The organism is Arthrobacter sp. YAF34 (assembly GCF_052113245.1).
Lineage (GTDB): Bacteria > Actinomycetota > Actinomycetes > Actinomycetales > Micrococcaceae > Arthrobacter.
Map to the genome: position 1 here is coordinate 1 of NZ_JBFRCV010000002.1, position 230,686 is coordinate 230,686.

The 230,686-nt window shown below is 68.2% G+C and carries 191 protein-coding genes, 2 tRNA genes and 1 pseudogene (1 of these 194 cut by a window edge); 113 read left to right on the forward strand and 81 right to left on the reverse strand.

Features of this window, described 5'->3' with window-relative positions; genetic code table 11:
* Positions 1–144, forward strand: a 144-nt coding sequence (locus AB4Y72_RS02425) for an integrase core domain-containing protein (RefSeq protein ID WP_441424938.1), incomplete at its 5' end; no start/stop codon positions are given.
* A 357-nt stretch (positions 145–501) separates the two neighbouring features.
* Here AB4Y72_RS02425 and AB4Y72_RS02430 read toward each other — a convergent pair.
* Entirely contained in the window at positions 502–1,524 is a 1,023-nt protein-coding gene (locus AB4Y72_RS02430) for a trypsin-like serine peptidase (protein ID WP_441424586.1), read from the reverse strand.
* Between the two features lie 244 nt (positions 1,525–1,768).
* On the opposite strand from AB4Y72_RS02430, the gene AB4Y72_RS02435 reads away from it, so the two are divergent.
* Positions 1,769–3,991, forward strand: a complete 2,223-nt coding sequence (locus AB4Y72_RS02435; protein ID WP_441424587.1) for an NADP-dependent isocitrate dehydrogenase — start codon at positions 1,769–1,771, stop codon at positions 3,989–3,991.
* Between the two features lie 138 nt (positions 3,992–4,129).
* On the opposite strand, the gene AB4Y72_RS02440 is transcribed toward AB4Y72_RS02435, so the two are convergent.
* The 11 genes from AB4Y72_RS02440 to AB4Y72_RS02490 form a co-directional block, all read right to left on the reverse strand.
* Positions 4,130–4,714, reverse strand: coding sequence for an SRPBCC family protein (locus tag AB4Y72_RS02440; protein WP_441424588.1), 585 nt, complete (start codon positions 4,712–4,714; stop codon positions 4,130–4,132).
* 163 nt (positions 4,715–4,877) lie between these two features.
* Positions 4,878–5,450: a mucin-associated surface protein gene (locus AB4Y72_RS02445; RefSeq protein WP_441424589.1), complete on the reverse strand. Its 573-nt coding sequence runs from the start codon at positions 5,448–5,450 to the stop codon at positions 4,878–4,880.
* Positions 5,447–6,673 carry a serine/threonine-protein kinase gene (locus AB4Y72_RS02450; protein ID WP_441424939.1) on the reverse strand — a complete coding sequence of 409 codons (1,227 nt, stop codon included), beginning with the start codon at positions 6,671–6,673 and terminating at the stop codon, positions 5,447–5,449. The genes AB4Y72_RS02445 and AB4Y72_RS02450 overlap by 4 nt, the downstream gene beginning before the upstream one ends.
* Before the next feature lie 600 nt (positions 6,674–7,273).
* A complete protein-coding gene (locus AB4Y72_RS02455; protein WP_441424590.1) occupies positions 7,274–8,488 on the reverse strand; it encodes a hypothetical protein in 1,215 nt (404 codons plus the stop codon).
* 143 nt (positions 8,489–8,631) lie between these two features.
* On the reverse strand, positions 8,632–9,702 hold the full coding sequence (locus AB4Y72_RS02460) for a Gfo/Idh/MocA family protein (RefSeq protein ID WP_441424591.1): 1,071 nt from the start codon (positions 9,700–9,702) through the stop codon (positions 8,632–8,634).
* A gap of 126 nt (positions 9,703–9,828) precedes the next feature.
* Complete coding sequence (locus tag AB4Y72_RS02465; protein ID WP_441424592.1) at positions 9,829–10,536, reverse strand: ABC transporter ATP-binding protein; 708 nt, start codon at positions 10,534–10,536, stop codon at positions 9,829–9,831.
* A gap of 2 nt (positions 10,537–10,538) precedes the next feature.
* Positions 10,539–11,930: an ABC transporter permease gene (locus AB4Y72_RS02470; RefSeq protein ID WP_441424593.1), complete on the reverse strand. Its 1,392-nt coding sequence runs from the start codon at positions 11,928–11,930 to the stop codon at positions 10,539–10,541.
* Between the two features lie 296 nt (positions 11,931–12,226).
* Positions 12,227–13,330: a substrate-binding domain-containing protein gene (locus AB4Y72_RS02475; RefSeq protein ID WP_441424594.1), complete on the reverse strand. Its 1,104-nt coding sequence runs from the start codon at positions 13,328–13,330 to the stop codon at positions 12,227–12,229.
* Between the two features lie 65 nt (positions 13,331–13,395).
* Positions 13,396–14,664, reverse strand: coding sequence for a multiple monosaccharide ABC transporter permease (mmsB, locus tag AB4Y72_RS02480; RefSeq protein ID WP_441424595.1), 1,269 nt, complete (start codon positions 14,662–14,664; stop codon positions 13,396–13,398).
* Between the two features lie 54 nt (positions 14,665–14,718).
* A complete protein-coding gene (gene mmsA, locus AB4Y72_RS02485; protein ID WP_441424596.1) occupies positions 14,719–16,275 on the reverse strand; it encodes a multiple monosaccharide ABC transporter ATP-binding protein in 1,557 nt (518 codons plus the stop codon).
* Between the two features lie 130 nt (positions 16,276–16,405).
* Complete coding sequence (locus tag AB4Y72_RS02490; RefSeq protein WP_441424597.1) at positions 16,406–17,596, reverse strand: ROK family transcriptional regulator; 1,191 nt, start codon at positions 17,594–17,596, stop codon at positions 16,406–16,408.
* 244 nt (positions 17,597–17,840) lie between these two features.
* Here AB4Y72_RS02490 and AB4Y72_RS02495 point away from each other — a divergent pair, with 244 nt between their 5' ends.
* Complete coding sequence (locus AB4Y72_RS02495) at positions 17,841–18,674, forward strand: nitrilase-related carbon-nitrogen hydrolase (RefSeq protein ID WP_441424940.1); 834 nt, start codon at positions 17,841–17,843, stop codon at positions 18,672–18,674.
* Here AB4Y72_RS02495 and AB4Y72_RS02500 read toward each other — a convergent pair.
* A complete protein-coding gene (locus tag AB4Y72_RS02500) occupies positions 18,653–20,434 on the reverse strand; it encodes a PucR family transcriptional regulator (protein ID WP_441424598.1) in 1,782 nt (593 codons plus the stop codon). The genes AB4Y72_RS02495 and AB4Y72_RS02500 overlap by 22 nt on opposite strands.
* A gap of 173 nt (positions 20,435–20,607) precedes the next feature.
* Here AB4Y72_RS02500 and AB4Y72_RS02505 point away from each other — a divergent pair, with 173 nt between their 5' ends.
* Together AB4Y72_RS02505 and AB4Y72_RS02510 are read left to right on the forward strand one after the other, a co-directional pair.
* Complete coding sequence (locus tag AB4Y72_RS02505) at positions 20,608–22,146, forward strand: amino acid permease (protein WP_441424599.1); 1,539 nt, start codon at positions 20,608–20,610, stop codon at positions 22,144–22,146.
* On the forward strand, positions 22,143–23,852 hold the full coding sequence (locus AB4Y72_RS02510; RefSeq protein WP_441424600.1) for a flavin monoamine oxidase family protein: 1,710 nt from the start codon (positions 22,143–22,145) through the stop codon (positions 23,850–23,852). The genes AB4Y72_RS02505 and AB4Y72_RS02510 overlap by 4 nt, the downstream gene beginning before the upstream one ends.
* A gap of 27 nt (positions 23,853–23,879) precedes the next feature.
* Here the strand turns inward: AB4Y72_RS02510 and AB4Y72_RS02515 are convergent, their stop codons facing one another.
* From AB4Y72_RS02515 to purU, 3 genes are all read right to left on the reverse strand, one after another.
* Complete coding sequence (locus AB4Y72_RS02515; RefSeq protein WP_441424601.1) at positions 23,880–24,401, reverse strand: gamma carbonic anhydrase family protein; 522 nt, start codon at positions 24,399–24,401, stop codon at positions 23,880–23,882.
* Between the two features lie 91 nt (positions 24,402–24,492).
* Positions 24,493–24,954: a class I SAM-dependent methyltransferase gene (locus AB4Y72_RS02520; RefSeq protein ID WP_441424602.1), complete on the reverse strand. Its 462-nt coding sequence runs from the start codon at positions 24,952–24,954 to the stop codon at positions 24,493–24,495.
* A 21-nt stretch (positions 24,955–24,975) separates the two neighbouring features.
* On the reverse strand, positions 24,976–25,836 hold the full coding sequence (gene purU / locus AB4Y72_RS02525; protein WP_441424603.1) for a formyltetrahydrofolate deformylase: 861 nt from the start codon (positions 25,834–25,836) through the stop codon (positions 24,976–24,978).
* A gap of 313 nt (positions 25,837–26,149) precedes the next feature.
* On the opposite strand from purU, the gene glyA reads away from it, so the two are divergent.
* The 10 genes from glyA to AB4Y72_RS02575 all read left to right on the forward strand — a co-directional run bounded on the left by glyA (position 26,150) and on the right by AB4Y72_RS02575 (position 35,580).
* Complete coding sequence (gene glyA, locus AB4Y72_RS02530; protein WP_441424604.1) at positions 26,150–27,448, forward strand: serine hydroxymethyltransferase; 1,299 nt, start codon at positions 26,150–26,152, stop codon at positions 27,446–27,448.
* Between the two features lie 3 nt (positions 27,449–27,451).
* Positions 27,452–28,375, forward strand: a complete 924-nt coding sequence (locus AB4Y72_RS02535; RefSeq protein ID WP_441424605.1) for a bifunctional methylenetetrahydrofolate dehydrogenase/methenyltetrahydrofolate cyclohydrolase — start codon at positions 27,452–27,454, stop codon at positions 28,373–28,375.
* 168 nt (positions 28,376–28,543) lie between these two features.
* Positions 28,544–29,521: an ABC transporter ATP-binding protein gene (locus AB4Y72_RS02540; RefSeq protein WP_441424606.1), complete on the forward strand. Its 978-nt coding sequence runs from the start codon at positions 28,544–28,546 to the stop codon at positions 29,519–29,521.
* On the forward strand, positions 29,514–30,359 hold the full coding sequence (locus AB4Y72_RS02545) for an ABC transporter permease (protein WP_441424607.1): 846 nt from the start codon (positions 29,514–29,516) through the stop codon (positions 30,357–30,359). The genes AB4Y72_RS02540 and AB4Y72_RS02545 overlap by 8 nt, the downstream gene beginning before the upstream one ends.
* Complete coding sequence (locus tag AB4Y72_RS02550) at positions 30,356–31,204, forward strand: ABC transporter permease (RefSeq protein WP_441424608.1); 849 nt, start codon at positions 30,356–30,358, stop codon at positions 31,202–31,204. Before AB4Y72_RS02545 ends, AB4Y72_RS02550 begins: the two co-directional genes overlap by 4 nt.
* 117 nt (positions 31,205–31,321) lie before the next feature.
* Complete coding sequence (locus tag AB4Y72_RS02555; protein WP_441424609.1) at positions 31,322–31,885, forward strand: hypothetical protein; 564 nt, start codon at positions 31,322–31,324, stop codon at positions 31,883–31,885.
* Between the two features lie 10 nt (positions 31,886–31,895).
* The gene (locus AB4Y72_RS02560) at positions 31,896–32,729 is read left to right on the forward strand and encodes an exodeoxyribonuclease III (RefSeq protein WP_441424610.1); all 834 of its coding nucleotides are present in this window, start codon (positions 31,896–31,898) and stop codon (positions 32,727–32,729) included.
* Positions 32,730–32,746: 17 nt separating this feature from the next.
* Positions 32,747–33,853: a tryptophan--tRNA ligase gene (trpS, locus tag AB4Y72_RS02565; protein ID WP_441424611.1), complete on the forward strand. Its 1,107-nt coding sequence runs from the start codon at positions 32,747–32,749 to the stop codon at positions 33,851–33,853.
* A 4-nt stretch (positions 33,854–33,857) separates the two neighbouring features.
* Positions 33,858–34,469 carry a 2'-5' RNA ligase family protein gene (locus tag AB4Y72_RS02570; RefSeq protein ID WP_441424612.1) on the forward strand — a complete coding sequence of 204 codons (612 nt, stop codon included), beginning with the start codon at positions 33,858–33,860 and terminating at the stop codon, positions 34,467–34,469.
* Positions 34,414–35,580: a YihY/virulence factor BrkB family protein gene (locus AB4Y72_RS02575; protein ID WP_441424941.1), complete on the forward strand. Its 1,167-nt coding sequence runs from the start codon at positions 34,414–34,416 to the stop codon at positions 35,578–35,580. The genes AB4Y72_RS02570 and AB4Y72_RS02575 overlap by 56 nt, the downstream gene beginning before the upstream one ends.
* Here the strand turns inward: AB4Y72_RS02575 and AB4Y72_RS02580 are convergent.
* The 5 genes from AB4Y72_RS02580 to sdhC form a co-directional block, all read right to left on the reverse strand.
* Complete coding sequence (locus AB4Y72_RS02580; protein WP_441424613.1) at positions 35,543–36,307, reverse strand: alpha/beta hydrolase family protein; 765 nt, start codon at positions 36,305–36,307, stop codon at positions 35,543–35,545. The two genes, AB4Y72_RS02575 and AB4Y72_RS02580, sit on opposite strands and share 38 nt — an antisense overlap.
* Positions 36,308–36,438: 131 nt before the next feature.
* Positions 36,439–37,221, reverse strand: coding sequence for a succinate dehydrogenase iron-sulfur subunit (locus AB4Y72_RS02585; protein WP_441424614.1), 783 nt, complete (start codon positions 37,219–37,221; stop codon positions 36,439–36,441).
* Position 37,222: 1 nt separating this feature from the next.
* A complete protein-coding gene (sdhA, locus tag AB4Y72_RS02590) occupies positions 37,223–39,022 on the reverse strand; it encodes a succinate dehydrogenase flavoprotein subunit (protein ID WP_441424615.1) in 1,800 nt (599 codons plus the stop codon).
* 178 nt (positions 39,023–39,200) lie between these two features.
* Positions 39,201–39,695: a succinate dehydrogenase hydrophobic membrane anchor subunit gene (locus AB4Y72_RS02595; RefSeq protein ID WP_441424616.1), complete on the reverse strand. Its 495-nt coding sequence runs from the start codon at positions 39,693–39,695 to the stop codon at positions 39,201–39,203.
* Between the two features lie 3 nt (positions 39,696–39,698).
* The gene (gene sdhC, locus AB4Y72_RS02600; RefSeq protein WP_091250876.1) at positions 39,699–40,079 is read right to left on the reverse strand and encodes a succinate dehydrogenase, cytochrome b556 subunit; all 381 of its coding nucleotides are present in this window, start codon (positions 40,077–40,079) and stop codon (positions 39,699–39,701) included.
* A 267-nt stretch (positions 40,080–40,346) separates the two neighbouring features.
* Here sdhC and AB4Y72_RS02605 point away from each other — a divergent pair, with 267 nt between their 5' ends.
* The 24 genes from AB4Y72_RS02605 to AB4Y72_RS02720 all read left to right on the forward strand — a co-directional run bounded on the left by AB4Y72_RS02605 (position 40,347) and on the right by AB4Y72_RS02720 (position 66,578).
* Positions 40,347–41,480, forward strand: a complete 1,134-nt coding sequence (locus tag AB4Y72_RS02605; protein WP_441424617.1) for a mannose-1-phosphate guanylyltransferase — start codon at positions 40,347–40,349, stop codon at positions 41,478–41,480.
* Positions 41,481–41,575: 95 nt separating this feature from the next.
* Entirely contained in the window at positions 41,576–42,775 is a 1,200-nt protein-coding gene (locus tag AB4Y72_RS02610) for an amidohydrolase (protein WP_441424618.1), read from the forward strand.
* Positions 42,776–42,903: 128 nt separating this feature from the next.
* The gene (locus AB4Y72_RS02615; protein WP_441424619.1) at positions 42,904–43,368 is read left to right on the forward strand and encodes a MarR family winged helix-turn-helix transcriptional regulator; all 465 of its coding nucleotides are present in this window, start codon (positions 42,904–42,906) and stop codon (positions 43,366–43,368) included.
* A 51-nt stretch (positions 43,369–43,419) separates the two neighbouring features.
* Positions 43,420–43,851: an organic hydroperoxide resistance protein gene (locus tag AB4Y72_RS02620; RefSeq protein WP_441424620.1), complete on the forward strand. Its 432-nt coding sequence runs from the start codon at positions 43,420–43,422 to the stop codon at positions 43,849–43,851.
* Complete coding sequence (locus AB4Y72_RS02625) at positions 43,848–44,873, forward strand: NADP-dependent oxidoreductase (protein WP_441424621.1); 1,026 nt, start codon at positions 43,848–43,850, stop codon at positions 44,871–44,873. Before AB4Y72_RS02620 ends, AB4Y72_RS02625 begins: the two co-directional genes overlap by 4 nt.
* A 334-nt stretch (positions 44,874–45,207) precedes the next feature.
* The gene (locus AB4Y72_RS02630) at positions 45,208–46,314 is read left to right on the forward strand and encodes a BMP family lipoprotein (RefSeq protein WP_441424622.1); all 1,107 of its coding nucleotides are present in this window, start codon (positions 45,208–45,210) and stop codon (positions 46,312–46,314) included.
* A 162-nt stretch (positions 46,315–46,476) separates the two neighbouring features.
* Positions 46,477–48,129: an ABC transporter ATP-binding protein gene (locus tag AB4Y72_RS02635; RefSeq protein WP_441424623.1), complete on the forward strand. Its 1,653-nt coding sequence runs from the start codon at positions 46,477–46,479 to the stop codon at positions 48,127–48,129.
* Positions 48,122–49,522 carry an ABC transporter permease gene (locus AB4Y72_RS02640; RefSeq protein ID WP_441424624.1) on the forward strand — a complete coding sequence of 467 codons (1,401 nt, stop codon included), beginning with the start codon at positions 48,122–48,124 and terminating at the stop codon, positions 49,520–49,522. Before AB4Y72_RS02635 ends, AB4Y72_RS02640 begins: the two co-directional genes overlap by 8 nt.
* Positions 49,519–50,835 carry an ABC transporter permease gene (locus AB4Y72_RS02645; RefSeq protein ID WP_441424625.1) on the forward strand — a complete coding sequence of 439 codons (1,317 nt, stop codon included), beginning with the start codon at positions 49,519–49,521 and terminating at the stop codon, positions 50,833–50,835. Before AB4Y72_RS02640 ends, AB4Y72_RS02645 begins: the two co-directional genes overlap by 4 nt.
* A gap of 2 nt (positions 50,836–50,837) precedes the next feature.
* The gene (locus tag AB4Y72_RS02650) at positions 50,838–51,242 is read left to right on the forward strand and encodes a cytidine deaminase (protein ID WP_441424626.1); all 405 of its coding nucleotides are present in this window, start codon (positions 50,838–50,840) and stop codon (positions 51,240–51,242) included.
* A complete protein-coding gene (locus AB4Y72_RS02655; RefSeq protein WP_441424627.1) occupies positions 51,239–52,570 on the forward strand; it encodes a thymidine phosphorylase in 1,332 nt (443 codons plus the stop codon). Before AB4Y72_RS02650 ends, AB4Y72_RS02655 begins: the two co-directional genes overlap by 4 nt.
* A 199-nt stretch (positions 52,571–52,769) precedes the next feature.
* The gene (locus tag AB4Y72_RS02660; RefSeq protein WP_441424628.1) at positions 52,770–53,450 is read left to right on the forward strand and encodes a DedA family protein; all 681 of its coding nucleotides are present in this window, start codon (positions 52,770–52,772) and stop codon (positions 53,448–53,450) included.
* A gap of 141 nt (positions 53,451–53,591) precedes the next feature.
* Entirely contained in the window at positions 53,592–54,341 is a 750-nt protein-coding gene (locus tag AB4Y72_RS02665; protein WP_441424629.1) for a DedA family protein, read from the forward strand.
* Between the two features lie 32 nt (positions 54,342–54,373).
* Positions 54,374–55,543 (forward strand): adenosine deaminase, encoded by a 1,170-nt coding sequence (locus AB4Y72_RS02670; protein ID WP_441424630.1) that lies wholly within the window; start codon positions 54,374–54,376, stop codon positions 55,541–55,543.
* A gap of 142 nt (positions 55,544–55,685) precedes the next feature.
* On the forward strand, positions 55,686–56,291 hold the full coding sequence (locus AB4Y72_RS02675; protein ID WP_441424942.1) for a MazG nucleotide pyrophosphohydrolase domain-containing protein: 606 nt from the start codon (positions 55,686–55,688) through the stop codon (positions 56,289–56,291).
* 194 nt (positions 56,292–56,485) lie between these two features.
* Complete coding sequence (eno, locus tag AB4Y72_RS02680) at positions 56,486–57,766, forward strand: phosphopyruvate hydratase (RefSeq protein ID WP_441424631.1); 1,281 nt, start codon at positions 56,486–56,488, stop codon at positions 57,764–57,766.
* A gap of 86 nt (positions 57,767–57,852) precedes the next feature.
* The gene (locus AB4Y72_RS02685; RefSeq protein WP_441424632.1) at positions 57,853–58,647 is read left to right on the forward strand and encodes a septum formation initiator family protein; all 795 of its coding nucleotides are present in this window, start codon (positions 57,853–57,855) and stop codon (positions 58,645–58,647) included.
* A gap of 137 nt (positions 58,648–58,784) precedes the next feature.
* Complete coding sequence (locus tag AB4Y72_RS02690) at positions 58,785–59,510, forward strand: DUF501 domain-containing protein (RefSeq protein WP_441424943.1); 726 nt, start codon at positions 58,785–58,787, stop codon at positions 59,508–59,510.
* Complete coding sequence (locus tag AB4Y72_RS02695) at positions 59,507–60,475, forward strand: Ppx/GppA phosphatase family protein (RefSeq protein WP_441424633.1); 969 nt, start codon at positions 59,507–59,509, stop codon at positions 60,473–60,475. The genes AB4Y72_RS02690 and AB4Y72_RS02695 overlap by 4 nt, the downstream gene beginning before the upstream one ends.
* Before the next feature lie 80 nt (positions 60,476–60,555).
* Entirely contained in the window at positions 60,556–61,986 is a 1,431-nt protein-coding gene (locus AB4Y72_RS02700; RefSeq protein ID WP_441424634.1) for a S8 family serine peptidase, read from the forward strand.
* Between the two features lie 38 nt (positions 61,987–62,024).
* On the forward strand, positions 62,025–63,488 hold the full coding sequence (locus AB4Y72_RS02705) for an NAD(P)/FAD-dependent oxidoreductase (protein WP_441424635.1): 1,464 nt from the start codon (positions 62,025–62,027) through the stop codon (positions 63,486–63,488).
* 123 nt (positions 63,489–63,611) lie between these two features.
* Complete coding sequence (locus AB4Y72_RS02710; protein WP_441424636.1) at positions 63,612–64,571, forward strand: N-acetyltransferase; 960 nt, start codon at positions 63,612–63,614, stop codon at positions 64,569–64,571.
* A gap of 32 nt (positions 64,572–64,603) precedes the next feature.
* A tRNA-Leu gene (locus AB4Y72_RS02715) sits at positions 64,604–64,677 on the forward strand.
* A gap of 551 nt (positions 64,678–65,228) precedes the next feature.
* Positions 65,229–66,578 (forward strand): ABC transporter substrate-binding protein, encoded by a 1,350-nt coding sequence (locus AB4Y72_RS02720; RefSeq protein WP_441424637.1) that lies wholly within the window; start codon positions 65,229–65,231, stop codon positions 66,576–66,578.
* A gap of 376 nt (positions 66,579–66,954) precedes the next feature.
* On the opposite strand, the gene AB4Y72_RS02725 is transcribed toward AB4Y72_RS02720, so the two are convergent.
* The 4 genes from AB4Y72_RS02725 to AB4Y72_RS02740 are packed head-to-tail and all read right to left on the reverse strand — an operon-like array spanning position 66,955 to position 71,098.
* Positions 66,955–67,728 (reverse strand): ABC transporter ATP-binding protein, encoded by a 774-nt coding sequence (locus AB4Y72_RS02725; RefSeq protein WP_441424638.1) that lies wholly within the window; start codon positions 67,726–67,728, stop codon positions 66,955–66,957.
* A complete protein-coding gene (locus tag AB4Y72_RS02730) occupies positions 67,725–68,840 on the reverse strand; it encodes an ABC transporter ATP-binding protein (RefSeq protein ID WP_441424639.1) in 1,116 nt (371 codons plus the stop codon). Before AB4Y72_RS02730 ends, AB4Y72_RS02725 begins: the two co-directional genes overlap by 4 nt.
* Positions 68,837–69,805 (reverse strand): branched-chain amino acid ABC transporter permease, encoded by a 969-nt coding sequence (locus tag AB4Y72_RS02735; RefSeq protein ID WP_441424640.1) that lies wholly within the window; start codon positions 69,803–69,805, stop codon positions 68,837–68,839. The genes AB4Y72_RS02730 and AB4Y72_RS02735 overlap by 4 nt, the downstream gene beginning before the upstream one ends.
* A 9-nt stretch (positions 69,806–69,814) precedes the next feature.
* Positions 69,815–71,098: a branched-chain amino acid ABC transporter permease gene (locus tag AB4Y72_RS02740; protein ID WP_441424641.1), complete on the reverse strand. Its 1,284-nt coding sequence runs from the start codon at positions 71,096–71,098 to the stop codon at positions 69,815–69,817.
* A gap of 606 nt (positions 71,099–71,704) precedes the next feature.
* Here AB4Y72_RS02740 and AB4Y72_RS02745 point away from each other — a divergent pair.
* Positions 71,705–72,592: a hypothetical protein gene (locus tag AB4Y72_RS02745; protein ID WP_441424642.1), complete on the forward strand. Its 888-nt coding sequence runs from the start codon at positions 71,705–71,707 to the stop codon at positions 72,590–72,592.
* A gap of 185 nt (positions 72,593–72,777) precedes the next feature.
* Entirely contained in the window at positions 72,778–73,653 is an 876-nt protein-coding gene (locus AB4Y72_RS02750; protein ID WP_441424643.1) for a Bax inhibitor-1/YccA family protein, read from the forward strand.
* Between the two features lie 125 nt (positions 73,654–73,778).
* Here the strand turns inward: AB4Y72_RS02750 and galK are convergent, their stop codons facing one another.
* The gene (gene galK / locus AB4Y72_RS02755) at positions 73,779–74,939 is read right to left on the reverse strand and encodes a galactokinase (RefSeq protein WP_441424644.1); all 1,161 of its coding nucleotides are present in this window, start codon (positions 74,937–74,939) and stop codon (positions 73,779–73,781) included.
* 90 nt (positions 74,940–75,029) lie between these two features.
* Here galK and AB4Y72_RS02760 point away from each other — a divergent pair, with 90 nt between their 5' ends.
* The 4 genes from AB4Y72_RS02760 (at position 75,030) to AB4Y72_RS02775 (ending at position 79,305) form a co-directional block, all read left to right on the forward strand.
* Complete coding sequence (locus AB4Y72_RS02760; RefSeq protein ID WP_441424645.1) at positions 75,030–75,995, forward strand: aldose 1-epimerase family protein; 966 nt, start codon at positions 75,030–75,032, stop codon at positions 75,993–75,995.
* Between the two features lie 104 nt (positions 75,996–76,099).
* Positions 76,100–77,413: an AI-2E family transporter gene (locus tag AB4Y72_RS02765; protein ID WP_441424646.1), complete on the forward strand. Its 1,314-nt coding sequence runs from the start codon at positions 76,100–76,102 to the stop codon at positions 77,411–77,413.
* Positions 77,414–77,434: 21 nt separating this feature from the next.
* Entirely contained in the window at positions 77,435–78,673 is a 1,239-nt protein-coding gene (ilvA, locus tag AB4Y72_RS02770) for a threonine ammonia-lyase (RefSeq protein ID WP_441424647.1), read from the forward strand.
* 8 nt (positions 78,674–78,681) lie between these two features.
* Entirely contained in the window at positions 78,682–79,305 is a 624-nt protein-coding gene (locus tag AB4Y72_RS02775; RefSeq protein ID WP_441424648.1) for a rhomboid family intramembrane serine protease, read from the forward strand.
* A 165-nt stretch (positions 79,306–79,470) separates the two neighbouring features.
* Here AB4Y72_RS02775 and greA read toward each other — a convergent pair whose 3' ends face one another.
* The 3 genes from greA to AB4Y72_RS02790 form a co-directional block, all read right to left on the reverse strand.
* On the reverse strand, positions 79,471–79,965 hold the full coding sequence (greA, locus tag AB4Y72_RS02780; protein ID WP_441424649.1) for a transcription elongation factor GreA: 495 nt from the start codon (positions 79,963–79,965) through the stop codon (positions 79,471–79,473).
* Between the two features lie 205 nt (positions 79,966–80,170).
* Positions 80,171–81,280: an alkaline phosphatase family protein gene (locus AB4Y72_RS02785; protein WP_441424650.1), complete on the reverse strand. Its 1,110-nt coding sequence runs from the start codon at positions 81,278–81,280 to the stop codon at positions 80,171–80,173.
* Positions 81,281–81,520: 240 nt separating this feature from the next.
* Positions 81,521–81,973: a DUF4307 domain-containing protein gene (locus AB4Y72_RS02790; RefSeq protein WP_441424651.1), complete on the reverse strand. Its 453-nt coding sequence runs from the start codon at positions 81,971–81,973 to the stop codon at positions 81,521–81,523.
* Between the two features lie 176 nt (positions 81,974–82,149).
* On the opposite strand from AB4Y72_RS02790, the gene mca reads away from it, so the two are divergent.
* The 4 genes from mca to AB4Y72_RS02810 all read left to right on the forward strand — a co-directional run bounded on the left by mca (position 82,150) and on the right by AB4Y72_RS02810 (position 86,311).
* Positions 82,150–83,055: a mycothiol conjugate amidase Mca gene (gene mca, locus AB4Y72_RS02795; protein WP_441424652.1), complete on the forward strand. Its 906-nt coding sequence runs from the start codon at positions 82,150–82,152 to the stop codon at positions 83,053–83,055.
* A gap of 91 nt (positions 83,056–83,146) precedes the next feature.
* Entirely contained in the window at positions 83,147–83,479 is a 333-nt protein-coding gene (locus AB4Y72_RS02800; RefSeq protein ID WP_441424653.1) for a hypothetical protein, read from the forward strand.
* Complete coding sequence (locus AB4Y72_RS02805) at positions 83,457–85,649, forward strand: thioredoxin domain-containing protein (protein WP_441424654.1); 2,193 nt, start codon at positions 83,457–83,459, stop codon at positions 85,647–85,649. The genes AB4Y72_RS02800 and AB4Y72_RS02805 overlap by 23 nt, the downstream gene beginning before the upstream one ends.
* Positions 85,646–86,311, forward strand: a complete 666-nt coding sequence (locus tag AB4Y72_RS02810; protein WP_441424655.1) for an HAD family hydrolase — start codon at positions 85,646–85,648, stop codon at positions 86,309–86,311. The genes AB4Y72_RS02805 and AB4Y72_RS02810 overlap by 4 nt, the downstream gene beginning before the upstream one ends.
* Positions 86,312–86,454: 143 nt before the next feature.
* On the opposite strand, the gene trhA is transcribed toward AB4Y72_RS02810, so the two are convergent.
* The gene (trhA, locus tag AB4Y72_RS02815) at positions 86,455–87,093 is read right to left on the reverse strand and encodes a PAQR family membrane homeostasis protein TrhA (protein ID WP_441424944.1); all 639 of its coding nucleotides are present in this window, start codon (positions 87,091–87,093) and stop codon (positions 86,455–86,457) included.
* A 243-nt stretch (positions 87,094–87,336) separates the two neighbouring features.
* Between trhA and AB4Y72_RS02820 the strand changes: the two genes are divergently transcribed.
* On the forward strand, positions 87,337–88,098 hold the full coding sequence (locus AB4Y72_RS02820; RefSeq protein ID WP_441424945.1) for an isoprenyl transferase: 762 nt from the start codon (positions 87,337–87,339) through the stop codon (positions 88,096–88,098).
* A gap of 233 nt (positions 88,099–88,331) precedes the next feature.
* On the forward strand, positions 88,332–89,771 hold the full coding sequence (locus tag AB4Y72_RS02825; protein ID WP_441424656.1) for a PhoH family protein: 1,440 nt from the start codon (positions 88,332–88,334) through the stop codon (positions 89,769–89,771).
* A gap of 295 nt (positions 89,772–90,066) precedes the next feature.
* On the opposite strand, the gene AB4Y72_RS02830 is transcribed toward AB4Y72_RS02825, so the two are convergent.
* From AB4Y72_RS02830 to AB4Y72_RS02840, 3 genes are all read right to left on the reverse strand, one after another.
* Positions 90,067–91,173 carry an IS110 family transposase gene (locus AB4Y72_RS02830; protein ID WP_441424657.1) on the reverse strand — a complete coding sequence of 369 codons (1,107 nt, stop codon included), beginning with the start codon at positions 91,171–91,173 and terminating at the stop codon, positions 90,067–90,069.
* A 578-nt stretch (positions 91,174–91,751) separates the two neighbouring features.
* On the reverse strand, positions 91,752–92,402 hold the full coding sequence (locus AB4Y72_RS02835) for a GNAT family N-acetyltransferase (RefSeq protein ID WP_441424658.1): 651 nt from the start codon (positions 92,400–92,402) through the stop codon (positions 91,752–91,754).
* A 74-nt stretch (positions 92,403–92,476) separates the two neighbouring features.
* A complete protein-coding gene (locus tag AB4Y72_RS02840; protein WP_441424659.1) occupies positions 92,477–93,301 on the reverse strand; it encodes a hypothetical protein in 825 nt (274 codons plus the stop codon).
* A 58-nt stretch (positions 93,302–93,359) separates the two neighbouring features.
* Between AB4Y72_RS02840 and AB4Y72_RS02845 the strand changes: the two genes are divergently transcribed.
* Both AB4Y72_RS02845 and AB4Y72_RS02850 read left to right on the forward strand, forming a co-directional pair.
* Complete coding sequence (locus AB4Y72_RS02845) at positions 93,360–93,917, forward strand: prepilin peptidase (RefSeq protein WP_441424660.1); 558 nt, start codon at positions 93,360–93,362, stop codon at positions 93,915–93,917.
* A gap of 9 nt (positions 93,918–93,926) precedes the next feature.
* On the forward strand, positions 93,927–94,397 hold the full coding sequence (locus AB4Y72_RS02850; protein WP_441424661.1) for an NUDIX hydrolase: 471 nt from the start codon (positions 93,927–93,929) through the stop codon (positions 94,395–94,397).
* Positions 94,398–94,493: 96 nt separating this feature from the next.
* Here AB4Y72_RS02850 and AB4Y72_RS02855 read toward each other — a convergent pair whose 3' ends face one another.
* Both AB4Y72_RS02855 and AB4Y72_RS02860 read right to left on the reverse strand, forming a co-directional pair.
* Complete coding sequence (locus AB4Y72_RS02855) at positions 94,494–96,203, reverse strand: MDR family MFS transporter (RefSeq protein ID WP_441424662.1); 1,710 nt, start codon at positions 96,201–96,203, stop codon at positions 94,494–94,496.
* Entirely contained in the window at positions 96,200–96,946 is a 747-nt protein-coding gene (locus AB4Y72_RS02860) for a TetR/AcrR family transcriptional regulator (RefSeq protein ID WP_441424663.1), read from the reverse strand. Before AB4Y72_RS02860 ends, AB4Y72_RS02855 begins: the two co-directional genes overlap by 4 nt.
* 166 nt (positions 96,947–97,112) lie before the next feature.
* Here AB4Y72_RS02860 and AB4Y72_RS02865 point away from each other — a divergent pair, with 166 nt between their 5' ends.
* A complete protein-coding gene (locus AB4Y72_RS02865; RefSeq protein WP_441424664.1) occupies positions 97,113–97,781 on the forward strand; it encodes a VWA domain-containing protein in 669 nt (222 codons plus the stop codon).
* Positions 97,782–97,886: 105 nt separating this feature from the next.
* Here the strand turns inward: AB4Y72_RS02865 and AB4Y72_RS02870 are convergent, their stop codons facing one another.
* The 3 genes from AB4Y72_RS02870 to AB4Y72_RS02880 form a co-directional block, all read right to left on the reverse strand.
* The gene (locus tag AB4Y72_RS02870) at positions 97,887–99,323 is read right to left on the reverse strand and encodes a class II fumarate hydratase (protein ID WP_441424665.1); all 1,437 of its coding nucleotides are present in this window, start codon (positions 99,321–99,323) and stop codon (positions 97,887–97,889) included.
* Positions 99,324–99,417: 94 nt separating this feature from the next.
* Positions 99,418–100,032, reverse strand: coding sequence for a carbonic anhydrase (locus AB4Y72_RS02875; RefSeq protein ID WP_441424666.1), 615 nt, complete (start codon positions 100,030–100,032; stop codon positions 99,418–99,420).
* 9 nt (positions 100,033–100,041) lie between these two features.
* On the reverse strand, positions 100,042–100,767 hold the full coding sequence (locus tag AB4Y72_RS02880) for a DUF4245 domain-containing protein (protein ID WP_441424946.1): 726 nt from the start codon (positions 100,765–100,767) through the stop codon (positions 100,042–100,044).
* Positions 100,768–100,960: 193 nt separating this feature from the next.
* On the opposite strand from AB4Y72_RS02880, the gene glpX reads away from it, so the two are divergent.
* Positions 100,961–101,983 (forward strand): class II fructose-bisphosphatase, encoded by a 1,023-nt coding sequence (gene glpX / locus AB4Y72_RS02885; protein WP_223987125.1) that lies wholly within the window; start codon positions 100,961–100,963, stop codon positions 101,981–101,983.
* 105 nt (positions 101,984–102,088) lie between these two features.
* Here the strand turns inward: glpX and AB4Y72_RS02890 are convergent, their stop codons facing one another.
* From AB4Y72_RS02890 to AB4Y72_RS02910, 5 genes are all read right to left on the reverse strand, one after another.
* A complete protein-coding gene (locus AB4Y72_RS02890) occupies positions 102,089–103,060 on the reverse strand; it encodes a lipid II:glycine glycyltransferase FemX (protein ID WP_441424667.1) in 972 nt (323 codons plus the stop codon).
* A gap of 4 nt (positions 103,061–103,064) precedes the next feature.
* Complete coding sequence (gene manA / locus AB4Y72_RS02895) at positions 103,065–104,354, reverse strand: mannose-6-phosphate isomerase, class I (RefSeq protein ID WP_441424668.1); 1,290 nt, start codon at positions 104,352–104,354, stop codon at positions 103,065–103,067.
* Between the two features lie 120 nt (positions 104,355–104,474).
* Entirely contained in the window at positions 104,475–106,106 is a 1,632-nt protein-coding gene (locus AB4Y72_RS02900) for an LCP family protein (protein ID WP_441424669.1), read from the reverse strand.
* Positions 106,107–106,116: 10 nt separating this feature from the next.
* Entirely contained in the window at positions 106,117–106,710 is a 594-nt protein-coding gene (purE, locus tag AB4Y72_RS02905) for a 5-(carboxyamino)imidazole ribonucleotide mutase (protein WP_441424947.1), read from the reverse strand.
* Positions 106,711–106,757: 47 nt separating this feature from the next.
* Complete coding sequence (locus tag AB4Y72_RS02910) at positions 106,758–107,906, reverse strand: 5-(carboxyamino)imidazole ribonucleotide synthase (RefSeq protein WP_441424948.1); 1,149 nt, start codon at positions 107,904–107,906, stop codon at positions 106,758–106,760.
* 257 nt (positions 107,907–108,163) lie between these two features.
* Between AB4Y72_RS02910 and AB4Y72_RS02915 the strand changes: the two genes are divergently transcribed.
* On the forward strand, positions 108,164–108,739 hold the full coding sequence (locus tag AB4Y72_RS02915) for a GtrA family protein (protein WP_441424670.1): 576 nt from the start codon (positions 108,164–108,166) through the stop codon (positions 108,737–108,739).
* A 3-nt stretch (positions 108,740–108,742) separates the two neighbouring features.
* Here the strand turns inward: AB4Y72_RS02915 and AB4Y72_RS02920 are convergent, their stop codons facing one another.
* Complete coding sequence (locus tag AB4Y72_RS02920) at positions 108,743–109,447, reverse strand: TIGR03089 family protein (RefSeq protein WP_441424671.1); 705 nt, start codon at positions 109,445–109,447, stop codon at positions 108,743–108,745.
* Positions 109,448–109,806: 359 nt separating this feature from the next.
* Between AB4Y72_RS02920 and AB4Y72_RS02925 the strand changes: the two genes are divergently transcribed.
* Genes AB4Y72_RS02925 through AB4Y72_RS02935 form a run of 3 tightly spaced genes read left to right on the forward strand, consistent with a single transcriptional unit; the run spans position 109,807 to position 115,500 of the window.
* Positions 109,807–110,349, forward strand: a complete 543-nt coding sequence (locus AB4Y72_RS02925) for a WhiB family transcriptional regulator (RefSeq protein WP_441424672.1) — start codon at positions 109,807–109,809, stop codon at positions 110,347–110,349.
* Between the two features lie 29 nt (positions 110,350–110,378).
* On the forward strand, positions 110,379–113,819 hold the full coding sequence (locus AB4Y72_RS02930) for a glycosyltransferase (protein WP_441424673.1): 3,441 nt from the start codon (positions 110,379–110,381) through the stop codon (positions 113,817–113,819).
* Positions 113,812–115,500, forward strand: coding sequence for a DUF5719 family protein (locus AB4Y72_RS02935; RefSeq protein WP_441424674.1), 1,689 nt, complete (start codon positions 113,812–113,814; stop codon positions 115,498–115,500). The genes AB4Y72_RS02930 and AB4Y72_RS02935 overlap by 8 nt, the downstream gene beginning before the upstream one ends.
* Before the next feature lie 89 nt (positions 115,501–115,589).
* On the opposite strand, the gene AB4Y72_RS02940 is transcribed toward AB4Y72_RS02935, so the two are convergent.
* On the reverse strand, positions 115,590–116,135 hold the full coding sequence (locus AB4Y72_RS02940; protein WP_441424675.1) for a metallopeptidase family protein: 546 nt from the start codon (positions 116,133–116,135) through the stop codon (positions 115,590–115,592).
* Between the two features lie 131 nt (positions 116,136–116,266).
* Between AB4Y72_RS02940 and AB4Y72_RS02945 the strand changes: the two genes are divergently transcribed.
* The 5 genes from AB4Y72_RS02945 (at position 116,267) to AB4Y72_RS02965 (ending at position 121,496) form a co-directional block, all read left to right on the forward strand.
* Positions 116,267–116,656, forward strand: a complete 390-nt coding sequence (locus AB4Y72_RS02945) for a DUF3499 domain-containing protein (RefSeq protein WP_441424676.1) — start codon at positions 116,267–116,269, stop codon at positions 116,654–116,656.
* Between the two features lie 84 nt (positions 116,657–116,740).
* A complete protein-coding gene (locus AB4Y72_RS02950) occupies positions 116,741–117,049 on the forward strand; it encodes a Trm112 family protein (protein ID WP_441424949.1) in 309 nt (102 codons plus the stop codon).
* Positions 117,050–117,186: 137 nt separating this feature from the next.
* Complete coding sequence (gene ahcY / locus AB4Y72_RS02955) at positions 117,187–118,665, forward strand: adenosylhomocysteinase (RefSeq protein WP_441424677.1); 1,479 nt, start codon at positions 117,187–117,189, stop codon at positions 118,663–118,665.
* 169 nt (positions 118,666–118,834) lie between these two features.
* The gene (locus tag AB4Y72_RS02960; RefSeq protein ID WP_441424678.1) at positions 118,835–120,061 is read left to right on the forward strand and encodes a L,D-transpeptidase; all 1,227 of its coding nucleotides are present in this window, start codon (positions 118,835–118,837) and stop codon (positions 120,059–120,061) included.
* Positions 120,062–120,173: 112 nt separating this feature from the next.
* Positions 120,174–121,496 carry a TIGR01906 family membrane protein gene (locus tag AB4Y72_RS02965; RefSeq protein WP_441424679.1) on the forward strand — a complete coding sequence of 441 codons (1,323 nt, stop codon included), beginning with the start codon at positions 120,174–120,176 and terminating at the stop codon, positions 121,494–121,496.
* 64 nt (positions 121,497–121,560) lie between these two features.
* Here AB4Y72_RS02965 and AB4Y72_RS02970 read toward each other — a convergent pair.
* The 3 genes and pseudogenes from AB4Y72_RS02970 to AB4Y72_RS02980 form a co-directional block, all read right to left on the reverse strand.
* Positions 121,561–122,433: pseudogene (locus tag AB4Y72_RS02970) on the reverse strand (patatin-like phospholipase family protein); the annotation flags it as partial.
* Between the two features lie 203 nt (positions 122,434–122,636).
* On the reverse strand, positions 122,637–124,466 hold the full coding sequence (locus tag AB4Y72_RS02975; protein ID WP_441424680.1) for an AMP-dependent synthetase/ligase: 1,830 nt from the start codon (positions 124,464–124,466) through the stop codon (positions 122,637–122,639).
* 60 nt (positions 124,467–124,526) lie between these two features.
* Positions 124,527–126,278 (reverse strand): dolichyl-phosphate-mannose--protein mannosyltransferase, encoded by a 1,752-nt coding sequence (locus tag AB4Y72_RS02980; RefSeq protein WP_441424681.1) that lies wholly within the window; start codon positions 126,276–126,278, stop codon positions 124,527–124,529.
* 153 nt (positions 126,279–126,431) lie between these two features.
* On the opposite strand from AB4Y72_RS02980, the gene rsmI reads away from it, so the two are divergent.
* The gene (gene rsmI, locus AB4Y72_RS02985) at positions 126,432–127,253 is read left to right on the forward strand and encodes a 16S rRNA (cytidine(1402)-2'-O)-methyltransferase (protein WP_441424950.1); all 822 of its coding nucleotides are present in this window, start codon (positions 126,432–126,434) and stop codon (positions 127,251–127,253) included.
* Between the two features lie 270 nt (positions 127,254–127,523).
* Positions 127,524–129,029, forward strand: a complete 1,506-nt coding sequence (locus tag AB4Y72_RS02990) for an NAD-dependent succinate-semialdehyde dehydrogenase (protein WP_441424682.1) — start codon at positions 127,524–127,526, stop codon at positions 129,027–129,029.
* Between the two features lie 46 nt (positions 129,030–129,075).
* Here the strand turns inward: AB4Y72_RS02990 and AB4Y72_RS02995 are convergent, their stop codons facing one another.
* From AB4Y72_RS02995 to AB4Y72_RS03005, 3 genes are read right to left on the reverse strand one after another with little or no spacing between them, the layout of a single operon-like run.
* Entirely contained in the window at positions 129,076–131,613 is a 2,538-nt protein-coding gene (locus AB4Y72_RS02995) for a transglutaminase family protein (protein ID WP_441424683.1), read from the reverse strand.
* Positions 131,610–133,148, reverse strand: coding sequence for a DUF58 domain-containing protein (locus AB4Y72_RS03000; protein ID WP_441424684.1), 1,539 nt, complete (start codon positions 133,146–133,148; stop codon positions 131,610–131,612). The genes AB4Y72_RS02995 and AB4Y72_RS03000 overlap by 4 nt, the downstream gene beginning before the upstream one ends.
* Positions 133,149–133,162: 14 nt before the next feature.
* Positions 133,163–134,263 (reverse strand): AAA family ATPase, encoded by a 1,101-nt coding sequence (locus AB4Y72_RS03005; RefSeq protein ID WP_441424951.1) that lies wholly within the window; start codon positions 134,261–134,263, stop codon positions 133,163–133,165.
* 292 nt (positions 134,264–134,555) lie between these two features.
* Here AB4Y72_RS03005 and AB4Y72_RS03010 point away from each other — a divergent pair, with 292 nt between their 5' ends.
* The 5 genes from AB4Y72_RS03010 (at position 134,556) to AB4Y72_RS03030 (ending at position 140,881) form a co-directional block, all read left to right on the forward strand.
* Positions 134,556–135,443, forward strand: a complete 888-nt coding sequence (locus AB4Y72_RS03010; RefSeq protein WP_441424685.1) for a TatD family hydrolase — start codon at positions 134,556–134,558, stop codon at positions 135,441–135,443.
* 304 nt (positions 135,444–135,747) lie between these two features.
* On the forward strand, positions 135,748–136,908 hold the full coding sequence (locus AB4Y72_RS03015) for a transglycosylase family protein (RefSeq protein ID WP_441424686.1): 1,161 nt from the start codon (positions 135,748–135,750) through the stop codon (positions 136,906–136,908).
* A 202-nt stretch (positions 136,909–137,110) separates the two neighbouring features.
* Positions 137,111–137,950 (forward strand): 16S rRNA (adenine(1518)-N(6)/adenine(1519)-N(6))-dimethyltransferase RsmA, encoded by an 840-nt coding sequence (gene rsmA / locus AB4Y72_RS03020; RefSeq protein ID WP_441424952.1) that lies wholly within the window; start codon positions 137,111–137,113, stop codon positions 137,948–137,950.
* 67 nt (positions 137,951–138,017) lie between these two features.
* Positions 138,018–138,980, forward strand: coding sequence for a 4-(cytidine 5'-diphospho)-2-C-methyl-D-erythritol kinase (locus AB4Y72_RS03025; protein WP_441424687.1), 963 nt, complete (start codon positions 138,018–138,020; stop codon positions 138,978–138,980).
* 71 nt (positions 138,981–139,051) lie between these two features.
* Positions 139,052–140,881 carry an ABC-F family ATP-binding cassette domain-containing protein gene (locus AB4Y72_RS03030; protein WP_441424688.1) on the forward strand — a complete coding sequence of 610 codons (1,830 nt, stop codon included), beginning with the start codon at positions 139,052–139,054 and terminating at the stop codon, positions 140,879–140,881.
* Positions 140,882–141,334: 453 nt separating this feature from the next.
* Here the strand turns inward: AB4Y72_RS03030 and AB4Y72_RS03035 are convergent, their stop codons facing one another.
* A complete protein-coding gene (locus AB4Y72_RS03035) occupies positions 141,335–141,934 on the reverse strand; it encodes a TetR/AcrR family transcriptional regulator (RefSeq protein WP_441424953.1) in 600 nt (199 codons plus the stop codon).
* Between the two features lie 295 nt (positions 141,935–142,229).
* Here AB4Y72_RS03035 and AB4Y72_RS03040 point away from each other — a divergent pair.
* The 11 genes from AB4Y72_RS03040 (at position 142,230) to sufU (ending at position 160,421) form a co-directional block, all read left to right on the forward strand.
* A tRNA-Gln gene (locus tag AB4Y72_RS03040) sits at positions 142,230–142,301 on the forward strand.
* Between the two features lie 42 nt (positions 142,302–142,343).
* The gene (gene glmU, locus AB4Y72_RS03045; RefSeq protein ID WP_441424689.1) at positions 142,344–143,837 is read left to right on the forward strand and encodes a bifunctional UDP-N-acetylglucosamine diphosphorylase/glucosamine-1-phosphate N-acetyltransferase GlmU; all 1,494 of its coding nucleotides are present in this window, start codon (positions 142,344–142,346) and stop codon (positions 143,835–143,837) included.
* Positions 143,838–143,842: 5 nt separating this feature from the next.
* Complete coding sequence (locus AB4Y72_RS03050) at positions 143,843–144,823, forward strand: ribose-phosphate diphosphokinase (RefSeq protein ID WP_441424690.1); 981 nt, start codon at positions 143,843–143,845, stop codon at positions 144,821–144,823.
* Between the two features lie 276 nt (positions 144,824–145,099).
* Positions 145,100–145,702, forward strand: a complete 603-nt coding sequence (locus AB4Y72_RS03055) for a 50S ribosomal protein L25/general stress protein Ctc (protein ID WP_441424691.1) — start codon at positions 145,100–145,102, stop codon at positions 145,700–145,702.
* 155 nt (positions 145,703–145,857) lie between these two features.
* The gene (gene pth / locus AB4Y72_RS03060) at positions 145,858–146,445 is read left to right on the forward strand and encodes an aminoacyl-tRNA hydrolase (protein ID WP_441424692.1); all 588 of its coding nucleotides are present in this window, start codon (positions 145,858–145,860) and stop codon (positions 146,443–146,445) included.
* Positions 146,446–146,629: 184 nt separating this feature from the next.
* Complete coding sequence (locus AB4Y72_RS03065; RefSeq protein WP_441424693.1) at positions 146,630–149,374, forward strand: LuxR C-terminal-related transcriptional regulator; 2,745 nt, start codon at positions 146,630–146,632, stop codon at positions 149,372–149,374.
* Positions 149,352–152,063 carry a LuxR C-terminal-related transcriptional regulator gene (locus AB4Y72_RS03070; RefSeq protein ID WP_441424694.1) on the forward strand — a complete coding sequence of 904 codons (2,712 nt, stop codon included), beginning with the start codon at positions 149,352–149,354 and terminating at the stop codon, positions 152,061–152,063. The genes AB4Y72_RS03065 and AB4Y72_RS03070 overlap by 23 nt, the downstream gene beginning before the upstream one ends.
* Positions 152,064–152,318: 255 nt before the next feature.
* Complete coding sequence (locus AB4Y72_RS03075) at positions 152,319–155,057, forward strand: LuxR C-terminal-related transcriptional regulator (protein ID WP_441424695.1); 2,739 nt, start codon at positions 152,319–152,321, stop codon at positions 155,055–155,057.
* Positions 155,058–155,128: 71 nt separating this feature from the next.
* The gene (locus AB4Y72_RS03080; protein WP_441424696.1) at positions 155,129–157,744 is read left to right on the forward strand and encodes a helix-turn-helix transcriptional regulator; all 2,616 of its coding nucleotides are present in this window, start codon (positions 155,129–155,131) and stop codon (positions 157,742–157,744) included.
* Positions 157,745–158,646: 902 nt separating this feature from the next.
* Entirely contained in the window at positions 158,647–159,954 is a 1,308-nt protein-coding gene (locus AB4Y72_RS03085; RefSeq protein WP_441424697.1) for a SufS family cysteine desulfurase, read from the forward strand.
* 11 nt (positions 159,955–159,965) lie between these two features.
* Positions 159,966–160,421, forward strand: coding sequence for a Fe-S cluster assembly sulfur transfer protein SufU (gene sufU, locus AB4Y72_RS03090; protein WP_441424698.1), 456 nt, complete (start codon positions 159,966–159,968; stop codon positions 160,419–160,421).
* 10 nt (positions 160,422–160,431) lie between these two features.
* On the opposite strand, the gene AB4Y72_RS03095 is transcribed toward sufU, so the two are convergent.
* The 4 genes from AB4Y72_RS03095 to AB4Y72_RS03110 form a co-directional block, all read right to left on the reverse strand.
* Positions 160,432–161,745, reverse strand: a complete 1,314-nt coding sequence (locus tag AB4Y72_RS03095) for a UDP-glucose dehydrogenase family protein (RefSeq protein WP_441424699.1) — start codon at positions 161,743–161,745, stop codon at positions 160,432–160,434.
* 158 nt (positions 161,746–161,903) lie between these two features.
* Positions 161,904–162,125, reverse strand: a complete 222-nt coding sequence (locus AB4Y72_RS03100; protein WP_441424700.1) for an SCO4848 family membrane protein — start codon at positions 162,123–162,125, stop codon at positions 161,904–161,906.
* 4 nt (positions 162,126–162,129) lie between these two features.
* Positions 162,130–162,627, reverse strand: a complete 498-nt coding sequence (locus tag AB4Y72_RS03105) for a DUF2505 domain-containing protein (RefSeq protein ID WP_441424701.1) — start codon at positions 162,625–162,627, stop codon at positions 162,130–162,132.
* A gap of 47 nt (positions 162,628–162,674) precedes the next feature.
* Entirely contained in the window at positions 162,675–164,186 is a 1,512-nt protein-coding gene (locus tag AB4Y72_RS03110) for an SDR family oxidoreductase (protein ID WP_441424702.1), read from the reverse strand.
* Positions 164,187–164,385: 199 nt separating this feature from the next.
* Between AB4Y72_RS03110 and mfd the strand changes: the two genes are divergently transcribed.
* The 3 genes from mfd to AB4Y72_RS03125 all read left to right on the forward strand — a co-directional run bounded on the left by mfd (position 164,386) and on the right by AB4Y72_RS03125 (position 169,576).
* Positions 164,386–168,075 carry a transcription-repair coupling factor gene (gene mfd, locus AB4Y72_RS03115; protein ID WP_441424703.1) on the forward strand — a complete coding sequence of 1,230 codons (3,690 nt, stop codon included), beginning with the start codon at positions 164,386–164,388 and terminating at the stop codon, positions 168,073–168,075.
* A 4-nt stretch (positions 168,076–168,079) separates the two neighbouring features.
* Positions 168,080–168,910, forward strand: a complete 831-nt coding sequence (locus tag AB4Y72_RS03120) for a metal-dependent hydrolase (RefSeq protein ID WP_441424704.1) — start codon at positions 168,080–168,082, stop codon at positions 168,908–168,910.
* A gap of 156 nt (positions 168,911–169,066) precedes the next feature.
* Positions 169,067–169,576: a TspO/MBR family protein gene (locus AB4Y72_RS03125; protein ID WP_441424705.1), complete on the forward strand. Its 510-nt coding sequence runs from the start codon at positions 169,067–169,069 to the stop codon at positions 169,574–169,576.
* A 74-nt stretch (positions 169,577–169,650) separates the two neighbouring features.
* On the opposite strand, the gene AB4Y72_RS03130 is transcribed toward AB4Y72_RS03125, so the two are convergent.
* From AB4Y72_RS03130 to nirB, 6 genes are all read right to left on the reverse strand, one after another.
* Entirely contained in the window at positions 169,651–169,875 is a 225-nt protein-coding gene (locus tag AB4Y72_RS03130) for a hypothetical protein (protein WP_441424706.1), read from the reverse strand.
* 53 nt (positions 169,876–169,928) lie between these two features.
* A complete protein-coding gene (gene deoC / locus AB4Y72_RS03135) occupies positions 169,929–170,627 on the reverse strand; it encodes a deoxyribose-phosphate aldolase (protein WP_441424707.1) in 699 nt (232 codons plus the stop codon).
* A 160-nt stretch (positions 170,628–170,787) separates the two neighbouring features.
* A complete protein-coding gene (locus tag AB4Y72_RS03140; RefSeq protein WP_441424708.1) occupies positions 170,788–171,681 on the reverse strand; it encodes an FAD-dependent oxidoreductase in 894 nt (297 codons plus the stop codon).
* 248 nt (positions 171,682–171,929) lie between these two features.
* A complete protein-coding gene (locus AB4Y72_RS03145; protein ID WP_441424709.1) occupies positions 171,930–173,081 on the reverse strand; it encodes a uroporphyrinogen-III synthase in 1,152 nt (383 codons plus the stop codon).
* Positions 173,082–173,089: 8 nt separating this feature from the next.
* Positions 173,090–174,124 (reverse strand): uroporphyrinogen-III C-methyltransferase, encoded by a 1,035-nt coding sequence (gene cobA / locus AB4Y72_RS03150; protein ID WP_441424710.1) that lies wholly within the window; start codon positions 174,122–174,124, stop codon positions 173,090–173,092.
* Between the two features lie 2 nt (positions 174,125–174,126).
* Entirely contained in the window at positions 174,127–176,757 is a 2,631-nt protein-coding gene (gene nirB / locus AB4Y72_RS03155; protein WP_441424954.1) for a nitrite reductase large subunit NirB, read from the reverse strand.
* A gap of 337 nt (positions 176,758–177,094) precedes the next feature.
* Between nirB and nirD the strand changes: the two genes are divergently transcribed.
* Positions 177,095–177,499 carry a nitrite reductase small subunit NirD gene (gene nirD / locus AB4Y72_RS03160; RefSeq protein WP_441424711.1) on the forward strand — a complete coding sequence of 135 codons (405 nt, stop codon included), beginning with the start codon at positions 177,095–177,097 and terminating at the stop codon, positions 177,497–177,499.
* Between the two features lie 44 nt (positions 177,500–177,543).
* On the opposite strand, the gene AB4Y72_RS03165 is transcribed toward nirD, so the two are convergent.
* On the reverse strand, positions 177,544–179,283 hold the full coding sequence (locus tag AB4Y72_RS03165; RefSeq protein WP_441424712.1) for a phospho-sugar mutase: 1,740 nt from the start codon (positions 179,281–179,283) through the stop codon (positions 177,544–177,546).
* A 141-nt stretch (positions 179,284–179,424) separates the two neighbouring features.
* Here AB4Y72_RS03165 and AB4Y72_RS03170 point away from each other — a divergent pair, with 141 nt between their 5' ends.
* Positions 179,425–179,904, forward strand: coding sequence for an RrF2 family transcriptional regulator (locus tag AB4Y72_RS03170; RefSeq protein ID WP_441424713.1), 480 nt, complete (start codon positions 179,425–179,427; stop codon positions 179,902–179,904).
* A gap of 66 nt (positions 179,905–179,970) precedes the next feature.
* On the opposite strand, the gene AB4Y72_RS03175 is transcribed toward AB4Y72_RS03170, so the two are convergent.
* Positions 179,971–180,789: a purine-nucleoside phosphorylase gene (locus AB4Y72_RS03175; protein ID WP_441424714.1), complete on the reverse strand. Its 819-nt coding sequence runs from the start codon at positions 180,787–180,789 to the stop codon at positions 179,971–179,973.
* A 168-nt stretch (positions 180,790–180,957) separates the two neighbouring features.
* Between AB4Y72_RS03175 and AB4Y72_RS03180 the strand changes: the two genes are divergently transcribed.
* The 4 genes from AB4Y72_RS03180 (at position 180,958) to AB4Y72_RS03195 (ending at position 184,391) form a co-directional block, all read left to right on the forward strand.
* A complete protein-coding gene (locus AB4Y72_RS03180; RefSeq protein ID WP_441424715.1) occupies positions 180,958–182,373 on the forward strand; it encodes an NAD(P)H-quinone dehydrogenase in 1,416 nt (471 codons plus the stop codon).
* Positions 182,374–182,509: 136 nt separating this feature from the next.
* Positions 182,510–183,082, forward strand: a complete 573-nt coding sequence (locus AB4Y72_RS03185; RefSeq protein ID WP_441424716.1) for a TetR/AcrR family transcriptional regulator — start codon at positions 182,510–182,512, stop codon at positions 183,080–183,082.
* Positions 183,079–183,915: an oxidoreductase gene (locus AB4Y72_RS03190; RefSeq protein WP_441424717.1), complete on the forward strand. Its 837-nt coding sequence runs from the start codon at positions 183,079–183,081 to the stop codon at positions 183,913–183,915. Before AB4Y72_RS03185 ends, AB4Y72_RS03190 begins: the two co-directional genes overlap by 4 nt.
* Entirely contained in the window at positions 183,912–184,391 is a 480-nt protein-coding gene (locus AB4Y72_RS03195; protein WP_441424718.1) for an SRPBCC domain-containing protein, read from the forward strand. Before AB4Y72_RS03190 ends, AB4Y72_RS03195 begins: the two co-directional genes overlap by 4 nt.
* On the opposite strand, the gene AB4Y72_RS03200 is transcribed toward AB4Y72_RS03195, so the two are convergent.
* Positions 184,388–185,845, reverse strand: coding sequence for a benzaldehyde dehydrogenase (locus tag AB4Y72_RS03200; protein ID WP_441424719.1), 1,458 nt, complete (start codon positions 185,843–185,845; stop codon positions 184,388–184,390). The two genes, AB4Y72_RS03195 and AB4Y72_RS03200, sit on opposite strands and share 4 nt — an antisense overlap.
* Before the next feature lie 206 nt (positions 185,846–186,051).
* On the opposite strand from AB4Y72_RS03200, the gene AB4Y72_RS03205 reads away from it, so the two are divergent.
* Complete coding sequence (locus AB4Y72_RS03205) at positions 186,052–186,597, forward strand: flavodoxin domain-containing protein (protein WP_441424720.1); 546 nt, start codon at positions 186,052–186,054, stop codon at positions 186,595–186,597.
* Between the two features lie 45 nt (positions 186,598–186,642).
* On the opposite strand, the gene AB4Y72_RS03210 is transcribed toward AB4Y72_RS03205, so the two are convergent.
* Together AB4Y72_RS03210 and AB4Y72_RS03215 are read right to left on the reverse strand one after the other, a co-directional pair.
* The gene (locus tag AB4Y72_RS03210) at positions 186,643–187,332 is read right to left on the reverse strand and encodes a hypothetical protein (protein ID WP_441424721.1); all 690 of its coding nucleotides are present in this window, start codon (positions 187,330–187,332) and stop codon (positions 186,643–186,645) included.
* Positions 187,333–187,404: 72 nt separating this feature from the next.
* Complete coding sequence (locus AB4Y72_RS03215) at positions 187,405–188,043, reverse strand: hypothetical protein (RefSeq protein WP_441424722.1); 639 nt, start codon at positions 188,041–188,043, stop codon at positions 187,405–187,407.
* 240 nt (positions 188,044–188,283) lie between these two features.
* Between AB4Y72_RS03215 and AB4Y72_RS03220 the strand changes: the two genes are divergently transcribed.
* Positions 188,284–188,619, forward strand: coding sequence for a hypothetical protein (locus tag AB4Y72_RS03220; RefSeq protein WP_441424723.1), 336 nt, complete (start codon positions 188,284–188,286; stop codon positions 188,617–188,619).
* Positions 188,620–188,714: 95 nt separating this feature from the next.
* Here the strand turns inward: AB4Y72_RS03220 and AB4Y72_RS03225 are convergent, their stop codons facing one another.
* The 3 genes from AB4Y72_RS03225 to AB4Y72_RS03235 are packed head-to-tail and all read right to left on the reverse strand — an operon-like array spanning position 188,715 to position 194,012.
* Complete coding sequence (locus AB4Y72_RS03225) at positions 188,715–190,274, reverse strand: FAD-dependent oxidoreductase (protein ID WP_441424724.1); 1,560 nt, start codon at positions 190,272–190,274, stop codon at positions 188,715–188,717.
* Positions 190,271–192,580, reverse strand: coding sequence for a molybdopterin oxidoreductase family protein (locus AB4Y72_RS03230; protein ID WP_441424725.1), 2,310 nt, complete (start codon positions 192,578–192,580; stop codon positions 190,271–190,273). Before AB4Y72_RS03230 ends, AB4Y72_RS03225 begins: the two co-directional genes overlap by 4 nt.
* A 1-nt stretch (position 192,581) precedes the next feature.
* Positions 192,582–194,012, reverse strand: coding sequence for an MFS transporter (locus AB4Y72_RS03235; RefSeq protein WP_441424726.1), 1,431 nt, complete (start codon positions 194,010–194,012; stop codon positions 192,582–192,584).
* Between the two features lie 294 nt (positions 194,013–194,306).
* Between AB4Y72_RS03235 and AB4Y72_RS03240 the strand changes: the two genes are divergently transcribed.
* On the forward strand, positions 194,307–195,719 hold the full coding sequence (locus tag AB4Y72_RS03240; protein WP_441424727.1) for an MFS transporter: 1,413 nt from the start codon (positions 194,307–194,309) through the stop codon (positions 195,717–195,719).
* Between the two features lie 108 nt (positions 195,720–195,827).
* Here the strand turns inward: AB4Y72_RS03240 and AB4Y72_RS03245 are convergent, their stop codons facing one another.
* The 3 genes from AB4Y72_RS03245 to AB4Y72_RS03255 form a co-directional block, all read right to left on the reverse strand.
* The gene (locus AB4Y72_RS03245) at positions 195,828–196,559 is read right to left on the reverse strand and encodes a glutamine amidotransferase (RefSeq protein WP_441424728.1); all 732 of its coding nucleotides are present in this window, start codon (positions 196,557–196,559) and stop codon (positions 195,828–195,830) included.
* A gap of 93 nt (positions 196,560–196,652) precedes the next feature.
* Positions 196,653–198,503: an acetyl/propionyl/methylcrotonyl-CoA carboxylase subunit alpha gene (locus AB4Y72_RS03250; RefSeq protein WP_441424729.1), complete on the reverse strand. Its 1,851-nt coding sequence runs from the start codon at positions 198,501–198,503 to the stop codon at positions 196,653–196,655.
* 157 nt (positions 198,504–198,660) lie between these two features.
* Positions 198,661–199,380 carry a Maf family protein gene (locus AB4Y72_RS03255; protein WP_441424730.1) on the reverse strand — a complete coding sequence of 240 codons (720 nt, stop codon included), beginning with the start codon at positions 199,378–199,380 and terminating at the stop codon, positions 198,661–198,663.
* Between the two features lie 171 nt (positions 199,381–199,551).
* Here AB4Y72_RS03255 and AB4Y72_RS03260 point away from each other — a divergent pair, with 171 nt between their 5' ends.
* From AB4Y72_RS03260 to AB4Y72_RS03280, 5 genes are all read left to right on the forward strand, one after another.
* Complete coding sequence (locus AB4Y72_RS03260; RefSeq protein WP_441424731.1) at positions 199,552–199,719, forward strand: hypothetical protein; 168 nt, start codon at positions 199,552–199,554, stop codon at positions 199,717–199,719.
* Entirely contained in the window at positions 199,716–200,477 is a 762-nt protein-coding gene (locus AB4Y72_RS03265) for a cytochrome b N-terminal domain-containing protein (RefSeq protein WP_441424732.1), read from the forward strand. The genes AB4Y72_RS03260 and AB4Y72_RS03265 overlap by 4 nt, the downstream gene beginning before the upstream one ends.
* Positions 200,474–201,427, forward strand: coding sequence for a hypothetical protein (locus tag AB4Y72_RS03270; RefSeq protein WP_441424733.1), 954 nt, complete (start codon positions 200,474–200,476; stop codon positions 201,425–201,427). Before AB4Y72_RS03265 ends, AB4Y72_RS03270 begins: the two co-directional genes overlap by 4 nt.
* Before the next feature lie 63 nt (positions 201,428–201,490).
* The gene (locus AB4Y72_RS03275; RefSeq protein ID WP_441424734.1) at positions 201,491–202,246 is read left to right on the forward strand and encodes a methyltransferase domain-containing protein; all 756 of its coding nucleotides are present in this window, start codon (positions 201,491–201,493) and stop codon (positions 202,244–202,246) included.
* Between the two features lie 61 nt (positions 202,247–202,307).
* Positions 202,308–203,795 (forward strand): DUF222 domain-containing protein, encoded by a 1,488-nt coding sequence (locus AB4Y72_RS03280; protein ID WP_441424735.1) that lies wholly within the window; start codon positions 202,308–202,310, stop codon positions 203,793–203,795.
* A 76-nt stretch (positions 203,796–203,871) separates the two neighbouring features.
* On the opposite strand, the gene AB4Y72_RS03285 is transcribed toward AB4Y72_RS03280, so the two are convergent.
* The 3 genes from AB4Y72_RS03285 to AB4Y72_RS03295 all read right to left on the reverse strand — a co-directional run bounded on the left by AB4Y72_RS03285 (position 203,872) and on the right by AB4Y72_RS03295 (position 207,656).
* Positions 203,872–206,415 carry an MMPL family transporter gene (locus AB4Y72_RS03285; RefSeq protein WP_441424736.1) on the reverse strand — a complete coding sequence of 848 codons (2,544 nt, stop codon included), beginning with the start codon at positions 206,413–206,415 and terminating at the stop codon, positions 203,872–203,874.
* 1 nt (position 206,416) lies between these two features.
* Positions 206,417–207,082: a TetR/AcrR family transcriptional regulator gene (locus tag AB4Y72_RS03290; protein ID WP_441424955.1), complete on the reverse strand. Its 666-nt coding sequence runs from the start codon at positions 207,080–207,082 to the stop codon at positions 206,417–206,419.
* A gap of 175 nt (positions 207,083–207,257) precedes the next feature.
* A complete protein-coding gene (locus AB4Y72_RS03295) occupies positions 207,258–207,656 on the reverse strand; it encodes a YbjQ family protein (protein WP_441424737.1) in 399 nt (132 codons plus the stop codon).
* 252 nt (positions 207,657–207,908) lie between these two features.
* Here AB4Y72_RS03295 and AB4Y72_RS03300 point away from each other — a divergent pair, with 252 nt between their 5' ends.
* Positions 207,909–208,475, forward strand: coding sequence for a hypothetical protein (locus AB4Y72_RS03300; RefSeq protein ID WP_441424738.1), 567 nt, complete (start codon positions 207,909–207,911; stop codon positions 208,473–208,475).
* A 75-nt stretch (positions 208,476–208,550) separates the two neighbouring features.
* On the opposite strand, the gene AB4Y72_RS03305 is transcribed toward AB4Y72_RS03300, so the two are convergent.
* The 3 genes from AB4Y72_RS03305 to AB4Y72_RS03315 all read right to left on the reverse strand — a co-directional run bounded on the left by AB4Y72_RS03305 (position 208,551) and on the right by AB4Y72_RS03315 (position 212,177).
* Positions 208,551–210,251 (reverse strand): DUF885 domain-containing protein, encoded by a 1,701-nt coding sequence (locus AB4Y72_RS03305; protein WP_441424739.1) that lies wholly within the window; start codon positions 210,249–210,251, stop codon positions 208,551–208,553.
* Between the two features lie 94 nt (positions 210,252–210,345).
* Positions 210,346–210,588 (reverse strand): acyl-CoA carboxylase subunit epsilon, encoded by a 243-nt coding sequence (locus tag AB4Y72_RS03310; RefSeq protein WP_441424956.1) that lies wholly within the window; start codon positions 210,586–210,588, stop codon positions 210,346–210,348.
* Positions 210,589–210,593: 5 nt separating this feature from the next.
* The gene (locus AB4Y72_RS03315; RefSeq protein WP_441424740.1) at positions 210,594–212,177 is read right to left on the reverse strand and encodes an acyl-CoA carboxylase subunit beta; all 1,584 of its coding nucleotides are present in this window, start codon (positions 212,175–212,177) and stop codon (positions 210,594–210,596) included.
* A 415-nt stretch (positions 212,178–212,592) separates the two neighbouring features.
* Between AB4Y72_RS03315 and AB4Y72_RS03320 the strand changes: the two genes are divergently transcribed.
* The 9 genes from AB4Y72_RS03320 (at position 212,593) to AB4Y72_RS03360 (ending at position 223,060) form a co-directional block, all read left to right on the forward strand.
* Positions 212,593–213,498: an SDR family oxidoreductase gene (locus tag AB4Y72_RS03320; protein WP_441424741.1), complete on the forward strand. Its 906-nt coding sequence runs from the start codon at positions 212,593–212,595 to the stop codon at positions 213,496–213,498.
* A 185-nt stretch (positions 213,499–213,683) separates the two neighbouring features.
* Positions 213,684–214,625 (forward strand): biotin--[acetyl-CoA-carboxylase] ligase, encoded by a 942-nt coding sequence (locus tag AB4Y72_RS03325; RefSeq protein ID WP_441424742.1) that lies wholly within the window; start codon positions 213,684–213,686, stop codon positions 214,623–214,625.
* Positions 214,618–215,217 carry a PH domain-containing protein gene (locus tag AB4Y72_RS03330; protein WP_441424743.1) on the forward strand — a complete coding sequence of 200 codons (600 nt, stop codon included), beginning with the start codon at positions 214,618–214,620 and terminating at the stop codon, positions 215,215–215,217. The genes AB4Y72_RS03325 and AB4Y72_RS03330 overlap by 8 nt, the downstream gene beginning before the upstream one ends.
* Positions 215,207–216,445, forward strand: a complete 1,239-nt coding sequence (locus AB4Y72_RS03335; RefSeq protein ID WP_441424744.1) for an adenylate/guanylate cyclase domain-containing protein — start codon at positions 215,207–215,209, stop codon at positions 216,443–216,445. The genes AB4Y72_RS03330 and AB4Y72_RS03335 overlap by 11 nt, the downstream gene beginning before the upstream one ends.
* A gap of 139 nt (positions 216,446–216,584) precedes the next feature.
* Positions 216,585–217,373 carry a PP2C family protein-serine/threonine phosphatase gene (locus AB4Y72_RS03340; RefSeq protein ID WP_441424745.1) on the forward strand — a complete coding sequence of 263 codons (789 nt, stop codon included), beginning with the start codon at positions 216,585–216,587 and terminating at the stop codon, positions 217,371–217,373.
* A gap of 69 nt (positions 217,374–217,442) precedes the next feature.
* Positions 217,443–219,740, forward strand: coding sequence for an NAD-dependent DNA ligase LigA (gene ligA, locus AB4Y72_RS03345; protein WP_441424746.1), 2,298 nt, complete (start codon positions 217,443–217,445; stop codon positions 219,738–219,740).
* On the forward strand, positions 219,737–220,579 hold the full coding sequence (locus tag AB4Y72_RS03350; protein WP_441424747.1) for an inositol monophosphatase family protein: 843 nt from the start codon (positions 219,737–219,739) through the stop codon (positions 220,577–220,579). The genes ligA and AB4Y72_RS03350 overlap by 4 nt, the downstream gene beginning before the upstream one ends.
* Before the next feature lie 147 nt (positions 220,580–220,726).
* Entirely contained in the window at positions 220,727–221,230 is a 504-nt protein-coding gene (locus tag AB4Y72_RS03355) for a GNAT family N-acetyltransferase (protein ID WP_441424748.1), read from the forward strand.
* A 111-nt stretch (positions 221,231–221,341) separates the two neighbouring features.
* Positions 221,342–223,060, forward strand: coding sequence for a SulP family inorganic anion transporter (locus tag AB4Y72_RS03360; RefSeq protein ID WP_441424749.1), 1,719 nt, complete (start codon positions 221,342–221,344; stop codon positions 223,058–223,060).
* Positions 223,061–223,138: 78 nt separating this feature from the next.
* Here AB4Y72_RS03360 and AB4Y72_RS03365 read toward each other — a convergent pair whose 3' ends face one another.
* Together AB4Y72_RS03365 and AB4Y72_RS03370 are read right to left on the reverse strand one after the other, a co-directional pair.
* Positions 223,139–223,810 carry a response regulator gene (locus AB4Y72_RS03365; RefSeq protein ID WP_441424750.1) on the reverse strand — a complete coding sequence of 224 codons (672 nt, stop codon included), beginning with the start codon at positions 223,808–223,810 and terminating at the stop codon, positions 223,139–223,141.
* Positions 223,803–225,542 (reverse strand): ATP-binding protein, encoded by a 1,740-nt coding sequence (locus AB4Y72_RS03370; RefSeq protein WP_441424751.1) that lies wholly within the window; start codon positions 225,540–225,542, stop codon positions 223,803–223,805. Before AB4Y72_RS03370 ends, AB4Y72_RS03365 begins: the two co-directional genes overlap by 8 nt.
* Before the next feature lie 192 nt (positions 225,543–225,734).
* Between AB4Y72_RS03370 and AB4Y72_RS03375 the strand changes: the two genes are divergently transcribed.
* From AB4Y72_RS03375 to gatB, 4 genes are all read left to right on the forward strand, one after another.
* Positions 225,735–227,195, forward strand: a complete 1,461-nt coding sequence (locus AB4Y72_RS03375) for a CitMHS family transporter (protein WP_441424752.1) — start codon at positions 225,735–225,737, stop codon at positions 227,193–227,195.
* Between the two features lie 176 nt (positions 227,196–227,371).
* A complete protein-coding gene (gatC, locus tag AB4Y72_RS03380; protein WP_441424753.1) occupies positions 227,372–227,668 on the forward strand; it encodes an Asp-tRNA(Asn)/Glu-tRNA(Gln) amidotransferase subunit GatC in 297 nt (98 codons plus the stop codon).
* A 4-nt stretch (positions 227,669–227,672) separates the two neighbouring features.
* Complete coding sequence (gene gatA / locus AB4Y72_RS03385; RefSeq protein ID WP_441424754.1) at positions 227,673–229,247, forward strand: Asp-tRNA(Asn)/Glu-tRNA(Gln) amidotransferase subunit GatA; 1,575 nt, start codon at positions 227,673–227,675, stop codon at positions 229,245–229,247.
* Positions 229,247–230,686 carry the 5' portion of an Asp-tRNA(Asn)/Glu-tRNA(Gln) amidotransferase subunit GatB gene (gatB, locus tag AB4Y72_RS03390; RefSeq protein ID WP_441424755.1) on the forward strand. 66 nt of this gene lie beyond the right edge of the window, so only the first 1,440 of its 1,506 coding nucleotides appear in the window; its start codon is at positions 229,247–229,249; its stop codon lies off the right edge, out of view. The genes gatA and gatB overlap by 1 nt, the downstream gene beginning before the upstream one ends.

Consider the following 230,686-nt stretch of genomic DNA (forward strand, 5'->3'; position numbering starts at 1 on the left):
TGGGCCTACAAGAACGCCTACGACTCCAGCGACCACCGCACACAGGCCCTCACCGGCTGGCTAGACTTCTACAACCACCGCCGCAACCACAGCGCACTCGGAGGACGAGCACCCATCAGCAGATGTAACCAACCTGCTGGCTGAGTACAACTAGGCCCTGGCGCTCACAAAGAATGGACATGTCCTCCCTTATCCGGAGGACATGTCCATTTTTTGTGCCCAGGACCGGGCCGGCGGCGGGCAGGTCCGCGGGACATGCTCATTTTTCAGGCTCAGGACCGGACATTTGGGGAATATGTCCAGGCCTGGGCCCGTGGGGAGGGCATGTCCCCCCCAAATGTCCCCCGGAGGGCCCGACGTCGTCCGCAAACACCAACGCGGGGCCACCGCGGACTCTCCCCACTGCTGGAGACAGGCCGTCCGTGACCCCGCGCCGGGGTACTGGAAGCCGGGGTACCAGAAGCCGGGGTACTGGAAGCCGGGGTTGGAGAAGCGGAGCGGCTAGGACGCGGCCGCGCTGGTGTAGGTCTGCTGGATGACGCTGCCCCAGTACGGACCGTACATCGTGGTGGAGTTGCTGCCGTAGCCGTAGCTGTTGATGGAGTTCTGGTAGCCCGAGGCGCTGGTGCCGATGAACCACGGACCGCCCGAGGAACCGCCGGTCATGTTGCAGGGGATGCCCTGGGTGTTGAACTGCGGGTTGTAGGGGTCATTGGTGGCGGTGCCGGAGCAGCTCTTGAGGGACTCGCCGTTGAAGGGCGCCGCGGCGGGGTAGCCGAAGGACTTGTAGCTCAGGCCGCGGGCGGCGTTGAACTGCAGCCCGGAACCGCCAACAACGTCGCTGAGGTACCGGCCGTTGAGCGTGGACATCACGGCGAAGCCGGTGTCGTAGGTCATGTCGCCCGAGGCGCTCCATTGGGTGGGGGCGTACAGTGCCTTGGCCGTCCACTTGCCGTAAGGCGCGGAGCCGTTGAGGTACGCCGGGACGAAGGTGAACTTGGTGGCGAAGGCGCCGGGACCCTCATTGACGCAGTGCCCGGCCGTGGTGACCGTACTCTTGTTGCCGGTGGCAACCGAGTTGCCGGAGCAGACATAGTTGGTGCCGCCGAGCGTGAAGAAGACCTTGCCGATGTGCGGCACCGGGGACTCACTGGCATTGGCCTTGGTCTGGATCGTGGGAGACTGCAGTGCCGTGGACTGCTGCGTCGGCGCCGTCGGCTCGACCGTGCTCGGGGCGGCACCCTCCAGCGGTGCCGCCGCGGACGGAGCGGACTTGACGGACTTGGCCCGCTTCATGGCCTTCTCTGCCAGGACGTCACCCGGGACGGCGTTGCGCATGCGGTCCGCGGTCCAGTAGTCGGCGGCGCCCGTGTCCGTGACAGTGTGGCTTGTGACGTCGGACGCGGAAGCCGGTGCCTTGGCTGGCGCGGGGGTGGCCGCGGCCGCCCCCGCGGCACTCAGGGCCAGCAGGGCGGCAGCCGAAAGGGTCAGCAGGCTGGTGGCCAGAGTCTTGGGTGTTCTCATGGTGTCCTAACCGGTGGAGAGCGGGGCGGCCGCCGCTGGCGGCCGCTGGATGGGTACGAAACTACGGCAACTTGACTAATCCGTAAGTTTTTTGTCAATTCTTGTTATGTCCCGTTGCGGTGTCACGTCCGCGGCCGGGCACGACGCCGGTAGGCGCCAACGGGGGCACCTCGGGTAAGTTAGGGGGTGTTGAGATAACACAAGATTCCGGAAATACCCAGACCTTCAGGGAGACGCCCGCGCAATGGCAAAGATTATCTATACCCACACCGACGAAGCGCCGATGCTGGCCACCTATTCGTTCTTGCCGATCATTGAGGCCTTCGCCTCGACGGCCGGTGTGGAAGTGGAGACCCGCGACATCTCGCTGGCCGGCCGCATCATCGCCGCATTCGGCGACTACCTCACCGAAGAGCAGCGCGTCAGCGACGCCCTGGCCGAGCTTGGCGCCCTTGCCAAGACGCCGGAAGCGAACATCATCAAGCTGCCCAACATCAGCGCGTCCGTGCCCCAGCTGAAGGCTGCAATCGCTGAGCTCCAGAGCCAGGGCTACGCCCTGCCGGACTACCCGGACAATCCCTCCTCGGATGAGGAGACGGACATCCGGTCCCGCTTCGACAAGATCAAGGGCTCCGCCGTGAACCCGGTCCTGCGCGAGGGCAACTCCGACCGCCGCGCCCCGCTCTCGGTCAAGAACTACGCCCGTCAGAACCCGCACAGCATGGGCGCGTGGTCGCCGGAGTCGAAGACCAACGTCGCCCACATGGAGGCCGACGACTTCCGCGCGAACGAAAAGTCGGTGGTGATCGACGCGGACACCAACATCAAGATCCAGCTCGTCAAGGCAGACGGCACGGTCAAGGTCCTCAAGCGGGCCTTCCCGGTCCTGGCCGGCGAGGTCATCGACGGCACCGTGATGCGCGCCGCCGCCCTGGATGCTTTCCTGACGGATCAGGTTGCCCGGGCCAAGGAGGAGGGCGTGCTGTTTTCCGCCCACCTGAAGGCCACCATGATGAAGGTTTCGGACCCGATCATCTTCGGCCACGTCGTCAAGGCCTACTTTGCCGATCTCTTCGCCACCTACGGCGAGCAGCTCGCCGCCGCCGGCCTGAGCCCCAACAACGGCCTGGCTTCCATCCTCAACGGCCTCGAGGACCTCCCCGAGGAGATCCGCGGCGACGTCCAGGCAGCCATCGAAAAGGGCCTCAACGAGGGCCCCGAGCTGGCCATGGTCGATTCCGACAAGGGCATCACCAACCTGCACGTGCCCTCCGACGTGATTGTCGACGCCTCGATGCCGGCCATGATCCGCAGCTCCGGCCACATGTGGGGTCGCGACGGCCAGGAAGCCGATACGCTCGCCGTCCTCCCGGACAGCAGCTACGCCGGCATCTACCAGGTTGTCATCGACGACTGCCGCGCCCACGGAGCCTTCGATCCCACCACCATGGGCACCGTCCCGAACGTCGGCCTCATGGCCCAGGCCGCCGAGGAATACGGCAGCCACGACAAGACGTTTGAGATCCAGTCCGCCGGTACCGTCCAGATCGTCGACGACGCCGGCACCGTGCTGATCGAGCACCAGGTCGCCCCGGGCGACATCTGGCGCGCCTGCCAGACCAAGGACGTGCCGATCCGCGACTGGGTCAAGCTGGCCGTCACCCGTGCCCGCGCCTCCGCCACGCCCGCCATCTTCTGGCTGGACAAGAGCCGCGCGCACGACGCCCGGATGATCGCCAAGGTGGAGGAGTACCTCAAGGACCACGACACCGAGGGCCTGGAGATCGCCATCATGTCCCCGGACCGGGCCACGGCCGTCACGGTCGAACGGCTTCGCAAGGGCGAGGACACCATCTCGGTGACCGGCAACGTCCTCCGTGACTACCTCACGGACCTCTTCCCCATCCTGGAACTCGGCACCAGCGCCAAGATGCTCTCGGTGGTGCCGCTGATCAACGGCGGCGGCCTGTTCGAGACCGGTGCCGGCGGATCCGCGCCGAAGCACGTCCAGCAGCTCCTTAAGGAAAACCACCTGCGCTGGGACAGCCTGGGTGAATTCCTCGCCCTGGCCGTGAGCTTCGAGCACCTCGCCACCAGCACCGGTAACGCCCGGGCCCAGATCCTGGCAGACACTCTGGACCGCGCCACCGGCACGTTCCTGTTGGAGGACAAGTCCCCCAAGCGCAAGGCCGGCGAGCTGGACAACCGTGGCAGCCACTTCTACCTGGCCAAGTTCTGGGCCCAGGAACTGGCGCGCCAGAATGACGACGCCGAGCTGGCCGCCGCTTTCGCCGCCGTTTCGGCCTCGTTGGACTCCAACGAGGGGACCATCACCGGCGAGCTTCTGGCCGTCCAAGGTTCCCCGGTCGACATCGGAGGCTACTACCGCCCGGACACGGCCAAGGTCTCCGCTGTCATGCGCCCCTCGGCGAAGTTCAGTGAAGTCCTCGGGATGCTGACCAAGTAGCCTCTCCGGCGCTGACCCACCGCCCAGCCGGCTGCCGCGCACAGCGGACAGCAGAACGCCCCGCTTCCCGAAAGGGATGCGGGGCGTTTTACTGCCCGTCCGGCAGCGCAAACCAGCCAGATTAGTGTGAGTGCCCGGTCAGCGCTGCTGGTCCTGGCCGAAGGGCGGCTCGGGGGCAAGGTCGGGATCGGCGTCCACGCGCTCGAAGGCCGGCTCCGCGCCGTAGCCTACTTCTTCCTGGAGCGGCACGGCGGTCGTGGCGCCAGGCGCAACTCCATCCACGCGTCCGCGCCATCCGCCCGTCTCGGCGCCGCGCTCTTCGATGAACTGCTTGAATTTCTTCAGGTCGGCAGCAACCTGACGGGAATCAAGGCCGATGGCCGCGCCGATCTTTTCCGCAGCCGAGTCCGGCTCCCAGGTCAGCTCGACGTTCACCTTGGTATCGGCCCCGCCGAGGTCCTCGAACCAGACGGTGCCGGCGTTCCGTGGTTCATCGAGGCTTTCCCATGACACGCGCTGGTCCGGTTCCTGCGTAGTGATCCGCGCATCGTACTCACGCCGGACCCCGCTGATGCTGGTCCTGAAATGGACAGTGGTGTCGTCCAGCTGACTAACCGATTCCACGCCGCTCATGAAGAGCGGAAATTCCTCGAATTGCGTCCACTGGTTGTAGGCCTGGCTTAGCGGAACATTGACTTCGATGGATTCCTGAACAGTTGCCATGCAGGCGTCACTCCTTCGATTGGCGTTTCTTGTCGTTGACCGGCCTAAAGCCGTTCCTCCACGCTAGCGGGCTTCCACCGAAATAGTAAGCAGACTGACGATGGTGACGCGGAGGCGGCCTGAAATGCTGCGGAACCCGGGGCGGCAACTGCTCCGCGGCGCCTCAGCCCTTCCCTTTCCCCTTCGGTTTGCCCTTCTCGCGAGGTGCCGGAGCCGGTGCCGGGGCGGCCGCCTGGGCCGCGGCGGCCTGTTCAGCCGCAGCTTTAGCCGCAGCCGCCTCTGCCTGGGCCTTCTGGGCCGCGGCCGCCTTGGTCGCAGCCGCTTTTGCCGCGGCCGCCTTCTCTGCAGCCGCATGGTCGGCTGCGGCGCGTGCTGCCGCGGCGGCCGCCTGCTGCGCGGTGAGGTCGGCGCGGACGGCGTCGATTGCGGCCTTGATGCTCTGGTGGCGTTTGAAGGACACCTCGCCGTTGGCGGCGGCAGCGTCCAAGCGTGTCAGCAGCCCGTCAAGGAGCTTGAGGGACCCGGCAGGATCGTGCGCGGCAGCTGCCTGGCTGACGGACAGCACCTGGGCTTGCAGCTGGGTGGCGGCGTTGCGGTCCAGTTCCGGTGCGGGGGATCCGCAGGCCGCCAGCGCCCCGGCCAGCGTCCCGGCCAGCAGCACGCCGGCCAGGAGCCCTGCGGGCGTCCGGTGGCGGGAACCGAAGCGGCCCTGCTGGATGGTTCGCGGCCGGCTCATGGTTCCACGCTCTTCTGTAGATCGTGCAGGTGATCGCCGAGCGGTCCGGAGACCGCGGGGTAGGGGACGACGTCGGGAGTGCCGGGGGCAGAGAGCGAAACCGCGATCGCTGCCGCGACAGCAAGCACAGCCATCACGGCGAGTACCAGGGCCAGGCGCGTGCGGAGCCGGGCCCTGGCAAACCACGCGGTTCCGCGGGAAATCGAGGGACGACGGCGTGGCTTCGCCGGCAGGGCGTCCGGGGCCGGCAGGCTCAGCGGGCGGGTTTCCGACGCCGCTCCTGACATCGAAGGCAGCGAATGCCGCGGTGGCCTCGCCGGCGGGGCCGGGAGAACCCGCGTGGATTCCTCCTTGATGGGCCCCGGCAGCGACCCGGGGGACACGAGGGCAACGCGCAACGCCGTCTCGAGTTCGGCAGCCGACGGGCGGTCCAGCGGGTCGAGGGCGGTCATGGCCCGGATCAGCCGGGCCCACTCGGCGGGAACCGCGTCCGGAATGGCCGGCGCTCGGTGCAGGCGGGCGACGGCGGATTCGACGGCGCTCCCCGGGTACTCCACCTCGCCTTTGAGGCACTCGAGGAGGACCAGCCCCAGGGAGTAGATGTCACTCGCCGGGCCGAGGTCGGCGCCGCGGGCCTGTTCCGGGCTGAGATACGCGGCGGTTCCCACCATGGTCCCCGTGGCGGTAAGCCGGGTGCCGTCGATGATGCGGGCGATACCGAAGTCTGTGAGCTTGGGCCGAAGCGGCTCTCCCGGCCGTACCGGTACCAGGAGGATGTTGGCGGGTTTGATGTCCCGGTGGAGGATGCCGAGGCCGTGGACGTAGGCGAGGGCGTCCGCGATCCCTGCGCCGACCACGGCCAACTCGTCCAGCGGCAGCGGACTGTGGCGAATCCTGGTCCGCAGGTCCTGGCCGTCCACGAGTTCCATGGTCAGGAAGGGCCGGGGCTCATCGGGAATCCGGGTGTCTGTGCCGGCGTCGAAAAGCGTCACGAGGCTTGGATGGTTCAACGTGGCCAGGAGTTCGATTTCGGCCTCCTGACGGCGAAGCTCGTCAGGATCCGCCGACTGCGGTGCGAAGAGTTTCAGCGCCACGTTGCGGCGCAGGTTAAGGTCCTTGGCTGTGTAGACCGAGGCCATGCCGCCCCGGCCGATCACCTCACCCAGCTGATAGCGACCGCCCAGGGGCTCGGCCGTGACGCTGTTGGGCGAACTTTCCACGATGTCCCATACCTTCCGTATGCGCACCGGCGGTGCTCCTAAAGAATGATAAGGGTAATTAGTATCCACTTGTGTTCAGTGCGGCAGATCTGTCCAGTGCGGCAGACGCCCCGGCCCCGGCAACGAAGCGCATTGCCAGACCGGCCGCTCATCCGCAGGGGTCCCTCCGCCGGAGCCAGTGGATGCCGTTCGGTCCCCCAGCGGACCCAACGACCTGGCTCCGGCGGTTCAGGACCTCGACGGGAGCGGTGGCAGTCGTTACGGCGGGCGCGGCCTGCACCCGGGGCGCGGCTGCGGGCGGGAGCGTTCCGGGTCTTCGGGGGCGCGTCGCCCTTTTCGTGCGGGCCTGGAGGTGGATCGCGGCGCCACGGCCCGTGAGGAAGCAGATGACGTTGCCGCGGATGACAGTGCCGCGGAGGATGACAGACGGGGGAGCGGGACAGCGGACAGGTCCGGCTCTAAGGGGAATAACCTGACTGGAAGTGGGGTGCCGGAATCCCGGCAGTGGACGGGCGAATCCATGGGGAGCTCTCCTGGGTGACTGTGAACGGGCGGCCAAGGCAGCCCGCGGGGCCGTGCTCTGTGGAGGCAGAGACGGCCCGACTAGTCAGGAGAAGAACCGGGATCAGCGCAGACGGCAGCGTAAGCGTGCTGGAGCGGACCGCTGATGGCGTCGGCCCCGGCTGGAGGCAGGCAGAAGCCGAGGCCCGGCAGCCATGCCGCCGTCCCGGCGGCCCCGTTGGCAGAGTGCCCGTTGCCGGACCCCGAGCCCGGGGCGGCAGGAAGCGCGTCAGGGGCAGGTCCCCCCGTGCCGCCGTGCCAAGGACTCGGACCCGGCCCTCCGGGGGGAGCCGGCGGTCCCCCCGAACCCGCACGGGGTTCCGCCGGAGGGGCAGCGCCAGCCGCGGGCTGATCCGCCGACGGCGGCCCGGTCGCCAGCCACGGGGAATCCGTCAGCGGCGCAGCCAGAGGTGGGTATGTCGAGAGCGGGACCGGCATCTCGGGGCGCACGAGGGAGGCAGCCGACGGTTCGAGCCTTGCTGTTTCGGGCTTTGATGTTTCGGCCGCGCTGGCTTTGGCCGTGCCGGCTGTCGTGGTGTCGGCTGTCGTGGTGTCGGCTTTCGTGGTGCCCGCCGCGGGGGCATGCGCCGGCGGGGATGCGCCGACGGTGGCCGCCGGAGTGGTCGTCGGAACGCCGCCCGGGAGCTGGCCGCCGGGCTGCGGGGCGCCCGGAACGGGAGCCGGGGCAGGAGGGGCCACCACCGGCGGAACAATGCCGGGGTTCGAAACGGTGGGGTCCGGAACCGCGGGGACCGAAACGGTGGGATCCGGAACGACGGCGACCGGGACTGCCGGGACTGCCGGGACGGGCAGGGGGGCAGGAGGGTTCTGCACCGGAACGGTTACCGGCGGGGTGGTCCCTGCTGCGGGTGCGGGCACGCCGGGAGCCGCCGGACCAGTGGCGGGCGGTGCCTCGTCGGTGTCTGGAACCGGAACGGCGGTGCCGGGTTCAGTGCCTGCCACAGAAGGACTCGGGACTGGAACGGCGCCCGCCGCCCAGCTGGCCGCCGGGGCCGGACCCGTGCCGGGAGACACGTGGGCTCCGTCAAGGTCGGGGAGGGGGAGGTCGTCGGCGTCCCTGCAGGCGGCGGCAACCACGCGCTCGCCGGAGTCGTCGGCAGGCCCGTGGACCGCGCACGTGTCATCCGCCTGCGCGGCTGTTGCGGAGAGTGTCAGCCACGCGGCACCCGCGACGGCGGTCAAGAGCACGCGGCGGAGGGTGCGGCCCGCGCGGGAGGCCGCCGCTGCTGGAGCCATGGACGCACCCCCCCCGCTTCAGAAAGTCTGGACGAATGCCTTCAGGGTAAGTCGGCCCCGCAGGCGAGTCCAGAGCGGAGCCGAAACTGTACGCATACCGAGACCCGCGCTACCTGCGGGATTCGCCGCCCGAGGGGCCGTGGTCAGCGGGCGTCGTTCGGGTAGCTCACGCCGAGTTGCGCGCGTACGCCGTCGAAGAGCCGCATGGTGTTCAGGGAGTCCTCCAGGGGCATGACCGGGCTCTCGGTGAGCCCCTGCTGGATGCACCGCGTGACCTCGCGGAGCTCGTAGGTGTAGCCGCGCCCTACCACCGTGAACTGTTCGGTGCGGAGATCATCGAAGCCGATCCGGATCATTAGTTCCTTCGGGTTGTTGATGGAGCCGGACGTCTGGAGGTAGCCCTCGCTGCCGGCGACAGTGGCGGTGCGCGGCCCGTGTGCCAGCAATGACGAGGTCAACTGGGCCTGCGCGCCGTGGTGGTAGCCGAGGGTCAGGGCGTTCTGGGCGTCGACGCCGTCGTCATTGAGCCAGCCGGTGGCGCTGACCGTTTGCGGAAACCCCAGGGTGCCGAGGGCCCAGAGCAGGGGATAGACCGTCAGGTCCAGCAGGGCCCCGCCGCCGTCCTTGGGTGCCCAGAGCCGGGAACCGGGCGAGTAGGGTGCCGGGAAGCCGAGGTCCGCGCCCACCCACTTGACGTCACCGATCTCGCCCGAAGCGGCGATGTCGAACGCCCGCTGCATGCTGGGCAGGAACCGGCTCCACACGGCCTCCATGAGGAACAACCCGTTGTCCCGGGCCACCGCGATCAGCTCGGCGGCTTCCCGGGCGTTCACAGTGAGGGCCTTCTCGCACAAGACGTGCTTGCCCGCGTTGAGGGCGGCCAGGGCGATGTGATGGTGGTGGGCGTGTGGGGTGGCGACGTAGACGACGTCGACGGCGGCATCGGCGAGCAGGCGGTCGTAGCCGGCCACGCCGTCCTGGTCTCCGTAGGCGCGGACAAAGCCGTAGTCGGCCGCGGATGCGTCGGCGGCCGCCTGGGTGCGGGAACTGACGGCGTAGAGTTCCGCGTCCGCCAGCAGCTCGAGGTCGCGGGTGACCGCAGCAGCGATCCCCCCGGTGGCGATGACGCCCCAGCGCAGCCTGGTGCCGGTGGCTGTGCGGGGATCCTGGTCCGGCTGGGTGAACAGCCACGGCTTCGCGATGAGGGCAGACATGGTGCCATCCTCTCACCCAGCTGCGGGAGGGACGGGGTTTTGGGGGCGGGATCTGCGGGAGGGATGGGGTTTTGGGGGCAAGAGCTGCGGGAGGATCGGACGGGGGATCCGCCCGCAGCGCCGCCGTCAGCCGGTGACGGCCGCCGTCGCCGGGGTCCTGACCGTTTCCTCGGTGAGCCGGCCCTGCTGGAGCCGGAAGCGACGGTCCGTCTTGTTGGCCAGGGCCCGGTCGTGGGTGACCACGAGGATGGTGGTGTTGTGGTCCCGGCTCAGTGTGCTGAGCAGGTCAATGATGTGCTCGCCGGTCTGCTCGTCCAAGTTTCCGGTGGGTTCATCGGCCAGGATCAGCTTGGGTTCGTTCGCCAGCGCCCGGGCGATCGCCACCCGCTGCTGCTCGCCGCCGGAGAGCCGGTTGATGCGCCGGCCGTGCTTGTCCGGGTCGAGCTGGACCTGTTCGAGCAGCTGCCTGGCCCGTGCCAGGCGGGCGGCCCTGCGCACTCCGGCGAACTCCATCGGCAGCATCACGTTGTCCACGGCCGAGAGGTTAGGGATCAGGTTGAACTGCTGGAACACGAAGCCGATGTCCCGGCGCCGGTACTTGGTCAGCTTTCCGTCCGGCATGCTGGCCAGGCTCACACCGTTGACCACCACATCGCCGCTGGTGGGCTTGTCCAGGGCGCCCAGCAAGGACAGCAGCGTGCTCTTGCCGCTGCCGCTCTTGCCCACGATCGAGGCCAGCGTGCCCTGCTCGAGCTCGAAGCTGACGTCGTTGACCGGCTTGATGGTGCGGTCGCCGGACTTGAACGTGCGGACCAGGTTCTTGACTTCGATCATGGCTATTCTCCTCGGAGGACTTCGATGGGACGGATGCGCGCGGTGAGCAGCGCCGGGACCAGGGCGCCGATGATGGCGACGCCGAAGACCGCTGCGATGCCCGCGCCAATAACCTCGGGGGAGGCGCTCGCCGTCACGGAGGTCAGCAGCTGGCTGGCTCCGCCGAAGGGTCCACCCTGGCCGCCGGGGAAGCCGCGCCGGCCGGTGCCCGCGCCCGTGCTGCTGCTGGAGCTGATGAGGGCGCTGGCGATGCTGCCGCTGGCCAAGGAGGCGACGGCGGCACCCACCACACTGCCGAGGGCCACCAGTACGAGTGCCTCAAGCACGAACTGCAGGCCGATGGTGCGGTTGGGGGCGCCGATGGCCTTCAGGACGCCGATCTCGCGGCGGCGTTCACGGACCAGCATGACCATGATCAGGAGGATGATCAGGCCGGCGGTTCCGAGTGCCGCGACGAAGGCGATGAAGGAAATATTCTTGACGCTGTCCAATGAGCTGATGGCGGTCTGCAGGTTCCGCTGGCCCTGGGTGACGTCGGCCTTGTCGGAGCCGAGCGCCTTCTGCAGGGCGGTCTTGGCGGCGTCAACGTTTTCCATGCTGTTGACCGTGACAATCATGGTGGACAGTTCATTCGGCAGCGCGGCGAGGGTCTGGGCGGTCGGCAGCGTCAAGTAGATGGCATTGTTGCCGAAGGCGGTGCCGGCGTCGAACAATCCCCGGACGGTGAAGGCCTTGTCCCCGATGGTGAAGGTGGAGCCCACGTTGAGGCCGTTTTTCTCTGCCAGTGTGGTGCCCAGCAGTGCGCCGGTGGACGCCGCGGTGTAGTTGCCCAGGCCGGTGCCCTTGGTCAGCTGCAGCGCCTTGCCGTCAGAATCCACCTCGGCGCCGATGCCGGTCGCGGAGATGGGCAGCGAGAATTTCGGCGCGGCCTGGGTGGTGCTGCTGCTTCCGGCAGTGCCTTGGTTGCGGTTGCCGAGCGTGCCGGCGTCGACGGCGGACGTGAGGCTCGTGGTGACGGGGGTGGCTGACTGGCCGCCGGGGCCGCCCTGGCCTGTCCGGCCGGATGCGGCCTGGGCCGCCACCTCGGCGGCGTTGCGCAGGCGCAGGGCCTTGGTGCCGACCACGCTGCTGATGTTGGGAACGGTAGCGGCCTTGGCCGCCTGCGCCGCGGTCAGCGGCTCGCCTCCGCCTTCGAAACCTTGGCCGCCGGCCGGGTTAACGGTCAGGACCGTGCCCACCGAGGCATTGAGCTCGGCGACCTTGCCGGTGACGGCCTGGTTGGCCACGAGCATGGCCAGGGCCAGCCCGATGGCTACGGCCAGCACGGCCACCACGGCGGCGGTCCTGACCTTGTTTCGAAAGGCGTTGCCTACACTTCGGGCAAGGACGCTCACGGTACTCCTAGTTTTTCTTGGGTGTCTCTTGCCGGACGAAATGTCCGGCGACTGGTCTAACAGTGGTACGGGCTCCTGTGCGAACCTCCCTGAGAACCTTTGTGTTCGCTGTGAGGCGTTGCCTGGGGCAACGGACGCCGCCCCGCCGGAGGCAAAACGACAGAGGCAAAACGCTGCAGGCAACGCAAGAGCCCCGGCCCTCCCTTGCGGGGGAGCCGGGGCTCTTGTTTGGCAGGTGCCGGACGGGCTGGCGCCTGTTCGGCGAGTGCCTGTTCAGCTAGATCCTGGAAAGGAAACTACTGCTTGGTGATCGGTCCGAGTACCGGATCGTTGACGTAGGCCGTGTGGACGTTGTCCTTGGTTACGACGACCGGCTTCAGCAGGTACGCGGGAACAACCTTGACCTTGTTGTTGTAGGACTTGTCGTCGTTGATCTCAGGCTTCTTGCCGGCCTGGATGTCGTTGACCATGGTGATCGCGTGCTCAACGAGCGCGTTGGTGTCCTTGTTGATGGTGGAGTACTGCTCGCCCGCCATGATGGACTTGACCGACTCAACCTCGGAGTCCTGGCCGGTGACAACCGGGATCGGCTTGCCGGCGGACTTGACGGAAGTGATGATGGCGCGGGCCAGGGTGTCGTTCGGGGACAGCACGCCGTCAAGCGCTGCGCTGCCGTAGGTGCCGGCGAGCAGGGTGTCCATGCGCTTCTGGGCGTTCTCCGGCTTCCAGCCCTGGGTAACGACCGCGTCGAAGGTCTTCTGGCCGGAGAGGACCTTCAGGGTGCCGTCGTCGATCTTCGGCTGCAGGACGCTCATGGCGCCGTCGAAGAAGACCTTCGCGTTGGCGTCATCGGGGGAACCGGCGAAGAGCTCGATGTTGTACGGACCCGAGGGCTTCTTGGCCTTCATTCCGTCCAGCAGCGCCTGGCCCTGGAGTTCACCGACCTTGAAGTTGTCGTAAGCCACGTAGTAGTCCACGTCCGGGGTGTTCAGGAGCAAACGGTCGTAGGCGATGACGGTGGCGCCGGCATCCTTGGCCTGCTTGAGCTGGGTGCCCAGCTGCGCACCGTCGATGGCGCCGACGATGATGACCTTGTCGCCCTTGGTGATCATGGCACTGATCTGGTTCTGCTGATCCGCAACGCCGCCGTTGGCGAACTGCACATCCGGCTTGTAGCCGGCCTTGGTGAGGCCGTCGTTGAACAGCTGCTCCGCCAGGACCCAGTTTTCCGAGGTCTTCTGGGGCAGTGCCACGCCGATCGAGGAGCCCTTCGGGAACGCTTCGCCCCCGGAGGAGGAACCGCTGGTGGTTCCGGTGTCGGAACGACCGCAGGCCGTCAGCGCCAGTGCCGCAATAGCAGCGATCGCTGCTGCCTTTCCTGCTGTACCAATCATTCGCATTGCTTGGTTCACTTTCTTTTGGTGGTGTGGGGAGAAATCGGGGAATCGTGGACCAGGGGAGCCGCTCAGGCTCCCTTGGAGATGACCTCTTTGGTGGATGTGGTCTCGTCGGCCTTGATCTCGTTGCTGCGGCTGAAGTTCTTCATGAGCAAGCCCACGACGGACCGCTTGCCCTGGGACTTGTTGTAGACGTCGAACGCAACGGCGATCAGGAGCACCAGGCCCTTGATGATCTGGGTGAGGTCGGCGCCGACGCCAAGCAGCTGCAGGCCGTTGTTCAGCACGGCCATGACCAGGCCGCCGATGATCGAGCCGATCACGGTACCCACGCCGCCGGTGACCGCGGCCCCGCCGATGAAGACGGCCGCGATGGCGTCCAGTTCCCAGCCGACGCCGTCGAACGGGCCGGAGGCGGTGGAGCGGCCGACGAAGATCATGCCGGCGAGGCCGGCCAGGAGGGACATGTTCATCATGACCAGGAAGTTGACCTTCTTGGACTGGACGCCGGAGAGTTCGGCGGCATGCCGGTTTCCGCCGACGGCGTAGATGTGGCGGCCGATGACGGTCCTGGAGGAGATGAAGCCGTAGATGAGGACCAGGACGGCGAGGATCAGGCCCGGCACGGGGAAGGAGGTGCCCGGCCGGCCGGTGGCGAAGAGGTAGGTGGCGTAGAGGATGGCGCCGCAGATCAGGACCAGTTTGAGGATCATGACCCACGCTTCGGAAACCTCGGCGCCGAGGGCCTTGGCGTTGCGGCGGGCGCGGATCTCGCTGAAGATCACAAACGCGATGCCGAGCAGGCCAATCAGCATGGTGGGGTTGTTGTAGCCGGTATTCGGTCCAAACTCATGGAGGTAGCCCGAGCCGATGTACTGGAAATCCTCGGGGACGGGGATGGTGTTCGACTTGCCGACCAACTGGTTGGCGCCACGGAAGATCAGCATGCCGGACAGCGTGACGATGAACGCTGGAATGCCGACGTAGGCCACCCAGAATCCCTGCCAGGCCCCGATCAGGATGCCCAGCCCCAGCCCCATCAGGACGCCGATGTACCAGGGCACTCCCCAGTCGCGGATGAAGAGGGACACGCAGACGCCCACGAAGGCGGCGACGGAACCGACCGAGAGGTCGATGTGCCCGGCGATGATGACCAGCACCATGCCGATGGCGAGGATCAGGATGTAGGAGTTGCCGTTGAAGAGGTTGATGACGTTGCCCGACGTGAGCGTGCGGCCCTCCGTGAAAATCTCGAAGAACACGATCAGCGCAACCAGGGCGAAGATCATGCCGAATTGGCGGGTGTTGCCGCCAAAGAGCTTCTTGAGCGCGTTCATTGTTTCAGTCCTTGTGTCCGGGGTGTTCGGATTATTCTGGTTGGTCCCAAAGGATCAGGCGGTTTTGCGGGCGGACGTCATGAGTTTCATGAGGCTTTCCTGGCTGGCTTGGTCTTTGTCCAGCACGCCGGTGATGGCGCCCTCGAAGATCGTGTAGATCCGGTCCGAGAGCCCCAGCAGTTCGGGCAGTTCCGAGGAGATGACGATGACGGCCTTGCCCTGGTTGGCCAGGTTCTGGATGATGCCGTAGATCTCGTACTTGGCCCCGACGTCGATCCCGCGGGTGGGTTCGTCCAGGATCAGCACGTCCGGGTCGGTAAACATCCACTTCGCCAGCACGACCTTTTGCTGGTTGCCGCCGGAGAGCTTCGCGACGCCTTCCTCCACGGAGGGCGTCTTGGTGCGCAGCGACTTCCGGTATTCCTCGGCGACGGCGTATTCCTTGTTCGCGTCCACCACAAAGTGTTTGCTGATCTTGCGCAGGTTCGCCGAGACCGTGGTGGCCTTGATGTCATCGAGGAGGTTCAGGCCGAGGGACTTGCGGTCCTCCGTGACGTAGCCGAGCCCGGCGTCGATCGCCTGCTTGACCGAGCGGAGCTGCAGTTCCTTGCCCTCCTTGTAGACGTGGCCGGAGATGAAGCGGCCGTAAGAGCGGCCGAACACGGACCGGGCCAGTTCGGTGCGCCCTGCTCCCATCAGCCCGGCGAAGCCGACGATTTCGCCCCGGCGGACGAAGAAGCTGGAGTTCTTGCAGACCAGGCGATCCTGGATCTGCGGGTGCCCGACGTTCCAGTTCTTGACCTCGAACAGGACGTCGCCGATCTTCGGCTCGTGGTCCGGGAACCGGGATTCCAGCGTCCGGCCCACCATGCCCTTGATGATGCGGTCCTCGTCGACGCCGTCGGCTTTGACGTTCAGGGTCTCGATCGACTTGCCGTCGCGGATGATCGTGATTTCATCGGCGATCTGTTCGATCTCGTTGAGCTTGTGCGAAATGATGATCGAGGTGATGCCGCGGCCCTTCAGGCCCAGCATGAGGTCCAGCAGGTGCTGGGAATCGGACTCGTTCAGCGCCGCCGTCGGCTCGTCCAGGATCAGGAGCTTCACCGACTTGTTCAGGGCCTTGGCGATCTCGACCAGCTGCTGTTTGCCGACGCCGATCTCCTTGATGGGGGTGTCCGGGTCCTCGCGGAGCCCCACCCGGGCCAGCAGCTCGATGGACCGCTTCCGGGCCTCGGTCCAGTCGATCACACCGCGCTTGGTGGGCTCGTTGCCGAGGAAGATGTTTTCCATGATCGACAGTTCCGGGATGAGCGCGAGTTCCTGGTGGATGATCACGATGCCGGCGTGCTCGCTGGCGCGGATGTCCTTGAATTCCTGGACTTCGTTCTGGTAGACGATGTCGCCGGTGTAGGTGCCGAAGGGATAGACCCCCGAGAGCACCTTCATCAGGGTGGACTTGCCGGCGCCGTTTTCGCCGCAGATGGCGTGGATCTCGCCGGCCTTCACCCGCAGGCTCACATCGGCCAAAGCTTTAACGCCGGGGAACTCTTTGGTGATGGAGCGCATCTCAAGGATTAGCGGATCACTGTGCGTGTTGAGGGACGTCATCTGCCCTTACGCCTCCAATGCATGACTTCGTTGTCCGCCCCTGCAAACCGCAGGACCGTCTGATGGAAAAGTAAACTGGATCACGCCGTTGTCGTCAAGTCTTTAACACAACGGCCCGATAACGAAATGCTTAGTTACGCCGGATTCCGGCGTGTTGGAAGACCAAAGCCGTGGCTCCGAGGGCCTCCGCCCGGTCGCCCAGGGACGACATCGTGAGCGTGGTCGTCTCGCCGATGACCGGGACTGCGTGGCGGATCAGGCCGCGCCGGATCGGATCCAAGAGGAGTTCGCCGAGTCCCGCCAGCGGGCCGCCGACCACAATGACTTCGGGGTTGATCAGGTTCGCCACGTTGCCCAGGGCGCGCCCGACGGCAAGGCCGGCGTCGTCCACCACGCGCAGTGTCGCGGAGTCCCGCTCCACGGCCTTCCGGACGATGTCCCCGGGTGTCAGGGGACGGTCCTCGCCGCGGCTCAGGAGTTCGATCATGGTAGTGGTGGAGGCGATGGTTTCCAGGCAGCCACGGTTCCCGCAGCGGCAGATCAGCCCGTGCTCATGGATTGTGGCGTGGCCGATTTCGCCGGTGATGCCGACGTTGCCGTAGTACGGCACGCCGTTAAGGATCAGTCCCGCGCCGATGCCGGAGCCGATCTTGAGGAACATCAAGTTGGCGATGCCGCTGTGCGGCCCCCAGGTGACCTCCGAGAGGGCACCCAGGTTGGCGTCATTGTCCACGAATACGGGCAGGTCAAGCGCCTCTTCCAGGCGCTGGAGGATGTTGATGCCCACCCACTCGGGAAGGATGGCGCCCTGCGCCACCGTGCCGGTGCGGCGGTCGATGGGGCCGGGAATGCCGACGCCGGCCCCCACGAGGGCGCTGCGCTCCACCGCGCTGTCCGCCAGCAGGCGGTCCAGCACGCCGACGGCGGCCTGGATCCCCTCCTCGGCGTGGTGGCCCAGCGGCAGCAGTACCGACTCCTCGGCGATCACGTGGTAGCTCAGCGACGCCAGCACCACGCGCAGGTGCCTGCGGCCGAAGTCGATTCCGACGGCGACGGCACCGTTGCTGTTGAGCCGGACGTTCAGGGCGCGCCGGCCGGAACTGGTGATCGGCTCGGTGGAAGCCAGTCCGGCGTCCTGCATGATCTTGACGATGTTGGAAACCGTGGCCGTGGAGAGGCCGGTTTGGCGGGCCAGTTCCGCCTGCGTGGAGGGGCCCGCGAGAAGGCATTCGATGATCCGCTGCTGGTTCAGATGCCGGAGGGCGGACTGCGATCCCGGGTTCTTGGTTCGGCTCCTCGTTGAGCGCGTTGGTGAGGGCATGCAATGAAGCGTGACGCATCGGCGGCTTGTAGTCAAGAAGTTAACGCATCGACCGCGGCCGCGCCGTTTTCCGGGGACGCGACGGCCCGGCAGTTCTCCGGTCATCCGCGGGCGGGACGTTCTGCCTCATCCAGCGGGCCGGCGGGCGGAAATGCACCAACTCCGGGCTCCCGGGCCGTGGCTACTCTGGAACCAGAGAGTCCGCGGCGAGCCCTGCGGATACCCGGAGAGTCGTGAGGTGGTAATGGTGCTGCTGGCCCTGATGCAGGCGAAGGCTGCCGTGCTGGATGTGCGGGCCAACTGCGCCGCGGTCGAGGAGGCGGCACGCGAGGCGTCCGCCGCGGGGGCGCAGCTGCTGCTGACCCCGGAGCTTTTCCCCGTCGGCTACGCCCCGCGCCGGCTGCGGGCAGCCTTCGATCCCGGCACGCTGCCTGCGCTCCGGGAGACCCTCGCCGGCATCGCCCGGCGCCACAGCATCGGGCTGGTCTATAGCCTCCCGGCCCTGACGCCGGCCGGGGACTGGCATATCTCCGCCACCCTCGTGGACGCGTCCGGCCGCGAACTGCTCAGTTATGACAAGGTGCATCTGTTCGGCCCGGAGGAACGCGCAGCGTTTGCGCCTGCCTCGGCGGCACCCGGCGTGGTGGAGTTCCACGGTCTCAAGACGGCCCTGGTCATTTGCTACGACATCGAGTTTCCCGAATCCGCCCGCGCCGCCGCCGTGCGCGGCGCCGAACTGCTGCTGGTCCCGACTGCACTCGCCGGCGGGTTCGAGGCTGTGCCCCAGGTGCTGGTCCGGGCCAGGGCGCTGGAGAACCAGCTGACGGTGGCGTACGCCAACCACACCGGCGGGGCGGAGGGCTACGATTTCCGCGGCGGCAGCATCGTTGCGGGCTCGGACGGCACGGTCCTGGCCGCGGCCGGCACCGGGGCGGAACTACTCTTTGCCGAGCTGGCCCCTACCGTCGACGCGGCCGCGGCGGGAGCCGACGGGACCGATAGGCCGGCCGACGGGGACAACGCCGTGGCCTACCTGCGCGACCGCCGGCCTGACCTCTACCGTTCCTGGGGGATCTGACCGGCGGGAGCCGCGAACTCCGGTCCAGCGCCGGCCATGGCGGCGCCGGGCAAGCCCGCCGCGGCACCGGACAACCCGGCTGTGGGCAAGCCGGCCGTGGGCAGGACGGGGGCGCCCTGATCGTCCAGGTCGATGTACTGCAGCGCGATCCAGAGCTCCGCACGGGCCTGGGCCTGGTTGAGGTCCAGGCCCAGCAACTCAGCGATGACGCCGATCTGCCGGCGGACGCTGTTGCGATGCAGCCCGGTGGACTTCGCCGTGGCATCCCAGCTGCCGTTCTCGCCAAGCCATGCCCGCAGGACACCCAGCAGGGTATCGCGCCGCTCCGGCTCGAGCGCGAGCAGGGGGGCCAGCAGGCGGTCCGCCAGCATGGTGCCGGCCTCGGAGCCCAACAGGCCCGCCACGGACCAGGTGACGTCCTCGGCCCGGACGCTCCGGCGGCTGGTCAGCACCCGGCTGCGCAATGAGGAGGCGAGCCGGTAGGCATCCGCCAGGGACGCGAACTCGGTGTCACTGCCGATCACCAGGCGCCAGCCGAGACGCTCCACCTCGGCGAGCAGGGCGTCGTCGACCTTCAGCCGGGTAATGGCGGCAAAGCCGTAGTCGGTGTGTTCCACCAGTTTGGTGTCGAACAGCCTGCGCCATTCGAGCAGCTCCCGCACCGGCCCCTCGCCCGTGTGGCGCTGCCCGGAGGCGGCCCGGTCGGTGCCCGCGGCGGCGTCCGCCCGGATTCCCTGGATAACCCGCAGCTGACCCGACCGGGTGGAGGAAATGCTTTGCGCCAGCAGGTCCTTCAGCCCGTTGACCTGCCGCGCCGGTCCTGTTGCCACGCTTTCCGGGTGCAGCAGCAGCGCCGTGGCAAGCTGGCTGGGTGCCAAGGACCCGCTGGTGCGCTGGCGGACCAGGAGTTCCAGCAGCCCGACGGCGGTGGAGACCACGCTGTTCTGGGCCGGGGTCAGCGGGGCGTCCGTGCCAAGGACGAGCGCGCCGAGGTTGGCGTCCCGGGTGCTGCGCAGCGGATACCCAAAGACCAGCGACGAGCCCGCGGCGTCGAACGAATCCATCTCCACCCGCGGGCCGCTGCCGGCGAGGAGCCGGGCCAGCAGCGGCTGCAAAACGGCGGGATCGACTCCCGGCGCGGCGCCGGCGGAGCCTGCGGCGTGCGGGCCCCGGGAGGTGCCCGGGCCGCGTGCCCGCACCCGCCCGTCGGCGCCGACCAGCACGGCCCAGACCGGGACGCGCTGCACCAGGGCCGCGAGGAGCTCGTGCTCGGGCCGGGAAGACAGGACCGCCCGCATGAGCTGGCGGTTGGTGTCGGCCAGTTGGCGGAAGGTCTTGGCGTTGTCCGACTCAAGCAGCCGGGAGAACTCGAGTCCGAGTGCGGCGAACGGGATGTTCCCCGGGATGGCCACCAGGGTCAGGTTGTGTTGCCGGCAGGCCCGGACCACGGCCGCCGGAACGGACTCGAAGTAGGGTTCCAGGCCAAAGCCGAGGGCGCCGACGCGGGCCTCGACCAGGCGCCGCACATAGGCGTCAACCGGCTCCTCCCCGCCGCCGTCGCCTGCGAACGGCAGACCGGCCGTGAGCAGGAATTCGCCGTCGAGCAGGTAGGGGGTCGGGTCGTCCAGCTCGCTCGGCTCCACCCAGCGCAGGCGCTCGTCCCCGTTGCCGCCGTCGTGCAGGACGGAGAGGGCCGGCAGCTGGCGCAGGAACTGTGCCAGGGTGACGAAACCAAGCCGCTCGGAGTCCTCCGCGGTCACGGCCGAGGTCCCGTCCCGGCCGGTCCCGCCGCCCGTCCCACAACCGGACCACCCGGTGCATAAAGTCTCATGACTGAAGACTACAGGTCTTTTTGCACAACGGTGAGAGGTGGCTCACAAGCCTAGGGTGGACCAGGGGAAACCGACCACTACTGAAGATAAGGACGTCAACGATGACTGTGCCAACTCTGATCGGGGAACGCCCGCCGGCCGCCGCCGTCCGTCCCGGGCTCGCCGCCCAGCTCCTGCGCCGCAAGCCGATCGGGCAGCTGGTCAGCGAGGCGGAAACCGGACACGGCGGCACGCGGCTGGTCCGCAGCTTCGGCGTGCTGCAGCTGACCATGATCAGCGTCGGCGCCACACTGGGCACCGGCATCCTGGTCATCCTGGGCGAATCGGTGCCGCTCGCCGGCCCGGCAATCTGGATCTCCTTCGCCATCGCCGGACTTGCTGCCCTGCTCTCCGCCGTGTCCTATGCCGAGATGGCCGGCCTGGTGCCTGCCGCGGGTTCCAGCTATTCCTACACCTACGCCACCATGGGCGAGGGCATGGCCTGGATCTGCGGCTGGTGCCTGGTGCTTGAATACGCTGTCTCCGTGGCCGCCGTCGCGGTCGGTGCGGGCCAGTACGTCAACGAGGCCCTGGCGGTCTTCGGCCTGGCGCTTCCGGACGCCATCTCGCAGCCGCCGGGCGCCGGCGGCGTGCTGAATGTGCCCGCGATCGTCATTGTGGTCCTGGCCATGGTGCTGCTGGTCCGTGGTGCCAAAGAGAGCGCCTGGATCAACACGGCGATCGTCCTGGTCAAGGTCTCCATCCTGCTGTTCTTCTGCGCCGTGGCCTTCACCGCCTTCAACGGCGGACATTTTGAACCCCTCATGCCGATGGGCGCCGCCGGCGTCTCGGCCGCGGCCTCCCGGGTGTTCTTCTCCTACATCGGCTTCGATGCCGCCTCCACGGCCGGCGAGGAGGCCCGCAACCCCAAGCGCGACCTCCCGCGGGCCATCCTGCTCTCCATGCTGATCGTCACCAGCATCTATGTGCTCGTCGCCGTCGCCGCCATCGGCGCCCGCCCTTGGGGCTGGTTCGACGGCACCGAAGCGGCCCTGGTGAAGATCCTCGAGGAAATCACCGGCCAGCCCTGGGTCGGTGTGGTGTTCGCCGTCGGCGCCGTGCTCGCCATCGCCAGCATCGTGCTGACCGTTCTTTACGGGCAGACCCGGATCCTGCTCTCCATGTCCCGCGACGGCCTGGTTCCCAGGGTCTTCGGCCGGGTCTCGGCCCGGACCGGCACGCCGGTGGCCGGAACCGTGATCGTGGGCACCGTCGTCGCGCTCACTGCCGGCCTGGTGCCGCTCGGCGCCCTCGCGGACGCCACCAGCATCGGCACCCTGTTCGCCTTCGCCCTGGTCAACGTGGCCGTCATCTACCTGCGGCGCACCCGGCCGGAACTCACGCGCAGCTTCCGCGTCCCGCTGTTTCCGCTGACACCGGTGCTCGGCGCCCTCATGTGCGCCTACCTCATGGCCAACCTCGGCGCCGAGACCTGGGCGGTCTTCGCCGTCTGGATGCTCGTGGGACTGGCCGCCTACTTCGGCTACGGCCGCAACAACTCCAGGGTGGCCGCGCTGACTCACGAGGAATACCGTGAACTATCAACCCGCCAACCCGCCAACGCGACCACACCTGAGAAACTGAAGGCTGAGATCTCATGACCACCGCCACCGAACTGCCGGCCCCCGAACCGGCTTCCACCCCGGCCTCCGCTCCGGCCGAGGCGCCCATCACCATGCTGAACCCGGATTTTCCGTTCAGCTACGACCACTACCTGGCCCACCCGGACGGCCTCGGGGCGGTGCCGCCGGAACTGTACGGGACCGAGGTCGCCGTCGTCGGTGCCGGCCTGTCCGGGCTGGTGACCGCCTATGAACTCATGAAGCTGGGCCTGCGGCCGGTGGTCTACGAGGCCGACCGGATCGGCGGCCGGCTGAGGACCGCAAGGTTCCCGTCCGCGCCGGACGTCGTGGCGGACCTCGGCGGCATGCGCTTCCCGGTCTCCGGCAAGGCGTTCTACCACTATGTGGACCTGCTGGGGCTCCAGACGCAAGAGTTCCCCAACCCGCTGGCGCAGGCCACCTCCAGCACGGTGATCGAACTCGCGGGCCAGAAGTACTACGCCGAGACCACGGCGGACCTGCCCCCGTTCTTCCTGGAGGTGGCCGACGCCTGGAAGGCCGCTGTGAACGACGGCGCCCGGTTCGCCGAGATGCAGTCGGCCATCCGGGACCGGGACACCGCCCGGATCAAGGAACTGTGGAACGCGCTGCTCCCGGAGCTGGACGAGCAGACGTTCTACGGCTTCATCGCCGGCAGCCGTTCCTTCAAGGAGGCCGGCTTCGCGCACCGCGAGGCGTTCGGCCAGGTGGGGTTCGGCACCGGCGGCTGGGACACCGACTTCCCCAACTCCATCCTCGAAATCCTTCGGGTCGTCTACACCGACGCCGATGACCAGCACCGGCTCATCGCCGGCGGCGCGCAGCGGCTCCCCGAGGCGCTGTGGGAGCACGCGCCGTCGGGCATGGCCCACTGGCCGGAGGGCACGTCCCTGGCATCGCTGCACGCGGGCGCCCCGCGGGGCGCCGTGGAGCGCATCGGACGCGACGGCAGCGGCGACTTCCGGATCCGCGAACGCTGGGGGCGCGAATCCGCGTATCCGGCGGTGGTGACCACGTGCCAGTCGTGGCTGCTGTCCACGCGGATCCACACCGACGAAGCCCTGTTTCCCGCCGAGCTGTGGACGGCGATCGAACGCTCGCATTACATGCAGTCCTCCAAGACCTTTGTCATGGTGGACCGGCCCTTCTGGAAGGACATCGACCCGGAGTCGGGCCGGGAGGTCCTGTCCATGACGCTGACCGACCGGCTGAACCGGGCTACCTACCTGCTGGACAACGGCCCGGATAAGCCCGCTGTGATCCTGCTGTCCTACACCTGGAACGACGACGCGCTGAAGTGGCTGTCGCTCGACGCGGACCAGCGGGCGGAGCTCATGCTGCACTCGCTGGAGCAGATCTATCCCGGCGTGGACATCGCCAGCCACATCGTGGGCCAGCCGATCACGGTCTCGTGGGAGGCCGACCCCAACTTCATGGGCGCCTTCAAGGCCAACCTGCCCGGGCACTACCGCTACCAGCAGCGGCTCTTCACCCACTTCAAGCAGGACGGGCTCCCGGCGGAACAGCGCGGGATCTTCCTCGCCGGCGACGACGTCTCGTTCACCGCCGGCTGGGCGGAAGGAGCCGTCACCACCGGCCTGAACGCGGTCTGGGGTGTGGTCAACCACCTCGGCGGCCGGACCCCGGCGGGGAACCCGGGCCCGGGCGAGCTGCTGGCCGAGCTGGGACCGATCGCGCTGGACTAAGCAGCCCTGCGGGTCAGGCCCGCTGGGTCAGGCACGGTGCAGATCCCGGTGCGCCCGCGCAAGCTCCTGGTAGTGCGCGGCGTTGTGCTGGACCCCCGCGAACTCCTCGTCGGTGAGCTCGCGCCTGACCTTGGCGGGCACGCCGGCGACGAGCGAGCGGGGCGGGATGACGGTGCCTTCCAGCACCACGGCGCCGGCCGCGATGAGCGAGCCGGCGCCGATCACGGCGCCGTTGAGGATGGTGGCGCTCATCCCGATCAGGCAATCGTCCTCCACGGTGCAGCCGTGCACCACGGCGCTGTGGCCGACGCTGACGCGCGCCCCGACGGTGCAGGGGAAGCCGGGGTCCGCGTGCAGCACCACGTTGTCCTGCAGGTTGCTGCCGGCGCCCACGCTGATGGCGGCGGTGTCGGCGCGCACTGACACGCCGTAGAAGGCGCTCGAGTTCTCGGCCAGGGTGGCGTTGCCGATCACCGATGCCGTGGGCGCGACGAAGACGGAGTCATGGACGGCCGGAGTCGTGCCGGCGAACGCGTAAAGGGGAGCCATGACTCCAGCCTAAGACACCTCCCGGCCGAACTGACTCGCAGCAGGGGCCGTTATGAGCGCCCAAAACGGCCCCTGCTGCGAGTTAGTTGGGTCAGGCGGGGGAGCGCAGGACAGTGAAGCCGTCACCCTCGCGCTCGTCGTCACCCTCGCCGTCGCCCTCACCTTCACCCTCGCCCGGGCGGTGCTGATGGGGGACGGGGAGCACGACGGCGATCGGCGCGCCCGGTTCCGCCACGCGGCCCAGTTCGCGAACGACGTCGTCCCACTGCTCGGGCGGCAGGCCGGACAACGCGTCCACCGCCCATACCGAGGAAAACGCTGCGTCGGCGAACGGCAGCGGCAACGGGCCTGCCACGGATGCCTCCAGTCCGTGCCCCCGGGCGACGTGGATGTTCTCCTCGGACGGGTCGACGCCGGTGAAATGGATGCCGGACTGCACAAAGTGCAGCCCGTCGGTGCCCGGTCCGCAGTCCAGTCCCAGCACGGCGTGCCGGCCCTCGGACTTCAACAGGGCTACGAACGACTCGAGCCGGTCCCTGCGAGTGGATTCCATAGCTCTAGTCAAGGACTGGTTTCAGTTAAAGACAACTGTCCGGTTGCCGTCGAGCAGCACGCGGTGCTCGGCATGCCACTGCACGGCCTGGGCGAGGGTGCGGCCCTCCACGTCGCGGCCCATCTGGACGAACTGCTCGGCGGTGCGCCGGTGGTCCACCCGGATGACTTCCTGTTCGATGATGGGACCCTCGTCCAGGGCGGCCGTGACATAGTGCGCCGTGGCGCCGATGAGCTTCACGCCGCGGGCATGCGCCTGGTGGTAAGGCTTGGCGCCCTTGAAGGAGGGCAGGAACGAGTGGTGGATGTTGATGGCCTTGCCCGTGAGCTCGGCGCACAGGTCATCGGAGATGATCTGCATGTAGCGGGCCAGGACGGTGAGCTCGATGTCATGTTCTTTCATCAGGGCGCGCAGGGCGTCCTCGGCGTGGAACTTCGTGTCCGGGGTGACCGGGATGTGATGGAACGGGATGCCGTAGAACTCGGCCAGGCCCTCAAGGTCACGGTGGTTGGACACGATGGCCGGAATATCGATCGGCAGGGTGCCGGAGCGCTGCAGGAACAGCAGGTCGTTCAGGCAGTGCGCCGACGTGCTGGCCATCAACAGGGTGCGGACCTTCCGTCCGGCCGGGTTGAGGCTCCACTGCATCTCGAAGGCCTGCGCCACGGGCTCAAGGGCTGCCAGCAGTTCCACCTGGGAGGCCGCCGTCGTCGCCTCCACCCGCATGAAGAAAGTCCCGGTTCCCTGGCTGCCGTACTGCTGGGAGTCCGTAATATTGCAGCCAGCCACCAGGAGTGCCCCGGCGACGGCGTGCACGATGCCGGGCCGGTCGGGACAGGACAGGGTCAGGATGTAGGAAGCAGTCAGGTTCGCGTCAGTCACGAAGAACAGCCTACCTGCGCTTCAAGGGCGGTTTTGAAAGCGTTTTGGTAGTGTTAACCCGTCGCAACTGGCGTTGGATGGCTAACCATCAGGGAGCGGCACTCATGAAGACCACGGATCGTACGCCTGGGCCGAGGGTCATGTCTTACCGGTTGGCAGCACCGCCGCTGCCACGCCGTTGCCGGCACCCGTCCAGGGTGCCAACCGCCGCTGTCGCGGCCCGCTGAGAAGGGGCCCGTAATCAAAGGGCGGTGCAACGGGCCAGCCGGTAGCCTGACCAATAGCCGTACCCGTTGCCTACCAGGAGTTCCTCGTGACTACTACTACCGCCACCTCAGCCGCCGTGAGCAACCAGCCGCTGGCCGAACTCGACCCGGAAATCGCCGCCGTCCTGGCCCAGGAGCTGGGCCGCCAGCGCGGCACCCTGGAAATGATCGCCTCCGAAAACTTCGCCCCGCGCGCCGTGATGGAAGCCCAGGGTTCCGTCCTGACCAACAAGTACGCCGAGGGCTACCCCGGACGCCGCTACTACGGCGGCTGTGAGTACGTCGACGTCGCGGAGCAGCTCGCGATCGACCGCGTCAAGGAACTCTTCGGCGCCGAATACGCCAACGTGCAGCCGCACTCCGGTGCGCAGGCCAACGCCGCCGCGCTCGCCGCCATGATCACGCCCGGCGACAAGATCCTGGGCCTGTCCCTGGCCCACGGCGGGCACCTCACCCACGGCATGAAGCTGAACTTCTCCGGCAAGTTGTACAACGTGGCCGCGTACCAGGTCGAGGAAGACAACTTCCGCATCGACATGGACAAGCTGCGCGAGCAGGCCATCGCCGAAAAGCCGCAGGTGATCATCGCCGGCTGGTCCGCCTACCCGCGGCACCTCGACTTCGCCGCGTTCCGCTCGATCGCCGACGAGGTCGGCGCCCTGCTCTGGACCGACATGGCACACTTTGCCGGCCTTGTCGCCGCCGGGCTGCACCCGAGCCCGGTGGAGCACTCCGACGTCGTCACCTCCACGGTGCACAAGACCCTGTCCGGCCCGCGCTCCGGCGTGATCCTGGCCAAGCAGGAATGGGCCAAGAAGCTCAACTCCGCCGTGTTCCCCGGCCAGCAGGGCGGCCCGCTCATGCACGTGATCGCCGCGAAGGCCGTGGCCTTCAAGATCGCCGGCACCGAGGAATTCAAGGAACGCCAGGAACGCGTTCTTGAAGGTGCCAAGATCATCGCCGACCGCCTCGGCCAGGCCGACGTCGCCGGCGCCGGCGTCTCCGTCCTGACCGGCGGCACCGACGTGCACCTGGTCTTGGTGGACCTGCGCAACTCCCAGCTCGACGGCCAGCAGGCCGAGGACCTCCTGCACTCCGTGGGCATCACCGTCAACCGCAACGCCGTGCCGTTCGACCCCCGCCCGCCGATGGTCACCTCCGGCCTGCGCATCGGCACCCCGGCCCTGGCCACCCGCGGCTTCGGCGCCGAGGAGTTCACCGAGGTTGCGGACATCATCGCCACGGCGCTGAAGTCCGGCGCTGCCACCGATATCGAGGCCCTGCAGGCCCGCGTCGACAAACTCGCCGCCGACTTCCCGCTGTACCCGCAGCACGAGCAGTGGTAGCCCATGACTTCCTCTAAGACGGCAAGTACAGCCCGGATCCTCGACGGCAAGGCCACTGCCGCCGCCATCAAGGCCGAGCTGACCGAACGCGTGGCCGCCCTCAAGGCCAAGGGCGTCACCCCCGGACTGGGCACCATCCTGGTGGGCTCCGACCCCGGCAGCACCTGGTATGTCGGCGGCAAGCACAAGGACTGCGCCGAGGTGGGCATCACGTCCATCCGCCGCGACTTGCCCGAGGACACCACGCAGGAAGAACTGCTGGCCGTGGTCCGGGAACTCAACGAGAACCCGGCGTGCACGGGCTACATTGTGCAGCTGCCGCTGCCCAAGCACATCGACCAGGACGTCATCCTGGAGGCCATGGATCCTGAGAAGGACGCCGACGGCCTGCACCCGATGAACCTGGGCCGGCTCGTGGCCAACGTCAGCGGGCCCATGACGTCCCCGCTGCCCTGCACGCCCAAGGGCTGCGTGGAGCTCCTGACCCGGCACGGCATCAGCCTGAACGGCAAGCGTGTCCTCGTGGTGGGCCGCGGCGTCACCATCGGCCGGCCGGTGGGGCTCCTGCTGACCCGCAAGGACGTCAATGCCACGGTCATCCTGGCCCACACCGGAACGGTCGACCTGCCGGCGGAACTCCGGCAGGCCGACGTCGTGATCGCCGCCGCCGGGCAGCCGCACATGATCAAGGCCGGCGACCTCAAGCCCGGTGCGATTGTGCTCGACGTCGGCGTCAGCCGGGTGGACGATGGTAACGGCAAGGCCGTGGTCACGGGCGACGTTGATCCTGCCGCGGCCGAGGTCGCTGCCTGGATCTCGCCGAATCCCGGGGGAGTGGGGCCGATGACCCGCGCCATGCTGCTCGCCAACGTGGTGGAAACCGCGGAGCGCCACGTGGCAGAGGGGCGCCACCCCGGACTCGCCTGAGCCGCCCCCGCGGTGGSGGGGCCCCCCCCGCCCGCGCCGCCCCGGCAGGCGCAGCCACCGCGGGAGTCCGCGCTCGTCGCGGCCGGCGGGCATAACGGAACGGATACGTCAGGAGTTTTTACGAAAAGACTCTTTCATAGTTTGCGGGGATCCACTACCGTAGTGCGGGTGTCCGAACTTGCCTCCAAAGAATCACGCGTAAACAGCCCCTCCGACGCCGCTCCGCAGTACGTCATCACCGCCGAAAACCTCACCAAACGCTACGGCGACGTCACCGCCGTCGACGGCATCTCCTTCCGCGTCCCCGCCGGGGAAGCCTTCGGACTGCTCGGCCCCAACGGCGCCGGCAAGTCCACCACCATGAAGATGATCGGCGGGGTCTCGCAGCGCACCTCCGGCAACCTGAGCATCATGGGCTTGGACCCCGAACAGCACGGGCCGGAGGTCCGCGCGCACCTGGGCGTCGTGCCGCAGCAGGACAACCTGGACGAGGAACTGAAAGTCCGGGACAACCTGCTGGTCTACGGCCGCTACTTCGGCCTGCCCATGAGCTACCTGAAGCCCAAGGCCGACGAGCTGCTGGAGTTCGCCCAGCTCACGGACAAGGCCAAGTCAAAGGTGGACGCCTTGTCCGGCGGCATGAAACGGCGCCTGACGATCGCCCGCTCCCTCATCAACGAACCCCGGATCCTGCTGCTGGACGAGCCGACGACGGGCCTGGACCCGCAGGCGCGGCACATCCTCTGGGACCGGCTGTTCCGGCTCAAGGAGCAGGGTGTCACCCTGATCCTCACGACCCACTACATGGACGAGGCCGAGCAGCTGTGCGACCGCCTGATCGTGGTGGACAAGGGCAGGATCATGGCCGAGGGATCTCCGGCCAGCCTGATCCGCGACTACTCCACCCGGGAGGTCCTCGAACTGCGCTTCGGCTCGGAGCGCAATGCGAGCGTCGGCGCGGAACTCGAAGGCATCGGCGAACGCCTGGAGACGCTGCCGGACCGGGTGCTCATCTACGCCAACGACGGCGAGGCCGCCCTGGAGCAGGTCACCAGCCGCGGCCTGCGGCCGGTCACGTCGCTGGTGCGCCGCTCCTCGCTGGAAGACGTCTTCCTGCGCCTGACCGGCAGGAGCCTCGTTGACTAACACGACGGCGGCGCCGGCACTGCGCGCGCACTCACCGGCAGTCTCGGCTGCCCGCGCCCGCCGCTGGGGCGCCTTCTACTACGCCGAACAAGTCCTGCGGGTCATGAAGGGCTACGGCTGGACCATCGTCATGTACGGCGTGGGACAGCCGGTGGCCTACCTGTTCGCGATGGGCGTGGGCCTGGCCACCCTCGTCGAGGCCAACGGGGCCGGCGCCTTCGGCGGGGTCAGCTACCTGACCTTCATCGCGCCCGCCCTGCTGATCTCCGCGGCGGTTATGACGGCCGCCAACGAGTTCACCTTCCCGGTGATGGACGGCTTCAAATGGCGGCGCGTCTATTACGGCCCGCACGCCTCCCCGCTGACTCCGGAACAGATCGCCGGCGGCCAGGTGATCGCCGTCACCGCCCGCTTCCTGCTGCAGTCGGCCATTTACTTTGCCGTCGTGGCGCTGTTCGGGGCCGCCCCCGGCGCCTGGGCCTGGGTCTCGATCCTCATCGCCACCCTCGCCGGGCTGTCCTTCGGCCTGCCGCTCATGGCCTACGCGGCCACCATCAAGGAGGACCGGGGCCAGTTCGCCATGGTCATGCGGTTCATCGTCATGCCGCTGTTCCTGTTCTCCGGCACGTTCTTCCCCCTGGACACGCTTCCGCTGGGCGTTCGCTGGATCGGCTGGATCTCCCCGATCTGGCACGGGACGGAACTCGGCCGCGTGGTCAGCTACGGGTACGAGGAAGAGCCGTGGCTCACCATCGTCCACGTCGTCTTCCTGCTGGCCCTGGCAGCAGGCGGCTGGGTCCTGACCAAACGCCAGTTCGCCAAAAGGATGGCCTCATGAGCGTACTCACCGGAAGTCTCAGCCCGGGGGACCACAGCGTCACCGAAGCCGCACGGCGCCGGCGCTTCGGGCCTATCTATTCCCGCAACGTCCGCGCCGTCGTCGCCCGCGGGCTCATGGCCACCAAGAGCAGCAACTGGATGGTCATGGTCTCCGGTTTCTTCGAGCCCGTGCTGTACCTGATTTCCATGGGCGTGGGCCTGGGCGCAATCGTCGGGTCCGTCCAGGGCCCGGGCGGCCAGGAGATCAGCTACGCCGCCTACATCGCCCCGGCGCTGCTGGCGGTCTCGGCGATGAACGGCGCCGTCTATGACTCCACCTGGAACGTCTTCTTCAAGATGAACTTCGCCAAGCTCTACCAGGGCATGCTCTACACCTCGCTGGGGCCGATGGATGTCGCCATGGGCGAAATTTTCCTGGCCCTGCTGCGCGGGGCCATGTACGCCACCGGCTTCACCGCCGTCATGGCCGTGATGGGCCTGATCACCACGCCGTGGGCCGTGCTGATGATCCCGGCCGCGGTGCTGATCGCCTTTGGCTTCGCGAGCTTCGGCATGGGGATCACGAGCTTCATGAAGACGTTCCAGCAAATGGACTGGATCAACTTCGTGATGCTGCCGATGTTCCTCTTCAGCGCCACGTTCTACCCGCTCAGCGTCTATCCGCAGCCCATCCAATGGTTCATCCAGGCCATGCCGCTGTGGCACGGTGTGGAACTGCTGCGGCAGATCAGCGTGGGTGTGTTCAGCCCGGCCACGGCCGTGCACATCGGCTACTACCTCGTCATGATTGGCCTCGGCGTCATGCTCACCACGGGCCGCCTGCGCCGGTTGTTCCTGAAATAGGCCCCGGACCCGGGCGGCCACCCGTTCTGCCTGGTCCTGAGCTAATCCAGTCGCAGGTGCCGTTCGCCCCGGGTGGAAGCGCCGCGGCCGGCCGGCCACGTTTGCGATAATGGGCACATGCAATCTCTGGGTAGCTCCGCGTCCACGTCCACCACGGCCACGGGCCGGTTCTCCATGTTCCGCATCAGCGGGCCGGGGATGCTGGTCTTCATCATCGCCTTCACGGTTGCCGTGATCTTCGCGGCCAACCAGAACGACGTCGTGGGCTGGATCGTTGCCGCCATCGCCGGCGCCTGGCTGGCGCTGGCCGCCTTTGTGGTGTTCAGCATCCAGCGGGCCGCCAAGAAGGCCGGGGCCAGGCTCGACGAGGCCCAGAACGCCTTCAACGCCGCCACCGGCCGGGCACCGACGGCCGGCAGCGTGGACCACGGCGGCACCCGCGTGGTCAGCGAGGGCCGGGGCGCCGAAAGCGTGCGCGACATGAAGCTGGACCACTCCTTCAAGATTGTCCAGGTTCAGGTCCGCGTGGTCGAGCAGGAGCGCGCCAAGGGCGACGCCGCGGACCAGGACTCGATCCGCCGGGCGCTGGAGACCATCGAGATCACCGCGACCAACGCGCGGGACATGATCAAATCCTCCTCCGGCGGCGACGAACCCGTCAGCGGAACCATCATCGACTAGAGTGGATCGGGTGAGCTCGGCATTGGAGAAGGACCACCTTCGCATCGCATCAGTCAACGTCAATGGCCTTCGTGCCGCCTACAAGAAGGGCATGGCGGAGTGGCTTGAGCCGCGCGAGGTGGACATTCTCTGCCTCCAGGAGGTCCGCGCCCCTGACGCGATCGTCCAGGAGCTGCTGGGCGAGGGCTGGTTCATCCTGCACGCAGAGGCCGAGGCCAAGGGCCGGGCCGGCGTCGCGATCGCTTCCCGCGAAGAGCCGCTGGCCACCCGCGTGGGCATCGGGGAGGACTACTTCGCCACGGCAGGACGCTGGGTCGAGGCGGACTACACCGTCCGGGATGCGGCAGGGCAGGCCTCACGGCTGACCGTCGTCAGCGCCTACGTGCACTCGGGCGAGGCCGGCACACCCAAGCAGGAGGACAAGTTCCGTTTCTTGGACGTCATGATCCGGCGGCTTCCCGAATTGGCCAAGCACAGCGATCACGCACTCGTGGTGGGCGACCTCAACGTCGGCCACACGGAGCTGGATATCAGGAACTGGAAGGGCAACGTCAAACGTGCCGGCTTCCTTCCGGAGGAGAGGGCCTATTTTGACCGCTTCTTCGGCGAGGAGATCGGCTGGAAGGATGTTCACAGGGGCCTGGCGGGTAACGTCGACGGCCCCTACACTTGGTGGTCGCAACGGGGCCAGGCCTTCGACAACGACACGGGCTGGCGCATCGATTACCACATGGCCACGCCTGCCCTCGCTGCTGCGGCAGTGTCGGCCGTCGTTGACCGGGCACTGTCCTGGGATACGCGCTTCTCCGACCACGCCCCGCTGGTAGTGGACTACCGGCTCTAGTCTTAAGGCTTCCACGAATGACCTCTACTTCCACTGTGACCGACGCCGGCGTCGCCCCTGACGCTGAGACAGCCGCCGGCAAAGCCGCCCCGGCAACCTCCGCGGCCCGGCACCGCATTCTCTCCGGCATGCAGCCCTCTGCCAGCTCCCTGCACCTGGGCAACTACATTGGGGCCCTCGTGAACTGGGTCCGGATGCAGGACGAGTACGACGCCGTCTTCTTCATCCCGGACCTGCACGCGATCACCGTTCCGCAGGATCCTGCCGAATTGGCCCACCGCACCCGGGTCACGGCGGCGCAGTACATTGCCGGCGGCGTGGACGTCGAGAAGTGCACGCTGTTCGTCCAGTCCCAGGTGCCCGAGCATGCCCAGCTGGCCTGGGTCCTGAACTGCATCACCGGGTTCGGCGAGGCGTCCCGGATGACCCAGTTCAAGGACAAGGCCCTCAAACAGGGTTCGGAGCAGGCGAGCGTCGGCCTCTTCACCTACCCCATCCTGCAGGCGGCGGACATCCTGTTGTACCAGCCGCACGGTGTCCCCGTGGGCGAGGACCAGCGCCAGCACGTGGAACTGAGCCGTGACCTGGCGCAGCGGTTCAATTCCCGCTTCGGCCAGACGTTCACGGTGCCCCAGCCCTTCATCCAGAAGGAATCGGCCAAGATCTACGATCTGCAGCACCCGACCGCCAAGATGTCGAAGTCCGCGGAGTCGCCGGCGGGCCTGATCAACCTGCTCGACGATCCCAAGGTCACCGCGAAGCGAATCAAGTCCGCCGTGACGGATGCGGAGACGGAAATCCGGTTCGACCGTGAAACGAAGCCGGGCGTGTCCAACCTGCTGACCATCTACTCGGCAATCACCGGGCAGAGCGTTGACGCCCTTGTCGCCGCCTACGAGGGCAAGATGTACGGCCACCTCAAGGTCGATCTCGCCGAAGCGGTCACGGAGCACCTGACGCCGATCCGGAACCGCGCCAACGAGCTGCTGGACGATCCCGCGGAGCTGGACCGGCTGCTGGCCCTCGGCGCCGACAAGGCCCGGGAGATCGCCTCCGTCACCCTGCGCGACGTCTACGCCAAGGTGGGGTTCCTGCCGTACGCCGGCTCCCACGGGGGCCGCTAGGTCAATGTCCTCCGTCAGCAAAGTCACCGCGAAAGCTGCCACGTCGAACGGGCAGCGCAGCGAAGGCATCAGCATCGGTGTGATCCTGAGCTTCCCGGCGGACATCGCTGAGGAGCTCCAGCGTTGGCGCGCATCATTCGGGGACCCGATGGCCGCCGTCGTCCCGGCCCACATCACGTTGGTCACCACCACCATGACGCAGGACTGGGAAGCGACCTGCGACCATGTCCGGGACGTGGCACGCAGGCAGGAGCCGTTCACGGTGACCATCGCGGGGACGGGGTCTTTCCGGCCGGTATCCCCGGTGGTCTACCTGAACGTGGAGGACGGCTTCGGGACCTGCGTGAACCTGCACCGACAGCTGCAGTCCGGTCCGCTGGAGCGGGAATTGCCGTTCGACTACCATCCGCACGTTACCGTCGCGCACGACGTCGCCCCGGAGAGCCTCGATGAGGCCGAAACGGTCCTCAAGGATTACAGGGCCACGTTTCCGGTCGCTAGCATGGGACTTTACGAACACGACGACAACGGCATCTGGCAGCTACGGGAAGAGCTTGACTTTGGGACCAAACCTGACGACGACAGAGGCCAGGACGGCACCGCAGGCGCCCGCTGAGCCGCCGCTTCCCACCGACCTGGCGGGGCTGAAACTGGAAGTCATCCGCAAGAGGGTCGAGTGGGGCAGGGTTCGGCGCTCCGGCGGCGGGGGACCGGCGTCACTGATGGCCATGGTCATGTGGCTGCTGGCCCGGGTCAACATGCTGTTGCCCATGCGCGCGTACATGCACTATCTCCGCCAGCGCGGCGCCCTCCTGAGTGCCGGCATCGGGTTCAGGATGTTCTTCTCCATCACGGGTCTGCTGGCCACCGGATTCGCGATCGCCGGCATCTTCCTCAGCGGAAACCCGGCCCTGCTGGACCAGATCATCAAGAGCGTGGCCACCGCCGCGCCGGGCCTCTTGAAGGTCGACGGCAGCGAGGGGCTCGTTGATCCCTATCAGCTGCTGAACCCCGCCAGCCTTGGCTGGGCCGCCGCGATCGCCGCCGTCGTCACGGTGTTCACGTCCCTGGGCTGGATCAGCGGCATCCGCGACGGTGTTCGCAGCATGATGCAGCTCGGCCCTCTGGTGATGAACCCGGTCCTGCAGATCCTCAAGGACATTGGCACGCTGCTCCTGATGGGAGTGGCCCTCGTGGTCAGCTCCGCCGTCTCCCTCGTGTTCGGCACCGCTGCGGGGTGGGTGACCGAGCAGCTGCACCTCGATCCGGTGGTGGCCGGGCCGCTCACGACCTCCATCCAGATCGTCGTGCCGCTGCTGCTCGGCTGGGGTACCGCCGTGATCATGTATCGGGTGGCCGCGGGACTGAAGCCGGCCCGGCGCTCCCTGCTGGAGGGGACCATCCTCGCCGCGGTGGGCACCACCGTGCTGCAGATCTTCAGCACCCAGCTGCTGGCCAGCGCGGGCAAGAACCCCATCCTGGCGCCCTTCGCCATCATCATCGGCCTGCTGATCTGGTTCAACTTGGTCAGCCAGGTGTACGTGGTCTGCGCAGCGTGGGTGGCCATCCGGGAAGTGGACCTCAAGGCCGGCCCCGCCAACGCGACCATCGGGTGGGGTTCCAGGCGCGTCCAGCCGGGCAAAACGCCGGTAGAGCACCGTGCCCGCCGCGGGTCGCTGTCCGCCGCGTTCAGGCGTCGAGGTACTGGTCGGCCCACGCCGAAATAATCTTCGCCGCACGGGCCGCCTGGCCTTTGCCCGTCAGGAGGTGGTCACTGCCCTCCAGCGAGACGAAGCTGCGCGGGTGGCGTGCCGTCTGGAAAATGGTGCTGGCGTTCTCGATCCCCACCGTGTTGTCGGTGGGGGAGTGCAGCACCATGAGCGGCTTGTGCAGCTGCCGGATGCAGTCGGTCAGGTCCGCGTTTTCCAGGTCCTCGACAAAGTGCCGGCGGATCTCCACCCGCTTGCCGCCCAGGTCCACCTCGGCGCTGCCCTCGTTCAGGATCCGGTCCAGCGCGGCGTCAAAGACGTGGGCCACGTGCTTGGGCGAAAAGGGCGCCCCCACCGTCGCCACGGCCTTCAGCTCCGGGATCTGCCGCGCGGCGGACAGCACGGCGGCGCCGCCGAACGAGTGGCCCACGAGCAAGGACACTCCCCGGTCCGAGTCCCGCATGAATTCGGCCGCCTTGACGGTGTCGGCCACCTTGTGGCTGAAGGACCCCTCCGACCACATCCCGGCGGACTCGCCGAGCCCCAGGTTGTCGAACCGGAGCATGCCCACGCCGTTGTCCGCCAGGGCCTTGCACATCCGCGACGCCGAGGGGCTGTCCTTGCCCAGGGTGAAGCCGTGCGAGAACACGCCCCAACCCTTCAGCGGGCCGTCGGGCAGGTCTACAACGCCGGAAAGGAGCTCGCCGGTGGATCCCTGGAAGGAGATTTTTTCTGAGCGGGACACGGTGTCCCCTTTCGTGTGAGCGGGCAGACGACGACGGCGCCCCCACCCAAAAAGGTGAGAGGCGCCGTCGTCTGTTTCTTCGTGGTTCTGGCTTTTTGGTTTCTGGCCCTGTTGGTCTGGCGAGCCAGGTCCTAGATCTTGCGGGCCAAAATGGCCTGCTTGACCTCGGCGATGGCCTGCGTGACCTGGATGCCGCGCGGGCAGGCCTCGGTGCAGTTGAAGGTGGTGCGGCAGCGCCACACGCCTTCCTTGTCGTTGAGGATCTCCAGGCGCATGTCGCCTGCATCATCGCGGGAATCGAAGATGAAGCGGTGCGCGTTGACGATGGCCGCCGGGCCGAAGTACTGTCCGTCGGTCCAGAACACCGGGCAGGACGACGTGCACGCGGCGCACAGGATGCACTTGGTGGTGTCGTCGAACCGCTCGCGGTCCTCGGCGGACTGCAGGCGTTCCTTGGTGGGCTCATGGCCGCGGTTGATCAGGAACGGCATGACCTCCCGGAAGGACTGGAAGAACGGCTCCATGTCCACGATCAGGTCCTTCTCCACCGGCAGGCCCTTGATCGGCTCGACCGTGATGGGCTTGGACGTGTCCAGGTCCTTCAGCAGGGTCTTGCAGGCCAGGCGGTTGCGGCCGTTGATGCGCATGGCATCGGAACCGCAGACGCCGTGGGCGCAGGAGCGGCGGAAGGAGACGCTGCCGTCGATTTCCCACTTGATCTTGTGCAGGGCATCCAGGACACGGTCGGTGCCGTACATCGTCACGTGGAAGTCGTCCCACGTGGACTCCTCGGAGACCTCCGGGTTGTAGCGGCGCACACGCAGGTGGACGTCGAAGGACGGGATTTCCCCACCCCCGCCGACGCCGGCGGGCAGTTCGATCTTGGATGCTGGCTCAGCGAGTTCAGCGCTCATCTTAGTACTTCCTCACCATCGGCTCGTAGCGCGTAAAGACCACCGGTTTGGTGGAAAGCCGGATGCCGGCGATCGACTCGGCGGAACCATCCGCCGGAGCATGCTCATCCTTGTACGCCATGGAGTGCTTCATGAATTTTTCGTCGTCGCGCTCGGGGAAGTCCTCGCGGAAGTGACCGCCGCGGGACTCTTCGCGGTGCAGGGCCGCCACGGTCATGACCTTGGCGAGTTCCAGCAGGAAGCCCAGTTCCACGGCCTCGAGCAGGTCCAGGTTGAAGCGCTTGCCCTTGTCCTGGACACTGATGCGCTGGTACCGCTCCTCGAAGGACGCGATGTCCCTCAGGACCTGGTTCAGGGTGTCGGCGGTGCGGAACACCTGCATGTTGGCATCCATGGTGTCCTGCAGTTCCTTGCGGATCGCAGCGACCTTCTCGGTGCCGTCGGAGGTCCGGACGTGGTCCAGCAGGTCCAGGGTGTAGGCCTCCGGGTCCGCCGGGAGTTCCACGAAGTCCGCGGTCTTGGCGTATTCGGCGGCGGCGATGCCGGCGCGCTTGCCGAACACGTTGATGTCCAGCAGCGAGTTGGTGCCCAGCCGGTTGGAGCCGTGGACAGAGACGCAGGCGACCTCGCCGGCCGCGTAAAGGCCCGGGACCACCGTGTCGTTGTCCTGCAGGACCTCGGCGCTGATGTTCGTGGGGATGCCGCCCATGGCGTAGTGCGCCGTCGGGAATACCGGAACCGGCTCCGTGTACGGTTCCACACCCAGGTAGGTGCGGGCGAATTCGGTGATGTCCGGCAGCTTGGCGTCGATGTGCGCGGGCTCAAGGTGGGTCAGGTCCAGCAGGACATAGTCCTTGTTCGGGCCGCAGCCGCGTCCCTCACGGACTTCGTTGGCCATGGAGCGGGCCACGATGTCGCGCGGGGCGAGGTCCTTGATGGTGGGGGCGTAGCGCTCCATGAAGCGTTCGCCCTCGGAGTTGCGCAGGATGGCGCCTTCGCCGCGGGCGGCCTCGGACAGCAGGATGCCCAGGCCGGCGAGGCCTGTCGGGTGGAACTGGAAGAACTCCATGTCCTCCAGCGGGATGCCACGGCGGAACGCGATGCCCATACCGTCGCCGGTGAGGGTGTGGGCGTTGGAGGTCGTCTTGAAGACCTTGCCGGCGCCGCCGGAGGCGAACACCACGGACTTGGCCTGGAAGACGTGCAGTTCGCCCGAGGCGAGGTCGTAGGACACGACGCCGGCAACACGCTTCTGCTTGTACGGGGTGCCGTCCTCGCGGACCGCGTCTTCCTCGACCGTGAGCAGGTCCAGGACGTAGTACTCGTTGTAGAACTCGACGTTGTGCTTGACGCAGTTTTGGTACAGGGTCTGCAGGATCATGTGGCCGGTGCGGTCTGCGGCGTAGCAGGCGCGGCGGACCGGGGCCTTGCCGTGGTCGCGGGTGTGGCCGCCGAACCGGCGCTGGTCAATGCGGCCCTCGGGCGTGCGGTTGAACGGCAGGCCCATCTTTTCCAGGTCCAGGACGGCGTCGATCGCTTCCTTCGCCATGACCTCGGCTGCGTCCTGGTCAACCAGGTAGTCGCCGCCCTTGATGGTGTCGAAGGTGTGCCATTCCCAGTTGTCCTCTTCGACGTTGGCCAGGGCTGCGCACATGCCGCCCTGGGCCGCGCCGGTGTGGGACCGGGTGGGGTAGAGCTTGGTCAGTACTGCTGTTCGGGCGCGCTGACCTGATTCGATCGCCGCGCGCATCCCGGCGCCACCGGCACCGACGATCACGACGTCGTACTTATGGACCTGCATACCAGATGCTCTTTCTCTCAAAATTCGCTGTAACCCACCGGCAGGTACGTGCCTGCGCGGTGAAGTCTCGTGCAATCTGCGCCTGCGCTCGGCAGGGAAGATCAGGTGCCGCGGCGGACCGCCAGTGCCTGCCCGATGGGGCGGCGGTCCGCGGCGGCTCCGTGGTTACGGCTGCGCCCTAAGGTGCAGGGCAGAAACCGCCGGGAAGCTGGACGCCGTTGGCCACGGGGCACGGGTTGAACGTGAAGATGACCAGGGTGCCCAGGATGATGATGACCGTGGTGGCCGCGTAGAGCACAATCTTCAGCCACAGGCGGGTGGCGTCCTTCTCGGCGTAGTCGTTGATGATGGTGCGGACACCGTTGGTGCCGTGCAGCATGGCGAGCCACAGCATGGCCAGGTCCCAGACCTGCCAGAACGGGTCCGCCCACTTGCCGGCCACGAAGCCGAAGTCGATCGCGTGGATGCCCTCGCCGACCAGCAGGTTGACGGTCAGGTGGCCGAAGATCAGCACCACCAGCACAACGCCGGAGAGCCGCATGAAGAGCCAGGCGAGCATCTCGAAGTTGCCCTTGGAAGAACCGGTGCGGCGGTACTTCGGCTGGATCTTCCCACTAGTGGGTTTTCCGCTACTGGGTTTTCCACTGCGTGGGCTTTGAATTGTTGCAGTCATGGCTTAGTGACCTCCAAGCGCGAGGGACAGGTGGCGGATGGCGAAGCCGGCCATGACGACGACCCAGAGGCCCAGGACCGTCCAGAGCATCTGACGCTGGTACTTGGCACCCTTCTTCCAGAAGTCGACGGCGATGATCCGCAGGCCGTTGAAGGCGTGGAAGACGATCGCTGCGACAAGGCCCGTTTCACCCAGGGCCATGAGGGGGTTCTTGTAGGCACCAATGACGGCGGTGTAGGCCTCGGGGGACACACGCACCAATGAGGTGTCCAGCACGTGGACCAACAAGAAGAAGAAAATCACTACACCGGTAATGCGGTGTCCAACCCAGGACCACATGCCTTCACGGCCGCGGTACAAGGTGCCAGCTGGTTTTGTCGGCACTGAATAAACCTCCCTGCAACACAGCGGCGCTGGCATGGGATCCACGCGGGGGGAACGCCTGCTGCGAGAGCACTCGTAAGCTCAAGCCTAAATCTAGGCTTCGCTAACAGCTTATTCAATTTGGGAACCCGTTGTTGACAGGCCCCGGCGCGGTTTTCCGTCCGTTTTGAGACGAACGCCACATTCGGGGGCGCCCAGGGCGGCCGAAACGGCCGGATTCCGGCCCAATCAGGGGTGATCTGGGCGGTGTCGGCTAAAGTAGCGGTGATGACTACAGACAAAGTGACAAGCCAGGATTCGCCGCTGGACCGTTTTATGGCGGTTATTCCGGCGGGCGGGGTGGGGACCCGCCTTTGGCCCCTGTCGCGGGCAGCAGCCCCGAAATTCCTGCATGACCTGACCGGTTCGGGCAGCACGCTGCTGCGCGCCACCTATGACCGCCTCCAGCCCGTCGCCGGCAAGCACGTGCTGGTGGTCACCGGTGCCGCCCATCGGGACGCCGTCTGCCGCCAGTTGCCCGAGGTCCTGGAATCCGACCTGGTGCTCGAAAGCGAGCCGAAGGACTCCGGTGCGGCGATCGGCCTCGCCGCCGCCATCCTCCATGAGCGGGACCCGGATACCATCATGGGCTCCTTTGCCGCGGACCAGGTCATCAGCCCGGATGACCTCTTCCAGGCCGCCGTGCGTGAGGCCGTCTACACCGCGGCCGCGGGCAAGATCGTCACCATTGGCATCAAGCCCACCCACCCGTCCACCGGATTCGGCTACATCCGCTCCGGCGCGAACCTCCACATCCCGGACGCGCCCCATGCGCAGTCCGTGGTGGAGTTCGTGGAGAAGCCCAGCGAGGAAGTCGCCCAGCAGTACATCGACAGCGGGGACTACGTCTGGAACGCGGGCATGTTCGTGGCGCCGGTTTCGCTGATGCTCAAGCACCTCGAAGCCAACCAGCCCGAGCTCTTCGCCGGACTGCAGGAAATCGCCAAGGCCTGGGATACCCCGGAGCGCGACGCCGTCACGGCCCGGGTGTGGCCGACGCTGCCGAAGATTGCCATCGATTACGCGGTCGCCGAACCCGCTGCCGCCGCCGGCGACGTCGCCGTGGTGCCCGGAACGTTCCGCTGGGACGACGTCGGGGACTTTGCCTCCGTGGGCCGGCTCAACAGCGCCAAGGAAGTCGACGAGGTCACGGTGCTGGGGGAGGGCGCGCGCGTCTTCACCGAGAACGCCAGCGGCGTGGTGGTCTCCGATACCAAACGGGTGATCGCCCTGATCGGCATCAAGGACGTCGTGATCGTCGACACCCCGGACGCCCTCCTGGTCACCACCAAGGAGCACTCGCAGCGGGTCAAGCAGGCCGTGGATGCGATCAAGGCCAAGGGCGACACCGACGTCCTGTAGGCGTGAGAGTGCCAATCCTGGCGTCCGGTGTTCAGTAATCCGTAACGCGCCGTTCCCGATGCCGCTATTCGTTGTTCGCTGGATAGAGTTGTTCCGTGCGCAACTACTCGACTGAAGCTGAGCCAACGACTCTTGTGGGGCCGTGGCTGAAGCCCCTCCTGCCGGAGCTGATCGCTTTCCGCCGCGATCTCCATGCTCACCCCGAGCTGTCGTTCAAAGAGTTCCGCACCACCGACAAGCTGGCCAAGCGGCTCGAGGAAGCCGGGCTCAAGCCACGGCGCCTCGAAGGCACCGGCCTGACCGTCGACGTCGGGCAGGGCCCCATCGCCACCGCACTGCGCGGGGACATCGACGCCTTGCCGATCATCGAGGAAACGGGCCTGGAGTTCGCCTCGAAGAACCACGGCGTGACCCACGCCTGCGGCCACGACGTCCATACCACCACCATGCTCGGCATCGCCCTGGTCCTGCAGCGCATGCACGAACAGTCGCCGCTGCAGGGGACCATCCGGATCATCTTCCAGCCCGCCGAAGAAACCATGCCCGGCGGAGCCACGTCCTGCATCGAGCAGGGTGTCCTGGAAGGCGTGCCGCGCATCCTGGCGCTGCACTGCGACCCCCGGATCGAGGTCGGCAAGATCGGCACCCGGATCGGGGCCATCACCTCCGCCTCGGACACCATCAAGATTGAGCTTTCCGGCCGCGGCGGCCATACGTCGCGTCCGCACCTGACCGAAGAACTGGTCTTCGCCCTGGCGCAGATCGCGGTCAACGTTCCGGCCGTACTGTCCCGCCGCGTCGATGTCCGCAGCGGCGTATCAGTGGTCTGGGGCCAGATCTCCGCAGGGTCGGCACCGAACGCCATCCCCGGCAGCGGCTACATGGCCGGCACTTTGCGGTGCCTGGACCGCGAGGCCTGGCACGACGCCGGCGAGCTGCTCGACGACGTCGTCCGCCAGATTGCCGAGCCCTATGGTGTGGACGTGCATCTGGAACACACCCGCGGCGTCCCCCCGGTGGTCAACTCCGAACACGAGATGGCCGTGATCGAGGCCGCCGCCCGCGCCGAAATCGGCGAGAGCGCCGTGGTCCTGACCCCGCAGTCCATGGGCGGGGAAGACTTCGCGTGGTTCCTGGCCGACACCCCGGGCGCCATGATGCGGCTGGGCACCAAGACCCCCGGCGGCGAAGAGTACGACCTCCACCGCGGCGACTACATCGTTGATGAGCGGGCGCTTGGCCTCGGCATCCAGGTGCTCACGGCGGCGGCCCTGCGCACCATTCGCGACCTCTAACCCGTTCCCCATCCACTCCGCCCCGGGCGCCGCGCGGGGTCGGGCCGCGCCGGCGCACTTAGGTTGTGTGCGAATGAATTGTGCACAACTGAATTGCGTGCAAGCTAATTGTGCAGTAGCGTGGAAGCATGACCACGCCAGAAGACGCCTGCAAGACCGGTTCGGACGCGCTCCGGCTGAACCGGCAGGTGTGCTTTGCCATGTACTCGGCCTCGCGTGCCGCCACGGCCGTCTACCGGCCCATGCTGGAGGAGCTCGGCCTGACGTACCCGCAGTACCTCGCCATGCTGGTGCTGTGGGAGGCGGAACCGCGCAGCGTCCGCGACCTGGGGGAGGAGCTCGGACTCGACTCCGGAACGCTGTCGCCGCTGCTCAAACGGCTTGAAGCGCTGGGCCTCGTCAAGCGCCGCCGCTCGGCCGAGGACGAGCGCCGCGTGGAAATCTTCCTGACCGACGCCGGGGCCGCACTCAGTGCCAAAGCCAGCGGCATCCCGCAACGGCTGGCGGACGCCGCCGGACTCACGCCCGCGGAACTGGACCAGCTCCGGGAAACTCTGGGCCGGCTGTCCGAGGCGCTGCACGCGGCCCGCTGAGCTGCTGACCCCCTTCGTCCCAGACTTTGTCCCACCGACAGAACGGAACCCATGAAGACCCTCTACACAGCCGAGGCCCTGGCCTCCGGCGAAGGCCGCGACGGCACCGCCGTCAGCAAGGACGGCAAGCTCAGCGTCACCCTGGCCAGCCCGGTGGAACTCGGCGGCGACGGGGCAGGAACCAACCCCGAGCAGCTGTTCGCCGCCGGCTACGCCGCGTGCTTCCACTCGGCCCTGCGCCTGGTCGGCCGCCAGCACAAGGCGGACCTGACGGATTCCGCCGTCGCGGCGAGAATCCACCTCGGTGCCCTGGACGGCGGTGCCGGCTATGGCATCGCCGCCGAACTCGAGATTGCCCTGCCCGCCCTGGACCGCGAAACCGCTGAGACCCTCGTGGCCAAAGCCCACGAGGTCTGCCCGTATTCCAACGCCACCCGAGGCAACATCACTGTAGACATCACGATCCTGGAGGTCGCCGCATGAGCACCAACACCGAAACCCTTCCCGCCACCAGCCGCGAGATCCAGCTGGCATCCCGCCCGCACGGCCGGCCCGTGCCGGAGAATTTCCGCCTTGCCGAGTCGCCGCTGCCCGAACTGCAGGACGGCCAGGTCCTGGTGCGCAACCTCTTCATCTCGGTTGACCCCTACATGCGCGGCCGCATGAATGACGTCAAGTCCTACTCCGCGCCGTTTGCGCTGGACGCGGCGCTCGACGGCGGCGCCGTCGGCGAGGTCATCGCGTCCCGGGCCGACGGGCGTGCCGTGGGCGATACCGTCGTGCACAGCCTCGGCTGGCGGGAGTACGCCGTCGTCGATGCCGCTGCCACCACCCTTGCGCGCACGGACCTGGCCCCCGCCTCGGCGTTCCTCGGCGCCCTCGGCATGACCGGCCTGACCGCGTACGCTGGCCTGCTCAAGGTCGCCGAGTTCAAGCCCGGCGAGGTCGTCTTCGTCTCGGGCGCCGCCGGCGCCGTCGGCTCGCTCGTGGGCCAGATCGCCAAGGCCATGGGCGCGTCCCGCGTGATCGGCAGCGCGGGCTCGCCGGAGAAGGTGGCCCGGCTCCTCGAACTCGGCTTCGACGCCGCGTTCAACTACCACGACGGCCCGGTGGCCAAACAGCTCGCCGCGGCTGCCGGAGACCGCGGGATTGACGTCTACTTCGACAACGTCGGCGGCGAACACCTTGAGGCGGCGCTGTCCGCGCTCACCGTCGGCGGCCGGGTGGCCATGTGCGGCGCCATTTCGCAGTACAACGCCACCGAGCCCACGCCGGCGCCGCGGAACCTCATGCTGGCGATCGGCAAGCAGCTGACGCTCAAGGGCTTCCTCGTCAACGGCTACTGGCAGCACATGGCTGAGTTCGTCGAGGCCGTGTCCGGCTGGCTCGCCGACGGGACGATCAGCTACGACGAGACCGTGGTGGACGGGCTGGAGAACGCCCCGCAGGCCTTCATGGACCTGCTCGACGGCGCCAACACCGGCAAGATGCTCGTCCGGCTGTAGCCCGGCGCCGCTCCGCCGATGCACCCAGACGCCTCCGGCGCCGGCTCCCCGCAGGGGGTCGGCGCCGGAGGCGTCTGCGTTCCCGCCCTGTTCCGGCTGTTTCTGTGCCGGGGGGAAGGCGCCGGCTACCACTAGGTAACAAGTTCTCAACAATCTGTGTAAATGCTGTGAAGCGTGCTATGTGGACGTGTCGCAGGACACTAAAGTAGCTACATCAGTGCGCCTTGGCGCAGTGCTGCGAATCCATCAGTGAAAACAGAATTCGGCGGAATACCGCAGACAGTCACTCATTGAGCTCCCGTCGTAGCGCCTACTCTTTCTTCCTGGAGGAAAATTGAAGAACTCTCTGCGTGCCACCGTCAAGCGCGGAACAATGGCCGGCGTCGCCACCGCGGGTGCGGCTGCACTCCTGCTGACCGGCTGCGGGGCCGCCCCTGAGGCCAGCACCCCCACGAACACGGCCAGCAACTACAAGGGCTGCATCGTCTCGGACTCGGGCGGATTCGACGACCAGTCGTTCAACCAGTCCTCCTACGAGGGCCTGAAGAAGGTCACGTCGGAGCTGGGCCTCAAGATGAACCAGGCCGAGTCCAAGACCAACAACGACTTCGAGCCGAACCTGCGCGCCATGGTTTCCGCCGGCTGCAACCTGACCATCACGGTCGGCTTCCTGCTCGGTGACGCCACCAAGTCCCAGGCCACCGCGAACCCGGACAAGCACTTCGCCATCATCGACTTCGGCTACGACAAGCCGATCAGCAACGTCAAGCCGATCATCTACGACACGGCCCAGGCCGCGTTCCTCGCCGGCTACCTCGCCGCGGGCACCACCAAGACCGGAACGGTCGCCACCTTCGGCGGCATCAAGATCCCCACGGTCACCATCTTCATGGACGGCTACGCCGACGGCGTGAAGTACTACAACGAGAAGAAGGGCAAGAACGTCAAGGTCTTGGGCTGGGACAAGGCCAAGCAGGACGGCTCCTTCACCGGCGACTTCGAAAAGCAGGACAAGGGCAAGCAGTTCACCCAGAACTTCCTTGACCAGGGCGCCGACATCGTGATGCCCGTCGCCGGTCCGGTCGGCAAGGGTGCGGCCGCGGCCCTGCAGGAAGCCAAGGCAGCAGGCAAGGACGTCAAGCTCATCTGGGTCGACTCCGACGGCTTCCTCACGGCTCCGGATTACAAGGACATCATGCTCTCCTCCGTCATGAAGCAGATGGGCCAGGCCGTCGAGACGGTCGTCAAGCAGGACAAGGACGGCCAGTTCACCAACAAGCCGTACGTTGGCACCCTCGCGAACGACGGCGTCCAGCTGGCTCCGTTCCACGACATGGATTCCCAGGTTCCGGCCGAACTGAAGTCCGAGCTGGACCAGATCAAGCAGGACATCGCCAGCGGCAAGCTGAAGGTTGAATCCGCAGCCAGCCCGAAGGCCTAACTTCCTCCGCTAAGCGCCACGGCCCGTCCGGTCACCACCGCACGGGCTGTGGCGCTTTTCGTTGCGGCCCGTAGTGCCTGCGAGCAGGCACTAAGCTGGTGCTGCAGCCCCCACTTCACGTCCGGACCAAGCCTTCCGGACACCTCGAGATTGGTCAGAGTTTTGAAACTTGAACTCAAGGGCATTACTAAACGCTTCGGCTCCCTGGTAGCCAACGATCACATCGATGTGGTTGTTGAGCCCGGGCAGATTCACTGTCTGCTCGGTGAGAACGGCGCTGGCAAGTCCACGCTGATGAATGTCCTCTACGGACTGTACGAGCCCACCGAAGGCGAAATCCTGGTCGATGACAAACCGGTTACCTTCCGCGGACCCGGCGACGCCATGGCCGCCGGCATCGGCATGGTGCACCAGCACTTCATGCTGGTTCCCGTCTTTACCGTCGCGGAAAACGTCGCGCTGGGCGCGGAAACCACCAAGAGCGGCGGATTCCTGGACCTTGAAGACACGCGCCGGAAGATCCGGGAGATCTCCGACCGCTACGGCTTCGACGTCGACCCCGACGCACTGATCGAAGACCTCCCGGTGGGCGTGCAGCAGCGGGTGGAAATCATCAAGGCACTCGTCCGCGACGCCAAAGTGCTCATCCTTGACGAGCCCACGGCCGTGCTGACCCCGCAGGACACCGACGAACTGCTGGACATCATGCGCCAGCTCAAGAGCCACGGCACCTCGATCGTGTTCATTTCCCACAAACTCCGCGAGGTGAAGGCCGTCTCGGACACCATCACCGTCATCCGGCGCGGCAAGGTGGTGGGCTCGGCCGACCCCAGCGCCTCAACCACCGAGCTGGCGTCCATGATGGTGGGCCGGGCCGTGAACCTGACCCTGGACAAGGCACCGGCCACGCCGCAGGAGACCACTTTCGAGGTCAAGGACCTGACGGTCATCGCGCCCACCGGCCAGCACGTCGTGGACGGTCTCAGCTTCGGGATCGCCCGCGGCGAGATCCTCGCCATCGCGGGCGTCCAGGGCAACGGCCAGACGGAACTCACCGAGGCGATCCTCGGCCTGCACGAGCGGGCCCACGGCTCGATCGTCCTCGACGGAGAGGAACTCCTGGGCCGCAGCGTCAAGGACGTCCTCAACGCCGGCGTCGGATTCGTCCCGGAAGACCGTTCCCTCGACGGCCTGATCGGCACGTTCTCCATCGCCGAGAACCTGATCCTGGACCGCTACGACCAGGCGCCGTTCGCCAAGGGCATCAGCATGAGCCCGGCCAAGGTCCTGGAGAACGCCAAGACCCGAATCGAAGAATTCGACGTCCGCACCCCGTCCGGCTCGCTCGCAGCCGGCACCTTGTCTGGCGGCAACCAGCAGAAGGTCGTCATGGCCCGGGAACTCTCCCGGCCGTTGCGACTCTTCATCGCCTCCCAGCCGACCCGCGGCGTGGACGTGGGCTCCATCGAGTTCCTGCACAAGCGCATCGTCGCGGAGCGGGACCACGGCACCCCCGTCATGATCGTCTCCACCGAACTGGACGAGGTGATTGAACTCGCTGACCGGATCGCCGTGCTGTACAAGGGCAGGCTGGTCGGGATCGTCCCGGCCGGCACCGGACGCGACGTCCTGGGCCTGATGATGGCCGGGGTTTCCCCGGACGAAGCCAAGGCCGACGCCGCCGGCAAGCACCCGCAGTCCCTCCCGGAAGACCCCGCCGGCACCCCGGCCGACCCCCCAGCAACGAACCCGGCGCCCGCCGCCCCGTCCGTGCAGGAGCCCAGCTCCGGCGCCGTAGGAGACCACCATGAGTGAGAACACCGAGCCGCGGTCCGCGGCCGTACCGGACCCGGACCGGGTTACGGCAGCCCAAGCCACCGAGGTGGAGCCCGAGCCGCTCGAGGACGATGCCGACTTCGTCGTGGCGCTGGACACCGCGGGCGGTGCCCACCAGCCTTCGGCCGTTCCGGTCACGGCCCAGAGCGGATCCCTCCCCGGTGCCCCGGAAGAAGAGTCGCTCATGCGCAAGATCTTCACCGGCAACGGCATCGTGACCATCCTGGCGGTGCTCCTTGCGCTGGTCCTCGGCGGCCTGCTCATTGCCGCGACGGACAAGGTGGTCGGCACCACCGCGGGTTATCTCTTTGCCCGGCCCAGTGATTTCCTCACCGCCGTCTGGTCCGCAGCCACCGGCTCCTACGTCGCACTCTTCCAGGGCGCGGTCTTCAACCCGCAAGGCACCGGAGTGGCCGGACAATTCGCGCCCCTCATGGAGACGCTCACCATCGCAACCCCGCTGATCACCGCGGGTCTCGGCGTCGCCCTGGCCTTCCGTGCGGGCCTGTTCAACATCGGTGCGCAGGGCCAGATCATCATGGCCGGCATCCTCGCCTCCTGGGTCGGCTTCGCGCTGCACCTGCCGGTCGGCCTGCACCTGCTGCTGGTTCTCGTGGCAGGCGTCGTCGGCGGCGCCGTCTGGGGCGGCATCGTCGGCGTGCTCAAAGCCAGGACGGGTGCCCACGAGGTCATCGTGACCATCATGTTCAACTACATCGCCCTCTACTTCCTGCGCTACCTGCTCGACACGCAGTTGTTCCAGCGGCCGGGGGAGACCACGCCGATTTCCCCCATCCTGGACCCTAGCGCCTTGTACCCGCTGCTCTTCGGCAGCCAGTACCGCCTCCACCTGGGCTTCCTGCTGGCCATCGCGGCCACCGTGTTCGTCTCCTGGCTGCTGAACCGCTCCACCCTTGGTTTCGAGTTCCGCGCCGTCGGGGCAAACCCCAAGGCGGCCCTGACCGCCGGCATCAACGTGCCCCGGGCCACCATCCTGGTGATGACCATTGCCGGCGGCCTGGCCGGCCTGGCCGGCGTCGCGCAGGTGGCCGGCACCGAAAAAGTCCTGACCGACGGCGTCGCGGCGACCTACGGCTTTGATGCCATCACCGTGGCATTGCTCGGGCGTTCCTCGCCGTGGGGCACCTTTGCCGCCGGCCTGCTCTTCGGAGCCTTCCGCGCAGGAGCCGTCCAGATGCAGATCCAGACCGGAACCCCGATCGACATCGTGCTCGTGGTCCAGTCGCTCATTGTGCTGTTCATCGCGGCGCCGCCCCTGGTCCGGGCGATCTTCGGACTCAACCCGCGCAAGAAGAAGGCCGCGACCGCCGGCAAAACCAAGCAGGCCGCAACCACCGGAGGTGCCGCATGAGCACAACAGCAACCTCGCCCGTAGAGGGGAAACCCCAGCCGGCTAAAAACCACCGGCCGGCGCAGTCCGCGAAGCCCGTAACCTGGAAGCTGCCCGTCACTCTGGCGGTGCTGGCCGTCATCGCCTTCATCTTCTTTGGCCTGCTGGGCCCGCAAGGAACCGCCAAGTTCGGGGTTTCCTCCGGCGGCGACTTCTTCCAGCTGCCGGCGATCGAAGTACCCGCCTTCCTCTCCGGGATGGTGCTCTCCCTGATCCTGCTGGGCCTCGCGGGCTACGCCCTGGTCCTGAAGGTCAGGGCAAACCGGCGGCCGCCGCGCTGGCTGCCGGCCGTGTTCACGGTCGTGTTCGTGGTCGCCTTCCTGATCTGGGTGGTGGGCGGCGCCCGGACCCCCAGCATCTCGCTGGCCGGCCTCATCGCCGGATCCGTCACGCTCGCCGTGCCGATCGTCTTCGGCTCCCTGTCAGGTGTGCTGTGCGAACGCGCCGGCGTCGTGAACATCGCCATCGAAGGCCAGCTCCTGGGCGGTGCCTTCACTGCCGCGCTCGTCGCCAGCGTGACCCACAACCCCTACGCGGGCCTGCTCGCCGCAGCCGTGGCGGGCGCCCTGGTCTCGATGGTGCTGGCGCTGTTCGCCATCAAGTACGTGGTCAACCAGATCATCGTCGGCGTCGTGCTCAACGTCCTGGTCTCCGGCCTCACCGGCTTCCTGTTCACCACCGTGATGCAGTCGGACCCGGACAAGTACAACTCGCCCGGCCGGCTGCCCATCATCGACATCCCGGTCCTGTCCGGCATTCCCGTGATCGGGCCCATCCTGTTCAAGCAGTCCGTCGTGGGCTACCTGATGTATGTCGCCGTCATTGTGATCTGGATCGGCCTGTTCAAAACGAAGTGGGGCCTGCGCGTCCGCGCCGTGGGCGAGCACCCGCAGGCGGCCGACACCCTGGGCATCAAGGTCAACGCGACCCGGTTCTGGAACGTCACCCTCGGCGGCGCCGTGGCCGGCATCGGCGGCTCATTCTTCACCCTTGTGGCGATCGACAGCTTCACCAAGGAAATCTCCGGCGGCCGCGGCTTCATCGCCCTCGCCGCCATGATCCTGGGCCGCTGGAACCCGATCGGGGCGTTCTTCGCAGCGCTCCTGTTCGGCTTCGCCGACAACCTGCAGAGCATCGTGACGATCATCGGCACCCCGGTGCCGAGCCAGTTCATGGCCATGCTCCCGTACGTCGTGACCGTCTTTGCCGTGGCCGGCCTCGTCGGCCGCTCCCGGCCGCCGGCCGCCGACGGCATACCGTACATCAAGGGCTGAGCATGGACAGCATCATCGTCGACTGGGCAGCACTCGAAGCCGCCGCAGTGTCTGCCATGAAGAACGCCTATGCGCCGTATTCGAAGTTTCCGGTGGGGGCCGCGGCCCTCACCGGAGACGGTCGGATCGTCAGCGGCTGCAACGTCGAAAACGCCAGTTACGGGCTGACCCTGTGCGCCGAGTGTGCCCTGGTGGGCAACCTGCAGATGACCGGCGGCGGACTGCTCCGGGCCTTCTACTGCGTCGACGCCGGCGGCAACGTCCTCATGCCGTGCGGACGCTGCCGCCAGCTTCTCTACGAATTCAGGGCTCCGGACATGGAGCTCATGACCACCCAGGGAATCAGGACCATGGACCAGGTCCTTCCCGATGCCTTTGGTCCCCAACACCTGGAGGAACCCCGGTGACACTTCCGGCACAGACCACGAACAACTCCGAAGCGTTCGACGCCGTCGACATCATCCGCATCAAACGGGACAAGGGCGTCCTCAGCCCCGCCCAGATCGACTGGACGATCGACGCGTACACCCGCGGCGCCATCGCCGACGAACAGATGGCCGCCCTGAACATGGCCATCCTGCTCAACGGCATGGACCGGACCGAGATCTCCCGCTGGACGGCGGCCATGATCGCCTCCGGTGAACGGATGGACTTCTCCAGCCTCCGGAGGCCCGACGGCGGCGTCAAGGCGACGTCCGACAAGCACTCCACGGGCGGCGTGGGGGACAAGATCACCCTGCCGCTGGCACCCCTCGTGGCAGTCTTCGGCGTGGCCGTGCCGCAGCTTTCGGGCCGCGGCCTGGGCCACACCGGCGGCACGCTGGACAAACTCGAATCGATCCCGGGCTGGCGGGCGGACCTCACCAACGAGGAAATGCTGGACCAGCTCCAGGACGTCGGCGCGGTCATTTGCGCCGCCGGCGCGGGACTGGCCCCGGCGGACAAGAAGCTCTATGCGCTGCGCGATGTCACCGGCACCGTTGAGGCCATCCCGCTGATCGCGTCCTCGATCATGAGCAAGAAGATCGCCGAAGGCACCGGCTCGCTGGTGCTCGACGTCAAGGTGGGCAGCGGCGCCTTCATGAAGGACGAGGCCCGCGCCCGCGAACTGGCCGAGACCATGGTGGCGCTGGGCAAGGACGCCGGTGTCAACACTGTTGCCCTGCTGACCAACATGAACACGCCCCTGGGCCTCACCGCGGGCAACGCGATCGAGGTCGAGGAATCCGTCGAGGTCCTCGCCGGCGGCGGTCCGGAAGACGTCGTCGAACTTACCGTCCGGCTCGCGGAGGAAATGCTGGCGTGCGCCGGCGTCCACGACGCCGATCCGCGCGCCGCACTGCGCGACGGCCGTGCCATGGACGTCTGGAACCGGATGATCGAGGCGCAGGGAGGGGACCCGCGCGCCAAGCTCCCGGTAGCCAGGGAGTCCGAGGTCATCTACGCCCCCGCCGACGGTGTCCTGGTGGAGCTCGACGCGATGGCGGTTGGGGTCGCGGCCTGGCGGCTGGGCGCCGGACGCGCCCGCAAGGAGGATCAGGTCCAGGCCGGCGCCGGGGTGCGGATGCACGCCAAGCCGGGCGCCACGGTCAAGGCCGGCGAACCGCTCATGACCCTCCTGACGGACACCCCGGAGAAGTTCCAGCGGGCCAAAGAAGCGCTCGAACACGCCGCCGTGATCGCTCCCGAGGGATCCCGGCCCGCGCAGATGCTCATCATCGACCGCATCGCCTAGCCCGCACCCCCGTTGCCCCGACCACTTGACTTTGCCCGGGGTTAACCGCCACAGGTGATTGGGCAAGTGGCGGGCGGGCCGGCGGTACACTGACTCCACAGCAGTACCCTTCAACAGCAGTACCCTTCGGGCGCAGGCGGGGCTCCGGCCTCGTCTGCGCCTGACGGATCTATCAGGCCCCGCCGCGCGTTAGGAAACTGTGCAGGCAATCAACGACTTCATCCTCGCCGCCGCAGGGCAACCCTGGGTGCTCGTCCTCGTTTTTGCCTGCTGCGTGATCGACGGCTTCTTCCCGCCGATCCCGAGCGAATCGGTGGTGGTAGGCCTGGCCGCCGTCGCCGCGACCGCCGGTGTTCCCAATCCCGTCCTCCTGATCGTGACCGCCGCCGCCGGCGCGTTCCTGGGCGACAACCTCGCCTACCTGATCGGCCGCGGCACCGGAACGCAGCGCTGGGCGTGGATGCGCGGCCGCCGGATGCAGCTGGCCTTCGTCTGGGCCGGGCGGGAACTGCGGAAACGTCCGGCGTCGCTGATCCTCGTAGCGCGCTTCGTCCCCATCGGACGGGTGGCCGTTAACCTGACCGCCGGCGCCACGCGCTATCCGCGGGCCAGATTCATGAGCCTGACGGTGCTCTCGGCGCTGCTGTGGGCCAGCTACTCCGTGGGAATCGGCCTGTTCGTCGGCCCGTGGTTCGAGGAAAACCACGTCCTGGGCGCGGCCATCGCGGTCGTCTGCGCAATCGTCCTCGGCATCGCCGTGGACTTCGTCAGCAGCAGGCTGCGCGGCCGCACCCCGGAGGAGGCGATGCCGGCAGAGCCGCTGCCGTCGGTTCCGCCGGCCGAACGGCCGCCTGCCAAACGTCCGCCGTCCGGACCGTAGCGGACCCGGCCCCGCCCGTGGGACACTTAGGAACGATTTGGGTCACGCGCTGGCCGCGGTTCGCCCGGCCTTACCCGTTTGTGACCAAAGGTTCGTTACGGCTTAGTTGTCCGTTCCTATTCATCAAGGAGCACCGCCCGCATGGAGTTCATTAACGAGGCCGTGCTCCATGCCGCTGGCCAGTGGTGGATCTACCCCCTTCTGCTGGCTTTCTTCTTTGTGGACGGCTTCGCGATGGTGGTCCCCAGCGAGACCCTCATCGTTGCCCTTGCGGCGTACTCCCTGCACAGCGGCCAGCCCAACCTCTGGATCCTCGGCCTCACGGCGCTCGTCGGAGCCATTGCGGGCGACAACGTGGCCTACATGCTCGGCAGGACGATCGGCCTTGAGCGGTTCCGCTGGATGCGCAAGCCGAAGGTCCAAAAGGTCTTCGGGTGGGCAAACTACGAACTTGAGAAGCGCGGTGCCGTGCTGATCTTCACGGCCCGGTACATCCCGTGGGGCCGCGTCGCCGTCAACTATGTGGCGGGCACGACGGCGTTTCCGCACCGGCGGTTCTTCTTCCTGGACGCCTTCGCGTGCCTCACGTGGGTCACCTACTCGCTGGGCATCGGCGTCCTGGCCAGTTCCTTCCCGTGGCTGCACCATAACCCGCTGCTCAGCGCGGGGATTGCCGTGGTGTTCGCGATCGTGCTGGGCATCCTGATCGACCACCTCCTGCGCTGGTGGCACCAGCGCCTCGGCCGCAACGACGCCCGGCCGGTCCCGGCCGGCGGAGCGCCCGGCGGGGAGCACGCTCCCCGGGGGCACGCTCCCCGGGGGCACGCTCCCGAGGGGCACGGCGAGGTGCTCGCCGTGCCGCCCACTGAGGCCGGAGCGTCCAGAAAGTAGCTTCCGGCGGCCAGCGACCCTATGGTTGGAACGTGACTGAGACTAATCCTGACGCTGCCCCTGACCTCGACTTCGACCTGAAGGTCCTCCCCAAGGTTTCCCTTCACGACCATCTGGACGGCGGGCTCCGCCCGGCGACCATCATTGAACTTGCCGAGGCCGTCGGCCACACGCTTCCGTCCACCGACCCCGTCGCGCTGGGGGAGTGGTTCCGCGAGTCCGCCGATTCCGGCTCCCTGGTCCGGTACCTGGAGACGTTCGACCACACCATCGCCGTGATGCAGACCAAGGAAGGCCTGTTCCGAGTCGCCAAGGAATTCGTCGAAGACCTCGCTGACGACGGCGTCGTCTACGGCGAAGTGCGCTGGGCCCCCGAACAGCACCTGCAGAAGGGCCTGAGCCTGGACGACGTGGTGGAGGCCGTGCAGGCCGGACTGGAAGCCGGCGTGGACGCCGTCGCCGAAACCGGCCGGGACATCCAGGTCGGCCAGCTCATCACCGCGATGCGGCACGCCGACCGCGGCCAGGAGATCGCCGAACTGGCGGTCCGCCACCGCAACAACGGCGCCGTCGGCTTCGACATCGCCGGCGCCGAGGACGGCTTCCTGCCCTCCCGCTTCAGGGACGCCTTCACCTACCTCGCCCAGCACAACTTCCCGGCCACCGTGCACGCCGGCGAGGCCGCCGGCCTGGACAGCATCCAGTCGGCCCTCGTGGACGGCCGGGCCTTGCGCCTGGGCCACGGTGTGCGGATCGCCGAGGACGTCACCATCGAATTCGAAGAGGACAGCGAGTCTTGGGAGGACGCTGACGGCTCCAGCGTGGAGGTCAGCGACACCATCGGCATGGTGACCCTGGGCGAGCTTGCCAGCTGGGTCCGCGACCGCGGCATCGCCCTGGAGATCTGCCCGTCGTCGAACCTGCAGACCGGCGCCATTGCCGGCTTCGGCGAGGGCATTGAAAGCCACCCGCTGGACATGCTCTACCAGCTCGGCTTCAACGTCACCATCAACACCGACAACCGCCTCATGAGTGGCGTGACGCTCACGGACGAGTTCGAGCTCCTCGTCGAGACCTTCGACTACGACCTCGACGACCTGCTGGAGCTGACGTTGAACGCGGCCGAGGCTGCGTTCCTCCCGCTCGAGGAGAAGGAAGCACTGGTGGAATATATCAACGAGGCCTACTCCGACCTTGGCTAACGAGGACGCGTCACCCATCCAGGGGCCCGCCGGCGAGGTCGCGGAGCTGATTGGGCCCACATCAGCCGGGGTCCCGGGCCGCGCTGGCGAGGTCGCGGAGCTGATTGGGACGATTGCCGCCCTGCGCGAGCACTGCCCCTGGATGGGCGCCCTCACCCACGAATCCCTCGTGGAATACCTCCTCGAGGAGGCGTACGAGGTCGCCGAAACGATCGAGACGGCCGGTGGAGATGCCGAGCTGCAGTCCGAGCTGGGGGACGTCCTGCTCCAGGTGGTCCTGCACGCCAGGCTCGCCGAGGAACGCGGTGCCTTTGACCTGGGCGACGTCGCCGCCGGCCTGACCGCCAAGATGATCCGGCGCAACCCGCACGTGTTCCGGCCCGACGGCTCGCTGCAGGATTCCTTCCCGGCCACGGTGGAGGAGATTGTGCTCAAATGGGATGCCGTCAAGAAGGCCGAAAAACCGGAACGCGGGCACGTCTTCGACGGCGTGCCCGCCGCGCTTCCGGCCCTTGCACGGGCCCAAAAGCTCCTGGACAGGGCTGAACGCGCGAACCCGGCACCGGCCGCCGGCCAAACCGCCGCCGGCACCGCCGCCCGCGTCCCGGCAACCGAGGAGGAACTCGGCGACATGCTGTTCGGGATCGTGGCGGGCGCCCGGGCGGCAGGCCTCGACGCCGAGCGGGCCCTCCGCGGAGCCCTCCGCCGTTTCCAGGACGGCCGCGGCTCCCTGCCACCGGCGCAGTAGCGCCCGGCCCTGTGTCCTCCGGCGTTTGGCGGCGTCAGCAGGATGACGTCCGGGTACTGGATAGGTTTCCGTAACTTATGCCGCTCTCGACTACGCTAGTAGCGACGACGACGTCGGCTTTTCGTACGTGATGTACAGCAAGATTCCCAGCAGTCAGATTCCCTGCAGATCGCTTCACCCAAAGGAGCATATCCATGGCGCTTATCGATGCCATCCACGCCCGCGAGATCCTCGATTCCCGCGGCAACCCGACCGTAGAAGTTGAAGTCCTGCTTTCCGACGGCCAGATCGGCCGCGCGGCAGTTCCCTCGGGCGCCTCCACCGGCGAGCACGAGGCCGTTGAACTCCGCGACGGCGACAAGGGCCGCTACCTCGGCAAGGGCGTCCAGAAGGCAGTCGACGCCGTTATCGACCAGATTGCCCCGGCCCTCATCGGGTTTGACGCGACGGACCAGCGCAGCATCGACCAGGCCATGATCGACCTCGACGGCACGGCCAACAAGTCCAAGCTCGGCGCCAACGCCATCCTCGGCGTGTCCCTCGCGGTCGCCAACGCTGCCGCCGCGTCCGCGGACCTGCCGCTGTACAAGTACCTGGGCGGCCCCAACGCGCACGTCCTGCCGGTGCCGCTGATGAACATCCTCAACGGTGGATCGCACGCCGATTCCGACGTCGACATCCAGGAATTCATGATCGCCCCGATCGGCGCAGAGACCTTCTCCGAAGGCCTGCGCTGGGGCGTCGAGGTCTACCACAACCTCAAGTCCGTCCTGCAGGCCAAGGGCCTCTCCACCGGTCTCGGCGACGAGGGCGGCTTCGCCCCGAACCTGCCCTCCAACCGGGCTGCCCTGGACCTGATCCAGGAAGCCATCAAGAACGCCGGCTACACCCCGGGCAAGGACATCGCCCTGGCCCTGGACGTTGCCTCTTCGGAATTCTTCACCGACGGCGCCTACCAGTTCGAAGGCAAGGCCCTTAGCTCCGCCGAGATGAGCGCCTACTACGCCGAGCTCGTTGCCGACTACCCGCTGGTTTCCATCGAGGATCCGCTGGATGAGAACGACTGGGAAGGCTGGAAGACCCTCACCGACCTGATCGGCGACAAGGTCCAGATCGTAGGCGATGACCTGTTCGTCACGAACCCCGAGCGCCTCCAGACCGGCATCGATTCGCAGACCGCCAACTCGCTGCTCGTGAAGGTCAACCAGATCGGTTCCCTGACCGAGACCCTGGACGCCGTCTCCCTCGCCCAGCGTGCGGGTTACACGACCATCACCTCGCACCGCTCCGGCGAGACCGAGGACACCACCATCGCGGACATCGCCGTTGCCACCAACGCCGGACAGATCAAGACGGGCGCCCCGGCCCGTTCCGAGCGCGTCGCCAAGTACAACCAGCTGCTGCGCATCGAAGAAGAACTCGATGACGCCGCACGGTACGCCGGACGCAGCGCGTTCCCGCGTTTCAAAGGCTAGTTAGCCGCGAAAACCGCTGACCGGTGGCTATGGTTGAAAGACCATGGCCACCGGTTCTGTTTTTGGTCCGCTTTTGAAGGAGTGACATGGCTACCCGACGCCCCAATGTTCCCCGGGCTACGCCCGCGGCCCCGAAGACTGACGCCGTCAGGCCTGCGGCCGGAGGCTTGGGGACAGCCGTCGACGGCGGCGACGTCATCCAAGCGGACTTCGGCGGCCCCCGCGGCGGCGCCGCTCCGGCGCCCGCCACCTCCGCCAACACGCCGCGCGGCACGTCGGGGGCAGCACCCGCAGCGGGCCGCGCCGCAGCCGGTTCAGCCTCAAACGCCCCAGCCTCCAACCACTCTGCCCCGAAGCCCACAGCCGCGAGCAGCCGGGGACCGGCAACGCCCTCCGGAACCCGGCCCGCCGCCGGGAAGCCCGACGGGAAAGCGGGTGGCGGTGCACCGCGCAAGGCCGGCGCAGCGGACCCTGACGAAACCCTCGACCCCGTACCGGCCAAGGCGTTCTCGGGCCGGCTGCTTGCCCTCGGCGTCGTCATGATTGCCATCACCATCCTGCTCGCGCCGACGGTCAAGATCTTCCTCGACAAACGCGCCGAAATCGCGGCGCTGCAGGCCGACTTGGCGGCTAAGCAGGCGAAGCAGGAAGACCTCAAGCGCCAGGTGTCGCGGTGGCAGGACCCCAACTACGTCAAGCAGCAGGCCCGCGACCGCATTAACATGGTTATGCCCGGAGAGACGGGCTACTGGGTCTTCGGCAGCGATCTTCCTGCAGCGCAGTCCAGTGGCACAGCGGGTTCAGCATCAGCACAAGACCCGGCCAACCTGCCCTGGGTGGACTCCCTCTGGGAATCCATCAGGCGGTCGGCAACAGACTAGAAGCGGCGCCCGCCGCCGGTTGTCCCGCGGACAGCCTAAGAACAGGGCAGGAAGGTGCCACCCCCGTGGACCAGAACCGAGCGGACGAGACCCGAGCGAACCAGACGGGCGCGCAGGCAGCGCAGCCCCCGGCGTCCCTGCACGGGGCAGGCGCTCCGGAGGCCTCCCGGCAGCCGTCGCCGCACGACCTCGAGGTCCTCAGCCGCCAACTGGGCCGGCCGGTGCGGGACGTCGTCGAAATCCCGGCCCGCTGCATCTGCGGAAACCCGCTGGTGGCCGCCACCTCACCGAGGCTGAGCAACGGTACGCCGTTCCCCACCACGTTTTACCTCACCCATCCGGTGATCACGTCCGCCGTGTCGCGGCTGGAGGCCGCCGGGCTGATGAACGAGATGAACGGCCGGCTCGAGGACGATGTGCTCCTGGCGGGGCGTTACCGCGCCGCCCACGAGGCCTATCTGGCCTCCCGTGCCGCGATCGGCGCCCGGTCCGGGATCGGCGCCGTTCCGGAAATCGACGGCATTTCGGCCGGCGGAATGCCGACCCGCGTCAAGTGCCTGCACGTCCTCGTGGGCCACTCGCTGGCCGCCGGTCCGGGCGTGAACCCGCTCGGCGACGAGGCGATCGCCGCTATCGCCGAATGGTGGACGGCCGACCGCTGCTACTGCGACGGCGCCTGGGACACCGGGGGAGAGGTCCCTTCCCGTGACCTCAGCCGCCACGGACCGCAGGGCCTGCCGGAGATCGTGGGCCGGCCCGCACCCGTCCGCAAGTCCCGCACGGCAGATAATCCCGCCGGCGACGCCACCGCCTCCGGCACCACGGACGCCACCGCCGCCGACGACGCGGGGGAGTCCAAATGACCCGGGTCGCGGCCGTCGACTGCGGCACCAACTCCATCCGCCTGCTGATCGCAGATGTCAGTGCAGACGTGAACCCCGGCTTGGGCGACCACAGCGCACCGCGGCTCACCGACGTCGTGCGGGAAATGCGCGTGGTGCGGCTGGGGCAGGGTGTGGACTCCACTGGTGAACTCGCCCAGGAAGCGCTCGACCGCACCTTCGCGGCCACCAGGGACTACGCCGCCCTCATCCGCGAACACGGCGCCGAGAGGGTACGCTTCGTGGCCACCTCCGCCACCCGTGATGCCAGCAACCGGCAGGTCTTCGTCGACGGCATCCGCGACATCCTCGGCGTCGAGCCCGAGGTGATCACCGGGGACGAGGAAGCCGCGTTGTCATTCGCCGGTGCGAGCAGTGTCCTGCCCTCCCGCGGGGACAGCCCCGTCCTGGTGGTGGATCTAGGCGGCGGCAGCACGGAGTTCGTGCTCGGCAACGCCGGCGGCGTCATCGCCGCCCGGTCGGTCGACGTCGGCTGCGTCCGGATGACCGAACGGCACCTGCGCAGCGACCCGCCCACCCCGGAGCAGATCGCGGCGGCAGAGGCCGACGTCGATGCCGCCATCAGCGAGGCGGCACAAACCGTACCGCTGGAACGCGCCACCGTCGTCGTCGGCGTGGCCGGCTCTGTCACCACCATCACGGCGCATGCGCTGCGCCTGCCGGAGTATTCGCCGGCCGCAATCCACGGCACCGAGCTGGACCTGGACGAGGTCCGGAAGGCGTGCACCGAGTTGCTCGAAATGACCAGGGAGGACCGGGCCGCTCTGCCGTTCATGCACCCCGGGCGGGTGGACGTGATCGGCGCCGGCGGCCTCGTGTGGCGGAGGGTGCTGCAGCGTCTGGCCGACGTCACTGCCGGGCGCATTGCGACTGCCGTAACGTCCGAACACGATATTCTTGACGGAATTGCCCTCAGCATCAGCTGAATCTGCCCCGCAGCTGGATACCAGCCGTTGCGAACCGAGAGAGTGCCTGTGCCGCTGGCGCATCCGCCGATAGGACCTGAATGACCAGAGCAACAGCCCGGCGCCGCCGGACCGCCTCCGCGTTGACGGCCTTGGCCCTTGCCGGCGGCATGGCCACGGCGGCGCTGACTGTGGCCGCACCCGCCCACGCTGATTCCTGGCGGGACAAGGAATACTGGCTTGCCGAATCCGGCATCACCAAAGCCTGGCAGGTATCCAAGGGCGCCGGGGTCAAAGTCGCCGTGATTGATAGCGGCGTGGACGGCAGGCACCCGGACCTGGCGGGCGTGCTCACCGGGGGAGCCGACATCTCCGGCGCCGGCAGTGCCAACGGCCAGCAGGGCATCGGCGCCAAACCCGAGCACGGAACCCTGGTTGCCACCATGCTCGCCGGGCGCGGACATCAGCCCCCCAAGGCCACGGCCAAACCGGGTGCCAAAGCGACTGCCAAACCGAGTGCCAGCGCCACACCCAGCGCCGCCCCTGGCGCCGCCGTTGGCCCTGACGGAATCGTCGGCGTTGCCCCTGAGGCCGAGCTGCTGTCCGTCTCCACCTGGCTCGGGTCCGCCAACCCCGGCGGCAAAAGCGACCAGGACCAGATCCCTGAGGCGGTGCGCTGGGCCGTCGACAACGGCGCCCGCGTCATCAACATCTCGCTCGGCAGCACGTCGCCGGAATGGCCCCAGAGCTGGGACGCGGCCTTCCTCTACGCCGAGCAGAAAGACGTCGTGATCGTCGCCGCTGCTGGCAACCGCGTGGGCGGCAACGTCCAGGTCGGCGCACCGGCCACGATTCCCGGTGTGCTGACGGTCGCGGGCCTGGACCGCGCAGGAACTGCCAGCGTCGACGCATCGTCCCAGGGCATCAGCATCGGCGTTGCCGCCCCCGCCGAGGACCTGGTCGGCGGCACCCCCGCCGGCGGCTACGCGGAGTGGGCGGGCACCTCCGGTGCCACCCCGATCGTGGCAGGCGTCGCCGCCCTCATTCGGTCCAAATGGCCCGAGATGTCCGCAAGCCAGGTCATCAACAGGATTGTCAGCACGGCCAAGGACGCGGGGGTGCCGGGCAAGGATCCGCTCTACGGGTTCGGGGTGCTCGACGCCGAGGCCGCCTTGAAGGCCGACGTTCCGGAGTCGAAGGTCAACCCGCTGGGGTCGATTTCGGAGTGGATCCGGGTCCACCGGCGCGGAAACCTGGCCGCAACGGCTCCTGCCGCGGCGCCCGCGCCCTCCAGCGCGGCGCCCACGCTGCCGGAGCCGACCGTGCCGGTGGCCGAGAAGCCGTCCCAGCTGGACAGCGCTGTGCCGGCCATGGTTGTCCTGGGCTTCGGCTGCCTGTTCGTTGGCATCCTGGTGGCCGCGGCCCTCCAGCTGCGCGCCGCCATGCGGAAGCCGCCAGGAGACGGACCCGCCGGACCTCCGGAGGCCGGACCAGGGGCCGTCGATTCGGTGGACGCCGGCAGCCCGTCATAGTTAGTGAAGGTTTTCACAAACTACGGTATTCTTGACGCATGGCATCCTCCCTTCAGCTCCAGGACCGTCCCCGGGTACTCGTCGTCGGCGGCGGGTACGTCGGCCTGTATGTAGCCCTCAAATTGCAGAAAAAGATCGCGAATGCCGGTGGCATCGTCACCCTCGTCGATCCGCTGCCCTACATGACCTACCAGCCCTTCCTGCCCGAAGTTGCCGGCGGCAACATCGAGGCGCGCCACGCGGTCGTCTCGCACCGTCAGCACCTGAAGCAGACGGAACTTATCCAGGGCCGCGTCACCTCGATCGACCACGCCAACCGCACGGCAGTGGTGGCCCCCTCCGACGGCGGCGACAACTTCGAGGTTCCTTACTTCGACGTCGTCCTGGCCGCCGGCGCCATCACCCGCACGTTCCCGATCAAGGGCCTCGCGGAGAAGGGCATCGGCCTGAAGACCATCGAAGAGGCCGTCGCCCTGCGCAACGGCGTCCTTGAGCGCATCGAGACCGGCTCCCTCATGACCGACCCCGTCGAGCGTGCCCGCGCCCTGACATTCGTCGTCGTAGGCGGCGGCTTCGCCGGCATCGAGTGCATCACCGAGATGGAAGACCTCGCCCGCGCCGCGGTCAAGAACAACCCGCGCGTCAAGCAGGAGGAAGTCCGCTTCGTCCTGGTCGAGGCCATGGGGCGCATCATGCCCGAGGTCACCGCGAAGCAGGCCGAATGGGTCGTCGAGCACCTCCGCAGCCGCGGCATCGAGGTCCTGCTGAACACCTCCCTCGACAACGCCGAGGGCTCCCTGAAGCTCATCAACCTGCCGGACAAGTCGTTGGCCCAGGAATTCGAGTCTGACACCCTGGTCTGGACTGCCGGTGTGCAGGCCAACCCGATGGTCCGCTCCACCGACTTCCCGCTCGAGCCGCGCGGACGCGTCCGCGTCCTGGCCGACCTGCGCATCGCAGGCGACGAGGGCATCATCGAGAACGCCTGGGCTGCCGGCGACGTCGCAGCCGTTCCCGACCTCACCGGCAGCGGCCTCCCGGACGGCACCTGCGTGCCGAACGCCCAGCACGCCCTTCGCCAGGCCAAGCGCCTGGCCAAGAACCTGTGGGCTTCCCGCTGGGACAAGCCGCTCAAGGACTACAAGCACAAGAACCTGGGCGCCGTCGCCGGCTTCGGCCAATGGAAGGGCGTCGCAAACATCAACCTGATCGGGCGCATCGGCCTCAAGGGCCCGCTGGCCTGGCTGGCGCACCGCGGCTACCACGGCCTGGCCATGCCCACCGTGGAGCGCAAGCTCCGCGTGATCTCCGGCTGGCTGTGGTCCTTCTTCCTGGGCCGCGACACCACGCAGCTGATGGACCTGGACAACCCGCGCGGCGCTTTCGTGGCCGCGGCGACTCCGGCCCCGAAGCCGGCCGCTGCCCCGGAAGCTGCCAAGCCCGAGGCCAAGGCCGATCCCCAGACAGCGACCAAGGAATCGGTTTCGGCCGACGCCAAGTAACTCCTGCCAGGTAGCTGGCGGTTGCCCTACGACGGCGGCTGTTCCCCTCCGGGGGAGCGGCCGCCGTCGTTTTTGGCTGCCTCCCGCCGTTTCGTCCCCGCCGCTCGCCCCTAGACTGGCTGGATGACCGGTGAAAAAGACCTCCACACGCTTCTGGCAACCATGCATCCCGTGCGCCGCGACGGCGAGTTCGTCTACGTCCTGTGGCCGCACGGCAAAGCGCTGACCGGCGGAATCATGGCCGCCGTCCGCGAAGCCGAGGGGCTGACCGTGGTGATGCCACGGGCCGACGCGGACGACGCCGGGCTGCCCTATGACTTTGTGGGGGCCTGGATAACCCTCGAAGTCCATTCCTCGCTCGAAGCCGTGGGCCTGACGGCCGCCGTGGGCGCCGCCCTGACCGAGGCGAAGATCAGCTGCAACGTCCTGGCCGGCTTCCACCACGACCACCTGCTGGTGCCGGTGGCCGATGCCGACCGGGCGCTGGAGGTCCTCCATGAGCTGGCGCTGCACGAACTGGACCAGGACAGCGGCCGGGAGCACCCCGCCCCGGTCCTTCGGCTGCGCACCGAACAGCCGGAGGACCGCGCCGCCATCCTGGCTCTCACCGCAGCGGCCTTCGCCGTCTCCCCGGTGACCGGCCTGCCCGTGGACGGCGAGCCGGAGGAAGTCGAACTGCTCCGGCGGATCTTCGACAGTGCGGAGTACCTGCCTGAGTTCAGCATCGTCGCGGAGCTCGACGGCGAGATCGTGGGGCACGTGATCAGCACCCGGGGATGGGTGGGGGAGCTGGAGCTGCTCGGTCTCGGGCCGATCGCGGTGGTCCCGCGGCTGCAGCGCCACAGTATCGGCACCGCGCTCATGAACGAGACCGTGGCCCGCGCCAACGCCGCGGGGGAGCGGGGGATCGCCCTGCTCGGCAGCCCCGATTACTATTCCCGCTTCGGCTTCGTGCCGTCCACCTCGCTCGGCGTGGCACCGCCGGAGCCGGGCTGGGGCGCGCACTTCCAGCTCCTTCCGCTGGCCGTGTGGCCCGGGGGCGTCAGCGGCACCTTCCGATACGCCCACGGCTTTACGGACTGATCCGGTCCACGACGGGATACCATTGACCGGGCGCCCCAGTAGCCCAATTGGCAGAGGCAGCGGACTTAAAATCCGCGTGTTGTGGGTTCGAGTCCCACCTGGGGCACAAGAGACAGGCCCCCCGCCAACGCGGGTCCTCGTGGCGGCTCCCGCAGCCGCTACCCCCGCACAGTAAAGAGCACAGTAAAGATCACAGCAAAGAAGCGCCCCACCCGTCATTGGGTGGGGCGCTTCCTGCATTCGGATGCGAGTGGGAGTTGACCCGTCCCCCGATTCGTTGCCTCGGGCCACTTCCGCTCCAAGGCTAGTTCTCGGGGAACCCGATGGCAACGGATTGCGTTTGACTTGCGCATTTCGCCAACATATGCTCAGTCAGTTCGTCCGGTACCCCCCAAGCCGGAGAGCCACCAAAAGACACCCCCGCATTGCTGGCCGCCCCCGGCCCGTGCGGGGGTGTTTTTTCGTGCCATCATGGGGCCACGCCGCCGTTCGGGGGCTGCCGGGACCGCCCGGATTTCCTCTATGCAACGAGTGTTATAAGGATGTGACCGTAGTCACTTATTTTCACGCCGGAATTGCACTAGCTTGAAGGGAATCAGGAACACCTGATCTTTCGCGTCAAAGGCCGTTCGCACCTTTAGATCGAGGAGCTTGTACATGACTTCACTCCCCCAGGTTGCGCCCCGCATCGCTAAGCTGACAGCGCTTAGCATCGGTGTCGCCCTTCTGGCTACGGCTTGTGGTGGTTCGTCCACCCCGAGCTCGACGGGCTCCAGCTCAGCCGCGGCCGCCGGCATCGCTTGCCCGGCACCGAGCGCCACGAGCGCCGCTACCTCCGCCGCAACTCAGAGCGGGGCCGTTCCCCCCTCAGCTACCACCACTTCAACGCCCCTGAAGATCGGCTCGCTCCTGCCGACGACGGGTTCCCTCGCCTTCCTGGGCCCGCCCGAAATTGCCGGTGTAAACCTCGGCATCAAGGAAGTCAATGATGCCGGCGGCGTCCTGGGCAAGCCCGTCCAGGTCATCCACCGTGACTCCGGCGACACCAAGACCGATATTGCCACCCAGTCCACGACTGCACTGCTCGGCCAGGGCGTCAGTGCGATCATCGGTGCCGCATCCTCGGGCGTATCCAAGACCGTGATCAACCAGATCACCGGCGCCGGCGTGGTCCAGTTCTCCCCGGCCAATACGTCCCCGGACTTCACCACGTGGGATGACAAGGGCCTCTACTGGCGCACCGCCCCCTCGGACGTGCTCCAGGGCAAGGTCCTCGGCAACTACATGGCTACCTGCGGCGCGCAGACCCTGGGCATGATCGTCCTCAACGACGCTTACGGTACCGGCCTCGCGAAGAACGTCCAGTCCGCCTTTGAAGCAGCCGGCGGCAAGGTTGTTGCCCAGGAGCTCTTCAATGAGGGCGATTCCCAGTTCAGCAGCCAGGTGGACAAGGTCCTCGCGGCCAAGCCGGACGCCATTGCCCTGATCAGCTTTGACCAGGCGAAGAGCATCGTCCCGCTCATGACGGGCAAGGGCGTCAAGCCGACCCAGATCTTCATGGTGGACGGCAACATGTCCGACTACAGCAAGGACTTCCAGCCGGGTACCCTCAAGGGCGCCCAGGGCACCATCCCGGGCACCTTCGCCAACGATGCCTTCAAGAAGCAGCTGCTGGCAATTGATCCGGCGCTGAAGGATTTCAGCTACGCAGGCGAGTCCTACGATGCAGTGAACCTCATCGCACTGGCGGCCGAGGAAGCGAAGAGCACCAAGGGCGTGGACATTGCGGCGCACCTGAAGGATGTTTCTGAAGGCGGGGAGAAGTGCAACTCCTTCCCGACCTGCGTCACCCTGCTCCGGAACGGTAAGGACATCGACTACGACGGCCAGTCCGGTCCGGTCACGTTCTCCGACGCCGGCGACCCCACGGAAGCCTACATCGGCATCTACCAGTACCAGGATGACAACACCTACAAGCCCGTCAAGGCAGAATTCGGCAAGCTGTAAGCCGCATCCCGCCTAACGCCGAAGACCCCCGTCCTGAGGACGGGGGTCTTTTGCTGCCTCAGAGGCGCGTGGCGGCTCACCTGCACCCCGGCGTCACGCACGGCAGGCGGTGGGTTGCGAGCGGGCTGCCCGACGGCGGAAATCCGGCCTCGTGCAGCAAGGAGCCCGTCCATAAACCTGCGCCGCGTGACTCCGTCGTGGTTCTGTCGGGGGCGGCCGGTGAGGCATGCGCTGCGGCTGCCGGGTGACGCCAGGCACGCGGCTGCGCAGGCGCACGGAGGGCGCTGGGCTGTGGGCGCGCACGGGACTCCGCCGGGCACGCAAAGGGGCCGCCACCGGCTGGTGACGGCCCCTGCGGGGGATGCTGCCCGAAGCGCTAATCGACGGTGTCTGCGAGCGTCCCTAGGTAGAGCTGGATGACCTTGGGATCCTTCATGAGTTCCCGGCCGGTGCCCGTGTATGCATCCTTGCCCTGGTCCAGCACGTAGCCGCGGTCGCAGATCTGCAGGCAGCGGCGGGCGTTCTGCTCGACCATGATCACCGAGACGCCGGCCCGGTTGATCTCGTGGACGCGCAGGAACGTCTCGTCCTGCTTGACCGGGGAGAGGCCTGCCGACGGCTCGTCGAGCAGGAGCACGGCCGGGTCCATCATGAGCGCCCGTCCCATGGCCACCATCTGGCGTTCGCCGCCGGAGAGCGAGCCGGCCCGCTGGGCACGCCGCTTGCCGAGCTCCGGGAACAGCTCGGTAACGAAATCAAACCGCTTGGCGAAGTCCTTGGGCCGCTGGAACATGCCCATCTGGAGGTTTTCCTCGATGGTCAGGGCGGCGAAGACGTTGTTGTTCTGCGGCACGAAGCCGACGCCCCGGCTGACCAGCTTGTTGGCCTTGAGCCCGGTGATGTCCTGCCCGCGGACCACTACCGAGCCGGAGTGGACCTTGACCAGGCCGAACATGGCCTTCAGCAGCGTGGACTTGCCGGCGCCATTGGGGCCGATGATGCCGATCAGCTCACCCTTCCGGGCCTCGATGCTGCAGCCGTTGAGGATGTTGACGCCGGGGATGTACCCGGCCACCAGGTCGGTGACCTTGACGACCGAGTCGCCCTCGAAGGCGGGCTGGGCGGCAGGTGCCGCGCTGGTGGCGCTCATTCTGTGTCCTTCTCTGTGCGGTTCGGCTCTCCCGTGCTGTCGGGCTGTTCACCGAGGGGTGGCTCCTCGGCGCTGCGGCGGCCGTGCGCCGTTCCCTTCGCCTCCGCCTCGGCAGCCTCCGTGGCGAGGACGTCGGCGGAGATGATGCCGGCGTTTTCGGTGCCGACGATTGACTCGTCGTCGGCGACCAGCTCGGCGGCCAGTTCCTTGATGCCTTCCGCATCGCCGAGGTCGACGTCGTGGTGGGCACCGAGGTAGGCGTCGATCACGGCGGGGTTCTTCATGACCTCGGAGGGAGGGCCTTCGGCAACGATCTTGCCCTCGGCCATCACGACGACCCAGTCGGCAATGTGCCGGACCATGTGCATGTCGTGCTCCACGAACAGGACGGTCATGCCTTCGGCCTTGAGGTTCTTGATGTGATCCAGCAGCGACTGTGTCAGGGCAGGGTTCACGCCGGCCATCGGCTCATCGAGCATCACGAGCTTGGGCCGGACCATGAGGGAACGGGCCATTTCCAGCAGCTTTCGCTGGCCGCCGGAGAGCGACGCAGCGTAGTCGTCCTTCTTTGCATCGAGCTTGAACTTCTCCAGCAGCACGTTGGCTTCCTGGGTGATCTTCTTTTCCTGCCCGCCCCAGATGCCCTTGAACAGGGCCTTGGACAGCCGCTCGCCGGACTGGTTGGAGGCGCCCAGGCGCATGTTCTCCATGACCGTGAGCTTGCCCATGACCTTGGTGAGCTGGAAGGTGCGGACCATTCCCATCCGGGCCACCTTGTAGGAGGAGACGCCGGCGAGGCTCTGGCCTTCGAACTGCCAGCTGCCCGAATTTGGGGTGTCGAATCCGGTGAGCAGGTTGAACAAGGTGGTCTTGCCGGCACCGTTGGGGCCGATCAGGGCCGTGATCTTGTGTCGCGGGATCTCGAGGTACTGAACGTCGACGGCGTTGATGCCGCCGAAGCTGCGGGTGACGTTTTCCGCCACGACGATCGGATCACGCTTCTTGCAGCCGGGCGCGATTTCCCCGGCCGCGATCGGACGGGTGTCCGTCATGTAGTCGATTTCTTCCGACGTGCGGGGTTCGCCGCGCGGCGCTTCGCTTGGAATGCTCATGCGAATGCCAGCTCCTTCTTATTGCCGAGGACGCCCTGGGGCCTGAAGATCATCAGCAGCATGAGCGCCACGCCGACCAGGATGTAACGCAGTTGCCCGGCCTGGACCGTGTTCAGCCACGTGATGGTGCCGGACTCGATCAGGCCGTAGAGGATGCCCTGGGTGAGGGAGAGGACCACCCAGAAGATCATGGCGCCGACCACCGGGCCGAGCACGGTGCCGAGACCGCCCAGCAGCAGACAGGTGTAGAGGAAAAAGGTCAGTTCCGTGCCGTAGTTGGCCGGCTGAACCGCGCCGCGGGGGATCGTGAAGATCATGCCCGCCAAGGCGCCGAGCGCGCCGCCGATGATGAGGGCCTGCATCTTGTAGGCGTACACGTTCTTGCCGAGTGAGCGAACGGCGTTCTCGTCCTCGCGGATGCCCTTGAGGACACGGCCCCAGGGGCTGCGCATCAGCAGCCAGACCAGGGTGCAGAACACGGCAACGACTGCCCAGGCGACTACCCGGATGAAGAAGTCGCGGTTGTTCATGCCGATGTAGGTCCCCGGCGGGAAGGGGTTCATGGCGTAGAAATCGCCTTCGAAGGCCGCCAGGCCGTTGGCCGAGCCGGTGACCGCGGTCAGCTGGTTGGTCGTGACGATGTAGCGCACGATTTCAGCCGCAGCGATGGTCACGATGGCCAGGTAGTCCGCCCTCAGACGCAGCGTCGGGATGCCCAGCAGCAGTGCGAAGATGGCGGAACAGACGACGGCGATGAGCAGTCCGACGAAGAACGGCACATGGAACGTCAGGGTGGAGATGGCGAAGCCGTAGGCTCCCACCGCCATGAAACCGGCCTGGCCGAAGTTGAGCAGGCCGGCATAGCCGAAGTGAACCGCGAGGCCGAGGGTGGCGAGGGCGTAGGCAGCCGTCGTCGGGCTGAAAAGTTCGCCGGCGGCGCTGGAAAGAATGAATCCGAAGTCCATGGCTGTCTCCTAACCCACGCGCTCGCGGCGGCCCAGAATGCCCTGAGGCCGGAACAAAAGGACAACGATCATGATGAACAACGCTCCCACGTATTTGAGGTCGGCTGCGAGGCCGAACACGGTGGTCAGCTCAACGAAGATGCCGACGATGATGGAACCGACCAGGGCGCCCCAGACTGTGCCGAGGCCGCCCAGGGTGACGCTGGCGAAGATGAGTAGCAGGATCTGCGAGCCCATGTCGAACGTGACTCCGGGCCGGTAGTAGGCCCAGAGGATGCCGCCGAGTGAGGCGAGCATGCCGCCGACCACCCATACGATCCGGATGACGGAGTCGACGTCGATGCCGGAGGCCGCCGCCAGGGCGGGGTTGTCGGCCACCGCGCGGGTGGCTTTGCCCAGCCGGGTCTTGAGCAGAACGACGCCGAGGGCCGCGATCACAATGGCGCTGATCAGGAGGGACCAAAGGTTGTTGGGGGAGATCGAGACCGGGCCGATCAGGATTTCCGCGCTCTGGGCAAACGGCAGCTGCTGGGTGGCGCCGCCGAAGTAGAACTGGATGACGTAGCGGACGGCCAAGGCGAGGCCGATGCTGACGATCATCATGGGAACAAGCCCGGTGCCGCGGCGCCGCAGCGGCTTCCACAGTCCCGCGTCCTGGACGTAGCCGAACAATCCGCCGCCGATAATGGCCAGGATGATGGCCAGCCAGAAAGGCAGGTGCATGGCGTTGAAGGCGAAGACCAGGACGGCGCCCAGCGTGACCATTTCACCGTGGGCGAAGTTCGTCAGGCCGGTGGTGCCGAAGATCAGCGACAGGCCCACGGCCGCTAGGGCGAGCAGCAGGCCGAAGCTCAAGCCGGCCACCAGCCGGTTGAGCAGATCCTGCCCGAAGTTCTCCTGCGCCACGACGATGCCCTTGCCAAAGGCAAAGATCACCGACAGGTTTGAGGTTTGGCTGAACGTGACCTTGCGGGGGTTTTCCTGGCCCTCGGCGAGCTTGATGCCCTTCGGAAGCGTGGACTCATCGAGTTTGACCTCGTAAGTCCCCTGGGTGGGGACGCCAATGTTCCAGGCGCCATTGGCTTCCGACTTTGTGGTTCCCGTGAAGGTGCCGTTCGTGGCAGTGACCGTCACCCCGGGAATCGGCGCGCGGTCGTCGCCGCGCAGGAAACCGCTGATGCTGTTCGTGAACTCGCTGGCCGCCGGGGACGGGGTCGGCGAGGGGGTGGCGGCGCTGGACGCCGGGGCAACGATGAGCAATAGCGCAGCTATGGTGGCGCATACAGACCCCACCGCCCTCAGTAGTCTGCCGCGTCGTCTCTGCGACAGGCCGCTCGTTGTGCTTCTCAAATTGAAAACCTCCACATGGGGGTGCTGTGGGTTGCGCCTTTGCAACCGTTGCGAACGGTCAGGAGACGAACGCCTCGCGAAGCAGTGAATTGCTGCACCGCATCGCTTGTGATGTCCGTCACCCTGTGTGGCCTATGCTACAGCCCGGACGGCCTAAAGAATGCCGCTCCGAGCAGGCAGAACGTCGCGATCGGGTAACGACCGTGTAGTCGGGCCGACACCTTGGTTTAGTCCGGCTAAAGAAAACTTTTGTTGATCTCGAGCATGCCTAAACAGTGGCCGGTCCGGACTCCGGCGCTTCCGGCCCCTCCGGGGCCGCCGGCCGCCACTCTGGGGCCCGGTGCCGTCCGCTGCGGCCAGGAGCGGACGGCCCGGTTCCAAGCTTTTTCCAAGTCCGCTGGCGTTATGGTGCGATGAGCGACGTGCCGATGTGCGCGGGCGGAGGCCGGAACTGCCATCCAGGCCCCCGTCCGGAACGCCGGCCCCGGACCTGAGGCCCGGGACCGCGTCCGCCGCCTAATGCAAGGGCCGATCTCGGAGGGCCGACCAATGAAGCGGGTGGTCAAGCTGGGCCTCGCTGGCTCGCTGGTGCTGGCGATCCTCGCCGTTCCGGCGCTCAGCCTGGGCCCCGAAACAGCCGGGGCACAGGCCTGCGTGCCGTCCGCCGGGTCACTCCTGGACCCGTATCCCGGCACCACGGCGGCAGCCTCCAGCTTCGAATCGGGCGCCGTGGACGGCTTCGGCGTCTTCACCTCCGGGACAGGGACGGTCTCCGTGTCCGCGGCGCAGGCGCACTCCGGAAACTGCGCCGCCCTCCTGCACACCACAGCGACGGCCGGCTCCCTCGCCAAGATGACGGCGGACCTGCCCCCCGGAGCCACGGACGTGTACGCGGACGGCTGGTTCAACATCGCCGGCGAAGGAAAGGCCGGGAACAACGTTCCCTACTTCCGGTTCTTCGCGGGCCGCGTCCGTGTCATGGATGTGTTCCGGCAAAACATCACCCATGAGCTGGTACTCCGGACGTCGACACCGGCAGGGTTCACCTACACCACCCTGCGCCAGGAAGTCCCCACTGACACCTGGCACCGGCTGGTTCTGCACGTGGTCCCCAACGGTCCCGAGACGAACGTCCAAATCTGGTGGGACGGGCGCTCCGTCTACGTGGGCACGGTCAGTATTGCGGCCACTACCGTGGACGCGGTGCAGCTGGGTTCCGAACACGACCAGCAAATGGCCGACATCTACGTCGACGACGTCATCATCAACAGCGGAACCGGACAGCCGGGGCCGGTTCCCGGGTCCCTTCCGGCGCCAAGGGGCAATCCGTCAAAGCCGCTCAACGACTTTCGGGGCGACGGCCAACCGGCCGTGCTCGCCGTCGGCGGCCGCGCCAGCCGTGGCGGCCCCGCAGGCCGTCGCCCGGTGCGAACCTGACCGGCCCGGCGAACCCCCTCCAGGTCACGGTTCGGTTGCGGAGGTTTGGGCGGGGAACTATCCCTCCCCGCCAGCCGTGGGACTTGGTAGCGTGACTGTATAGTCCGCGTTGACTTGTCTGATTTCAGTTCATCCGCTTCGCACCGGATCATCACCCACCCCCTTTATCTTGGAGGACACCCGCAATGGCACCTGGCGGAAACCCGATCTTCAGCGGAAAGAATTTCCGCGAAGCCACCCAGGCACCGGCTGCCCCGCAGGCGCGCTACGGCCAGAACCCCTACGGCCAGGCCCCCTACGGCCAGGCCCCGCCGGTCATGACCCAGGAACAGCTCCAGGACCTGTACAACCGGCCGGCAGCCGGGCCAGCCGACATCGGCCGGATGACGTACGACGACGTCATCGTCAAGACTGCCGGGTGCCTCGGTGTCCTGGTTCTCGGCGCCGCGATGGCGCTCGCTGTCCCGCAGGGCACCGGGTCCATGCTGATGATCCTCGGAGCGCTGGGCGGCTTTGCCCTCGCCATGGTCAACACGTTCAAGAAGCAGCCGTCCCCGGCGCTCATCCTGGCCTACGCGCTGCTTGAAGGGTTCTTCCTCGGCGGCCTGACCCGGATCCTCGACAACCTGTTCCCCGGGGTCGGCATCCAGGCCGTCGTCGGGACCCTGTCCGTCTTCGCCGTCACGCTGGTCCTGTTCAAGAGCGGCAAGGTCCGGGCCACGCCCAAGGTCATGCGGTTCTTCATGGTCGCCCTGATCGGCTATGCCGTGTTCGCGCTCGTCAACCTCGTCATGATGTGGACCGGGGCCGTGACAACACCGTTCGGCCTGAGCACCAGCGTGCACATCTTCGGCATCCCGCTCGGCGTCTTCATCGGCGTGCTGGCGATCGGCCTGGCCGCCTTCTCGCTCATCATGGACTTCACGTCCATCGAGGCGGCCATCAGCGCCGGAGCCCCGCAGCGGTTCTCCTGGACCGCGGCGTTCGGCCTCACCGTCACGCTCGTGTGGCTCTACGTCGAGATCATCCGCCTGCTGGCCATCCTCCGCGGCGAGGACTGACAGGGCCGCACCTGCATGCCTGGCTTAGAGGAGCCCCGCCAACCGGCGGGGCTCCTGCCTTTTCCGGTAGTTCCCGGCGGTGGAGACGACGGCTGCTTCTGCCCTGCGCCCCGGTGGCGCCCTGGCTATGCCAACCGCATGGCCCCCGCCGCCGGGCGCACACTGAAGATCTCCGGCGCGGCGAACCCGGCCCGCGCGAAAGACCGTTCGACGGCGGACCGCACCTGCTCCGCCGACCCCGCCGGCGCCAGGGCGATCGCTGAGCCGCCAAAGCCGCCGCCGGTCATCCGGGCGCCGATCGCGCCAGCCGACCGCGCCGAGTCAACGGCAAGGTCCAGCTCGGCGCAGGAAATCTCGAAGTCGTCCCGCATCGAGGCGTGGGAGGCGTCCAACAGGGGGCCGATGGCGGCCGGGCCCAGGGTGTCCAGCAGCTCCACGGTCTGCAGCACCCGGCTGTTCTCGGTGACCACGTGGCGGACGCGCCGGAACGTCTCCGCGTCGAGGAGCCCACTGGCCTCCTCGAGGTCCTCCAGCCCGACGTCGCGCAGGGCAGGCACGCCGAGCACGTCGGCGGCGAGTTCGCACGATTCCCGCCTCGCGGCATATGCGCCGTCGGCGTGGGAATGCGAGACCTTGGTGTCGATGACCAGGAGCACCAGGCCTGCGGCGCCGGTGTCGAAAGGCACGTGGCGGACGCTCTGGTCCCGGCAGTCGAGGAAGACGGCATGGCCGGCCGTGCCGCGGAGCGAGGCGGACTGGTCCATGATCCCGGTGGGCGCGCCGACGAAGTCGTTTTCCGCCCGCTGGGTGGCCAGCACCATGTCCTGGGCGGACAGGCCGGCGCCCGTGAGCTCGTTGAGTGCCAAAATCACGGCGCATTCGATGGCGTGCGAGGAGGACAGGCCGGCGCCGCGCGGGACATCGGAATCCAGCAGCAGGTCCACCCCGGGAACCGGGAGGTCCTGCTGCTGCAGCGCCCAGATGACGCCGAGCGGGTACTTCGTCCAGCCCCGGGCGCCAGCGCGGGCCAGCGAGCCGGTGTCCGCCGTCGTCAGCCCCTGGTTCCCGAACGTGGAAAGCATCCGCACGGTCGAATCGGGCCGGACCCTGATGGCCACCCGGGCCGCCCGGTCGATGGCGAACGGCAGGACGAAGCCCTCGTTGTAGTCGGTGTGCTCGCCAATGAGGTTGACGCGCCCCGGGGCCCGCCACACGCCGTCGGGCCGGGCGCCGAAAACGGCCCCAAACCGCTCCGCGAGCCGGCCGGCGTCCAGGGACGGGATCATGGGTTGCCACCTGCGCTGCTGGAAGTCATGGGTCCAAGGTATACGGCTTCGCGGGGTTGTTTGTGTGGTGCGGGCTGTACCGTGGTCACCATGGATCTCACAGCCACACCTTCTGCAGCCGGCCCTGACGACAGCATGCGGCGCTACGCCTCGGGGCGGCAGTACGAGCTGCGGCGCGGGGATGCCCTGGCCGTCGTGACCGAACTCGCCGCCGGCCTGCGGCTCTACAGCCGCGGCGGCACGGCCCTGACGGAGAGCTATGGTGACGCTGACATCCCGCCCGGCGCCACCGGGATCACCTTGGCGCCCTGGGCCAACCGGGTGGAAGACGGCGTCTGGTACCTCAATGGCAAGAAGCTCCAGCTCGACATCACCGAGGTCTCCCGCAACAACGCCAGCCACGGGCTGCTGCGGAACTCTTCCTACGAACTCGTGGACGAGGACGAATACTCCGTCACCCTGGAGGCGGCCGTATTTCCGCAGCACGGCTACCCGTTCCTGCTGCGGCACCGGGTCCGGTACGAACTCGCCGAGGACCTGGGGCTGGTGGTGCGCCAGACCCTGATCAACGACGCCCAAGAGCCGGCGCCGTTCGTGCTCGGCGCGCACCCGTACCTGCGGCTCGGTGACGTGCCCAGCGAGGAGCTCACGGTGAGCGTGGACGCCCGGACCCGGCTTGTCGCCGACGACCGGCTCATTCCGCGCGGTACCGAACCGGTCGGCGGCGATTTCGATCTCCGCGGGGGCCGGCTGGTGGGGACCTTGAATCTTGATTCGGCCTATACGGACCTAAAGTTCGACGGCGGCGTGGCCCGGCACACGCTGCGGTCACCGGACGGGCGGACCGTCAGCCTCTGGCAGGACGAGAGCTGCGGCTACGTCCATGTCTTCGTGACCACCGAGTTCCCGGGCCGGGCGAAGGCTGTCGCGATCGAGCCGATGACCGGGCCGGCCAATGCGTTCAACAGCGGCGAGGGACTGCGCTGGCTCGCGCCGGGGGAGCAGTTCTCCATGACCTGGGGCATCGCCTCCTCGCTCGCGGTCACGGCGGCCTGACCCGGCCGGCCTGACCCGGCCCGGCCGGGCGCGCTGGCCGGAGCCGGTTGCTGGGTGCGGGTGGCTGGTTTCCTATTAGCCGGCCGCTGGGGAATCATGGGGCTATGACGCCAGCCGAGGACGCCGCACCCGCCACAGCCCCCGCCGTTTCCGCGGCCGGGCCAGGATTCCGTGCCCGGGCCCGGGTTCTCACCGACCGCGAGATTGACCAGGACATTCCGTACGGTGTGCGGATCGCCGCCGCCTGGGCGTGGCGCACCGGACTCATCCTGCTCGTGCTCGGGGGCCTGATCTGGCTGCTGAGCCATGTCAGCTTCCTCATCATCCCGGTGATGGTGGCCGCACTCCTGTCCGGGCTCCTCAGCCCGGCGGTGCGCTGGCTGGCCAAGCGCAGCGTGCCCAAGGGCCTCGCCGTCGCGATCACTGTGCTGGGCTTCATTGGCATCATTATCGGCGCCCTGACCCTGGTGGGCCGCCAGCTCACGCAGGGCTTCGGCGAGCTGTGGTCGCAAGCGCACACGGGCCTGCAGCAGGTCCAGACCTGGCTGTCCGAGGGCCCGCTGCACCTGACGGCCGCGCAGATCGACAAGTACATCGAGGACGGCACCGCCGCGCTGCAGAACAACAGCAGCAGCATCCTCAGCGGGGCCCTGACGTTCGGGAGCACGGCCGGGCACTTCGCCGCCGGGCTGGTGCTGGCGTTGTTCGTGCTGATCTTCTTCCTGCTGGAAGGAGAGCGGATCTGGTCCTTCCTGGTCGGCCTGATGCCCCGCAAGGCGCGCCGTGCCACGGATGGTGCCGGCCGCCGCGGCTGGACCTCCATGGTCAGTTACGTGCGCATCCAAATGTTCGTCGCCTTCGTGGACGCCGTGGGAATCGGCGTCGGCGCCGCGATCCTTGGCGTCCCGCTCGCGCTGCCCCTGGGCGTGCTCGTGTTCCTCGGCTCCTTCATCCCGGTGGTCGGCGCCCTGGTCACCGGGGCCATCGCGGTGCTGCTGGCACTCGTGGCCAACGGCCCTGTCAACGCGCTCATCATGCTGGGCGTCGTGCTGCTGGTGCAGCAGCTCGAAAGCCACATCCTGCAGCCGCTGGTCATGGGCAAGGCGGTGTCTCTCCACCCCGTGGCCGTGATCCTGTCCGTCGCGGCGGGCTCCTACCTCGCCGGGATCCCGGGCGCACTCTTCTCCGTTCCGATTCTGGCCGTAGCAAACTCGTCGATTCGCTACATTGCGGGCAGAACGTGGGAACATGATGAAGTGCTGGCAACCGCCGGACCAGAGGGCGGTCCCGCCCCCGAATCCGGCGCAAACACCACCTCCACAGACGTCCACCTGCCGGGCCGAACACCCGGCCGCGAGGGCGCCGCACCCACCAGCGGTGCTCCGGGCAGCGATGCCGGACGGGGCACCGACGCCTGATTCGAAGAAGGAGAACAGTTCGTGAATACCCTTGAGAGCCTGCCCGTCACGCTGGACGATGTCCTGGAGGCGCAAAAGCTGCTCGACGGGATTATTACGCGGACGCCCGTGGAATCATCGCGGGCCCTCGGGAGCATGGTGGGCGGCGAGGTCTTCCTCAAATGCGAAAACCTGCAGCGCGCCGGCTCCTTCAAGGTCCGCGGCGCCTATGTCCGCATGGCCAAGCTCTCGGATGCCGAAAAGAAGCGCGGCGTGGTGGCGGCCTCCGCCGGAAACCACGCCCAGGGCGTGGCTGTCGCAGCCAAGAGCCTCGGCATCAAGGCCCGGATTTACATGCCGTTAGGCGTGGCTCTGCCCAAGCTCGCCGCCACCCGCAGCCACGGCGCCGAGGTGGTACTGCACGGCCACAACGTGGACGAGGCGCTGGCCGAAGCCAAGCGCTACGCGGACGAAAGCGGCGCCGTCTTTGTCCACCCCTTCGACGACGTGGATGTCGTGGCCGGCCAGGGCACGGTGGGCCTGGAAATCCTCGAGCAGGTTCCCGACGTCGACACGATCCTCATGGGCGTCGGCGGAGGCGGCCTCCTCGCCGGCGTTGCCGTCGCCGTGAAGGCGCGGGCCAAAGAACTCGGCCGGGAGATCCGCATCATCGGCGTCCAGGCCGAGAACGCCGCCGCCTACCCTCCCTCGCTCGCCGCGGACGCCCTCGTCCCGCTCAAGAAGGTCTCCACCATGGCGGACGGCATCGCCGTCGGCCGGCCCGGCCAGCTGCCGTTCAGCATCATCCGCGAACTTGTCGACGACGTCGTCACCGTCAGCGAAGACGCCCTGGCCCGGGCGCTGATCTTCCTGCTGGAGCGCGCCAAGATGGTGGTTGAACCCGCCGGTGCCGTCGGCGTCGCGGCACTCATGGAAGGCAAGATCGAGAATGCCGGAACCGTTGCGGTGGTTCTTTCCGGCGGCAACATCGACCCCATGCTGATGCTCAAGGTCATCCAGCGCGGCCTCTCCGCCGCAGGCCGCTACATGACCGTGCGGATGATGCTCGATGACCGTCCGGGCTCGCTGGCCACGATTGCCCGCATCATCGCCGAAAACGACGCCAACGTCACCGGACTGGACCACACCCGGGTGGGCGGCTCCATCAGCATGGGTGACGTCTCCATCACCGTCAACCTGGAAACCAAGGGCCACGAGCACTGCAGCCAGGTCCTCGCGGCGCTCCGGGCCGAGGGATTCCAGCCGATCGTGGTGCACTAGGGGCGGTGGTGACGCAGACGCCGCCGGACGGAGGCCCGGGAGCGGGGGACACCCCCGGGGCGCGGGCGCGCACGGGCCTGCTGGTGGTGGGCTCCTTCGTGGGGCTGCTGTACCTGATCGAGATCCTCAACACCGCCCTGTTCCATTCGCTGAACCGCACGTTCGGGCTGCGGCCGCGGAGCCTGGACGGGATCCTGGACATCCTGACGTTCCCGCTCCTGCACGCCAGCCTCGCCCACCTGATGTCCAACACGCTCCCGCTGATCATCTTCGGGTTCCTCGTGTTCCTGTCCGGGCGTCGGGTCTTCATCACGGCCCTGGCCGCGAGCTGGCTGGCCTCCGGGATGGTGGTGTGGCTTATCGGCGGCGCCAGCATCACGGTGGGTGCGTCCGGGCTGGTGTTCGGGCTCTTCTCGTTCCTGCTGGTCCGCGGCTTCTTCAACCGCAACTGGTGGCAGATCGCTCTTTCCGTGGTGCTGTTCCTGGTCTACGGCGGCATCCTCTTCGGGGTGCTGCCCACCGTGGCAAGTTTTGTCTCGTGGCAGGCCCACCTGGGCGGGGCGATCGGCGGCGTCGCAGCGGCGCTGCTGCTCAGCACCCGGCGCCTGCGGGCGCTGCCCGCCGGACGTTGAGGCACCCGCTCCTGACCGCCAACCAGGCATAAAACGACGCCGGCCTCCCCGCGAAGGGGAGACCGGCGTCGGTGTTCGCCAAGCGTGTTTCGTCAGGAGCGTTCCGTCAGGAGCGTTCCGTCTCGAAACAGAAGCGGTGCGACAAGCCGAAGCGATGCCGCGGTGTCAGCCGGCGTACGGCTTGGCGGATTTGATCTCCACCGTGATGTCCTTGCCGTTCGGGGCGGTGTAGCTGAGCTTGTCGCCCGCCTTGTGGCCGACGATGGCCGCGCCGAGGGGGGACTTCTCGCTGAAGACATCAAGGTCCGCGTCGCCGGCGATCTCGCGGGAGCCGAGCAGGAAGGTTTCCTCATCGCCTGCGATCTTGGCTACGACGATCATGCCGGGCTCCACGATGCCGTCATCGGCCGGTGCCTCGCCGACGTGGGCGTCCCGCAGAAGGGCGGTGAGCTGGCGGATGCGGGCCTCGATCTTGCCCTGCTCCTCCTTGGCTGCGTGGTAGCCGCCGTTCTCCTTGAGGTCACCCTCCTGGCGCGCGGCTTCGATCTTCTGGACGATTTCTGCCCGGCCCGGGCCGGAAAGGTGGTCCAGCTCTGCCTTCAGGCGGTCAAAAGCTTCCTGGGTAAGCCAAGCCGCAGTTGCGCTGTTGGTGGTAGACACGGACTTCTCCTTTGGGTGGTCATACAAGCAAAGACCCCGCCACGGTGGCCACTTTTATGACGCAGTAACCAGCTCAGCGGGGGAAAGGTATTGATCCATTGTAGTCAATGCTGTGGATAAACCAAAGAGCGCTGCGGCGTGGGTCACACCGTGTTGCCGTCCCCGTGCGGACCGGTGCAGCCATGCACCGGTCGGTTGAGGCTGGTCACGGCCGCGAGTTGAAGACGTCGGGGCCAAAACTGTCGACTCCGGGCGCCCCGGCATATCCGAGACGTGGCAGCGCGAAAATGTCTTCGATCGTGGCCAGGAGGCTGTAGTGGCTGTAGATCTTGTCCGACGTTGTGCCGCCCCGGACGAGGGGGGAGAGCACCAGGGCACCCACGCGGCCCCCGGCCGTTCCGCCGGGAACGCCCTTGGGGCCTTGCTTGGCGCCGTCGGCTTCGTCAAAGGTAATGACCAGCATCCCGTCCTGCTGATAGGCGGGCGAGTCCAGAATGGCGGGTATATGTTTCTGCAGCCAGACGTCGGAGCTGACCAGGCCTCCCTCCCTGCCGTCCGCGCAGGGGCTGTCGTGCCCGTCATTGCATAAGTTGGGGCTGATGTAGGAAAGGTTCGGGGTGGTCGCTACCGACTTGAGATCGCCGGCAAATTCGGTGAAGTCCACCACGTTCTTCTGACAATCCGGAGAGGACGTAATCGACGCGAAGTACACAAAGGGATTGTGCCGGGTCGCGTACTGATCACCCGGTGAGGCGTCCTGGTTGCCGTCCTCGGCCCCGGCTGCCGGGTGCCGGCAGGGACTCTGCATGCCTTCCATGTAGCCCTTCCACGTCTTACCGGCCGCGCTGAGCTGCCCCGCGACGGTCTGCACGGACGCGGGATAGACGCAGCCGGTCCCTTTCACCTGGCCCGGCCCGGTGGTGCCCTCCGGCACGAACGGGACATACGTGCCGCAGTCGTTCCGGGTCATAGGGTTGGAGCCCTGCCCCGAGATCTGGGCGATGTAATTGGGTGCGGAGTGGTGGGCGATTGCGTAGTACTTGGACAGCAGGACGCCCTTGGCGCGAAGCGTCTCGGCGAGGTAGGGAGCGTCCGAGCCAGCGCCCCAGGCCGCGTCGAATCCTTCATTCTCGAGATTGATCACAAACACATGCCCCGGGCGGTCCGCGCGGGCGCCACCCGCCGGCGGCTGGCTGCCCGCGGCTGACCCCGGCTGGCAGCCCGAAACTGCCAGGACCAGGGCCACCGCCAGCATCAACAGGCCGGCAGCGCCCCGTGCGGTGGTTGCATTCGGCTTTCCGGGGGTCATGCGCATCCCGCTTTCCTTTGACGCGTGCAGCAGGGTCGCCCGATACCGCTCCGGACACGGCCCTGCCCTCAAAAACCGACGAGTCGCTGGCACCAGCATAAGGCTCCGGGGCCAGGGATGTCCCTCCCCGGACACCTTGTTTGGGCTTCTTGTTTGAGCCCTGTGTTTGAGCTCTGTGTTTGAGCTCCGTGTTCGAACTCCGTGTTCGAGTTCCGTGGCGGGCGCCGAGTCCGGCGGGTGCCGCGGCTACTTTCCGGCGTCCGGAATCCAGCAGCTGTCCACGACGGCGGAGACCGCCTGGGATTCCGTGCGAAGCTGGGTGCTGTGACCGGTGGTGTGCCCACCGTCCGTGCCGGCGTCGGTCCCGTTGGCCGGGATGTCCACGACCTTCCAGCCGACTATCGCGAACTTCGAATCCATGGCCTTGACGGCGCATTTCGCGTCCGCTGCGGGGTCCTTGGTGACCTGAAAGTCGATTTCCGTCAGGGTGGCGTCGCGGGTGTTGTAACCGATGTCCTTGAAACTGACGCTGGACGTGGCTGCCGACGTCGATGCCCAGGCCAGGAGGGCGATGCCGACGGCGAGGGCGGCGAACAGGATGTTGCGTTTGCCTGTGCGGGTCAGCGCGCGCTTTTGGCCGCCGTAACGATTGGCTAGGCTGGTAGGTGCCGACGCGGCAGGCTGGTCCTCGGAAGTCACCCATCCAGTTTAGTGTGGTTCGGACGGGGATGTTTCCGCGGCGGCTGGCCGGGCCATCCAAGCCGCACCGGACGGCCGTCTGACAGCACCGCCCAGGCCGTCCGCCAGGACAGCAGCCCGCCCAGAAGATCCGCCCGAACAGAGCAGAACACAGCAGAAAGAGGAGCCGTCCCACGATGACAGCATCCCCCAGCCCGTCAGCACCGCTTCGCCTGCTGGCGGTCCATGCTCATCCCGACGACGAATCGAGCAAGGGCGCCGCCACCATGGCCATGTACGCCGCCTCCGGCGTGGACGTCCTGGTGGCCACATGCACCGATGGCTCGCGCGGCGACATCCAGAACCCCGCGATGGAGGGGCAGCCGCACCCCAAGCGGGACATGGCCGGCGCGCGCCGGCTCGAGATGGACGCCGCAGCGAAGGTCCTCGGCGTCCGGCAGCGCTGGCTCGGGTTCGTCGATTCCGGGCTGCCGGAAGGCGACCCGCTGCCGCCATTGCCGACAGGATGCTTTGCCCTGCTGCCGCTGGAACGGGCGGCCGCGCCGCTGGTCCGGCTGGTCCGGGACTTCAAGCCCCACGTGATCGTCAGCTACGACGAGAACGGCGGCTATCCGCACCCGGACCACATCATGGCGCACCGGGTGGCCGTCGAGGCCTTCGCGGCGGCCGGTGATCCCACACGGTACCCGGGCATCGGGGAGCCCTGGGCGCCCAGCAAGCTCTACTACGACCGTGCTTTCAGCCCGGACCGGTTCCGCGCGCTGCACTTCGCGCTGGAAGAGGCCGGACTGCAGTCCCCGTACGCCGAACGGCTGGCCGCCTGGCTGGAAGCGGACGCCGAAGGGCACACCCCGCCGCCGCCGACGCACCCCACTACCACCCAAATCCAGTGCGGGGATTTCTTCGAGGCCCGCGACGCGGCGCTGCGCTCGCACCGGACCCAGGTAGACCCGGAGGGATTCTTCTTCGCGGTATCCCCGGCCATGCAGCGCAAGGTCTGGCCCTGGGAAGACTACTCCCTGATCGAGTCCAGGATCCCGGTGGACCTGCCCGAAACGGACCTGTTTGCCGGGCTAAGATAGACGGGAAAGGCCTCTTCTATCTGGTGTAGAAAAGACACCGTGGAACAAGGGGCCGCAGATAAGACACCAGTTTCCACAGAAGGTTTTCACCGTGCACTCCTTGCTCATCGCTCTGGCAACAGCCCCGGCGCCGACCCCCACGCCGTCGCTGCGCCCGGGCCTGTCCCCGGACCAGGTTACGCCGGGTTTTCTGGGCTTCCTGCTGACAGCCTTCATCGTGGTGCTGACCGCCGTGCTGATCGTGGACATGGTGCGGCGCATCCGCCGGGTCCGTTACCGTGCCCAGGTGGAGGCCGAGCGGTCGGACGCCGCCGGCGAGGCTGCGGAGGCAGGGTCCTCCGGCGCCCACGGCACCGGGTTCCCGGCCGACGGCAGGGTTTCCCGGCCGGAAGTCAACGGCGATGCGGGATCCGGCAACCGCTGACAGCGGTTCCCCCGGTCCGCTGCCAGGCGCCTCGAATGCCCTGGCGGCGGAACCCTCCGCCTACCTGCGCCAGCACGCCTCCAACCCCGTGCACTGGCAGCCGTTCGGCGACCGGGCCTTCGCCGCTGCGGCCGCCCGGGACGTGCCGGTGTTCCTTTCCATCGGCTATGCGGCCTGTCACTGGTGCCACGTCATGGCCCGGGAATCCTTCGAGGACCACGGCACCGCTGATTACCTGAACGCCCACTTCGTCTCCATCAAGGTGGACCGGGAAGAACGCCCCGACGTCGACGCCGTCTACATGGCCGCGACCCAGGCCATCAGCGGCGAGGGCGGCTGGCCGATGTCGGTCTTTCTCCTGCCCGACGGCCGGGCGTTCCACGCAGGCACGTACTTCCCGCCCCGTCCCATGCCGGGCCGTCCCTCCTTCCTGCAGGTCCTCGAAGCCGTGAATGAGGCCTGGGTGGAGCGCCGCGGCGCCGTCGAGGCCAACGCCGCTACCCTCGCGGGCGGCATCGCCGCGTCCCAGCCGGCCGCCGCGATCCGGCTCGACGGGCCACCCGGACCCCTGGACGGGGCCCTCCTGGACGAAGCCGTGGCCGCCCTGGTCCGCTCCGAAGACCAGACGCACGGCGGCTTCGGCGGCGCGCCGAAGTTCCCGCCCCCGGCAGTGCTCGAATTCCTGATCCGGCACGCGGCCGGACCGCCGAAGGCAGCGGACACCCATGCCGCGGATTCTCGGGCTGGCGGCCCGGACACCGCCGCCGCGGCGCGGGACCTGGCGGGCCGCACCCTGGCAGCAATGTCCCGATCGGCGTTGTTCGACCAGCTCGACGGCGGCTTCGCGCGCTATTCGGTGACCCGGGACTGGTCCGTTCCGCATTTCGAGAAAATGCTCTACGACAACGCCCAGCTGCTGCGCGTCTACGCCCACTGGGTCCGGCTGGGCGGCACCCCCGGGTACCCGGCCGCGGAGGCCGCGGACGTCGCCGGCCGCACCGCCGACTGGCTCCTGGCCCGCCTCGGACTCGCTGCCGGAGCCCTGGCGTCGTCGCTGGACGCCGATACCCTCGTCGCTGGCGTGCACGCCGAAGGCGCCACCTATCTGTGGACGCCCGCCGGACTCGAGGCGCTTCTGGGCCCGGCGGACGGGCCCGCCGTGGCGGCCCTGATGAAAGTGCAGCCACGGGGGACGGTGACCGCCGACGGCTCGCCGCTGCATCCGGGCCGGGAGATCACCGGCGCGGACGCCGAACTGTGGCGGCGGGTCAGGCCCCTGCTGGCAGAGGCCCGCAACGGACGGCCGCAGCCCGGCCGGGATGACAAGGTGGTGGCCGGCTGGAACGGACTGGCCGTCGCGGCGCTCGCCGACGCCGGGGCCGTCCTGGACCGGCCGGAGCTGGTGGACGCCGCGGAAAGGATCGCCACCTATCTGGAGCGCGTGCACTGGCGGCCCGCCGGGGACGGCCCCGGCCGGCTCACCCGAGTGTCCCACGGCGGGGTACCGCGCGGAATCGGGGGCCTGCTGGAGGACTACGCATTTTGCGCTGAGGGGCTGTTCTCGCTCTACGGGGTTACCGGGCGCACCCGCTGGTACGACCTGGCCGGGGACATGCTCGACGCGGCATGCGAGCGGTTTGCCGCCGACGGCGGACTGAAGGACGCCGCGGGGGAGTCGGCGCAGGTCACCGCTGCCCAGGGCGGCCGGAACGGGCTGGATCCGTTCGATAACGCGATGCCCAGCGGAGCCGCCGCCCTGGCCGGGGCCCTGGTGACCCATGCGGCCCTGTCCGGCTCCTCGGAACACCGCACCCTGGCGGCCAACATCCTCGGACTGCTGCCTCCGCTCGCGGTCCAGGCGCCGCGCCTGGCCGGCTGGCTGCTCGCAACCGCACAGGCCGCGCTCGCCGGGCCGGTCGAGGCCGCCGTCGCCGGACCGGACACGCCGGAACGGGCGGCGCTCCACCACGAGCTGCTGCTCTCGGCCAGTCCGGGGCTGGTAGTGGCGGTCCAGGACGCCGGCGCCACCCGGCCCGTGCCGCTGTTGCGCGGCCGCGGCGCCGCTCCGGACGGCGCCCCGCAGGTGTTCTTGTGCCGCGGCATGGTCTGCGACACTCCTGTGGCTTCCATCCAGGGGGTGCGCGAGCGCCTGGCTAGGATGGCTCCATGATTTCCCAAGACGGCTTTGAGCTGGTGGTCTTCGATTGCGACGGCGTCCTGGTGGATTCCGAGGTGATCTCCGTCCGGGTGGACCAGCGGGTGCTGGCAGATCTTGGCTGGGAGCTGGAACTCGATGAAATCGTTGAACGGTTCGTTGGGAAGTCCGAGGCGCACTTTGTTGCCACCGTCGAGCAGCAGCTGGATATCCGGCTGGCCGACGGCTGGGACCGGGACTACGGGCGCTGGTACCAGGAGGCGTTTGAACGCGACCTCGAAGCGGTCGACGGCATCGAGGAGGCCCTGGACCGGCTGCGCCTGCCGCACTGTGTCGCCTCCAGCGGCAGCCACGACAAGATGCGCCGGACCTTGGGCAAGACCGGGCTGTTGCACCGCTTCCAGGACCGCATCTTCAGCGCCACGGAGGTGGCCCACGGCAAACCGGCACCGGATTTGTTCCTCCATGCCGCAGAGTGCCTCAAGGCCTCCCCGGAACGGTGCGCCGTCGTCGAGGACAGCGCCTTCGGCGTCCAGGCCGCCCGGGCGGCCGGGATGCACGTCTTCGCCTATGCCGGCGGCGTCACCCCGGCCGCGCGGCTGGCCGGGCCCGGGACCACAGTCTTTTCGGACATGCGGGAGCTGCCCGAGCTCATCGCGGCGGGGCGACCCGCCTAAGCCGGCGGCCCGCGACGGCGGAAGTTCCCCACCTTTGAAGTCGGCGCCCGGCGCGTCGGGCCGAATAGCCGGTGAGTCCCCGGCGTCGGCGTCCTAAAGGTGGGGAGAATCCGCGCGCACAGGCAGCCCTCTGCCCGGAAGGGTCAGCTCAGGACCGCGATCGCGATGGCGATGTAGTGCGCGGCGAAGGCGAACACGGTGAGGGCGTGGAACAACTCGTGGAAGCCGAAGTGCTCGTAACTGAAATTCGGCTTTTTCAGGGCGTAGAAAACGGCCCCGGTAATGTACAGGGCGCCGCCAACGCAGATCAGCACGGCGGATGCGGCATTGGCTGCGAAAAAGTCCGGGAGGTAGAACAGGGCGCCGCAGCCCAGCGCGATGTAGATCGGCACGTAGAGCCACCGCGGGGCGTTGGTCCACAGCACGCGAAAGAGGACGCCGAGGATGGCGCCGGACCAGATGACCCACAGCAGCAGCTCGGCCTTCTGCCGGTCCAGCAGCGCCCAGGCGAGCGGCGTGTAGCTTCCGGCGATCACCAGCATGATGTTCGTATGATCCAGCCGCTTCAGGACGATCTTGACGCGCGGGGACCAGTTCCCGCGGTGATAGATGGCGCTGACGCCGAACAGCAGGACCCCGGTGACGGCATAGACGGCGCAGGCGATCTTCAGGTCCGGCGGGGCCAGGATGACCAGCACCAGCGCGGCGGCCAACGCCAGAGGAGCCGTCACGGTGTGGATCCAGCCCCGCCACTTGGGCTTGATCATCAACAGCTCGGCCAGCCGGACGGCGGCATCGTCCACCGGGGTCTCCTTTTTCTCCGGATGCTCCGGCCGGGGCTCCAGACTGCTGCTTTCCATCCCGCCATAATAACCTACGGGTTAGTAAGTTACCGGTGAGTAACAAGTGGCTGAGCGTGGGCCTGCGACGGTCCCATGACGGTCCTGCGCGCGGCGGCGGGCTCCGGCAGGTAGCCTAGGATGTGCACTGAACAAGTACCTCAAGGAAGCCAGGTGAATCTCCGGATGGAAATGCCCGGGTTCCTCTACGGCTTTTACGAGCGCAAACTGCAGCGCTCCCTGGACCCTGACCGGATCCCACAGCACATCGGCGTCATGGTTGACGGCAACCGGCGCTGGGCCCGCCAGTTCAATGCCCCCACAAGCCAGGGACACCAGGCCGGCGCGGACAAGATCCACGAGTTTCTCGGCTGGTGCCAGGAACTCGGCGTCAAGGTGGTCACCTTGTACATGCTCTCCACGGACAACATGAACCGCTCCGGCGAGGAACTGGACCTCCTGATGGGCATCATCGCCAATACCCTGGACCGGCTGGACGAGGACGCGGACATCTCGGTGCACGCCATGGGCGCCCCCGAACTGCTGCCGGACTACCTCGCCGAGCGGCTGACCAACCTGACGGCCCGCACCCCTGCGCACCAACGGCTGCACGTCAACGTCGCCGTCGGCTATGGCGGACGGCGGGAAATTGTCGATGCCGTCCGGGAACTGCTGCACGACGCCGTCGCCCGGGGCGCGGACATCGGACAACTGGCCGATGACCTCACCGTGGATGACATCTCACGGTTCCTCTACACCAGGGGCCAGCCGGACCCGGACCTCGTGATCCGGACCTCCGGTGAGCAGCGGCTTTCCGGCTTCCTGATGTGGCAAAGCGCGTACAGTGAGTTCTACTTCTGCGAGGCTCTGTGGCCGGCGTTCCGCAAGGTGGACTTCCTGCGCGCCCTGCGCGATTACGCCGGCAGGCAGCGCCGCTTCGGCGCCTGAGCCGTTCACACGGAGTTCATGAGGCGGCCAGAAGAATCGCCGAAAAATAGTCGGACAAACCCGCCCCCGGAGACGTACGTTAATCCCATCGGCGGGCAATTCGCCGGCCGATCGGGGAGGCCAGTACATGGAGCGGATTTTCGCACCGGGTGTATGGGAGGCCGCGTCCGGCCTCCAGGCCAAGCCGCCTCACCAATAACAAATCCGGGCATCGCCCCGGGGCTGGAGTCGATGTGGCTATTTCTGAGCAACTGCCCGACGTCATTTCCGACCAGGGACAGAAAGCTACCTCTCGCGCCGAGCGAGCCACCTCAAAGACCGGTGCAGCGACATCCGCTGCGGCCGGTCTTGCTGTTTCCGGGGAAGGAACAGGAATCCGGGGCACGGCCCGCAGTTTCGTGATCGATACCTCCGTGCTGCTCTCCGATCCGCGGGCCCTCCTGCGTTTCGCCGAGCACGAGGTCATCCTGCCGATCGTCGTCATCACCGAGCTCGAAGGCAAGCGTCACGACCCCGAACTGGGCTACTTCGCGCGGAAGGCGCTCCGGCTGCTCGATGACCTGCGGTTGGAACACGGCGGTCTGGACCGTCCCATCCCGCTCGGCCGCGACGGCGGCACGCTGATGGTGGAGCTGAACCACATCTCCGCTGAGGTGCTGCCCGCGGGCTTCCGCGGGGCGGACAACGACAGCCGCATCCTCGCGGTGGCCAAAAACCTGGCCAACGAGGGCCGCGACGTCACGGTGGTGTCCAAGGACCTGCCGATGCGCGTCAAAGCCTCCGCCATGGGGCTGATGGCCGACGAATACCGCAACGAGCTCGTCAAGGACTCCGGCTGGACCGGCGTCGCCGAGCTCGACGCGGGCGAGGACGAGGTGGCGACCCTCTACGGACACGAGCCGGTATTCATTCCTGCCGCCGCCGAGATGCCCACCAACACCGGGCTGGTCCTGCTCTCCGGCCGCGGCTCGGCCCTGGGCCGGGTCGGGGCGGACAAGCAGGTGCGCCTGGTCAAGGGCGACCGGGAGGTCTTCGGGCTCCACGGCCGCTCGGCCGAGCAGCGGCTCGCGATCGACCTCCTGATGGACCCGTCGGTCGGCATCGTGTCCCTCGGCGGCCGCGCCGGCACCGGCAAGTCCGCACTGGCCCTGTGCGCCGGGCTCGAAGCCGTCCTGGAACGCCGGGAGCACCGCAAGGTGATCGTCTTCAGGCCGCTCTACGCCGTGGGCGGCCAGGAACTCGGCTACCTGCCCGGCTCCGAAGCCGAAAAGATGAACCCCTGGGCGCAGGCAGTCTTTGACACCCTGGGCGCGCTGGTCAGCCAGGAGGTCGTGGAGGAAGTGATGGACCGGGGAATGCTTGAGGTCATGCCGCTGACCCACATCCGCGGACGGTCCCTGCATGACGCGTTCGTGATCGTCGACGAGGCGCAGTCCTTGGAGAAGAACGTGCTCCTGACCGTAATGAGCCGGATCGGGCAGAACTCGAAGATCGTTCTCACGCACGACGTCGCCCAGCGCGACAACCTGCGGGTCGGACGGCACGACGGCGTGGCGGCCGTGGTCGAAACGCTCAAGGGACACCCGCTGTTCGGCCACGTCACCCTCACCCGCTCGGAGCGCTCGCCGATTGCGGCGCTGGTGACGGAGCTGCTGGAAGGGGCCGAGATCTGATATGTAGTTCTGGTTGTCAAGAGGCATAGATGGGCGGCTCCTGGGATTTGGTTCCGGGGGCCGCTCATTTGGTGCCTGCCGGTTCGTGGTGAAGGGTGTTGGCGGGTCGTTGTCGACGGCAGTGTCAGACTGATATTCGCGGGTTGGCTACCGCATGACGATTGTTCGGCTGGAGCGTATCGGTGTCTAGGATCGAGCGTCGACGGGCCGGGCCGTCTGCTCATAGAACTCTCCCGGGTTAGCTCCTGGTGCTGCCATCACACGTCCACCCCGTCCCGGTGGCACGTTCATGGGTTCAGGCCGCGTTCATGCGTTCTCCTCGCTGGAGCGGTGCGGCGAGTGACCAGCACCAGCCGGCGAGCTCGCGGGCGATCGCAGTGTTGGCCTTGACCGGCATCTTGTGGCGCTCATCGAAGTGCTCCCACTTGCGGTGCAGCCGGTGGTTTCCTTCCAGGGCACGGATGCGTGTCGCCGGGGCGACGAGGTCTAACTGGCGCAGCAGCCGTTCCCCGGGCCGGGCATAGGGGCGCCGGTGCTGCCAGGCGGCCTCGATCAGCAGCTTGCGGGCGTAGGTGTTCCCGGCCTTGGTGATCGGGCCTTGGTGCCGGGACTGGCCGGAGGATTGCTCGCTGGGGACCAGGCCGAGATAGGAGCCGATGGTTGAGCCGGTGAACCGGTTCCAGTCGCCGATCTCCACGGCGAGGCCGAACGCGGTCGTGATCTGGATTCCGCGCAGACACATCAGCGCGTCAATGACCGGGGTGTAGCGGCACGCGGCGGCCGTGGCGGTGATCTGCTTGTCGATCCGTGCCAGGTGGGCGGCCAGCAGTTCGGCCTGTTCGACATCGGCCTGATAGGTGAACTGGAGGGCGGGTTCGTCAAAGTGCTGTCGGTGCAGCCACAGACGGTGTTCCTTCGTCCACCGGGTGTCTTTCGGGTAGCGGATGCCGTGGCGCAGCAGGATGGCGTTCACGTGCTGGCGGGCGTGTGCGAGGTCCTTGGCCGCGCCGGAGCGCAGCCGGGACAAATCCCGCAGCGCTTCTTCGTCAGGGTCCGGGATACGCACCTCGGTGACCGAGCCGACCGCGAGCATTTCGGCCAGCACCCGGGCGTCCCGCCGGTCGGTTTTCACCCGGTCCCCGGGGGCGCGCAGCAGTTTCGAGGACGCCGTGACGACGCAGCCGATCCCCGCGGCCCGCAGGTGGCGGGCCAGGACAAAGCCTGTGGGGCCCGATTCGTAGACGACCTTGACCGGCGGCTCAAACCGGCGGACCCACTCCAGCACCACGGCCGGATCGGCGGTCATCGTGTGCCGTGTGATTTCGCCGGTGTCCGGGTTCAGCGCATGGCCAACGACGTTGACCGCGTGAACATCCAGACCGATGAAAGTATGCTCGAACATAGCCGGGACCTCCCAACTTCACATGTGGCACTACCATTGCACCCCCGACAGTGCCGCGCAGGCCACGGGCGCTGCTAATGGCAACCCACGGACGCTGTGAAACAGAAGGCCCCGGCCCCCGTTCCTGCCGGAATCTGCCCGTCCGGGATAGAGGACATCACCGCCGGGGTCCAGGTCCCGCAGCGCCGCCCTTCATCCGGGGGCAGCGAGCACCCCAAGCCGGGGCTGCAGGACCGTCCGGCGATAATGGGCCGGTCCGGACCGGCAGGACCCGATCACACTTCATATCGTCTAGGCGGTCGCTGGGCGACCTTCGCCTCGCTTTGGTCGGCGATGCGCTCCTTAGCGGGACACCACACCCCCGAAGGTGAGACGCTCACCAGCCGCGACACGGTCTTTCGTAGAGGAGCGCATCGCGTCGCATCGGATCCCCGGAGGTCGCCCAGCGACCGTAGCGGGTCCCATGCGTCGTGTCTAAGCGACGGCGAAAGGCCGTGTCACGGCGAACCTGACCACGGCAACCCGCGCGGCTTCCAAGCGACGGCGGGACGCCGTGGGGCCGCCGCTGACTGTTGCTGTTATGTCTGGATGCCCAGGTACTTTGCGGTGGCTTCGTGGCCCTTTACTTGGAGGTTCCAGTCGGGGCGTTTGAAGGTGGCGGGGGTGAGGCGGACCTTTTGGACTTCCTGGGTCGTGCCGCCCCAAGAGGCGCGGGAGACGCCGTTGAGCTCGTAGCCGAGGGCGCGGGAGACGCCGAGGGACTGCTGGTTCCAGGCGGCCGCCTCGGATTCGGCGACATCGGCGCCGAGGTAGTCGAAGGCGTAGAGGGCGACGGCGGCACGCATCTCCTGGCCGAGGCCGCGGCCCTGCGCGCTCCGGCGCAGCCAGGAACCCGTGGTGACCGTCTTGAGGGCAGCGAAGTCCTTGGCCGCGACGTCCTGGCAGCCGATGAACGCGCCGTCGTGCCAGATGCCCAGCAGGAGGGTCCAGTCCTCGGCCCTCATGGTTCCGCGGCACCGCCAATACCACTGCGCCATGTTGGTCCCGAGCTCGCGTGGCGGGGATTCGGTCCACGGATTGCTGAACGGGTTCCGGCCTGGTTCGTGCACGCCGCTCAGGGCGGCCTCGACGGCGGCCGGAATGTCCTCGTCCCGGATGGGCCGCAGCTGGAGGCGCGGCGTGGTCAGGGTGAGGCCGAAAGGGGGCCAATACGGGACGCGCTCAGTCATCGGGGAAGCCTAGCGCTGCAGGAGCGCAGATGCCAGTCACGCAGGAGTGTCCGGCCGGCGGTTCGGTGCCCGAATCACTCGGCCGGGACGTCCCAGCTGATGTGCCGGCGGACGTCCGTGAGGTTCATGGATTCAGCCAGGAACAGGTCGTCGAGCATGTACTCGTCCACGCCCAGGATCCTGAGCCAGTGCCCGTAGCCGGCCGACCCGTCGTCGGCCCCCGGCGCGTCCAGCCAGCGGCTGGCAACGCAGACGCCGGTGCCGGCGTCGATCCTCAACTGGGTGCGGCCCGGCCGGCACAGCGGGGCGGCGGGATCGGCGGGGCGGTACGACGGGTTCGGGCTGACCGTGGTTTCCAGGGCCGGCCGGCCCTCGTGGTCCACCTCCGTGATGGGGCCGAGCTCCACGGCGTTGGCGTTAGGGAACTCCAGCGGGACAGGGGAGTTCCCGGCGAGCTCCACCGGGTCCAGGGCGGCGGCAAACCGGCCGTTCCCGAACGACGGCTCGCCGTAGGCGGCCTCGGGACGGCGGCGCACCAGCCCGTCGTCGTCGTACACCGGGGTGACCAGGCTCGGCGGCAGGAGCCAGGTCTTCCGCGTGGAACTGACATAGAAGCCGCCGCGTGAATCATTGATGCCGGTAGTGCTGCCGATCACCAGGCCGCCGGCGGTCTCCAGCCGTAGCGCGCCGGGCCTGCGCAGCCAGGCCCGGACGAGGTCGTCGGGGACCGCGGGTGCGGAGACTTCGGAGCCCGTGACGGGCCGGTCCACGTACTCGAACCTCAGCGACTGCCACTTCCAGGGCGAGGACCGGCACAGGTGCCGGAAGGCCGCTGCCTGGTCCGACGGGCCGCGCGGCGCCCGCGGCCCGCGGCCGTTCCTGCTGTCCCATGCCGCCATATCCACAGTTTACGCGCGGGGACCGACGGGCCGGACGAATATCCAGTAGCATCCGAGGGTGATCGAACGACTCGGCACCCTGGGCGCCGCCAACCCGCTGGCCTTCTGGCTCGCCCTGGCCGCGTGCGTCTACTTTGCCCTCATGGCCGTACGGCTCACCGTGATCGATGTCCGGCACCACCTGCTGCCGGACCGGATCGTGTTTCCGTCCTATGCGATCGCCGGGGTTCTCCTCCTGGGGGCGGCCGCCAGCCAGCTGCTTCCCCTCGGCCCCGCGGATGCCGGATCGCTGGACGCCGGGCTGTTCGGCATTCCGGGCCTGCGTGTCCTTGCCGGCGGGGCCGCCCTCTGGCTCTTCTATTTCCTCCTGCACGCGGTGTATCCGCCGGGGATGGGCTTCGGCGATGTGAAGCTTGCGGGCGTCCTGGGCATGTACCTGGGCTTCCTGGGCTGGGGGCACGTCTTTGCGGGCACTTTTGCCGCCTTCATGCTCGGCGGCCTGTGGAGCCTCGGTTTGCTTGCCGCGCGGCGGGGAACGCTGCAGTCAGCCATTCCGTTTGGGCCGTTCATGCTGGCCGGCACCGCGGCCGCGATGCTGCTGCTGCCCGCCGGTTAGGCTGGCGTCATGGGCACCCCGGAATTCATCCTGAGACTGCGCGAGAAGATCGGACACGAAACCCTCTGGCTCCCGGGGGTCAGGGGAGTGGTGTTCGACGACGACGGCCGGGTGCTGCTTGGCCGGCGGGCCGACAACGGGCAATGGGGTCTCATTACGGGAATCCTCGAACCTGGCGAGGAGCCCGCACCAGGCCTGCTGCGCGAAGTCCTCGAAGAGACCGGCGTGGTTGCCGTTGCCGAGCGGCTGGTCTCGATAGACGCCGTCGGTCCCACCCGCTATCCCAACGGCGATGTGTGCCATTTCCTGACCCTGGTGTTCCGCTGCCGTTTCGTTTCGGGAGAGGCCCGCGTTAACGACGACGAATCCCTCGACGTCGGCTGGTTCCGGCCCGGGGACTTCCCGGAACTCATGCCCGGACACCTGGAGATGATCCGCCGGGCCAGTGACCCGGCCGGTGAGGTCCACTACCGGAGCTGACCCTGTGCCGGAACGCAGCCAGGGGCGCCCCAACCCCCAAAGATTGCGGCGCCCCTTGGCGTCAGTGGCCGGCGGCTGAGTCCGGAGTCCCGAAAGTCAGCCGCGTGAGCGGGTGAGCTCGTCGTCGTTAGTCGGCCCGCCTTGGTTAGCCAGCGCGCCGTCGTTAGTCAGCCCGGAACCGTCACCCTGCGCTGTGCGGGCCGCGCTCCGTTCGGCCTCGAGCCGCTCGGCTTCCTCGCCGCCCACCGCCTCACCGCGGGCCACCATCCCGGCCGTGTCCGAGAGCGGGATCTGCTTGAGGGTCAGGGCCAGGATCAGGGCAATGCCCAGGAACGGCAGCAGGTACCAGAAGACGGGTGCCAGCGAATCCGCGTAGGCGTTGACGATCGCGTCCTTGAGCGGCGCCGGGAGCAGGCTGAGGGACTGCGGGTCCAGCGTCCGGGTGGACTGCGACGCCTGGTCCGCCGAGGCGCCGGCGCCGGTGAAGGCCTTGGTCAGGGATTCGGAGAGCCGGGTGGTGAAGATGGAGCCGAACACGGCGACGCCGAGGGACGCGCCGACCTCACGGAAGTAGTTGTTCGTGCTGGTCGCGGTGCCGATCTGGTCCGCAGGCACGGAGTTCTGCACCACCAGGACAATCACCTGCATGATCGAGCCGAGGCCGGCGCCGAAAACGAAGAGCTGTACGCAGATGACCCAGATGGGGGTGGCGGCCGTGAGCGTGGTCAACCACAGCATCGCCGCGATGGTCAGGACGGCCCCGAGGATCGGGAACATCTTGTACTTGCCGGTCTTGGAGATGCGGATGCCGGAGAAGATGGCCATGCCCATGAGGCCCACCATCATGGGCAGCATCAGCAGCCCGGATTCCGCGGCGGAGGTTCCGGAGGACATCTGCAGGAAGGTCGGGACGAAGGCGATGGCCGCGAACATGCCCAGGCCCAGGGTGAAACCGATGGCCGTGGAGTTCACGAAGATGCGGTTCTTGAACAGGCTCAGCGGAATGATGGGGTCCGCTGCCCGGCGCTCCACCATGACAAAAGCGGCAGCGGCGAGCACCATGCCCGCGCCGAAAGCCCAGGTCAGCGGCGAATCCCAGCCCTCGTCCTTCTTGCCGCCGAAGTCGGTGAAGAAGATGAGGCACGTGGTGGCTGCGGAGAGCAGCAGCACACCCAGGATGTCGATCTTCTTCTCGGCCTTCTTGTTCGGCAGGGTGAGGGTGAACCATGCGATGGTGAACGCGGCGATGCCGATCGGGATGTTGATGTAGAAGGCCCATTCCCAGGTCAGGTGGTCCACGAAGAACCCGCCCAGGAGGGGGCCGGCGACGGCGGAGAGGCCGAAGATGGCGCCCAGCGGGCCCATGTACTTGCCGCGCTCCTTGGCCGGGACGATGTCGGCGATGATGGCCTGGGACAGGATCATCAGGCCACCACCGCCGAGGCCCTGGATGGCGCGGAAGATCACGAAGCCCCAGAAATCGGTGGCGAAGGCGCAGCCGACGGAGGCGAGAGTGAAGAGCCCGATTGCGACGAGGAACAGGTTCCGGCGCCCCAGGATGTCGCCGAACTTTCCGTAGATCGGCATGACGATGGTGGTGGCCAGCAGGTAGGCCGTGGTGATCCAGGCCTGGTGCTCCACGCCGCCGAGTTTGCCGACGATGGTGGGCATGGCGGTGGACACGATGGTCTGGTCCAGGCTGGAGAGAAGCATGCCCGCGATGAGGGCGGAGAAGATGATCCAGATGCGTTTCTGGGTCAGCAGCAGCGGTTCGGCTGCTGGCGTGGTGCTGACGGCGGCGCTCATTGCGCTCCTTCGGAAGGGTCGGACTGTGAAGATTTGGACTCGGAGGGTTTGGGCTGGGAGGGTGTGGACTGGGAAGCGTCGGTCGGGGACGTGGTTGCTTGGGCCGGGTCGAACGGCAGCGAGAAGAGCGTGCGGGCAGCGGCAACGTTTTCCAGCAGCAGGTTCCTGTACGGGCGCGTGTTGCCTTCGGAGAAGTAGCCGGCGCTGGTCTTGCGGGCGATGGTGCCCAGCAGGACCACGGCCATGCGCACCACGGGATGGTCCGTGGGGACGCCCTCCCTGGCCGCGATCATCCGGGCGAACTCGGCCTCGCGTTCCTCGGAGGCGCCGATGATCCGCAGCATCAGCTGGGGTTCTTTCTTGATCACCCCGATCAGCTGGCGGGTCTCTTCCTCGGAGCCGCTCATCCGCTCGGCCAGGTCGAGGGACAGCCGGACAATGTCGGACAGCAGCGAGGCCGAGATTTCCCCGGCGGGCGAACCCGTGCCGCCCGACATGAAGCGTTCAACCGCCTCTTCGGGAAAGTCGTCGTCGACGTGGCCGAGGATCGCGTCCTCCTTGGCGGGGAAGTAGTTGAAGAACGTCCGGCGGGATATGCCGGCCCGATCGCAGACTTCCTCCACCGTGTAGCCGTTGAGGCCCCGTTCGGCGGTCAGGGAACGTGCGACGGCGGTGATGGCCGCCCGCGTCGCGGCCCGTTTGCGCTCGCGGAGGCCGCCCTCATTAGTTGCACTCTTTCCCATAGAGTGTATTTTTGCACTTAATCATCAATAGTGCAAAGGAGTTGCTCGGCTGTTGAGGGCAATATTGTCGGCGCCCGGCCGTAGCCTGCTCTTGTCCAGCTCTTCTGCTGGCGACAGGTGGCCCGCGACGAGGCAGAAGCTCCGTCCGGGCCGGAAATGGGGAAGCATGACAGATTCAGCCCTGACGCACGTGTACGTCCTCCTGGACCGTTCCGGCTCTATGAGCTCCATCGCCGATGACACCGTGGGCGGATTCGCGGCCTTCGTCCGTGAACAGCAGGCGGTGGCGGGCCGGTGCAAGCTGTCGCTGGCGCAGTTCGACGACACCTACGAGCGCGTCTACGCCTCGGTGGACATCCATGACGTCCCGGCCCTGGACCTGGTTCCCCGGGGCAGCACGGCCCTGCATGACGCCATGGTCCGGCTGATCGGGGAAGCGGGTGCGGAGCTCGCGGCCCTCCAGGAGGACCAGCGTCCCGGCACGGTGCTCGTGGCCGTGCTGACCGACGGCCATGAGAACTCCTCGCGGGAGGCCACCGGCGATCTGGTCAAGGCCCTGGTCCAGCGGCAGCAGAACCAGTGGGGTTGGCAGTTCACGTATCTGGGGGCCAACCAGGACGCCGTGCTGACGGCCGGCGGCCTGGGCATCCGCGCCGAAGACGCCCTGACCTACGCCGCAGGAAACGTCGACGCTGCCTTCTCTGTCCAGTCCGCCAAAACCCGGCGACTGCGGGAGGCGCGGATCGGCGGCGCCAGCATGGCCGACGCCGCCGCGGCGGCGGTCTACACGGCGGAGGAGCGGGATGCAGCCGGCGGGGAACCGCCCCGGGTCTAGGTTCTGACATGCGGTGCAGACATGCCGCCGGCCGGCACCCTTCCAGGAAAGGTGCCGGCCGGCGGCGGATGTTTTCTTCGCGGGCGGTGTCGCCGCCCGGCGTCGTTAGGCCTTGTGCGGCGGACGCGTCATGGACATGACGTCCAGGGCGGTGTCCAGCTGCTCTTCGGTCAGCTCGCCGCGCTCGAGGAAGCCCATGGAGACGACGGTCTCGCGGATGGTCAGGCCCTCGGCCACGGCCTTCTTGGCGATCTTGGCGGCGTTCTCGTAGCCGATGAACTTGTTCAGCGGGGTCACGATCGACGGCGATGCCTCGGCGAGGAAGCGGGCGCGGTCCACGTTGGCGGTGATGCCGTCAATCATCTTGTCGGCCATGACGCGGCTGGTGTTGGCCAGCAGCCGCACGGATTCCAGGAGGTTGGCAGCCATGACCGGGATGCCGACGTTCAGCTCGAAGGCGCCGTTGGTGCCGGACCAGGCGATGGCGGTGTCGTTGCCGATCACCTGGGCGCAGACCATGATGGAGGCTTCGCAGATCACGGGGTTGACCTTGCCCGGCATGATCGAGGAGCCCGGCTGCAGATCCGGGATGGCGATTTCGCCGAGGCCCGTGTTGGGGCCCGAACCCATCCAGCGGAGGTCGTTGTTGATCTTCATGAAGGAGATCGCAATATTCCGCAGCTGGCTCGAGGCCTCGATGAGCCCGTCGCGGTTGGCCTGGGCCTCAAAGTGGTCGCGGGCCTCGGTCAGGGGAAGTCCGGTGTCAGCGGCGAGGAGTTCGATTACGCGCTCCGGGAATCCGGCCGGGGTGTTGATGCCGGTGCCCACGGCGGTCCCGCCCAGCGGGACCTCGGCAACGCGGGGGAGGGAGGCGTTGATGCGCTCGATGCCGTAGCGTACCTGGGCGGCGTAGCCGCCGAATTCCTGGCCCAGGGTGACCGGGGTGGCGTCCATGAGGTGCGTGCGGCCGGACTTTACGACGTCCTTGAACTCGACGGCCTTGCGCTCCAGGGACTCTGCCAGGTAGCCGAGGGCCGGGATCAGGTCATTGATCAGGGCCGACGTGGCGGCCACGTGCACCGAGGTGGGGAAGACGTCGTTGGAGGACTGCGAGGCGTTGACGTGGTCGTTCGGGTGGACTACCTTGTCGCTCCCGGCCGCCTTGAGGGCACGTGAGGCGAGTTCGGCGATGACCTCGTTGGTGTTCATGTTCGAGGACGTGCCGGACCCGGTCTGGAAGACGTCAATCGGGAAGTCGCCGTCGAACTGGCCTGCGGCAACCTGGTCGGCGGCGTCGGCGATCGCCTGGGCAAGCTCGCCGTCGAGCACCCCCAGTTCTGCGTTGGCCTGGGCGGCGGCCTTCTTCACCCGGGCCAGGGCTTCGATGTGGGCGCGCTCCAGCGTCTTGCCCGAGATCGGGAAGTTCTCCACTGCGCGCTGCGTCTGGGCGCGGTACAGCGCGTTCACGGGAACGCGGACTTCGCCCATCGTGTCGTGCTCAATGCGGAACTCTTCGGTGTTCAACTCATCTGTGGAAGTCATGGGGCTAGCTTATTGGGAGTGGGCGTCCCATCGAAAACCGTGAACGCCCGCGCCGGGCAGCCGCGGCGGCGAGCCTAGCCCGCCGCCGATGGGCCTAAAGCTCGCCGATTCCGGAAACGAGGTCGGCTTTGCCGTCCGCCAGGCTGTACGCGAGGCCGATCACGGCGGCGCGGCCGCTTCCCACTGCGTCCGAAATCACACGGGAGCTGTCCACGAGGCGCTGCGAGGTCTGCTTGACGTTCTCGATCACCATGTCGTTGACGTCCTCCTGATTACTACGCAGCGAGGTCAGCACGGACGGCGTGATGCGCTCGACCAGGCTGCGCATGAAGCCGACCGGCATCTGGCCGGTCTCCACGGCGGTCTTGGTGGCGGTAACGGCGCCGCAGCGGTCGTGCCCCAGAACCACGATCAGCGGGACGCCGAGGACGCTGACGCTGTATTCCAGCGAGCCGAGCACGGCGTCGTCAATCACCTGGCCCGCGGTGCGGACGACGAACGCGTCGCCGAGGCCGAGGTCGAAAATGATTTCGGCGGCGAGCCGGGAGTCGGAGCAGCCGAAGATGACGGCGAATGGGTGCTGGTTCTCCACGAGCGATGAGCGCCGCGAGGCATCCTGGTTGGGGTGCGAGGACGCGCCGGAGACAAATCGGTCGTTGCCTTCGCGCAGACGACGCCAGGCAAGTGCAGGGGTTAGGTAGGTGGTCACGCCCCGACTTTACTTGGTCGGTGCGGCCGAGGGTGAAACTGTTGCGCCAGGAGTGGCCGCAGGCGGGTTGCTTTCGAGAGACTTCACAACGGCCGCCGCCAGGGTGGAAAACTCTTCCAGCGTCGCGGATCCGGACAGGATGACGGTGGTGCCGCGCTCGGTCAGCAGCATGGATTTCTCGCCGCCGTTGCCCGTATCGCGCAACTCCCAGTCCCGGCCGCCGGCGTTCCGGGTGCCGGTCACGGGCGCGCCCTTGGTCTGCTGCAGAAGCCAAGTGGGATTGGCCTGCCGGGTCTGGACAAGGGCGATGAAGGACTCTTTGGGCGTCAGGTAGCCAACTTCCCAGGCGGGGACGCCGCTGCCTGCGCCGGACTCCCAGCGGGCGTAGTTGGCCCGAAATGTGTCGCCGGTTTCGACGGCCACAGGTGTGAATCCCGCCACACCCGCCGCGTTCCGGGCGGTGGCGCTGACATTGATGTTGGGCCGGTAACCGTCGGTTTTGGGGGCGGGGTTCATGAGGACGATCGGCAAAAATGCGGCGATGCTGACCACCAGGGCGATGATCATGCCCATCACGGAGGCGTTGGCGCGTTTGGCCGCCGCGGCGGCGATAACGGGCCGGACCGGCGGTTGCCCGGATTCCCCCGGGCCTGCCGAGGGGGCGCTGCCAGCCGGAGAGCCGGGGGCAACGGGGGAGGTGTCCTGCAATTCACTCACCCCTCTATAGTCGCCCATGACGGGGCCGATCTCACATTCGCGGTGTGGTGGCCGCCCGGCAGTGAAGTGCGTCACGCACAGGTCATCCCATGACCTGGCGAGGCTGCCACGACTATGATCAGTATCAGACGAATCACCGCGACGGATCAGTCCTGCCGTTCGGGTCCAATGATCGCCACTCGAAGAAGAGGTTCACGTGACACCAGCGCCCATGTCCCAGAAGTACTCCACGCTTTCCCCCTCGCTCGCGGTCGGGATCGACGAGCCTGACCGCAACCTCGCACTGGAACTTGTCCGGGTCACCGAGGCCGCGGCCATCGCGGGCGGTCACTGGGTGGGATTCGGCGACAAGAACAAGGCCGACGGCGCCGCCGTGGACGCCATGCGCTCCTTCCTCCAGACCGTCCACTTCAACGGCGTTGTGGTCATCGGCGAGGGCGAGAAGGACGAAGCCCCGATGCTCTTCAACGGCGAACGCGTCGGTGACGGTACCGGGCCCGAGTGCGACGTCGCCGTCGACCCCATCGACGGCACCCGGCTGACCGCGCTGGGCATCAACAACGCCCTGGCCGTGTTGGCCGTAGCCGAACGCGGCTCCATGTTCGACCCCTCCGCCGTGTTCTACATGGAAAAGCTCGTCACCGGCCCGGAAGCGGCCGACATGGTTGACCTGCGCCTGCCGGTCAAGCAGAACCTGCACCTCATCGCCAAGGCCAAGGGCGTCAAGGTCAACCAGCTCAACGTCATGATCCTGGACCGCGACCGGCACCGTCCACTCGTGGAGGAAATCCGCGAGGCCGGCGCCCGCACGAAGTTCATCATGGACGGCGACGTCGCAGGGGCCATCGCCGCTGCCCGTGCCGGAACCGGCGTCGACGCCCTCATGGGCATCGGCGGAACGCCGGAAGGCATCGTCGCGGCCTGCGCCATCAAGTCCCTCGGCGGCGTCATCCAGGGCCGGCTGTGGCCCACCAGCGACGACGAGAAGCAGAAGGCGATCGACGCCGGCCACGATCTTGAGCGGGTGCTCTCGACCAACGATCTTGTCTCCAGCGACAACTGCTATTTCGCGGCCACCGGCATCACCGACGGCGACCTGCTCAAGGGCGTCCGCTACTCCAAGGACAAGGTCCTGACCCAGTCCATCGTGATGCGCTCCAAGTCCGGCACCATCCGCTTTGTCGACGGCGAGCACCAGGCGAGCAAGTGGGAAGGCTACGCCCGCAAGAGCTGACACCGGCGCAACAGCACCGGAACACCGCGAATCCCGGGCCGCCTCGGCGCCCCGGGATTCGTCGTCTCAGCATTGGCGTCGGGCCCGCGCCGGGACCGCTGCCCGTTAGCTTCTTGTGGGGGCCTTGGCCCCGGCGCGCAGCTTCCTGGCGATCTGGGCGCCTTTGCGGGCCAGCTGGTAGCTGCCGTAACGCACCTTCCGGACCGGCAGGTCCCAGGTCCCCGGGTAGGCGATCTCGCGGCCGCCAAACGATTTCTTGAACGCCGTGAATCCGGCCCATTTGTGCTCCGGCTGGTCCGCGGGGGCCACACCCCACAGGTCCACGTGCTTGAGACCTTTGGCTTTGGCGTCCGCGATCAGGGTGACGAGCAGGGGAATGCCCGCACTGAGCTTGCGGTGCGTGTCGTCCAGGGCGGCGTGGGCGTACGTGCGCGTGTCTGCCGAATCATAGGCCAGCGCGGCGGCGATGGGGTGGCCGTCGAGCTCGGCGATGAACAGCGTCGCGGCGCCGGCCGGCATCAGCGAGCGGGCCACCTGGCTCAGGTACTCGTCGCTTTGCGGCTTGAAGCCGTTGCGCGCTGCCGTCATATGCAGGAAGTCAAGCAGGACCGAGATCTCCGCCGGATCCTGGCTGGAGCGGAAGGTCACGCCCTTCTTGTGGATGTTGCGGAAGAGGTTCCGGTTGGCCGGTTTCATGTCGGCGAGGACCTCTTTGATGTCCCGGTCGATGTCAACGATCCAGCTGAGTTCCGGCTGCTGGCTGACCGGGGCCGGCTGCAGGCCACGGCCGCGCAGCACGGCGTCGGCCTCGGCGGCGGTGAACCCGGCGGCGACCGGCTCAACCCGGACAAACACAGCCCCGCTGGCCCGGGCGAGCTCCGTCAGGGCCGCCAGTGCGGCGTCGAACGCTGCCAGCGACTCGGCGACCGGACCGTATGGGGAGTACAGCAGTTTGCCCGCGGGGTTGGATTCCTCCACCGCAAGGAAGCGCCACCCGGGCCCGGACTGTTCGTGGACGGTGCGTCCCAACGCGCGCTGGAACTGTGCCCACTGCGGGCTTTGCAGGAAATAATCCATGATGTCAGGCTTCCAATGCGGTGGTGACGGCAAATGCCAGGGCGGGGCCGGCGGCGCCGGAAACGGCGTGGACGTTGACCGGTGCCTCCGCGGCGGGCAGGAAGGCACTGGCGCCGCGTTCCAGCCGCAGCTCACCCTTGGGGGAGTCGAGGCGGACGGAGCCGGCCGTGACAATGACGACGGCGGCACCGGACTGCGCCAGCGGGACGGGTTCCGCCCCGGGGGCCAGTTCAATGCGCTGCAACTGGAATTCCCGGAACGGCGGCCGGAAGAGCTCCTGGCCCAGCATGGTGGTCTCGGCCGCAAGCATCGGCACGGCGACGGCCTCGAACGCGACCGTTTTGAGCAGTTCCGGCACGTCCACGAATTTCGGCGTGAGCCCGCCGCGGAGCACGTTGTCCGAGGACGCCATGACCTCGATCCCGAGGCCGTGCAGGTAGGCATGGACGTTGCCGGCCGGCAGGTAGACGGCTTCACCCGGCGCCAGGGAGATCCGGTTCAGCAGCAGCGAAATCAGGACACCCGGGTCTCCCGGGTAGTCATGGTTGAGGTTGACCACGGTGGTCAGCTCCGCCACGTGCGTTCCCATGGGCGCCCCGGAGACGAGGGCCGCCACGATCATCGCGGTGGCGTGCGAGACGTCCTCGCCGCCGGCGATGAGCCGCTCGAAGGCGGCGCGGAGGGCCGCCGGCTCGTCCGGCTGCGCCAGGTCGTCGAGCAGCTGCGGAACCAGCGCCGGCAGTTCCAGCCCGGCGAGGTCGAAGCACGCCGCCAGGTGCAGGAAGATCGCGCGGGAATCCGCGGCCGGCCGGAAACCGCAGAGCGCCGCGAACGGGGTCAGCGCGAGGATCATTTCCGGTTTGTGGAACGCGTCCTTGTAGTTGCGGTCCGCGGCGGACTGGTCCACTCCGGCCGCTTCCTCGCGCGCGTAGCCCTCCCGGGCCTGGTCCATGGTGGGGTGCACCTGCAGGGACAGGGGCGTTTCGGCCGCGAGGACCTTGAGCAGGAACGGCAGGCGCGGACCGAATTCGGCCACGCTCGCGCTGCCCAGGTAATGCTCCGGGTCCTCGGCGATCAGCGCGTCCAGCGCGAGCTGTCCGCCGTCGTGCGCTTCGGGCTTGTGGCGTCCTGTGCCGCCGGCCGCCGGGGTCAGGGCGACAGAGGGGGAGCCCGGGTGGGCGCCGATCCAGAGCTCCGCCTCGGGGCCGCCGGAGGCCGGCCGGCCGAGCAGGTCGGCGATGGCCGTCGGGGAGCCCCACGCATAGGGCCGGAGAACGTTCTCAAGTTCGTACATGGCCTGGTCCCTGTCTGGTCAATGAAATGTGGTCAGCCTGGCCTGTTCCGGCCAAGCCGGGGTGGCCGTCCGCGGGGCGGGCGGCACGCAAGGATCGGCGCTGCGCTGCCCGCTCCGCGCTTAGAGCGGCGCGCACTGGCCGTTGGTGGCGACGAGGTCGCGGATGGACTGTTCGTCGCCGTTGCGCTTGAACTGGTTGAGCATCTCTTCGGTGATCGGCTGGCCGTCCGGCGTGGTGGTCACCGGGGTGAAGTCCGACGGCGAGGGCGGGGCGGCCGGAGCGGCCCCGGCGGACAGCGGACCCGCGGCGGAGAGCGGACCGGTGGTGGTTCCGGGCTGCTTGAGCATGTCCTCGGCGGCGCCAGCAGATTTGCCGGCCAGCAGTTTCGCGACCCGCGCATGGATGACGTCGAAGTCCGGAGACGTGGAGAAGGCCGCGTCGAAGTCGGGCGGACCGATGGTCAGCCGGCTGACGTCCTGGCCCTTGGCCTTCATGGCAAGGTCCACGAAGCTGCCCAGCTGCCCGGAGGAGATGTTCGATTCGACCACTTTGGTCCCGGCCTTGGCGATGTCCTCGAATTTGGCCAGCAGGGTCGCCGGGTCGAGCTGCTTCAGCATCGCCTGCTGGACGCACTGCTGGCGCTGGATGCGGGCATAGTCGTCCACAAATTCCCGCGACCGGCCGTACCAGAGGGCATGGTAACCGTCGAGCTTCTGGTCGCCGGCATGAATCCAGCCGGTCGGCATGCCGTGGATGCCGTGGGCTTCGTCCACCACCGGTCCGCTGATCGGGACCCACCCGCCGGCCTTGATCCGGATCCCGCCCATGGCGTCGATCAGCTTCGAGAAACCGTCCATGTCCACGAGCACGTAGGCCTGGACCTTGATGCCCAGCGTTCCGGACACTGCCTCAAGGGTTGCCTGGGCCCCGGGGTCGGCAACCCCGGGGTAGAGGTCCCGGTGATTGTTGGTGACGTCGGTGTTGATGGCGTTGATCAGGCACTCGTTGCCGCAGTTGTAACCCTCCGGGTACACCTTGCGCATGGGCGATTCGGCACTGAACTGGGCATTCTGGAGATTGCGGGGGACAGAGATGATGGATGTACTGCCGGTCTTGGCATCAACGCTGATCACCGAGAGGCTGTCCGGCCTGCGGCCCGTGCGGTCAGCTCCGGCGTCGCCGCCCATCATGAGGAAGTTGTACCGGCCGTCGGATGGCTCAAGAGTTGGGCCGGAGCCGGAGAAAATGCTGCCGATGGCGTCCCGGCTGACGTTGAGCAGATATGCCGCGTAACCCAGGGAACCGCTGCTGAGGATCATGGCCAGGACTACCGCCAGCACTACCGCAGGCCGCAGCCCGGGGGCCAGGAGCCGCGGCCTGATCACCCGCAAGGTGTTCAGGAACAACCCCGCCCAGCCGATCGCCAGTACCGCGAGGCCGAGCACCATCAGGAGCGAGGGGACCGTGCCGGTGAGGAGGTTGATCAGCGTGGAGCGGGAAACCAGCCAGAGGACCACGGCGAGCAGGGCCAGGGCCCAGACCGTGAAGGTCACGCGCAGCGCGGCCCGTCCCAGCCTTCGCTGGCCCGCAACAATCTGAGCGCTGCCGGGAACGAACAGCGTCATGAGGATCAGGATGAACGCCCGTTTGGCCAGCACCGGCGCCGGTGCGCCGGAGGGGTGCCGGATCGGGTCGGCCGGCGGCCGCCTCGACTCCTCGGGGCGGCGCGCGGGGGCGTAGCTGTTGCTCATGCCGGGGTCCCTAACGGCTGCCTTTTTGGCTGCTATTTCTTTTGCTGCTACGCGGGGCGACGTTGGCCTCGGCGAACACTTCGCTGACCTTGTGCCGCAGGCTGGCACCCTTGCGGGTCGCGACGTCGTTGAGTTCCTGGGCGAAGTCCAGAAGGTCTGCCCGGAGCTGGAGCGCGAGTTCGTCGGTGCCTGAGGCCAGCATCCGCACGGCGAGGAGGCCGGCGTTGCGCGCCCCGCCGATCGAGACGGTGGCGACCGGTACACCGGCGGGCATCTGCACGATGGACAGCAGCGAATCCATGCCGTCCAGGGTCTTCAGCGGAACGGGGACGCCGATCACCGGCAGCGGCGTCACCGAGGCCAGCATGCCGGGAAGATGCGCCGCGCCGCCGGCGCCGGCGATGATCACGCGCAGGCCGCGCTCGTGTGCTGTCTGTCCGTAGCGGATCATCTCCGTGGGCATGCGGTGGGCGGAGACGACGTCGGCCTCGAACGGGATCCCGAACTCCGCGAGTGCTTCGGCGGCGGCCTCCATGACGGGCCAGTCCGAGTCCGAGCCCATGACGAGGCCCACGATCGGGGTGTCCGAACCGGCGCCGGCCATTGGGGTTGCTGCGTTCAATGGGGTTCCGGCGGTGTCGGGCGTGGTGCTCATGCGATCTCCTCGGAGGTTGCCGGCGTCGCGCCGGGCTGGGGCCGGCCGTTCCTGATGATGTCGGCCACAGTGGTGGCCCGCTCCCGGACGGAATCGACGTCGGCCGCCGAAGTCCCGACAAGGTTGACGTGGCCGATCTTACGGCCGGGCCGGACGGCCTTGCCGTAACAGTGCACCTTCGCCGCCGGTTCGCTTGCCAGGGCGGCAGGGTAAGCGGAATAGAGGTCCTGGTTGGCGCCGCCGAGGAAGTTCTTCATCACGACGACGGGCCCCAGCAGGTCGGTGGCGCCCAGCGGCAGGTTCAGGATGGCCCGCAGGTGCTGTTCGAACTGGCTCGTCACCGAGCCGTCCTGGGTCCAGTGCCCGGTGTTATGCGGGCGCATGGCGAGCTCGTTGATCAGGAACCCCGCGCCGACGCCGGGAGTCTCGAAAAGCTCGACGGCCATGACGCCCGTGACGCCGAGTTCGTTGGCGATCCGGACGGCGGCGTTTTCCGCGGCCACGGCGACGTCGAAGGGGATGTCCAGGGCCGGGGCAATCACTTCGTCGCACACCCCGTCCACCTGGATGGTATGCACCACCGGCCAGGCCCGGGATTCACCATCCGGGGTCCGTGCAACCATGGCCGAAAGTTCGCGGCTGAATTCCACCTTGGCCTCGGCCAGCAGGGGGGACATGGCCTCGAACCAGTCGGCGGAGTCAGGCGCGTCAGCGGCCGTGGCCACGATCCGCACGCCCTTGCCGTCATAGCCGCCGCGGGGCATCTTCAACACCACCGGCCAGCCGGTCTCCTCACCGAAGGCGACGAGGTCCGCGACACTGGCGACGGCGGCCCAGCGGGGATTGGGAAGCTCCAGGCGGTCGATCGCGGCGCGCATCACCAGCTTGTCCTGGGCGTTGACCAGGGCGTCCGGACCGGGATGGACGTTCACTCCGGCCTCGATCAGGGACCGCAGGTGCGCCGTCGGGACGTGTTCGTGGTCGAAGGTCAGCACGTCCAAGCCGCGGGAGAACTCGAGCAGGTGGTCAAGGTCCTTGTAGTCACCGACCGGGGCGTTGGCCACGGCCGAGACAGCAGAGACGTCCTCGCCTTCGGCGAGGACACGGAGCTCAAAGCCCAGGGCGGTGGCGGCAGGGGCCATCATGCGGGCAAGCTGGCCGCCGCCAACAACACCGATTACAGGAAAAGTCACAAGCCCCAGCCTACCGAAAACCTCACGGGAACCCGGCTTTTCGGCTTGGCAGGCGCGCGAACAGGCCGACGCGGCGGGTCCGGGCACCGCGCGCCGCCGGATGCGGAGCGAGCCATCTCACCGTCCCGGGCGGGCGGACTCCCGGGAAACGACGCTAAAATGGGCGTTTGGCCCCAATGGCCGACAGTTCCAGAAGGCCACGGAGGGTCATGATTACTACACTTAACGAGCGCATGCGCGGTCTGGCCTCGCTGTTCTGGCGCGAAGTGGCCAAATTCGGCGCCGTCGGCGGCATCGCGTTCATCATTGACAACGGCCTCACGTTTTACCTGATGCACGGTCCCATGACCGACAGCGAGGCCAAGGCCCGCTTCTTCGGGGCGACCGTGGCGACGATATTCTCGTGGATCGCGAACCGTTTCTGGACATTCCGGCACCGCCGGCAGGCCAATGTGCTGCGCGAGTTCGTGATGTTCGTCATTATCAACGGGATCGGCATCGGCATCTCCACCGGCCTCACCGCCCTCGCGAAATACGGCATGGGGATCACCGACAAGAACATGCTCTTCCTGGCCGGGGTGGTCGGCATCCTGGTCGCTACCGTGGTCCGCTTCTTTGCCTACCGCTTCCTGGTGTTCAACCAGGAACTCGACGACGAACCGACGTTCTCGCACGACCACGAGATCATCGAACGGCACCCCCACACCCAGCCTGGTTCCCTCGTTTCCGAGAGCGCCGCGCGGGAAGCCGTGAACGATCCGGAACTGCCCGGCCCGACGGCCTGAGGCTCAGCTTCCGCTGATGCGCTCGGCGGAGCGCAACTTGCCGGTCACCTCGACGTCGGGGTGCACCAGGACCACGGAACCGTCGGACTTCCACGTTCCCAGCGACTGTGCAAGGACCGCCTCGAGGCCGTCCGCCGCCGGGATGAGCAGCCGCCGTCCGGCCTCGTGGGCCGCGGCGAAATCGTCCAGCAGCGCGCCGTGGGCGTGGACTGCGCCGTCCGCGGTGCGGATGGCGCAGCGCTGGGCTTCGGGATCGACGTGGGGCATGAAGAAGTCGCCGTGTGAACGTACCTCGGCGGCGTAGTCAAGGACGCCGCTGGGCAGTTCGCCGGACCACCGCATGGCCAGCGCCGGCAAGGACACGGCGAGGACGGCGTCGAATCCGCCCGCCGCGGCACCGGGACCGGGATCCGCCGTGGCCAGCAGGTCAGCCTCCGCGCCCGCAAAGACCACCTCCATGCCGAGCTGCCAGGCCGCCAGGGCCAGGATCACCGACTTCCAGTGCGCCGGCAGGTCCAGCCGCAGCCGCATGCCGGGTTCGGCGTCGAGCTCGTCCTGCAGCAGGTTTGACGTCTTCGCCACCCAGTTATCCAGCACGCGTCCGGACAGTTCAACCCGTTCGGAATCCGGGCCGTACCAGGTCAGCCGGGGCGCTGTGGACTGGCCGGACCGCAGTGCTGTCATCAGTTCGATCGCCGGGATGCTCATGCCTTCATCTTGCCACGGGCCCTCCGGCAGCCCGTGATGTGATGTCCGTCATGCCGGCGGCGGCCGCTCAAACGGCCATCGCGCGGAGGCGCAAAAAATTTCCCGAAAATTCAATGAAAACCCGCAAAAGTGCTCAGCACCCTGATTATTCCGCGGCTTCTCGCGGGCGGGGCGAAAAAAATGCCGGGCGTGGCGTGCCTGCACTTTGTGTATCGGGTTGATTATTATCTCCGCCGTGGCTTGACTCCCGGATACTTACACACGTGTAATTAGTTATCTAAAGCCACTGTGCAAAAACCGGCACTCAACCGAGTGTCCAAGGGGGTCTTGCAGTGGCTGCAAATCAGGAGGGGGACGCCATGGGGCTAGCAGAGCGTATCCATGAAGACGCCGTAGTTGCCGGCCAGGCCACGGCGAAATACCGGTCACGCGGAGTGCCGAGTGACTGGTATGTAGATCCGGCCGATCCGGACGCAGCTGACCGTTACAACGAACACACCCAGGATTCCCTGCAGGACGCTGCCACGGCCTTCCTCGCAGCGCACGATGAACTTCTTGCGGGCCCGGACCATGACAGCGATCCCCTCGACCCGCCGATGGAGCTCCATTCCGCTGGCGCCGACACCGTCGCGCAGCCGGTGTGGATCGGGCTGCCGTCCCGGCAGGACTTTGACGACGAGGGCGAGCTCGGCTGGCAGACCGATGCCCTGTGCGCGCAGACAGACCCCGAAGCCTTTTTCCCGGAAAAGGGCGGCTCCACCCGCGACGCCAAAAAAGTCTGCGGCGCCTGCAACGTGCGTTCCCAGTGCCTCGAATACGCCTTGTCCAACGACGAGCGGTTCGGGATCTGGGGAGGCCTCTCCGAGCGCGAGCGGCGCCGGCTTAGGAAGCGAGCAGTCTAATTCTTCAAGAAGTACGAGTCACCGCCGTCGTGGTCGCCCACGACGGCGGTGATTTTCTCCCCAGGACCCTTGCGGCGCTGGCGGCCCAGACGCGGCCCGCCGACGCCGTCATTGGTGTCGACACCGGTTCCCGCGACCACTCCGCGGCCCTCCTTCAACAAGCGTTGGGCACGGCGAACGTCACCGTCGTCGACCAGCCCAGGTCCGGCATGGGCGGCGCCGTCGCGGCAGGGCTCAAGGCGCTCGCGCCGTGGCCCGCGGGCGGCGCATCCGGCACGCGAGATGGGGACGGGGACAACACCCCGGGAACCGACTGGATCTGGCTGCTGCACGACGACGCCGCGCCGGCGCCGGAGGCACTCGCGGAACTGCTCCACGCCGTCGAGCGCGCGCCATCGGTCACCGTGGCGGGCTGCAAGCAGCTGGACTGGCACGCCGAGCGGCGGCTGATCGACGTCGGCCTCTCCACGAGCCGCTGGGCCGAGCGGCTGACACTGATTGACGCCGACGAACTCGACCAGGGCCAGTACGACGGCCGCAGCGATACCTTTGCGGTCAATTCCGCGGGGATGCTGGTCCGCCGCGACATCTGGGAGGAGCTCCGCGGCTTTGACCCGGCGCTTCCCGGAAGCGGCGACGACGTCGATTTCTGCTGGCGCAACCGCCTTGCCGGGCACCGCGTGGTGGTGGTCCCCGGCGCAAAGATGTTCCATGTCTCGCACCGCCCCCGGGCCCTGGGCAACGCAACCGCGGCACGCAAGGCGCAGGTCCATCTGCGGCTCAAGCACGCGGCCGGCTGGAAAGTCCCGCTCCACGCTGCCGGTGCCCTTGTGGGCAGCCTCTTCAAACTCGTCCTGAGCATCGCCGTCAAGGACCCCGGACACGGGTTCTCCCAACTGCTGGCGACCTTTGCGGCGCTGGGCCGGCCCGCCGCGGTCATCCGCGGACGGCGCAACGCCGCGCGCACCCGACGGATCCGGCGCTCGGTCATGAAAGGGCTGCAGACGCCGCGTCGTGAAGTCTGGGCACACCGGCGCTCCCTGATCGAGGCGCTGGGGGCAGATGACTCCCGTGACGGGCTCACCGGCACCGACGCGCTTGCAGAACAGCCCACCGGCGACGCCGACGACTTCGCCGCCATCGCCACCCCGGACCGCGCGTGGGTGGGCAACGGTGCGCTGCTGGCCATACTGCTCACCACGGCTGCATCCCTGGCCGGGTTCTTGAGCCTGTTCCGGGCCCCGGCCGTATCCGGCGGCGCGCTCATCCCCGTCTCCGTGCACCTTTCCGAAATCTGGAACCATGCTTCCGCTTGGTGGATCAGTCTCGGTGCCGGCCTGCCGGGCCACGGAGACCCGTTCGGCTACCTCTTGTGGGTGCTCGGCGTGTTCGGCGCCGGCGACGCCAACGGCGCGGTCGGCTGGCTGCTGATCCTGGCCATGCCGCTGTCCGCGCTGGGCGCGTGGTTCGCGGCCGGCGCCCTGACCCGGCGGCGGAGGCTGCGCCTGGCTGCCGCCCTGGTCTGGGCCGGGGCGCCGGCACTCCAGGTGGCCCTCAACCAGGGCCGGCTCGGGGCCTTGATCGCCCACGTCATGATCCCGGTTCTCGCCCTGGCATTGCTGCGGGCCACGGGCACGGCTGCAGGCCACGACGCCCACGCCGTCCCGGCGCCCGGCCAGAGGCGTACCTCGCCCGCGCCCGCCGCACGGCCGGGCATCAACGGAACCCCCTCCTGGACGGCAGCCGCCGCCGCAGGCCTCGCGCTGGCCGTCGTCACTGCCGCGGCGCCGTCCCTGCTGGTGCCGTCCATCGTCATCGTCGCCCTGTGTGGAGTGCTCCTGGGCCGCCGCGGCCGGACGGTATGGTGGGCGCTCCTGCCGAGCCTGGCACTGTTCGTGCCGTTCGCCTTCTCCACCCTGGACCGGCCCCGCGCGCTCCTGGCCGACCCCGGCCTGCCGCTCGGTTTTGACGCCGCCCCGCTTTGGCAGCAGGCTCTGGGCCAGCCGCTGAGCTTCGATCCCGGCGCCGGACTCATCGGCCTTGGCGCCTTCGGCGGCTCCGCCACGGGCAGCGCCGGATCCTCGGCCCTGCCGTGGGCCCTGCTGCTGGCCCTGCTGCTCGGGCTTCCGGTGCTGCTGCTGGCCCTCGCGGCCCTGTTCATGCCGCGCAGGCTCGTCCTGCCCGGACGCACCTGGACGGCCCGCTGCCTTTGGGCCGCGGCAATCCTGCTGCTGGCCGGCGGCTGGCTCGCCGGGCACGTCGCCTCCGGCGCCAGCGCCGACGTCCTGGTCACGCCCTTCCCCGGCCCGGCCGTCTCGGCAGCCGCCTTCGCGCTCCTCGGATCCTCGCTCATCGCAGCGGAGGGACTGCTGGATGCCGCCGGCCGGGCAACCGGCACCGGGCTGACCCGGAAAGTTCTGATCCGCGCCACGGCGGCTGCCGCCGTGACCCTGCTGCTGGCCGCGCCGCTGGCCGGGCTCACCGTGTGGACCGCGCAGAACCTGCTGCAGCCCACCGCCCCGTCAGCGGACCCGTCACTGGCCATCGCACCCGGACCGGCAGCGGCCGGAGATTCCGCCAAGCCCGGCACACCCGGGCTCGGCACGCCGAGGCTCGTTCAGCCGGCCCAGGCCCGCACCCTTCCCGCCACCGCGGTGGACCGCGGCGAGGGGCCCGAACAGTCCAGAACCCTCCTGATCGCCAGCAATGAGGACGGAAGCTTCGACGCAACCCTGATGCGCGGCGCCGGCACCACCCTGGACGGACTGTCCACGATCGCCGCGGCCCGCAGCATCACGGGGGATCCGGGCAAAGAGACGGTCCGCGACGGTGACGCCGTCGCCGGATCGCTCCGCAAAGTCGTGGCCACCATTGTGGCCGGTGAAGGCGTGGACCCCCGGGCAGACCTTGAGCGGCTCGGCGTCGGCTTTGTGGTGCTCCGCGTCGCCGATTCCGCGTCCGAACTGACGGCCAGCCGCATGGATGCGGTGCCCGGCCTGGTCGCCGTCGGCCAGACCGGCACCGGCTGGCTCTGGCGGGTCAGCCCGCTGGACCGCCCGGGTATCAAGGCCTCCGACGTCGCCCACCGGGTGCGCGTGGTGGACGTTTCCGGCAGGACCGTGAGCCTGCTCCCCTCGGAGGAGGTCTCGGCGGCCGGCACCGTCCCGGCCGGCCCAGAGGGCCGTCTGGTGGTGCTCGCCGAGCGGGCCGATCCCGGGTGGAGCGCCTCGCTCGACGGCCGCCGCCTGACCTCGACGACGTCCGGATGGGCCCAGGCCTTCACGCTTCCCGCGCAGGGCGGCGAATTGAGCATCCGCTACGAAGCGCCCTGGGCCGTCCTGACCGGAATCGCGCAGGCCATCGTCATCGGACTGACCGTCCTCCTGGCCGTACCCATGCCTGCCCGCCGGTCCAACGCCGGCCTGTCCAGGGACGAAGCCTCCCTGCGTAAGGAACACCAGCATGTCTAAGGGCGACAACGACAACACGAACGAAAGTTCAGCCGCTTCGGCCGCCGGAACCCCGGCCGCCGGGTCCTCCAGGGCAGGAACGAGACCGCGGAAGCGGGCCGCACCCCGCAGCGGTCTGATCGGTGGCATCCTCTCCGCGGTTGCCCTCGTGGCAGCGGGCGGGGGCCTGGTCTCGGCGGCGTCGCTGGCGCCCCACAGCCCCGCCAGCCAGCATCTCCAGGCCCCCGTGGCCTCGGTGCCGGCCGGCAGCAGCGTCGGGGTCTGCCCGGGGCCCGCCCGGTTGCTCGAAGGCACCCCCGTAGGGACCGACCCCCAGTTCAGCCCGGACTCTGCCACCGCGAAAACCGCCGTCAGCGCGGCCGTGCTCGGCTCAAGCGCGGGCGTGATTCCCGGGAGCCGGCTGGCCCCCCTCAAGGGCGCCCCCCTCGTGGAGATCGCCAAAAGCGCCGCGCCGGCGCCCGCAACCACGGCACCCGCGGCCGGCACGCCTGTACTGCTTGCCGGCGTCGTGCCCCGCCGTCAGGTGGACAACGTCAGCGTGCTCCGCTCCGATGCGCAGGACAACCGCCCCGCGGCTGCCGGCGCCGTCCTCAGCTATACGGCCGAGGACGGGGACCTCCAGGGCTCCGCGGCCGCCGCCTGCCAACAGCCCGGCAACGACCTCTGGCTAGTCGGCGCCACAACGTCCCTTGGCCGGTCGGCCGTCCTGAACCTGACCAATGCCTCCAGCACGCCGGCGACGGTAAGCCTGGATCTCTTCGGCTCCGACGGCCTGATCCAGGCTCCCGGAAGCCGTGGCCTGCTCGTGGCGCCCGGCAGCACGCGCTCCATTATCCTGGCCGGACTCGCCCCGGGGCAGGAACGGCTCGGCGTGCGGGTCCGGAGCGCCGGCGGCCCGGTCGCTGCCGTCATCCAGCAGAGCGTGCTCCGCGGCCTCACGCCAGGCGGCGTGGACTTCATTACCCCCGGCACCGCACCGTCCGAGCGCCAAGTGGTCTCCGGCGTGGCCATTGAGGACCCGGCGGGCCTGGCCGCGCTCACGGCGAAGCCAGGCTTCGCCGACGCCGGACCGGCCCTGGAGATCGCCGTCCCCGGGGCGGCCGACGCCGTGGTCGAGATCAAGTTGTACGGGCGTGACGGCCAGAAGGCCCTGCCTGGCGGCGGCGTGGTGACGGCGAAGGCCGGGGCAGTCACAGAAGTGTCCCTGGCCGGGGTCCCCGCCGGCACGTACACCGTGGCGGCGAGCTCCGATGTGTCCTTCACGGCCGCCGCGCGGCTCACGCGGGGGCTGCGGCCGGAGAGCGCCTCGGACGTCGCCTTTTCCGCCGCCTCGGCCCGGCTGGGCAGCCAGCACATTGTTCCGGTTCCCGGCACGGGTGACCGGCAGCTCGTGTTCGGAGCCCCCGACGGCGCCGCGACAGTGTCCTACACACCCATCACCGCGGACGGCAAGATCCGGACGGCCGCCACCGCCAAGCTCGCCGGCGGGACCACGGTGTCCATTCCGGTCCCCGCGGAAGTCGGCGGCTCCCCGCTGGTGGGCTACGTGGTCTCCGCCGCAGGTGATTCCGCCTACGGCGCACTGCTCCTGGGTAGGGGCGGACGGCAGGACATCTCCGCGGTTGCCGTGGCGCCGGAAGCGGCAGGGGCGCGGCAGGTCGCCGTCACGCTGGGATACTAGGAAGCCGCTGCTGTAGTAGAAAGACGCTGCTGTAGTAGAAAGACGTGGCGGACCCCCGCGGCTCGTGCTGGCCGCCAGCGCAGGACGGGCTAGTACCGGCGGCGGTAGACCGGGTCGAGGGACTCCGGCGGCACGCCGAGCATCTCAGCCGTGTATTCCACAACGACGTCGTGCACCAGGTCTTGAAGTTCGTCGCGGGTTCCGCACGCCTGCTCCACCACCCGGCGGTACAGCGTGATGACCGGTCCGTCCGCCGCGGTCGCAGCCGTGAAGGCGCCCATGGGTGCCGGCGTCCGGTCTGCCACGAGTTGCTCCAGGCCCGGAGGGATCTCGTCGACGGCGAAGCGGACACCGTCGAGGGGCTTGCCCCAGATGTCATGCAGCCGCTGTGCCGAGTCCAGGACAAAGTCATCAAAGCGGTCCGAACGGGTCCGGTAGCCGGGAAGCGTGGGCAGCATGAGCTCGCCGCGAAGTCCGCGGCCGTGCCGGTTCCTGCGGCGCTGCCGGAAGGTCTTGCCCTGGACAGCACCGGGCGAGCCGGCAGGGGGAGCGGGGGCGGAACTGGCGCCGGTAGGTCCGACGCCGGGGTCAGCCAACCGGACCGTGAAACCCGAATCGTGGTGCGATGACTGCATATCTTGACTCTAAACCCGCCGAATGATTTACGCGATATGGACCCCCGGCGATCCGCCGCCGCCAGCCGCGGCACAATCGCGGTCGTTTCAATGCGCGGCACCCGGCTGCAGGGGGAGTAGTCTGTGATGTCGTGGGTGCAATTCGTCTGTGTTCGAGGTCTGCCTGCCGCAATTCGGCGGTGGCGACTTTGACGTACGTGTACGCGGACTCCACCGCTGTCCTCGGACCCCTCGCTACTTACGCCGAACCTCACTGCTACGACCTGTGCGAACAACACGCCGACTCGCTCACCGTCCCGCGCGGCTGGGAAGTCATGCGGCTGGCGATGCCCGCCACGCCGGCCGGGCCGGGCCCGGATGACCTCCTTGCCCTCGCCAACGCCGTCCGCGAGGCCGCCGCCCGGCCGGCCGTGGAGGAACCGGCGAAGGGGCAGCGCAGCCTGCACCCGGCACTGGAAGCACCGGCCCCGGCCGAGGGCACCCGGCGCGGGCATTTGCGCGTCCTGCGCGAACCTTCCTAAGGCGCGAACTGGCGGTAGGGTGGAAACTGCAAAATGCCGTCAGCCACCGGCGCCTTCCGCGGCGCCCATCAGGGAGCGTTCACTATGCCCAAGCTCAGTCCCGAACTGTTGTCTGTCCTGCGATGCCCCGTCACCGGGTCCGCTCTGGTGCACGAAGGCGACGAGCTGGTCACCGTTTCGGCCGATGAATCCGGGACCAAGCTGCGGTACCGGATCGAGGACGGCATTCCCCTGCTGCTGCCGCCGGAGCTCCTGTCCGCCGCCACTGCGGCGGGCCCCGATCAGCACGACGCCGGCCTTAACGACTCAGCAGTGAACGACTCAGCACTGAATGACTCAGCACTGGATGACTCAGCCCAGCGCGATTCAGCCCCGCGCCACGCGGCGGAATAGGCCCACTTATAAACCTGCCGGCACCCATCGGGGATGCCGCCGGCACCGAATGGCTTTAGTCCCCGAAGTACCAGTTGGTACCGGGGCCGAACCCAGCTAGAGACACGCAACGCCACCGGCCAGAACAAAGGATGCACATGACTTTCGATTACAAGATTGCGGATATTTCCCTGGCCGAGGCGGGCCGCCATCAGATCCGCCTCGCCGAGCACGAGATGCCCGGACTCATGTCCCTACGCGAGGAATTCGGCGCCAGCCAGCCGCTCAAGGGCGCCCGGATCGCCGGATCGCTGCACATGACGGTGCAGACCGCCGTGCTGATCGAGACCCTTACCGCGCTCGGCGCCGAAGTCCGCTGGGCTTCGTGCAACATCTTCTCCACCCAGGATGAGGCCGCGGCCGCAGTCGTGGTCGGCAACGGCACTGCAGAGAACCCCCAGGGGGTCCCGGTCTTCGCCTGGAAGGGCGAGACGCTGGAGGAATACTGGTGGACGGCCCAGCAGATCCTCACATGGCCGGGCGCCGACGCCAACCCGGAGCTGGGTCCGAACATGATCCTGGACGACGGCGGCGACGCCACCATGCTGATGCACAAGGGTGTTGAATTTGAGGCCGTCGGTGCCGTGCCGGCCGCAGCGGAGGACGAGTCCGAGGAAGGCCGGGTCTTCCTGGACGTGCTGCGCGCCTCACTGGCAGCCGACCCGCAGAAGTGGACCCGCATCGGTTCCTGCCTGCTCGGCGTCACCGAGGAGACCACCACCGGGGTGCACCGCCTGTACCAGCTCGCGGAGCAGGGCAAGCTGCTCTTCCCGGCGATCAACGTCAACGATTCCGTCACCAAGAGCAAGTTCGACAACAAGTACGGCATCCGCCACTCCCTGCCGGATGGCATCAACCGTGCCACGGACGTGCTCATGGGCGGCAAGGTCGCCGTCGTCTGCGGCTACGGCGACGTCGGCAAGGGCGCTGCCGAGGCATTCCGCGGCCAGGGCTCGCGGGTAATCGTCACCGAAATCGATCCGATCTGCGCCCTCCAGGCAGCCATGGACGGCTACCAGGTGGCGAAGCTGGAATCCGTCCTCAGCGAGGGCCACATCTTCATCACCACCACGGGCAACAAGGACGTCATCATGGCCGAGCACATGGCCGGCATGCGTGACAAGGCGATCGTGGGCAACATCGGCCACTTCGACAACGAAATCGACATGGCCGGGCTGGCGAAGGTCCCCGGCATCAAGAAGGTCGAAATCAAGCCCCAGGTGCACGAGTGGGTCTTCGATCACGGCACGGATGCCGAGCGGTCCATCATCGTCCTGTCCGAAGGCCGTCTGCTGAACCTCGGCAACGCCACCGGACACCCCTCGTTCGTGATGAGCAACTCCTTCGCCAACCAGACGATCGCCCAGATCGAACTGTTCACGAAGGCCGGCCAGCCCGAGGGTCAGCGCGAATACGAGAAGCAGGTCTACGTCCTGCCGAAGGTCCTGGACGAGAAGGTCGCCCGCCTGCACCTCGGTGCACTGGATGTGGAGCTGACCGAGCTGTCCAAGGAACAGGCCGCCTACCTGGACATCGAGGTTGACGGGCCGTACAAGCCTGAGCACTACCGCTACTAGAAACACCGCTACTGGAATACGGCAGGGGTCCCGGACGGGAGTCCGGGACCCCTGTTTGTGACCGTTTTGTGAGCGCTTTTGTAACCGGATCGTGGTCGAATCCGGCCGGAGTTCCAAGGTATCTCCCTTATGCTGGCAAGATGACGTGTGGAAACGCCGGGGTCTTGTGATGGCCCTGAAAACCTGGAGTACCGGCCGCAAAATAGCCCTGCTGGGGGTGGTCTGCGCCCTGGCCGCCGGCGGCGGGGCCTTCGCCGCGGCGGCGCCGGGGCTGGCCCAGTCCACGATTTCCTCCGAAGCGGGATCGCCGGCCCGGATGGTTCCGGGCCTTGCCGCGCCGGTAGTGGCCCCCGCGGAACTCGCCGTGAAGCCCGCCGACGGCGCCCAGCAGGTCAACCCCGCGGCGCCGGTGTCCCTCAAGGTGACGAACGGCCGGATTGACCGGGTGGCCCTGACGAGCGATGACGGCGACACCGTGGACGGCACCCAGAGCGCCGACGGATCGGCCTGGACCTCGACCGGGGACCTGAAATTCAACACCCGTTACAGCTACACGTACTCCGTGCTGGACGGAGCCGGCCGCACAACCCAAAGCACCCGCGAATTCACCACCGTCTCCACCGCCAACGAGGCCGACGCCGCGATCTACCCGCTGGACGGGATGAAGGTGGGCGTGGCCCAGCCGCTGCAGATTGTCTTCAGTGAACCCGTCCTGAACCGAAACGCCGTCGAAAAGGCCATCAAGATCACCTCCACCTCCGGGCAGGCGGGCGCCTTCCATTGGTACAACAACAACACGGTCAGGTACAGGCCGCGGGACTTCTGGGCCGCCAACAGCACCATCACGATGGACATGAAGCTGTTCGGCGTCGAACTGGGCAAGGGGCAGGTCGGCAACTTCAACAAGACGGTAACCATCCACATCGGCGACAAGAGGGTGGCAGTCGCCGACGCCACGGCCCACACGTTCTCGGTCAGCATCAACGACAAGCCGGCGGGGAAGTGGCCGGCGACCATGGGTGACAAACGGTTCCCCTCGGCCCGGGGCTACCTGGTCCTGATGGAACAGCACCGCGTGGAGCACATGGATGCCTCCACCATCGGACTCAAGCCCGGGGACCCGGCCTACTACGGCCAGCTGGACGTCAACTACGCCACGCGCCTGACACCCAGCGGCGAGTTCATCCACCAGGCCACGGACTCCGCGCTGCCCTATATCGGCAAGATCAACCTCTCGCACGGCTGCATCGGCCTGGGCCCGGACGGCGCGAAATGGGTCTTCGACCACATGACCACGGGCGACGTCGTCCATGTGGTGAACACCGAGGGGGAGTTCGCTAACTTTGATGACGGCTACGGCGACTGGAACATCCCTTGGAGCCATTACGCCAACTGACGGGGTGGCACCTCGCCGAGCCCAATCCTCTGACGGTAGGCTCAAACCCAGATAAATTGCGCAGTCGGGCGGAGGCCGGGCGGCGCGCAAGCCTACGGAAGCGAAGCTCCACGTGACTGACAAGAGCCCCACCCCGCCCGACCGGCCGGATCCGCACCTGGATCCGACGGAAGACACTGACGAGCCGGCGTTCGATTGGATGAAGCCGTCCACCACAGCCACGCCCGCCGCTCCCCAGGCCGAACGCGGTCCTACCGCTGGTCCTGCAGCCGGGTCCACGGCCGGAAAGGTCGACGGCGCGGCAACGGCCGCGGCGGCCGCCACGGCAGCGCCGGCACCGCAGGCGGCGCCGGCAGCCTCCACAGCCAGCCAGCCGGGTAGCCGTGCCGACCGCAAGGCGGCCGAAGCCGCCGTCGTCCGCACGGAATCCGAGCGGGCCGGGGCCCGCGCCGGCGCACTGCACGACGCCGGGCCCGACGCCAGACACGAAACAGCCGCCGCGGACCAGCCGCAGACCTCGGCCCTGCAGATCCGTCCTCCGCAGGAGGAAGTCGAACGCCGGAATGCCGAACGGGAGCAGGCGGCGAAAGCCAAACCTGTCCTCCCGCGGGTGATGCAGGTGTTGCTTGCCGTGTTTTACCCGGTCATCCTGCTGGTGCTGGCCGTCCGCGCCGTAACCAGCCCCTTGTTCCTCTGGGTGGAATACAACCGTCCGGGCTTCCCGGGCGACGGGTACGGCTTCAATGCCGATGACCGCATGACCTACGGCTCGTACGCGGTGGACTACCTCAGCAACTGGTCCGGCCCCCGCTACCTCGGCGACCTCGTGGACCAAAGCGGAGACCGTCTGTTCAAGGACGGCGAAGTCAGCCACATGGCCGACGTCAAGACCGTCATCCTGTCCGCGTTCGGCGCCGGCGCACTGCTGATCCTGCTGGGCCTCATCGCCGTGATCTACCTGAAGCGGCGCCACAACGGGGGCGTCCGCCGCGGCCTGTTCGCCGGTTCGATCGTCACCCTCGTGATCATCATCGGCCTCGGCACGCTCGCCGTGCTCGGCTGGGAGCAGTTCTTCACCGATTTCCACCGCATCTTCTTCGCCAACGGGACCTGGACCTTTTCGCTTCAGGACACCCTGATCCGGCTGTTCCCGGGCCAGTTCTGGATGGACGCCGGGATGGTCATCGGCGCGCTCGTCCTGCTGGCCTCCTTGGTCACGCTCATCCTGACCTGGCCCACGCGCCGCCGCCGGGGCCTGGGCAGCAAAGCAACCGACGCCCGTCCTGACAAGGACACCGGCAAGGGCGCCGGGAAGGACTCCGGCACGGACACCGGTGCCGACCCCGCGGCTGAGGCCGCGACGGCGGCCGCCGGACCCGCCGGGAACCCCGGCAGCGGCGCGGAGGACACCGTCCGCACCCGCAACACCGTCTGAACAACACAGCAGCACTGAACAACAGCAGCACTGAAAAACAGAAGCGGCCGGCACGAAGGTGCCGGCTGTCCGGGAAGATCGTTTCGACTCTGCTGCCGCGTGCGCGCAGCTCGTCGGCCTGCGCCGCCAGATGCATGCCCCACTCCAACGGCGTCCGTGTTCTGCCGCCAAAGGGCGACAGCACCAGCACGCGTGCGTATCCGGCTGCCAGATCGGCATTCTCGTTGCGTCGGTAGCCGCCGTCGATGTATCGGCCGTCCCCGATCCCGTACGCGAAGCCACTGGCACAGCTGGCGGCGACGGCGTCCACCAGGTCGACTCCGCTGTGGCGGTCGAACACGACCGGTTCACCGGTACGGGCATCGACCGCCGTGATGAACACCGTTCGCTGCGGCCAGCGCTGACTCAGCAGCCGTGCGGCGACGGTCGTGCGGCACCGCGTTTGCCAGGAACTGTCCGAGGCCGCATCCATGTCCAGTGCCGCCGCGCCCATCCTGCGGCGCATGTCGGCCGCATCCTCGGCGGCGGCGATGATCGTGGCTGTTCTCGCCATGTGTTCCGCCGCTGGCCTGGGCGGAACGTGTCCGCTGCCGGATCCGACCGGGCGGGTCCGTTGCTGGGGCGCTGCGGCAAGGATCTGGGCCAGCAGTTCGGCCGGGCCCGCGCCGGCCATCTGGGCCGCGGCCGTGGATCCGGCCGACGTCCCGATGACCAGATCGGCCCCGGTCACATCCAGCCCGGCATCGAAGAGGCCGGCAACGACGCCGATCAGCCACGCGTTGCCCGTCGATCCGCCGCCGCCGAGGACCAGCGCCCGTTCGCCCGCGGCGCGGCCCCGGGTTGTGGCGTCGACCTGCGGCTGGTCCTGGCCGGACCTCGGCCAGTCGGAGGCCGGCGTCGAGGTGACGTGCAGTGGTGAAGAAGGTGTTGTGTTCACGGGAGTCGCCTTTCGCGAATTGCCTGGCGGGCGCTCCCGGTTGCGACTACGTCAGTCGCGCGATCCCGGACTGCGGGGGAGCGCCCATTGCGGATACTGCGTACATGGGTCTCACCTCCTGCCGATGGGTCACGATCACCGGAAAGTATCACGCCGGCGTCGCGGTGCGCAACGGCCGGCGCGGTCCCGGAACGCCCGCTGGCTCAGCCGTAGATGGCGTTGATGTGCTCCGCGTAATCCCGCACGACGGCGGCGCGCTTCAGTTTCAGCGACGGGGTCAGGTGCCCTGATTCAACGGTGAAGTCGGCGTCGAGGATGACGAAGCTGCGGATGGATTCAGCCTTGGAGACCAGGAGGTTCGCCGCATCGATGGCGCCCTGGATGGAAGCCCGGACGGTCTCGTCCGCGGCGGCTTCGGCCGGATTCATGACGGGCACCTTCCGCGCGGTGCACCAGTTGCGGAGTTCGTCCGCATCCAGGTTGACCAGGGCGGAGACAAACGGCCGGCCGTCCCCGATGACTACGGCCTGGTTGACCAGCTGATGCTCGCGGATCTTCTCCTCGAGCGGACCCGGGGCGACGTTCTTGCCCCCGGCCGTGACCAGCAGGTCCTTCTTCCGCCCCGTGATGGTCAGGAAGCCGTCCTCGTCGAGGGAGCCGAGGTCGCCGGTCCGGAAGAACCCGTCCACGAACGCTTCGGCGTTCGCGGTTTCGTTGGCGTGGTAGCCCTTGAAGACGCCGATACCGCGGACCAGGATTTCGCCGTCGTCGGCCACCCGGATGGTGGTTCCCGGCACGGGGATGCCGACCGTGCCCACTTTGGTCCGCCCCGGCGTGTTGGCTGTGCACGGTGCCGTGGATTCCGTGAGGCCGTAGCCTTCCAGGACGGGAATGCCCGCGCCGCGGAAGAAGTGGGCGTCGTTGGAGCTCAGCGGGCTGGCACCGGAGACCGTGTACCGCAGCTGGCCGCCGAATGCCTGCCGCAGCTTGGGGTAGAACAACCGGTCGAAGAGCGCGTGCCGGGCGCGCAGGAGCAGCCCGGGGCCTGTGCCGGTGCCCCGGGAGGCCGCATCCAGGGCCTTGGAGTAGTCGATGGCGGCGTCCGCCGCGGCCGTGAAGACGCGTTCCTTGCCCGCGGCGGCAGCCTTGTGCGCTGCTCCGGCGTAGACCTTTTCGAAGATCCGGGGCACCACCAGCAGGAAGGTGGGCTGGAAGCTGGCCAGGTCCTCAAGGAGTTCCTTGGCGTTTGCCGTGTGGCCGAGGGTTGCCCCGGAAGTCAGGCAGATCACCTGCACCGCCCGGGCCAGGACGTGCGCCAGGGGAAGGAACATCAAGGTCCGGGAGCGCGGCTGCATGAGGATCTCGGGCAGGAAGAGCACGATGTTCTTGGCCACGAGGGCGAAGTTGGCGTGCGTGATCTCGCAGCCCTTGGGTTTGCCGGTGGTGCCCGAGGTGTACACCAGGGAGGCAACGTCCGTCAGGGAAGCGGCGCTCCGGTGGCGTTCGAGCTCGGCGTCGGTCACCCCGGTGCCGGCGGCGGCAAGGCTCGCCAGGTTCGGTGCGGCGCCGTCGTTCTCCATCCGGAGCACGGCGATAACCCGGTCGCCGAGTACGGTGGAGGCGTCCAGGACGCCCTGGACGAGGGCGGCCTTGGTTTGGTCTTCGACGAACACGCGCCGGGCCCCCGAGTCGTGGAGGATCCACTCGACCTGGCTGGCGGAGGAGGTCTCGTAGATCGGCACGGTGACGCCGCCGGCGAACCAGATGGCAAAATCCACCACCGTCCACTCATACCGGGTGGCGGACATGACAGCCACCGTTTCGCCCGGCGTCAGTCCACCGGCAATCAGGCCTTTGGCCAGGGCGGTGACCTCTGCGAGGAAGTGCCGCGCGGAAATATCGGTCCAGCCGCCGGGGCCCTTGCGGGAGTAGAGGGCATGCACGGGATCCTTCGCGTGCTGCTCCAGCAGCAGGTCGGTGACGTTGCTCTCCGGGTCCAGCTCCACGAGCAGTCCGGTGCTTGCTTCTCTCACAGCCGAGTCTCCATTCCTGGTCCGCCCGGAGGTCGGCGGACTTTCCCCTGCAATCCTGCCCTAGATCCAGGAAGGCATCCACATCCGGAGGTGCCATTCCTGGTAAGGGATCACCTCGGCGGTCCAGACCGGGTAGAAGAACGCTGAGAGCAGCACGGCCGCCACACAAAAAAGCGCCACGAGGTAGAACCCGGACCGCCGGCGCCAAAGGGGATCGCTGCGCTGGCCCAGAACCAGACCCAGGCAATAGACGAGCGCCAGCACCAAGAACGGTTCAAAAGACACAGCGTAGAAGAAGAACGTGGTGCGCTCCGGATACATGAACCAGGGCAGGTAGCCGGCGGCCACCCCTGCCAGGACCGCGCCGGCCCGCCAGTCCCGGCGCCCCGCCCACCAGAACAGCAGGATGCCCAGGCTGACGGCCGCGCTCCACCAGATCAGCGGGTTGCCCACCGAAAGGATGGCGGTGGTGCAGTTGCTGAGGTCGCAGCCCGGGCTGCCCTTCCCCGGGGATTCGTAAAAGAAGGACGTCGGCCGGCCCATGACCAACCAGCTCCACGGGCTGGCCTCGTAGGGGTGGTCCGCGGTCAGGCTCTGATGGAACTTGTACGCCTCGAGGTGGTAATGGGCCAGCGACCGCACGGCGTCTGGCAGCCAGCCCCACTCCGCCGAGGGATTCGTCTCGGCCCAGTGCCGGAAGTAGGCGTTCGTGGACCGGAACCAGCCGGTCCACGTGGCGCCATAGACCACAGCGGCCACCGGAACGATGCTCAGGAAGGCCGGGATGCCGTCCCTGAGGATGCCGCCGCTGATCCAGGCGTGGACGCCGGCGATGCGCCGCGCGCTGAGGTCCCAAAATACCGTTAGGAGTCCGAAGCCGGCCAGAAAGAACAGGGCGGACCATTTCGTGCCGACCGCCAGGCCCAGGCAGACGGCCGCGGCGAGGCGCCACCAGCGGATGCCGAGCCAGGGCCCGGTGGTGAGCTGGAGTGCGGAGGGACGGCCGGTGGGGGAGGATGCGGCCTGCCGGCCGAGCCGGACCGCCAGCCGCCGCCGGCCGTCGTCGCGGTCCAGCAGCAGGGCGCCGAAGGCGGCAAGGATCCAGAACATGAGGAAGATGTCCAGCAGCGAGGTCCGGGACATGACGAGGTGGTGTCCGTCCACGGCGAGCAGCACGCCGGCAACGGCGCCCAGGGTCAGGGAGTGGAAGAGCTTCTGGGCGATCAGCGCCAGCAGGAAGATGGACAGGGTCCCCGTCAGGGCCGCGCTAAACCGCCAGCCGAACGGATTGTCCGCGCCGAACAGCCACATGCCCGCGGCAATCATCCACTTGCCGACCGGCGGGTGCACCACGTACTCAGGCGTGGCCAGCAGCACGCCGGGGTGTCCGGCGATGAAAGCATCGTTCGCCCGGTCCGGCCAGCTGCGCTCGTAGCCGCTGACCAGGAACGAATACGCGTCTTTGACGTAGTACGTTTCGTCGAAGACCAGATTGCGCGGCGTGTCCAGCCGGACGAACCGCAGGATGCCGCCCAGCGCCGCCGTCAGGGTGGGAATGAGCCAGTACCAGAGCCGCAGCGACGGCGGGTAGTCCCGCCAGCTCTGCAGGCTGCCGATCAGGCGTTCCTTGAGCGCGTCCGGGGTGTTGGCCTCGGCGGGGCGGCCGATCCAGCGGTGCCCCTCAAGATTGCGGCCGGTGCCAAACCGGCCCCGGCTGCCGGGTCGGCCTTTGGCGCCGTTAGGGCCGGACGTCGGCGATGCTGCGGGGCCTGCCTCGGGCGGCCGGGTGGGGGTCTGGGTCACGTTGCCCATGCTACCTTTCGCGGCTGTGCTCGTCGGGCCGCGCGCCGGCGGCAGTAGGCTGGTCCTGTGGACCACGAACCCAGCACTTCCCCCCAACTCCCTCCCGACGACGGCGCGACCGGCAGCGTTCCTGGCAGCGCCACGGCCGGCGGACCCGGCAGAATCGTCCTCGCCGCGACGCCGATCGGGAACGCCGGCGACGCCAGTGCGCGTCTCGTGGAGTTGTTGACGACGGCGGACATCGTCGCCGCCGAAGACACCCGGAGGCTGCACCGCCTCGTGCAGAACCTCGGCGTCACGGTGGGCGGCCGGATCATCAGCTACCACGAGCACAACGAGGCAGCCAAGACCGCCGAGCTGCTCGACCAGGTCAGGTCCGGCAAGACCCTGGTCATGGTCACCGACGCCGGCATGCCGTCCGTGTCCGACCCGGGATTCCGGCTCGTTGAAGGCGCCGTCGCGGCGGGCCTCACCGTCACCGCGGCACCCGGGCCGTCCGCCGTCCTGACGGCACTGGCCCTGTCCGGCCTCCCGACCGACCGCTTTTGCTTCGAAGGATTCCTGCCACGCAAGGCGGGCGAGCGCTCCTCGCGGCTGGCGGAACTCGACGCCGAGCGCCGGACCATGGTGTTTTTTGAGGCGCCGCACCGGCTCGAGCCGATGCTGCGGGCGCTGCACGAACGCTTCGGCGCGGACCGCCGGGCCGCCGTGTGCCGTGAACTGACGAAGACCTATGAAGAAGTCATCCGCGGCACATTGCGCGACCTGCTCGAATGGGTCGAAACCAACGAGGTCCGCGGCGAAATCGCCGTGGTGGTGGGCGGCGCGCCCGAGCGCGAGCCGGGCCGCCCGGAGGACCACGTCGCTGCCGTCAAGGGGCTGATTGCCCAGGGCATCCGGTTGAAGGAGGCCGTCGCCGCGGTGGCCGACGACGCAAAGGTCAGCAAGCGCGAACTCTATTCCGCGGTGCTGGCCGCGAGGTGAGCCAGGCGGTGGGGTCGGGGACGTCCGGGCCGCCGGACGCGGCCCGAAGCCGGGGCCGCCACTGCTTGTGCAGCTGCACAGCATATTCAGGATCGGGTAGTGCGCGCATGCATAGACTTGCCTGTCGGCGCGGCAGTACCGTGGCAGTAATCCAGACGTCCGGTCCTGCGGGGACGAGCGCCTGCGCCGGCACATAGTGCCGACAAACCAGTAACAAAAACCGGGCCCCACCTGACGAGGGCCAACCGAATTGCTGACGAGGGAGTCGTTGTGACTGTAACTGCCCAGCCCATTGTTTCCGCGGAGCGGGAGAGCGCCCTGCTGGCCTCGGTCCCGACGGGCCTGCTGATCAACGGCGAGTGGCGTCCGGCCGCGTCCGGGAAGACCTTCGAGGTCGAGGATCCGGCAACGGGCAAGGTGCTGCTGAGCATCGCCGACGCCGGACCCGAGGACGGCAAGGCGGCTCTTGACGCGGCCGTTGCCGCGCAGGAGTCCTGGGCCAAGGTCCCGGCCCGGGAACGCGGGGAGATCCTGCGCCGTGCCTTTGAACTGGTCACCGAGCGGGCCGAAGATTTCGCGCTGCTGATGACCCTTGAGATGGGCAAGCCGCTGGCCGAGGCCCGCGGCGAGGTCACCTACGGCGCCGAGTTCCTGCGCTGGTTCTCCGAGGAAGCCGTCCGCGCGTTCGGCCGCTACTCGGTCTCTCCGGACGGGAAGTCCCGGCTGCTGGTGACCAAGAAGCCGGTGGGCCCGTGCCTGCTGATCACGCCGTGGAACTTCCCGCTGGCGATGGCCACCCGCAAGATCGCCCCGGCCGTCGCCGCCGGCTGCACCATGGTGCTGAAGTCCGCGAACCTGACCCCGCTGACCTCCCAGCTGTTCGCCGCCGTGATGGTCGAGGCCGGCCTGCCCGCCGGTGTCCTGAACGTCATCCCCACCTCCACCGCCGGCGCCACGACGGGGCCGCTGATCAAGGATCAGCGCCTGCGGAAGCTGTCCTTCACCGGGTCCACCGAGGTCGGCCGCCGGCTGCTCTCGGATGCCTCCGAGACGGTCCTGCGCACCTCGATGGAGCTCGGCGGCAACGCCCCGTTCGTGGTGTTCGAGGACGCCGACGTCGATGCCGCCGTCGCAGGGGCGATGCTGGCGAAGCTGCGGAACATGGGCGAGGCCTGCACCGCGGCGAACCGGTTCATCGTCCACGAGTCCGTCGCGGACGAGTTCGCCGAGAAGTTCGCCGCGAAGATGGCGGACATGACCACCGCCCGGGGCACCGAGGCCGAATCCAAGGTCGGTCCGCTGATCGATGCGAAGAGCCGGGACAAGGTCCACGAACTTGTCACCGACGCCGTGAACGCCGGTGCGGTCGCGGTGACCGGCGGTTCCGCCGTGGAGGGCCCGGGCTACTTCTACCAGCCGACCATCCTCAAGGGCGTCACCGAGGGCACCCGGATCCTGTCCGAGGAGATCTTCGGCCCTGTCGCGCCGATCATCACGTTCGACACCGAGGACGAGGCCGTCCGGCTCGCGAACAACACCGAGTACGGCCTGGTGGCCTACGTCTTCACGAGGGACCTCAACCGGGGAATCCGGATGGGCGAACGCCTCGAAACCGGCATGCTGGGCCTGAACGCCGGCGTGGTGTCCAACGCGGCCGCACCGTTCGGCGGCATCAAGCAGTCCGGCCTGGGCCGCGAAGGCGGACTCGAGGGCATCGAGGAATACCTCTACACCCAGTACATCGGCATCGCCGACCCTTACGCCGGCCAGGTCTAGGACCGGGCCGTTGGCGGGCCGGTGACAGCCCGCTAACTCGGGCGCACTAACTCCGGCGCACCCGGCGGACGGCGTCGCGGATCTTCCCCCAGGATCCCGCGAGCCGCCGCCGGGTGCGTTGTGCTGTCGGGACAAGGATCCGGCGGGGCCGCGGGAGGACGCGCTGCCAGCCGGACATGACCGACGGCGGCAGCCATTCCGCGCGCAGCCGGACAAGGGGCTTCGCGTGCGCCCGCAGCGACGCCTGGACGAGGGCGATCCTGGCCGCGGCTGAGTCGGCAGGGTCCGCGGCCGCCGGGTTCCCGCCCGTCCCGCCGGAGCCCGGGGCAGTGGACGGCCGGCCGTACTGCTCGCGTTCGAAGTCCGCGGTCAGCGAGGCCGCGGCACGCTGGGCGGCCCCTTCGGCGGCGCCGGGCTTCCCCAGCGCCGCCGAGGCGCGCAGCCGCTGGGAAAAATGCCGCGGTGTTTCGCTGGCTCCGGGCGCCACGCCGTAGTCCATGGCCAGGTCCCGCAGTTCCGCCCAAACCGGCAGCGCCGATCCGGGCTCCCCGGAAATGCCGCGGTCCGCCGTCCTCAGCCTGCGGCGCCGCACGCCGCTGCGGACAAGCCGGGGGGCGGCCACGAGCAGCGCCAGCAGCAGCACCGCGCCAAGGCCGTAGAGCGACTGCGCCGGGTGCGCGTTCCCGGGCGCCGGTGCCCCGGCGCCCGGGAGGGGAACCGGGGCGGCCGTGGGGGCCGGTGCCGCGGTGGAACGGCTCCCCGGAGTCAGGGCGTCGTTGCGTTCATTGGTGCTGGCGCCGCTGGGCGTGGCGGCCTCCGCGGCGTAGGCCGGCACAACGCCCCGGGAGGGCGTCGGCTCAAACGGAACCCAGCCTACGCCCTGGAAGTACAGCTCCGGCCACGCGTGGGCGTCCCGGGCATCGACCTCGTACTCCGGCAGCGGCCCCTGGCCGGAGACGGCCACGGTGGCTCCGGTGGAACGCCCCGGGGCGTAGCCCACGGCGATCCTGCTGGGGATGCCTTCCAGCCGGGCCATGACGGCCATGGCCGAGGCGAAATGGATGCAGTAGCCGCTCTTCAGGGTCAGGAAGTCCGCCAGCACGGACAGGCCGTTGCCGTCGTAACCGCCCTGTACGGGGGACTGCAGGGAATAGCTGAAGTCGACGGAGCGCAGGTACTTCTGGATGGCCATGGCCCGCGCATACGGCGTGGCGGCTTTGGCCGTCACGGTGTCGGCTGTGGTGCGCACGATCTCCGGAACGTTCGAAGGCCGGGAGAGGAACTGCTCGGGGATCCCGCGGACCGGTTCGGTGGCCGCGGCCAGCAGCGCGGCCGTGAGCTGGGGCGTGACTGACGTGACCACGTACTGCTGGTCACGGGAATCCGTATCCACCCCCTTGATGCTGAGCGTGGCCGGATCCCAGCTCCAGCGCCCTGTGAGGCCGTTGACCGATTCCGGCGCGTAAGGCGCCGGGAGATAGGGGCTCGTATACAGGCCCGTGTTCACGGCCGTGGTCACGCGGACCTCCGTTGCGGCCGTATCAAGGCCGGATTCGATCCTGCCGGTACCCTGCCGCCGGGTGGATTCCCGGTCATCGGGCGCCCAGGAATCGCCGTCAAAGCTGTCCACCGTCACCGAGCGCAGGTACGGTGCCGTGGGCGCGTTCGTCGCGAAGGTGATCCGGCCGTCGCCGGCGGGGCTTCGCAGGCTGGTGCCCAGGCTGATCATCGGGTTCAGTCCGGTGGCGGCGCCGAACGGGTTCAGCCGCGAACCCTGCGGGAACGTGCCCTGGTCAAAACCTGGAATCACTGGCTGCAACAGCAGCGTGACGGCCAGCGCCATGACGGCCGTGACCGCAGCGCGCCGCAGCTGCCCGGGGTTCCGGGCGGTATCGGCCCGGGCGCGGGCATCCGGGGTGAACCAGTGGCTGGATCCGAGGATCAACAGATAGCCGACGGCGGCCCCGACGAACCCGAGAACCCCCACACTTTGCGGCTTGACCATGGCCGGCACCACAAGGATTGCCAGGATCGCGAGTCCGCTGGTGGCCGGCAGCGCGAGCCGGAACGCGAGGGCATCGATGAGGATGACCAGCAGGCCGAGGACGGCGCAGATCAGCATGACGATCCCCGCGTTGGGGGCCACCGGGGTGCTCTCGGCCAGGACGGTTTCGCTGGCGCGCCGGAGGAACTTGGCCAAGTAGCTGAGGGTGTCCGGCGACGGGATAATCCCGGCGATGCTCTGCTGCCGGAAGAAGATGAACGTCAGGTCCACCGTGAGCGCCGCCAGGCCGCCGGCGGCCACGAGCCACGCCGGGGCACGCACGGACCGGAGGACCGCCATGGAGAACGTCACGGCAAGGACGGTGGTGAACACGGGGGAGTACCAGGCCCACCCGCGCAGAACGCCGTTGAATCCGAGGGCGGCCCCGGCCACGGCCACGGCGACGGCGGTCGCCATCACCCAGGGCTGGGTGCCCGGGCTATCCCGCCGGGACGGCGTGCCGGGGGCAGGGACCGTCGGCCTTTCGCCGCCGCCGGTACCGGCGGACGAGCCCGTGCTGCGGTTCGGCGCGAGGGTCATGGCCGGCCTCCTGCGCCGCGGCGGACATCGGCGGCAGCGGACCTGGCCGGGTCTGCCTCGTCGAAGGCGGCCCACGCGTCGGCCAGCGGACTCCGGGCGGATACCGCCACGGCCCGCCACCCGCCCAGTCGCAGCGCCTCCAGTACCTCCGGCACCTCGACGGAATCGGGTGCGTGGTCCGTGACGAGCAGGGCGAAGGCGTTCGCGCCGAACCCGGCCGCCGGGGACAGCGCGCGGGCCTCTGCCGGGCTCAGGTGGCCCAGGACCGCCAGGATCGGTCCCCGGAGCCGGTGGGCGGAGAGCTTGTCCATGAGGGCATCGTCGAAGGCCGGTGGTGTGGCCGCGGACCCTGCGGCACCCCGGGAACGGGAGGCAGCCGGCCCCGGAAATGCAGCCCTGGCTGCCCCGTTTGCCGCGGTGCCGGACTGCCGGCCGGGCTGCGGAGTGCGGCCGCGCGGTGCATGGACGGAATGCGGGCCGGTGAGCTGGATGGCGGCGAGGCTTTCCGCGATGGCCTGCAGGCCGGACGCCCCGGTGTACTCCTCCGCCTCCGGATCGGGGGCGGAGGAGGAATGCCGGAAGGCCGGGCCGCCCGCGCTGTCCAGGAACCGCAGCGAGTAATTGCGATCCGCGAGGTGCGCGGCGATCGACATCGCCGCGGTGACGGCCCATTCGAAGGCGTCGGACGTGAGCAGTTCATGGCCGTCCGCGTTCGCGGTCCCTGCCGGTCCGGGCCGGCCCGCGGAGGAAAAGGCGCCGTGACCGAACACGCCGTGCGGATAGGCCGCGAGCCGCTGGTCCAGGATGATGGTCGCTTCGGGGGTCGTGACGGACTCCTCCTGCCGCACCATGAGCGCCCCGTGGCGGGCGGTGGCCGCCCAGTGCACCCGGCGCATCGGATCCCCGTGCCGGTATTCGCGGGTCATGACGTCGTCGTCACTCGGGTTCGCCCGGACCCGCGTGGCCGTGACACCGTCTTGTCCCCGCGCGCCGGCCAGCCCCGTCTCGGGGAGCTGCACGGCGGCGGGCGTCACGGTCAGGAGGTCGCCGTCGTCGATCGCGTGCCGGTGGAAGGACAGCCCGAAGGGATCGCTGAACTCGGCCGTGACCGGCCCGATCAGGAACTGGCCGCGCTTGGCCGAGCGGAGGTGGTATTCATAGCGGCTGGTGCCGCCGGGGGCTGAACGGGCCGGGAAGCGGAAGACGGGGCTTTCGCCGAACCGGGCAGGCAGGTGCTCGTCCATGATCGCGTGGCCCGTCCCGGCTCCGGCCCGCGCGACAGCCAGCCGTACCGTGGTGAGCGCGGACGTTTCGACCGGCGACGGATTGAACTCGCGGTAGACCCGGAATCTGGGTTTCAGGAGGCGGGTTCCGGCCAGGGAAAGCAGCGGCAGAACCAGCAGGAGGACGGCCAGCGCCAGCAAGTCCCGGCGGCCCATGATCTGGGCGGCAAGCAGGAACACCGCACCCGCGCCGAGCAGTCCCCAGCCGCGGGTGCTGAAGATGTGCCCCGGAAACCGGTCCCTCAACGCCACGGCGGGACCGGTTCCTAGCGCGGATTCGGAAGGTTGGGCGGCGCGGCCGCCAGGGCCGTCGCCTTGTACCGGCCGGCCCGGCCGGTTCCGCTGGCCGACGCCGTCGCCTCCGGGGTGACGGGGATCTTGGCGATGATGGCCCGGATGACGCTTTGCGGCGTCTCGCCCGCGCTGGCCGCCTTGCGGTCGAGGATAATCCGGTGCGCGAGCACCGCTTCGGCGACGGTGACGACGTCGTCCGGCAGCACGAAGTCCCGGCCCTCAAGCGCGGCCGTTGCCTTCGCAGCGCGCAGGAGCTGCAGCATGGACCTGGGGCTGGCGCCGAGCCGGAGAAGTCCGCTTTCACGGGTGGCCCGTCCCACGGCGACCGTGTATTCCTTGATCGAGCGGGACACATAGACCTGCTGCACCGTGGCAATCATGGCCGCCACTTCGGCCGCGGTGACCACCGCCGTCACGCGGGCCAGTGGAGACGATGCCTGGTGGGTTTCCAGCATCTCCATCTCGGACTCCCGGTCCGGGTAACCCATGGAGATCCTGGCCATGAAACGGTCGCGCTGGGCTTCGGGCAGCGGGTAGGTGCCCTCCATCTCAATCGGGTTCTGGGTTGCCACCACCATGAACGGCTCATCCAGCCGGTAGGACGTGCCGTCCACCGTGACCTGGTGCTCTTCCATGCACTCCAGCAGGGCAGATTGCGTCTTGGCCGAGGCGCGGTTGATTTCGTCGCCGATGACGATGTTGGCGAACACCGCGCCGTGCCGGAATTCGAACGACCGGTTCGCCTGGTTGTAGATGGACACGCCCGTGACGTCGGACGGGAGCAGGTCGGGGGTGAACTGGATCCGGCTGACGGTGCAGTCGATGCTCCGGGCCAGGGTCTTGGCCAGCAGCGTCTTGCCCACCCCCGGGACGTCTTCCAGGAGCAGGTGGCCCTGGGCAAGGAGTACGGTGAGCGCCAGCTGCGCCGCTTCGGCCTTGCCGTCGATGACAGTATTGATGGCCGAGAGGATCCTGGTGCTGGCGGAGCGGAAGGCGTCTGTCCCCATGGCGGCCGGCTGATGCGGCGAGGGCCGGTGTCCGGCCGGTGGTGCATCCATGGCGTCGGCGTCCATAGCGACTGGATCCGTGGCGTCCGTATCCATGGCGTCACTATCCATGGTGGGGCGGCCCGGGAAGCTCTGTCCTTCTGGGAGGACTTCGTCCAAGGAAGTGCGGTGATAATCCATCGGCAGCCTTTCAGCACTGGTGGGTCCCGGAACGGACCGGCAACGGCCGCCGGGCCCCGCAGTGGGGTTCGCCTGTTTCCCTTACTGGTAAATATCAGAGTATTAACAGACTACTAACACAACTGCCGGGCCTGACAGAGAGTTCCGAGGAATTCTGGGCGCCGGTTAGGGTGGAAGAATGCTCAATCCCCTCACGCCCGTCCCGTTCCGGCAGCCCGGAAATGACGGTACCGGACGCGCCGGGTATCCGCCCGCACCGGAACCACTGCCCGTCCCTGTCATGGACAACCACACACACCTGGACTTTCCCGACGCGGAGCTCTCGGTGAGCGTCAGGGATGCCCTCGACGCCGCCGCGGCAGTGGGCGTCCAGGGTGCCGTGCAGGTGGGCTGCGACCTGGAATCGTCACGGTTTACGGTCAAGGCCGTCGACCTCGATTCCCGGCTGCTGGGCGCGGTCGCGCTCCATCCCAACGACGCCCCCGGCTACGCCCGCCGCGGCGAACTGGAGGGCGCACTCGCCGAGATCGAGGCGCTGGCCGCCCACCCGCGGATCCGGGCGATCGGCGAGACCGGCCTCGACTTCTTCAGGACCGAAGGGGAGGGGCTGGCCCACCAGCGGTATTCGTTCCGCCGCCACATCGACATTGCCAAGCGACTCGGCCTGACGCTGCAGATCCACGACCGGGACGCCCACGACGACGTCGTCCAGGTGCTGCGCGAAGAAGGGGCCCCGGAACGGGTGGTCTTCCATTGTTTCTCCGGCGACGAGGCGCTCGCCCGGACCTGCAACGCGGAGGGCTGGTACATGTCCTTCGCCGGAACCGTGACCTTTAAGAACGCGTCCAACTTGAGGGCGGCACTGGCCATCGCGGAGCCGGCCCGGATCCTGGTCGAGACCGACGCGCCGTTCCTCACGCCGCACCCGCACCGCGGCCGCCCGAATGCGAGCTACATGGTTCCTTACACGGTGCGCGCCATGGCCGATGTGACCGGATCCGAGCTTTCCGGGCTGTGCGCGCAGATCGCCGAAAATACCGTGCAGGCGTACGGATCCTGGGCCTGAAACGGTCCCGCCCGGCGGCCTTTTGACAATACCGGGTATGCACAAATTCTTGGTTGGTTTATAACGCTACGGTTACAGTGGTCAACTATTAGCCGGGGTCGGGGAAGGCCTACGGATAATTTCACTCCAGCAGGGCGTGCATTGTGGCAAACGAACCACATGTGCGCTCTCGTTTTGGGTGAGGCAGTGCACGCATGTTCCGTGACCCTCCGGACCCAGTCCGGAGCCGCCTCTGGCGCGCTCGCGGGGGTGATCAGGTGCACTTTATCCCCGTGCCCGGAAGGTCCAAGAGATTCGGGCAATCGTGGTCAAGTTCTTCACATCGGACGGCAAGTTCAGTTTCGTCAAGGTCGGCACCCAGCTTGTGGTGCTGGTGGCATTGGTGCTGGGCCTCGTGGCCTTCGTCGGCAACAACAAGACGATCACCCTCAACGTGGACGGCAAGGTCAGCTCGGTCCAGACCTTCGGCGGCACGGTCGGCGAGGTCGTCAAGACTGCCAAGGTTGAACTGCAGCCCTCCGACCGGGTGTCGCCGTCGGTCGACTCCCACGTGCAGGACGGGGCGGTCATCAACGTCAACCTCGCCAAGGCCGTCAAGATCAGCCTGGACGGCGCCGAGCGGACCGTCAACACCACCGCGCCGAACGTCGAAGGGCTCGTGAGCGAGCTCGGCGTGGCCAGCGCCTCGCAGGTGTCCGCGCCGAAGGACGCGCAGCTGGCGGTCTCCGGTTCGTTCGTGTCGATCTCGACGCCCAAGAAGGTAAGCATCGTCGCCGACGGCAAGGCCGCAGCGACCACGACGACGGATGCCACCGTGGCCAAGGTCCTTGAGGACGCCGGAATCAAGCTCGGAGCCAGCGACCGCGTCTCCCAGCCCGGAAACGCCCCGGTGGTGAACGACATGGTCATCAAGGTCTCCCGGGTGGACGCCAGCAAGACGGCTGTCACCACCGAGCCTGTCGCATTCGAGACGCTCACCACCGAAAGCGCCGACATGTTCATGGGTGAGAAGACAGTCACCCAGGCCGGCGTCGCCGGTACTACCAAGAAGAGCTACAAGCTGGTCCTCGTGGACGGCCGCGAAGCCTCACGGACCCTGGTGTCCGAGACGGTGAGCGTCCAGCCGGTCACCGAGAAGATCACGGTGGGCACCAAGGACAAGCCCAAGCCCGCCGCCGAGGCGGCCGCCGCCAACACCGGCGCCGCGGCCCCCGCGATGATGAACGAGGGCATGTGGGACAAGATCGCGCAGTGCGAGTCCGGCGGCAACTGGTCCATCAATTCCGGCAACGGCTACTACGGCGGCCTGCAGTTCGACGTCCAGACCTGGCTCGGTGCCGGCGGCGGCGCTTACGCGCCGAACGCTGCTGCGGCCAGCAAGGCCCAGCAGATCGCCGTTGCCAACCGCGTCTACGCCCAGCGCGGCCTCGGCCCCTGGGGCTGCGGCTGGGCTGCCTCCAGCTAGCACCCGACGCCGGCCATTGACCGCCGGCTCTTGACCGCCCGTTGCCGCGGCGGCTGACCACAGCCGCGGGAGCCGCACAGGCCGGGTCCGGATCCCTCCGGGCCCGGCCTGTGGCGTACCGGCGCCGGGATAGGATACCTAGGTGACTGAACCGAGCCCCTCCGCCCCCGAAAGCCTGCCATCAGCGGCGCCCGCACCCCTGATGGGCGCCTCCGATATCCGCCGGCTGGCAGAGGAAATCGGGGTGCGGCCCACCAAGACACTCGGCCAGAACTTCGTCATCGACGGCAACACCATCCGTCGGATTGTCGCCGCCGCGGACATCCGGGCCGATGAGACTGTCCTCGAAGTGGGGCCCGGCCTCGGTTCGCTGACGCTTGGCCTGCTGGACGCCGCCCGGACCGTGGTCGCCGTCGAAATCGATCCTGTCCTCGCCGGTCGGCTGCCGGCCACTGTCGCTCAGTGGCGGCCTCACGCCGTCGGGAATTTCCACCTCGTCCTGGCCGACGCCATGAGGGTCACGGAACTGCCCGCGGAACCGACAGCCCTCGTGGCGAATCTTCCCTACAATGTCGCCGTGCCCGTGGTCCTGCACCTGCTGCAGCACTTCCCGAGCCTGCAGCACGGCCTGGTCATGGTCCAGGACGAGGTCGCCGACCGCCTGGCCGCCGGACCGGGTTCCAAGACCTACGGCGTGCCTTCGGTCAAGGCCGCCTGGTACAGCAGCATGCGCAAGGCCGGCGTGATCGGCATGAACGTGTTCTGGCCGGCACCCAAGATCCATTCCGGACTGGTCGCGTTCACCCGCCGGGAACCGCCGGTGACAACTGCCACGAGGGAACAGGTGTTCGCCGTGATTGATGCCGCGTTCGCGCAGCGCCGCAAGACGCTGCGGGCGGCACTGGCCGGATGGGCAGGCAGTGCTGCCGAGGCCGAACGCTGCCTGCGGGCTGCCGGCGTCGATCCTTCCGCCCGCGGTGAAGTGATCGACATCGCGGCGTTCGCCAGAATCGCCGAAGCCCACGCGCGGCCGGACTCCTGAGTAAGTGTGACTCCGGCGGGCCCGTCCCGTGCTTGGAGCCACAGCCGGGATGCCATAGCGTGGAGCCATGAACGCAGTGAGAGGGCGCTTTGCCGCGAGGACTGTCCGGGTCAAGGCTCCAGGCAAGATCAACGTCTCACTGGACGTCGGACCGCTGCGGCCGGACGGCTACCACTCGGTCGCCAGCGTCTACCTGGCGGTGTCCCTTTATGAGGAAGTCGCCGCCACCAGCACCGAGACCGGCGGCATCACCGTCAGCATCAGCGACGCCAGCACCCTGGACCTCGACGGCGTGGACATCCCGCTCGATCACCGCAACCTGGCCTACAAAGCGGCGGCCATGATGGCCGACGTCTCCGAGCACCCCACCGGCGTCCATCTGGAGATCACCAAGCGGGTGCCCGTGGCCGGCGGCATGGGCGGCGGATCGGCGGACGCCGCAGCGACCCTGCTGGCATGCGACGCGCTGTGGAACAGCGGACTGTCCCGCGACGAGCTCGCCCATCTCGCCGCAGAACTCGGCGCGGACGTGCCGTTTTCGCTGGTGGGCGGCACCGCCGTCGGCCTGGGCCTGGGCGATGAGCTCTCGCCGGCCCTCGTGAAGGCGCAAACGGACTGGGTCCTGGTTACCGCCGACTTCGGCCTTCCCACCCCGGAGGTCTACCGCACCCTGGACCGGCTGCGTGCCGCGGAGGGGGTGGCGGCCGACGAACCGGTCGCCGTCGACCCCGGCGTCCTCACGGCACTGCGCAGCGGCGACTCCGATGCCCTCAGCCGGGTCCTGGTCAACGACCTCCAGCGCGCCTCGATCGAACTGGCCCCGGGCCTGCGCGACACGTTGGGGCGCGGCGAGGCCTGCGGCGCGATCGCGGGCATCGTCTCCGGCTCCGGTCCCACTGTCGCCTTCCTCGCGCACAGCCCGGCCGCCGCCGTCGGACTCGCCGAGGAACTCCGGCACCACAGCCTCGATGCGATGGCGGTCCACGGCCCGGTGCACGGGGCCCGCATCATCTCCGATACGCTCCTTTAGGAGCTTTGACGCACCGCATCGCATGACTTCACAGCAATATTTCACCGATACACCTAAGAAAGCAGTTCCCTGTGGCACACCTGCTCGGCGGCGAGAACCTCACGGTCTCGTATGCAACCCGCACCGTCCTCGACGGCATCACTCTTGGCCTTGAAGAGGGCGACCGGATCGGCATGGTGGGCCGCAACGGTGACGGCAAGTCGACCCTCATGCGGCTGCTGGCCATGCGCTCCACCCCGGATTCCGGCCGGGTGACCAAGCGCAGCGAGGTCAACATCGGCTACCTGGACCAGAGCGACGTCCTCGACGGCGACCTCACCGTCGGTGCTGCGATCGTGGGGGACCAGGCCGACTACGAATGGGCCCGCAATCCCCAGATCCGTGAAGTCATGGGCGGACTCGTGTCCGACGTGGACTGGCACGCCAACGTCCACGCGCTCTCCGGCGGGCAGAAGCGCCGTGTGGCGCTGGCCAAGCTGCTGATCGAGGACCACGACGTCATCATGCTCGACGAGCCGACCAACCACCTCGACGTCGAAGGCGTTGCCTGGCTGTCCCGGCACCTGAAGACCCGCTGGCGGCCCAACCAGGGCGCCTTCCTCGTCGTCACCCACGACCGCTGGTTCCTGGACGAAGTCTGCACCAAGACCTGGGAAATCCACGACGGCATCATGGACCCGTTCGACGGCGGCTATGCCGCGTATGTGCTGGCCCGCGCCGAGCGTGACCGCTCCGCCTCCGTGATGGAAAGCAAGCGCCAGCAGCTCGTGAAGAAGGAGCTCGCCTGGCTGCGCCGCGGCGCCCCGGCCCGCACCGCCAAGCCCAAATTCCGGATCGAGGCCGCCAACGCCCTGATCGCCGACGTCCCCGAGCCCCGCGACTCGACCGCCCTGAGCAAGATGGCCACCGCCCGGCTCGGCAAGGACGTCCTGGACCTCGAAAACGTCTCGCTGGACTTCCTTGGCGGCGAGGCCGGGCAGAAGCTCTTCGACAACATCACCCTGCGGCTGGCTCCGGGTGAACGGCTGGGCCTCGTGGGCGTCAACGGCGCCGGCAAGACCACCCTGCTGAAGCTCCTCAACGGTGAGATCCAGCCCACCTCCGGGAAGGTCAAACGCGGCAAGACGGTGGTCACCGCGGTCCTCACCCAGGAGGTCAAAGAGCTCGATGACGTCTCGGACCTGCGCGTGATCGAAGTGATCGAGCGCGAAAAGCGTTCCTTCAACGTCGGCGGCAAGGAGTTCACCGCCGGCCAGCTCGTGGAGCAGCTCGGCTTCACCAACGAGAAGCAGTGGACCCCGGTCAAGGACCTCTCCGGTGGTGAACGCCGCCGGCTGCAGCTGTTGCGCCTGCTCGTGGGGGAGCCCAACGTGCTCATGCTCGACGAGCCGACCAACGACCTCGACACCGACACCCTGGCCGCCGTGGAAGATGTGCTCGACGGCTGGCCCGGCACACTCGTCGTCGTCAGCCACGACCGCTACCTGCTGGAGCGCGTCACGGACCACCAGATGGCGCTCCTGGGCGACGGCAAGATCCGCGCCCTGCCTCGCGGCGTGGACCAGTACCTCGAACTGCGCGAAGGCGCGCTGGCCGGGTCCACGATCACCGGCGGCGGCAACCCCGTCACGGCGTCCGGCGGGAGTTCCGCACCGGCCGCCTCCGGACCTTCGGAAGCCGAAAAGCGCGACGCCCGCAAGGCCAAGAACCGAATCGACCGCCAGCTGGGCAAGCTCAAGCAGCAGGAAGACAAGATCCACGCCCAGATGACGGCAGGGGCCGGGGACGCCAGCAAGTTTGACCAGCTCGCCGAACTCAACAAGAAGCTCCAGGAGCTCGCCGGGGAACGCGAGGCCCTCGAGCTCGAATGGCTCGAGGCCCTCGAGGTGCTGGGGGAGTAGTCCCGGGCACCGCGCCGGGACATGCCCCGTGTTCCACGGCGCGAATGGACATGTCCCTTCGTGAGGCCGGGCACTGGGCATGTCCCTCGGTCCATTCACATCCCTCCGGACACGTCCCTCTCTGCAGGCCAGGGATGGACATGTAGGTGTTATGTCCATTCCCCGGGGCCAGCGCAGGGCATGTCCCAGGGAAGATTTGGCCTCCGAGGGACATGTCCCTTGGAAACCTGGAAACTCGTAGGGCATGTCCCGTGGAGCGCTCGAAGTCCTCGGGACATGTCCCTCGGCGCGGGCCATGAATGGGCAAATTGGCATTATGTCCATCCCTCGGTGTCAAGGGAGGGCATGTCCCGTGGAGCGTTCAACGGCCTGAGGCCAGGTCCGCCGGGGAGCGCCCCAGTCTCTCTGGCCCGCGCCGGGACCTGCAGGCGAGCTTCGCGCCGGGCCCGCGATTCAGTCGCCGCTGCGCAGCCCCGGATCCTTCTGCAGGCCGGTGAGGCCGTTCCAGGCCAGGTTCACGAGGTGCGCGGCGACTTCGCGTTTGTCCGGCGTGCGGCTGTCCTGCCACCACTGGCCGGTCATCGCGACCATCCCCACGAGCATCTGGGCGTACATCGCCCCGTCGGCCGGGCTGAAGCCGCGGCGGGCAAGTTCGTCCTCCAGGATGTGTTCCACGCGGGCCGTCACCTGCGAGAGCAGCGAGGAGAAGGCGCCCTCCGGCTGGGACGGCGGTGCATCGCGCATGAGGATCCGGAAGCCGTCGGTCCGGTCCTCGATGTACGTCAGCAGCGCCAGTGCGGCCCGCTCCACCAGCACGCGCGGCTTGGCGTCCTCGGCCAGGGCTTCGTTGATGGAGGTCAGCAAGATGTGGAACTCATGGTCCACCACCTGGGTGTACAGGCCCTCTTTCGAGCCGAAGTGTTCATAGATCACCGGTTTGGAGACGCCGGCGCTGGCGGCGATTTCCTCGATGGTGGTGCCGTCCAGGCCGCGGATGGCAAAAAGCCCCCGGCCGATGCCGATCAACTGCGTGCGGCGCTGCTGGCCCGTCATTCGGGACCGTGGAACGTAGCCGGGGGCACGCACGGGCTTGCCGTTGCCGCCGTCCGCCCCGCCGGATGCGTCTCCACTCTTGCTCACAGCACCATCATGCACTACCGCGACGCCGGACCGCCCCGCTACCGCGACGCCGGACCGCCCCGCTGCCGCGAGGCCGGACCGCGACACCGCCCCGCTGCCGCGAGGCCCAATCGCCTGCCCCAGCGCCCTTCCTCGGAGCGCTGAGTCGCACGAGCGTCAACCTTCGTGGCAGAATTGGTTCTCGTGCCACAGGTCATCCCCGGCACGGTCCGCTCTGGTGTAATGGCAGCACCCCGGCCTTTGGAGCCGTGGAGTATAGGTTCGAGTCCTATGGGCGGAACTGGCGAGACACACTGCGCAACCTAACAAGGAGAGCCAACACGTGAGCCCCGAGAACACTGGCCCAGCCGCCGTGATCGTACTAGCTGCAGGGGCCGGTACCCGGATGAAATCCCGTACGCCAAAGATTCTCCATGAGATCGGCGGCCGCTCCCTGGTCGGCCACGCGCTCCATGCGGCCCGCAGCATCACCCCCCGCGAACTTGCCCTCGTGGTCCGGCACGAACGCGACCTTGTGGCCGCCCACGTCGCCGCCCTCGATCCGAAAGCCCTGATCGTGGACCAGGACGACGTGCCGGGCACCGGCCGCGCGGTCGAAGCCGCACTGGAGGCCCTCGACGCGCTCGATCCGCAGGGTCCGCTGAGCGGAACCGTCGTTGTCACCTACGGCGACGTCCCGCTGCTCACGGGCGGACTGCTCGCACAGCTCGTTGCCGCCCACGAGGCCCAGGGCAACGCCGTCACGGTCCTCACGGCCGTGCTCGACGACGCCACCGGCTACGGACGCATCCTCCGGGCACCAGACGGATCCGTCACGGGCATCCGCGAGCACAAGGACGCCACCGCGGAGGAACGCGAAATCCGTGAAATCAACTCCGGCATCTACGCCTTCGACGCTGCCGTGCTGCGCGACGCGCTCGTCCACGTCACCACGGACAACGCCCAGGGCGAGAAGTACCTCACCGACGTCCTGGCCCTGGCCGGTGCCGCGGGCGGCCGCGTCGCCGCCGTCGTCACCGAAGACCGCTGGCAGGTTGAGGGCGCGAACGACCGCGTCCAGCTCTCGGCCCTGGGAGCCGAGCACAACCGCCGCACCGTCGAAGCCTGGATGCGCGCCGGCGTGACCGTCGTGGATCCGGCCACCACGTGGATCGACTCCACGGTGACGCTCGACGAGGACGTCCGGCTCCTGCCCAACACCCAGCTGCACGGCGCCACCTCGGTGGCGCGCGACGCCGTCGTCGGCCCCGACACCACCCTGACCGACGTCACGGTGGGGGAGGGCGCCAAAGTGATCCGCACCCACGGCTCCAGCTCCTCGATCGGTGCCCGCGCCAGCGTCGGTCCCTTCACCTACCTGCGCCCCGGCACGGTCCTGGGCGAGACCGGCAAGATCGGCGCGTTCTACGAGACCAAGAACGTCACGATCGGCCGCGGCTCCAAGCTGTCCCACCTCGGCTACGCCGGGGACGCGGACATTGGGGAGAACACCAACATCGGCTGCGGCAACATCACGGCCAACTACGACGGCGAGAAGAAGCACCGCACGGTGATCGGCTCCGGCGTGCGGACCGGCTCCAATACCGTGTTCGTGGCCCCCGTCCGCGTCGGCGACGGCGCGTACAGCGGCGCCGGAACCATCATCCGCCAGGACGTCCCGGCCGGCGCCCTCGCCGTGACGGTGGCCAAGCAGCGCAATGCGGAGGGCTGGGTCGCGGCCAACCGCCCCGGGTCCGTCTCCGCCGCCGCGGTCGAAACAGCCGCGGCCGCCGCCCCAACATCCTCCACTACTCCGGCACCGACAGAAGAGGGCTAGCAATCATGAGCGAAATTACGGCACGCGGCGAGAAGAAGCTGGTGCTGGCCGCGGGGCGCGCGCACCCTGAGCTGGCCAAGGAGATCGCGAAGGAGCTGGGCACCGAGCTGCTGCCCCTGGACGCCTACGACTTCGCCAACGGCGAGATCTACGTGCGTGCCGGCGAGAGCGTCCGCGGCACCGATGCCTTCGTGATCCAGGCCCACCCGGCCCCGCTGAACAACTGGCTCATGGAACAGCTGATCATGATTGATTCGCTCAAGCGGGCCTCCGCCAAGCGCATCACCGTCGTATCCCCGTTCTACCCCTATGCCCGGCAGGACAAGAAGGGCCGCGGCCGCGAGCCGATCTCGGCACGCCTCGTCGCCGATCTGTACAAGACCGCCGGTGCGGACCGCATCATGAGCGTGGACCTGCACACCTCCCAGATCCAGGGCTTCTTCGACGGCCCCGTGGACCACCTCATGGCCATCCCGCTCCTGGCCGACTACATCCGCACCCGCGTCGGCTCGGACAAGGTCACGGTCGTCTCCCCGGACACCGGCCGCGTCCGCGTCGCCGAGCAGTGGGCCGAACGCCTCGGCGGCGCGCCGCTGGCGTTCGTGCACAAGAGCCGCGACCTGACAGTGCCCAACCAGGCCGTCTCCAAGACGGTCGTGGGCCAGATCGAAGGCCGCACCTGTGTCCTGATCGACGACATGATCGATACCGGCGGAACCATCTCCGGCGCCGTCCAGGTGCTCAAGAACGCCGGCGCCAAGGACGTCATCATCGCCGCGACGCACGCCGTGTTCTCCGATCCGGCGGCCCGCCGCCTCTCCGAATCCGGCGCCCGCGAGGTTGTTGTCACCAACACGCTGCCGATCACCGCGGACAAGTACTTCCCGCAGCTGACAGTGCTGTCCATCGCCCCGCTGATTGCCCGCGCCATCCGCGAAGTGTTCGACGACGGCTCTGTCACCAGCCTGTTCGACGGCAACGCGTAGCGGGCCCGCGCGGGCACGTTTTCACGAAGTCGTGCCCGCGCTGGTAACCTTGTTACGAAACCTTGGCGAGGGAGAGCGCCGGCATTCCGTATTGATTGTTCCGTTTTAATGGGAAATCAATCGGGAACCGGCTGCTGGTCTCCGTTATCGACTGGGTCTGAATCTCCTTCTGAAGGTCAGCTGCACGGCAGCCCGGCGTTGAAGGTCGCAAACAGACCTCCGCCCTTGCTAAGCACCGTTTAGTCCCACCGCTTGAAATCCCACCAGGAGATATCCATGTCTGAGCAGAAGCTCGCAGCAGAAGTACGCACCGAATTCGGCAAGGGCTTCGCCCGCCGCGCCCGCATGGCCAACCTGATCCCGGCCGTCATCTACGGCCACGGCGCCGAGCCGATCCACATCACCCTGCCCGCGAAGGCCACCACCCTGGCCGTCCGCACCGCCAACGCCCTGCTGACCCTGGACATCAACGGCGAACAGCACCTGGCCCTCGTCAAGGACATCCAGCGCAACCCGATCAAGCAGATCATCGAGCACCTCGACCTGCTGACCGTCCGCACGGGCGAGAAGGTCACCGTTGACGTCCCCGTCCACCTCAGCGGCGAACTGGCTCCGGGCAACGTCCACAACCTGGAGATGACCACCGTCTCCCTCGAGGCCGAGGCGACCCACCTGCCGACCGCCATCGAGGTCAGCATCGAAGGCCGCGGCGCCGGCGAGCACATCCACGCTTCCGACCTCGTCCTGCCGAAGGGCTCGACCCTGCTGGCCGACCCCGAAGCTCTCGTTGTCAACATCTCCGAGGCCGTCGAAATCCCCGAAGAGGGCGAAGAAGGCGAAGAGGCTGCACCGGCAGCCGAAGCAGCTGCAGCCGAGTAGTTCCGGCGCATTTCGCGGCGGCCGGGTCCTTCAGGGGCCCGGCCGCCGTCGTCTCAGGGGCATCCCACTCCGGAGCCTCTCCCCGCCGGGCGCCTCGGCCGGTCCATCCGGCCCGACGCGTCCTGCCCCGACCCGGCCCACCGAAGGACTGATCCATGACCGACACCTGGCTGATCGTAGGCCTTGGCAACCCCGGACCCGAGTACAGCCATAACCGGCACAACGTCGGCCAGATGGTCCTGGACGAGCTCGCCGCGCGTGTCGGCGGCCGTTTCAAGTCGCACAAATCCCGGGCCCAGGTCCTGGAAGGGCGCCTGGGCATTGGCGGTCCCAGAATCGTGCTGGCCAAGCCGCAGTCCTACATGAATGTATCCGGCGGTCCGGTCTCGGCCTTGGCACAGTTCTACGGAATCGACCCCGCCCATGTCATTGCGGTCCACGACGAGATCGACATCCCCTTCGACACCGTGAAGCTCAAAATCGGCGGCGGCGAAGGCGGCCACAACGGGCTGCGGGACATCTCCAAGGCCCTGGCCACCAAGGACTACGTGCGCGTCCGGGTGGGCGTCGGGCGCCCGCCGGGCCGGATGGACACCGCAGACTTCGTCCTACGCGACTTTTCCGCCCCGGAGAAGAAGGAACTGCCCTTCCTTCTGGACTCAGCGGCCGACGCCGTCGAAGTCCTGGTCAGGGACGGACTCCTGGCCGCCCAGCAAAAATTCCACCCGGCCAAGGCCCCCTAGGCGCCCACCGGCCCGCTCCGGGCCGGGGCCGGGCGCCCCGGTTTCGCCATATGGCGGGTTTCCTTTCCAAGCTTTCCGCATTCCAGCTATGATCTGTCTACTCTCATGTCGGGGGATAGGGATACGCTACTTCTAAGTGGACAGCCTGGGGTTGCTGCCTACAAAGCGGTACGAAGGAAACTACATGTCGAGGGATTCGCTGGGCTGGGGGAATGTTTCCACTACATTGGCACCCGCCGAAGAAGAACAAGCGGCCGGTCCGGTCGCTAGGCACGGCTGGTCCGGTCTGGCGCGGAACGCCGATGCCGAGCGCGTCCGGACGGAACTGCTTGCCCATGACCGGATGGGCGTCGTTATCACCGGCGACCGCGGCGTAGGCAAGACACTCGTCGGCCGGACTGCCCTCGCCGGATTCGGACCCGAGGTCTACACGATCCAGCTCCGCAGCACGGGACCGGGTGCGGCAACACCGTACGGGTGCCTCGCCTTCACCCTCGCCCGGCTCCCGCAGAGCTCCCTCGGCTCGCCGACCGCCATCCTGCACGGCATCACCTCGCTGATCCGCGACGACGCGGCCGGCCGTCAGTGCGTGATCCTGCTCGACAACGCCGGGGCGCTCGATGAGCTCAGCACCGGGGTGCTGTTGAATTTGCTGCAGACCCGGACGGCCCGGCTGATTGCCACGGCCCAGCGCACCACAGACCTGCCGCCCGACTTCTACTGGCTGATCACTTCGGGCCATCTCGCCGAGGTCCGGCTCGCCAACCTCACCGAACTCGAGACGCTGGAGGTCCTGCAGTCGGCCTTGGGCCATCGGGTCTCCACGGCGCTGGCCAGCCAGCTGCACCAGCTGGTCGGTGGCAGCCCCACGCTCCTTCAAGCCGTCGTCTCGGAACAGATCGAACGCGGAAACCTGGTCCTGTCCGGGTCGGTCTGGACTTTGGTCGATGAAGTGGTGCTGGACGGCCGGACGGCGCTGGAAGATATCGTCAGGGCCCGGTACGCCAGGGAAACACCCGAGGCCCGCGAGGTCATCGACGTCCTCTCCTGCGCCCGGACGCTGCCCCTGTCGCGGCTGGCCAGGATGTACAGCCCGGGCGTCATCGCCGACATGGAAGAAGCCGGCCAGATCGTCGTCGACCGCACGGACCGGCACCTGGTCACTCTGGGCGATCGCTACCTCGGCGACATCGTCCGCAACTGGCTCAGCGTGGAGCGCCGGCTGGAGCTCCGGGACAAGGTTCCCGGACACCAGGAACACGAACTCGACGAACTGACTGTCGAGGATCTGCTCGCCTATGCGGCGTGGACGCACGACTGCCACGCCCAGCTCGCCCCCGCCCACGCCCTGGCTGCTGCCAGCGCGGCCGTCAGGTTCTTTGACCCGAAGTTTGCCCTCAAATGCGCCGGCAGCCTGTCTCCCTCGGACGCTGAGTGGGCCGAGGGGCAGCTCCAGAAATCGGCTGCCTACCTCCAGCTGGGCCTGCCGCTGCAGGCGATGTCAGCGCTCGACGACGTCTCCGATCAGCAGGTCCAGGAACTCCCGGTCGAGACGTTTGCCGAGTTTATCGCGGCCAAGGCCGACTGCATGGCCTGGCTCGAGGACCGCTCCGGCAAGGTCCCGGAGCTCCTCCGGGAGGCCAGGATCCGGCTCCAGGATCTGGGCCTGGAGGAGCCGCCAGCCGCCCCCGGCGCCCTTTCCCGGGCCGGGCTGTGCCTGGATCTCTGCGAGTTCAACTTCTTCTCCTTCATCGGAGACTTCGAACCCATGATGGAGCGGCTCACCGCCGCAGCCACCACCGACGTCCCGGGTGCCGATCCCGTGCACCGGCTCCGGTCCGCCATCATCCTGATGGAAGCCTGGTGCATGACGGGCCGGGAACTCGATGCCCGCAAGCTCATGAGAGAAATCGGCGGCCAGCTGGGCGAGTGGTCCAACGTGCCGCGCATCCGGGAAAACTTCGCCTGGCGCTCCTACAACGTGCTCCTCCTTTCCGGCCTGTGGCGCCAGGCCATTGACATGCTCAAGGACGCCAGCGGCCGGGCAGGGCACGGGCTGCATTCCGGTAGCGCCGCCACCGACCTCGCCGTAGGACTCGCTTACGTCTACGCGGGCCGCGGCTATATGGCGCTGGATCCGCTGCTGGCCGCAATCGCCCAGCTTGAGGTCCGGGCGAGCCTGCAGTCCCTGCGCCAGGCCTATGCCGCCACCGCTTTCGCCTATGCCCAGACCGGCAACTCGGTCCAGGCCTCCATCTACCTGGACCGGGCCCGCTCGGCCGACGGGCCGGCCCGCTTCGCGGTCAGCAGTTCCACGGAGTTCTGCATGGACATGGCCTCACGTTGGCTCGGTGACCCGGCGGCCAAGGACAGGCTCATCCGGGCCGGCGAGGCGCATTTCCGCAAGGGCCGCTACACCCTGGCCGGCATCTGCATTTTCGGTGCCACCGTCAACGGCACGGTCAAGGAGTTTCTGTTCCTGGAGGAGCTGGCCGGGCTCCGGCAGGGCCCGCTTGCCGAATTGTCCCGCACGGTCGCCGTCGGCAGCCGGAAGAAAGATGCGGTGATCATGCTCGAAGCCGCCCAACAGGCCGCCGGGCTGGAACTGGATGCCGTGCAGGCCCGGTGCGCGGCACTCGCGTTCGACTTCGCCAAGAGTGCCGGGCTGACCTCCAGCGCCAACGCCGCATACAGCATGCTCGAGAGCCTCTCGGATTCTGTTCCGGCGCTGCCGATCATGCCCCGCAACAAGGGCCCGCTGCTGACGGAACGGGAGCGGCAGATCGCCACCCTTGCCGGAAACGGGGTCTCCAACAAGGACATCGCCCTGGAAGTGGGCATTTCCGTCAGGACAGTGGAGGGCCACCTGTACCAGGTGTTCACGAAGCTCGGCGTTTCTTCGCGAAGTGATCTGCTTGGACTCATCTAGGGCCCCGGCGGGAGACCCCGGCAGCGAGGCAAAGCGTGCCCTGACGGGGCGGTCGGAAGATTTGATGTCCGCAGCCGAGGCCCTCCAGGGCGGCAGCCACGTGGCCGTCTTCGTCCTCGGCGATAGTGGGATGGGCAAGTCCAGGCTCATCGAGGCGGTTGTCGCGGAGCTCGGCTCCGAGGTGACGCCGGTGCGGATCCACGGCAGCGCGTCGCTGTCCCGGGTGCCGTACGGTGTCCTCGGCCCTTTCATTGTCGGACTGCCGGTCCAGGAGGCCACATCCCAGCTGGCCGTGCTGCGGACGCTGTGGGCGCACCTGGAAGAACAGAAGCGCACCACCCAGAAGCCCCTGCTGCTGATCGTCGACGACGCCCACGACCTCGACGAGGCGACGGCGGGAATCCTGGCGGAGCTGGCTGCGGCGGGCTGGGCAAAGTTGCTCGTGGGCGCCGCCGCCCGCCCGGGATTGCCGGAACCGCTCCTGCAGCTTTGGTTTGAAGGCATCGCAGAACGGCACGATCTCCGGCCGCTGACGCTCGCGCAGACCACAGAGATGCTGGAGGGCGAGCTTGGCTCCCAGGTGTTGCCGAACGTTGCCGAGATCCTCTGGGAAGCCTCGGGCGGCAACCCGATGCTCCTCAACGGGCTCCTCGACGACGCCAGGAAAGACGGGACGCTGCGCCGGCGCAACGGGGTGTGGTTGTTCACCCGGCACCTGAACAGCCACGGCGACCGGCTGACCGACGTCGTGCGCCGCCAGCTGCTGCTGCGGTCGCCGGAAGAACGGCAGGCCCTGAACCTCGTGGCACTGGCCGAACCCGTGTCCAGGGAGCTGATAGAGTCCGTGGCCGGCGAAGGGGCCGTGGGCTCACTGATCGACAGCGAACTGATCCGGGTGACGAATCCTGCGACCGGTGAGCTGCGGCTGTGGCATTCCGTCTACGGCGACACCTTGCGGAACTTGATTTCGCCGGCGAGGAGCCTCCAGCTTCGGCAGATCCTGCTGCGCCGCATGGACAGCGAGCCGGCCTCGGCCGAGGGGTTGCTGCGCCATGTGAGCTGGTCGATCGAATGCGGCGCGGAAGTCGAGGACCGGCAACTCCTCCGGGCCGCCGTCCTGGCCAGCCGGCTCTTCGAGGACGAGTTCGCGCGCAAGGCCGCCGCCCTGGTCAGAGATCCGGAACTGCAGATGGCGGCCCGTGCCGTGATAGCACGCACACGCTACAACGCCTCCGACTACACCGCGGCGCGGGAAATCCTCGACGCCGATTTCGGCAAGGGCAACACCCTCCCCAGCCTGCTCGCCGGAACGCTGCTGTGGGCCGCCGTGATGACCGCGCTGGGCCACCCACCGGAAGACATCTTGCAGCGCGCACAGGTGGTCCAGCGTGCCGCTGAACGGCTGGCGCGGGCCCACCCGGACGATGCCGAAGCCATTCTCGCCGCCACGGCGGAGCGCCTGGAGACCATGGAGGCGCTCGTCAAGGCGCTGGCCGGTGAGTACCGGGCGGCCCCTCCGGCTGCGGTGGCGGCCGCCGGCACCCGCCCGCCGAACAACCTCGAAGCGGCGTTCCGGCTCTGCGTCGACGCGGAGCGGCTGCTGGCCCGTGGCAAGGGACAGAGCGCCTTTGCCGTGATGACCCAGGCGATCCAGGCAGCCGGAAGCGATCACGACGAGTTGTACTTCCTCACTGACTTCCTGATGGTCCGTGCGGCTGCTCCCGCGATCCACGCCGGCGACTGGGCGGCCGCGGAAACCCTCCTGACCGGCATTGTCGCCGGCTCCGGACCCAGCCTGATTTCCTTCGGCGGAGGGGTCCACGCGGCGCACGGCATCATCCTGCTGTACCAGGGCAAGGCCACCCAGGCGCTGAACACCCTGAGCGCCGCCCTCGAGGCCCTGCGCCTGACCGACCCGCAGCAGCTCTTCGCACTCACGGCCGCCATGGCCTTTGCGGCGGCCGCCGAAGTCGGTTCCCCGACGAAAGCCGAGCTTTTCCTTGCCGACTTCGAGAACGCACCGGCAGCGTTGCCGCACTACATGCGCTCCCTGGCCGCGATTGCCGTGGTCTATGGAAAGGCCAGGCTCGGGAACTACCCCGGCGCCATCGCGGAACTGAAGCGGCTCGGACGCCCGGACCCGGACGTGGACACAGCCGGTCTCGAACTCGACGCGCTTGCCTTCTGCCTGGCCCTCGGAGACACGGATTCGGCGCCGAGGCTGCTGGAAATCCGGGACGGCCTCGAGGGCCCCCGGCCCGACGCGATCTGCGCCTATGCCTCAGCCCTCAGAACGGACAACGCTGCGGATTACCTTGACGCCGCGAAGACCTGCGAGGCGGCGGAGCTGTGGACCTTTGCCGCCCTTGCCTATGACGGCGCGGCACATGCCTACCGGGCCGCAGGCGACACGCTGAGGGAGCGCATGGCGAACTCGCAGCGGAAGAGGTGCCTGGACCGGGCCGATGACCTCCCCGGCGAGGACACGGCCAAGAACGATGATTCCCTGGGTATCCTGACCCGGCGCGAACGCGACATCGTCGCGCTTGCGGTCCGCGGCCTCACCGACCGGCAGATTGCGGCCGAACTCCAGGTGTCAGTGCGCACCGTCGAGGGCCACCTCTACCGCAGCTACGCCAAGCTCAACGTCAGAGGCCGTGAACAGCTGCCCGGGATCGACGGACGCTAGCGGGCACGCCTCCGGCCAGGTTCCGGGCTTCCGGAACCCTACGGACAGGGTCACCCGCCGCCGGTTTTGGACTACTTGGTTTTCACCATGTGGCCGCGCGGGTCCAACTGAGTACAGCTACGTAGGGCCGGCTGAATACTCGTTGCGTATTCGAGTACTACTTACGCATACCGAAAATACGCGTAGTCCATACGGTGGAGATATCACCGCTCACACTCACTGATCGCACACTCACTGATTGCAAAGGTCTCTCATATGTTCCAGCAAGACGCCGGCTTGCCTGCGGGTAGCGGCCAGACTGAAGCCATCTTTCCGGCGCAAAGAAACAGGTTCGGCCGCCATAAGGACAGCCCCTTCACCCGCCAGCAGCTGGTTGCCGAGGTGGTTGAAACCCTTACCTCGGGTTCCGGCTGCGGCATTGTGCTCGTGGGCGACCACGGGGCCGGCAAATCCTTCATCGCCCAACGCGCCCTGGAGCAGCTCGGCGACGAGTACCTGGTGGTCCAGGTCAGGGGCAGCTCTATTTCCTCAAAGCTTCCGTACGGGGCCTTGAGCGTCCTGCTGAACGACCTCGACGCATCCCACCTCGAACACCCCCTGATGGTGCTGCGCGGCCTGATCCAGCTGCTCCGCAACAAGTCCGAGGGCCGGCGCGTCGTCCTCTTCGTGGACAACGCCCACGACCTCGACGAGCTCTCAAGCATGATGGTGGCCCAGCTGAGCGCAGGGGCCCACGTTACGTTGCTGGCGGCGTGCGTGGACATGCCGCATGTCGGTGGCGACATCATGGGCCTGTGGAAAGATGATCTGCTCCGGCGGGTGGACCTTGGGCCGTTCGACTTTGCAGAGACCGCGGCAACACTGCACCACGAATACGGCGGCCGGTTCTCCCTGACCGCCGCCCGGGCGCTCTGGAGCGCCAGCGGAGGCAACGCCCTGTTCCTCCATTCGCTGACCCGGGAACAGATCAAGCTCGGCACCGTGATCCGCCAGGACGGCGTGTGGTTCCTGGGAAACGGCCCCATCGCGTTGACCGGCGAGATCCGGGACGTCGTGAAGGCACGTCTCAACCGGCTGGGCACCGGTCAGCGCGACGTCTTTGAGCTGCTGGCGCTTGCGGGCGCGGTTCCGCTCCAGACCCTCATGCTGATCGCGAACCCACAGGACATGGACGCGCTCCAGGAACGTGCCCTGATCCGGGTCACGCATAACCATCCGCCGATGGTCAGCGTCGCCAATCCGGTGATCGCCGGAATTGTTGCCAGCGTTGTCCCGCCGGGCCGCAGCGCAGAACTCCGCCGCCGGCTCACGGCCGTGCTCCAGGAGTCGGAGGCCCTGTACGCGGGCGGCGCGACCGGCGTCGCCTGGGCCCTGGACTGCGGCGAACAGGTCAGCCCCGGGGTGGCCCTGGCCGCGGCCCTTGCCGCGAACAGCGCGTCCGACCCCGCAGCCGCCTTGCGGTTCATCCAGGAGATCGAAGGAGACGAACCCGCCGTCCCCATGGCCATCGAATCGATCAGCGCCCATATTTCGGTGAACGACGAGGAGTCCGCGCGCCGGGCGCTGGAGACCTGGGATGACACCGCGTGCCGGGATCTGCCGCTGGCCGAATGGACCGCCCTGCAGCTCCTGCGAGCGGAGCTGGAAAAGCGCAGCACCGCTCCGGGATCAGATCCCCAGGCGCGGTTGCGGGAACTCGCGGAGCGGCTTTCCGCAGAGACCACCCACACCCCCGCGGTGGAGTCCGCCCGGGCTCGACTCCGCCTGGCCGAGGCCGGCCTCGCCAGCTTCCAGGGGCGCTACGCCGATGTCCTGGCCGTAACCGATGGTGTGGACGCAACGGACTTGGGCACCGAGCCGCGTCTTCTGACCGCCAGCGTGCGCTGCGAGGCCCTGGCCGTCACCGGCAACGTGGTGCAGGCCCTGGCGCTGGGGAAGCAGGTCCTGGCGGCCACAGCCAGCGTACGGCTCACGGACCGGGCTGTGCGTGAGGTCAGGGGCAGGTACCTGCTTCTGCTGCTGCTCTCGGCCAAGTTCAACGAGGCTTCCGCGTTCCTTGAGGAAACCTATGCAGGCGGAGAGCCCCAGACCCGGCTCGGGGGGATGTTCGAGATCGGGCAAGGCGTCCTTGACGTCCACGCCGGCCGCCTCGACGACGCCGTCTCCCGGCTCCAGGCGGGCAGGTGGCAGCTCCGGGCGCAGGATCCCGACACTTTTGCGGGCCTGGCCACGGCAGTCTGTGCCTATGCCGCCGCACTCCAGGGGGAAGAGGAAACGGCCGGCCTCCTGCTGGGCGACCTGGCCCAGGCCGGGCCACCTGCGGCCTGGCTGGTGGAGCGCCTCGCACGCTATTTCGAGCTCTCGGCCCAGGCCGAGCTCGGTCAGCGTGCTGCCTCGATCCGCACCCTCATGGCCGAGGCCGACAACGACACGGACACCTCGGCGCTGGCGCCGGCGCTCCTGTTCCTGTCCGCCGCCGCCCGGCTGGGTGACCGGCAGACTTTCCAGAAGCTGGGCAATCTGAGCGGCCGGGTGAGCGGGCAGTTCGCGGCCCTGTGCTCCCGGCTGGCGGAGGGCATGCGGGAAGCCGACAGCGAACGGCTGCTGGCGGCATCCAAGGACGCTGACGCGTCCGGCAACGCCGTCTTCGCGCGGGATGCGGCCCGGAAGGCCGTCAGTTGTGCCAACGACGCCGGCAACCGGATCGCGTTGCGGATCGCCCAGCGGGCGCAGCAGTCACTCGATGACAGATTCGGCAGCCCGAAGAACGGGCTGCACTCCCTGACAACCTCGACCCTGACGGCGAGGGAATGTGAAGTGGCCGTCCGCGCCGCCGCCGGCACGACCAACCGCAAGATCGCCGAACAGATGCACGTGTCGGTTCGCACAGTAGAGGGACACCTCTATCAGGTGTACTCGAAGCTGCACGTCGCCAGCCGATCGGAACTCAAAGATGTCATCTCAACTCCGGCAGACAGCGCCCGGCTCGGCTGACCCTGGCAGGCCGCGCGCGGCTTTCCAGGCGGCTTCCTTGGACAGGCATGAAGCGGCAGGAAGAACCGGCCATGGAAAGCTTGACTGAGACCGCCCCGCTGATCGAGCGGTCAGCGCTGGTCAAGGATCTGGTCCGTTGCCTGCGTGACAACAGCAGGTCAGGCGCGCTTGTCATCGGCGGGGCGGGCGCGGGCAAGACCGCCGTCGTCAAGGCTGCCATCGGGCAACTCGGGCCCGGCAGCCACGTGATTCGGCTGACAGCGACACGCGCCCTGTCCGCCGTGCCCTTTGGGGCGCTGGCGCCGTACCTGTCGCGGCTTCCAGACCGCGAACTAGACTCCTATGCCGCCGTCGTGCAAGCGATGACCGGCAGCCTGAAATCCGAGGCCGAACGCCCCCTGTTCGTCGTCGACGACGCGCACTTCCTCGACCACGGGACCGTCGGACAGCTCGCGCAGGCCGCGGCCACCGGCGCAGCCGCGGTCCTGGCGACCTGCCGGCCCGGGCCAATGATCCCGAACGAATTCCTGTCGATCTGGGACGACGGAATCATTGCCAAGTTCGATCTTGCCCCGCTCACCCGGACCGGCACCCACCAGCTGTGCGAACAGGTCCTCAAAGCCGATGTCTCACCGTGGGTCAGCGCGCTGTTCCACGACGCGGCCGACGGGAATCCGCTCATGCTGATGTCCCTGATCCAGCATGCCCGCGCCAGCGGAGCGTTGGGCTTCCGGCACGGGGTCTGGTTCCTCCTGGCCAACCCCGACATGGCCCGGGTTCCGGCCGCCGACGTCGTTGACCGTCAGCTGCGCTCCATGACGCCGGAGGAAAAGACCGCCGCCATAATCGTTGCCCTCGCAGGGCCGCTCTCGCTGGCCCAGTTCCTTCGGATCAGCGGTCCCAAAGCCGTGGACGCGTTGGACACCGCAGGACTCATCGCTGTCTCCACCGGGCACGACCGGCTCGTCCGGCCCGCGAGCCCGATAGTCGGCGAGATCATCCGCCACCGGGTTCCGGCCGGCCGCAGTTCAGCCCTGCGCTCGAGTGTGCTGTCGCTTCCCTCAGCGCATGCGGCCGTTCCGGGGGCGGCACTGAACCGGCTGCGCTGGTCCCTGGACTGCGGTGTGGAGATCCCTCCCGTTCAGCTGTTGCAGGCCGCTGTCGCCGCGAACACGGCCCTGGATCCTGCGACTGCCGCCCGGGCGGCGGCCGCCATCCGGGACGCAAATTTTCTCTCCGAGGCCCGGATCCAGCTGGCCTACTCCCACTTCATTGCCGGGCGCCCCCAGGCTGCTGTGGCGAGCCTGGAGTCCGCGCGGCCGGTGCAGGGCGGACGGCCGTCGTACCTGGCCGCGCTGCTCGCCGCCCGGTTAGGGTCGCCGGCGCCGCCCCGTCCACTGAGCGCCTCGGGGGAGCAGCTGTGCGGCGGAACTGCCGTTGCTTCGCTGGCCGGGACCCTGGAGCGGGCAGGGGACGGGAGAACCCTGCCCGCCGGATCCGGACTGCGCGAACTTATCGACAGGGCCGGCATCCCGGCTGAAATCCGCGTCCCGGCAGTGTCCGCCGTCGCCGAATTACTGACAGCCCAGGGCCGGCTCCGGACCGGGCTGCAACTGGACAACGAGGCGTGGAACGGTGCCCGCACCGCGAGCATGGAGCTTCCCCTGGTGTACGAGGACCTGGTGGTGCGCCACTGCCTGAACCTGATCCGGGCCGGAGACGGCGAGGGTCTCGGACGGGTCTTGGACGACTACGCGGCCCGGGAACCCGGGCGGTTGCTGTACAGCGGCGGCATGCTCCACCTCATGCGGGGATACTCCAGGCTGAGCCAGGGGCGGATGCGCGAAAGCCTGGCCGAATTGCGGCTGGCCGTAGAGGAACTCACCATAGCCGACCCCTTGCTCCTGCTGCCGTTCGCCTACGCCGTCGCAGCGTACGCGGCGGCCGCCGTCGGTGGCCATGGCGAGGCCAGCCAGTATTCGCTGGCCTACCGGCGCTTGGAGTACCGGGAACCGAAAACCCTTCGTCTGCTGGCGGAGGCATACTGCCGGGCGGCGGAGTCCGGGCCCGGACCCGGGGCGAGACGCGGAATGGCGTTGGCGCGGCTGGCCGACGAAGCGCTGCACGAAGGACTGCGGGGCATTGAAACAGAAATACGGCGGCTCGCCGTCCGCAGCGGTGACGCCTCGGGAGCGGAGGACCTTGCCCTCAGCAGCAGCGCAGTGGACGGCCCGGAGGCGCGTCTGCTGGAGTCCTACGCGAAAGCGGTTTCTGCATCCGACGCTGTGGACCTCATGGGCATCAGCGACGACGCGCTCGCCGGCGGGCATGGGCTCCTGGCCCTGGAAGCCGCACAGCAGGCGGAGCGGATCCTCGCCGACGACCCGGACCGGTGGAGGCTCACCGCGGTCCAGCGCCGGGTCCATCACCGCCTCGTGGAGGCCGGCATGTCGGCACAGTTGGAGATTGTCCGCAGCGATCACAGTGCCGCATTGACCGCACGGGAAACGGAAGTCCTGGACCTGGTATCGGGCGGGGCCACGAACGCCGAGATCGCCGGCGCCCTCTGCGTATCGCAAAGGACCGTGGAGGGGCACCTGTCGCGGATCTTCGGCAAGCTTGGCGTCGGCCGGCGTGCGGATCTCTTGGACCTGGGGGCCTTGGACTCCGGGCAGAAAAAGCCCTAGGAACCATGGATGCCCTGAACTGCAGAATCCTGACCGGGCCGCTCCTGCTGTCGCGGACGCCGGGCGCTCCCGAATCTGCCGGCCGCGGGCGCCTTAGGCCTGCGTACAGCCCGGGTGGCCCGGCGGACCGGCGGGGGTATCCCCAAGTAGTTCCACGGCGCGCGGGGCGGCAGAATTCAGGTAAACGCTACTCGTGTGCAGATCAGGCCCGGGCGATTGACTTAAGTCAGTTCCACCAACAACCCATCACGATCTCAAAATAAGGTCTCACAATATGAGCGCAACATAGGGTCAGAATGAGGAACTTCATGGCGGCGATCGGGCCGGGGCATGTCCTGCGGTAGTGCAGGGTCCCAAGGCCCCTTGCTTGCTGAAGCGGCCACTGCCACCATTAGAGGTGGTTGAGCCGTAACCCGCTCCACTGAACTCCTTCATTGGAATCGTACGGTGCCTTCACCGGCAGCCGTGCGCCAAGGTCGGAGCCGGCGGCGTCAGAGCCTTCTGAGACCGAGGCTCTCCCCCCAGCCGCCGCCGGCTCCCTTAATCGGTCTACGTCCGGGTCCGCGCCGCAGGGAATCGCGGACCCGGGATGAGTACCGGGGATGAGCGCCGACACCGGGCGCCCAGGATGGGTGCCGTGCATGACCGTCGCGAATGAGCGTCGAGGATGAGCGCCCGCGGCCGACTCCGGTGAAGAATCACGACGCCGGACCCCCTGCCGTCAGCGCCGCGCCGTCAGCGCCGCACCGTCAATGCCGCGCCCGCCCGCACCGGAGGCCGCGCAGGAGGGCTGCGGGAACGTGGGATAATTAGGGTTAATCTGTGTGACGTATTTCCTTCGGCCGGCTGTCCGGCCGGACCGGGGGTACGCCGCAGCGAACGCCGATCCAGGAGTCTCCGCCATGGTTGCCACCCCAGCCCACCTCCGCCGCTCTGCCACCGCGCTCGGAAACGAAGAGGTCCTCAGGATCCGCAACGACTTCCCGATCCTTCAGCAGCACGTCAACGGCCGGCCGCTGATCTACCTGGACTCCGGCGCCACCTCGCAAAACCCGCTCAGCGTGCTCGAGGCAGAGCAGGAGTTCTATGAGCAGCGGAACTCCGCAGTCCACCGCGGGGCGCACCACCTCGCCGTCGAAGCCACAGAGGCGTTCGAAAACGCCCGGGAAACGGTGGCGGAGTTTGTCGGGGCGGAATGGGATGAGCTGATCTGGACCTCCAACGCCACGGAGGGCCTGAACCTGCTCACCTATTCCTTCCTCAACGCGTCCCTGCCCGGCGCGGGATCCGAGGCGGCCCGGTTCGCCCTGGCCCCGGGCGACGAAATCGTGGTCACCGAGATGGAACACCATGCCAACCTGATCCCCTGGCAGGAACTGGCCGCCCGGACCGGCGCCGTCGTGAAGTTCATCCCCATCGACGACGCCGGGGCGCTGGACCTGGCGGCCGCCGCCGGCATCATCGGCCCGCGCACCCGGATCCTGGCGTTCACCCACGCGTCCAACGTCCTGGGCACCATCAACCCGGTGGCCGCACTGGTCGGCCTGGCACGGTCCGTGGGGGCCCTGGTGGTGCTCGACGCCTGCCAGTCCGCGCCGCACCTGCCCCTGGATGTCAAGGCGCTCGACGTCGACTTCGCGGTGTTCTCCGGGCACAAGATGCTCGCCCCCACCGGAATCGGCGCCCTCTACGGCCGCTCGGAACTGCTCAACGCGATGCCGCCGTTCCTGACCGGCGGCTCCATGATCACCACCGTCACGATGGAACGTGCCGGGTTCCTGCCGAGCCCGCAGCGCTTCGAGGCCGGCACCCAGCGCATCTCGCAGGCCGTGGCACTCGCCGCGGCGGTGAACTATCTGACCGAAACCGGGGTGGACCGCATCCACGCCTGGGAAACCGAACTCGGCCAGCGCCTCGTACGGGGCCTCGGCTCCATCCCCGGAGTCCGTGTGCTGGGCCCCGCTGCGGGGGAGGAGCGGATCGGCCTGGCGGCATTCGATGTTGCCGGCGTCCACGCGCACGACGTCGGGCAGTTCCTGGACAGCCGGGGGATCGCCGTGCGGGTGGGCCACCACTGCGCGCAGCCGCTGCACCGCCGGCTCGGCCTGACGGCCACCACGCGGGCCAGCACCTACCTGTACAACACCACGGACGATGTGGACGCGTTCCTCAACGCTGTCGCTGATGTCCGCGCCTACTTCCAAGCCTAGGACGGACATTCATGAGTCTTGACCAGCTCTACCAGCAGATCATCCTGGAACACGCCAAGGCCCGGCACGGCAGCGGCCTGGGCGCAGCGGCGGCACCCGAGGGCGTGAGCAGCGGCCAGTCCCACCAGCTGAACCCGACCTGCGGCGACGAGATAACGGTGCGGGTGTCCGTGGCCGGCGGGAAAGTCAGCGAACTGCGCTGGGACGGCGACGGCTGCTCCATCTCGATGGCCTCGGCCTCGGTGCTGACGGACCTTGCCGAGGGCATGACGGTCGGCGAACTCCGCACCGTGATTGACAGTTTCCGCGAGGTACTGCGCTCCCGCGGCAAGGTGCCGGCCGATCCGGAGGTGCTGGGCGACGCCGCCGCCTTCGAGGGCGTGTCCCGTTATGCGGCGCGCGTCAAGTGCGCCATGCTCTCATGGGTGGCTGCCGAAGACGCGCTCGGTCAGGCGCTGGCGGCCTGACCGCAGCCGGTCAGGGACGGCCCAGGCCCCTGTAGGTCCAGCCGGCGGCCCGCCATTTGGCCGGTTCCAGGACGTTGCGGCCGTCCAGGATGCGCGGCGCGGACACGAGCGTCTTGGCCACGTGCGGATCCAGCTCCCGGTAGGCCTTCCACTCGGTCAACAGCAGCACGGCATCGGCCTTGTGCAGCGTCGATTCAAGGTCCGGCTCCAAATGGAGTTCCGGGAAGCGCTTGGCCGCATTGTCCAGCGCCTGGGGGTCGGTGACCGTCACCACGGCCCCCTGCAACTGTAGTTGCGCGGCAGCGCTCAGCGCCGGCGAGTCCCGCACGTCGTCGCTCTCGGGTTTGAAGGCAGCCCCCAGTACGGCGATCCGCTGTCCCATCAAAGTGCCGCCGCAGAGCTCCCGGGTGAGTTCCACGACGCGGGTCCGGCGCCGCATGTTGATGGCATCCACTTCCCGCAGGAACGTCAGCGCCTGGTCGGCGCCCAGCTCGCCGGCCCGGGCCATGAACGCCCGGATGTCCTTGGGCAGGCAGCCGCCGCCGAACCCGATGCCGGCGTTCAGGAACTTCCTGCCGATCCGGTCATCGAGCCCGATCGCATCGGCCAGCATGGTGACGTCGGCCCCCGTGGCCTCACAGACCTCGGCCATGGCATTGATGAAGGAAATCTTGGTGGCGAGGAACGAGTTGGCGGCCGTCTTCACGAGCTCTGCGGTGGCGTAGTCCGTCACCAGCCGGGGCGTCCCGCCCGCGAGGGGAGCCTCGTAGACCCGGTCCAGGACGGCCACCGCGGGATGGCCCTCGCTGCCGTCCGGTGTCCCGTAAACGAACCGGTCCGGGTTCAGGGTGTCCGTCACGGCGTGACCTTCGCGCAGGAACTCCGGATTCCAGACCAGGGTGGCACCAGGCTCGGTATCGGCCAGGACCTCGGCCAGCCGTGCGGCGGTTCCCACCGGGACCGTGGACTTCCCAGCGACGACGTCGCCCGCCGAGAGATAGGCGGCAAGAGCCGTGACGGCGGCATCCACGTAGCGCAGGTCTGCCCCGTTCTCGCCGCGCTTCTGCGGCGTACCCACGCAGATGAAGTGGACCTCCGCGCCCCGGGCGGCCGACATGTCGGTGGTGAACCGCAACAGCCCCGACTCTTCAAGCTCGGCGAGGAGATCATCCAGCACAGGCTCGTAAAACGGGGCGTGCCCCGCGGACAGCTGCGCCACCTTGTGTTCGTCGACATCGATGCCGACAACCTCATGCCCCAACTTTGCCATGCACGCGGCATGGACCGCGCCCAGATAACCGCAACCGATAACCGAGATCCGCATACGCCCGCTGTCCTCCCGTCGTGGCCTGTTCACAGCGTAAGCGGGTGGCGCCGGGATCACACAGCCGCGTGGAGTGCTAGTGCCGGCATAACAACGGGGCATGAATTCCGGCTAAATTCCGGCGCGCCGGGGGAGCTAACCCCCGGCGTGCCGGTGCGCTAGGCGAGGAGCCCGGCGATGCCGATCGCCGCCGTCGCGGCCCCCAGCAGCATGGAGATGCTGACGAGGACGACGTGGACGGTCAGGAAGCGCGTGGCCTTGCCGTCGGCGTCACGGGCGCGCGGGTCCTTCATGACCCGGCGCAGGAACTGCGGCCAGACCACCAAGGACCAGACTCCGGCGATAATCAGGACGACGGCGAGGAACGCGGGCAGTTCCATGGCGTCAGTGGCTCTCGAGCCAGGCCTGGGCCTGCTGGGACTGCAGGTTCAGGGCCTTGCCGACCATCGGTTCGGCGGCATCGGCGATCTTGCCGCCCAGGAACGGCACCGAGGAGGTGACGTTGCCCTCAAGCTCGATCCGGGTGCTGCCGCCGTCGGACACGAGACGCTGGACAGCGTTCACATCCAGCGGCGCGCCGGACACCTTGAGCGAGATCTTGCTCTGCCGGGAACCGTCGGCCGCGGGGGCCTCCCAGGCCTCCAGCTGCGTCACCTTCAGGCTTTCGCCGACAAATTTCCGGGCGATGTCGGGCATCCGGGTGGTGGGGATGGTCCGCACGGTGGTGGTGCTGAACGCGCCGGCGGGGTCGCCGTCAAGGGCAAAGGATTCCAGGGTGCCGCCGACGAGTTCGCTCGTGTGGCGCAGGAAGTCTTCATCGACGAAAACCGCGGTCACGCGGTCGACGCTGTGCGGAACGGTGGTGGATGCACTCAGGGCCATGTGGGGTCCTCCATGGTGTGGAAGTGGACGTTTCGGGCTCCAACATCCTACGTGGTGTGCCGGGCAGGCTCCGATTCGAGGTTTTGCAGATCCCGGGCCGCGGCGGTGATATTCCGCGACATGGCGGGAAATATGACGCTGTGGAACGGCAGCACGGCGAGCCAGTAAAGCCGGCCGCTGAGGCCCTTGGGGAAGAAGATGGCCCGCTGACGGTAGCGGCTGCCCGTGCCCTCGGGCTCCACGGAGAGTTCGAGCCACGCCCGGCCCGGGGCCCGCATTTCGGCCCGCAGCCGGAGCAGCCGGCCGCGGTCGATCCGCTCGACCCGCCACCAGTCCACCACCTCGCCTTCGGCCAGCAGATGCGGGTGCCGGCGGCCGCGGAGCAGTCCCGCACCGCCGGTGAGCTTGTCCAGCCAGCCGCGGACCTGCCAGGCCAGCGGCAGGGAGTACCAGCCGTTTCGGCCGCCGATGCCTTCGATGACAGTCCACACGTGTTTCGGGTCGACGTCGCTCCTGAAGCTGCGCTCGTCCAGGTACACCGTGTGGCCGGACCATTCCGGGTCGCTGGGCAGGGGATCGGCGTCGACGCCGGCGCTCGCCCACGTGGTCTCCACCTGGCCGTCGCGTTCCTTGCCCAGTGCCAGGGACACCGCGCGCCGGTAGGAGGTCAGGCCGCCCTCCGGCACGGGGACGTAGGCATCGATGTCATGTTCCCGGGCGACGGCGTCGTGCTGGAGCGATTCGACCAGCGGCAGGGACATGGAGAGCGGGATCGGGGTGGTCAGGGCCACCCACATGCCGGCCAGCTTGGGGGCGGGCACCGGCAGGGCCAGGACCACCCGGTGCGGCAGGCCCGCCTCGGCCGCGTACTCCTGCATCATTCCCGCGTAGCTGAGCACTTCGCGGCAGCCGATATCGAACGTCCGGTTGATGGGCCCCTCCAGCGACGCCGCGGCCACGAGGTAGTACAGGACGTCCCGGACCGCGATCGCCTCGATCTTGTTCCGCACCCAGCTCGGCGCGGGCATCAGCGGGAGCGTTTCGGACAGGTGCCGGATCATTTCGAACGACGCCGAGCCTGAGCCGATCACGACGCCGGCCTGGTAGACCACGGCGTCCACCGGGCTGTCGAGGAAGACCTTGCCCACCGCCTCGCGGGAGCGCATGTGGGTGGACAGTTCGGCGCCGGCCGGGTGCAGTCCGCCCAGGTAGACAATCCGGTCCACCCCGGCCGCCGCGGCCGCCCGGGCAGCCGTCCCGGCCATCGCCTTTTCCTTGGCCTCGAAGCCGGCCCCCGCCGCCATGGAATGGACCAGGTAGTAGAGGACATTCACGCCGTCGAGCGCCTCGCGCAGGGCGGCGCCGTCGTCGAGGCTGCTTTGGACCACCTCGACGTCGTCCAGCCACGGCACGCCGGCGATCTTGGCCGGCGTCCGGACCAGGACTTTGACCCGGTGTCCGGCCTCCAGGAGACGGGGGACCAGGCGTCCGCCGATGTAACCGGTGGCCCCGGTGACGAGCACCGTCTTGGGATGTGCTGCTTTGGGGGTGCCGTTCATTGTGGCTCCTTTGTCATTGCGCATATAGGCCATTCGGAGCGCCGGCCGCCGCGGACTGCCTGGACCGGCCCACTGCCAGCTTAGCCCCGCGGGCCCGACTGTCCCCGGCTCCGCGGTAGGCTTGGAGGACCCGGGATTCTCGCGAATTCCGGCTATTCGTGTTGCCTGCATCCCCGTGATCACATCAGGAGCTCCAGCCATGAGCCTCAACGGCCCCACTCTCACCGGTTTGCGCCGTGTCCTCGCCGAAGACCGGAACTACGCCCGGATCCAGGCCGAGGCGGCCCGCGGGTTCGCCGCCCGCAGCGAGGATTACCAGCTCAGCGCCCCGGCCGGAATGCGGTCCACGTTGCTCGCCGAAATGGCGGACGGACTCGCGACGCTCGCGGCGGCCGAAGCTGGCACTGCCGAAACTGGCACTGCCGAAACTGGCCCAGCCGGGGCCGGCCGGCAGGCGCCCGTCGTCCTGGCCGTGACCGCTACCGGCCGCGAGGCCGAGGACCTGACCGAGGCCCTGCGCGCCTTCCTGCCCGCCGAGACGATCGCCGAGTTCCCCAGCTGGGAAACCCTGCCGCACGAGCGGCTCTCCCCGCGCTCGGACACCGTCGGCCGGCGGCTCTCCGTGCTGCGGCGGCTCGCGCACCCCGAATCGTCCACCGCCGGTGCGCTGCGCGTCGTGGTGGCCCCTGTACGCGCCGTCGTGCAGCCGATCGTCGCCGGTCTGGGCGAACTGGTGCCCGTGACCCTGAAGGTCGGCCAGGAGGCACCCTTCAGCAGCGTCGTCAAGAGCCTCGCCGACGCCGCCTACGCCCGGGTGGACATGGTGACCCGCCGCGGCGAGTTCGCCGTCCGCGGCGGCATGCTGGACGTCTTCCCGCCCACCGAGGACCATCCCATCCGGGTCGAGTTCTTCGGCGACGAGGTGGATCAGATGCGCTGGTTCGCCGTCGCCGACCAGCGCTCGCTGACCGCGCCCGGCCTGCACCACCCCAATGAACTTCATGCCCCGCCGTGCCGCGAGATCCTGATCACGCCCTCCGTCATGTCCCGCGCTGCCACCCTGAAATCCCAGCTTCCGGCCGCCGCGGACATGCTGGAAAAGATCGCCGGCGGCATCGCCGTCGAGGGCATGGAATCCCTGGCCCCGGTGCTGGTGGACGCCATGGTGCCGTTCCTGGACCAGCTCCCGGCGGGTTCCATCGCGGTGGTGATCGAGCCGGAGAAGGTCCGTACCCGGGCGCACGACCTCGCCGCCACGAACGAGGAATTCCTCGAGGCGGCCTGGTCCACGGCGTCCGACGGCGGCACGGCACCGCTCGATTTAACTTCCGCGGCATCCGAGGCCCTGCACTCGGCCAGCTTCCGTTCGCTGACCGAGACCCGCGCCGCCGCCCTGGCACACGGCGTCTCCTGGTGGTCCATCACGTCGCTGGCCACCGATGAGGAGCTGCTGCCCGACGTCGACGTGCTGAACCTGCACGCCCGGGAACCCCGCGGCTACCAGGGCGACGTGGCGGAAATGATGGACTTCATCGGCTCCCGCGTCCGGGACCAGTGGCGGATCGTGGTGGTCACCGAGGGCCCCGGCCCGGCCCAGCGCCTGGCCGAACTCTTCCACGACAACGACATTCCGTGCGCCCGGGTGGACACCCTCGAGGCGGAGCCGCAGGCCGGGCTGATCGAGGTGACCACCGCCGCCGTCGGCCGCGGTTTTGTCCTGGACCCGCTCAAGCTGGCGCTGCTGACCGAGGCTGACCTGCTGGGGCGAACCTCCGCAGGTTCCACCAAGGACATGCGCCGGATGCCGTCCAAGCGGCGGAACGCCGTGGACCCGCTTCAGCTCGTGGCCGGCGACTCCGTGGTCCACGAACAGCACGGCATCGGCCGGTTCGTGGAGCTGATCCAGCGCCGGGTGGCAGGCGGCGGCGACGGGGTACGCGAATACCTGGTCCTGGAATACGCCCCGTCCAAGCGCGGTGCCCCGGGCGACCGGCTCTTTGTGCCCACCGACCAGCTGGACCAGGTCACCCGGTACGTCGGCGGCGACACCCCGGCGCTGAGCAAGATGGGCGGCGCGGACTGGGCCAGCACCAAGTCCAAGGCCCGCAAGGCGGTCAAGGAGATCGCCGGCGAGCTGATCCGGCTGTACTCGGCCCGGATGGCCTCCCGCGGATACGCCTTCGGCCCGGACACGCCATGGCAGCGTGAGCTGGAGGAAGCCTTCCCCTACGTGGAAACCCCGGATCAGCTGACCACCATCAACGAGGTCAAGGCCGACATGGAGCGGGAGATCCCGATGGACCGGCTGATCTCCGGCGACGTCGGCTACGGCAAGACCGAGATCGCCGTCCGCGCCGCGTTCAAGGCGGTCCAGGACGGCAAGCAGGTCGCCGTGCTGGTGCCCACCACGCTGCTCGCCCAGCAGCACTACGAGACGTTCACCGAACGCTTCTCCGGCTTCCCGCTCGTCGTCAAGCCGCTGTCCCGCTTCCAGACGGGCAAAGAGGCCAAGGAAACCGCCGAGGGCGTGAAGAGCGGCTCCGTGGACGTCGTGATCGGCACGCACCGGCTGCTGTCCAAGGACTTCGGCTTCAAGGATCTCGGCCTGGTGATCGTGGACGAGGAGCAGCGCTTCGGCGTCGAACACAAGGAGGCGCTCAAGAAGATGCGCACCAACGTGGACGTCCTGGCCATGAGCGCCACCCCGATTCCGCGCACCCTGGAAATGTCCCTGACCGGCATCCGCGAGACCTCCACCCTGGCCACCCCTCCCGAGGAACGCCACCCGGTGCTGACCTACGTGGGCCCTTACACGGACAAACAGACCTCCGCCGCGATCCGCCGCGAGCTGATGCGCGAAGGCCAGGTGTTCTTCGTCCACAACCGGGTGTCCACGATCGACCGCACCGCGGCGAAGATCCGCGAACTGGTCCCGGAGGCCCGGGTGGAGGTGGCACACGGGCAGATGTCGGAGAGCCGGCTGGAACAGATCATCGTGGACTTCTGGGAAAAGCGCTTCGACGTCCTCGTCTGCACCACCATCATCGAGACCGGCCTGGACATCTCCAACGCCAACACCCTGATCGTGGACGGCGCGGACAAGTACGGCCTGTCCCAGCTGCACCAGCTCCGTGGACGCGTGGGCCGCGGCCGGGAACGCGCCTACGCCTATTTCCTCTACCCCTCGGAAAAGCCGCTGGGCGAGGTGGCGCTGGAACGGCTCAAGGCCGTCGCGACGCACAACGAGCTCGGCGCGGGCATGCAGCTGGCCATGAAAGACCTGGAGATCCGCGGCGCCGGCAACCTGCTCGGCGGCGAGCAGTCCGGCCACATCCAGGGAGTCGGCTTCGACCTCTACATCCGGCTGGTCGGCGAGGCCGTGGCCGAATACCGGGGCGAGGCCGAGGAGAAGGCCGCCGAAATGAAGATCGAGCTGCCGGTCAACGCGCACCTGCCGCACGACTACGTGCCGGGGGAGCGGCTGCGGCTGGAGGCGTACCGCAAACTTGCCAGCGCCATCACCTACGAGGCGATCGACGAGGTCCTCGCGGAGCTCGTGGACCGGTACGGCGACCTTCCCCTGCCCGCCACAAACCTGATCGACGTCGCCCGGTTCCGGGTGGGGGCGCGCGAGGCCGGCCTGTCCGACGTCGCGCTGCAGGGAAACTTCATCAAGTTCTCCCCGGCCCAGCTTCCCGAGTCCAAGCTCATGCGCCTCACCCGGATGTACCCCGGCGCGCAGGCGAAGCCCGCGCTGGACGCGGTGCTCGTCCCCAAGCCCAAGACCGCGAGGATCGGCGGCCGGGACCTGCAGGACGCCGAGATCCTCGAGTGGGCTAACGGCGTCATCCGCAACATCTTCTCCGACGCCCCGCTAGCGGTGAACTAAAAGCATGATGGGAGGACATCACGCCGCGTCGGGAGCCGCGGCGTGGGTAGCCATTGCCTCGACCGGCCCGTACGCGCTCGGCTGGTACCCCCTCGATCCCACCGGAATCGTGATCGGCGCCATGGCAACGGCCGGGACCGCGCTGGTCTGCGACTGGGACCACCGGGCCAGCACGGTGGCGCACGCGCTGCCGCCGCTGTCCAACCTGGTGGCCCGCGGCATTGAGAACGTCAGCGGCGGCCACCGGCAGGGCACGCACTCGGTGCTGGGCGCGGCGTTCTTCGTGCTGCTGGCCACGATCGCCGGGCAGCTGCAGCTGCACACCCGGTGGGGGCTGCTGTCCGTCGGAGCCGGCCTGCTGTGCATGTTTATGATCAACATCGCCGCGAAGGCACTGAAACTCTTCGGGAAATCCGGCTGGATCAGCAACTGGATCGTCGCGCTGCTTATGGCGGGCCTGGTGACGTGGTTTGCGCCGCACCAGTGGACCTGGCTGCCGGTCTCGATGCTCACCGGCGTGCTGGTCCACATTGTGGGGGACATGATCACCACCGGGGGAGTGCCGCTGCTTTGGCCGCTCGTGATCAAGCCGCCGAAGGCTTTGCGGAAGCTGCCGCTGCTCAAGAACATCTGGCGGGCCAACGGGGCGTTCTCCATCCCGCTCCTGGGCCGGGCAGGGTCCCGGCGGGAATGGTTCGTCCTGATCCCGGTCAGCGGCTACGCGATGGTGGGGATGTTCGGCGCCGGCCTGGCCGTGGCCAAGGCGCACTTCCCGGCAGCCCTGGCACTCGGCACGGGGCTGGTCAGGGGCCTCTTCGCGCTGGTGCCCGGGTAGGGTGCGTCGTTACTTTATGGTTGCGCGGCGGTACTCTGAGCCGCATGGAGATGCATCCTGATGGTGTGCAGGTGCCAGTGGCCGGGTCATCCGGGGTGCCAATCCTCCTGATGTCAGGGATGCACATCTGGACCGACAGCGAACCTGGGAGTAGCGATGAAGCTGATGACAGTGGTATGGACGGCGGCTGCGACAGCCGCGACGGCGGCGGCCGGCGGAGTTTCGACGGATCCGGACGGAGGGTGGTATCGGCGGCTGCGCAAACCTGACTGGCAGCCGCCCGCCATCGCGTTTCCCGTGGTCTGGACAGCACTTTACGCGGACCTCGCCGTAAGTTCCGCCGTCGCGCTGGACAGCAACGATGCGCCCCACACCCCAGCCAGCAAAACCCGGCGGCGGGAATTGGCCGCTTACCGGGGTGCTTTGGCGGCAAACCTCATTCTCAATGCGTCTTGGAGCTGGCTCTTCTGGCGCGGCCGCCGGCCGTGGCTGGCGGCGGCAGAGTGCGCCGTACTGACGGCGAGCAGTGCCGACCTGGTGCGCCGGACGTACAAACTGAATCGCGGCGCCGGCGTGGCCCTTGCCCCCTACGCCGCGTGGTGCGGATTCGCCACCGCTTTGTCAACGGCAATCGCGAAACTCAACCCCCGGGCCGCTACCATCTGAGCTCGGTGACCGCGGGCGTTCCTTAAATGACTGCAGCCCCGGATGTTCCGGGGCTGCAGTCATTTAAGGAACGCTTAGTTTTCGCCGGCCGAGTTCGAGCGTCCCAGCAGCGTCTGCGGGATCCAGAACGCGGCTGCGAAGAGAATCAGGCAGACCGCCATCGGCCAGGTGTTCTCCAGCGTGAGGAAGGTCAGCGAGTAGATCGCACCCAAGAACAGGAGCATCATCGGCACGAACAGCGCGATGCTGGATCCGAGGCTGTTCTCGACCTGCCGGGACTTGGTGGTGTTGTTGGACATTCGTTCCTCCTCGGCCCCGGGGGGCTCAAAACTGTGGGCGCTGCCGGCACGAATCAGTACGCGGACGAACCCTGTTCACCCGTGACGATCGAGATGCCGGAGCTGGCGCCAATACGTGTTGCACCTGCAGCAATCATAGCCTGTGCATCAGCCAGGGAACGCACGCCGCCGGAGGCCTTGACCCCCAGGTCCGGGCCCACCGTGCGGCGCATGAGGGCGACGTCCGCGGCAGTAGCTCCGCCGCCGTTGAAGCCGGTGGAGGTCTTCACGAAGTCTGCTCCCGCTTCGACCGCGGCCTCGCAGGCGAGCACCTTCTGCTCATCGTTCAGCAGCGCCGTCTCGATGATGACCTTCAGGATGGCTCCGCCCTCGTGGACGGCTGCGGCGACGGCGGCGATGTCATCGACCAGCGCGCCCTTGTCATTGGCGCGGGCGGCGGCGATGTTGATGACCATGTCCACCTCCTCGGCACCGTCCAGGACGGCGCCGCGGGCCTCGAAGGCCTTGACGTCGCTCGGGGTGGCGCCCAGCGGGAACCCCACCACAGAGCAGGTCAGCACGCCGGAGCCCTTAAGCGCGGTCTGGACGGTCTTGACCCAGACCGGGTTCACGCAGACCGACTTGAAGTGGTACTCGGCCGCCTCGGCGCAGACCTTGAGGATCTCCGCCTCGCTGGCCTCCGGCTTGAGCAGGGTGTGGTCGATGTACGAGGCGATGTTCGGCGTGCCCCCGGCGGCGGCTTCGTGGCTCATGGTGGTCCCTTTCCTGGCGGGCCCGGGACGCGCGGTCCCTTCCCGGGCCTCGTGGGCCTGCGGGGCCCTGGCGGCGCCGCTCGGTTCGCGGCTTATCAGGTGACCATCTTGCCATAGTGTCGTGCCCGGCGAATGCCCCCGCTGGGCCGTCCCGGCCCGCTCAGGCGGCCGCCGTCAGGGGCCGGCCCATGGTGGCCTGTAGCAACTGGGAGGCGCACACCGACGCCGCGGAACCGGACGCCACGAGCAGCCCCAGCCGGACGCCGTCGTACGCTGCGGCGTCGCCGATCGCCCAGATCCCCGGCACGGAGGTGCGGAAGTCCTGGCCGATGACAATCCCGCCGCCGGGTGCGGTGGTGAGCCCGGCCGTGGCGGCCAGCCCGTCCCGGGCAATGCGCTCCTCGGCGAGGACCACGAGGTCACCGTTCATGCTGGAGCCGTCCTCGAAGACGATCCCGGACGCGGGCAGCACCGACCCTGCGGGTGTGGGAACGACGGCGGCGGGACGGACGGTGGTGCGGACGGGGCGGACCCCACGGGCCCGGAGCACGGCTTCGGCCTGGCCGGCGGCCGAGCCCGTGCCGACCAGGATGCCCAGAGGCCGCCGCCCCAGGACCCGGGTGACGTCCTTGACGGCGTTGCCGAGCCGGGCGGCGTCGTCGATCGTGGCGTAGCTCAGGCACCGCGAGGCGCCTTCCATGGGCGTATCGGCGGGAGCGGACCCGGTAGCGATGACGAGCTGGTCGTAGGCGAATTCCATGCCGTCGGCGGTGGTGACGTGGCGGTCCTGCGCGTCGATGTAGCTGGCGGGCTGGCCGAAGCGGACCGAGACCTGGGGCAGGGCGGCGAGTTCCAGCAGTTCCTCGGGCGCGTCGTCCCGGTTGCTGAGGACCGTGATGGCGCCGGCAAACGGGGTCCGGGTGAGGTGGCGGACAAGAGCCTGGGCCGCCGGGCCGGCGCCGGCGATCACGATCCTGGGCCGGGCGGCCGCGGTGGTGGATTCGGTGGCTGCCGTCGAGGACGACGTGGTGGGAGACAAGGCCGAGGCGGACATGTGCAGGCCCTTTCGCTGGGGTGGCCCTGGTCAGGCCGGTGTGCTTGATGAACCCCAGCGTAGGCGGCCGATTTTTCCGGGGTGTTTCCCCGGTGTTGCAACTTTTGCCCTGTCTGTTCGCCAGTATTTACCGGCCGGTAATGCCGTGCGTCACACCGTCCCGAAGAACCGCCGGCAGCAGAGCAACGCGGGGTCAGTTGGCGCCCATAATTGGCGGTGCGATGGGCGCTAGGTGACCCCGCGTTGCTTTACACCCGGATCCGGTAGCCGCGCTTGACCACGGTTTCCACCAACCGGGCGTCCGGCAGCGCGGACCGCAGCCGGCTGACGGTCATGTCCAGGGCGTGCACCGAGCCGCGCAGTTCCAGGAGGTCCGAGAGGGCTTCGCGGGACAGCACCGCCCCGCCGGCGCCGACCAGCGCGCGCAGCAGCAACAGCGGTGCCGGCGCCATGTCGATCGCCTCGCCGTTGATGCGCAGCGAACGGCCGCGCAGCTCCACCCTGCCGGAGGCGGTGTCCAGCCGGCGGACGTGGTTGAGTGCCAGGTGCTCGCAGACCAGCCGGATCAGGGCACCCATCCGGAATCGCTCCGGGACCAGCGGGTGCAGCCCGGCGTCGAGCAGCGGCTGGGCCGTGATCGGCCCGACGACGGCGGTCGCCACGGTGGTGTTCAGGCTCTCGACGAGCTGCTTGTAGACGCCCATTTCGTGCGCCGTGCTCCACATCGCGTCGACGGCGGGGGCGCTGGTGAAGGTCAGGACGTCCAGGTTTCCGCTGCACGCGGCTTCGATGAGTTTGGGCAGCCGGTCGGCGCCGTCGGGCTTGACCCAGCGGTACGGGGTGACGGTCATGACGGTGGCGCCGGACATGCGCAGCCGCTCGAGCTGCCGGACGTCGGTGTAGCCGTGCAGCTGCACCGCGACGGTCTTGCCCCGCACCCCCTCGGCGAGGAGCATGTCCACGAGCGTGGAGGTGGTTTCGTCGCTGCTGATCCCGACGTCGGCGAGCCCGGCCGCGCGGACCGCACCGCGGGCCTTGGGCCCGCGGACGAACATGCGGGTGGCGGAGAGGGTCTCGAGCAGCTGTTCACCAATGCCAAACGTGTCCGCGGCCTCGCACCAGCGGCGCATGCCGTACGCGGTGGTGGCGATGCAGAGGTCCGGCCGGGCGGCGATGATGGCCCGGGTGTCCTCGATCAGGCTCTGGTCCTCCCGGACGGGGGCAATCTTCAGCGCCGGAGCATGGAGCACCTCGGCGCCGCGGCGCTCCAGAGCCTCGATGAGGTCCTGGGAGCGGCGGTGCGAGGTGACGCCGATCCGGAAACCGTCCAGCGGCAGGCCGTTCTCCGGCCCGTCCTCCGCAGGCTCCGGAAAGGCGGCGGCGGCATTTGGTGCGCTCATGAGCATCCCTACGCTTCCATCAGTGATGCGGCCAGGCGGTCGAGCTCTGCGGCGGCGCCGGCGCCGCCCCGGTTGGCTTCGGCCACCCGGACCACCTCGCCGATCACCAGGACGGCTGGGTTGCTGCAGCCCGCGGCTGCGGAGGTGATGGTGCCCAGCTCGGCGATGGTGGTGCGCTGGCCCGGGCGGTAGCCGCGCTCGACGACGGCCATCGGCATGTCCGCCCGCATCCCGGCCCGGCGGAGCCCGGCAGCGAGGTGGTGCAGGGTGCCGATGCCCATGAGCACCACAATGGTTCCGCCGAGCCCGGCGAGGTGTGTCAGTTCGTCCTCGGTCAGCGGGGCATGGCCGGAGACCACGGTGAAGAGGTGGCTGACTTCGCGGTGCGTGACCGGGATGCCGGCGGCCGCCGGCACCGAGATGGCGCTGGTGACGCCGGAGATGACCCGGACCGGGACCCCGGCTGCGACGCAGGACGCGACTTCCTCTCCGCCCCGGCCGAAGACATAGGGGTCCCCGCCCTTGAGCCGGACCACGTTGTTGCCGGCCAGCGCGCTGTCGACCATGAGCCTTTCGATGTCGGCCTGGCTGACCTTGTGGTGGCCGGGCTTCTTGCCCACATCCACGAGCTCGGCCGAGGTCAGGGACGGCAGCTCCTGGTAGGGGGCGAGCCGGTCGTAGAAGACGACGTCGGCGTCCCGCAGCGCCGCCACGGCGGCGACGGTCAGCAGGTCGGCCGTACCGGGGCCGCCGCCGACCAGCATGACGTGTCCCGACGGGCCGGCCGCCGGCTCGGCCGCCACCGGAATGCCGGTGGCCCGGCACCGGCGCAGGAGGGCCTCCCAACCGGGCTGGCCGTCCTCGACCGCCGCCACCAGGAACGGGCGCTCGGGCAGTGGGCCGTCCACGTCGGCGCCCAGCGGGGTGCTGAGGCGGTACACGACGGCCCCCGCCGCCTCGTAGCGCCGCACGGCCTGGCGTGCGGCGTGGTCGGAACCGGTGACCAGGACTTCGCGTCCGGTGAGGTCGATGCTGAGCTGCATGGCTATGCCTCGTTCTCGTCGGGCAGTTCCGTGGGGGTGGCACGGACCGGAATGGTCGCACCGATCAGGACTGGCTGCCGGGCGGCCAGCGCCTTTTCCTCTGCCGTGGCCGGGCGCATCTGGCCGCGCTCGTCGGGGACGAAGGTAATAGAGTCGTCCAACTGGTCCGGAGCGTTCACGAACGAGCGGAAGCGGCGGAGGCGCTCGGGATCCTTCAAGGTGTCGGCCCATTCGTCGACGTACGTGTCGACGTGCTTGGCCATGGCGGCCTCCAGGTCCGCGGCGATGCCGAGGGTGTCGTGCACCACCACGTCCTCGACGTGCTTGATGCCGCCGTCGAGCTCTTCCTGCCAGCGTGCGGTGCGCTGCAGGCGGTCGGCGGTGCGGATGTAGTACATGAAGTAGCGGTCGATGTACTTGATGAGGGTTTCGTCGTCGAGGTCCTTGGCCAGCAGCTGGGCGTGCGCCGGGGTGGCCCCGCCGTTGCCGCCGACGTACAGGTTCCAGCCGTCCGCGGTGGCGATGACGCCGACGTCCTTGCCCCGGGCCTCGGCACATTCGCGGGCGCAGCCGGAGACGCCCATCTTCAGCTTGTGCGGGCCGCGGAGGCCGCGGTAGCGCAGCTCAAGCGCGATGGCCATGGCCACCGAGTCCTGGACGCCGAAGCGGCACCAGGTGGAGCCGACGCAGGACTTCACGGTGCGCAGGCTCTTGCCGTAGGCCTGGCCGGACTCGAAGCCGGCGTCCACCAGCACCTTCCAGATTTCCGGCAGCTGTTCCAGCCGGGCGCCGAACATGTCGATCCGCTGGCCGCCGGTGATCTTGGTGTAAAGGCCGTACTGCTCGGCAACCGCGGCGATCACGCCGAGCTTTTTCGGCGTGATCTCGCCGCCGGCGATGCGCGGGACCACCGAGTAGGTGCCGTCCTTTTGCATGTTGGCCAGGGCGCGGTCGTTGGTGTCCTGCAGGGTGCCGCGCCCGGCGTCCAGGACGTAGGCGCTGTTCTGGCTGGCCAGGATGTTGGCGATGGTCGGCTTGCAGATATCGCAGCCGGCCCCGGAGCCGTGCTTGGCCATGATCTCCTCGAAGGAGGTCAGTTCCAGGACACGGATGGTCTCGAAGAGTTCCTGGCGGGAGAGCCCGATGTGCTCGCACAATGCCTTGGAGACTTCGACGCCGGACTTGGTCAGTTCGCTTTCGAGCAGCTTCTTGAGCATCGGCACGCAGGATCCGCAGCTGGTTCCGGCGCGGGTGCAGCCCTTGAGCTCGCCGAGTTCCTGGACGGGGGCGTTGCCGTCGCAGGCGCCGCAGCCGCCGATGGCGTCCCGGATGGTTCCGGCCGTCACGTTGTTGCAGGAACACAATGTGGCATCGTCCGGCAGCTGGCTCTCCAAGACTTCGTCCCCGGCGTTGCCGCCGCCGGCGGCGGTGAGGTACGCGCCGGGTTCGGCGGCCAGCTCGCGGCCCAGCATGGGGCGAAGGGAGGTGTAGGGGGCGGCGTCGCCGACGAAGATGCCGCCGAGGAGGGTCTTGGCGTCGTCCGTGGTGACGATCTTCTGGTAGACACCGCGGGCGGGGTCGGCGTAGACGATCTCGAGTGCGCGGTCGGTCCGGGCGAACGCGTCGCCGAAGCTTGCGACGTCGACGCCGGAGAGCTTGAGCTTGGTCGCCGTGTCGAACCCGGGGAAGGTGGCGTCCCCGCCGTGCAGCCGGTCCGCGACGATTTCGGCCATCGTGTTGGCCGGGGCCACGAGGCCGAGGCACATGCCGGCGAAGTTGGCCACCTCCCCGATCGCCCAGATGCCGGGAACCTCGGTGGAGCAGTCGTCGGAGATGACCACGCCGCCGCGCTGGCCGAGCCGGAACTGCTGCGTTTCCCCTTCCGCGGCCCGGAAGAGCTCGTCGCGGGGCTTGACGCCGATCGCGACGATCACGATGTCGGCGTCGATGATCCGGCCGTCGGCCATGAGGACGCCGGTGACGTGGCCGTCGTCGTCGGAAAGGACCTCGGAGGGGAACACGCCGCCGTGGACGGTGAAGCCCTTGGCCTCGATCAGCCGGCCGAGCGCCTGCCCGGCGCCCTCGTCCAGCTGGGTGTTCATGAGCCAGGGCGAGCCGTTGATGACGATCGGCGTGGCCCCGAGCTGCCCGGTGCCGGCCGCCGACTCCAGGCCCAGCAGGCCGCCGCCGATCGTGACCGCGTTGACCTGGCGGCCCAGCTTCGCGGTGAGGTCCGCGATGGCCGTGTTGATGGACCAGACGTCCTCAAGGGTGCGGTACACATGGGTCAGTTCTGCACCCGGGATGGGCAGCCTGGCCGCGTCCGAGCCCGTCGCGACGACGAGCTCGTCGTACGGGTAGACGGTTCCCGCCGCGGTGGTGACGGTCTTGCCGGCGGCGTCGATGCTGACGACGCGCTCGCCGGTCACCAAGTTGAGGGCCGCGTGGTCCCACATGGAGGCACTGCCCAGGGTCAGGTCGACGTCGCTGTCCGTCAGCGCCTTGCTCAACGCGACGCGGTCGTAGGGGAGGTGGGCTTCCTCCGTGAGGACTGTTACGTGCCAACCGCCCAGGCCGCGGGCGTGCATGGCATCGGCGAAGCGGTGCGCGGCGGGGCCACCGCCGGCCACCACGATGCGGCGCGGGGCGGCGCTGGCTGCGCAGGCTGCATTGGCTGCGCTGCGGTTCGGGTGGCTTGAGGGGAGTCCGGTCACGGTGGGCCTTTCGCATGGGCCGCAGACGGTGCTCTGCAGCTTGTCGTTCCAGCCTAGGCAGGGGGAATTTCGCTTCAGTTTCCCTTATGTTTCGTGATCTTAACTTCTGCATCACGAATGCATTTCCGTCCGGGTGAGCTCTCTTTTACGCGCCGGACACATCCGGCGCGGCCGGCTGAAACACCGCGGGCCTAGCGTGAAGAGGTGGCCGCAGCAGCGGTTGAGCCCGCAAGGGATGGATCAGAGAGGGGCCGGGATGACCGCCGTACTTGAAAGCGCAGCGCGCGACGCACTACACGTTGAGGACCCAAGTGCTGAGCCGGCTGGTCGGTCAGCGGCCGGCTGGCGCCGGGTATGTGCCGTCGCGGACCTGGAGCCCGGCTGGGGCGAGGCCGCACTGGTTTCGGGACGCCAGGTCGCGTTGTTCCGGACCGTGAACGGTGAGGTTTTCGCCGTCGCACAGCAGGACCCGGCCACCGGCGCGCATGTGATGGCGCGCGGCATCACCGGCTCCCGCGGCTCCCGCCCGACCATCGCCTCGCCCCTGCATAAAGAGGTCTACGACCTCGAAACCGGGGAGTGCTTCGGCAGCCCGGAGCTGAGCCTGGCCTCCTACCGCACCCGGATCGTCGACGGGTTCATCGACGTCGAGGTCCGTTAGGGGGCAGCTGCGGGCCCGTTGGAGTCCCGTCAGAGGGGGTCCCGTCAGAGGCCGAGGGCCTCGCGGACGTCGGCCAGGACGCTGTCCAGCGCGGCGCGCGCCTCGGTCCGGGCCTCCGGCAGCTCGGCGGCCGAGTCGACACCGCGGATGACTTCGAGATAGCACTTGAGCTTCGGTTCCGTGCCGCTGGGCCGGATGATGACCCGGCTGAGGTCCTTCGTGAGGTACAGCAGGCCTTCGGTTGGCGGGAGGTGCTCACTGCCGACGGCCAGGTCCGTGACGGTCTCGACGCCGGAACCGCCAAACGACTCCGGCGGGCTGACCCGCAGCCGGTTCATCATGGCATCCAGCAGGCCGAGGTCCGCGACCCGGATGCTGAGCTGATCGCTCGCGTGCAGGCCGTGCACCAGGTAGAGCTCATCCAGGGTGTCGAAGATGGTCTTGCCCTCGGCCTTTGCGGCTGCCGCGAGTTCGGCGATGAGGACCGCGGCCGAAATTCCGTCCTTGTCGCGGACAAGCGACGGCGCCACACAGTATCCGAGCGCCTCCTCGTAGCCGTAGACCAGTCCGGGCACGCGGGCGATCCACTTGAAGCCGGTCAGGGTTTCCTCGTGGGCGTAGCCTGCTGCGGCCGCAATCCGCGCCAGCAGCCGGGAGGACACGATCGAGTTGGCGAACACGCCGTCCGGTGCCTCGCCGGCGGCGGCCAGCCGCGCCACGACATGGGCGCCCAGCAGGGCTCCGACCTCGTCGCCGCGCAGCATGCGCCAGGCGCCGGTGGCCGGGTCCTTCGCGGCCACGGCTGCCCGGTCGGCGTCGGGATCGTTGGCGATCACGATGTCGGCGTCCTCGCGTGCTGCCGTCTGGAGGGCCAGGTCCAGCGCTCCCGGTTCTTCCGGATTGGGGAAGTTCACCGTGGGGAAATCCGGATCCGGCTCCGCCTGTTCCGTGACAAGCGTGACGTCGGCGAAACCTGCGGCGTTCAGCACGGCCACCGCCGTTTCCCCGCCCACGCCGTGCATGGGGGTCAGGACGATCTTCAGTCCGCGGGCCGGGAAGTGGTCCGGAGCCGTGAGGGCTGTCACGGCGGCCTCGTACTCGGTGGCGATGGCCGGCTCCAGCACCGTCCAGCCGTCCGCGGCCAGGACGATTGAGTCAAGGGCGCCGACGGCGTCGATCCGCGCAGCGATCAGGGCATCGTAGGGCGCCACGATCTGGGCGCCGCGGCCGCTTTCCTCAACCGCATGACGGCCGAGGTAGACCTTGTACCCGTTGTCCTGCGGCGGGTTGTGGCTGGCCGTGACCATGACCCCGCCGTCGCACTCCAGCGCCCGCACCGCGTAGGCGAGCAGTGGGGTGGGCAGCGCGGCCGGCATCAGGAAGGTCTCAACCCCGGCAGCGGCAAGGATCGCCGCCGTTTCTTCGGCGAAAATATCGGAGTTATAGCGGGCGTCGAAGCCGACGACGGCGCGCGGCCGGGTGCCGGGGGAGGCCTGTTCGACGGCGCTGGTGAGGAACGCGGTGAAGCCGGCAGCGGCGCGGCGCACCACCACCCGGTTCATCCGGTTCGGTCCCGGTCCGAGGGCCGCGCGCAAGCCGGCCGTGCCGAACTGCAGGGTGCCGCTGAAACTGTCGGCCAGTTCCTGGCGGGCGGCCGCGTCGCCCCCGTCGGTGAGGCGGATCAGCTCAGACAGGGCGGCGGCAGTGGCGGGGTCCGGGTCCTGGTCTGCCCAGTCGCGGGCGTCGCTCAGGAGTCGGGCCAGTTCGGCATCAGAAGACGTCATAGGAACCAAACTATCGCCAATCGCCTGCGATTCCGCCCCCCGCAACCGAGAGTTGGGGTTTCAGTTCCATCACACCGGGCCGAACCCCGGACACGGGCGCGGCCTTGACACGGAAATTTCCGGACACGTAGCGTCTGGAATATGAAGATGGGCCGCGGGGTGGAATGGGCGGTGCACAGCTGCGTCAACATGGCATGGACACCGCCGGGTGAACCGGTGAACAGTGCCCGGCTCGCGGATTACTACCGGCTCCCCGCCGCCTACCTCAACAAACAGTTCCAGTCGCTGGTCCGGGCCGGGGTGCTGGAGTCCGTCTCGGGGCCGCACGGCGGATTCCACCTGGCCCGCAGGCCGGAAAACATCACCGTGCTGGACATCGTCCTGGCCCTGGAGGGCCAGGACCCGGCCTTTAGGTGCGAGGCGATCCTCGGCAACGTCCCGGAGCCGGCCCGGCAGGAGAACTTCGCCCGGACGTGCCTGATCTCCCAGACCATGCGCCAGGCCGAGCTCGCGTGGCGGCAGGCGCTGGCACGCCAAAGCATCGCCGGGATCGCGGACTCGATGGAGCGGCGGTTCCCGGCAGACAAAGTGAAGGTCCTGGACTACCTGGCGGCGGAGTAACCGCGGCCGGCGGTCCAGGACCTGTTGGGCACGTTTACCCCTCGGGCACCCGACAAGGGGCAGCACTCAGAGCTTGGCGATGATCCCCGCGAGCAGCTGGGAAATGCGCGGTCCCGCAGCCTGTCCGGCCTCAAGGACCTCCTCGTGGCTGAGCGGCACCGGGCTGATCCCGGCCGCGAGGTTGGTCACGAGCGAGATGCCGAAGACCTCCATGCCCGCGTGGCGGCCGGCAATGGCCTCCAACGCCGTGGACATGCCGACGAGGGAAGCGCCGATCCGCTTGGCGTACTGCACCTCGGCCGGCGTTTCGTAGTGCGGGCCCGTGAACTGGGCATACACGCCCTCATCCAGCGACGGGTCCACTTCGCGGGCCAGGCCGCGGATGCGGGAGGAATACAGGTCCGTCAGGTCCACGAACGTGGCGCCTTCCAGCGGCGAGGTGGCGGTGAGGTTGATGTGGTCGCTGATCAGCACGGGGGTGCCGGGCGTCCAGTCCTCATTGAGGCCGCCGCAACCGTTGGTCAGTACCAGGGTCTTGCAGCCGGCGGCCGCGGCGGTGCGCACGCCGTGGACCACGGAGCGCACGCCCTTGCCCTCGTAGTAGTGCGTGCGCGCGCCGAGGACGAGGGCCCGTTTGCCCTCCTTGGTCAGCACCGAACGGATGGTGCCGACGTGCCCCACCACCGACGGCGCGGTGAAACCGGGGATCTCGGACGCGGAGAGGGTGGCGGTGGTCTCGCCGATCAGGTCGGCGGCGTCACCCCAGCCCGATCCGAGTACCAGCGCGACGTCGTGGGAATCGACGCCCGTCTCTTCGGCGATGTAGTTGGCGGCGTCGCGGGCGGCATCGAAGGGGTCCGCGTTCAGGAATTCTGTATAGCTCACTGGTACAAGTTATCGCGCGCCGGGCCCGCTGCCCAGCACCTGCTGCCCCGCCGTAGGACTGTGCCGGGCACCGCGCCCGGCACCACGCCGGGCACCGCGGCGGCGGCCGGACCCGCGGCCGTCCGGATTCTTGGTGGCTCCGGTTCGGATAGTGGACAATGGATGATTGTGACTACGCATCCCGATTTCAGCTCACCCCGCATCGCAATCCTCGGCGGAGGGCCCGGCGGCTATGAAGCTGCCATGGTCGCCGCCTCGCTGGGGGCGCACGTCACCATCATCGAACGCGCGGGACTGGGCGGATCTGCGGTACTGACCGACGTCGTCCCCTCCAAGACCCTGATTGCGACGGCGGACCTGATGACCCGCGTCGGCGAGGCCGGGGAGCTCGGCGTCAAGTTCGATCTCGACGGCGGCGACTGCAGCCCGACGATGCGCGCGGACCTCAAGCACATCAACGACCGGCTCCTGCGGCTGGCCCGAAAGCAGTCGGAGGACATCCAGGCCGGGCTGGAACACCAGAACGTCCGCATCCTGATCGGCTCCGGCCGGCTGGTCGATAACCACACCATCGAGGTCCTGACCTCCGACGGCACCGAAACTGTGGAAGCGGACACCATTCTGCTCGCGGTCGGCGCCCACCCCCGCGAGCTGCCCACCGCGCGGCCGGACGGCGAGCGCATCCTGAACTGGGCCCAGATCTACAACATGGACGAACTCCCCGAGGACCTTATCGTGGTGGGTTCGGGCGTCACGGGCGCGGAATTTGCCTCGGCCTATAACGGCCTGGGGTCCAAGGTCACCCTGATTTCCAGCCGCGACCGGGTGCTGCCGGGCTCGGACACGGACGCCGCCGAGGTCCTCGAGGGCGTGTTCGAACGCCGCGGGCTGAAGGTGCTCTCCCGCGCCCGCGCCGAGACCGTGGAGCGCACGGACGACGGCGTGGTGGTTACCCTTGGCGACGGGTCGAAGGTGACGGGCAGCCACTGCCTGGTCTGCGTCGGCTCGATCCCCAACACGGCCGGAATCGGCCTGGAGGAGGCCGGCGTCGCGCTCACCGAAAGCGGCCATATCAAGGTCGACGGCGTCTCCCGCACGACGGCCCCGAACATCTACGCGGCGGGCGACTGCACCGGCGTGCTGGCGCTCGCTTCCGTGGCCGCGATGCAGGGCCGGATCGCGATCGCGCACTTCCTGGGTGACAGTGTCATGCCGCTCAAGCTCCACCAGGTGGCGTCCAACATCTTCACCTCGCCCGAGATCGCGAACGTCGGCGTCTCCGAGGCCGAGATCGAGTCCGGCAAATACCAGGCCGACGTCATCAAGCTGTCCCTGCGCAGCAACGCGCGCGCCAAAATGCGCAACCACCGCGACGGCTTCGTCAAGATCTTCGCCCGCAAGGGCTCCGGCACCGTGATCGGCGGGGTCGTGGTGGGCCCGAACGCCTCCGAGCTCATCTTCGCGATCTCCCTGGCGGTCACCCAGAAACTGCACGTCGACGACGTCGCCAGCACCTTCACCGTGTACCCGTCGCTGAGCGGCTCCATCTCCGAGGCGGCGCGGCGACTCCACGTTCACATGTAGCTCGCGCCACACGTCAAAAGGGTTCAACGGTCACCGCCGTTGGACCCTTTTTGCTTGAGGCCTTCGGTGCCGATGCGCCGGCCCGGCTCGACAACAGCTGGTTTACATTCTGACACTATTTGCATATATTGTCAGGATGAATGATCGTTCAACCGAAATCATCGACGCCGCCTACGTGTGTTTCACCCGTCACGGGGCACGCCGGACGACGATGCACGACCTGGCGGACCAGGCGGGCATTTCCCGCCCGGCCCTGTATCAGTACTTCCGCAGCAAGGAGGACGTGTTCCGCTCCCTGGTGGACCGTCTGCTGGCCAGCGCACTCGCCGCCTCCGAACGTGCGGCGGCAGCGGAAGGGCGGCCCGAGGAGCGCCTGGCAGGGATCCTGTCGGCGAAACTTGCCCTCGTGATGCAGATCTGGCGCGACAGCCCGGCCCACGCGGCCGAGCTCCTCAGCGTCGACACCCGGGCCTCCTCCGAGGTGCTCGGCCGCTACGAGGAGTCAATGCACCACCTGCTCACCCGGACACTCCAAGAGTTTTACCCCGCGGCGGACGCCCGCGAAGGGGCCGAGATCCTGCTGGCCTTCACCCGCGGCCTGGAGGCGGGAGTCGCTGACCCGTCTGCGTTGCCCGACCGCCTGCGCCGCGGCGTCGACGTCTTCGTCGCCGGCTTCAACACCCTGACAACTGCGAAGGAACAACCATGACTACTGCTGTACTGATCACGGGTGCCTCGTCCGGCATCGGCCGCGCGAGCGCCGAACGGCTGGCCAAGCGGCCCGGCTTCACCGTCTACGCCACCGCCCGGCGGCCGGAGGCGATCGCCGACTTGGCGGCGGCCGGGGCGAAGGTCCTGGCGCTCGACGTCACCGACGAGGATTCGATGGCAGCCGCCGTCGACGCCGTCCAAGAGCAGCACGGCAGCGTCGGGGTCCTCGTCAACAACGCCGGCTACGGCGAATACGGGACCATCGAGGAGACGGGAATGGACGCGGTCAGGCGGCAGTTCGAGACGAACGTCTTTGGCTTCTCCCGGATGATCCAGCTGGTCCTTCCGGGGATGCGCGCCGCCGGTTCCGGCCGGATCGTGAACATCGGCTCGATGGGCGGCCGGGTCACTTTCCCTGTTGGCGGCTACTACCACGCCACCAAATATGCCGTCGAGGCCATCACGGACGCGCTTCGCTTCGAGGCCGCGCCGTTCGGGGTCCGCGCCACCGTGATTGAACCGGGGCTGATCCGCACCGGCTTCGGTGCCACCGCGGCACGGACCATGGCAGCTTCGGGGGAGCCCTCCGGACCGTACGCCGGGCTTCGGGCCGCCGCGGACGAGCAGATGACCACGGCGTACGCCTCCGCGGTCCTGGCAGCCGAACCCGACGCCGTCGCCAAAGCCGTCGAGCGCGCAGCGACTGCCCGCCGGCCCCGCGCCCGCTACACCATCACCCCAGCGGCCAAGACCATCATCCACTCGCGGCGGCTGCTCGGCTCCGGCATCTTCGACACCTACCTTCGTTTGCAGTTCAGGAGCACCAAGTGAACCCCACCGGCAACTGGCCCGCACCCTATGCCCCCTCCACAGGCCGGGTCTACGCCTACAACGAGCTCCGCACGCATCTGTCCGCCGAGCAGCTCTGGCCGGTGCTCATCGACGCGGCAGCGTGGCCCCGCTGGTACCGCAATGCCAGCAACGTGAGCATTGACGGCGGAGGACAACAGCTGGCCGGCACGTCGACCTTCACCTGGACCACCTTTGGCCTCCGCGTGGCCAGCACGGTCCGGGAGTTCGCCCCCTACAGCCGGCTGGCCTGGGAGGGCGCGGCGCCCGGATCTTCCGGCTACCACCGGTGGGACCTGCAGCCAACCGCCGACGGCGGCACGCTGATCGTGACCGAGGAGGTCCAGACCGGGTTCATTGCGCGGCTTCTCGGTCCCATGGTCAAGCGGAGCATCGAAAAGCAGCACCAGCACTGGCTCGAGGCGCTCATCCGCACGGCGGAGGCCGGTCACGCCTAGAACGGGTACGGCGCGATGTCCGGCCGCATGGTCAGCCACTGGATTTCCGTGAAGGATTCCATGTTGGCGTGATGGCCGCCGATCCGTGAGCCGTTGCCCGAGTTCTTGACCCCGCCGAAGGGCGAGTTGGCCTCGTCGGACACGGTCTGTTCGTTGATGTGGACCTTGCCGGAGTCAAGCCGGTCGGCGATCGTCATGGCCATGCCGACGTCGCCGAGAATCCCGATCGAGAGCCCGTATTCGTTGTCGTTGGCCAGGGCCACGGCCTCATCCACGGTAGAGAACTTCATCACCGGGGCGACGGGGCCGAAGATCTCGTCCTTCCACGCCGGGCTGGCGAGGTCGAGGTCCGCGAGTACGGTGGGCCGGTAGAAGCGGCCGTCATGGCTGCCACCGGCCGCCAGCCGCGCGCCGCCCTGCACCGCGTCCTGGACGATCGTGTCCACCCGGTGGAGCTGCTTCTCGTCGATGACCGGGCCCAGTGCCACCGTGCCGCTCTTGGGGTCGCCCACGGGCAAATGACGGGCTTTTTCCGCGAGGGCGCTGACGTAGTCCTCGTAGATGTCCTCGTGCACGATGTGCCGGCCCGATGCCATGCAGATCTGGCCCTGGTGCATGAAGGAGCCAAACGCGGCGGCGGAGACAGCTTTGGGGAGGTCGACGCCGGGCAGCACGATCATCGCGTTGTTCCCGCCAAGTTCCAGATGGGCGCGCTTGAGCAGCCGGCCGGCTGTCTCGCCCACTTTGCGGCCGGCCGCCGTCGACCCTGTGAAGGCGATAACGCGGACCTCGGGCGCCTCGACGACGGCCGAGCCGATCTCGGCCCCGCCTGGAAGCAGGGACAGCAGGCCGGGCGGGAGCCCGGCCTCCTCGAACACCCGGACCAGGGTGACGCCGCCACAAACCGCTGTGCGCGGGTCAGGTTTGAGCAGCACGGCATTGCCAAGGGCCAGCGCCGGGGCGACGGCACGGATGGAGAGGATGAGCGGGAAGTTGAAGGGCGCGATCACCGAGACGACGCCGACGGGGCGGCGTCGGGCGAAGGACCAGCGGTTCTCGTTCGAGGTCAGCACGTCGCCGGCCGGGAGGGATGGCAGGGCCGAGGCGTCGTAGCATTCGTTGGCCGCGATGTGGGTTTCCAAGCCGGCCTTGGGCGGGATGCCGCCGGATTCCCGGACGATCCAGTCCTGGATTTCCGCCGCATGCTCCTCCCAGAGCTGTCCCGCGCGGCGCAGCACGGCGGCGCGGTCCTCCGGGTTGCGGGCCGCCCATTCCTTTTGCGCTTTCGCGCCCACTCCGGCGGCCTCGCGGACATCTTCCACGGAAGCCACGCCATAGTGGCCCAGCGTTCCGCCGGTGGCAGGTTCGACGGCGTTGGCGGTCCCGCCGCTGCCGGGCCGCCAGCCGTTGAGGTAGATCTTGCCCTCCCACAGGGCGGAGTCGAGCAGGGCCATGGGGTGTCCTTTCGTCGTGGAGCCATGAGTGTGTACCGGCCGGTCGAACGAGAACCGGACCGGGCCTGGGTCCATCTCATGTCGGCGGGCCGCCGTCGTCAAGAGCGCGGTGGTCAAGAGCACGGTCGGGAGAGGGGCGTGCCGTAACGGGCGCCGGGGGACCTTCGGCCGTATCGCGTTACGGCCGGAGGCTCCCACCATGGAACATGGCCAAGATCTATATCCCTTACGGGACCGTTGAAGGACAGACCGCCCAGATCGCCGATTACATGGCCGAGCTGATCCGGGCGCACGGGCACCAGGCGGAGACGGCGGACCTCAAGCATGCCGGCGATACCCTTCCCGACGGCTACGACGGCGTGATCGTGGCGGCGTCGGTCCATATGGGCAAGCACGAGGGGCACGTCAAGGACTTCGTGAAGAAGAACCGGGGTGAGCTTGAGAGGCTGCGCTCCGCACTGGTTTCGGTCAGCATGGCCGCCCACGGGGACGAGGAAAACGCCGAGGGTTACGTGGAGAAGTTTGAGGAGGACACCGGCTGGCGGCCCACGCACGTCGGGTTGTTCGCCGGGGCGCTCCTCTACACCCACTACGGGTTTATCAAGAAGCACCTGATGAAGAAGATCGCCGGCGATAAGGGATCGCAGGACACCGATACAACCCGGGACTACGTCTACACCGAGTGGGACGGCGTGCAGCGCTTCACCGAGGACTACCTGGCATGGCTGGCTAAGCCGGCGGTTCAGACGTAGCTTCGGGCGCGGGGCCTTGAAGCGTAGGGCCGTGAAACTTAGGGCTTAGGAGCAGGCGTAGGGCGGCACGGAGTCGCCGGCCGCGAAGGGTTTGAACCACTGCCCGAAGTCCAGCTGGTCGGCGTCGTCCTCGAGGACATCGAGGCTGTCGGAGAACAGCGCTTCACTGTCGGCATCCTCGAGGAGGACTTCCTCGACGTCGGCCCGCCAGTCCTCGGGAAGGTCCAGTTCGTAGATGTCCTCGGTGATTTCCGCCTGGTCGAGCAGGCAGCGGACGGCGAGTTCCGCCGCGAGGCACCCGGGGGCGGTCCAGCCGCGGGCCAGGGATGCGGTGACATCGGCGGCGACCACAATGAACTTCTGGGTGAACTTCGCGTCGTAGCTGGCCGCGAACTGCGGCGGCAGCGAGGACAGGACCGAGGTGCCGGCGATGTCGGACGGGGTGATCGTCTCAAGGGCGCTGAGCGTTCCGAGATCGCGGAACAGTTGGTCGATGAGGATGCTGGCCGAGTTCCACAGGAGCCCGGCGAGCAGGCGGGTCTGGTGGACGGCCGTCCGACGGTCTTCCGGGGCGACGGCTGCCATTTCGGTCAGGTCCTCCGGGTCAAACTGGAGCCGCTGCTCGGCCGTCATGTCGTCCGGATGCGGGTCGAGTCCCAGCAGTTCCAGGCTCAGGCCGGTGAGTTTCCCGGCGTCGGCCAGCAGGTCCTCGGTGATGTCGTCGTCGGCGCTCATGGCCCCGATGCTACCTGCCGTTTGGCTGCGGTCCGATTCGCGTTACGCGGACCCGGCGGTGGCGCTGCAGTGTTAGGCGGCCGCCGGGTGAATGGTTCCCGACGTCGATCCGGCCGCGGCCATCCGTGCGGACACCAGGTAGGCGATCCCGCAGACCAGGGGAACCACGCTGGCCGCGATGAGCGATCCGACCGCGCCCGACCGTCCGATGATCGTGATCAACAGCGGCAGCACACCCAGGGCCACCAGCAGCCAGCCGGCCAGTGCGGTGCGTTTCAGGCCGAGGACGGCGGCCGGGAACGCCAATGCGAGCACGCTGACGGCGATGACCGGTCCATTGTCACTGAGGAAGGCGCTCAGCGCGGCGCGGTCAAACGCAAGCCACACGCACGCCGCGATGAAGGCAGAGGAGAGGGCGAGCAGCAGGGGAGCGGTCGCCGCCGGCCAGAACCAGGCCGCGACCGCGAGGATGAGCATCGGCAGCACCCAGGCGAGCGTCATCAGCATTCCCGTTGTTCCGCCCGGCTCCTGCATCGCGTACCCGCCGATGAAGATTCCCCCGAGGAGGGTGAACGCCGCCATGACGGCCGCTCCAGTGCGCGTCAGGGCCGTGGCCCGCCGCTGCGGATCCTTTTCGCGCGCCATGACAACACCCATAACGACGGCGAACACTACAATCGCGCCGAGCGCCAAAATCACCGGAACGTTCATGGGATGCCTCCTGCGGACGAACGGAGCCTATCGTCCATTGCATCGCCGCCCTTCGGCCATGCCAAGGGGAGAAAGGCCCGCTTCGGGGGAGGAACCGGGCTGCTGATCGTCCTGACCTGAGGCACGATCAAGGGACCGGGACCTCAGTCGCGTGCGGACCGTGCAGACGACAACTCCCGTGTCGGCGATCGGGGATTAAGACCTCTTTTTCTGGCGTGTCGCATGTGCGATAGTGGCGTCATGTTCATTTTCGTGCTACTGGCGATCTTGTTACTGGTCTTATTTTGGCAATACATCTTGGCCGGGCTCGGCATTTGGATGCTCGTGCTCATGATGCGCGCCGTGATCAACTGGATGGTGGCCGACACGAGGCCGAGCTACCCCCGGAAGCCCGTCCAGACCCGGCCTGTGGCCAAGCCTGTCCAGACCCGTCCTAAACCGAAGCCTGTTCAGACCAGGCCTGCTCGCGAGCTGCCCGCGCTTGAATATTTGCCCAGGTGGACTGCCAGCCGCCGGCTCGATGCCGGCCGCGAGCATGCCCAGTGGCAGAAGACGTTCGACAGCGCAGCGCAGTAATACGCCGCTGCCAGGCCCAACACCGATATTCGGGCAACGTTTCTGGGTTGTGCCTCAGGCTTGTTAGGTCTGCGCGCCTTCAGGGCGTGCGGCCGTCAGGCAACCGCACCCTGAAAGTGGGCCTCGATGATTCCTTTGATGTCGTCGTGGCAGCCGCCGCAGCCCGTGCCGGCGCGGGTGGCCGCGGAGATTTCAGGCACCGTCCCGCAGCCCTCGGACACGGCAGAAGCAATGGCCGTCCCGCTGACGCCCGCGCACCGGCAGACCGTCCGGGCGGGGTCGGCAGAACCTGGGGAAGGGGCCTGGTCCGGGCCGTCCAGGCGCAGGAGCAGCGACCGGTCCGCGGGGAGTTCGGCACCGCGTTCGAACAGCTGCACGAGCTCGGCCGCGGTGCGCGGCATGCCCACGGCCACCAACCCCTCCAAAACCCCGGCACGGGTGGTCATCTTGACGTAGCGGCCGTGCTCGGGATCGGCCCACTGCGCAATCTGCAGCCGGGCCCGCCCGTTCACGGCTCCGGCGGTCAGGGCCTCCTCGTCCCACGGGTCTGCCGATACGTCCCCGGCCACCGCCATGTTCATGCCGCGGGCCTTGAGCACGATCACGCCCGGCAACTCCGCCGACAGGGACGGCAATCCTTCCGCCTCGGCAGGAGCCCCGGTTGACAGCAGCGTCAGGTAGTCGGCGAGCCATTCAGCCTGCCGCCAGCCCGGGCCCACCAGCCCGGACGGGCCGCGCGCGGTGCGGCACTCCACGCATTCACGGTCCGGGCAGCGGACCTCGGCGCAGTCGCCGATCGCGAAAATGTGGGGCTCGTGGTGGGCGCGGAGTTTGTGGTCCACCAGGATCCCGGCGGCGGTGGAGAGCCCGCAGCCTTCGGCGAGTTCGGTCCGGGGCCGGACACCGCAGGAAAGCACCAGGAGGTCGCCGTCGATCGCGGAGCCGTCATCGAGCAACAGCGCGGAAAAGCCGCCGTCGGGGGCGTTGCGTTCGACGCCGGTGGAGCGGGCGTTGCCGGCCACGCGCACGCCGCAGTTCCGCAGCGAGGCCGCGAGCACGGCGCCGCCGCCGCGGTCGATGTTCCGGCCCAGGGGATGCGGGCCGTTGTGCACCACAGTCACGGTGGCGCCCTCCTCGGCCGCGGCCAGGGCGGTTTCCAGACCCAGGATGCCGCCGCCCAGGACCACCACGCGCTTCCCGCCGGCTACCGCCGAGTGGAGGACCGAGGCATCGCGGAGATCGCGCAGGGCCGTCACGCCCGGCGGCAGGACGGGGGCGGCCGGGTCCGGGTTGAGCCCGGTGAGGTTCGGGATGACCGGCCGGGAACCGGTGGCGAAGACCAGCCGGTCGTAGCCGGGCGAGGTGCCGTCGGTGAGGACAACCTGCTGGCGGGCGCGGTCGACGCGGCGGACGCGGACACCGAGCCGGACGTCGACGCCGTCGCCCACTAGCGCCGCCGCGTCCGCGAGGGCCAGGGCGGCCTGTGTGGTCCGGCCGACGCCGAGATCCGCCACCAGGACACGGTTGTACGCGGCCTCGGACTCCTCGCCGATCACGGTCAGGTGCGCGATACCGCTGCGCACGGCCGGCAGCAGCTCGTCGATCAGCCGCGCGGCGACCGGCCCGAAGCCCACCACCACAATCCGCCCCGTCATGAGGTCTCCTCTGCTTGAAGGACGCGCCCTGGAACATGGGCAGCGGCACCGGCCGGGACGGCCACGGAAACCGCTTCCGCAGAAACTGCCGCCCGGATCCACACTTTGCTGGTTTTGAACTCGGGCATCCCGGAAATCGGGTCCGTGGCCGCCTCGGTGAGCCGGTTGGCGCTTTCGAGTTCGGGGAAGTGGAACGGCAGGAACACCGTCTCCGGCCGGACGTCCGTGCTGAGTTCGGCACGGCAGCGGACCTCGCCGCGCTCGTTGGAAATGGAGACGTAGTCGCCGTCGGCGATCCCCTGGGCGGCGGCCGCTGCGGGGTGCAGCTGCAGCCGCGCCTCCGGCCGGGCCTCGGCCAGCGCGGCCACCCGGCGGGTCTGCGCCCCGGACTGGTAGTGCTCCATGAGGCGCCCGGTGGTGAGGGTCATCGGCGTTCCGGCATGATCGGCGCCGGTCCGGGCAGCGCCGCCGCGCTTTGCGGTGGCCGCGGAAGAAACAGTACGACGTCGGGGCGTCACTGCCGTGAACACGGCCCGGCCGTCGGCGTGGGCGAAAACGTCGAGGAAGAGCCTCGGCGTGCCGGAGCTTCCGGCGGGGTAGGGCCAGTAGGCGGCCTCGCCGCGGTCCAGCATGGCGTAGTCGATCCCGGAGTAGTCGGCCAGCCCGCCGGAGGACGCGAGCCGGAGTTCCTCGAACACGGTCTCGGGATCCTCGCTGAAGGTGGAGGGTGCATGCAGCATTTCAGCCAGCCGGGCCATGATCCACAGCTCGCTGCGCACCCCGGGCGGGGGAGTGAGGGCCCGGCGGCGGCGGAGTACGCGGCCCTCAAGGTTGGTGAGGGTTCCTTCCTCCTCAGCCCACTGGGTCACCGGCAGGACCAGGTCCGCCTCGGCCGCGGTCTCGGAGAGGAAGAAGTCGCACACCACCAGGAAGTCCAGGCTGCGCAGGCCTGCGATCACGGCGTTGGCGTCCGGGGCGGACACCGCCACGTTGGCGCCGTGCACGAAGAGGCACCGGACGCCGTCGGGCTGGCCCAGGGACCTGAGGAGTTCGACGGCGGGGAGGCCGGGGCCGGGGATCAGGGTTTCGGGTACGCCCCAGACCCTGGCCATGTGGGCGCGGGCGGCGGGGTCGGTGATCTTCCGGTAGCCGGGGAGCTGGTCCGCCTTCTGGCCGTGTTCGCGGCCGCCCTGGCCGTTGCCCTGCCCGGTGAGCGTGCCGTAGCCGCTGCGCGCGGAGCCCGGAAGGCCCAGTAGAAGCGAGAGGTTGATGGCGGCCGTGGCGGTGTCCGTGCCGTCGACGTGCTGTTCGACGCCGCGGCCGGTGAGGATGTAGCTGCCGCCCTTGCGGGCGCCGTCGGCCAGCCGCCGGGCGGTGTCGCGGATCAGCCCGGCGGGGACGCCGGTGATCGACTGGACCCGCTCCGGCCAGAAGCCGGCCACGCTGCGGACCACGGCATCGTAACCGCTGGTGCGCGCCGCGATGTACCCGGCGTCGGCGAGGCCCTCATGAATCACCGCGTGGGAGATGCCCAGGAGCAGGGCGAGGTCGGTGCCCGGCAGGGGCTGCAGGTGCAGGCCGCCGCCGTCGGACGTGAACGCCGCGGTGGCCGAGCGCCGGGGGTCCACCACGATCAGCCCGCCGGCGTCGCGCGCACCCTGGAGGTGCTGGACGAAGGGCGGCATGGTCTCGGCCACGTTGGAGCCGAGCATCAGGATGGTGCTGGCGGCGCCGAGGTCCGCCAGCGGGAACGGCAGCCCGCGGTCCAGGCCGAAGGCACGCATGCCGGCCGCGGCGGCCGAGGACATGCAGAACCGTCCGTTGTAGTCGATCCGCGAGGTGCCCAGCGCCAGCCTGGCGAACTTGCCCAGCTGGTAGGCCTTCTCGTTGGTGAGGCCGCCGCCGCCGAACACGCCGACGGCGTCCGCCCCGTGCGCGGCGCGGGCCTGCCGCACCGCGGCGACGATCCGCAGGAGGGCCTCGTCCCAGCTCACCGGGCGGTGGACGCCGTCGGCGCCCCTCAGCAATGGCTCCGTGACGCGGCCCGGGTGGTCCAGCAGTGACGCGGAGGTCCAGCCCTTGCGGCACAGGCCGCCGCGGTTGGTGGGGAACTCCCGTCCGGTCACGGCGAGGAGCGGCGCGTTTGGGACGGGTACGACGGCGGCGTGCGCCGGCGTGGGTGCCGGCGTGCGGTCGGCGGGCTCTGACCCCGGCCGGACAGCCGGGGTCAGAGCCGCTGGAGAGGTGAGCGTCATGGCGCACTGCAGGGCGCAGTAGGGGCAGTGCGTGTCGGCGCCGGTGGTCATGTTAGACGTGTCCCATCGCGTTTCGGTTGGCGTTGCGGATGTAGCAGAACCAGCAGACGGCCAGCATCAGGATGTAGGCCCCGACGAATCCATAGAACGCCGAGGTGTAGGAACCGCTGGCGGTGTTAGAGGCGTTGAGCACCTGCGGGATGATGAACCCGCCGTAGGCGCCGATGGCCGAGATCAGGCCCAGGGCCGAGGACGCGAGCCGCTGGGTGGAGTGCGTGCTGGCCCCGGAGCGGGCGGCCCGGCTGGAGGTGGCGAAGATGATCGGGATCATGCGGTACGTGGCGCCGTTCCCGAAACCGCTGGCGGTGAAGAGGAACAGAAACAGGACCAGGAAGAGCCAGAAGTTCTTCAGCGGCAGGGTCCAGAGCATGGTCAGCGTGATCACGGCCATGGCGGCGAAAGCTGCAACGGTCATGCGGGCCCCGCCCATCCGGTCCGCCATGCGTCCGCCGTAGGGGCGCGCCAGGGATCCGACCAGCGGGCCGAGGAAGGCCAGAGACAGCGCCACGGTGCCGACGGGGATGGACGAGAACGCCGGGAAGTAGTCCTTGATGAGCTTGGGGAAAACGCCGGCAAAGCCGATGAACGAGCCGAAGGTGCCGATGTACAGCAGCGCCATGATCCACAGGTGCGGCTCCTTGAGCGCGGCCAGCGAGCCTGCGACGTCGCCCTTGGCGCTGGTGAGGTTGTTCATGTACTTCCAGGCGCCGAACGCCGCGAGCAGGATCAGCGGAACCCACATGAAGCCCGCGACCGGCAGGTTCACGCTGCCGGCTGCCAGCACGGTGATGGCGATGGGAACGGCCAGCTGTGCGACGGCGGCACCAAGGTTGCCGCCGGCGGCGTTCAGGCCCAGCGCCCAGCCCTTTTCCCGGGCCGGATAGAAGAAGGTGATGTTCGCCATCGAGCTGGCGAAGTTCCCGCCGCCGAATCCGGCCAGCGCCGCCACGAACAGCATGACGCCGAACGGGGTGGCCGGGTTGGCGACGCACAGGCCCAGGCCGATCGTGGGGATCAGCAGCAACAGGGCGGAGACGATGGTCCAGTTCCGGCCGCCGAAGCGCGGCACCATGAACGTGTAGGGGATCCGCAGCGTGGCGCCCACGAGGCTCGGCACGGAGATCAGCCAGAAGATCTCGTTGGTGGAGAACGTGAAGCCGGCGGCCGGAAGCTGGACCACCACAATCGACCAGAGCTGCCAGACCACGAAGCCCAGGAACTCGGCGAAGATGGACCACTTCAGGTTGCGGCGGGCAATCGTGCGGCCGGCCGACTTCCACTGCTCCTTGTTTTCCGCATCCCAGTTCGCGATCCAGCGGCCGGGCCGGTGGTCGAGGGTCAGGGTGTCGAGGGTCAGGGTGTCGGCAGTGCGGGCTGGGCCGGCATCTGCGGCGCCGATGTCGGCGGTGCGTTCAGCAGTCACGGGGGAGACCTCCTTGGGGGGCGTTGTCCTTTCACGGTAGGTACGCCGCGTTTCCGGGACAGACGCGGTTTATTAACGTGCTGTGACGTTTGCCTATCGGGGGCTTTGTGACGGTGTGAGACGGCTCTTGGCGACCGCCAGGTGAGATGACGACACGACGTCCAAATAGTGGAACATTTGTCCATTGACTGGACGGCAACGCCTATTATCAGACATATACGAATCCCTAGCCGGCGGACCCGGGCATCGGGCTCTTGGGGAATCTCCGTCCGGTCTTCATGAAAGCGCTACTACATGTCATCCACTGCAACCTCCGCGGAGCGTGGGTCCGCCCAGCAGGTGAACTCGCGCGGCCGCGTGATTGTCGCCAGCCTGATCGGCACCACCGTCGAGTTCTATGACTTCTACGTGTACGCCACCGCGGCCGTGCTCGTTTTCCCGAAGCTGTTCTTCCCCGGGCAGAACGAGACCACCCAGCTCCTGAGCTCCTTCGCCGTGTTCGGCGTCGCGTTCATCGCCCGCCCGCTCGGCTCGATCCTCTTCGGCCACTTCGGTGACAAGTTCGGCCGCAAGGGCACCCTGGTCGCCTCGCTGCTGACCATGGGTATTGCCACCTTCCTGATCGGCTGCCTTCCGACGGCGTCCGTTCCGGGCTGGGCCTTCTGGGCCCCGGCCCTTTTGGTTGTGCTGCGCTTCGCCCAGGGCCTCGCCCTCGGCGGCGAATGGAGCGGCGCGGCCCTGCTGGCCACCGAGAACGCCCCGGCGAACAAGCGCGCCATCTACGGCACGTTCCCGCAACTGGGCGCCCCGATCGGCTTCATCATCGCCAACGTGATCTTCCTGGTGTTCAGCTACACCCTGACGCCGGAGGCCTTCATGGAGTGGGGCTGGCGCGTGCCGTTCCTGGCCAGCGCCGTCATGGTCATCATCGGCCTCTACGTCCGTCTCAAGCTGATCGAAACCCCCGCCTTCACCAAGGTCCTGGAATCCAAAGAGGTCGCCAAGTTGCCCCTGGCGCGGGTCTTCAAGACCAGCTGGCGGCCGCTGATCCTCGGCACGTTCATCATGCTGGCCACCTACGTGCTCTTCTACCTGATGACCACGTTCACGCTGACCTACGGCACCCGGCCGGCCAGCCTCGACGCTGCGAAGGCCGCGGCCGAAAAGACCGGCAAGCCGATGACCGACGCCGCCGCCGCGGCGTTCGTCCCGGGTCTGGGCTTCAGCCGGAACGACTTCCTGTGGATGCTGATCGCCGGCGTCGTGTTCTTCGGCATCTTCACGCTGGTCTCCGGCCCCCTGGCCGAGAAGTTCGGCCGCCGCAAGATGCTGATCGCCGTCACGTTCGGCATCCTCGCTTTCGGCCTGCTGTTCGTCCCGCTGTTCAGCGCCGGGTTCGTGGGCACGATGGCGCTGCTGATCATCGGCTTCTCGCTTATGGGCCTGACCTTCGGGCCCATGGGTGCGCTCCTGCCGGAGTTGTTCCCAACCAACGTCCGCTACACCGGCTCCGCGATCAGCTACAACGTCTCCAGCATCCTCGGCGCAGCGGTGGCGCCGTTCATCGCCGTCGCGCTCTGGGAAATGGCGGGCGGCAGCACCGTGCTGGTGGGCATCTACCTCGCCTCCATGGCCGTGCTGACCCTGATCGCCCTGTTCGTGAGCAAGGAAACCCGCGACCTGGACTACGAGAACAACGTGGCCTGACGCTCCTCCCCGGTTCCTTCCGCACATGCCCGGCGTGTTCCTTGGACACGCCGGGCATTTGCGTGTCGGGCGGAGAGCAACCGGGCAGGAACGCGGGCAGGGCAGAGGTTAGCCCGCGTAGCGCTCCACGAAGTTCCGCAGGATCTTCATCGGTTCGGTCGCGGTGAACTGCCGAGCGTCATCCATGAGCATTTCGGCCGATTCGGGCGGGAAGTAGCCGGCATGGCGGTAGATGTCGATCCTCGTGACGAGTCCCTCGGCATCGAGCTCGGGGTGGAACTGGGTGGCATAGAGGTTGGTCTTGATCCGGAACATGTGCACCGGGCAGGCCGTCGAGCTCGCCAGCAGCACCGCGTGGGAGGGCAGGACGGTGCAGGCTTCCTTGTGGCCGGTGAAGGCGGTAAAGCTCTCCGGCAGCCCGCGCAGAATCGGATCCTGCAGGCCGTCCGCCGTCAGCTTGATGGCGACGCCGCCCAGCCCTTCACCGTAGGTCCGGTCGATCACGGCGCCCTGGTGCAGCCCGAGGGTTCCGACGCCGTAGCAGGCGCCGAGGAAGGGGAAGTCCTCTGCCACAATCCGGTCCAGCAGCCCTGAAAGTTCGCGCTCCACCCGGTGCTGGGTGGCGCTCTTGTGTTCGGCCGGGTCGCTGGACGTGAAGGGGCTGCCTCCAACGATGACGCCTGAATAGCGGGACAGGTCCAGCTCGGGCAGCGGGGCGGCTTCCATCCGGATACGGTGCAGTTGCTCCCGATGGAGCCCGCCGTAGCGAAGATAGGCGCGGTATTCGTCCTCGGCGGCGGCGTCCTCCGCGCGCGAGGCGAGGAGCAGAAATGGCTTCACACACCAAGTCTGTACCGGCCGGTCACGGAGGCGCCAGAGGCGCGCCCGTGACCGGCAGCGGCGGGGCTGCCGCGGCTCAGCGTTAGTCGCGGCCTACTGCGCGTCGCCGTCCTCGATCAGGGCGATGATGGCGCCGGCGGACACGGTCTCGCCCGCCGAGGCGGAGAGCCCGATCACGATCCCGGCGCGGTGGGCGGTGAGCGGCTGCTCCATCTTCATGGCTTCCAGCACGACGACGAGATCGCCCTCGGCGACGGCGTCACCCTCGGCGACGGCAACCTTCACGATGGTGCCCTGCATGGGGGAGGTCAGCGCGTTGCCGCTCGCAGCCACGGCGGCGCCGCCGCTGCGGGAGCGCTTCTTGGCCTTGGCCGGCTTGCCGCCGGTGTTGCTGACCGAGCCGAGCGACGCCGGCAGCACGACTTCCAGGCGCTTGCCGCCGACTTCGACGACGACGCGCTGGCGGTCGCCGGCGTCGGCCGCTTCCGCCTCGGTGCCGGTGGGGGTCCAGGCGGGGATGTCGTTGACGAATGCCGTCTCGATCCAGCGGGTGTGGACCTTGAAGGGGCCCTCGGCCGGAGCGAAGTCGGGGTTGGAGACCACCGCGAGGTCGAACGGGATGACGGTGGGGATGCCTTCCACCACCATCTCCTCGAGCGCGCGCCGGGACCGCTGCAGTGCCTGGGCCCGGGTGGCGCCGGTGACGACCAGCTTGGAGAGCATGGAATCGAAGTTGCCGCTGATCACGTCGCCCTGCTCCACGCCGGAATCGATGCGGACGCCGGGGCCCGTAGGGTTCGAGAGCCGCGTGATGGTGCCGGGGGCGGGCATGAAGTTCCGGCCCGGGTCCTCGCCAGTGATGCGGAATTCGATCGAGTGACCGCGGACTTCCGGGTCGCCGTAGCCGAGCTCCTCGCCGCGGGCCAGCCGGAACTGTTCGCGGACCAGGTCGATCCCGGTGACTTCCTCGGAGACACAGTGCTCCACCTGAAGCCGGGTGTTGACCTCGAGGAAGGAGATGGTGCCGTCCTGCCCGACGAGGAATTCGCACGTGCCCGCGCCAAGGTAGCCGGCCTCCTTGAGGATGGCCTTGGACGATTCGTAGAGGCGCCGGTTCTGCTCTTCCGTCAGGAACGGTGCCGGGGCCTCCTCGACAAGTTTCTGGTTGCGGCGCTGGAGTGAGCAGTCCCGGGTGGAGACCACCACGACGTTGCCGTGCGAGTCGGCGAGGCACTGGGTCTCCACGTGGCGCGGCGCGTCCAGGAAGCGCTCAATGAAGCATTCACCGCGGCCGAAGGCTGCGGTGGCCTCGCGCACAGCGGATTCGAAGAGTTCGGGGATTTCCTCCCGCGTGCGGGCCACCTTGATGCCGCGGCCGCCGCCGCCGAAGGCCGCCTTGATGGCGACGGGCAGGCCGAACTTGTCCACGAAGTCCAGGATTTCCTCGGCGGACTCCACGGGGTCGGCAGTGCCCGGCACCTGCGGGGCGCCGACTTTCTCGGCGATGTGCCGGGCCTGGACCTTGTCGCCCAGGGCGGCGATCGCCGCGGGGGAGGGCCCGATCCACGTGATGCCGGCGTCGATCACCTTGGCGGCGAAATCGGCGTTCTCGGCCAGGAAGCCGTACCCGGGGTGGATCGCGTCGGCGCCGGACTGGCGCGCGACGTCGATGATCTTGTCCATCACGAGGTAAGACTCCGCGGCGGTGTTGCCGCCGAGCGCGTAGGCTTCGTCGGCCAGCCGGGCGTGCAACGCGTCGCGGTCGGGGTCCGCATAGACGGCCACCGAGGCGATGCCTTCATCGCGGGCGGCGCGGATGATGCGCACCGCAATTTCTCCGCGGTTGGCGATCAGCACCTTGCTGAGCGGGCGGGTGCCCGCGGCGGCAAGTGACTGCGTTGATCCCGGCACGGTGGTGGCGGACTGCTCCGAATTTGCTGACAAGGCGTCTCCTTCTTTCCTTCAGGGAGCCTAGCGCGGTTTTGAGGGTTCCGCCGATATTACTTGCGGATTCCGCGCGTAAACGGCCCTTCCTTTGTAGGGTTGCCACAAAGGGCGACGAATTGGTTCATTCCGCCCCCGCCCGGCGGTCCCGCAGTTCCTACTCGGCCCGGACGTCCGCCGGGTCCACGGCTCCGCCGGTCCAGAGCTCGGTGATCCCCACATGTGCCTGGCTGAGCAGCGCCCGGAGCGTGGAAATGGAGAGGCCGACGACCGTGTGGGGATCGCCGTCGACCTTGCGGATAAACGCCCCGCCGTAGCCGTCGATCGTGAAGGATCCGGCGCACTGCAGCGGCTCCCCGGTGGCGATGTAGGTCTCGATTTCCTCGGCGCTCATCTCCATGAAGTGCACCTCGGCGGAGGAGACCGAGCCCAGCGTGGCGCCGGAGCCCAGAGCGGTGACGCCGGCTCCTGGGGCAGTGGCGCCTGGGTCAGTGTCTGTGTCAGCGTCTGCGACGGACGTGTCGCGGCAGTCGACGAGCCAGTGGCCGGTGTGCAGGATGCCCATGCTGCCGCTCATGCGGAGCATGCGTTCGCGGGCGACGTCGGCCGTGTAGGGCTTGCCGTGGGCCTCGCCGTCGAACTCGAAGACCGAGTCGCAGCCGATCACCAGGGCACCGTCCGCCTCGGGCAAAGAGGCGACGGCCTCGGCCTTGGCCCGGGCGAGCAGAAGAGCCGTGTCGTGCGGATCCGTCACGCCGTACCGGGCCTGGACGGCGTCCTCGTCGACGTCGGAGACGAGGACCTCATGCCGGATCCCGGCGTGGCTGAGCAGCTTGGTGCGGGCAGGGGACTGGGAGGCAAGAATGAGGCGGGTCACGGATCCAGCCTAATCCACCGCAAGACAGCACCGCGGGGTCACGTAGCGCCCATCCTGAGGGGATTTATGGGCGCTACGTGACCCCGCGTTGTTTTGAGGCGGTAGACCCTGTTTGCGGCCAGGCGGCCGTGGTGGAGTTGAACTGGCAGCCTCAACAGAATCGAGCAGCCCATGACCGAATGGCTAGTGGCAAGCGTTGGCACGGTTGGAGTAGGAACGTATTTTGGCTGGGACGGCTTCACGATCCAGTCGGGAAACCTGATTGTGATCGTCGTGATGATCGTCCTGTTCGTCCTGGCCCTGGTCCTCCCCTTCCCCGGTGGGAAGCGGCGGAAATGACCGCCCCGACCACACCGGGGCACGGTGCTCCGGTGGATGAAGCGGACGCCCACACCTTAACCGGCAGGGCCCGCCGGTGGCTCCTGCGGAAGCTTCCGCCGGAGAAGCTCTTGCCGGAGGACCAGCCAAGCTTTGTGGCATCCTGGGCGTACGTCTTCGGCATGGGGGCCATCGCGTCCCTGCTGTGGATCATCGTTTCCGGGGTCGTGCTGGGGCTCAACGGACCGCAGTGGTATCACGTTTCCTCGCTGGGGAGCTTCGTCAACAGCACCCATCTGTGGAGTGTGGAGCTCTTCTTCATCTTCATGGTGGTGCATCTCTGGCTGAAATTCTGGATGGCGTCCTGGCGGGGAGGCCGGGTTCTGACCTGGATCACCGGCGTGATCTCTTTCGTGGCGTCCATCGGGGCGGCCTTCACCGGGTATCTGCTCCAGACAAACTTCGATTCCCAGTGGATTGCCTTCGAAGCGAAGGACGCGCTCAACGCCGTCGGAGTGGGCGCCTGGTTCAATGTGGCCAACGTCGGCCAGCTCTTCACCTGGCACGTCACGCTGCTGCCCCTGGCCGTGGGCGCCGTGGTGGTCCTGCACGTCCTGCTCGTCCGGGTCCACGGCGTTGCACCTCCGCTTGAGGCCGCCGAGTCCGACGCCCAACTGCTTCACGGCCGGACGGACGTCACCGAATCTACGGAGGCCACCAAACCTCCGGAGCCGGCCGAACCTCAACAAGCCACCGAAGTCGGGGGCGCAGGGCAATGACTAAGAAAAGTAGCAGCACCTCGTGGCGGAAGACGGACGACGTCGCCAGCCGGCCCTGGACGGGCAGCGTCCGCGAATATGACCTCATCAAGGAGCTGATCATCGGCGTCGTCGTGGTGGGTCTGCTCGTGCTCGGTGTCTCCGCCATCTTCGGGTCCCCGGATGAGCCCAGCGTTAGCCTCAAGGCCTGGGCCACGGCCGCCCCGGCGGATTTCGTCGGCACCGCCGCCAAAGAACTTGCCGGCACCAGCGATACTGCCGGATACGGGCCGCCCTACAACTCGACCCCCGGCGCGACGCAGAATCTCGGGCCCGTGGACCTCCAGAATCTCTCCGGCGTCCGCCTGCCGGTTGATACCGCCAATGACTTCGTGATCACCCCGCTCTCGACGCTGCCGTCCCCGCCGGTAGCACTGGCGCGGTGGAAGGCCGCCACGGAGCAGCAGCGCTCAGACTGGGCGTCAGCCTATTCCGACGCCCTCGGCGCCGCGCCGGACAACGACCCGGCCAAGGTGGCCGCCGGCGATTATGGGCCTGTCCCCGTGCTGACCGGCGCACTGTTGGACATGGCACGCCAGGGCAATCTGGACGGCGTGCTGCAGGGCGGCGGAAATTTCTACAACATGGATTACACGCGCAGCCTCCTGTTCTTGGGAGACGGCGGCTACTTCCCGGATCTTGCGGCCAGCCAGCACCTCTCCGGGGATCAGTGGGGCGTGATGAACGAGACCGGCGATACGCCGGGGCAGTCCTGGCTGTGGCTTTTCTCGCTCCTCTACCAGATCGAGCCGTTCAAGTCCGCCCCCAACGCCGACGCCCTCGTCGTCGTCACGATGCTGGTGCTGACCGCATTGCTGGCCCTGCTGCCGTTCATCCCCGGCCTGAGGTCGCTGCCGCGGATGATCCCGCTGCATCGCCTGATCTGGAAGGACTACTACCGCAATCGCTGAGGGAGCCGCCGGCGGTTGACTGACCGGTAGATAATCGGCCCAGCGGGGTGCAATAGTGGCGGGATGATCAACCAGCAACAGCTCTGGGACCAGGACGCGGCGAAGCACTACGACACGCCCGGAGAGGGAATGTTCTCGCCCGAGGTATTGGGCCCCACAGTGGACGTGCTGTCAAAGCTCGCGGGAAACGGGCCGGCCGTTGAGTTTGCCATCGGCACGGGTCGAGTCGCCATTCCGCTCTGGGAGGCGGGGGTGCAGGTCAGCGGCATCGAACTGTCTCACGCCATGATCTCCCGCCTGCGTGAAAAGGTCGGCGAGGACCACATCCCGGTCGTTCAGGGCGACATGACCGAGGCCGCGGCGGGCGAAAATTTCTCGCTGGCGTTCCTGGTGTTCAACACCATCGCCAATCTCTTGACACAGGACGAACAGGTCAGGTGTTTCCAGAACGCTGCCCGGCACCTGGCACCTGGCGGATGCTTCGTCATTGAGCTCTGGGTGCCGCAATTGCGTTCGCTGCCACCCGGACACCGCGGGACCGTCGAGGTCAGCCAGCCCGGGTATCTTCTGGTCGATAGTTATGACGTGCTCCGCCAGCACGTCGTCTCGCACCATGTGCGATTCGGCCCGGAACTGTCGGACGGACGGTATGCGCGGATTGGACGGACACCACACCGGTACATCTGGCCCAGCGAGCTCGATCTCATGGCGCGACTGGCCGGGTTCACGCTGGAATCCCGGTGGGCCGGCTGGGACCGCAGCGACTTCACCGCGGAATCCCGCAGTCACGTGTCGGTGTACCGGCTGGCCCCACGCTGAGGGTCCCAGGCCTCTGCTGGCCGTCGACTAGATTGTCGTAGGTCACCGGCAGACTGGATTCATGGACGGCAAGCAAGGGCCCGATGCGGCTCTCGGACCAGGGACAGAATCCCGCGGCGGCGGACCCTTCACCGCGGCCGTGCCGACTGCTGGACTGCTGTCCGCCCTCCCGCCGGCGACGGATTGTGCCGGGATGATCGACCGGATCCGCGAACTCGAAGACGCCAAATCCGCCATCGGCGCCGAACAGGCCCGGCTTGCCGTGGCTTTCGACCTCCCGCAGCGCCGCGAGCAGGCCGACGCCGGCATGCCCGCCGCGAAACTTGGCACCGGGGTCGGCGCGCAGATCGCCCTCGCCCGGCGCGAATCCCCCGCCAAGGGCGGCCGGCTCCTGGGCCTGGCCAAGGCCCTCGTCACCGAAATGCCGCACACCCTCGCGGCGCTGGAATCCGGGGAACTCAACGAATGGCGGGCCACGCTGATCGTGCGCGAAACCGCGTGCCTGACCGCCGCGGACCGGGCCGCCGTCGACGAGCACCTCGCCGCCGACACCGGCATCCTCACCGGCACCGGTGACCGGGCCATTGTTGCCGCGGCGCGGGCCGCCGCGTACCGGCTCGACCCGCGCTCCGTCACCGACCGCGCCGCGCACGCCGCCACCGAACGGCACGTCAGCCTCCGCCCCGCCCCGGACACCATGTGCCACCTGACGGCGTTCCTGCCCGTCGCCGAGGGCGTCGCCGTCCACACGGCCCTGACCCGGCATGCCGACACCCTCCGCAATGCGGGAGACCCCCGCACCCGCGGCCAGGCCATGGCCGACACCCTCGTCGAACGCACCACCGGCACCCCCGGCGGGATCAGCGGCATCGAGATCCAGCTCATCATGACCGACCGCACCCTCTTCCAGGCCGACGCCGAACCGGCCGTCCTGCCTGGCTACGGCACCGTCCCCGCCGAATGGGCCCGGGAACTGCTCACGAAGACCGGGACGAACGCCAAGGAACGGGACTTCACCACCTGGCTCCGCCGGCTCTACACCCACCCCGGCACCGGCGACCTCACCGCGATGGACTCCCGCGCCCGGATCTTCCCCACCGGACTGCGCCGCTTCATCGAAGCCCGGGACCACACCTGCCGCACCCCGTACTGCGACGCCCCCATCCGCCACCTGGACCACATCGTCCCCCACCACGCCGGCGGCCAAACCACCAGCACCAACGGCGCCGGCCTCTGCGAAGCCTGCAACCACACCAAAGAAACCCCCGGCTGGAACGCCAGACCCCGCCCGGGACCCCGGCACACCATCGAACTCACCACCCCCACCGGCCACACCTACCACTCCACGGCACCAGCACTACCGGGCACAGAGCTACCAAACACAGAGCGACCCGGCACAGTCCGGTCAGACGCTGTCCTGTCAGACACAGCTTCAGCCGGGACGACTGGACGCTCAGCCTCCCAACCTGGCGCCGGCCACCGCCGTCGGCTCCTGCATCGAGCCAAAACGCTCAAGCGCGCACAGCGAGCACCAGCGCCCATCACCTGATACGAAAGCTGCCCGCCGATCGTATGATCGGCGGGCAGCTCGTCCGGGCTTTCGTTAGGGCGCGCAAGCGGTCACATCAGCGGGCGGCGACCTCTTCGGGCTCGGCGTCGGGTTCGGCGGCCGCGGCGCGTGCCGGCTGGCGGAGCTTGGCGCCCTCGACGTCGACGTCCGGCAGGATCCGGTCCAGCCAGCGGGGCAGCCACCAGGCCTTTCCGCCGAGCAGGTACATCACGGCGGGGACGATTGTCATGCGGACCACGAACGCGTCCACCAGCACCCCGAACGCCATCGCGAAGCCCAGCGGCCGGACCATGTTCAGATGCGAGAAGATGAAGCCGGAGAACACGCTGACCATGATGATGGCGGCGGCGGTGACCACGGAGGCGGCGTGGCTGAAGCCGGTGCGGACGGCATGCTTGGCGGGTTCGCCGTGCATGAACGACTCGCGCATGCCGGAGGTAATGAACACCTGGTAGTCCATGGCCAGGCCGAACAGCACCCCGATCAGGATGATCGGCAGGAAGCTCAGCACCGCGCCGGGATTTTCGACGCCGAATACGTCCCCCAGCCAGCCCCACTGGTAGACCGCGACGACGGCTCCGAAGGCGGCCGCCAGTGAGAGCAGGAAGCCGCCCGTGGCCAGCAGCGGCACCACGATGGAGCGGAACACGAGCAGCAGCAGGATCAGCGAGAGCCCGACGACGATCGCCAGGTACGGCGGCAGGGCGTCCCCGAGCTTGGTGGACACGTCCACGTTCCCGGCCGTCTGGCCCGTGAGGCCGATGCTGACGCCGGTGGAGTCCTTGATCTGGCCCTTCTCGGCGCGGAGCTCGGAGACCACCTTGACCGTGCTGGCGCTGGCCGGGCCCTCCTTGGGAATGACCTGGAACACGGCGGTGCGGCGGTCCTCGCTCAGGGCCACCGGGACGGCCGCGGTGACGTTGGCCGTGCCGCGGAGGATGTCCGCGACGTCGAGCTGCTTGGCCGTGGCCTCGGCTGCGCTGAGGCCGGCGGGGAAGTCGCCCACCACGATGATCGGGCCTGTCATGCCCTCGCCGAAGCTGCGGCCGGTGACGTCGTAGGCCTTGAACGCCTGCGACTCAACGGGTTCGGACCCGCCGTCGGGCAGTGCGAGCCGCAGCTGGCTGGCCGGCAGCGCCACGATGCCCAGCAGCAGGACGCCGGCGAGCAGCGCCAGCACCGGATGCCGGGTGACGAGGCCGCCCCAGCCGCGGGCGCTGCGGCGTTCGTCGCGGGCCCGGTCCTCCCTCTCGTGGCCCGGGGCGGCATTGTGCTGCTCCGCCTTTGCCCAGGCACGGCGGGAAATGAGTCGGCGGCCGATGAGGGACAGCATGGCAGGGGTGAGCGTCAGGGCGACGACGACGGCGACTGACACGGTTGCGGCCGCGGACAGGCCCATGACGGCCAGGAAGGGAAGACCCGGGATGACGAGGGCTGCGAGGGCGATGATGACGGTCAGGCCCGCGAAGAGCACGGCGTTGCCGGACGTGCCGGTGGCCAGGGCCACGGATTCTTCACCGTCTATCCCGGCCAGCAGCTGGCCGCGGTGCCGGTTGACGATGAAGAGCGAGTAGTCGATGCCGACGGCAAGGCCTAGCATGAGGGCCAGCATGGGGGAGATGGAACTCATGTCGATGGCGCCGCTAAGGGCGAAGGTGCCGCCGACGCCTACTGCCACGCCGACGAGGGCCATCAGCAGGGGGAGTCCGGCGGCGATCAGCGTTCCGAGCATGACGATGAGCACCAGGGCCGCGATGGCGATGCCGAGAATTTCGGAGATGCCGAACAGCTCCGAGACGTCCTCGGTGATCTCCTTGCTGGCCAGGGCGGTCACACCCGCGGAAGAGACTTCGTGGACGATGTCCTGGACCTGCTGGCGCACGGCGGGGGCCAGCCCGTTGATCGAGGTCTTGAACTGGACCTGTGCGATCGCGGCCGTTCCGTCCTCGGACACGAACCGCACGCCCTGCGAGGCAGCAAGCTGGCGTTGGGCCAGGGCAAGCTTGGCGGAACCGGCCTCGAGCTCCTTGGTCCCGGCGTCGAGCTTGGCCTGGCCCGCGGCCAGCGCGGCCTTTTGCTGGCCGAGCTGGGCGTCGATCGCCGCCGGCGGCATCCCGGCCGCGGTCATCTGTTGCTCGGCTGCGGCGAGCCGGGCCTTGCCGGCGGCCAGCTGGGCGGCCGACGCATCCAGTTGCGCCTTGCCTGTGGAGGCCTTCTGCTCTCCGGCGGCGAGATCCGTGACGGCCTTGTCCAGCTGGGCCTGGGTGGCGAACGGGTCGACGGTGCCCTGGACCTCGGGGAGGGACTTCAGCTTGGCGAGGGCGGCCGAGACCGCGTCCTTGCCGGCCTGGGTGAACTGGCCGTCCTTGGACTCGAACACGACGCCGGCCGAACCGCCGGAGGATTTGGGCAGTTCCTGCTTGAGCTTGTCCGCCATCTGCTGGGTTTCAGTGCCGGGGATCTGGAAGTTGTTGGACATGGTGCCGTGGAAGGCCGCCGCCGCGCCGCCGACGGCCAGCATGACGGCAAGCCAGAGGGAGATGACGAGCCAGCGGTGACGGTAGGAGAACTTGCCGAGACGATAGAGCAAAAGGGCCATGTCAGTGCCGATCTGGGGAGGGGGTGGCGGGGGAGTGGGACGCGAAGCCGGAGCCGAGCAGGCCCATGGAATCGATGAGGAGCTGCCGCAGGACGGACAGGGAATCGGGGCCGAGGTCGCCGCCGCAGCGCGCGAACCACACATCCATGGCGGCTTTGCCGCAGGAAATGACGGAGCCGGCCAGGGCGCGCAGGTACAATTCGTCGATCTCGGTGCCGGCGCCCTGGGCGAAGCGACCGCGGGCGGCGTCGATGATCTGTTCGGTGCAGTGGTCCCAGGCCTCGAGCTCGGAGCGGCTGAGCTGCGGGTTGGTCTGGCCCAGGCTGTAGATCTCGGCTACCGGTGCCACGGTCATGGGATCGGCCAGTTCCACGAGGGCCGCGCGGGCCGACTCCAGAATGGGTTCGTCGGCCGGGCGCAGCCGGAACTGCTGGAGGGCGTTGTCCAGGAACGCGTGCGTCACCGAGGCCAGCGCCGCCTCGGTGCTGCCGAAGTAATTGAAGAACGTCCGGCGGGATATGCCGGCGACGTCGGCAATGTCCTCTACCGTGAAGTGTCCGGGACCCCGCGTGCGGAGCAGGTTCATGGCGGCGTCCGTGATGGCCTGCCGGGTGGCCGCCTTGTTTTGTTCCCGACGGCTCAGTTCCGGGCGAGAGGGCGGTGCGATGGCGGGTGCGGCGGCCGCACCGGAGGGGTCCGGGGCCGGGGGTTCTGCTGAGGAGGGCACGCGCTTACACTACGTGCATGTTTGCACTCTGCGCAAGTATTTTTGGCGGGTTGCCGTGCTGGGTCCTGTGCTGGATTGCCCGTGCTGGACCGTGCCGGCGGAACCTTTTGGGCGGTCAGGGCTTGAGCTGGCCCGCCGCACCGCTGGAACTGGTCAGGTAAATCGACTGTCCCGTGGCCCCCGGCTCATTCGGGGCGAGCGGAATGGCGAAGACGGCGGTGCCGTAGGCGCAAATCTCCGTCCAATTGGTCCCGATCGCAGACGTGTCGTAACGCATTGCGATGATGGCGTTGGCGCCGCGCTGTTCGGCCTCTTCGACCATCCGGGCCATGACCTGCTGCCGGCTCTCGTAGAGGGCCCGCGTCATTTCCAGCACCTCGCCGCCGCCCAGGGAACGGAAGCCGGCCATGACCTGGGCGGTGATGTCCCGCGACCGGACGGTCAGGCCCATGACTTCGCCGAAGACGGCGTCGATCCGGTGGCCCGGGATGTCGTTGGATGTGACGATCAGCATGCCCAGAGCCTACCCACTTTTGCGGTCCGCGTGAGGGCGGCCAGGCGGCGGGGTTGCCGACGGCGGCCGGGGCAGGATCCGGGGCGTGGGTCAGCCCGGAATTCACAGCCTGATTCACAGGAAAGTGAAAGGTGGGAAACAGCAATCTCTGCTCGGGCGGGTGCAGACTGGAGATGCTCATGGGGCAGACTTCCCCGGAAGGGCCGGCAGCTTCAATCGCCGTCACCGCACGGCAGATCCAGGAGACAGGTCATGTCACGCACAACCAAAATCGCACTCAGTCTGGGGGCCGCGGCGGTGGCGCTGGGGGCCGGGCTTGGGGTGGCCGGGGTGGCCGCTGCCACGACGACGCCGAGTCCCAGTCCGACCCCCAGCTCCAGCGCGCCGGGGGACACCTTCGCGGGCGGCCACGGCATGCACGGCGGGCGCCACGGCCACGGAGGTGCCCAGTTGGGCAACCGTGCCAGGGAGCTCGCCGCCAAGTTGGGCGTCGACGAGGCCAAGGTTGCCGACGCCTTGAAGGCGTTCCGCGACGCCAACAGGCCGTCCGCCCCGCCAGCCACCCCGCCGGTCCCAGGGCAGAAACCGGACCGCGCCGCGAGGGAGAAGGCCCTGGCCGCTTCCCTGGCGAAGTCACTCGGCCTCGATGAAGCCAAGGTCACGGCCGCCCTGGAGGAACTGCGCGCCGCCAAGCACGCCAATCACGCGGCAGCCCTCAAGCCCCGGCTTGACCAGGCCGTCAAGGACGGGACCCTGACCCAGGCGGAGGCGGACGCCGTCACCAAGGCGGCGGAAAAGGGTGTGATCGGCGGCCGCTAAAGGCCTGCCCGCTCAAAACACATGAGGTCCCCGGATATTTCCGGGGACCTCTCTCGTTGCGGAACGGGCGGCTCCTTAACCGAGCAGGGCGCGCTTGAGGGTGTCGAGGCCCACCGATCCGATGTTCAGGGCCTTGGTGTGGAACGCCTTGAGGTCGAAGCCGGGGCGGGATTCGAGCTCGGCCCGGATCTGCTCCCAGAGCCGCTGGCCCACCTTGTAGGACGGCGCCTGCCCCGGCCAGCCCAGGTAGCGGGTGAACTCGAACTTCAGCTGCCCCTCACTGATCGGCAGGTTGGCCCGGAGGAATTCGAAGCCCTTGTCCGAGGTCCAGATGCCGCTGCCCCAGCGCTCGGGGACCTCCAGCTCCAGGTGCACGCCGATGTCGAACACCACGCGGGCCGCACGCATGCGCTGCATGTCCAGCATGCCCATGTGGTCGCCCGGATCGCTGAGGTAGCCCAGTTCCTGCATGAGCTTCTCCGCGTAGAGCGCCCAGCCTTCCCCGTGGCCCGAGGTCCAGCACACGCTGCGGCGCCACTTGTTCAGCAGCTCGCGCCGGTAGGTGGCGGTGGCGACCTGGAGGTGGTGGCCCGGCACGCCCTCGTGGTAGACGGTGGTGGTTTCGGCCCAGGTGGTGAAGGTGTCCTCGCCGGCCGGCACGGACCACCACATCCGGCCGGGGCGGCTGAAGTCCTCCGACGGGCCGGTGTAGTAGATGCCGCCTTCATCGGTGGGTGCGATCCGGCACTCCAGCGTCTTCATGACGTCCGGGATCTCGAAGTGGACGCCGGCGAGCTCCGCGACGGCTTTGTCGGACAGTTCCTGCATCCAGGCCTGGAGGGCGTCCGTGCCCTTGAGCTGGCGGGCGGGATCGCTGTTCAGGATCTCCTTGGCTTCCTCGATCGTGGCGCCGGGCCGGATTTCATCGGCCACCCGTTCCTGCTCGGCTATGAGGCGGTCGAGTTCCTGCACGCCCCACGCGTAGGTCTCCTCCAGATCCACGGTGGCGCCGAGGAAGGAACGCGAGGCCAGGGCATAGCGGCTGCGGCCCACGGCGTCCTTGGCCGGGGCAACGGGGAGCAGTTCGGCTTCGAGGAACCCGGCGAGCCGGGCGTAGGCGACGCGGGCGGCCGCCGTGCCGGCCTCGAGCTCGGCCTGCAGTTCCGGCGAGAGCGGGCCGTCCGCGGTCTTGGCGCCCGCGGCGAGCTTCGCGAAGAATCCGTCGTCGGCGGCGTGCTTGGTGGCCTGCTCGATCACGATCGAGACCTGGCGGGCCGCGGCCACTTTGCCGTCCTGCATCGCCGAGCGCAGCGACTCGATGTACCCGTCAATCGCGGCGGGGACGTTGTGGGCCCGGCCCGCGATGTGCTCCCACTGCCCGGCGGTGTCTGTCGGCATGAGGTCGAAAATTGCGCGGATGTCCTGGGACGGGGACGCGATGTTGTTCAGATCCGCCGTGTCCCAGCCCGATTCGTGGATTTCCAGCTGCAGGCCCAGCCGCTCGTGCATGGCGTCCAGGGTGACGGCGTCGACGTCGTCAACGGGCTCCAGGCCGTCCAGCGCCGCGAGGGCCTCGCGCGTGGCGGCGGCGAGCTCCGCGTGTCCGGCGGGGGAGAAGTCCGGGTACTCGGTCTCGTGCCCGGGCAGGCCGAGCTCGGTGGCGAAGCTCGGGTTAAGCCGGATGAGGGTGTCCGTGTAGGCGTCGGCGACGGCGTCGATGGCTGTCTGCTGGCGCGCGGGGGCAGTGTTGTCTGAGGCGATGATTTCGGTAGTCACCCGACGAGACTAGCCCGGCCGTGGCGGTTATGAAAGAGTCACTGAACTTTTTTCGGGGCCGCGTCAGCGACGGGCGGCCCGCTTTCGCCGCTGCTTAGCCGAGGCTGCGGCGCCAGGCGTCCGGACCCGGCCTGGGGGCCAGCCGGAGCTGCTGCCGGCGGACCCAGTGCCGGACGCCGGGACGTTCCGGCGCCGCCTCCGTGCCCTGCCCCAGGGACAGGACGACGGCGGTCAGCGCCGCCAGCTCCTCCGCCGTCGGGAGTCCCTTGACGACGGAGAGCAGGGCATCGGCAGCATTATCCGCCGCGGCCGGCGCGGGTTCAGCGGACTCGGGCATCGCCGTCACAGCGGGATGTTCCCGTGCTTCTTGGCGGGCAGGGCGGCCCGTTTGTCCCGGAGCGCGCGCAGGCCCTTGATGATCTGCACCCGGGTCTCGGACGGGGCGATGACCGCATCCACGTAGCCCAGCTGGGCCGCCTGGTACGGGTTGAGCAGCTCTTCCTCGTACTGCCGGACCACCTCGGCGCGCTTGGCTTCGACGTCGCCGCCGGCCTCGGCCACCGCGGCGAGTTCGCGGCGGTACAGGATGTTCACGGCGCCCTGGGCGCCCATGACGCCGATCTGCGCGGTGGGCCAGGCGAGGTTCAGGTCGGCGCCCAGCTTCTTGGAGCCCATCACGATGTACGCCCCGCCGTAGGCTTTGCGGGTGATGACGGTCAGCTTGGGCACGGTGGCCTCGGCGTAGGCGTAGAGCAGCTTCGCGCCGCGGCGGATGATGCCCTGGAATTCCTGGTCCTTGCCCGGCAGGAAGCCCGGCACGTCCACCAGGGTGATGATGGGGATGTTGAAGGCGTCGCAGTGCCGGACGAAGCGTGCCGCCTTCTCCGAGGCGGCGATGTCCAGGGTGCCGGCAAACTGCATCGGCTGGTTGGCCACGATGCCCACCGTGTGCCCCTCCACCCGGCCGTAGCCGATGATGACGTTCGGGGCGTAGAGGGACTGCATCTCGAGGAAGTGGGCGTCGTCCACGATCTGTTCGATGACCTTGCGCATGTCGTAGGGCTGGTTCGCCGAATCCGGGACGAGCAGATCCAGGGCGAGATCGTCGTCGTCGATCTCCAGCTCCTGCTGGTGCTCGAGCACCGGGGCTTCGGCGAGGTTGTTCGAGGGCAGGAAGTCCAGCAGTTCGCGGACGAACTCGACGGCGTCTGCCTCGTCCGAGGCCAGGTAGGTGGAGGTGCCGGTGGTGGCGTTGTGCTGGCGCGCGCCGCCCAGGGTCTCCATGTCCACGTCCTCGCCAGTGACGGTCTTGATCACGTCCGGGCCGGTGATGAACATGTGGGAGGTCTTGTCCACCATGACCACGTAGTCCGTCAGGGCGGGGGAGTAGGCCGCGCCGCCGGCGGAGGGGCCCATGATGAGGGAGATCTGCGGGACGACGCCGGAGGCGTGCACATTGTTGCGGAAGATGTCCGCGAACATCGCCAGGGAGGCGACGCCCTCCTGGATGCGGGCACCGCCGCCGTCGAGGATGCCGACCACGGGGCAGCCGTTGCGCAGCGCGAACTCCTGGACCTTGACGATCTTCTCGCCGTTGACCTGGCTCAGCGAGCCGCCGTAGACGGAGAAGTCCTGGCTGTAGACGGCGACCGGGCGGCCGTCCACCGTGCCGTAGCCGGAGATCAGGCCGTCGCCCAGCGGCTTCTTCTTCTCCATGCCGAACGCCGTCGAGCGGTGCACGGCGAGGGCGTCGAACTCAACGAAAGACCCGGCGTCGACGAGGAGGTCGATGCGCTCGCGGGCCGTGTTTTTGCCGCGCGCGTGCTGTTTGACGACGGCTTCCGGACCGGAGGGCTGTTCGGCACGGGCCTGGCGGTCGCGGAAGTCTGCAAGCTTTCCCGCAGTCGTGGTCAGATCGTGGCTCATCAAGTGTCTCCGGCTCTGTCGCTGGTTGTTCGGTCGCTATAGTTCGCTGGCCCTGATCCGCGTGGCGCTTTAGTTGGTATGCACAAAAGCAAGGCCTCGATGGCAAGTCTAGTGACGCGATCGGCCCGCGCCGCTGTAGAAAACCTACAATTTTCGTTCCATCTCCCGCCGTGACCGCCAAAGATGTTCCCGGCCGCCCCGGCTCCCGCCCTTCCAGCCCGGACCGGCCGCCCCTGCCTAGTCCGAACCTGCCCGGCCCCGGCGCTCCTTCCCGGTTGCTTCCGGACAGTCCGGCTTCGGCCCCCGGATTTCCACGGTCCGGCCGGGCTTCGGGGCGCCGAAGGGCGAAGCAACCGGGAAGGAGCGCCGAAAGCTTTGTTACCCGCCGGTAACATTGGTCCGCTAGAGTGTGCTCATGACTTCAAGCAATGATGCTTCGGGCACCGCCCCTCAGTCCCAGCAGCCAGGACCGTACCAGGCCGCCGGTTCCCTGCAGGACCGCACCATCCTCATCTCCGGAGGCAGTCGCGGTATCGGCCTGGCCATCGCGCTCCGCGCGGCCCGGGACGGCGCCAACATCGTCCTGATGGCCAAGACCGGCCAGCCCCACGCCAAGCTGGAGGGCACCGTTTACACGGCCGCCGAACAGATCGAGGCCGCGGGGGGCCGGGCGCTGCCGCTGGTCGGCGATGTGCGCAACGACGCCGACGTCGCCGGGGCCGTCGGCGCCGCCGTGGACCGCTTTGGCGGGATCGACGTCGTCATCAACAATGCCTCGGCGATCGACCTCTCCACGACCGACACCGTGGACATGAAGCGCTACGACCTCATGCAGGACATCAATGTCCGGGGCACGTTCCTGCTCTCGAAGATGGCGCTGCCCGCCCTGCGGGCCTCCGACGCCGGGCACATCCTGACCCTTTCCCCGCCGCTCAACCTGGACCCCCGATGGGCCGGCAGGCATCTGGCCTACACCATGGCCAAATACGGCATGAGCCTGACCACGCTGGGACTGGCCGAGGAACTCAAAGCCGACCGCATCAGCGTGAACTCACTCTGGCCGTGTACCTTGATCGACACCGCCGCCATCCGCAACATGCCCGGCGGCGAGCAGATCGTCAAGGGCGCCCGCGGCCCCGAGATTATGGCCGACGCCGCCCACGCCGTGCTGACCGGCGGCAACGCGCTGCCCGCGCACGGCAGCCGGAGCGGGAACTTCTACACCGACGAGCAGGTGCTGGCGGCGGCCGGCGTGGCGGACTTCAGCCCCTACAGCCTCGGCGCGCCGGAGGACCAGCTGGCGCCGGATATCTTCCTCTGAAGTTGCTGGGTGTTTTCGGCCGCCTCCCGGCGGAAAGCACCCGCGTTTGCGGATCCGACGGCGGAAATCCCCGGCGTGTCGGGCCGGCCCGCCGGGGCCGCCGGCCAAACGTGGGGAGGATCCGCGAAGGTATTGAGCCCGCATGGGCGGGAGCCGGGCCGTACATTCCTCGGTAGGATTCAAGGATGGAAGCCGTGCAGGAAACCCCGGACCGTCCGCCCCTGGATCTCGATGCCCTCAGCGACGAGGCATTCCTGTCCGCCAACGGGATCCCGGGCCTGACCGTGGTGGACTCCACCGGCTCCACCAATGCCGATCTCCTCCGGGGCGTGAGCGAGGATCCCGGCGCCTGGCCGGACCTGTCGGTGCTCGCCGCAGAGTACCAAAGCGCCGCGCGCGGCCGTCTGGACCGCCATTGGGAGGCACCGGCGCGGAGCTCCATCTCCGTCTCGCTGGTGCTCCGCCCGGTCAACGCCGCCGGCCGTCCGCTGCCGACCCACAGCTACTCGTGGCTGTCCCTTCTCGCCGCGCTCGCCCTGCGCGAAGCCCTGACCGAAACGGCCGGGCTTCCCGCGGAACTCAAATGGCCCAACGACGTCCTGGTGCGGGGCCGGAAGATCGCCGGCATCCTGGCCCAGCTCGGCCCGCTCGGCGGCGCGGGCACGCCGCCGGTCATTCTCGGCACCGGACTGAACGTGACGCTGACCGAGCCTGAACTTCCGGTCCCCACGGCCACGTCCGTGCTGCTGGAGAACCCTGACACCGTGGACCGGACCGAGCTCCTGAAGAGCTATCTGTCCCGCTTCGCCGCGCTGTACCGGAGCTTCTGCAATGCCGACGGCGACCCTCACGCGGGCATGGCCGGCGGTCCGTCTCTGCACAAGCGGGTGGAGCACCTGCTGACGACTTTGGGCAAGCAGGTCCGTGCCCAGCTCCCGGGCGACCACGAGATCATCGGCCATGCGACGCGCCTGGACGAATACGGTTCGCTCCTGGTGGTCGACGCGGCAGGCCACGAACATGTGGTGACTGCCGGCGACGTCGTGCACCTGCGGCCGTGGAATCCGGCCGGAACCGGCGACCAGGGCGGTGCCGGCCGCGACGGGGCAGAAAGCGGTTATGCGTAAAGTGCTCCTGCCGGGAGAGCAAGTGATTGTGGTGACCCGGCCCCAGCCCAGGATGCTCGTTGTCCCCGGACTGTTCTTCGTTGTTGTTCCCGCCCTGGCCGCGTACGCCTGCGCCTGGGTGGTCAAAGGCGGCCCGGCCAAGCTGGTGCCGTTCGTTCCCGCGGACTGGACGCCCTGGCTGGTCGCCGGGTGCCTGGGGGTGGCGGCGTGGGTGCTGCTGGGTTATTGCCTCCCGCGGGTCATGGCGTGGCAGGCCACGCGCTACATCCTGACCAGCCAGCGCTTAGTTACCCGCTACGGCATGTTACGGCGGCGCGATCAACAGGTCCCCCTCGCCGCCGTCCGTCATGTGGCCATCGAGCAGTCCTTGCTGCAGCGCCTATTGCGTTCGGGGAATATATCCTTGGAGACCGGGTACCCCCCGGCTACGGTGGTACGCGATGTTCCGGAGGTCGCGATATTCCGCAACTTCATGCTTGACGCCATCGGCGATCTGCCCAGGGGCGAGACGAACGGGGCGGACGGCATGACGTACAACCCGGGTGAGGCAATGCCATGGGAGACGAGAGAAGGTGGAAGAGATGAACGCTGAGAACGTCCACCAGGACATTGACCTGGGCGCCCGGGAGCTGCCCCGGGAGCCCGGGGACGGCCCGGTTGCAGGCGACGGCGCCGAACCGGCCGCAGCGCATACCGAACCCGCCGCCCCGCCCACAGCGGACGCCGAACCCGCTGAACCCGAACCCACCGAACGCGCCGCCCCGCCCACCGGAACGATGTCCGCCGATCGGCTCGCCGCGAAGGCCCTGGAAGCGCGGTTGCTGGGCGGCGAGCGCAGGCTCAGGCGTCGCGAAGTGGCCGCCGGCGCCGGCCTCTCGCTCCTGTCCGCCAGGAAACTCTGGCGCGCCCTCGGGTTTCCCAATCTCGGGGATGAAGACGTCGCCTTCACCGAACGCGACCAGTCCGCCCTGTCCACCATCGTGGACCTCGTCCGTGACGGCAAACTCACCGAGGAAGCCGCCATTTCCATCACCCGGGCCATCGGCCAGATGACGGACCGGATGGTGGTGTGGCAGATCGAGGCCCTCGTGGAGGACATGGTCCAGAAGCAGGGGGTGCCGGACGCCGTCGCGCGCAAGCAACTTGTGACGGAGCTGCCGAACCTCATCGACGCGCTCGAAGAAATGCTGGTCTACTCCTGGCGCCGCCAGCTCAACGCCGGCGTCCAGCGCCTGGCGGTCCGGGCCGAGGCCGGACTGCAGTCCAGCGAAGAGGGCCGTGAAGGCGACGAGGACGACGCGCCGCTGCCCCTTGCCCGGGCCGTCGGCTTCGCGGACCTGGTGTCCTACACCAGCTTGTCCCGCCGGATGAACGAAAAGACCCTCGCCCAGCTCGTGCAGCGCTTCGAAAACAAGTGCGCCGAAATCATCTCCGTCGGCGGCGGCCGCCTGGTCAAGACGGTCGGCGACGAGGTCCTCTACATAGCCGAAACGCCAGCGGCCGGCGCCGAGATTTCGCTGGCCCTTTCCCGCGCCTTCACCGAGGACGAGATCCTGCCGCAGGCCCGCGTTGCCATGGTCTGGGGCCGGATTCTGTCCCGGCTGGGCGACATCTACGGGCCCACCGTCAACCTCGCCGCACGCCTGACCGCCCTCGCGGACCCGGGAACGGTGCTGGTGGATTCCATGACCGCGGCCGCCCTGGAGCAGGACGAGCGCTTCGTCCTGGTGCCCCGCCCGGCCGAGGACGTCCGCGGGTTCGGCGAAATCCATCCGGTGCAGTTGCAGCCCGGCAGCGGCCGGGGCCTCATCCTGGACTGAGCGCCGTCGGAGCCCGGCTGCACCCGTGGCGTTCTTCTCAGTTGCGCGGCGCATATGCAATAGTCGGACCGGCAGCTGTGACCTGGCCGGGGTTGTGACCGCCGTCAATTTCGCGCGCACCACTGGAACTAGGACTGCCATGAACCCAACGCAAGACACCCCCTTCCCGCTCTCCAACGCGCAAGGGGGACTGCGACTGCAGTGCGGATACGGCACGGACCGGGGCCTGCGCCGCGAGATGAACGAGGATTCCTTCATTGCCGCCGATCCCGTCTTCGCGGTGGCGGACGGTATGGGGGGCCACGAGGCGGGGGAAGTTGCCAGCGGCATCTGCGTGCGCACCCTGGCGGAGCTGCCTCAATTGAAGTCCGGGAGCCGGGACGCCACGGCGGCCATCCTCCAGGAGTACTTGGTCAAGGCCGACGCGGACATTCGTGAGGCCACGGGATCCCAGGCCGGGACCACCCTGTCCGGTGTGGTGGTGGTGGAACAACTGGACGTTCCCTACTGGCTGGTCCTCAACATCGGTGATTCCCGCACCTACCGGTACAGCCACGGCGAGCTGGCCCAGGTCAGCGTGGACCATTCCGAGGTGCAGGAATTGGTCGACGCCGGCGAGATCACCGAAACTGAGGCCTCCGTCCATCCGCGCAGGCACGTCGTCACGCGCGCCCTTGGCGCCGGCGACGAAGCCGAGGCCGACTACTGGCTGGTGCCCCTTGAAGACGGCGACCGGATCCTGGTCTGCTCCGACGGTCTCAACGGCGAGCTGGGCGATGAGCAGATTGCCGGGATCCTGGCGTCCGAGGCGGACCCTCAGTCGGCGGTGGATGAACTGATCCAGGCGGCATTGCGCAGCGGTGGCCGGGACAACGTCACGGCGATTGTGGTGGACGCCCGGACTGCCGCCGGGGACGTGCCCGTCTGACCGGCCGGCGTCCGGCCAGCGGCCGGACGGCAACCGGACAACGGCGCGGATCTAGGGCAGGATAGGTCTGTGAGCACAGGGAAGACCGCAGCAGGGACTGAAGAAGCAGCCGTAGAAACCCCCGGGCACGTCCCGGTACTCCAGGGCCCCGACGGGCAGCAGGTCCCGTCCGGGGACATCCGTGCGGAGTACGAGGACCTCGTGGAGCAGGTCCGGCGACACCGGTTTGCGTACTACCAGCAGGACGCGCCGATCATCTCCGACGCCGAGTTCGACGAGCTCTACCGGCGGCTGGAGACGCTCGAAGCGATGCACCCGGAGCTGGTGGCCAATGATTCGCCCACGCAGGAAGTGGGCGGCGAGGTGTCCGCCGCGTTTACCGCCGTCGAGCACCTGCAGCGCATGTACAGCCTGGAAGACGTCTTCTCGCTCGAGGAGCTGGAAGCGTGGATGGCGAAGGCCGAGGCGGGCATCGCCAAGCTCGGCAACGGCGGCAATCCGGCGTCTTGGCTCACCGAACTGAAGATCGACGGCCTGGCCGTCAACCTGCTCTACCGCGACGGTGTGCTGGTCCGGGCCGCAACCCGCGGCGACGGCACCACCGGCGAGGACATCACTCACAACGTCCTGACCATCAAGGAAATCCCGCGGCAGCTCAGCGGCACCGGCTTCCCGGCGGAGATGGAAGTCCGCGGCGAGGTCTTCATCCCGTCCCAGGCCTTCGCCGAATTCAACGAGGCCCTGATCGAGGCCGGCAAGGCTCCGCTGGCCAACCCGCGCAACGCCGCAGCCGGTTCGCTCCGGCAGAAAGACCCTGCGGAAACCGCGAAGCGCCCGCTGCGGATGTATGTCCACGGCATCGGGGCCCGCGAGGGACTCGACACGATCAGCCAGTCGGACACGTACCGGCAGCTTTCCGAGTGGGGCCTGCCCACGAGCCCGTACTTCGAGGTCCTGTCCGGGCTGGCGGACGTGCTGGCGTTCATCAAGCGCTACGGCGACAAGCGGCACAGCCTCACCCACGAAATCGACGGCATTGTGGTCAAGGTGGACGACTTCGCCACGCAGCGGGCCCTGGGCTACACCTCCCGGGTGCCGCGCTGGGCCGTGGCCTACAAGTACCCGCCGGAGGAGGTCCACACCAAGCTGCTGGACATCGCTGTCAACGTCGGCCGCACCGGCCGCGTCACCCCGTACGGCGTGATGGAACCGGTCAAGGTCGCCGGCTCCACCGTGGAAATGGCCACCCTGCACAACCAGGAGGTGGTCAAAGCCAAAGGCGTGAAGATCGGCGACATCGTGGTGCTGCGCAAGGCCGGCGACGTCATTCCGGAAATCGTCGGTCCGGTGCTGGCGCTCCGGGACGCCCAGGACCCGCCGGTCCGGGACTTCATCATGCCCACCGAATGCCCGGCCTGCGGCACGCCTCTGGCTCCCGGGAAGGAAGGGGACGTTGACATCCGCTGCCCCAACTCCCGGTCCTGCCCGGCGCAGCTGCGCGAACGGGTCTTCCACCTCGCCGGCCGCGGCGCTTTCGACATCGAGGCCCTCGGCTGGGAAGCCGCCATCGCCCTGACCCAGCCCGCCGAGCCCGCTACGCCGCCGCTGACCACAGAGGCGACCCTGTTCGACCTCACCCCGGAGCAGCTAGCGGACGTCCGCGTCCGCCGGGAGAAGCGCTCCAAGGGCGCGGGCACCGGGGAATTCGAGCTGGTGCCCTACTTCTACACCAAGGCCACCGCCAAGACCCCGTCCAAGCCCACGGCCACCACGGACAAGCTCTTCCGCGAACTGGAGAAGGCCAAAACCCAGCCGCTCTGGCGGGTCCTTGTGGCGTTGTCCATCCGGCATGTCGGCCCGCGGGCCTCCCGCGCCCTCGCCACCGCGTTCGGCAGCATGGACGCCATCCGGCAGGCCTCCGAGGAGGAGCTCGCCGGCGTCGACGGTGTGGGCCCGGTCATCGCCCAGGCCTTGACGGAATGGTTCGCCGAGGACTGGCACTGCGACATCGTGGACCGCTGGGCGGCCGCCGGGGTCCGCATGGCGGACGAACGCGACGACTCCACGCCGCGGACCCTGGAAGGACTGACCGTCGTGGTGACCGGGAGCCTTGAGGGCTTCAGCCGGGACGAGGCCAAGGAAGCCATCCTGATCCGCGGCGGCAAGGCGGCCGGCTCGGTTTCGAAGAACACCAGCTACGTGGTGGCGGGCGAGAACGCAGGCACCAAACTGGACAAGGCTGAACAGCTCGGCGTCCCGGTCCTGGATGAGGACGGTTTCCGCGCGCTGCTGGCGAACGGCCCTGCCACTGCCGGTGAGCCGGACGACGGCGGGGATCCCGGCGCCGTTGCCGAGGCGGCCGAATGAGTGCCCGCCCCGTGGGCCCGGCCGCCCCGGAACCCGGAACGGCGGCGCTGCTGGAGCTGGCAAAGGCGGCCGCGGCCGCCGGCGCGGCGGTCCTGGCCACCCGGCAACCGGCCGCCCTCGACGTCAGCAACAAAGGCGACTCCGGCGACTGGGTGACCGCGTTCGACCTTGCCGCCGAAACCGCCGTCCGGGATGTCATCACCGCTGCCCGGCCGCGGGACATCATCACGGGGGAGGAGGGCGGCACCGTGCTGCCGGCGGAGCCCAGCGGCTACCGCTGGTCCATCGACCCCCTCGACGGCACCACCAACTTCATCCGCAACATCGTCTACTACGCCACCTCGGTGGCGGTGGCGGACCCCGACGGCGTCTGGCTGGCCGGCGTCGTCAGTGCCCCGGCGCTGGGACGGACCTACTACGCGTCCCGCGGCGAGGGGGCCTGGCTCGAGGAGCAGGGCCGGCTGACCCCCCTGCTCGGGCCCGTCCCGGGACGGACGGGCCAGATTCTGGCCACCGGGTTCAGCTACGATCCCGCGGTCCGGGCGGAACAGTCCGCCGGCCTGGCCAGCCTGATGGAAGGATTCGCCGACATCCGCCGGCTGGGGTCGGCGGCCCTGGACCTGTGCCTCGTGGCGGACGGGACGCACGATGCCTACGGTGAGCGCGGGCTCAACGAACACGATTTCGCCGCCGGTGCCCTGGTTGCCGAGGAGGCAGGCTGCTGGGTGCGGCGGCCGCGGCTCACCAGCCCGCTGGCCGGCGGCCCGTCCGACGATGAACGCCTGGCCGCCTGGACATGCGCCGGATCGCTCGAACTCTCCGGCAAGTTCCCGCTCTGAACGACTTCCTCCGGGGACGCCCTGATCCGGTCCCGTGCTGGTCACAGTGGCTGCTGGTCAGCGTGGCTGCTGGTAAAAAGTGATAGTTCAGTCACGGAAACTGCTTTTCCGGGCCAACGCCGCACCGGCGACCCGTACCATTGACAGGTGCCTTCGCAGATCCTCATACGCCCCGCCGTTCCGGCCGACTACGACGCCATAGCGCGCATCACCCGGGACGCCTACCTGGCCGCGGGCTACTTCGACGACGCCGACCACCCCTATATGCTGCAGATCCAGAACGTCGCCCAGCGGGCCGCGGACGCCACGATCTGGGTGGCGGAGCGGGACGGCACGATCCTCGGTTCCGTGACGCTCGCGGTCGAGGGCGAACCGTACGCGGACATCGCCCTGAGCGATGAGCTGGAATTCCGCATGCTCGTGGTGGACCCGTCGGTCCAGCGCAGCGGCGCCGGCAAGGCCATGGTCCAGGCCATCCTCGACCACGCCAGGACCCTGCCAGGAATCCATGCCGTGGCTCTCACCACCGGGGTGAGCTGGGAAAGCGCCCACGGCCTCTACCGGAAGACCGGCTTCGTCCGGACCCCGGAACGCGACTGGCTGGTCCCGGGCACGGACATCAAACTGCTCGTCTACCGCCAGGAACTCTAAACAACGCGGGGCCACGTACGGCCCATTCCGGCACCGTTGATGGACCATACCTGACCCCGCGTCGCTTGCGTGGCTCTGGCGGAACCGCAGGACTTGGGGTATGAAGAGCGCATGACCAGGGCGCAAGGACAGGGCCCCACCCGGGTTCCCATATTCGGCCAGCTCCGTTCCTATGACCGCGCGTGGCTGCGGGGTGATCTGATCGCGGGCGTCACCGTTGCCGCCCTGATCGTCCCGAAGAACCTGGGGTACGCCGGCATCGCCGGGATCCCGCTGCAGAACGGTCTGTACGCCGCGGCTGCCGGGGCGCTGCTCTACGGAATTTTCGGCAGCTGCCGGCAGATCTCGATGGGACCCAGCTCGGGCCTGGCCGCGGTGGCCGCGAGTGCCGTGCTGGCCGCGGGCATCACCGGGGAGCAGGACATCGCCTCGTTCGTCGCGGGCATCACCCTGGCTTCAGGGGTCCTGTTCCTGCTCCTTGCCGTCCTCAAGATGGGCTGGATCGCGCAGTTCCTCTCCAGGGCCGTGGTCACCGGCTTCCTCTTCGGTGCGGCGATCGACGTCGTGATCGGGGAGCTGCCCAAGCTCACCGGGACCGAGGTCACCGGATCGAATCCGATCCAGGAACTGTGGTCCTGGCTAGGGACGCTGGGGGAGGCACACCAGGCGACGGTGATCGTTGGCGTCATCGCTCTGGCCGTCGTCTTCGGACTCAAGGCAATCGCTCCCCAGGTCCCCGGAGCCCTGGTCCTCGTGGTGGGCGGACTGCTCGCGGCGGCATTGTTTGATCTTGGCGCAAAGGGCGTGGCGCTGGTGGGCGACGTGCCACGAGGGCTGCCCTCGCTGAAGATCCCGGACGGCCAGCTGATGTGGGACCACGCGGGCACGGTCGCGCTCGCGGCGGTGGCGCTGGTCCTGATCGGATTCTCCCAGACCGCCGGAGATGCTCGCGCCTTCGCCGCCAAGCACCGCTACCAGATCGACATCAACCAGGAATCGACGGCCCAGTCGCTCGCCAATTTGGCCGCTGGCGTGTTCCAAGGGATGCCGGTCTCGACAAGCCTCTCGGCGAGCTCGCTGAACGACCACTCCGGAGCGAAGACCGGGCTCGCCTCCCTCACCTCGGGTGTTACGGTCCTGCTCACGCTGCTGATCCTGGCGCCGCTCTTCTCCAACCTGCCCAAGCCCGTTCTGGCGGCCCTGATCATCGAGGCCGTCGTCATGGGCATGATGAACGTGCCGGAGATGCGGCGGCTTGCCCGGGTGCAAAAGGTGGACTTCTGGATCGCGGTCGCTGCGATCCTCGGAACCCTGGTGTTCGGCGTCCTCGCCGGCGTCATCATCGGCATCGGGCTCTCGCTGATCTGGCTGGTCGCGGTGGCCACCCACCCGGCGATGCCGGATCTTGGCCGCGAACCGGGCACCCAGGTCTTCCGTGAAGCCGGGGAGCACCCCGGCGATGAGGTGCTCCCCGCGGTCGCGGTGATCCGGTTCGACGGCGGCCTGTTCTTCGCCACCGCCGACGCCCTGGAGGATCGCCTGCGCGAGGTCGTCCACGCAAAGCCGGGGACCACCGGGATCGTGCTGGACTGCGGCGGCATCAACTTTGTCGATTCGCAGGGCGCGGCCAAGATGGACGAGATCGTGACCCTGGCCCGCGATGCCGGCGTCAACCTGCGCCTCACGCGCCTGAAGCCCGCAGTCCGGGCAGTCCTGGAACGCGATGGCGTGATCGAACACCTCGGCGCGGACATGATCCACGGCAACATCCACAGGGCAGTGGAGGCGGAACAGGCCGCCGCGGAACGGGGCCGGGCGGACACCGGCTAGACCCAACGCGGGGTCACTTGCGGTCCATCGCGGCGGTCCTGATGGGCCGTAGGTGACCCCGCGTTGCTTTGCGGAGGGCTAGAGGCCGGTTCCTGCGGGAATCCCGTAGCGGTGCTCGGGGCGCCCGGTGGTGCCGTAACGCAGCTGGATGTCGACGGCGCCGTCGTCCGCCAGCGCGGACAGGTACCGTTGGGCGGTGGCCCGGGACACGCCAACCCGGGCGGCGACGTCGGCCGCGGAATACTGCTCGCCCGGAACCAGGGATTCCAGCACCGCGGCCTCGGTCGCGGAGCGGGGACGGGAGGACGCAACGACGTCGCCCGGGATCAAGGCGCGCTTGGCGCGTTCCACCGACTGCTGGTTGACGGATCCCGGCTGCGCCAGGATCCGCCGGTAGCGCGCGTAGGAGCGCAGCTGCTGGGAGAGGGCTTCCGCCGTGAAGGGCTTGAGCAGGTAGCCCAGTGCCCCGCGGCGGAACGCGAGCCGGAGCGACGCCGTGTCCGAGGCCGCGCTGAGGATTATGGTGTCCACGTCCAGCTGATGCAGCAGATCCAGGCCGGAAGCGTCCGGCAGGTAGACGTCCAGCAGCACCAGGTCCGGGCGCAGGCTGTGGATGGCCTGCAGGGCCTGCGAGGCCGAGCCGGCCGGCGGCAGTGCCAGGAAACCGGCGACTGAATCCACATAGGCGGCATGCAGCTTGGCGACGTGGAAGTCATCGTCGACAATCAACACCCTGAAATCCTCAGACATCGGTGTCCTTTCCGGGTGGCTGGGTTGCTTCCGTAGTTGCTGTTCCTGCCGCCGTCGTCCCCGGCAGGGTCGCGACGAACACGGCGCCCGGGCCGCCGGGGGAGCCGGGATCCAGCACCCGCACGTCCCCGCCGCGGCGCCGCGCGAGCTGCCGGGACAGCGCCAGCCCCAGGCCGTGCCCCGCGCCCGCCCGCGCCGGGCGGTCCGACGTCGTGTAGCCCTCCACGAACACCGCCTCGGCCTCCGTGGCCGTCATTCCGGCGCCCAGGCCGTCGCCCGAGTCCGCCACCACGATGTGCAGCGTGCCGGCGCCGCCGTCCGTCCCCGGCTCGTCCAGCACTTCCACTTCCACCCAGCGCTCGGAGGCGGAACCGGCGACGGCGGCGTTCACGGCATTGTCGATCAGGTTCCCCAGCACGGCGGTGACATCCTGCGGTTCGGTGACGTGACCGCGGACCAGGGATTCCGGCCCGAGGCGGAGGCTCACGCCGCGCTCGTCCGCCTCGACGCCCTTGGCACCCAGGAAGGCCTGCAGGTAAGGGTCCTGGAGCAGCTCGGCCTGGTCCACCGGGAAGGTCAGCGGGCCGGTGGCCGCCAGTTTGGCCAGATAGTCCCGGGCCTGCTGGGACTGGCCGATGCTCATGAAGCCGGCAATCGTGTGCAGCTGGTTGGCAAACTCGTGGCGCTGCGCCCGCAAGGCCGCGGACATCGTGCCGACGGCGTCGAGCTGGCGGGTCAGCTGCTGCAGCTCGGTCCGGTCCCGCAGCATCACCACCCAGCCCAGGTCTTCGCGTCCATGCAGGGCCTTGCGGGCGCTGGCCACCAGCACCCGGCCGCCGGCCACGAGTTCCACCGCCTCGCCCTCCGCCGCATCCGCCCGGGTCAGGGCCTTCAGCTGGCCCGGCACGGGAGCCGCCGCCCAGGAGGCGCCCGCGAGGTCGGGAACACCGAGCAGCCGCCGGGCGGCGGCATTGAAGACGCTGACCCTGCCGTCGGCCGCGACGCCGATCACGCCGTCGTCCACACCCTGCAGCACGGCCACCTGGTCGTGCACCAGGGTGCTGATTTCCTCCGGCTCCAGCCCCAGCGTCAGACGCTGCAGCCGCCGCCGCAACAGGAAGGAAGCCAGGATGCCGACGACCAGCGCGCCGGCGGCCGTGACGGCGATGGGAATGATGTCCCGGGCCAGGCTTTGGCTGATGGATTCGGTGGAGTACCCCACGCTCACCTCACCCTCGACCTTGGTGGAGTCCGGGGCGTACACCGGTACCTTGGCGCCGGCGGACGGACCGAGCGTGCCCGTGTTGCGCGTGGTGACCTCCTTGCCGGCGAGGGCTTCCGAGGGGTCGGTGCTGACCTTTTCGCCGAGCCGCTCCGCGTCCGGGTGCGCCAGGCGGATGCCGGTCTCGTCCGTGATGACCACGAACAGCGCCCCGGTCCGGGTGCGGGCACCTTCCGCGGCAGCCATCAACGGACCGGCCAGCAATTCCGCTGCCGGGGGAGCGGCGGGAAGGGCACTGACGGACCGGACCTCTGCCCGCACGGCCGGATCCGAGGCCACCGTCCGGGCCAGCGTCAGCGCCTGGCTCTCGGCCTCCCGGCCCAGCCGCTCGTACGTCAGCCAGGCATGGACAGCGCTGCTCAGCAGCACCACCAGCGCCACGACACCAAGTTGCAGCAGCAGGGTCTGGGTGGAAAAGCGCAGGGCCGGCAGGGCTGTGCGGCGCTTCATCGGGCTCCTGCCTGGGGTCGGTACGGTGTCGGTTTTGGGGTCGGTTCGCGTGTGAGCAAAATGCGCAAAATGCGTCCAATAAGCAGTATGCCAATCAATTGAGCCAAAGGCCCAGCCGTGACGGACGCCACTCTAACGTCTGTAGTGCGCATCACACCGTAGTGGTGTCATTCAACGAAGAAGGAGCCGGCCGTGCTGGTATTACTAGGATTCGCCATGATCGCGGTATTCATGGTGCTGATCATGACGAAGAAGTTGACGCCCGTACTGGCGCTGATCATCGTTCCCACAATTTTCGGTCTTTTCGCCGGCGCCGGCCTCGGCATCGGCACCATGGTCATGGACTCCATGAAGTCCATGACGTCCACGGCCGCGCTGCTGATGTTCGCGATCATCTACTTCGGCCTGATGATCGACGTCGGGCTCTTCGACCCCCTGGTCCGGTTCATCCTGCGCAAGCTGGGTAACGACCCCGCCAAGGTGGTCCTCGGCACGGCCATCCTCGCCGCGGCTGTTTCGCTCGACGGCGACGGTTCCACCACCTTCATCCTCACCACGGCGGCGATGCTGCCGGTCTACCTGCGGCTCAAGATGAGCCCCGTGGTCCTGACCTGCGTGGCGGGCCTGGCCAACGGCACCATGAACATCCTGCCGTGGGGCGGCCCCACCGCCCGCGCCGCAACCGCGCTGAAGCTGGACGTCAACGACGTCTTCGTTCCCATGGTCCCGTCCCTCATCGCAGGCCTCATCGTGGTGCTGGCCTTCTCCTGGCTGCTCGGCCTGCAGGAACGCAACCGCCTCCACTCTCTCGCCCCGGAGATCTGGGGCGCCGGTGACGCCGGGATGTCCGACGGCGGCGCCGGCCGCTTCGGCTTCGGCCGCAAGGGTACCGGCCCCCGGGTCCCAGGCCCCGGTGCCGCTGGCCCCGCCGCTGGCCTTGCATCGGTCGCCGTTCTGGACAGCACCGAGGAACTTGTTGACGCGAGCGACTCCGCCATGGCGGACACCGCACTGGACCCCAACCGCAAGACACTGCGTCCCAAGCTGTTCTGGTTCAACCTCGGCCTGACGGTTGCCGTCATGGGGACGCTCGTCGCCAACGTCGTGCCGCTGCCGTTCGTGTTCATGGTGGGCTCCGCCGTCGCCCTGCTGGTCAACTTCCCCAAGGTCAAGGACCAGGGCGCCCAGCTGATCGCCCACGCACCCTCGATCGTCGCTGTCGTGAGCATGGTCATGGCCGCCGCGGTCCTGACCGGCGTCCTCAACGGCACGGGCATGGTCAAGGCCATGTCCACCTGGCTGGTCCAGGTCATCCCGGCGGACATGGGGCCGCTCATGGCCGTCATCACCGGCCTCCTGAGCATCCCGATGACGTTCTTCATGAGCAACGACGCCTTTTACTTCGGCGTCCTCCCGGTCCTCAGCGAGACGGCGGCCCACTACGGCGTCGGCGCCGCAGACATGGCCCGCGCGTCCATCACCGGCCAGCCCTTCCACCTGCAGAGCCCCCTGGTCCCGGCCATCCTGCTCCTGGTCTCCCTCGCCAAGGTGGACCTCGGGGACCACCACAAGAAGGTCCTCTGGCGCACGGCCGTGATCTCCCTGGTCATGCTCGGCGTAGGAGTCCTCACCGGAGCCATCGGCATCGGCTAACGCCCTCTGACGGCACCGCCACGGCACCCCCACAGCAACGCGGGGTCACCTACCGCCCATTCCGGCCGCCCGGATAGGCCGTAAGTGACCCCGCGTTGCTGTGGGACCGGCAGTAACAGCAGTTCAACCCACGTAGACTGGGACGGAAAATAATCCATACCTTGCAGGGGAGATCCATGGCTGCGATCAACCGCGACGACGTCGCGCATCTCGCGCATCTCGCGCACATCGAGATGAGTGCTGAAGAGCTGGACAGGATGGCCGGCGAACTCGCCGTCATCGTGGATTCAGTGAAGTCTGTCAGTGAAGCCGCCGGTGATGACGTCCCGGCCACGTCCCACCCGATTCCGCTGACCAATGTGTTCCGCGAGGACGTCGTGGGCCACACGTTTACGGCCGAGCAATCCCTCTCCGGTGCCCCCGACGCGTACGAAGGCCGTTTCAAGGTCCCGGCAATCCTGGATGAGGACTAAGACCATGACTGAGAACAACGAACTGATCCGCCTCTCCGCCGCCGCGCTCGCCGAGAAGCTGGCAGCCCGCGAGGTCACCGCCGTCGAGGTCACCCAGGCGTACCTGGACCGCATCGCCGCCGTCGACGGCAAGGTGCACGCCTTCCTGCACGTCAACGCCGAGGAGGCGCTCGCCGTCGCCGCCGAGGTGGACGCGATCCGCGCCGCCGGCGGCGCCGAAGCCGAACAGCTCCACGTCCTCGCCGGCGTGCCGATCGCCGTCAAGGACCTCATCGTCACGATCGGCCAGCCCACCACGGCCGGCTCGAAGATCCTCGAAGGCTGGCACAGCCCCTACGACGCCACCGTCGTCAAGCGCCTGCGCGCCGCGAAAATGCCGATCCTGGGCAAAACGAACCTCGACGAATTCGCCATGGGCTCCTCCACCGAGCACTCCGCGTTCGGCCCCACCCACAATCCGTGGGACCTGGACCGCATCCCCGGCGGTTCCGGCGGCGGTTCCGCTGCCGCCGTCGCGGCCTTCGAAGCCCCGCTGGCCCTCGGCACGGACACCGGCGGGTCCATCCGCCAGCCCGGCGCCGTCACCGGCACCGTCGGCGTCAAGCCCACATACGGCGGCGTTTCCCGCTACGGCGCCATCGCCATGGCCTCCTCGCTGGACCAGATCGGGCCGGTGTCCCGCACCGTGCTGGACTCGGCCCTGCTGCACCAGGTAATCGGCGGGCACGACCCCCGCGACTCCACCTCGCTGCCGGACCCGCTCGAGGACCTCGTCGCCGCGGCCCGGACCGGCAACGTCCAGGGCATGAAGATCGGCATCATCAAGGAACTCCACGGCGAGGGCTACCAGGCCGGCGTCGAGAACCGCGTCAACGAGTCCCTCGAACTGCTCAAGGGCGCGGGCGCCGAGATCGTCGAGGTCTCCTGCCCCAACTTCAAGTACGCCCTGGGCGCCTACTACCTGATCATGCCGTCGGAGGCCTCCTCCAACCTGGCCAAGTTCGACGGCGTCCGGTACGGCCTGCGGGTCCTGCCCGAACAGGGACCGCTCACCATCGAACGCGTCATGGGGGCCACCCGCGCCGCCGGCTTCGGCGACGAAGTCAAGCGCCGCATCATCCTGGGCACCTACGCCCTGAGCGCCGGCTACTACGACGCCTACTACGGCTCGGCCCAGAAGGTGCGCACCCTGATCCAGCGCGACTTCGACGCCGCATTCGCCAAGGCCGATGTGCTGATTTCCCCGACGGCCCCCACCACGGCGTTCAAGCTGGGCGAGAAGCTCAACGACCCGCTGGCGATGTACCTCAACGACGTCGCCACCATCCCCGCCAACATGGCAGGCGTCCCGGGGCTCTCCCTGCCCGGCGGCCTGGCCGACGAGGACGGGCTGCCGGTCGGCATCCAGCTGCTGGCCCCGGCCCGCCAGGACGCCCGGCTGTACCGGGTCGGCGCGGTCCTGGAATCCCTGCTCGAGGCGCAGTGGGGCGGACCGCTGCTGGATAAGGCCCCTTCCCTGACTGATTCCGCACCGGCGGTTGCTGCTGGCGCCCCCGCAAGCCACGGAGGTTCACACTAATGACTGACGCAACCCTCAGCTTCGAAGAGGCGATGGAGAAGTACGATCCCGTCCTGGGCTTCGAGGTCCACGTGGAGCTGAACACCAAGACCAAGATGTTCTCCTCCGCGCCGAACGTTTTTGGCGACGAGCCGAACACCAACGTCAACGAGGTGGACCTCGGCATGCCCGGCGTCCTGCCGGTGGTGAACAAGACCGCAATCGAGTCCTCGATCAAGATCGGCCTGGCGCTGAACTGCAAGATCGCCGAGACCTGCCGGTTCGCGCGGAAGAACTACTTCTACCCGGACACACCCAAGAACTTCCAGACCTCCCAGTACGACGAGCCCATCGCGTACGACGGCTACCTGGACGTCGAGCTCGCCGACGGCACCGTGTTCCGCGTCGAGATTGAACGCGCGCACATGGAGGAGGACGCCGGCAAGCTGACCCACATGGGCGGCGCCACCGGCCGCATCCAGGGCGCGGACTACTCCCTGGTGGACTACAACCGCTCCGGCGTTCCGCTGGTCGAGATCGTCACCAAGCCGATCGAGGGTGCCGGCAGCCGCGCGCCCGAACTCGCCAAGGCCTACGTGGCCGCGGTCCGCGAGATCGTCAAGAACCTGGGCGTCTCGGACGCCAAGATGGAACGCGGCAACGTCCGCTGCGACGCCAACGTCTCGCTGCGCCCGCACGGCCGCGAACGCTTCGGCATCCGCTCCGAGACCAAGAACGTCAACTCGCTGCGCGCCGTCGAACACGCCGTCCGCTACGAGATCCAGCGACACGCTGCCGTGCTGGACTCCGGCGAGCCGGTCACCCAGGAAACCCGGCACTGGCACGAGGACACGCGGACCACGACGTCGGGCCGGGCCAAGTCCGACGCCGACGACTACCGCTACTTCCCGGAACCGGACCTGGTCCCGATCACTGCGTCCCGCGAATGGGTCGAGGAGCTCCGGGCCACCCTGCCCGAGCCGCCGGCCGCCCGCCGCAAGCGGCTGCAGGCCGACTGGGGTTACTCGGACCTGGAGTTCCGCGACGTCGTCAACGCCGGCGTCATGGACGAGATCGAGGAAACCATTGCCGCCGGCGCCTCCGCCACGGTGGCCCGCAAGTGGTGGATGGGCGAGATCGTCGGCCGCGCCAAGAACGCCGACGTTGATCCCGGCCAGCTCGGCGTCAACCCGGCCACCATCGTGGAACTGAACCGGATGGTGGAGGACGGCAAGATCAACAACAAGATGGCCTCCGAGGTCCTGGACGGCGTCCTCGCCGGCGAAGGCACCCCGGCGGAGATCGTTGAAAAGCGCGGCCTCGCCGTGGTTTCCGACGACGGCCCGCTGCTGGAGGCCATCGATGCGGCCCTCGCCGCGCAGCCCGACGTAGCGGACAAGATCCGCGGCGGCAAGGTCCAGGCGATCGGCGCGATCGTCGGCGGCGTCATGAAGGCCACC

Excerpts from the sequence above, each read along its gene's own strand:
- AB4Y72_RS02595 (WP_441424616.1), bottom strand. The coding sequence starts at position 39,695 with ATGACTGCAACAATTCAAAGCCCACGCAGTGGAAAACCCAGTAGCGGA.
- AB4Y72_RS02495 (WP_441424940.1), top strand. The coding sequence starts at position 17,841 with ATGGTGCTGCTGGCCCTGATGCAGGCGAAGGCTGCCGTGCTGGATGTG.
- AB4Y72_RS03325 (WP_441424742.1), top strand. The coding sequence starts at position 213,684 with ATGGAAGCCGTGCAGGAAACCCCGGACCGTCCGCCCCTGGATCTCGAT.
- AB4Y72_RS02460 (WP_441424591.1), bottom strand. The coding sequence starts at position 9,702 with ATGTCTGCCCTCATCGCGAAGCCGTGGCTGTTCACCCAGCCGGACCAG.
- AB4Y72_RS02730 (WP_441424639.1), bottom strand. The coding sequence starts at position 68,840 with ATGAGCATTCCAAGCGAAGCGCCGCGCGGCGAACCCCGCACGTCGGAA.
- AB4Y72_RS02585 (WP_441424614.1), bottom strand. The coding sequence starts at position 37,221 with ATGAGCGCTGAACTCGCTGAGCCAGCATCCAAGATCGAACTGCCCGCC.
- trpS (WP_441424611.1), top strand. The coding sequence starts at position 32,747 with ATGACCTCTACTTCCACTGTGACCGACGCCGGCGTCGCCCCTGACGCT.
- AB4Y72_RS03110 (WP_441424702.1), bottom strand. The coding sequence starts at position 164,186 with ATGAACGGCACCCCCAAAGCAGCACATCCCAAGACGGTGCTCGTCACC.
- AB4Y72_RS03295 (WP_441424737.1), bottom strand. The coding sequence starts at position 207,656 with ATGCTGATCGTCACATCCAACGACATCCCGGGCCACCGGATCGACGCC.
- AB4Y72_RS02890 (WP_441424667.1), bottom strand. The coding sequence starts at position 103,060 with ATGGATTATTTCCTGCAAAGCCCGCAGTGGGCACAGTTCCAGCGCGCG.
- AB4Y72_RS02840 (WP_441424659.1), bottom strand. The coding sequence starts at position 93,301 with ATGGCGGCATGGGACAGCAGGAACGGCCGCGGGCCGCGGGCGCCGCGC.
- AB4Y72_RS02515 (WP_441424601.1), bottom strand. The coding sequence starts at position 24,401 with ATGGCTCCCCTTTACGCGTTCGCCGGCACGACTCCGGCCGTCCATGAC.
- AB4Y72_RS02995 (WP_441424683.1), bottom strand. The coding sequence starts at position 131,613 with ATGACCCTCGCGCCGAACCGCAGCACGGGCTCGTCCGCCGGTACCGGC.
- AB4Y72_RS03145 (WP_441424709.1), bottom strand. The coding sequence starts at position 173,081 with ATGAGCGCACCAAATGCCGCCGCCGCCTTTCCGGAGCCTGCGGAGGAC.
- AB4Y72_RS02640 (WP_441424624.1), top strand. The coding sequence starts at position 48,122 with ATGAGTGAGAACACCGAGCCGCGGTCCGCGGCCGTACCGGACCCGGAC.
- AB4Y72_RS02535 (WP_441424605.1), top strand. The coding sequence starts at position 27,452 with ATGACTTCCTCTAAGACGGCAAGTACAGCCCGGATCCTCGACGGCAAG.
- AB4Y72_RS02855 (WP_441424662.1), bottom strand. The coding sequence starts at position 96,203 with ATGAGCGCCGCCGTCAGCACCACGCCAGCAGCCGAACCGCTGCTGCTG.
- mfd (WP_441424703.1), top strand. The coding sequence starts at position 164,386 with ATGAGCCTCAACGGCCCCACTCTCACCGGTTTGCGCCGTGTCCTCGCC.
- AB4Y72_RS02765 (WP_441424646.1), top strand. The coding sequence starts at position 76,100 with ATGACGCCAGCCGAGGACGCCGCACCCGCCACAGCCCCCGCCGTTTCC.
- AB4Y72_RS03270 (WP_441424733.1), top strand. The coding sequence starts at position 200,474 with ATGACTAAGAAAAGTAGCAGCACCTCGTGGCGGAAGACGGACGACGTC.
- AB4Y72_RS02430 (WP_441424586.1), bottom strand. The coding sequence starts at position 1,524 with ATGAGAACACCCAAGACTCTGGCCACCAGCCTGCTGACCCTTTCGGCT.
- AB4Y72_RS03335 (WP_441424744.1), top strand. The coding sequence starts at position 215,207 with ATGAACGCTGAGAACGTCCACCAGGACATTGACCTGGGCGCCCGGGAG.
- AB4Y72_RS02625 (WP_441424621.1), top strand. The coding sequence starts at position 43,848 with ATGAGCACCAACACCGAAACCCTTCCCGCCACCAGCCGCGAGATCCAG.
- AB4Y72_RS02760 (WP_441424645.1), top strand. The coding sequence starts at position 75,030 with ATGGATCTCACAGCCACACCTTCTGCAGCCGGCCCTGACGACAGCATG.
- AB4Y72_RS02440 (WP_441424588.1), bottom strand. The coding sequence starts at position 4,714 with ATGGCAACTGTTCAGGAATCCATCGAAGTCAATGTTCCGCTAAGCCAG.
- sufU (WP_441424698.1), top strand. The coding sequence starts at position 159,966 with ATGAGTCTTGACCAGCTCTACCAGCAGATCATCCTGGAACACGCCAAG.
- sdhA (WP_441424615.1), bottom strand. The coding sequence starts at position 39,022 with ATGCAGGTCCATAAGTACGACGTCGTGATCGTCGGTGCCGGTGGCGCC.
- AB4Y72_RS03005 (WP_441424951.1), bottom strand. The coding sequence starts at position 134,263 with ATGGACGCCGACGCCATGGATGCACCACCGGCCGGACACCGGCCCTCG.
- AB4Y72_RS03185 (WP_441424716.1), top strand. The coding sequence starts at position 182,510 with ATGAATGATCGTTCAACCGAAATCATCGACGCCGCCTACGTGTGTTTC.
- nirD (WP_441424711.1), top strand. The coding sequence starts at position 177,095 with ATGACCGCCGTACTTGAAAGCGCAGCGCGCGACGCACTACACGTTGAG.
- gatA (WP_441424754.1), top strand. The coding sequence starts at position 227,673 with ATGACTGAGAACAACGAACTGATCCGCCTCTCCGCCGCCGCGCTCGCC.
- AB4Y72_RS02830 (WP_441424657.1), bottom strand. The coding sequence starts at position 91,173 with ATGTTCGAGCATACTTTCATCGGTCTGGATGTTCACGCGGTCAACGTC.
- manA (WP_441424668.1), bottom strand. The coding sequence starts at position 104,354 with ATGTACGAACTTGAGAACGTTCTCCGGCCCTATGCGTGGGGCTCCCCG.
- pth (WP_441424692.1), top strand. The coding sequence starts at position 145,858 with ATGACCGACACCTGGCTGATCGTAGGCCTTGGCAACCCCGGACCCGAG.
- AB4Y72_RS02685 (WP_441424632.1), top strand. The coding sequence starts at position 57,853 with ATGGCTACCCGACGCCCCAATGTTCCCCGGGCTACGCCCGCGGCCCCG.
- galK (WP_441424644.1), bottom strand. The coding sequence starts at position 74,939 with ATGATCCCGTCCCTGGACGCCGGCCGGCTCGCGGAGCGGTTTGGGGCC.
- AB4Y72_RS03230 (WP_441424725.1), bottom strand. The coding sequence starts at position 192,580 with ATGACCACCGGCGCCGACACGCACTGCCCCTACTGCGCCCTGCAGTGC.
- AB4Y72_RS02910 (WP_441424948.1), bottom strand. The coding sequence starts at position 107,906 with ATGATGGCCCCTGCCGCCACCGCCCTGGGCTTTGAGCTCCGTGTCCTC.
- AB4Y72_RS02785 (WP_441424650.1), bottom strand. The coding sequence starts at position 81,280 with ATGCGCATGACCCCCGGAAAGCCGAATGCAACCACCGCACGGGGCGCT.
- AB4Y72_RS02435 (WP_441424587.1), top strand. The coding sequence starts at position 1,769 with ATGGCAAAGATTATCTATACCCACACCGACGAAGCGCCGATGCTGGCC.
- AB4Y72_RS02805 (WP_441424654.1), top strand. The coding sequence starts at position 83,457 with ATGCGGGATCCGGCAACCGCTGACAGCGGTTCCCCCGGTCCGCTGCCA.
- deoC (WP_441424707.1), bottom strand. The coding sequence starts at position 170,627 with ATGAGCCACGAAGCCGCCGCCGGGGGCACGCCGAACATCGCCTCGTAC.
- purE (WP_441424947.1), bottom strand. The coding sequence starts at position 106,710 with ATGGCCGGCGCCGGTTCGGACACCCCGATCGTGGGCCTCGTCATGGGC.
- AB4Y72_RS03370 (WP_441424751.1), bottom strand. The coding sequence starts at position 225,542 with ATGAAGCGCCGCACAGCCCTGCCGGCCCTGCGCTTTTCCACCCAGACC.
- AB4Y72_RS02920 (WP_441424671.1), bottom strand. The coding sequence starts at position 109,447 with ATGAGCATCCCGGCGATCGAACTGATGACAGCACTGCGGTCCGGCCAG.
- AB4Y72_RS02645 (WP_441424625.1), top strand. The coding sequence starts at position 49,519 with ATGAGCACAACAGCAACCTCGCCCGTAGAGGGGAAACCCCAGCCGGCT.
- AB4Y72_RS02650 (WP_441424626.1), top strand. The coding sequence starts at position 50,838 with ATGGACAGCATCATCGTCGACTGGGCAGCACTCGAAGCCGCCGCAGTG.
- eno (WP_441424631.1), top strand. The coding sequence starts at position 56,486 with ATGGCGCTTATCGATGCCATCCACGCCCGCGAGATCCTCGATTCCCGC.
- AB4Y72_RS02820 (WP_441424945.1), top strand. The coding sequence starts at position 87,337 with ATGGAAATGCCCGGGTTCCTCTACGGCTTTTACGAGCGCAAACTGCAG.
- AB4Y72_RS03365 (WP_441424750.1), bottom strand. The coding sequence starts at position 223,810 with ATGTCTGAGGATTTCAGGGTGTTGATTGTCGACGATGACTTCCACGTC.
- AB4Y72_RS03350 (WP_441424747.1), top strand. The coding sequence starts at position 219,737 with ATGAGTGCCCGCCCCGTGGGCCCGGCCGCCCCGGAACCCGGAACGGCG.
- AB4Y72_RS02750 (WP_441424643.1), top strand. The coding sequence starts at position 72,778 with ATGGCACCTGGCGGAAACCCGATCTTCAGCGGAAAGAATTTCCGCGAA.
- AB4Y72_RS02735 (WP_441424640.1), bottom strand. The coding sequence starts at position 69,805 with ATGGACTTCGGATTCATTCTTTCCAGCGCCGCCGGCGAACTTTTCAGC.
- AB4Y72_RS03105 (WP_441424701.1), bottom strand. The coding sequence starts at position 162,627 with ATGGCCCTGAGTGCATCCACCACCGTTCCGCACAGCGTCGACCGCGTG.
- AB4Y72_RS03055 (WP_441424691.1), top strand. The coding sequence starts at position 145,100 with ATGTCTGAGCAGAAGCTCGCAGCAGAAGTACGCACCGAATTCGGCAAG.
- AB4Y72_RS02665 (WP_441424629.1), top strand. The coding sequence starts at position 53,592 with ATGGAGTTCATTAACGAGGCCGTGCTCCATGCCGCTGGCCAGTGGTGG.
- AB4Y72_RS03340 (WP_441424745.1), top strand. The coding sequence starts at position 216,585 with ATGAACCCAACGCAAGACACCCCCTTCCCGCTCTCCAACGCGCAAGGG.
- AB4Y72_RS03140 (WP_441424708.1), bottom strand. The coding sequence starts at position 171,681 with ATGTCCGCCTCGGCCTTGTCTCCCACCACGTCGTCCTCGACGGCAGCC.
- AB4Y72_RS02935 (WP_441424674.1), top strand. The coding sequence starts at position 113,812 with ATGTCTAAGGGCGACAACGACAACACGAACGAAAGTTCAGCCGCTTCG.
- AB4Y72_RS03065 (WP_441424693.1), top strand. The coding sequence starts at position 146,630 with ATGTCGAGGGATTCGCTGGGCTGGGGGAATGTTTCCACTACATTGGCA.
- cobA (WP_441424710.1), bottom strand. The coding sequence starts at position 174,124 with ATGCAGCTCAGCATCGACCTCACCGGACGCGAAGTCCTGGTCACCGGT.
- AB4Y72_RS03360 (WP_441424749.1), top strand. The coding sequence starts at position 221,342 with ATGACCAGGGCGCAAGGACAGGGCCCCACCCGGGTTCCCATATTCGGC.
- AB4Y72_RS03280 (WP_441424735.1), top strand. The coding sequence starts at position 202,308 with ATGGACGGCAAGCAAGGGCCCGATGCGGCTCTCGGACCAGGGACAGAA.
- AB4Y72_RS02615 (WP_441424619.1), top strand. The coding sequence starts at position 42,904 with ATGACCACGCCAGAAGACGCCTGCAAGACCGGTTCGGACGCGCTCCGG.
- AB4Y72_RS02700 (WP_441424634.1), top strand. The coding sequence starts at position 60,556 with ATGACCAGAGCAACAGCCCGGCGCCGCCGGACCGCCTCCGCGTTGACG.
- AB4Y72_RS02865 (WP_441424664.1), top strand. The coding sequence starts at position 97,113 with ATGACAGATTCAGCCCTGACGCACGTGTACGTCCTCCTGGACCGTTCC.
- AB4Y72_RS02465 (WP_441424592.1), bottom strand. The coding sequence starts at position 10,536 with ATGATCGAAGTCAAGAACCTGGTCCGCACGTTCAAGTCCGGCGACCGC.
- AB4Y72_RS02880 (WP_441424946.1), bottom strand. The coding sequence starts at position 100,767 with ATGGGCGACTATAGAGGGGTGAGTGAATTGCAGGACACCTCCCCCGTT.
- AB4Y72_RS03275 (WP_441424734.1), top strand. The coding sequence starts at position 201,491 with ATGATCAACCAGCAACAGCTCTGGGACCAGGACGCGGCGAAGCACTAC.
- AB4Y72_RS02705 (WP_441424635.1), top strand. The coding sequence starts at position 62,025 with ATGGCATCCTCCCTTCAGCTCCAGGACCGTCCCCGGGTACTCGTCGTC.
- AB4Y72_RS02675 (WP_441424942.1), top strand. The coding sequence starts at position 55,686 with ATGGGCGCCCTCACCCACGAATCCCTCGTGGAATACCTCCTCGAGGAG.
- AB4Y72_RS02745 (WP_441424642.1), top strand. The coding sequence starts at position 71,705 with ATGAAGCGGGTGGTCAAGCTGGGCCTCGCTGGCTCGCTGGTGCTGGCG.
- AB4Y72_RS02550 (WP_441424608.1), top strand. The coding sequence starts at position 30,356 with ATGAGCGTACTCACCGGAAGTCTCAGCCCGGGGGACCACAGCGTCACC.
- gatC (WP_441424753.1), top strand. The coding sequence starts at position 227,372 with ATGGCTGCGATCAACCGCGACGACGTCGCGCATCTCGCGCATCTCGCG.
- AB4Y72_RS02445 (WP_441424589.1), bottom strand. The coding sequence starts at position 5,450 with ATGAGCCGGCCGCGAACCATCCAGCAGGGCCGCTTCGGTTCCCGCCAC.
- AB4Y72_RS03330 (WP_441424743.1), top strand. The coding sequence starts at position 214,618 with ATGCGTAAAGTGCTCCTGCCGGGAGAGCAAGTGATTGTGGTGACCCGG.
- AB4Y72_RS02720 (WP_441424637.1), top strand. The coding sequence starts at position 65,229 with ATGACTTCACTCCCCCAGGTTGCGCCCCGCATCGCTAAGCTGACAGCG.
- mca (WP_441424652.1), top strand. The coding sequence starts at position 82,150 with ATGACAGCATCCCCCAGCCCGTCAGCACCGCTTCGCCTGCTGGCGGTC.
- AB4Y72_RS02915 (WP_441424670.1), top strand. The coding sequence starts at position 108,164 with ATGATTACTACACTTAACGAGCGCATGCGCGGTCTGGCCTCGCTGTTC.
- AB4Y72_RS03100 (WP_441424700.1), bottom strand. The coding sequence starts at position 162,125 with ATGGAACTGCCCGCGTTCCTCGCCGTCGTCCTGATTATCGCCGGAGTC.
- AB4Y72_RS02620 (WP_441424620.1), top strand. The coding sequence starts at position 43,420 with ATGAAGACCCTCTACACAGCCGAGGCCCTGGCCTCCGGCGAAGGCCGC.
- AB4Y72_RS02850 (WP_441424661.1), top strand. The coding sequence starts at position 93,927 with ATGGGCACCCCGGAATTCATCCTGAGACTGCGCGAGAAGATCGGACAC.
- AB4Y72_RS02835 (WP_441424658.1), bottom strand. The coding sequence starts at position 92,402 with ATGACTGAGCGCGTCCCGTATTGGCCCCCTTTCGGCCTCACCCTGACC.
- AB4Y72_RS02570 (WP_441424612.1), top strand. The coding sequence starts at position 33,858 with ATGTCCTCCGTCAGCAAAGTCACCGCGAAAGCTGCCACGTCGAACGGG.
- AB4Y72_RS03050 (WP_441424690.1), top strand. The coding sequence starts at position 143,843 with ATGAGCGAAATTACGGCACGCGGCGAGAAGAAGCTGGTGCTGGCCGCG.
- AB4Y72_RS03320 (WP_441424741.1), top strand. The coding sequence starts at position 212,593 with ATGACTTCAAGCAATGATGCTTCGGGCACCGCCCCTCAGTCCCAGCAG.
- AB4Y72_RS03210 (WP_441424721.1), bottom strand. The coding sequence starts at position 187,332 with ATGAGCGCCGACGACGACATCACCGAGGACCTGCTGGCCGACGCCGGG.
- AB4Y72_RS02940 (WP_441424675.1), bottom strand. The coding sequence starts at position 116,135 with ATGCAGTCATCGCACCACGATTCGGGTTTCACGGTCCGGTTGGCTGAC.
- AB4Y72_RS02870 (WP_441424665.1), bottom strand. The coding sequence starts at position 99,323 with ATGACTTCCACAGATGAGTTGAACACCGAAGAGTTCCGCATTGAGCAC.
- AB4Y72_RS03165 (WP_441424712.1), bottom strand. The coding sequence starts at position 179,283 with ATGACGTCTTCTGATGCCGAACTGGCCCGACTCCTGAGCGACGCCCGC.
- AB4Y72_RS03300 (WP_441424738.1), top strand. The coding sequence starts at position 207,909 with ATGTCACGCACAACCAAAATCGCACTCAGTCTGGGGGCCGCGGCGGTG.
- AB4Y72_RS03190 (WP_441424717.1), top strand. The coding sequence starts at position 183,079 with ATGACTACTGCTGTACTGATCACGGGTGCCTCGTCCGGCATCGGCCGC.
- ahcY (WP_441424677.1), top strand. The coding sequence starts at position 117,187 with ATGACTTTCGATTACAAGATTGCGGATATTTCCCTGGCCGAGGCGGGC.
- AB4Y72_RS03170 (WP_441424713.1), top strand. The coding sequence starts at position 179,425 with ATGAAGATGGGCCGCGGGGTGGAATGGGCGGTGCACAGCTGCGTCAAC.
- AB4Y72_RS02475 (WP_441424594.1), bottom strand. The coding sequence starts at position 13,330 with ATGCGAATGATTGGTACAGCAGGAAAGGCAGCAGCGATCGCTGCTATT.
- AB4Y72_RS02980 (WP_441424681.1), bottom strand. The coding sequence starts at position 126,278 with ATGGGCAACGTGACCCAGACCCCCACCCGGCCGCCCGAGGCAGGCCCC.
- AB4Y72_RS02695 (WP_441424633.1), top strand. The coding sequence starts at position 59,507 with ATGACCCGGGTCGCGGCCGTCGACTGCGGCACCAACTCCATCCGCCTG.
- AB4Y72_RS02710 (WP_441424636.1), top strand. The coding sequence starts at position 63,612 with ATGACCGGTGAAAAAGACCTCCACACGCTTCTGGCAACCATGCATCCC.
- AB4Y72_RS02925 (WP_441424672.1), top strand. The coding sequence starts at position 109,807 with ATGGGGCTAGCAGAGCGTATCCATGAAGACGCCGTAGTTGCCGGCCAG.
- AB4Y72_RS02455 (WP_441424590.1), bottom strand. The coding sequence starts at position 8,488 with ATGGCTCCAGCAGCGGCGGCCTCCCGCGCGGGCCGCACCCTCCGCCGC.
- AB4Y72_RS03205 (WP_441424720.1), top strand. The coding sequence starts at position 186,052 with ATGGCCAAGATCTATATCCCTTACGGGACCGTTGAAGGACAGACCGCC.
- AB4Y72_RS03310 (WP_441424956.1), bottom strand. The coding sequence starts at position 210,588 with ATGCCCGAGTCCGCTGAACCCGCGCCGGCCGCGGCGGATAATGCTGCC.
- AB4Y72_RS03265 (WP_441424732.1), top strand. The coding sequence starts at position 199,716 with ATGACCGCCCCGACCACACCGGGGCACGGTGCTCCGGTGGATGAAGCG.
- AB4Y72_RS02810 (WP_441424655.1), top strand. The coding sequence starts at position 85,646 with ATGATTTCCCAAGACGGCTTTGAGCTGGTGGTCTTCGATTGCGACGGC.
- mmsA (WP_441424596.1), bottom strand. The coding sequence starts at position 16,275 with ATGACGTCCCTCAACACGCACAGTGATCCGCTAATCCTTGAGATGCGC.
- AB4Y72_RS03095 (WP_441424699.1), bottom strand. The coding sequence starts at position 161,745 with ATGCGGATCTCGGTTATCGGTTGCGGTTATCTGGGCGCGGTCCATGCC.
- AB4Y72_RS03035 (WP_441424953.1), bottom strand. The coding sequence starts at position 141,934 with ATGACGGGCCAGCAGCGCCGCACGCAGTTGATCGGCATCGGCCGGGGG.
- AB4Y72_RS03200 (WP_441424719.1), bottom strand. The coding sequence starts at position 185,845 with ATGGCCCTGCTCGACTCCGCCCTGTGGGAGGGCAAGATCTACCTCAAC.
- AB4Y72_RS03240 (WP_441424727.1), top strand. The coding sequence starts at position 194,307 with ATGTCATCCACTGCAACCTCCGCGGAGCGTGGGTCCGCCCAGCAGGTG.
- AB4Y72_RS03120 (WP_441424704.1), top strand. The coding sequence starts at position 168,080 with ATGATGGGAGGACATCACGCCGCGTCGGGAGCCGCGGCGTGGGTAGCC.
- AB4Y72_RS02490 (WP_441424597.1), bottom strand. The coding sequence starts at position 17,596 with ATGCCCTCACCAACGCGCTCAACGAGGAGCCGAACCAAGAACCCGGGA.
- AB4Y72_RS03080 (WP_441424696.1), top strand. The coding sequence starts at position 155,129 with ATGGAAAGCTTGACTGAGACCGCCCCGCTGATCGAGCGGTCAGCGCTG.
- rsmA (WP_441424952.1), top strand. The coding sequence starts at position 137,111 with ATGGGCGCCTCCGATATCCGCCGGCTGGCAGAGGAAATCGGGGTGCGG.
- AB4Y72_RS02725 (WP_441424638.1), bottom strand. The coding sequence starts at position 67,728 with ATGAGCGCCACCAGCGCGGCACCTGCCGCCCAGCCCGCCTTCGAGGGC.
- AB4Y72_RS03315 (WP_441424740.1), bottom strand. The coding sequence starts at position 212,177 with ATGAGCCACGATCTGACCACGACTGCGGGAAAGCTTGCAGACTTCCGC.
- AB4Y72_RS02950 (WP_441424949.1), top strand. The coding sequence starts at position 116,741 with ATGCCCAAGCTCAGTCCCGAACTGTTGTCTGTCCTGCGATGCCCCGTC.
- AB4Y72_RS02860 (WP_441424663.1), bottom strand. The coding sequence starts at position 96,946 with ATGGGAAAGAGTGCAACTAATGAGGGCGGCCTCCGCGAGCGCAAACGG.
- AB4Y72_RS03220 (WP_441424723.1), top strand. The coding sequence starts at position 188,284 with ATGTTCATTTTCGTGCTACTGGCGATCTTGTTACTGGTCTTATTTTGG.
- AB4Y72_RS02900 (WP_441424669.1), bottom strand. The coding sequence starts at position 106,106 with ATGAGCAACAGCTACGCCCCCGCGCGCCGCCCCGAGGAGTCGAGGCGG.
- mmsB (WP_441424595.1), bottom strand. The coding sequence starts at position 14,664 with ATGAACGCGCTCAAGAAGCTCTTTGGCGGCAACACCCGCCAATTCGGC.
- AB4Y72_RS03010 (WP_441424685.1), top strand. The coding sequence starts at position 134,556 with ATGCTCAATCCCCTCACGCCCGTCCCGTTCCGGCAGCCCGGAAATGAC.
- AB4Y72_RS03130 (WP_441424706.1), bottom strand. The coding sequence starts at position 169,875 with ATGTCCAACAACACCACCAAGTCCCGGCAGGTCGAGAACAGCCTCGGA.
- AB4Y72_RS02520 (WP_441424602.1), bottom strand. The coding sequence starts at position 24,954 with ATGGAATCCACTCGCAGGGACCGGCTCGAGTCGTTCGTAGCCCTGTTG.
- AB4Y72_RS03225 (WP_441424724.1), bottom strand. The coding sequence starts at position 190,274 with ATGACGGGGCGGATTGTGGTGGTGGGCTTCGGGCCGGTCGCCGCGCGG.
- AB4Y72_RS03260 (WP_441424731.1), top strand. The coding sequence starts at position 199,552 with ATGACCGAATGGCTAGTGGCAAGCGTTGGCACGGTTGGAGTAGGAACG.
- glpX (WP_223987125.1), top strand. The coding sequence starts at position 100,961 with ATGTCCCAGAAGTACTCCACGCTTTCCCCCTCGCTCGCGGTCGGGATC.
- AB4Y72_RS03215 (WP_441424722.1), bottom strand. The coding sequence starts at position 188,043 with ATGAACGTTCCGGTGATTTTGGCGCTCGGCGCGATTGTAGTGTTCGCC.
- AB4Y72_RS02605 (WP_441424617.1), top strand. The coding sequence starts at position 40,347 with ATGACTACAGACAAAGTGACAAGCCAGGATTCGCCGCTGGACCGTTTT.
- AB4Y72_RS02510 (WP_441424600.1), top strand. The coding sequence starts at position 22,143 with ATGACCACCGCCACCGAACTGCCGGCCCCCGAACCGGCTTCCACCCCG.
- AB4Y72_RS02960 (WP_441424678.1), top strand. The coding sequence starts at position 118,835 with ATGGCCCTGAAAACCTGGAGTACCGGCCGCAAAATAGCCCTGCTGGGG.
- AB4Y72_RS02555 (WP_441424609.1), top strand. The coding sequence starts at position 31,322 with ATGCAATCTCTGGGTAGCTCCGCGTCCACGTCCACCACGGCCACGGGC.
- AB4Y72_RS02505 (WP_441424599.1), top strand. The coding sequence starts at position 20,608 with ATGACTGTGCCAACTCTGATCGGGGAACGCCCGCCGGCCGCCGCCGTC.
- AB4Y72_RS03025 (WP_441424687.1), top strand. The coding sequence starts at position 138,018 with ATGAACGCAGTGAGAGGGCGCTTTGCCGCGAGGACTGTCCGGGTCAAG.
- AB4Y72_RS03075 (WP_441424695.1), top strand. The coding sequence starts at position 152,319 with ATGTTCCAGCAAGACGCCGGCTTGCCTGCGGGTAGCGGCCAGACTGAA.
- AB4Y72_RS03125 (WP_441424705.1), top strand. The coding sequence starts at position 169,067 with ATGAAGCTGATGACAGTGGTATGGACGGCGGCTGCGACAGCCGCGACG.
- AB4Y72_RS03285 (WP_441424736.1), bottom strand. The coding sequence starts at position 206,415 with ATGGCCCTTTTGCTCTATCGTCTCGGCAAGTTCTCCTACCGTCACCGC.
- AB4Y72_RS03085 (WP_441424697.1), top strand. The coding sequence starts at position 158,647 with ATGGTTGCCACCCCAGCCCACCTCCGCCGCTCTGCCACCGCGCTCGGA.